Source organism: Halopseudomonas sp. MFKK-1, assembly GCF_027474385.1.
Taxonomy (GTDB): Bacteria; Pseudomonadota; Gammaproteobacteria; order Pseudomonadales; family Pseudomonadaceae; genus Halopseudomonas; species Halopseudomonas aestusnigri.
The window spans coordinates 1091124-1319635 of the sequence record NZ_CP114836.1; the positions used below are offsets into that span (position 1 = coordinate 1091124).

A 228512-nucleotide genomic window follows, 5' to 3' on the forward strand; every position below is an offset into this window, starting at 1 on the left:
ACTGCTGCCCAGCAATGCATAACCGATCAGCGGCAAAATGCTGGCATACAAGCCGATCTGCACCGGCAACCCGGCGAGCATGGCGTAGGCCATGCTCTGCGGGATGATCATGATGCCAACCACCAGGCCGGCTGTCAGATCACCCGCCAGCCAGGCGCGCCGATAGTGGCGCATCCAGCCGAACAGCGCATTGCTGCCCGGCGGTTGCAGGCGCAGATCCTGACTCACGCCTTCACCTGGCGGTCATACAGGGCAAACAGCCACATGCCAAGCAGCATAGCGGCCACCAGCAGCAGTGCCTGCGGGATCAGGGCTGACGCTGCAACCAGAGCCGGGCCAGGGCAGAAACCTGCCACCCCCCAGCCGGCGCCGAACAGCAGACTGCCGAGCACCAGCCGACGGTCGATGGTGCGGCTGGTCGGCAACTGTGCCTGCTCACCGCGCAGGGTAGTACCACGACGCTGAATCCACTGCATGGGCACGAAGGCAACGCCAATCGCCCCCGCCATGACCAGCGCCAGCGAAGGGTCCCAGGCCCCCGCCAGATCGAGAAACCCAAGCACCTTGGCCGGATTGGCCATACCCGAAATCAGCAGGCCGAAACCGAACAGCAGGCCGCTGGCCAATGCAATCAGTCCACGCATGATTCAGACTCCCGGCAGATGACGCAGCACGAACACGGTGACAAAGCCCGCGCCCATAAAACTCAGAGTAGCGACCAGCGAGCGCGGCGACAGCCGCGACAGCCCGCAGACACCGTGACCGCTGGTACACCCCGAGCCCAGCCGCGAACCAAAGCCCACCAGCAGGCCGCCGACGATCAGCGCGAGCGGGCCAGCCTCCACCTGCACGCTGATCTCGCCTGCCACGGCCAGATAGATCCAGGGCGCCAGCAGTAACCCGAGCACAAACAGCAGCGCCTCGCCGTTACCCGCCTGCGGCGTCAGCAGCCGGCCGACCAACCCGCTGATACCGGCGATGCGGCCATTGAACAGCATCAGCAATGCCGCAGCTGCGCCGATCAAGGCACCACCCAGCAACGCCGACAACGGGGTAAACGCCGCCCAATCAATGTTCATCAGCTGTCTCCTCGGCGCAGTAAAGGCCGTACAGGGTATGCAGAATAGCCAGTGCCTCACGGCTGGCCACACGGTAGTAAACGAGTTTGCCCTCGCGGCGGGTATCCACCAGCCCCTCACGGCGCAGCACGGCCAGTTGCTGCGACAGGGTCGGCTGGACGATGCCCAGCAGCTCTTCAAGCTCACCAACATTGCGCTCACCATCGACCAGCTGACACAGCAGCAGCAAGCGGTCACGGTTGGCCAGCGCCTTGAGCAGCTGGTGGGCCTGATCAGCAGAGCTGCGCAGACGCTGGATATCGGATTGGTTATTCATGACAGCAGTACGATCTCTCGGAACATTCTATTGACTAACAATATATAAAAAAATAGATTGTTTGCAAGCACGCCAATCGAAAGGGAGCACCCGATGAGTGAAAACCGTGTAGAAGTCACCCTTGAGCAGCAGCAGGGCTATCGATTTGAAGCCCGCTTCAGCGGTGGCACGCCACCGCTGATCACCGACGAGCCGGCACCACTGGGTAATAACGAGGGCCCCAGCCCGGCCCAGCTGCTGGTTACCGCTATCGCCAACTGTCTGAGTGACAGTCTGATCTTCGCCCTGGCCAAATTCCGCCAGCCGAACGACGGCATCCGCACCGAGGCGGTCGGGCTGATCGGGCGCAACGAGGAGAACCGCATGCGCGTGGTCGGCGTGGAAGTAACCCTGCATCTGGGCCATCCGGCCAGCGCATTCGAGCGGCTGGAGCGGATTCTCGATCAATTCGAGCAATTCTGTACCGTGTCGCAGAGCGTTGCGGCAGCCTTGCCGATTCAGCTCACCGTGCTCGACAGCGACGGGGTCAAGCTCAAGGGCTGAACAGCTCGAAGCCGAGCAGCGTCTGCACCAGCGTGGCGTTGGCAATGTCGATAAAGAAGGCGCCGAGCAGCGGGATCACCAGATAGGCCTTGGGGCTGGGGCCGTAACGGCTGGTCAAGGCATCCATATTGGCGATGCCGACTGGCGTGGCGCCCAGCCCCATGCCGATAAACCCCGCGCTGATACAGGCCGCGTCGTAATTGCGGCCCAGCAGCGGGAAGACCAGAAACACGGTAAACAGGGTAATCACCACGGCCTGTATCAGCAGCATGATGCCGATCACTCCGAACGCGCCCTGCAATGACAGCAGCGGCAGGCTGATCAGGCTCATGCCGAGAAACAGCTGCAGGCTCAGATCGCCAACCAGTTGAATCGGCCTGGCATCGACCTCCACGCCCGCCATATCCAGCCCGTTGGCCAGCACAATGCCGAGGAACATGGCGGTCAGAAACGCCGGCAGCCGCAGGCCCAAGCCTGACAGCCAGTCGTAGACGCTGGCACCAAGGGCAAAACACAGCGCGATCAGCAGGACCGCAGTAAGCAGATGATCCAGGTCGATCAGGTACGTGGTCTTGCCGCGCCCTTCCAGATGCGGCAACTCGCTCTCCACCTCGGTGCTCACCAGCCCATGACGGCGAATCAGCCAGGCCGACACGGGCCCGCCCAGCAGACCACCGCTGATCAGGCCGGCGGTCGCCATCGCCAGCCCCAGGGTACTGGCGTCGGCCAGTTGGAAATGTTCCTCGAACAACTGCCCCCAGGTGAGCGCGGTGCCGTGGCCGCCGGCCAGCGAGATGCTGCCGCCAATCAGCCCGTACACGGGGCTTTCCCCCAGTCCCAGCGCCAGCAGCGTACCCACCAGGTTCTGACACAGCAGCAACACCACCGCCAACCCCAGCATGATCGCCAGCGCGCGCCCGCCGGCCAGCAACTGACGCAACCGCGACGAAAGCCCGATGGTGCTGAAGAAGGCGATCAGCAGCAGATCGCGCAGCTGCAGATCAAACTGAATCTCGCGATTACTGACCAACTGCAGCACCGCCACCAGCGCACTGATCGGTAGCCCGCCACTGACCGCCGCCGGGATGTTGTAACGGCTGAGCAGACTGACCCGCTGGTTGATCCAGTAGCCCAGCCACAAGGCAATCACCGTCAGCGCCAGCGTGGTTGGCGTGTTGATCAGCAGAGCAGTCTGTTCCATGACAGGTCTCGAGTTGGTGGCGTGGGGCAGCAGGGGATAAGCATATACGCAGGGGCGGGGAGGCGAGCAAACGCCATTTCCTTTCAGCTGACTATTGGTGCGGCCGCTACCCGAGTATTTCGCCTTTCCCGGCGAGCCAAGGGGGGCTGCTTGCCCAGCCCCCCTTAGCGATCCCCCGGGGCACCCGGCTACGCGGCCCTTCGGGTTCGCTGCGTTGCTCGATTTATCGGGGAACCGCAGAACTCGGGGCTGCGCCCCTCAGACATGCTGCGGTCCTTTTTCCCGATAAATCTGCGCTACTCGCCCGCGTAAACGGGGAGTTGGTCCGTGCACGCTTCACGTCTGGCTGGGCAAGTAGCTCCCCTTGGCTCACAAGGAAGGCGAAAAGCGAACTATATAAATCGCAAAATGCAGAGCAAAAGCCACCGGGAAGGTCGAGCTCCCGCTCGACCCGCAAGCCACGGTGCAACACCTTGGCCGAGTTGGAACTCGGCCCTCCCGTAACAAGCAAACCGTTCAGCCGTTCCACCAACAAAAACACGCAGCAAAATATTCGCTTAAGCCGATCTTAAGATTCACCCGCCATTCTCCTCCCCAACATGAGGAGGAAGGCCATGTCACAGACCCCGGTTCCACAGGCTCGACAACTCGCCCGCCTGGGCGATGACGCCGCCCTGCTGCACGCTCCCCAGCACCCAGACTGCACGCTGCGGTCGCGGCTGGAGAGCTTTGTTCACGATTGTTTTGCCGACACCTACGGCGCCAATGTCCGCCAGTTCATGCCGGAGCTGCTCGGCCTTTGCCAGCAGGGCACGCTGCAGGCCGGTGTGGGTATCCGCGGCGGCGCCAGTGGCCCGCTGTTTCTCGAACACTATCTGGATCAGCCGGTGTGCGAGGCCATTCGTCAGCACACCGACCTGCCGGTAAACCGCGAGCAGGTGGTGGAAGTCGGCAATCTGGCCGCACTGGCTCCCGGAGCAGGGCGCCTGCTGATCATCGCGCTGACCCACTACCTGGCGACCAGCGGGTACACCTGGGTGGTCTTCACCGGCACACCGATGCTGCTCAACAGCTTCCAGCGCCTGACCCTGAGCCCGGTTGATCTGGGCCCGGCCGACCCGCTGCGCCTGGGGGAAGCCCGCCTGGAGTGGGGCAGCTACTACGCCACCCGCCCCCGGGTAATGGCCGGCTATATCCCCGAAGGCTTCAACCAGCTGCAGCGCCGCGGCCTGTTCGAGCGCATGCGCTATCAACCCGATTACCTGCAAACCGGCCCGGAGATTGCCCATGATTGCGCCTGAGACGCTCTGGCACAGCCTTGAACGCCACGCTGCCGAGCGCCCCAACAAATCTGCGCTGAGCGACGAGCAGGGCAGCATCAGCTACGCCGATTTGCCGGCCGAGATCCAGCGCCGGGCCGAGCACCTGCGCGCGGTCGGCTGCCGCTGCGTGGCGCTGGCCCTGCCCAACGGTCGCGAGTGGCTGTTGTGGGATCTGGCGATTCTCAAGGCCGGCCTGATCTGCGTGCCGATTGCGCCGTTCTTTACCCGACAGCAGCGCGAACACCTGCTGCGCAGCGCCGGCGTCGACACCGTGCTGGGCATGGCCGACGACAGCGCAGAGCTGCTGGCACAGGGCTTTGCCGCCACGTCGCTGGGCTGGCAACGGGCACCGATGGGCGTCGGCATCCCGGCCGGCACCGCCAAGATCACCTTTACCTCCGGCACCACCGGCACGCCCAAGGGCGTCTGCCTGTCTGCCGAAGCCATGCTGCAGGTCGCCGACAGCCTGCGTGAGGCCTGCTCGCCGGTTGATCCGCAGCAGCACCTGATTCTGCTGCCGCTGGCCGTGCTGCTGGATAATCTGGGCGCCATCACCGCGCTGCTCAACGGCGCCAGCATCAGCGTGCCGACCGAAACCGGCCTGCAGGGCGCGCAGATCAATCCGGCCCGGCTGCTGACGGTGCTCAACCAGAGCCAGCCGCACAGTCTGATTCTGGTGCCGCAGCTGCTGCAGGGTCTGCTGCAGGCTGCCGACGCCGGTGCGCCACTGCCGCGCAGCCTGCGCTTTATCGCGGTCGGCGGCGGCCGGGTTGCACCGTCATTGCTGGAGCGGGCAGCCAGACACGGTTTGCCGGTGTTCGAGGGCTACGGCCTGTCCGAATGCGCGTCGGTGGTCTGCCTCAATCGCCCGGGCTACAACCGCCCGGGCACCGTCGGCCAGCCGCTGCCGCATGTACAGATTCGCCTTGCCGATGACGGCGAGATCATGGTCCGCGGTGCCCGCGCGCTGGGCTATCTCGGCGAGCCGCCGCTGACCGCCGACGAGTGGCCGACCGGTGATATCGGCAAGCTGGAGGATGGCTACCTGAGCATTCTCGGCCGCAAGAAGAACCAGTTCATCACCGCCTATGGCCGCAACGTCAATCCCGAATGGGTCGAGGCCGAGGTCGCCGCCCATCCGGCGATTGCCCAGGTGCTGGTGTACGGCGAAGCCCTGCCGGTCAACGTCGCACTGATCGTGCCGCGCAGCCCGGCCTTCCGCGTAACCGACATCGAAGAGGCGATCGCCCAGGCCAACAGTCGCCTGCCCGACTACGCCCGCATCGGCCCCTGGTTGACCGCCAGCGAACCCTTCACCCCAGACAACGGCCTGCTGACCAGCAATGGGCGCCTGCGCCGTGAGCAGATCATTGAACACTACCGTCCGGCCCTGCTGGGCCTGCTGACCGAGGACATTGCACTATGACTTTCTTTGAACAACTGCAAAGCGAAACCGTAAACGAACGCGAATACCTGTTCAGCTCACCGCTGATCCAGGCCGCCCTGCGCGGCGAGGTACAACGCCACAGCTACATCGCGTTTCTGGCCCAGGCCTTCCATCACGTGCGTCACACCGTGCCGCTGCTGATGGCCTGCGGTGCCCGGCTGGACAGCGACCACGAATGGGTGCGCGAGGCCATGGCCGAGTACATCGAGGAGGAAATCGGCCATCAGGAGTGGATTCTCAACGACATCCGCGCCTGCGGTGGCGACGCCGAGGCGGTCCGCCACAGCACCCCGGCACTGGCCACCGAACTGATGGTCAGCACCATGTACGACCGCATCAACCGGCTCAATCCGATGTCCATGCTGGGCATGGTGTTCGTGCTCGAAGGCACCAGCATCGCGCTGGCCACCCAGGCCGCCGGCAGCCTCAAGGAAGGCCTGGGCCTGCCGCCGCAGGCATTCAGCTACCTGACCTCGCACGGCTCTCTGGATCTGGAGCACATGAAGTTCTTCGAGCAACTGGTCAACCGCATCGACAACGATGCAGACCGCACCGCCGTGCTGCACACCGCCAAGGTGATCTACCGGCTCTATGCCGACATGTTCCGCAGCCTGCCGGGCTCGGTCGAGGAGGAGGTGCGCCATGCAGCTGTCGGCTAGTCGTGTACTGCTGACCGGCGCCACCGGCGGCATGGGCCGCGCCATCGTAGCCGCGCTCTGCGCGCGCGGGGCGCAGGTGCTGGTGGTCGGCCGACAAGACAAGGCCCTGCAGGCCCTGGTGGAGCGCAATCCGTCCCAGGTCAGCTGTCTGCAGGCCGATTTGCGTCAACCGGCCGACCGCGCCAGCGTGCTGCGCCAGGCGCAGCAGATGGGAGACATCAACCTGCTGATCAACGCCGCCGGCATCAACCACTTCGGCCTGTTCGAGAACATGCAGGAGCAGGCCATCAATGATCTGATCGAGACCAACCTGACAGCCACCCTGCAGCTCACCCACGCCATGCTGCCGCTGCTGCGCAGCCAGCCGCAGAGCTGTGTGGTCAACATCGGCTCGACCTTCGGCTCGATCGGTTACCCCGGCTTCAGCGTCTACTGCGCGACCAAGTTCGCCCTGCGCGGCTTCTCCGAAGCACTGCGCCGCGAGCTGGCCGATACCAATGTCGGCGTTCTTTACCTCGCGCCGCGGGCGACCCGCACCGAGATGAACAATGCCGCGGTAGAAGCCATGAACGCCGAACTGCAGGTCAACATGGACAGCCCCGAGCTGGTCGCCGAGCGATTGGTTCAGGCGCTGGACGCCGATCTGCGCGAGGTGCATCTGGGCTTTCCCGAGCGCCTGTTCGTGCGCCTGAACGGGATTCTGCCGCGGCTGGTAGACAAGGCCCTGCGTCGCCAACTGCCAACCATCCAGCACTACGCCACCCCCTCAACCCACACCAGGGAGCACTGATCATGTCCATCTGGATTCGTTATCTCGTTGCCGGCCTGCTGGCCGGCTTCAGCCTGAACATCCTTGCCGCCGATATCGCTCCGCTGCAGCAACGCTGGGCGGAAATTCAGTACCAGCTGCCGGAAGACCAGAAGGCGGACGCCTTCGAAGCCCTGGCCGCCGAAGCCGGGCAGGCGCTGGCACAGGAACCCGATGACGCCCCGCTACTGATCTGGCGCGGCATCATTCTCAGCAGCTGGGCTGGCGCCGACGGCGGCCTGGGCGCACTGGGCAAGGTCAAGGAGGCCAAAAGCCTGTTCGAGCACGCCCTGCAGGTTGACCCGCAGGCCCTGCAGGGCTCGGCCTACACCAGTCTGGGCGCGCTCTACTACCAGGTTCCGGGCTGGCCAATCGGCTTTGGCGATGACGAGCAGGCCGAAGCGCTGCTGAAGCAGGCACTGGCACTGAACCCGGACGGCATCGACAGCAATTACTTCTGGGGCGATTACCTGATCGACCAGAAACGCTATGCTGAAGCCCGCGCCGCGCTGCTCAAGGCCCAGGCTGCTGCCCCGCGCCCGGACCGCCCGCTGGCCGATCAGGGCCGCCAGGCCGAGATCCGCGCCCGACTGGATAAAATCGCCAACAGGTAACCCATGCGACTGCTGCTGGTTGAAGACGATAGCTCCCTCGCCGAGGGCATTCTCACCTCGCTCAAGGGCGAGGGTTATACACTCGACTGGCTGCAGGACGGCGCCAGCGCACTGCACGCGCTGAGCAGCGAGCCCTTTGATCTGGCCATTCTGGATCTGGGCCTGCCGCGGATGGACGGTCTGCAGGTGCTGCGCGCCTTGCGCGACCGACATCAGGCCGTGCCGGTACTGGTGCTGACCGCACGCGACGGCGTGCAAGACCGCATCGCCGGGCTCGATGCCGGCGCCGACGATTACCTGATCAAGCCGTTCGACAGCGCCGAACTGAAGGCCCGCATCCGCGCCCTGCTGCGGCGCAGCGCCGGGCGCGCCGAGCCGTTGATCCAGCTGCGCGGCGTCACCCTCGACCCGCAAAGCCAGCAGGTCAGCTTCGAAGGCCGCAACGTCAATCTGTCGCGCAAGGAGTTCATCCTGCTGCACGAACTGATGGCTCAGCCGGACCGGGTGCTGACCCGTGATCGGCTGGAGCAGGCGCTCTACGGCTGGAATGAGGAAGTCGACAGCAACACCCTGGAAGTCCATATCCACCACCTGCGGCGCAAGCTGTTCAGCGGCCTGATCCGCACCTTGCGCGGGGTCGGCTACATGATCGAGCGCGACGCATGAAATCCATCCGCAAGCGCATCCTGGTGCGGGTGCTGGGGCTGCTGCTGGTCAGCACCCTGATCATGGGTTGGGCCAGCCACCACGACTCCACCCACGAGGTAGAAGAGCTGTTCGACGCTCAGCTGGGCCAGAGCGCACGGGTGCTGATCGGCCTGCTCGGTGCCTCGCAGGGTCAGATTCCGACCGAACAACTGGCCCAGGCGCTGCTGGAAACCAGCGGCGAGCACCCCAAACTCGGACACCGCTATGAAAGCAAGCTGGCCTTCCAGGTGCGTAACGCCGAGGGCCGGGTCATTGCCCGCTCCTTCAATGTGCCGCCGCTGACCGCCGCCGACTGGCAGCCGGGTTTTGCCGATCTGCAGCAAGCGCAGCACCAGTGGCGCAGCTATGTACTGGAGTCACCCGACAGCGGTCTGGCGGTTTGGGTCGGCGAGCGCAGCGACGTACGTGGCGAGCTGGTCGACAAGATCGTGCGCGGGACACTGGTACCCGATCTGCTGGGTATCCCGCTGCTGGTACTGCTGGTCTGGTTTGCCATCGGCTCGGGCTTGAAACCGCTGGACGAGCTGGCCCGCCTGATCCGCCTGCGCGAGCCCAACAGTCTGCAGCCGATCGTACTCAGCGATCTACCGCAGGAGCTGGAACCGGTGCAGGCCGCGCTCAATCGCATGCTCGAGCAATTGCACCAGTTGCTGGCCCGCGAACAGCGCTTTATTGCCGACGCGGCGCATGAACTGCGCACGCCGCTGGCGGTGCTGAAAATCCACGCCGAAAACGCCATGCAGGCCAACGAGCCGGCCGAGCGTGACCAGGCCCTGCAGCACCTTCGCCGGGGCGTGGAGCGCGCCACCCGACTGATCTCGCAAATGCTGACCTTGGCCCGGCTGGCAGACGACCAGCAGCGCCAGCGGGTGCCCGTCGCCCTGCTGCAAAGCTGCCGAGACGCCGTTGCCGAACTGCTGCCGCTGGCTCTGCGGCGAGATCAGGAACTGGAGCTGGTCAGCGACGGCAGCTTGCCGGAACAGGTGGAGATGGAGCCCGGCAGCCTCGGCATGTTGCTGCAAAATCTGGTCGGCAATGCCATCCAGCACACCCCCGATGGCGGGCGGATTCTGATCAGCCTACAGCAGCAGGCCGACCAATTGGTGCTGCGGGTCGAAGACAGCGGCAGTGGCGTGGCGCCCGCCGACCGCGAGCGCCTGCTGGAACGCTTTCACACCCAGGGCAACAGCCAGGGTGCGGGGCTGGGTCTGTCCATTGTGCAACGCATCATTGAGCGCCACCAGGGCAGCCTGTTGCTCGGTGACAGTCCACTCGGCGGCCTGCTGGTGCAGGCCAGCTTCCCGCTCGGCACACCCGTGTCCGGCTGATCGTGCGTCATCACCCGGGCAGCCTGCGCTGGTATCAGGGGGTAAGTTGGCCGATACTCGGGCGCGTTCAAGATGCCCAATAACAACAGGAGATCCGACCCATGACCACCTCGCGCTTCGACCTGACCGGCAAGACTGCCCTGATTACCGGCGCCTCCAGCGGCCTCGGCGCCCACTTCGCCCGCGTACTGGCCGCTGCCGGCGCGCGCGTGGTGCTGGCCGCCCGCCGCGCCGATCGTCTGTCCGCGCTGGTGGACGAGCTCAAGCAGCAGGGCTTTGAGGCAATGGCGGTCACCATGGACGTAACCGACGCCGACAGCGTCGACGCCGGCTTCAGTGCCGCCGAGTACGCCTTCGGCGTGTGCGACATTCTGGTCAACAACGCCGGCATTGGCGATCCGGTGCCCTTCCTGGACATGGACGAAGGTAACTGGCGCAGCATGCTCGACACCAACCTCGACGGTGCCTGGCGCGTCGCCCATCGCGGCTGCAAGGCGATGGCCGGCGGCGGCCAGGGTGGCAGTGTGATCAACATTGCCTCGATCCTCGGCCTGCGGGTTGGCAAGGCACTGGCCCACTACGCGGTCGCCAAGGCCGGTGTGGTGCAGCTGACCAAGGCCATGGCGATGGAACTGGCGAAAAACGGTATCCGCGTCAACGCCATTGCCCCCGGCTACTTCCGCACCGAAATGAATTCCGACTACTTTGACACCGAGCATGGCCAGACCTACGTGCGCAGCAAGGTCCCGATGGGCCGCCTGGGGCAGCTCGACGAACTCGATGGCCCGCTGCTGCTGCTCGCCAGCGAGGCCGGTTCGTTCATGACCGGCACCATCATCAACGTCGATGGTGGTCATGTGAACAACAGCCTGTAAGCCGCGATCGCGTCAGTACCCGTTGCCGGCACCTGACAAGTGCCGGCACAGAGCGCGCGACGCTGGCAGCGCGGTCGGCAAACCGCTATCTTCTGGGCTGACAACGCACTGGAATCTCCCATGGCCACGCTGCCCACTTTCCGCAACGGACGCATCGCCCTGCCGCTCGGCATCGTACTGCTGGCCCTGCTATTCCTGTTTCTGGCGGTCGCCGCCTCTCAGCAACGCGACGCCCAGTGGCGCGAGCAGCTGTTCAATGAAGCTCGCCGCGACCTGTCCGTTCTCGAACAGGCCCGACAAGCCATGCGCGGCGAAGCCCGGATCGCGGTCTACAGCCTCAGCCAGGACCCTGACGTTCTGCGGCTGATCCGGCGTATCAACACCCTGATCAGGGAGCACGGCCGCTCTCACCCCGAGGTGCTGCGCCTGCGCGTCCAACTGGCCGACCATATTGACGGTTTCTGGCAGCTACTGCGCCAGGCCGGAGCTGAAGAATTACAGGTTAACCTGATCGAGGACCGTAGCACCCTGCTGCGCATGCGGGAGCGGGATGTCTGGGGCGATCAGCACGACGAGGGCAATCCGCTAAATCAGCTGGTGATAGACGACCCCGCGATCCGCAGCGGACTGACGCTCCATTACGACAATGCCAGCGAGAGCGCCGTTGCCCCGCTGCTCGCAGACAACCGCCCCGACAGTCCGCTGATTGCCACCTTGCAGGTTAGCTTCCCGGCACTTGTCGACGGACCTATCGATAGGTCCGAAGGTCTGTCTCTGCTGCTCGAAGCCGACAGCGTCCCTGCTGGATCGCTCAAGCACTCTATGCCGCTGCTGGGGCAAGGCCGCTGGCTGCAGGTAGAAAAACACGGTGCAGCAATGCCGCCCGGCGTAAGCGACGCTCTCGGTACCCTCGACCAGCGAACGCCGGAACGGCTTTACAGCAACAGTGACGGCACCTGGCTGCTGAGCCTGCTGCCACTGGAAGCCGTGGCCGATGAACAGCCGGCTGACACCCCTGCACCAACCGCTCTGGTGCTCTGGCGCGATATCAGCACCCAGGCAGCGGCGCATCTGCGTGAACAGCGGCAGCTGGCAGGTAAATGGCTGCTGGCGCTGGTTGCAGCCTGCGCCCTGTTCAGCCTGCTGCAGTTGAGCAGTTACCGGGCGGCACGCCGCCAGGTGCTGCGCCACGCCGACGCCATACGCGAGGAAAGCCAGAAGCGGGAGCACAATCGCCGCCTGCTGGAAATCATTGCCCGCACCCAGTCGGCCTACATCCAGCAGAACCAGATGCAGGTCAGCCTGCACGAGGTGCTGGAACAGATACTGGCGTTGACCGGCTATCAGGTCGGTTTGCTCAGCCAGTCCCGGCTCGAACCGGACGGTACCCAGACACTGCAGCTACAAAGCAGCCTTGATACCCGGCCGCATCCCGAACCGGCCCCGCGTACTCTGGTTGACGCCATGAATGCGTCCAGCAGCGACCAGCAAGCCAGGCTTATCGCCAGCGGCAACCCTGAGCTGCACGGCGCCGCGCTCCTCCCGCTGCTTTTTGGCGGGCGGCTGATGGGCATGCTGGCCCTGTCTCATGGGCCGGATGAGGCCGGACCGGCGCTGCTGACATTTCTGGCACCGCTGCAAACCAGCCTCGGCCAGCTGCTAAATGCAATGCGCCAGCGTGAGGAGCACACAGCCCTACAGGAACGCCTGGAGCGCCAGCGGCTGGCGCTGGGCTCGCTCAATCGCATCGCGGCGGACTTTGGCCTGTCTCATCAGGAGCGCCTGAAACGACTGCTCGACCTGGGCTGTGATTACCTGCAGCTGGACCTGGGGCTGGTCAGCCGGATCAGCGGCAGTACCTATGAAGTAATCGCTGCCAGCAGCGGCGAGAACAGTCCGGAGAGCGGAGCCTGTTTCGACTTCGAACAAACCTACTGCAACCTGACCTATCAGCACGACGATGTCATGGTAATCGACAGCATGGGTAACTCGCGCTTCAACGGACACCCCTGCTACCGGACCTTTGCCCTGGAGTGCTACATCGGCGTTGCGCTGATCGTTGGCAACCGCCGTTACGGCACGCTGAACTTTTCCGCCTCGGCACCGCGGGCACGACCGTTCGATGAGGTCGACCTCGATTTCATGCGGCTCTGCGCCCGCTGGTGCAGCGGCCTGCTCGAGCAGCAGGCCGAGCAGCAGGCCCGCGAAGCGCTGCTGCAGCGCTTCGCCAAACTCAATCAGCACCTGCCCGGCATGGTCTACCAGTACCAGCTGAGCAGCGACGGACACAGCTGGTTTCCCTTCAGCAGCGAGGGCATCGGCAATATCTATGACCTGACACCGGAGCAAGCCGGTATCGATGCCAGGCCGGCCATCGAGCTGATCCATCCGGAGGACCACGACCGGATCGTGGCCGAAATCGGCGAATCCGCCCGCCAGCTCACCGAGTGGCGCTCGGAATACCGCGTTCGCCATCCGCGGCTGGGCGAAATCTGGGTCGCAGGCTACGCAAGTCCGGAGCCACTGGCTAATGGCGACATCGTCTGGCATGGATTCATTGCCGATATCACCACGCGCAAGCACATCGAGCAGCACCTGGCCAGTGAACAGCAAAGGCTGGCACGTATCATCGACGCTACCGGCGTCGGCAGCTGGGAATGGGACATGAGCGCGGAACAGCTCGAGGTCAACCCGCGCTGGCTGCAGATGCTGGGCCTTCCGGCAGATAAGCCCCAGTCGATTCCGGCGGCCAGCTGGTCAGAACTGATTCATCCGGACGACCGGGAAAGCGCTCGTGCGCAACTGCTGGCTCACCTGCGCGGCGATACCGACCATCTTCGCTATGTCTGCCGTGCCCGCCATCAGGATGGCCACTGGGTGTGGATCCAGAGCCACGGCCAGGTCTCGCGCCGCGATGCCAGCGGCCGGGCACTTTGGATGAGCGGCATTCACACCGATATCAGTCAGGAGATGGCGGCTGCCGAGGAGGTGCGCGAAGCCCGTGCCTTCCTGAGCGCCGTGATCAAGGCCTCAACCGAGGTGGCTGTCATTGTCGTCAACACCCGGGGCAGCATCACCCTGTTCAACACCGGTGCTGAAAAGTTGCTGGGTTACCGGGCTGAGGAAATGGTCGGTCAGCAAACGCCCATCTGTTTCCACCTATCCAGCGAAATAGAACAGCGCAGCCAGGAGCTCAGTGCCCACTACGGCAAGCCGATAGATGGTCTGGAGGTATTTCTCCACGAAGCACGGCAAGGCGGCTCGGAAACCCGCTCCTGGACCTATCGGCGCAAGGATGGTCAGGAGCGGCAGGTCAATCTGACGGTCACCCGCATCGCCGACGAGCACGGCGAGGCCGTCGGCTATCTTGGCATGGCCACCGATATTACCGACCTGGCCGAAGCCACGCGCGCCTTGCAACAGAGCGAGTCGCGCTTCCGCAGCATGGTCAGCAACCTGCCCGGCGCGGTGTATCGGCGTCGCCCGGACCACCAGTTGAGCATGTCCTACCTGAGTAACGAGATAGAACACATTACTGGCTATCCGGCTGTTGATCTGGTCGATAACCGGCTCCGCAGCTATGCCAGCATCGTCCACCCTGATGACCTTTCGGCTCTGCGAGAACGCATACAGGGCACACGCAGCGAGCCGACCTTCGAGCTCACCTATCGCCTGATTCATGCCAACGGGCAGATCGTACAGGTACGCGAAAAAGGCCGTGCCGAATTTGCTGCCGACGACAGTCTGATCGGCTTTGACGGATTCATCTGGGATGTCACCGAGCAAATTCGGATCGAGCAGATGAAGGCACAGTTTGTCTCCACGGTCAGCCATGAGCTGCGCACCCCGCTGACCGCCATCAGTGGCGCTCTGAAGCTTATCCATGGCGGCGCGCTCGGTACCATCCCCGAAAACATGCGTCGGCTGCTCGGTATCGCGGTGCAAAACAGCGAAAACCTGCACAGCCTGATCAATGACCTGCTCGATATGGACAAGCTGACCGCCGGCCAGTTGCAGATCCAGCTGCAGGATCAGCCCCTGCGCCCCTTGCTCGAACAGGCGCTGGAGCTCAATCAGAGCTATGCCGACCAATTCCAGGTAACGCAGTTACTGGATCCGATAGACGACGTGGTAGTCAGCGTTGATCGCCAGCGGTTTGGTCAGATACTGGCCAACCTGCTGTCCAATGCAGCCAAGTTCTCGCGCCCGCAGGGACGCATCTGGCTCGGTGCCCAACACCTTGGCGACCTGGTAGAGATCAGCGTGCGCGACGAGGGTATCGGCATTCCATCGAAGGAGCACGCACGCATCTTCGACAAGTTCTTTCAGGTCGACAGCACCAGCACCCGCAGTCGCACCGGATCGGGGCTTGGTCTGGCCATTACCCGCGAACTGGCCCGCCGCATGGCGGGCGAAGTGGGTTTTGAATCCAGTGAAGGGGTGGGCTCACGATTCTGGGTTCGGCTGCCATGCAAGAACCCCAATGCATACCGGGAAACTGTCTAGACTGACACATGAAGTTAATCTGGCGGAGCCAGCGTGAACAATAGCGACAGCAACGAGCAGCAGCGTCTGGCCGCACTGGCAGCGCTGCAAATCATGGATACCCCCAGCGAGCAGGCCTTCGACGACCTGACGGCGCTGGCTGCACGCTGGCTGGACACTCCGATCGCACTGATCTCGCTGATTGATAGCCAGCGCCAATGGTTCAAGAGCCGGGTCGGTCTGAACACCAGCGAAACACCGAAGGAAATGGCCTTCTGTGCCCACGCGATCCGCCAACCGACGTTGATGGAAGTGCCTGATGCCACCCGCGATCCACGCTTTGCGGATAACCCGCTGGTTACCGGTGACCCGGGCATTCGCTTTTACGCAGGCATGCCGATTGCGAGCCCGCAGGGCGCTCTGCTCGGCACCCTCTGCGTCATCGATCAGCGGCCACGCACCCTCAACGACCAGCAGCGTGACACCCTGCAACGGCTGACCAGACTGGTCGAATACCAGCTGCAACTGCGCCACACCCTGCTGACCAGCCTAGAAGAGGCGCATGAGCTGGTACACCAGCAGGCGCTGAACCGGCGGCTCCTCGACTCACTCAAGGCCGGCGTTGTTGCCTGCGCGGACGACGGCACTCTGACCCTGTTCAATAGCACCGCCCAGCAATGGCATGGTACCAACATGCTCAACCTGCCACCGGAGGAATGGGCACGCTCCTACGATCTCTACGCTGCCGACGGCCGGACGCCGCTGACCACGGACGATATACCGCTGGTGCGCGCCTGGCAGGGCAAACCGGTCGAGAACGTTGAAATCTGCATCGCCTGTGCCGATCAGCCGCTGCGCCACGTGCTCTGCAGTGGTGGCCTGCTGTATCCCGAACAGGGCGGTCCGGGCGCCGCCATCGTGGTCATGCACGACATTTCCGAAATCCGTCACGCGAGCAACATGAAAAGCCACTTCCTGGCGACTGTCAGCCATGAGCTGCGCACCCCGCTGACCGCCATCACTGGCGCCCTTGGCCTGCTGCACAGCGGCACAACCGATCCCAGCTCCGCCGCAGGTGCACGATTGCTTGGTATTGCCCGGGAAAACAGCCAGCGACTCAATGAGCTGATAAACGACCTGCTCGACATGGAAAAACTTGAGGCCGGCAAGGTAGCGCTGCAGCTTGAACCCCAGGATCTGCGCGCCGCTGTTGTTCAGGCAATGGAGAGCAACCGCCCCTACGCGGAACGCTTTCAGGTGCACTGGTATATCCCCGACGGGCTGGCCGACATGGCCATCATCGCCGATCAGCGCCGCCTGCAACAGGTGCTGACCAATTACCTGTCGAACGCCGCCAAGTTCTCGCACTCGGGCGGCTCAATCCGCATAGAGTGGCACCTGAAGGGTGACTCGGTCACGGTCAGTGTCGTTGATCAGGGCATAGGTATCGCAGCCGAACAGCAACCGCTGCTGTTCACGAAATTCAGTCAAATCGACACAACCGACAAGCGTCGGCGCGGCGGTACCGGGCTTGGGCTGGCTATCTGCAAGGAGCTGATTGAACGCATGGGCGGTCAGGTAGGCGTGCAATCGGAAGTCGACAGGGGCTCCTGTTTCTGGTTTACCTTACCGCTAGCGGTGTCAGACAATCGACAAAATCAAGGCGATGTGCCACCACCTTGACATCGATCAAGGCAGTACCAAGACACAGGATGCACAATAGTATGACGGTAGTACTGAAACGCATAATGCACATCGAGGATGATCCTTCGATTCAGGAAGTTGCCCGGGTCGCACTGGAGGTGGTGGGCGGCTTTGAGGTACGCAGCTGCGACTCCGGTGCCGACGGCCTTGCCGCCGTCGATGACTTCAGCCCCCAGCTGGTCCTGCTGGACGTCATGATGCCGGGGATGGACGGCCCGCAGACCCTGACCGAGCTGCGCAAGCTATCCTGCATGCAGGGCGTGCCGATCGTATTCATGACGGCCAAGGCGCAGACCCAGGAGGTGGCTGCCTACCGAGACCTGGGTGCCGCCGGCGTCATCATCAAACCGTTCGACCCTATGACCCTGTCAGATCAGATCCGCGAGATTTGGGAACACAAGCATGCATGAATCACAACAGCTCGTCGCCCAGCTGGCCGCTCTGGAAGAGCGTTTTCGCCAACGTCTGCACGACGAACTGGATGAGCTGAACCACCTTGCGGATCAGCTGCAAAATACCCCAAACGCATTGCAGGATCTGCGTGATCGCCTGCACAAGCTGGCCGGGTCAGCCGGCACCTTTGGCTACGCAGCCCTGGGTGAGCGTTGTCGAGAGCTGGAACAACGCGCCCAGGCCGAGCTGGATGCGCAGCGCCGCTCCAGTGCCGTGCTGAATAGCCTGGCAGAGGCGACGCATCACCTGAATCAGCTGCTGGAGCATACCCCCGATACCCCAACCGAGCACCAGCGCCTCGACACACCAAGGACCGATGAGCGTGATCAGCGGCATATTGGCCTGCTGGTGGCGGACGACCAAATGCGCGAGCAGTTACAGCGTACCCTGGGCAGCTTCGGTTACCAGACCAGTTGCTTCGACAATCCGACGACCCTGCATCAAGCCGATCATATCGACGCCATGATTGTCGACACCAGCCCGCCTGGCAGCACACTGCTGCAGGACCCGATTTTTCGCCAGCGTGATGCCCAATCACCGCCGCTGCTGGTCATCAGTTCACAGGACAATTTCACCGGTCGCTTGCATGCTGTGCGTGTTGGCGCCATCGGTTTTTTCACCAAACCGGTGGATCTGCCGATGCTTGAGAGCCGCCTGGAACGCTGCTTCAACACGCTTCAGGGCGGCCCGTTCCGGGTGCTGATCATTGATGACGATACCGAGTTGAGCGCTCGCTACGCCCTGGTGCTGAGCAGCGCGGGCATGATGGTCGACACCCTGAGCGATCCGCACCAGTTGCTGGACAAGATGACAGCGTTCAGCCCTGAAGTGGTGCTGATGGACCTCAGCATGCCGCAGTACAGCGGTCCGGAACTGGCACAGGTGATCCGCCTGAACGACGACTGGCTGCGTGTCCCCATCGTTTACCTGTCGGCCGAGGTCAATGCCGAGCGGCAGATGTCGGCCCTGCTCAAGGCCGGAGACGACTTCATTACCAAGCCGATCAGTGACAGCGCACTGCTGACGACCGTCTATGCCCGCGCACAGCGCGCTCGCATGGTCAGTGAAGCACTGGCTCGTGACAGCCTGACCGGCCTGCTGAAACACGCCGACATCAAGGAACAGGTTGAAATCGAAGCCGAGCGGGCGCTGCGCACCCGCTCCCCGTTGACCGTCGCCATGATCGACATTGATCGTTTCAAGTCGGTCAATGACCGGTACGGCCATGCCAGCGGCGACAGCGTGATCCGCGCCCTGTCCAACCTGCTGCGCCAGCGCCTGCGCAAGATCGATCGGCTGGGCCGCTATGGCGGCGAGGAGTTTGTTGCCGTGCTGCCCGGCTGCAGTGAGGACGACGCCTTCAGCATACTCGACAGCATTCGTCAGGCCTTCAGCGCGGTGCAGTTCAGTTCGGCACAGGGCAAACCGTTCAACTGCACCTTCAGTGCCGGCATCAGCAGCTGCATGGCACCGGACTGGAACAGCAACGCCCTGCTGGATGACGCCGACCGCGCACTCTATGACGCCAAGGAATCGGGTCGCGATCGTATCTGCAAAGCCGGGGCTGGTAACCATTGAAAGCAATTATCGTCGAGCAAGACCCCTGGATTGCGGAACTGTTGCGTTCCGTCCTGCGCGATCTGGGCGGCATCGAAACACACCTGTTTGATAGTGCAGTCAGCGCCATCAACCACCTGCGCAGCGACCGCGTTGATCTGCTGATCACCGATCTGCAGCTCAGTGACCGCAGTGGCCTGGATCTGGCCCGAGAGGTCGCACGCCGTGCCCCACGCAGTCTGCGCGTGCTGGTCACCGCCAGCATCGACCGTCAGCTGGTGCTCGATGCCCGCGCCGCCGGCATTGCCGATTTGATCGCCAAGCCGTTCAAGCTGGATGACCTGCGCAGGCGACTGGCTAGGTTGCTGCAGCGGGATCAGGAAGGAAGCGCCGCAGCGGGCAATATCGGTGATCTGGACGGCTTCCTTCAGGCGCGTCTCAAGCAACCGATTCGGCTGGCCTGGACCAGCCCCGAGCGTCAGCAGGAGGCTGCAGTATTACCGCAGCAAACCAATCAGGCCGATTACCTGACACTCGCACGCAACGAGCCGCTGCTGGCCCTGGTCAGTATCAATCGTGCCAACCGCGAAGGCCTGCTGCGCGGCCGTGAGGGCGCCTGTGTCAGCCTGAGTGAGGCCTACGAGTGGCTTGGCAGCCACACCTGCGCTGACCTGGCCAGACGGCTTTCACGCGCCCGGATCGCGCTGGAGCACCCCTTATTGCAACGTCTGGCCGCCGGTTTCATGGCCGAACGTGAAGCCCTCGCCCAGGCTCTGAAGCGACTGAGTGCGCACCAGTCGATCGCCGCCGGCCCGCTGGATACCGCCGTGAACTTCTGCCGCCTTGGCGAAATGGCGGTGATCTGCGCCATTCAGCACTACTTGAACTACGGCCAGCAGGCCGATGACGACACCATCAAGCAGATGGTCAGTGACTACGCCGCGCCTTTCGGCAACCAGATCAAGACCCAGCAGCAACTGCCATTCCTGCTGCGCGAACTGACGGGCTCGCTGTTCCAGCTGCCCCAGACCGGGCTGCGCAAGGATCGCATTCTGATGCGCATCGCGGCGCTGGAAACCGGCTTCGCCAAGCCCGACCCGAGCCAGCTGCAGCAATTGCTCAGGTTGATCGGCCACGACCGGGTCGAGGTAAGCTAACCCACCAACGCCATCAAAGCACGGGTCAGACTTTCGGCGGGCTCGGCGCGGCAACCGGTTACGTTCTGCCCGGCCCACAACGGCGAAAAATCTCCGCTTCCGGCTTTCTCTGCCGCCGTGCGCAGCGGCGTGATCGCCGTACCGGCGAGCGGGAAGGGGGGCGGCAGATCACTTATGGGTCCCAGCTCACGCATCACCCGATTGACGATGCCCCGCGCGGCGCCGCCGGAGAACAGGTTGGTCAACGCCGTGTGCTGCGCCGCTTCACTCTGCAGTGCTGCCCGGTGCAGTGCGCTGGTGGTTGCCTCCGGGCAGAGCAGGTAGGCGGTGCCAATTTGCACTCCGGAAGCGCCCAGTGCCATGGCGGCGGCTACACCGTTGGCGTCGGCAATGCCACCAGCGGCGATCACCGGGATGTCCAGCGCCGCCACCAGCTGCGGCAACAGCGCAAACGTGCCCATCTGCAGGCTCACATCGGTCGACAGAAAATGTCCGCGATGGCCACCCGCTTCCAACCCCTGGGCAATCACCGCATCGGCACCATTGGCCTGCAGCCAAAGGCCCTCGGCCAAGGTCGTGGCAGTAGACAGCACCTTGCCGCCCCAGCCCTTGATCCGCTCGATCATGGCCGGCTCAGGCAGGCCAAAGTGAAAGCTCACCACCGGCGGACGGTAGGCGCTGATCAGCTCAAGGGTTTCGGCATCGAACGGGCGGCGACCGGCACCGGGTTGAATGCTGTCGATATCCAACCCGAACTCGGCGTAGTAGGGCGCCAGTGCGGCGCGCCAGCCTTGCTCCCGTGCCTCATCCGCAGCCGGTGTCTGGTGGGCAAAGAAATTAAGACTCCAGGGGCCTGCCGCCTCGCGCTGCAACACCTCCAGTTCCGCGCGCAGCGCATCGGCACCGAGCATGGCACAGGGCAACGAGCCCAACCCGCCCGCGCGGCACACCGCCAGCGCCAGCGCGCTGTTCTGTACACCCGCCATCGGCGCCTGAATCAGCGGCAGTTCGGTTCCCAGCAGATCGGTCAGTGTCATCCAGCGTGCTCCATTTTGCGGTGAGTAGCGCCGCAAACCATAGCACGCCGGGGGGTCGAGCTCCCGCTCGACCAGCAAGCTCCGCAGCAGCCACGTGGCCGAGTTGGAACTCGGCCTTCCCGGTCAATACTGCAAGTCGGACAGGTCGCGAAACAGATCCAACGCCTCAGGGTTGGCCAGCGCGTCGGTGTTCTTCACCGGCAGACCGTGCACCACGTTGCGTACCGCCAGTTCGACGATCTTGCCACTGCGGGTGCGCGGGATATCGCTGACCGCGATGATCTTCGCCGGCACGTGACGCGGGGTGGCGTTGGCGCGAATCACCTGGCGGATCTCCGCCTCCAGTGCCGCATCCAGTTCCATCCCCTCACGCAGGCGCACGAACAGCACCATCCGCACATCGCCCTGCCACTGCTGGCCGATGGCGAGCGATTCCAGCACCGCCTCAACCTTTTCCACCTGCCGGTAGATTTCCGCGGTGCCGATGCGCACCCCGCCGGGGTTGAGCACCGCATCCGAGCGGCCGTGGATGATCAGCCCGCCGTGCGGGGTCTCTTCGGCGTAATCCCCGTGCGCCCAGACGCCGGGGAAGCGCTCGAAGTAAGCGGCGCGGAAACGGCTGCCGTCTTCATCCTTCCAGAAGCCCAGCGGCATCGACGGGAAGGGTTTGCTGCAGACCAGCTCGCCCTTGCCCTCGGCCAGCCGCTGCCCTTCGTCGTCCCACACCTCGACCGCCATGCCGAGGCCCTTGCACTGCAGTTCGCCACGCCAGACCGGCGCGGTCGGGTTGCCGAGGGCGAAACAGGAGACGATGTCGGTGCCACCGGAGATCGACGACAGGCACAGGTCCGGTTTGAAGCAGCGGTAGACGTAATCAAAGCCCTCGTGCGCAAGCGGCGAACCGGTCGACAGCACCGCCTTCAGGCGGCTCAGCTGATGGCTGCGATTCGGCTCGACCCCGGCCTTTTCCAGCGCGGCCAGGTACTTGGCGCTGGTGCCGAAAATACTGATGTTTTCCGCGTCGACCAGGTCGATCAGTCGCTCGGCCGAGGGCTCAAACGGCGAACCATCGTAAAGTACCAGCGTAGCACCCAGCGCCAGCCCGGAGACCAGCCAGTTCCACATCATCCAGCCGCAGGTGGTGAAGTAGAACAGCACGTCCTCGCTGCCCAGATCGGTGTGCAGGCCGTGCTCCTTGAGGTGCTGCAGCAGGGTGCCACCGGCACCGTGAACGATGCACTTGGGCACCCCGGTGGTGCCGCTGGAATACAGAATGTAGAGCGGCTGGGCAAAGGGCAGGGCGGTGAACGCCGGGCTGCCGGCCGGCTGGCTGACGTCGTCCCAGTGGGCAGTCGAGACCACCGAGGCAAACTCCGCCAGACACGGCTCCACACCACCGTAAGACACCATGATCAGCTGCTGCAGGCCGCCCAATTGCGGCAGGATTTCCGCCAGCTTGCTACTCATGTCCAATTGCTTGCCGGCGTAGCGATAGCCGCTGCAGGCGATCAGCACCCGCGGCTCGATCTGGCCGAAGCGGTCGACCACGCCCTGCGCGCCAAAGTCCGGCGAGCAGGAGGACCAGACCGCGCCGATGCTCGCCGCCGCCAGCATGCCGACCACGGTCTGCCAGGTATTGGGCATCAGCGCCGCAACGCGGTCACCCGGCTGCACACCGAGCTTCAGCAGGTGCTGCTGCAACCCGGCCGCCCGCGCCGCCAGCTCGGCGTAGCTGAGCTGCTCACGCTGACCGTCTTCGCTGATCGCGACCAGCGCCGGGTGATCGTCGCGGCGGCGCAGCAGGTGGGCGGCAAAGTTCAGCTCGGCACCGGCAAACCACTGCGCGCCGGGCATGGCATCCGGGTTATCCAGCACCCGCTGCGGCGGCGTGCTGAAGTCCACCGCAAAGAAGTCGGCCACCGCCTGCCAAAACGCGTCAACCGCGCTGACGCTCCACTGATGCAGCTCGGCGTAGTCTGCCAGCGCCAGATCATGGCGTTGATTGATAAAGCGCCGGAAGGCATCCATCCGACTGGCCGCAACCCGCTCGGGCGCCGGCCGCCACAAGGGTTCGCTCATGCCTGCTCCCGCGCCAGCAAGGCCCGCGCCACGCGCGAGCCGTTGGTTTTGCCGAGCACGTTGCAGATATGCTGACCGGCCTGCACCAGCGCCGCCATGTCCACACCCGTCTCGATACCCAGCCCGTTGAGCAGATAGAGCACGTCTTCGGTGGCGACGTTACCGGTCGCGCCCTTGGCGTAGGGGCAACCGCCCAGCCCGGCAACCGAGCTGTCGAACACCGCCACGCCTTCCAGCAGGCTGGCGTGGATATTCGCCAGCGCCTGCCCGTAGGTATCGTGAAAATGCCCGGCCAGCAGGCTGCGGTCGATATCGCGGCCAACCACCTCGATCAGCCGGCGGGTATCACCGGCGGTGCCGACGCCGATGGTGTCGCCGAGCGAGACCTCGTAGCAGCCGCTGTCGAGCAGCTCGCGGGCAATCGCGGCGACCTGCTCCGGCGCTACGTCACCATCGATCGGGCAGCCAAGCACGCAGGAAATATAGCCGCGCACCCGCACGCCGTGCTCCCTGGCCGCGGCAATGATCGGCTCAAAGCGCTGCAGGCTCTCGGCAATCGAGCAGTTGATGTTCTTCTGGGAAAACCCCTCGCTGGCCGCGGCAAACACCGCTACTTCCTTCACACCGGCTTCCAGCGCGCCCTCAAACCCCTTGAGGTTGGGCGCCAGCGCCGCGTAGGTCACGCCGGGCTGTTGCTGGATAGCGGCAAACACTTCGGCCGAGCCGGCCATCTGCGGCACCCACTTGGGCGAGACGAAGCTGCCGACTTCGATATAACTCAGCCCCGCAGCGCTCAGATCATCGACCAGACGTACCTTGTCGGCGACGCTGATCGGCTGTTTTTCATTTTGCAGGCCATCGCGCGGGCCCACTTCGACCAGTCGCACCTGTTGCGGCATGCTCATGCCGTTGCCTCCTCAGCAAGCGGTTGCAGCGCCACCAGCACCCGGCCTTCCTCGACCAGATCGCCCTCGGCGCAGTGAATCGCCGTGACCTCGCCGGCCTCGGCAGCGCGAATACTGTGCTCCATTTTCATCGCCTCGACCACCACCAGCAGCTCGCCGGCAGCCACCTGCTGACCCGGTTCGACCAGCACCCGCACCACACTGCCGTTCATCGGTGCGGTCAGCCCGCCGTGGCCGTGCTGCAGCGCTTCCACCTCGCTGATCGGGTCTACCAGGGTGACCCGTTGCAGCTGCCCGTCCCACTCGACAAACAGCCACTGGCCGCGGCGCTGCACGGCGTGGCGACGGCCATCGACCAGCAACTGATCGCCCAACAGGCTGACACCCGTAGCGGGCAGGGCGCGTGCCTCGGCCTCGCCACAGCGCAGATGCAGGCGCTGCTCACAGGCCAGCCCAAGGCGCAGAGCACAGGCCGCGGCCCAGGGGCTGTGCGGGTCATCGGCGCGCGCAGCGCTGGGTGCCGTCAGCAGCCAGGCACGCGCGGCCAGCGCCCAGAAGGCGTCGGGCAGCGGGGCGGGCGCGGGCAGCAGGGCGTCGGCATGGCGCGCGATAAAACCGGTATCCAGCTCGGCGGCGGCAAAGGCCGGATGCGCCAGCACCCGGCGCAGGAAGGCGAGGTTGCTGTGTACCCCGCCCAACTGCTGCTCGGCCAGCATCGCCAGCAAGCGGCGGCGGGCAGTTTCCCGGTCTTCACCCCAGGCAATCAGCTTGCTCAGCATCGGGTCGTAGAACGGCGAGATGCGGTCGCCCTCGACCACCCCGCTGTCGACCCGCCGCCCAACGCCTGCCACCGGCTCGCGGTACAGCGTCAGCTCGCCACTGGCGGGCAGAAAGTCCTGCTCCGGGTCTTCGGCATACAGCCGCACTTCGATGGCGTGGCCGCGCAGCACGATCTGCTCTTGGCGCAGCGGCAGCGGCTGCCCTTGAGCCACACGCAGCTGCCAGGCGACCAGATCCTGCCCGGTGATCAGCTCGGTCACCGGGTGCTCGACCTGCAGACGGGTGTTCATCTCCATGAAGAAGAAGTCGCCACGGGCGTCGAGCAGAAACTCCACGGTACCTGCGCCAACGTAGCCGATGGCGCGTGCGGCGGTGACCGCCGCCTCGCCCATGGCCCGACGCAATTCGGGCGACAGGCCGGGCGCCGGCGCCTCTTCCACCACCTTCTGGTGGCGGCGCTGGATAGAGCAGTCGCGCTCGGCCAGGTACACCGCGTTGCCGTGCTGATCGGCAAACACCTGAATCTCGACGTGGCGCGGCTGCAGCACATATTTCTCGACCAGCATGCGCGCATCGCCAAACGCGGCCTGCGCCTCACGCTGGGCCGACGACAGCGCCTCAGCCAGCTGTGCTTCCGATTCGACCACCTTCATACCCTTGCCACCGCCACCGGCCGCGGCCTTGAGTAGCACCGGGTAACCGATCTTGGCGGCCTCGACGCGGAAGGTCTCCAGCGCCTGATCGGCGCCGTGATAACCGGGCACCAGCGGCACCCCGGCGGCGTCCATCAGCGCCTTGGCCGCCGACTTGCTGCCCATGGCATCAATCGCGCTGGCGGGCGGGCCGACGAAGATCAACCCGGCGGCGTCGACCGCGCGGGCGAAATCGGCGTTCTCGGAGAGAAAGCCGTAGCCGGGGTGAATCGCCTGGGCACCAGTGGCCTTGGCCGCGGCGATGATCGCCTCACCCCGCAGATAACTCTCGCTCGGCCGCGCGCCACCCAGGTTGACCGCCTGATCGGCGCAGCGCACGTGCAGGGCGTCGCGGTCGGTCTCGCTGTGTACCGCTACGGTAGCGATACCCAGCTCGCGCGCGGTGCGCATGATGCGGCAGGCAATTTCGCCGCGGTTGGCAATCAGCAGGGAATCAATCATGGCTCGCGCACCAGTCGGGTTGGCGTTTTTCCAGGAAGGCCGACAGGCCCTCCTGACCTTCGGGGCTGATCCGCACCCGGGCAATCGCCGCCTCGGTGTAGCGGCGCAGCGGGGTGCTCATTTCACCCAGCCCGACCTCCTGCAGCAGCGCCTTGGTGGCCATCATCGCCTGCGGGCCATTCTGCAGCAGGTTGTCGATCCACTGCGCCAGCGCCGCATCCAGCTCGGCCGCCGGATAACACTCGGCGAGCAGCCCCAGTTCGCGGGCGCGCAGGCCGTCAAAACGCTCGGCGGTCAGCGCGTAGCGGCGAGTGGCGCGGGCGCCGATGGCCTGGGTGACATAGGGGCTGATCACCGCCGGCAGCAGACCGATGCGCACCTCAGACAGGCTGAACAGTGCGTCCTCGGCGCCAATCGCCATATCGCAGCAACTAATCAGCCCAAGCGCGCCGCCAAAGGCCGCGCCCTGCACCACCGCCAGCGTCGGCACCCTGAGCTGCGCCAGCGACGCCATCAGCTGCGCCAGCTCGCGGGCGTCGTCCAGATTGGCGTTGTAATCCAGCGCCGCGCAGTCGCGCATCCAGGCCAGATCGGCACCGGCGGAGAAGTGCTTGCCGCGGCCGCGCAGCAACATAAAGCGCACCGCCGGGTTAGCCGCCACCGCATCCAGTGCATCCAGCAGCTCGCGGATCATCTCGGCGTTGAAGGCGTTGTTCTTGCTTGCGCGAGCAAGCCAGAGCGTCGCCACACCGTTTTCGCGGAATTCAATTTCTATAGTCTGGTACTGGCTCATTCGATTCTTCTCGATTAGTGACTGGCGCGCTCTTGCTCGCGCAGCTGCAAGCCGCAAGCTACAAGCGGCAAGCTGTCCGTGCAGCCCACAAGCTCGTTTGCTAACCCAAGCCAACGCAGGGTTACCTGCCTCGCAAAAAAACGCTCCGCCGGCTCGGTCAGCTTGAAGCTTGCGGCTTGCGGCTTGCGGCTGATGTGCGCCGCTACATCCGAAACACACCGAACGTGCTAGCCGGTATAGGCGCTCCCAACGCCGCCGATATCGCCAACCCCAGCACATCCCGCGTCTGCGCCGGGTCGATCACGCCGTCATCCCACAGGCGGGCGCTGGCGTAGTAGGGGTGGCCCTGGCGTTCGTACTGATCGAGGATCGGACGGCGCAGGGCCTCGGCCTGCTCGGCGCTGAACTGCTCGCCACTGCGCTCGGCCTGCTCCTGCTTGACCTGCACCAGCACGCCCGCGGCCTGTTCGGCGCCCATCACCGAGATGCGCGCATTCGGCCACATCCACAGAAAGCGCGGATCGTAGGCGCGGCCGCACATGCCGTAGTTACCGGCGCCAAAACTGCCGCCGATGATCACCGTAAACTTGGGCACCCGGGCACAGGCCACCGCGGTCACCAGCTTGGCGCCGTGCTTGGCGATGCCGCCTTCCTCGTATTTTTTGCCGACCATAAAGCCGGTGATGTTCTGCAGGAACAGCAGCGGAATGCCGCGCTGACAGGCCAGTTCGATAAAGTGCGCGCCCTTCTGCGCGGCCTCGGAAAACAGGATGCCGTTGTTGGCCAGAATCGCCACCGGGTAGCCGTGCAGGTGCGCAAAACCGCACACCAACGTGGAGCCGAACAGCGCCTTGAACTCATCGAAAGCGCTGTCGTCGACCAGCCGCGCGATCACCTCACGCACGTCGAACGGCTGCTTGCTGTCAGCCGGAATCACCCCGTACAGCTCCTCCACCGGGTAGCGTGGCGGCAGCACCGGGCGGCTGTTCAGCTCGCCCTGCTTGTGCCAGTTCAGATTGGCGATGCAGCGGCGGGCCAGAGCCAGGGCGTGTTCGTCGTTCTCGGCGTAATGATCGGCCACCCCGGAGGTGCGGCAATGCACATCGGCGCCACCCAGCGCCTCGGCGCTGACCACTTCGCCGGTCGCGGCCTTCACCAGCGGCGGCCCGGCGAGGAAGATGGTCGCCTGCTCACGCACCATGATGGTCTCGTCGGCCATCGCCGGCACGTAAGCGCCGCCGGCGGTGCACGAGCCCATCACCACGGCGATCTGCGGAATGCCCGCGGCGCTCATGTTGGCCTGATTGAAGAAGATCCGCCCGAAGTGCTCACGGTCCGGGAACACCTCGTCCTGGCGTGGCAGGTTGGCGCCGCCGGAGTCAACCAGATAGACGCACGGCAGGCGGTTCTCACGGGCGATAGTCTGCGCCCGCAGGTGCTTCTTCACGCTCAGCGGATAGTAGGAACCACCCTTCACCGTGGCGTCATTGGCGATGATCATGCACTCAACGCCTTCGATCCGGCCGATACCTGCGATCACCCCGGCGGCTGGCACCGACTCGCCATAGACCTCATGGGCGGCCAGCTGACCGATCTCCAGAAAGGCCGAACCGGGATCGAGCAGGGCGTCCACGCGCTGACGCGGCAGCAGCTTGCCACGCGCCAGATGCCGCGCATTCGCCGCCTCGCCCCCGCCCTCGGCAATGGCGGCAAGCAGGGCTTGCAGCTCGCTGACCAGAGAGCGCATAGCGGCGGCGTTGGCTGCGTATTCCGGTGAGGTGGGGGTGATTTGGGTTGGTAGGGTGGTCATTGCACGCGCTCCCTGGCCAGCTGCAAGCTATAAGCTACAAGCTGCAAGCTATAAGCTACAAGCTGCAAGCTGATCGCGGTCACTCCACTATTTTTGCCAGACGGAACTTCGGCACTCTCGTCGACTAGGTGCTCCCAACCCCGAGGCATCTCCGTGCTGCTTGCCGCTTGCAGCTTATAGCTTGCGGCTGGGTCAACGCGTCTCATTAAAAAGCTCCCGACCGATCAGCATGCGTCGAATCTCGCTGGTGCCGGCGCCAATCTCGTACAGCTTGGCGTCGCGCAGCAGGCGGCCGGTGGGGTAGTCGTTGATGTAACCGTTGCCGCCGAGAATCTGGATCGCGTCCAGCGCCATCTGCGTCGCGCGCTCGGCGGTGTAGAGAATTACCCCGGCGGCGTCCTTGCGGGTGGTCTCGCCACGGTCGCAGGCCTGCGCCACGGCGTAGAGGTAAGCACGGCTGGCGTTGAGCTGGGTATACATGTCGGCCACCTTGCCCTGGATCAGCTGGAACTCGCCAATGCTCTGGCCGAACTGCTGACGGTCGTGGATATAGGGCACCACCACGTCCATGCAGCTCTGCATGATCCCGGTCGGGCCACCGGAGAGCACCACGCGCTCATAATCCAGCCCGCTCATCAGCACCTTCACGCCGCCGTTGACCTGACCAAGGATGTTCTCGACCGGCACCTCGACGTTGTTGAACACCAGCTCACAGGTGTTGGAGCCGCGCATGCCCAGCTTGTCCAGCTTGGGGCTGCGGGAGAAGCCGGCCCAATCGCGTTCAACGATAAAGGCGGTGATGCCGTGGGGGCCAAGCTCCGGTTCGGTCTTGGCGTAAATGACGTAAACGTGCGCGTCCGGGCCGTTAGTGATCCACATCTTGCTGCCATTGAGCACGAAGTGGTCACCACGGCGTTCGGCGCGCAACTTCATGCTGACCACATCGGAGCCCGCGTTCGGCTCACTCATCGCCAGCGCCCCGATATGCTCACCGCTGATCAGCCTGGGTAGGTATGTCGCCTTCTGCTCCGGCGTGCCGTTGCGGTTGATCTGGTTCACGCACAGGTTGGAATGCGCCCCGTAGGACAAGCCCACCGACGCTGACCCACGGCTGATCTCCTCCATCGCCACCACATGCGCCAGATACCCCAGCCCGGAGCCGCCATACTCCTCCGGCACGGTAATGCCCAGCAGCCCCATGTCACCAAAACGCCGCCACATCTCCTGTGGAAACTGATTCTCCCGGTCGATCTCGGCGGCACGGGTTGCCAGCTCGGCATCAACCAGGTTGCGGGTCTGCTCGCGCAGCATGTCGATGGTCTCGCCAAGACCGAAGTTCAGCGATGGGTAATGCATGGGGTCACCTGTGTTTATTGTTATGTAGGCGGCAAACAGGCTGCTGAAAACTACCTGCGTTGCCATCGCCGCGTTAAAAGCATGCTCGGGCGCGAGTCCGATCAAAATGCTCATTTACAACTTGTAAAGTCGAGCGCGACTCCGATCGCTTTTTCACATGCTTTTGCCTTGCGCTGCCTGCCTCGCCAACGTTTTCAACAACCTGTTTCAGGTTGCCGTCTGCTCCAGCGCCGTTCGACAGCGCTCCTCCGCGGTATCCAGCTCGATCTGCATCTGCTCGATATCCAGCAACTGCTGCGCCAGCTGCGCACGGCGCTGGGTGATCTTGTCCAGGAAGGTCTCCAGCTGCTTGCGATTGCCGTGGCCCGGATCGTACAGTTCAATCAGCTCGCGACATTCCGCCAGCGAAAACCCGATGCGCTTGCCGCGCAGAATCAGCTTCAAAATCACCTTGTCCCGAGGGCTATAAACCCGCTCCTGCCCACGACGCTCGGGGCTGAGCATGTTCTGCTCCTCATAAAAACGAATCGCCCGCGTGGTGATATCCAGCTCACGGGCGAGGTCGGAAATGCTGTAGGTCTGAGTCATGGAGCGGCAGCTTGGTTTGCTTTACGTTAACGTAAAGGTAAGCTGGTGGGCGCTGGTGCGTCAAGCTGCAAGCTGCAAGCTGCAAGCTGCAAGCTGCAAGTGATCAGCTTTATCTGCGGGCGAGAGAGTCAATATCTGGATTGCAACGAATACTGCCCCACTCACATCTACGAATAGAGGAGGACGAGACAGCCGCGATGTCGGACGCGGCGCTCAAGGGAAAAGTGACAAAAGGCTCAGTGCCAATTACCGAGTATGCGGTTTTTCGTGACCATCGAACGGGGCCGACATCAAGTAAGTTTGGAAACTGCGTAACGCCGCAATCACGCGCTTGTCGCGTGCATTGCTTTGTTAGGGATTTTTCCTCGGCGACTTATAAAAAGACAGCTTTGAATAAGCTCTTGAACTTGTAAAGCAATGTCATCAATGTCGGGCCATTTGATCTCGCCTGATTCTGGTATGTTCGCTTGCGACCTATCATATTGCTGTTTTAGGTTTCTTGAGTTGCTTAAAAATGAACTCCACTCAAGAACATATTCACTTGATATTTCTGCTGCCACCGGCATTAAGCTTAGGAAGGTGTCGTAATTTTGATCAATTGTTTCCAGTAGCATTTTTATCTGGAGCGTCTTGATATTACTTTTCCGCTCCTCTAGCGAAATATATGTTTTCCTAGCAAAGTCCTCTAAGTCATCCATCGGAGCACTATATTTAGCATGCTTGTCCCAAGCAAAAGGATTCCCTGACTTAAATACATCAAGAACCAAACAAGAATGCATTTCAAGAGATTTTCTCAATTCTTCCTTTCTCTGCCGATCAACCTCTTTTTCATTCTCTATAACTTCAGAATTACGTGCATGTGAAAGAGCATTCAAAAATAGGCCAAGAAGAACGACACCAAAGAATGGTTCGGAAGATACTACGAGCTTACCTAATTCTGTCGATGGGGTGATATCGCCAAAACCAAGAGTCGTTATAGTTACGACGCTGAGATAGATACTGTTTTGCCATCCATCTGGCAAGCCTAACGCTGTTCTGGCAAAGTAAAAAAGTGCAGCATATACAATAGCCAGAATCATGTACGCGTATGCATAACATCTCGGCTCAAGATCTAGCAATTTTCGCAATTTTGCCAATCCGGATACTCCCTAACGCCCGCAGCACGCGCGGCTTTGGAATGGAGGCGAAGCCGTAATGGAGAAGACGTCGCTGTGACTGCGATTGTTAGCATCACTTGCAAACTGCCCTATCAGTGACAACACGCAGTGATTTGCATTCAGGACAAAAAAGACCAATCTTTATTTTTCTATGAAATCTGTGGCCACATGCTTTGCATAAGAAAAAATATGGAGGCCCTGGATGAAATTTTGGCATTTTAAGCACTCACTTTTTATTCATTTCCATTGAGGCCTCACCGTACCCTTCTGCTTTAGCCGTGAATTTCCTATCATAACCATTAGTAATGCTTAAAATTAATGCTAAACCTAAAAAAGCAACGGCAGTTATCGCGGCGATACCCATACCAGTTGTTGCAGTTAGGCCAACGACTCCAACAGCACCACTTACCCCACCAGTGAAGGGTGTTGCAGCCAAAGCTGCCCCAAGAACAACTAAGGCCGGTTTAGAAACTTTCTTAATCGCCTCGGCTTTATGAATTTTTTCAGCCAGATCCCCTTTTACGATTATCTTCTCAACTTTGTTTTTAACCGCAGCTTCAAGCTCTTCTTTTGTTCTTACTTCAACTGAGTTACTCATAGTTTGTACTCCTGACTTAAATTTTGAAATGCTAACAGTGATTAGATCGCACTAACTTTAATACGCGGCATAACGCCGGATGAGGCGATCTAATATTTTCTTATATTTCAATGGATTAGCGGCCATCGCGCACGAGTGCTGAACGTTAAACCGCACGAGGCTTAACGCTCCACTGATCGACGGCAGTGCCTTGCACGCAGGTGAGGGTGCTGTCGGGTGTTCGAGGTGAAATGAGTCGGGTCTATGTAGCATCCATGCCTCCTGACGGGGCCGCGAGAAGTGCGGTGATTTGATAGTGCTACTACACGCGTCGTTTGCCAACCCTGAATTAGGCTAAAGATTAGGTGAAGTAGCGCGGCCTTGGCGCGCAAGTACGGACGTGGCGAATGCACGGACCCAAGTCCCGTTTACGCGGGCGAGTAGCGCAGATTTATCGGGAAAAAGAAGCGTAGGGTGTCTGAGGAGCGAAGCGACGAGTTTTACGCTTCCCCGATAAATCGAGCAACGCAGCGAACCCGAAGGGCCGCGTAGTCGGGTGCCCGGGGGGATCGCCAAGGGGGCCCGGGCAAGCGGCCCCCTTTGGCTCGCCGGGAGGGCGAAAGGCGGGTTATAAGACAGCGCCGAAGTGGCGGGACCGCCAAACCCCATGGATCCTCGCCTACGCGAGGATGACGTGGTGAGAGGGGCCGCGAACCGTGGCTATCCGAGCGCGGCCGCCGGGTTAGCCTCGCTGCCGAAACACCAACACCAACCCCAGCACAATCGCCCCCATTCCCAGCAGACTCAACGCCGCCATGCGATTCCCCAAAAACAGGAAATCCAGCAGCGCAGTGCAACCGGGCATGAGGTAGAAAAGGCTGGTGACGTTGACCAGGTTGCCCATGCGGATCAGCCGGTACAGCAACAGGGTTGCGCCGACCGAGATCAGCACGCCCATGTACAACAGCGGCACGACAAAGCCGACGCTCCACTCCACTTCAAACGGCTGAAAGGGTACGACCACCGCGCACATCAGCAAGCCGATGGCGTATTGCAAAGGCAGTACGTCCATGGGTGATTGCTGAATGCCCTTCTGAAAGATCGAACCCAGGGTGATGCACAGCAGCGCTGCCAGCGACAGCCCGATGCCCATCATCGAGAAGCGCGCCGCCAGCAGGCTGTCGAGCACCACCAGCGTCAGGCCTCCAAGCGCCAGCAGCAAACCCAAGAGCCGCAGCAGGTTGGCGCGGCGTTCAACCAGCATCAGGGTAAGGATCGGCTGCACGCCGAGCACGGTTGCCAGCACCCCTGGCGTAAGCCCGGCATCCAGTGAGAGCAGGTAAAAGATGGTGTAGCCGCCAGTCAGCAGTACCCCGACCAGCGCTACTTGCTTGCGGGTACCGCGCGCCGGCAACCAGCGCCGCCGGGTGAGCGCCAGCAACCCGAGGGCGGCGCAGGCCAGTACAAAGCGCAGCAGCAGAAAGGCAAAGGCAGAGGCGTGTTCCAGCCCCCATTTGGAAAAGATCGCGCCCGCGCTCCAGAGCAGCACGAACAGCGCAGTCGGGCCAATGGCGGCCCAGTTCAAACGTTGAATAACCATATGTCACCTGTCAGGACACAGGTTCGCCCCGCAGCAAAACGCCAATCAGGGAGAACAGAAATCAAAAAAGGGGTAACGGGATCAGTGCGCCGGTGGCGGTGAAGCCACGGCAGCCACGATGGCTACGCCGGGAGGGGTGACCGGCAGGCAGGCCACGGCAGCCTGCACACGCGCAACCACACCGGCAAGCGCGGGGCGGTTTACAACAGCGGTGGTCTGGGCAGTGGACATGCGGTCACTCTGGACAGGTAAAAACGAAAGGTTGCCGTTTGACGGTTTGGTGAGACTAGCACCGTGATGGTGCACGGGCAACCTGGGAGGGATGGTCTGCGCAGAACGTCACAGGCCCCACGGCCACGGCATGCCGTGGAGAGGCGAGTCAGTCCGACGTGAAGCATGCACGGACCCAATCCCCGTTTACGCGGGCGAGTAGCGCAGGGTTGGCAGGAAATAGGACGGCAGCCTGTTTGAGGCTCGCAGAGCCGAGTTCTGCCGGCCCCTGCCAACCCGAGCAACGCAGCGAACCCGAAGGGCCGCGTAGTCGGGTGCCCGGGGGGATCGCCAAGGGGGGCCGGGCAAGCGGCCCCCTTTGGCTCGCCGTGAAGGCGAAAAGCGGATGATCAGACAGCGCCGAAGTGACCGGCATGACCGCCAACCCCCATGGATCCTCGCCTACGCGAGGATGACGTGTGGGGAGTGATGCCCAGTGCATAGCGCCAGTCTGGATAGCAGGCGCACAGGCGCTCAGAACCCCTCCAGCACCAATTTCCCCCGCGCCTTGCCACTCTCCAGCAACGCATGCGCGCGTTTGAGATTGGCCGCGTTGATCGCGCCGTAGTGCTCACCCAGGGTGCTGCGCAGGGTGCCTGCATCAACCAGTTCGGCGACCCGCTGCAGCAACTTGCCCTGCTCGGCCATATCGGCGGTTTCGAACATGCTGCGGGTGAACATGAACTCCCAATGGAAGGACGCGCACTTGCGCTTGAGCACGCTCATGTCGAGCGGGCCGAAGTCGTCGATCACGCCGAGGCGGCCTTGCGGGGCGATGCAGTTGCCGTATTGCGGGTAGTGCTGATCGGTGTGGGTCAACGAGGCGATCAGTTCGACGGCCTTGATACCCAGCGCCTGCAGTTGCGGCAGCAGCGGCTGGCTGTGGTCGATGACGTCGTGCGCGCCCAGGCCCTTGACCCATTTCACGCTCTCGGCGCGGGCGGCGGTGGCGACCACGGTGAGTTTGGTCAACTGACGCGCTAGCTGAACCAAAATCGAGCCGACGCCACCGGCAGCGCCGACCACCAGCAGGGTCTGACCTTCTCCGCCGCCTTCGCTGACACCGAGCCGGTCGAACAGCAGCTCCCAGGCGGTGATTGCAGTCAGCGGCAGGGCCGCAGCTTCGGCGGCAGACAACGACAGCGGCGCGTGGGCGGCGATGCGGGCGTCGACCAGTTGGTATTCGGCGTTGCTGCCGGGCCGCTCCAGCGCACCGGCGTAATAGACCCGGTCGCCAGCGGTGAAGCCGGATACGGACGCCCCACAGCTGACCACCTCACCCACCGCATCCCAGCCGAGCACTTCAGGGGTGTCGCCTGTAGCCGAGCGGCGCGAACGAATCTTGGTGTCGACCGGGTTAACCGAAATAGCGGCGACCTTGACCAGCAGGTCCTGCGGGCCGGGGGTGGGCATGGGGACGTCGAGGTCGATCAGGGCATCGGTGCGGTCCAGCGGACCGGCGGTGAAATATCCCACTGCTTTCATGGTTACGGCTCCTGTACTGCGGCGTCGCACTGCGGGCAAAGACCCCGCAGCGCGGCAAGGCGCGCTTGCGGATCGAGCCTGCCAAGCTGTTCGACCCGCTGGTGAAAGTCGGCCCAACCGCTGCTCTGCGCATAGAGCGCGGCAAAGGCGGGCACCCATTGATCGTAGAGTCCAAAGGGTAGCAGCCGAGCGTTGTTCAAGTCTGCGGCAAACCAGTGATCAAAGCGATTGTCGCCGCCCCATTCGCTGTCGCGCAGGCTGGCGTAATCGCTGCGCAGCTGAGCAAGAATCGCGGCCTTGCCGCTGCGCTTGGCGGCGTCGGGCTGGGTACTCTGATACAGGGCTTCCAGCTCGCTGCGCGCGGCCAGCACCAGCTGGATAAACGCCCGCTCGCGTTTGCGGCCCGTCGAGTCGTGCGCGGCTCGCCCCTGCGCCCTGAGCCAATCGCGCAGGCCCTGCTGGCCGACGAAGCTGGCGTAGGACTCGTTGAAGGCGGTGTCGTCCTTCACATAAAACCGCTGATGCGCCAGTTCGTGAAACAGCATCTCGGCCAGGTAGTCGTTGCTCCAGTGCAGCATGGAGCTGAACAGCGGGTCGTCGTACCAACCAAGGGTGGAGTAGGCGGGGATGCCGGCGACGTAGACATCCTTGCCGCGCGCACGCCAGTCAGCGGCGGCCTGCTCGGCGCGGGCCTGGTCGAAGTAACCCTTGTAGGCGATGCAGCCGAAGAACGGATAGCAGTGCAGCACCGCCGCCAATGACAGCTCGTCGGTGACAAACAGATTCCACAACGGATAGGCTCCGGGCACCGCGGCGTAGCGGGTGTAGGTGGTGTTATCCGGCAGCGCCAGCGCCGCTACCGCGTACTGGCGAATCTGGCTGGCGGTGCGCAAGCGTTCGGCCAGCTGCGGATCGGTCTGCGGGTCGGCAATCACCTGCTCGATGGGTTCGGCGCGGGCCATCAACGCGCGCTGTCCCTGCCAGCTCTGATACAGATAGCCGACCGAGCTGCAGCCAGAGAGCCAGAGCAGGCAGGCGCCAAGACCAAGGGTCGCGAGGTGCTTCATGCGTCGGCCTGCTGCAGGGCGTTGCCGAGCCAGTCGGCCAGTTGCTGCGCCGGGCCCTGCGGCTGGCGCTCCGGTACCCAGAGGCCGAGCTGGTGGCGGGTTTCGACAAAGCCCCAGGGCGCCAGCAGGCGGCCAGCGGCGATATCGTCTGCAACCAGCAGCTGCGGCGCGATTGCCACGCCCAGACCAGACAGCGCCGCTTCCAGCAGGTAATACAGGTGCTCAAAGCCCTGACCGGTGCGCAATTGCGCCGCGTCCAGCCCCTGCCGCTCGGCCCAGTCACGCCAGGCACCAGGGCGCGAACGGGTGTGCAGCAGGGCTTCACCGAGCAATACCTCGGCCGGTTGATCGAGCAGCCGAGCCGCGTCAGCGTAACGCGGGCTGAGCACCGGGCCGATGCGTTCCTGGCGCAGCGGATACACCCGCATGTCGGCCGGCCACGGCGGCTCAGCGTAGAGCAGGGTGGCGCTGACGCCGGGGCGGCGCGGGTCGAGTTCACCCTCGGAGGCGGACAGGTGCAGGTTCAGGTCGGGCAGCTCGGCGTTCAGGCGGTCCAGTCGCGGGATAAACCAGCGCGCCAGCAGGCTGCCCGGACAGGCCAGCAGGAAGGGCGCCTGTTGCTGGTCCTGACGCAGCGCCATGCACGCCTCACGCAGCCCGTCGAAGGCATCGCGGCAGGCATCGCGCAGCTGGCGACCGGCCGGCGTCAGGCTGATGCCGCGCCCGGCCTTGCTGAACAGCGCGATGCCGAGCTCGTCTTCAAGCTGACGAATCTGCCGGCTGACGGCGCCGTGGGTGACGTGCAGTTCGCCTGCCGCCTGACTCACGCTTTCCAGTCGGGCAGCGGCTTCGAAGGCGCGCAGAGCGTTTAGCGAGGGAAGATCTCTGGCCATGGGACTTGTCACTTTTTCTCACAGGTTGCGGCCATCTTATCGATTTTTTCCCGCCTGCGCTTGCCCTAATCTGCGTCCATCGCTCAGGAGGTTCTATCCATGCCCAATCATAATTATCGCCGTGAAGCCGACGCGCTCGGTCAGTTCGGCCAGTTTGGCGGCCGCTTTGTGGCCGAGTCGCTGATGCCGCTGGTGCTGCAACTGGAGCAGGCCTACAACGAAGCCCGCGCCGAGCCCGCCTTTATTGCCGAGCTGGACCGCTTCAACGCCGAGTTCATCGGCCGCCCCAGCCCGCTGTATTTTGCCGAGCGGCTGACCGAGCAATACGGCGGCGCGAAGATCTTCTTCAAGCGCGAGGAGCTGAATCACACCGGCGCGCACAAGATCAACAACTGCATCGGCCAGGCCCTGCTGGCCCGCCGCATGGGCAAGCAGCGGATCATCGCCGAGACCGGTGCCGGCATGCACGGCGTGGCCACCGCTACCGTCTGCGCGCGCTTCGGCCTGCAATGCGTGGTCTACATGGGCGCGACCGACATTCACCGTCAGCGCGACAACGTCGCTCGTATGCGCCTGCTGGGCGCAGAGATCGTGCCTGTCACCTCCGGCACCGGCACCCTGAAAGACGCCATGAACGAGGCGCTGCGCGACTGGGTAACCAACGTCGACAACACCTTCTACATGATCGGCACCGTAGCCGGCCCGCACCCCTACCCGACGCTGGTGCGTGACTTTCAGGCGATCATCGGCCGCGAGGCGCACCAGCAGATGCTGGAACGCGAAGGCCGTCTGCCCGACAGCCTGGTCGCCTGTATCGGCGGTGGCTCCAACGCCATGGGCCTGTTCCACCCGTTCCTCGATTACCCCGAGGTGCAGATGGTCGGCGTGGAAGCGGCCGGTCACGGGATCGACACCGGCAAGCACGCCGCCAGCCTGAAGGGCGGCACGCCCGGCGTGCTGCACGGCAACCGCACCTACCTGCTGCAAGACGGTGACGGTCAGATCGCCGACGCCCACTCGATCTCCGCCGGTCTGGACTACCCCGGCATTGGCCCCGAACACGCCTGGTTGCACGAGCAGGGCCGCATCGAATACGTCGCGGTAACCGATCAGCAGGCGCTGGACGCCTTCCACAACTGCTGCCGCACCGAAGGCATTATCCCGGCGCTGGAAACCTCGCACGCGCTGGCCGAGGTGGCGCGCCGCGCGCCGACGCTGCCAAAGGATCACCTGATGGTGGTCTGCCTGTCCGGCCGTGGCGACAAGGACATGCCAACCATTCTGGGTCTGATGGAGGAAGGAAAATGAGCCGCTTAGACGTTCGCTTTGCCGACTGCGCCCGTGACAACCGCGCCGCATTGGTGACCTACATCTGCGCCGGTGATCCGGACTTCGATACCAGTCTGGAACTGCTGCAGGGCCTGCCCGCCGCAGGCGCCGATATCATCGAACTGGGCATGCCGTTCAGCGACCCGACCGCCGACGGCCCGACCATTCAGGCCGCTGCCCTGCGCGCCCTGCAGGGTGGGCAGAATCAGCAGCGCACGCTGGAGCTGGTGCGCCGTTTCCGCGAACAGAACCAGAGCACGCCGCTGGTGCTGATGGGTTACTACAACCCGATCCATCGCTACGGCGGTGCGGACTTTATTCGTGACGCCGCAGAGGCCGGTGTGGACGCCCTGCTGGTGGTCGACCTGCCGCCCGAGCACGACAACGAACTGGGCCCGACAGCGCGCGACGCCGGTCTGCAGATGATTCGTCTGGCAACGCCAACCACTGACGCCCAGCGCCTGCCCAGAGTGCTGGAGCACGCCAGCGGCTTTCTCTACTACGTCTCGCACAACGGCGTCACCGGCGTCGGCGCAGCGGATCACACCGCGGTGGCGCAGGCATTGGAAGGCATTCGCGCGCAAAGCAGTGTGCCGATCTGCGTTGGCTTTGGCGTGCGCCGGGCCGAGCAGGCAGCGCCGCTGGCGCAGGTCGCCGATGGGGTGGTGGTGGGTTCAGCGCTGATCGAGGCGCTGCAGCAGGGCGGCGTGGCAGCGGCGCTCGGGCTGACTGCCGAGTTGGCCGCTGCAATGCCGCGTCAGGCCTGACGTAACGCGGCCAGCACCGGCGCAGTGTCCGGACGGACGCCGCGCCACAGGGCAAAGGCCTCGGCGGCCTGCTCCACCAGCATGCCGAGGCCATCGATGCAGCGCGCCGCGCCGCGCTCTCGGGCCCAGCGGTTGAACGGGGTCTCTTCGGCGCCGTACATCATGTCATAGCACCAGGTGTGGCCGGGCTTGATCAGGCTGTCGGGAATAGGCGGCAGTTCACCGGCCAGACTCGCCGACGTCGCATTGATGATCAGGTCTACCGGCTCGACCAGCCATTGCAGGCCGGCAGCGGCAATCGGCCCCTGATCGACAAACAGCGCCGCCAGCTCTTCCGCCTTGCTGACCGTGCGGTTGATCACGCACAGATGCTGCGGACCTGCCGCCAGCAGCGGCTGAATTACCCCGCGAGCGGCACCGCCGGCACCGACCAGCAGCACACTCAAACCTTTCAGCGACAGCCCGGCGTTGACCTCGATGTCGCGCACTAGGCCCTTACCGTCGGTGTTGTCACCGAGCAGGCTGCCATCTTCACGGCGCATGATGGTGTTGACCGCGCCGGCGCGCTCGGCCGCCGGGGTGTGTTCATCCACCAGCGCCCAGGCTTGCTCCTTGAACGGTACGGTGACATTGACACCTCGGCCTTCGCGCAGAAAGTCGCGCACGCTGCCGATGAAGTTGTCGAGCGGCGCTAGCAGCTTGCCGTACTCCAGCTGCTGACCGGTCTGCTCGGCGAACATGGCATGGATCAGCGGCGACTTGCTGTGCTCGATCGGGTTGCCGACAACGGCGTAACGGTCCATCAGGCGTCTCCTGCCAGCCAGTCACGCGGGGAGAGGTAGCGCTCGGTCAGCTCGGCTTCCGGGCTGCCCGGCTCGGGCTGCCAGTTGTAGCCCCAGCGCACGGTCGGTGGCAGCGACATCAGAATCGACTCGGTGCGCCCGCCGGTCTGCAGGCCGAACAGGGTGCCGCGGTCGTAGACCAGGTTGAACTCGACGTAGCGGCCACGGCGGAATTCCTGGAACTGCTTTTGTTCGGGCGTCCAGGCACTGTTGCGACGGCGCTCGAGAATCGGCAGATAGGCCTCAAGGTAGGCGTCGCCAATGGCGCGCAGGAAGGCAAAACTGCGCTCGAAGCCCCATTCGTTCAGGTCATCGAAGAACAGGCCGCCGATACCGCGGGCCTCGCCTCGGTGCTTGAGGTAGAAGTATTCATCGCACCATTTTTTGTAGCGCGGATAGACGTCGTCACCGAAGGGTGCGCAGGCGTCACGGGCAACCCGGTGCCAATGCACGCAGTCTTCTTCGTTGGCGTAGTAGGGCGTCAGATCGAAGCCGCCACCAAACCACCAGACCGGATCGGCGCCGTCTTTCTCGGCGATAAAGAACCGCACGTTGGCGTGCGAGGTCGGCACGAAGGGGTTTTCCGGGTGCATTACCAGCGACACGCCCATGGCCTGGAAGTGACGACCCGCCAGCTCGGGGCGGTGCGCGGTAGCCGAGGGCGGCATGCCGTCACCAAAGACGTGAGAGAAGCCGACACCGCCCTTTTCCAGCAGCGCGCCGTCGGTAATGATCCGCGAGCGGCCACCGCCGCCACCGGGCCGCTCCCAGGCGTCCTCAATGAACTGCTCGCGTCCGTCTGCCGCCGCCAGGGCGGTGCAGATACGGTCCTGCAGATCCATCAGATAGGCTTTTACCGCGGCAACATCGGCGGCGCTGGGTTGGTCCTGTTTCACGTGGAATCTCTCCGGGCGGCTCAGGCGCCGCGTATGACTTGGTCGGTTTGCAGATCGCGAATGATACTGGGATTACGCGCGCCACCCAACGCACCGGGGGCAATGGCGTCCAGTTCGCCGTGAAAATACTGCTCAACCCGCAACCGCGAACGCGCCGAAGGGCGGCCAGCCGGATTGGCCGAGGTCGACACCAGCGGCCCGGCGACAGCGCACAGCTGGCGCACGATGGGGTGCGTGGTTACCCGCAGGGCGACGGTATCGTGGGCACCGGTGATCCATGCGGGCAGACGGCCCTGATGCGGCACCAGCCAGGTGTTCGGCCCCGGCCAGGACAGCCGCAGCTTGGCCAACTGGCCGTCCGGCAAATCCCAGAGCAGGAAGTCGAACTGCTCAATTTCACCAGCAATCAGAATCAGGCCCTTGTGCACAGGACGTTGCTTGAGGTTGAGCAGCCGCTCCACCGCCGCGCCGTTCCAGGGGTTGCAGCCCAGCCCCCAGACGCCCTCGGTCGGATAGGCGATCACGCCGCCGGCCTGCAGCAAGCGATTCAGACGGGTAATGCGCCAGTTTGCCAGCATGTGAACTCCACCTCGGTTGATTGCTGCGACAGTAGCCGAGCCCGGCCCGGCACTCAAGGCTGGCGGCGACAATAGCCACCGGCGGCCACCAGCACCTGCCCTGCCAGTTCCAGCTCCAGCAGTTGCTGCAGCACCTCGGACATACCCAGCCCGGAGTGCTGGGCCAGCCAGTCGGGGCTAACCGGATCAAACCCCAGCCAGCGCCATAGCGGTGAGTCGGGCGCGTCTGTAACCGGCTTTTCAGCCGCCTCAAGCGCTGTGGCAAGCGGTATTTTCAGGGCATCCAGCACATCCTGAACCTGCTCAACCAGGCAGGCCCCTTCACGCAGCAAGCGGTGGCAACCACGCGCCTGCACATTGTGAATCGAGCCGGGCATGGCAAATACTTCGCGGTTCTGCTCCAGTGCCATGCGCGCGGTGATCAATGAGCCGCTGTTGAGGCTGGCCTCGACCACCAGCGTACCCAGACTCAAACCGCTGATGATGCGATTACGCCGTGGAAACTGGGCCGGATGCGGCTCGCTGTCAGGCCACAGCTCGGAGACCAGCGCCCCGCCGGCGTCGACAATCGCCTCGGCCAACTTGCGGTGCCGGCGCGGATAGCACCGCTCAAGACCCGTACCCCAGACCGCAACCGTCTGACCGCCGGCATCCAGTACGCCCTGATGGCAGGCGCCATCCACACCCAGTGCCATGCCGCTGGTGACCGTCAGCCCGGCGCGGCAAAACTCGCGGGCAAACTGCCGGGCGGTTTCCGCACCCAGCGGGCTCGGATGGCGGGTGCCGACCATGGCAATCTGCGGGTCATGCAGCACCTCGATCCGGCCGCGTACAAACAGCAGCGGCGGCGGGTCGCTGATCGACGCCAGCAGCGGCGGGTAGTCCGCATCATCCAGAAACAGCAGATGGCAGCCATCCTGCTGCTGCCAGTCAAGCGCCAGGGCGAGCCGCTCGCGCAGCACAGGATCACCCACGCGCCAGCGTCGCAGGCTGGTCAGCACAGCCGGTGGGACACCAAGATCGGCCAATGCGCACAGATCGGCGGCCATGAAATCGGACGGGGAGACGGCATGCGAGCGCAAGCGCTGGAAAAAGCGGGGGCCAACACCGTCGAGCAGCATCAGCTCCAACCAGGCCTGCCGCTCGGCGGACAGGTCGGTAAGCATGGATCATCCTTGATCAGAAAGGGCCAACAGTTGAAACAACAAGGCCGCCCGAAGGCGGCCTTGGCAGTGCATTCCCCGTCAGGGGTTACGAATCTCGTCGAGAATCGCCATCTGACGGCTGGCCTGCAACACGATGCCGTAGCTCATCTTGTTGTACACGCGGAACACCATCAGCAGGCCGGCACGCTCGGCGGGCAATTGCACTCGCTCGTTGCGCACGCGGTCACGAACGATCTCGCCGCGCTTGTAGATGGCCAGCACGTTGCCAACCTCCAGACCGTCGCGCTCGCCCTTGTCGAGCAGCACCACGTCATACTGACCGATCTGGGTCACGCCGTTGGGCACGTCCATGATCAGGCCGTTGATTTCCTGACTCGGCTCGCTGGGGAAGAAGGTCGACGCAACCGCGCGCTCTTCGGACTCCAGCAGACGGTCATTGACCAGCACTTCCTGACGGCTGCGGGTCACGTTGACGGTCGCGATATCGTCTTCGACTGCCGCTACATTACCGTTGCCGATTTCCTGCAGGTGAATGCCCAGCAGTTCGCCGGTTTCGGGATTGACGTAAGTCTTGCCACGGCGATAGATCTCGTAAGCCGGCACATTGTCGGAAAAGTCGCCACGGGCGTAAACCTTGCTGCCCGCACCCAGCACCACGCTTTCCGCCTCACCGCCGATGATGTAGGGCGCCATCTCGATGGTGGCTTCATCTTCGACTACCCGGCCTGCACGCAGGAACGCGTTGATGGCATCCAGCGGGATGGACGGGATCGCCTCGGCGATCGGTTTGACCCGCGCCTGCGGCGACAGCTTGATGGTGCCGCCGTTACCACGGTTGAGCATCAGCCGCGGCTGGCCATCAATGTACACCAGCGAAATGATATCGCCCGGATAGATCAGGTGGGGGTTGGCAATCTGCGGGTTGGCATGCCAGATTTCCGGCCATTTCCAGGGCAGGCTGAGAAAGCGCCCGGAGATATCCCATAGCGTGTCGCCCTTGACCACGGTGTAGCTGTCCGGGTGATCCTCCCTGAGAACAGACTCTTGCGCCTGCACCCATACGCTCGCCGCGAGCAACACGAGGCCGAGTAGTGTTTTCCTCATGACACGAATCCCTTTATTATAGAGGCCAGCATCCAGGTCGAATCGTGCTCCCACACGCCAGACCCGCTTTATTTCCAAGCTGCTCATAATCTTAGCAGCACAATTTAGATTTGTTCCAGACAAAGCGGTACAAACCCCTATGGCTATTCTCAACATACTGGAGTTTCCCGACCCGCGGCTACGGACCATAGCCAAGCCGGTCACCGCCGTGGACGCCAGAATCCAGCAGCTCGTCGACGATATGTTCGAGACCATGTACGACGCGCCCGGTATCGGCCTTGCCGCAACGCAGGTCAATGTACACGAGCGGGTCGTCGTCATTGATCTGTCCGAGGACAGGTCCGAGCCACGCGTATTCATCAATCCCGAGCTGGAGCCACTGACCGACGACCTCGAGCAAATGCAGGAAGGCTGTCTGTCGGTGCCAGGATTCTACGAGAACGTAGAACGCCCGGAGCGGGTCAGGGTCAGGGCACTTGATCGTGACGGCAACCCGTTCGACGAGGTCTATGAGGGTCTGCTTGCCGTCTGTATCCAGCACGAGTGCGACCACCTGAACGGTAAGCTGTTTGTGGATTACCTGTCCAACCTCAAGCGTGACCGCATTCGCAAGAAACTGGAGAAAATCCATCGCAGCCAGGCTCAGGCCTGATTTGCCAGCGGAATAACAAGGCTTGCTTCGGCAAGCCTTTTCTTTACGGACTCCCATGAAGCCGACCGACCTACGTATCGTTTTTGCCGGAACACCGGACTTTGCCGCCGCCCATCTGCAGGCGCTGATTGATGCCGGGCTGAATATCGTGGCCGTCTACACGCAGCCCGACCGGCCCGCCGGCCGCGGCCAGAAACTGGCGATGAGTGCGGTCAAGACACTCGCGCTCGAGCATGGCCTGCCGGTAATGCAACCTGAACGGCTGCGTGACCCGGCAGACCAGCAGGCGCTGGCCGACCTCAGGCCCGATCTGCTGGTGGTGGTGGCCTACGGTCTGATCCTGCCGCAGGCGGTGCTCGACATTCCCCGCCTGGGCTGCATCAACAGCCATGCCTCGCTGCTGCCGCGCTGGCGCGGCGCGGCGCCGATTCAGCGCGCAATCGAAGCGGGTGACCGCGAAACCGGCGTGACCGTGATGCAGATGGAAGCCGGGCTGGACACCGGACCGATGCTGCTGAAGGTCAGCACCCCGATCAGCAGCGAAGACACCGGCGGCAGTTTGCACGACCGGCTGGCCGAACTGGGCCCACCGGCGGTAATCCAGGCAATCGAAGGTCTGGCTGCCGGAACCCTGCAGGGCGAAGTGCAGGACGACGCCCTGGCGACCTACGCCCACAAGCTGAACAAGCAGGTCTCGGCGATTGACTGGCAGCGTCCGGCCAGCGAACTGGACTGCCTGATCCGCGCCTTCAATCCGTGGCCGCTGGCCCACGCCCAGTTTGACGGCAAGCCGCTCAAGGTCTGGGCCGCCGAGCTGGCGGACGGGCAGGGCACGCCCGGTCAGGTGCTGGCCTGCGAGAAGCGAGGGCTGCTGGTAGCCTGCGGCGAGGGCGCGCTGCGCCTGACCCGGCTGCAGCTGCCCGGCGGCAAGCCGCTGGCCTTTGCCGATCTGTATAACGCCCGTCGCGATCAGTTTGCGCCCGGGCTTGTGCTGGGTAACGGTCAGTGAATGCCCGCGCGGCAGCCGCCCGCGCCCTGGCCGCCGTGCTGGCCGGCAAGGCTTCGCTCGGCGGCAGTCTGCCGGCGCAACTCAAGGCCGTCGCGCCGCGCGATCAGGGTCTGGTGCAGGAGCTGGCCTTCGGCACGGCGCGCTGGTACAACCGCCTGGAAGGGCTGGCCCGCGAACTGCTGAACAAGCCGATGAAGCCGACGGATCAGGACCTGCACGCGCTGCTTCTGGTTGGCCTGTATCAACTGCTGTATCTGCGCATTCCGGCCCATGCGGCCATCGCCGAAACCGTCAACGCGGCGGTCAGCCTCGACAAGCCCTGGGCCAAGGGCCTGCTCAACGCGGTGCTGCGCCGGGTTCAGCGAGAGGGCGAGGCGCTGCTGGCTGCGGTCGACACGTCACCCTCCCAGCGTTGTGCCCATCCCGGCTGGCTGTACAAGCGCCTGCAACGCGCCTGGCCGGATCAGCTCGATGCCATCACCAGCGCCAACAACCTGCATCCGCCGATGACCCTGCGGGTCAATCAACGCCGCCTGAGCCGCGACGCCTATCTGCAGCAATTGGCGGACGCCGGTATTGACGCCAGCGCCTGCCCGTTCAGCGCCGTCGGCATTCAGCTCGCAACGCCCTGCGACGTCAACCTGCTGCCGGGCTTTGCCGACGGGCTGGTCAGCGTGCAGGACGAAGCCGCCCAGCTGGCCGCGCCACTGCTGGACCTCAAGCCGGGGTTGCGGGTGCTGGATGCCTGCTGCGCCCCTGGCGGCAAGACCTGCCAGATTCTCGAACAACAGGCGGATCTGAGCGAAGTAGTCGCGCTTGATCTGGAGCCGGCGCGATTGAAGCGGGTAGAGGAGAACCTCGACCGCTTGCGCCTGAACGCCACACTGATCGCCGCCGACGGCCGCGCTGTCGATCAGTGGTGGGATAGCACGCCCTTCCAGCGTATCCTGCTGGATGCCCCGTGTTCGGCCACCGGGGTGATCCGGCGCCACCCGGATATCAAGCTGACCCGCACCTCGGCCGATATTGCCCCGCTGGCTGCGCTGCAGGGCGAGCTGCTGGACGCGCTCTGGCCTACGCTGGAGGTGGGCGGCATTCTGGTCTATGCCACCTGCTCGGTACTGCCGGACGAGAATACCCGCGTGATCGAGGCCTTCCTCGCCCGCGAGCCCGGGGCACGGCTGCTGGATATCGGCGGTGACTACGGGGTTGCCCAGCCCTGCGGCCGCCAGCTGCTGCCGCAGGCCGATGGCCACGACGGATTTTATCTGGCCCGCCTGATCAAACTCAGCGCCAGCCCGCAACAGAAGAACAGGGAGTCTGCGGCATGAAGATCATCATTCTCGGTGCCGGTCAGGTCGGCGGCAGCCTGGCAGCGCAGCTGGCCAGTGAAGCCAACGACATCACCGTGATCGACACCGACACCGCGCGCCTGCGCGAGCTGGGTGACCGGCTGGATATCCGCACGGTGCAGGGCAAGGGCTCCTTCCCGACCGTGCTGCGTCAGGCCGGCGCCGATGATGCCGACATGCTGATTGCGGTTACCAGCAGTGACGAGACCAACATGATCGCCTGCCAGGTGGCCTACACCCTGTTCCGGACGCCGACCAAGATCGCCCGCGTACGGGAATCCGCCTACCTGACACGCGGCGGTCTGTTCCATAACGAGGCGGTGCCGATCGACGTATTGATCAGCCCGGAGCAGGTAGTTACCAATTACGTCAAACGGCTGATCGAGAACCCCGGTGCGCTGCAGGTGCTCGATTTTGCCGAGGGCAAGGCCCAGCTGGTCGCCGTGCGCGCCTACTACGGCGGCCCGCTGGTCGGCCAGGAACTGCGCTTTCTGCGCCAGCACATGCCCGGTGTCGACACTCGGGTAGCGGCGATTTTCCGCAAGGACCGCCCGATCATTCCCAAGGGCGATACCATCATCGAGGCTGACGACGAGGTGTTCTTTATCGCTGCCACCCGCGATATCCGGGCGGTGATGAGCGAGCTGCGACGGGTCGAGAAGACCCACAAGCGCGTGGTCATTGCCGGTGGCGGCAATATCGGCGAGCGGCTGGCCGAAGCCATCGAGAGCCGCTATCAAGTAAAGATCATCGAAGCCAGCAAGACCCGAGCAGACTATTTGTCGCAGACCCTGGACCGTACCGTGGTACTGCACGGCAGCGCGTCGGACCGCGAGCTGCTGATCGAAGAGAATATCGAAGACGTCGACATCTTCTGCGCCATTACCAACGACGACGAAGCCAACATCATGTCGTCGATGCTGGCCAAGCGCCTCGGCGCGCGCAAGGTGATGACGCTGATCAACAACCCGGCCTACGTCGACCTGGTGCAGGGCGGCGAGATCGATATTGCCATCTCACCCTCGCAGGCAACCATCGGCACCCTGCTGACCCACGTGCGCCGGGGTGACATCGTCAACGTCTACTCGCTGCGCCGCGGCGCGGCAGAAGCCATCGAGGCAGTTGCCCACGGCGACGCACGCTCTTCCAAGGTGGTCGGCAAGTCGATCGGTCAGATTGATCTGCCGCCGGGTACCACTATCGGCGCCATCGTCCGCGACGACGAGGTGCTGATTGCCCACGACTCGACCGTGATCGAATCCGATGACCATGTCATCCTGTTCGTGATCGACAAGAAATATATCCGCGATGTGGAGCGTCTGTTCCAGGTCGGCCTGACTTTCTTCTGAGGCGCCTCGCAGCATGCAGTATCCACAGATACAGCGCATCATCGGCATTTTGCTGATGCTCTTTTCCACCAGCATGCTGCCGGCGGCAGGTGTTGGCTGGTACTACCACGAGGAGGCGATGAACGCCTTCCTCAGCGGTTTCGTCATCACCCTGATTGCCGGTACCCTGATCTGGCTACCGGTGCGTGGCCGACGCAACGAGCTGCGCACCCGCGATGGCTACCTGATTACCGTTCTGTTCTGGCTGGTCCTCGGCCTGTTCGGTGCGGTGCCGCTGTGGTTGCTGGAAACACCTGACCTGACCGTGGCCGATGCAGTGTTCGAGTCTTTCTCCGGCCTGACTACCACCGGCGCCACCGTAATCACCGGGCTGGATACCCTGCCACGGGCGCTGCTCTATTACCGCCAGCAGCTGCAATGGTTTGGCGGTATGGGGATCATCGTGCTGGCGGTGGCGATCCTGCCGATGCTGGGTGTTGGCGGGATGCAGCTGTACCGCGCCGAGATGCCGGGGCCGCTGAAGGAAAACAAGCTGACCCCGCGCATCGCCGAGACGGCCAAGGTGCTCTGGTATATCTACGCCGGCCTGACCGTTGCCTGTGCACTGGCCTACTGGGCCGCCGGCATGGACCTGTTCAACGCCATCGGCCACAGCTTCTCCACCGTCGCCATCGGCGGGTTCTCCACCCACGACGCCAGTATCGGCTACTATAACAGCCCGCTGATCGAGTCGATCTGCATCCTGTTCATGCTGATTTCCGGCATCAACTTCGCCCTGCACTTTCTCGCCTGGCGCTACCGCTCGCTGAAGAACTACTGGCAGGACCCGGAGTGCCGCGCCTACGTGCTGATCCTGCTGGCACTGTTCATCATCTGTTTCGCCGTGCTGGTGCATTACCAGCACCATGATGTCTGGACTTCGGTGCGCTTTGCCGCATTCGAAACCGTTTCGATTGCTACCACCACCGGCTTCGGGGTGACCGACTTTTCGACCTGGCCAACCCTGCTGCCGTATCTGTTGCTCTACGCCAGCTTTATCGGCGCCTGTGCCGGCTCGACCGGTGGCGGCATGAAGGTGATTCGTGTGCTGCTGCTGTACAAGCAGGGATCGCGGGAGATCAAACGACTGCTGCACCCGCACGGCGTGTTCCCGGTCAAGCTGGGCGACAGCCCGGTGCCTGATCGGGTGGTGGAGGCGGTGTGGGGGTTTTGCGCGGTGTACGTCTTTGCCTTCGCGATGCTGTTCCTGATCCTGCTCGGAACCGGTCTGGACTTTGTCACCGCGTTCTCGGCGCTGACGGCGTGTATCAACAACCTCGGCCCGGGCCTGGGCGAGGTTGCGGTGCACTACGGCAATCTGGAAAGCGGGGTGAAATGGGTGCTGAGTTTCGCCATGCTGCTGGGCCGCCTTGAGGTCTTTACTCTGCTGGTGCTGCTGTCGCCGATGTTCTGGCGTCGCTGACCTCGTCAGCCTCGCCAAGAAAGGCCATGCCGGCACCTTCACCGGGCACCGCTCGCTGCACCTGCATGCGCAGAACAGGTGCCTCAAAGGGCATCCCCTGAACCTGCCCGGTGACTTCGTCACCGTTGCTCAGCTCTCCCATCAGCGGGTGTTCGACGAAGACCCCACCGTCTGACAGGTCTCGGGTGTACGCCAGAATATCGCCAAAGGACTGGTGCCAGATGCGGATCTGCGCCTTCATCTGTGTTCGCGGATGTTGTCGTTGGTTGGCCATCCCTTACCCCCACATCAGTCGTATTGCACCCATCTGCAACAGGCCAGGCCTGCACCGCAGAAACCTGTGCACCCTAGCACAGGCTGGCCATCACTTTAATACCAGCGTTTTTCCCCGGCAGGCCGTTTTTTGAACCGCTTCATACTCCACATGTACTGGCTGGGCCAACGGCGCACATAGCGCTCAATCACGGCGCTCATGCAGGCCACGGCCTCGTACTCGTCCTGACTGTAAAGCGCCTCTGGCGCCGCCTCCAGAATCACCTTGAAACCACTGTTGTCGGGCAGCCGTACACAATGGAAAAACAAGGCACGTGCCTCGCTGCCCTTGAGCAGGTTGGGGACAAACTTGCTGGTCAGTGCCTGGGTTGCAAAGAACGGAACAAACACACCGCTCTTGAGCGCCGGCTCCGGATCGGCCGGAATACCCACCGCGCCACCGCGACGCACTTCGCGCATGACACTGATGATGCCCTCACGGGTCGAGGCAGCGACCTTGTTGCCCAGCTGGGTGCGCTGGCGCTTGAGCAGGTCATCAACCGCCTTCTGCTTGGGCGGGCGGTAGAAGATGATGGGCTTGGCGCGCAGGCAGTACCAGTGGTTGAGCACTTCCCAGTTACCCAGGTGGCTGGTAATCGCGACCACGCCCTTGCCGGCTGCCAGTGCTTCGGTGAGCAAATGCTCCCCTTCGACTTCCCTGATCAGCCCGACCGTCTTGTGCGGTGACCACATCCAGGCGCAAGCACTCTCGGCAAAACTGCGGCCGGTATCAAGCAGCGTTCGGCGGACCAGATCATTCAGCTCGGCCTCGCCCAATTCCGGCATGCAGTGACTGAGGTTGATCCGGGTGACGTCACGCGAGCGGTTCGGCAGCTTCCACATCAGCCAGCCCGCGAACGCGCCAAGACGCTGCGCGACGCCAAAGGGCAACTGGGCAAACAGCCTGAGAAATCCAACGATGAGGGCGCCTTTCAACCGCTCCACGGCAATGCTCCGAACAATGAATCAGCGGCCATTGTAAGCTGCACGGGCGGGCAGGGCGAGAACCCGGGTCAGCCTGCAGCCAGGGCCGGGTAGCAGTGGCAATTGGTAGTGTGATCCATGACCATCCCGGTCGCCTGCATAAAGGCATAGCAGATGGTCGGCCCGACGAAGGTAAAGTTGGCCTTCTGCAACGCCTTGCTCATCGCCTTCGCCTCGGCGGTCTGTGCCGGAATCTCGCTCAGGGTAGCCGCATGACGGATCAGCGGCTGGCCGCCGACGAACTGCCAGAGCCAGTCGACCGGATCCTGCTCGGCACACAACCGTTGCCACGCTCGCGCATTACGCCGGGCGCCGTATACCTTGAGCCGATTGCGGATGATGCCCGGGTCCTGTAGCAGCGCCTGCAGCTCGTCATCACTCTGGTTGGCCATAAAGGCGATATCGAAGTCGCGATACACCTGCCGATAGTGCTCACGCTTGCGCAGCACCGTGATCCACGACAACCCGGCCTGAAAGCCCTCCAGCATAAGCATCTCGAACAGGCTGCCGGCATCCCGGCAGGGCACGCCCCATTCTTCGTCGTGATAACGCTGATACACAGGGTCATCGCTGCACCATCCACAGCGTACCGGGTCCGTCGGGTTCATGCCTTGCTCCAATTCGGGGGTTATACTCGCCAAAACCCATCTTGTATTCGCCCACGGAGAACCACATGAGCGACCAGTTGCAAATCATCGACCTGACCCTGGGCGAGGGCAAGGAGTGCGTCAAGGGCGCGCTGATCACCACCCACTACACCGGCACCCTCGAGGACGGCACCGTATTCGATTCGTCCCACCAGCGCGGTCGGCCCTTCCAGTGCGTCATTGGCACCGGTCGGGTCATCAAGGGCTGGGATCAGGGCCTGATGGGCATGCGGGTCGGTGGTCGCCGTCAGCTGTTCGTACCTGCCGAACTGGCCTACGGCGAGCGCAGCGTTGGCGAGCATATCAAACCAGGCAGCAACCTGCGGTTCGAGATCGAGCTGCTGGAAGTGCTCACCCGCGACGACTGACCACCGCCGCGCCGAACCACCCGCGGCATGGCACAACACAGGAAGCGAGCATGGCAGAGACCCTGACATTCAACATGGACGCCGTCCTGCAACGCCTGCTGGAGGAGTGCTACAGCCTGCTGGCAGCACTGCCGCTGTTCCTGCTTGCGCTCGTTGTGGTCGCCGTATTCTGGCTGCTGGGAAGCTGGCTGGCCCGCCGACAGATGCTGGACCGGGTTGCCCGGCGCAACCCATTCCTGCGCGAACTGACCCGCACCACCGTACGCTGGGTCATCAGCCTGATCGGCGTGCTGATTGCACTGGAGATCATGGACGCCACCGCCTTGGTCGGCGCCGTGCTGGGTACCGCCGGGGTCATGGGGGTGGCGCTCGGCTTCGCCTTCAAGAGCACCATGGAAAACTACCTTGCCGGCATCCTCATGAGTCTGCGGCAGCCGTTTTCACCGAAGGATCATGTCGTCATTGATGGCAACGAAGGCATTGTGGTCGCCCTGACCTCACGGGCGACCATCCTCATGACGCTGGACGGCAATCACCTGCGCCTGCCCAACGCCCTGGTATTCAGCAGTGTGATGCTCAACTACACCCGCAACCCCAGTCGTCGCTTTGGCTTTGATGTCGGCATTGGTGTCAACGAGGATCTGGTGCGCGCCCAGCAGATTGGCATTGACGTGCTGAACACGCTGGAGGGCGTGCTGGACACACCGCCGCCACGCGCCTATATCACCGCGCTGGGCGACTCCAACGTCCAGATCCGCTATCAGGCCTGGGTAGACCAGCGCAGCCATGACTTTGCCAGCGTAAAGAGCGAGGGCATTCGCCAGGTCAAGCTGGCACTGGAAGCCGCCGGGATGGATATGCCAGAGCCGATCTACCGGGTACAGCTGAGCGAGCGCGGGGCGGCCTCCAGCCCGGGCGTCACACCACCGGCAACATCGACGCAAACTCGGGCACCCGCTGCGGTGGATACCCGCGTGCAGGCCGATCTCGAGGAGCAGATCGCTGCCGACCAGCGTAGCCGCGGCAGTGAGGATCTGCTCGACCCCGGGGCGCCAAAGGAATAAGCGGTTGACCATAACCGGCACAGCCGCTAGATTCGACCCATGACCAGCACACGCGCACTGACCAGCCGAATGATTATTACCGCCATTCCCACAACGGCGGGCTAGCATCGTGCGCACCCAAACCCGCCTCTGAGGCGGGTTTTTTCATTCTGTCTCCGGGGCAAACAAGCATCAGGAGACCGTATGACAACTGCTCTATCCCTCTCTTCAACCGACACCGAAACCGACCCGAGTGACGACGACGCCCCGGCACGATTACGCACTCTGGTCGGCAGCATCCTGTCGGCACCGGTCTATGACGTCGCGACCGAGACCCCGCTGCAATTCGCCCCGCGCCTGTCCTCGGACCTGGGCAATCAGGTTCTGCTCAAGCGCGAAGACCTGCAACCGGTGTTCTCGTTCAAGATCCGAGGTGCCTACACCCGCGTCGCCCGACTGAGCCCAAGCGAGCGGGCGCGCGGCGTCATCACCGCGTCAGCCGGTAACCATGCCCAGGGACTGGCACTTGCTGCCCAGCGACTCGGCGTGCGCGCGCTGATCGTCATGCCCACCACCACGCCAAAGCTGAAGGTCGAAGGCGTCTGTGCCCGGGGCGCCACTGCGCTGCTGCACGGCGACGGCTTCCCGGAAGCACTGGCACACGCGCTGCAGCTGGCAGACAAGTATGGCTATACCTTTGTCCCGCCGTTTGACGACCCGGATGTGATCGCCGGCCAGGGAACCGTCGCGGTGGAGCTGCTGCGTCAGCATCAGGGTGCACTCCACGCGGTATTTGTACCGGTCGGTGGCGGCGGGCTGATCGCCGGGGTAGCGGCGTATATCAAGTATCTGCGCCCAGAGGTGCGGGTGATCGGCGTCGAGTCGGAGGAATCCGCCTGCCTGCAGGCAGCACTGGCGGCCGATGCCCGTGTGGTCTTGCCAGCGGTCGGGCGCTTTGCCGATGGCGTCGCGGTCGCGCAGATCGGCAAACTCAATTTCGCCTTCTGCCGACGCTACGTCGACGAGGTCATCACCGTCAGTAACGACGCCATCTGCAGCGCCGTACGCAGGATTTATGACGACACCCGCTCGATCACCGAGCCCTCTGGCGCGCTGGCAGTAGCTGGCTTGCGCGAATACGTACGACGCGAAGGTATCCGCGACCAGACCCTGATTGCGATCAACTCGGGTGCCAATATCGATTTCGACCGGCTGGGGCAGGTGATCGAGCGCTCGGCGGCAGCAACACCGTGAGCGCCCAAAGGGATTGGCAGAGCACGCCGACTAAGATCGCGCAGACCAGTAAATACGCCGCTTTCCTGTATGTCGGAGGCGTTCTGAATGTATACTTCGGCCTTTCTCAATTTCACAGCCCGACCTGGTGAAACACGTGACTCAGACCAATCCAGCCGTCCACACCTTTCAAGGACTGATCCTTGCCCTGCAAAGCTACTGGGCAGAGCGGGGTTGTGTGGTACTGCAGCCCTACGACATGGAAATGGGTGCCGGCACCTTCCATACAGCCACCTTCCTGCGCGCCATCGGCCCGGAAACCTGGAACGCCGCCTACGTCCAGCCCAGCCGCCGCCCGGCTGACGGCCGCTACGGTGAAAACCCGAACCGCCTGCAGCATTACTACCAGTTCCAGGTGGTGCTCAAGCCGAACCCGGACAACATCCAGGAGCTGTACCTGGATTCGCTGCGTCATATCGGCGTCGACCCGCTGGTGCACGACATCCGCTTCGTTGAAGACAACTGGGAATCGCCGACCCTCGGCGCCTGGGGTCTGGGCTGGGAAGTCTGGCTGAACGGCATGGAAGTGACCCAGTTCACCTACTTCCAGCAGGTCGGTGGCGTCGAGTGCTATCCGGTCACCGGTGAGATCACCTACGGTCTGGAGCGTCTGGCGATGTACCTGCAGGGCGTCGACTCGGTCTACGACCTGGTCTACTCCGACGGCCCGTTCGGCAAGGTCAGCTACGGCGACGTGTTCCACCAGAACGAGGTGGAGCAGTCCACCTACAACTTCGAGCACGCCAACGTCGACAAGCTGTTCGAGCTGTTCGATTTCTACGAAGGTGAAGCCAATCGTTTGATGGAACTGGAGCTGCCGCTGCCGGCCTACGAAATGGTCATCAAGGCATCGCACACCTTCAACCTGCTGGACGCCCGCCGCGCCATCTCGGTGACCGAGCGTCAGCGCTACATTCTCCGTGTTCGTACCCTGTCCCGCGCGATTGCCCAGAGCTATCTGCTGGCCCGCGCCCGCCTCGGCTTCCCGATGGCCACCCCCGAATTGCGTGATGAAGTACTGGCCAAGCTGAAGGAGGCCGAATAATGCAGGCGCAGGATTTTCTCGTTGAACTGGGCACCGAAGAGCTGCCTCCCAAGGCCCTGAAGAAGCTGGCCGAAGCCTTCCTGGCCGGGGTTGAAGGAGGTCTGAAAGACGCCGGTCTGGGCTACGCCAAGGCCCGCTACTACGCCGCGCCGCGCCGCCTGGCCGTGCTGGTCGAGGCGCTGGCAACCCAGCAGCCCGACCGCACCACCCAACTCGATGGCCCGCCCGTACAGGCGGCGTTTGACGCCGACGGCAACCCGACCAAAGCCGCCGAAGGCTTTGCCCGCAAGTGCGGTGTCAGCCTGGCCGAGATCGACCAGAGTGGTCCGAAGCTGCGCTTCGTACAGAACATCCCGGGCCAGCCGGCCACCGATCTGCTGCCCGGCATCGTTGACGCCGCACTGGCCGCGCTGCCGATTCCCAAGCGCATGCGCTGGGGTGCCCGCAAGACCGAATTCGTCCGCCCGACCCAGTGGCTGGTCATGCTGCTGGGTGATCAGGTCGTGCCCTGCGAGATTCTCTCGCAGCGTGCCGGTAACCTGTCCCGCGGCCACCGCTTCCACCACCCGGATCAGGTCACCATCGCCAGTCCGGCGGCTTATGCCGAGACCCTGCGCAGCGCGCACGTGATCGCCGATTTCGCCGAGCGCCGCGAGATCATCAAGAGCCGCGTCGACACGCTGGCTGCAGAGCAGCAGGGCACCGCCATCGTGCCGGCGGACCTGCTGGACGAAGTCACCGCGCTGGTCGAATGGCCGGTGCCGCTGGTGTGCAGCTTCGAGGAACGCTTCCTTGAGGTGCCGCAGGAAGCGCTGATCTCGACCATGCAGGATAACCAGAAGTACTTCTGCCTGCTGGATGCCAACGGCAAGCTGCTGCCGCGCTTTATCACCGTCTCCAACCTGGAGAGCAAGGACCCGGCGCAGATCATCGCCGGTAACGAGAAGGTGGTGCGCCCGCGCCTGACCGACGCCGAGTTCTTCTTCAAGCAGGACCAGAAACAGCCGCTGGAAACCCGCAACCAGCGTCTGGCGAACGTGGTATTCCAGGCCGATCTGGGCAGTGTATTCGACAAGGCCAAACGCGTGTCCGAGCTGGCCGGCTTTATTGCCGAGCGCATCGGCGGCGACGCCGGGCGAGCTGCCCGTGCGGGCCTGCTGTCCAAGTGCGACCTGGCGACCGAGATGGTCGGCGAGTTTCCGGAACTGCAGGGTATTGCCGGCTACTACTACGCCAAGCACGACGGCGAAGCCGACGACGTGGCGCTGGCGCTGAACGAGCAGTACATGCCGCGCGGTGCAGGTGCCGAACTGCCAAGCACCCTGACCGGCGCCGCCGTGGCGCTGGCAGACAAGATCGACACCCTGGTCTGCATCTTCGGTATCGGCATGCTGCCGACCGGCTCCAAGGACCCGTATGCCCTGCGCCGTGCCGCCCTCGGCGTCCTGCGTATCCTGATCGAGAAGCAACTGGACCTGGATCTGGCCAGTGCGCTGGGACATGCCGTGGAGACCAACCAGGAACTGGGCTTTGCCCAGGCGACTACCGCCGGATTGAGCGGCGAGGCGCTGGTTGCCCAGGTGCAGGACTTCATCTTCGACCGCCTGCGCGCCCGCTACGAGGATGAAGGTATCGACGTTGCGGTTTACCAGTCGGTACGCGCCGTCAGCCCGACTTCGCCGCTGGACTTCGATCAGCGTGTACAGGCCGTTCAGGCCTTCCGCCGACTGCCCGAGGCCGAGGCCCTGGCTGCCGCCAACAAGCGAGTGTCCAACATCCTGTCCAAGGCTGACGGCAGCGTCAGTGAGCAGATCAATACTGCACTGCTGCAGGAAGCCGCCGAGCAGGCGCTGGCGAACGCCGTCGCCGCTGCAGAGCAGGCGGTAGCGCCGCTGGCATCCCAACGGCAGTACAACGCGACGCTGGAGCAACTGGCCGCCCTGCGCGCGCCGGTGGACGCCTTCTTCGAACAGGTACTGGTCAACGCCGAGGACGACGCCGTCAAGGCCAACCGCTACGCGCTGCTGGCACGTCTGCGCGGTCTGTTCCTCGGCGTTGCGGATATTTCGCTGCTCGGCTGACGCCGCTGCAAGCTACAAGCTGCAAGCGGCAAGCCGCCCGTGCTGACTTGTAGCTTGCCGCTTGGAGCTTGTCGCTATGAAGTTAATCATTCTCGACCGCGACGGGGTCATCAATCAGGACTCCGACGCCTATATCAAATCCCTCGACGAGTGGATTCCCTTGCCCGGCTCCATCGACGCCATTGCGCGCCTGAGCAAGGCCGGCTGGACTGTCGCAGTGGCCACCAACCAATCCGGTATCGGCCGGGGCTACTATGACGAGGCCACGCTGCAGGCCATGCATGACCGGCTGCGCCAGCTGGTAGCAGAGCAGGGCGGCAAGGTGGATCTGATACGTTACTGTCCGCACGCTCCTGATGCCGGTTGCGATTGCCGCAAGCCGCTGCCAGGGCTGTTCAGGCAGATTGCCGATGACCTTGGTCAGCCGCTGGATGGCGTTCCCACCGTGGGCGACAGCCTGCGTGACCTCGAGGCCGGCTGCGCCGTCGGTTGTACGCCCTATCTGGTACGTACCGGCAAGGGTGCGAATACCGAGCACAAGACACTGCCCGCCGGTACGCGGGTATTCGATGATCTGGCAGCTGTTGTCGACCACCTCCTGGAATCCTGAACCATGTCTCTGCTGATGCGCCTTCGCGTCGTTCTGTTCTACCTGTTGCTGTCGGCCAGCGCTGCCGTCTGGTGCATTCTGGTCACCCCGCTCGCGCTGTTTCTGAGCGTTCGCTGGCGGATCAAGGTCATCATCGAGTGGTGGTCCGCTATCGCTGTGTGGCTGGCGAAGAACATCGTCGGCATCCGCTACGAGATATCCGGTCTGGAGAACATTCCGGATCAGCCGGGGGTGATCCTCGCCAACCACCAGAGCACCTGGGAAACCTTCTTTCTGCCACGTGTATTCCGTCCGCAAACCCAGTTGATCAAGCGCGAGCTGCTGTATGTCCCCTTCTTTGGCTGGGCCTTTGCGCTGGCCAAACCCATTGCGATTGACCGCAGCAAGGCGCGCGACTCGCTGCAGCAGCTGACACGCACTGGCGGTGAACGCCTGAAGGACGGCATGTGGATTCTGGTATTCCCGGAAGGTACCCGCATCGCCCCCGGAGAGACGGTCAAATTCTCCCGTGGTGGCGCTGCGCTGGCCTGTGCCAATAACGCCCCCATTATTCCCGTTGCGCACAATGCCGGCGAATTCTGGCCGCGTCAGGGCTGGGCCAAGAAGCCCGGTACCGTCAAGGTGATGATCGGCCCCGCGATCTATCCGGCCGGTGCCGATCCGCGCTCCATCGTCGCCGCCAACAAACAGGCTGAAAGCTGGATCAACCAGCAGTTGCAGGGCCTGAAAGACGCCTGAGGGCGACTGGTCCATAATGGGTGTTCTGACGCGGCGTACCGCGATTTCATCAACTGCTCGACCGGTGTCTTGATATGGATATTAACCGCTACCTCCGCGCCCTGGCCGAAAAGGGCGGCTCCGACCTGTTTTTCAGCGTTGGTGCGCCCGTGACCCTAAAGCGTGAGGGTGACTTCTTCGCCTTCGGCAATCAGCCGCTGGCAGCCGGTGCCGTCAGGGAACTGGCCTGGCAGGTGATGAACGAAAAGCAGATCGAGGAGTTCGAACGCGAGCAGGAGATGAACCTGGCGGTCGGCCTGCCCAACCTGGGCCGCTTCCGTATCAACGTGTTCTACCAGCGCAGTGAAGTGGGTATGGTCGTGCGCCATATCAGCAACAAGATTCCTGCCTTCGCTGACCTTGGCCTGCCGCAGCAGCTGGAACGACTGGCACTCAAGGATCGCGGCCTGGTGCTGGTGGTCGGCGCCACCGGTTCAGGCAAGTCGACAACCCTCGCCTCCATGCTGGATTACCGTAATACCAATCGGGCAGGGCACATTGTCTGCATTGAAGACCCGATCGAGTTTCTGCACAGGCACAAGAAATCGATCATCGATCAGCGTGAAGTCGGGCTGGATACCCAGAGCTTCGAACATGCGCTGCGCAATGTTCTGCGCGAATCGCCTGACGTCATCATGATCGGCGAGATACGCGACAAGGCGACCATGCAGCACGCGCTGCACTACAGCGAGACCGGTCACCTGGTGGTAGCCACCCTGCACGCCACCAACAGCGTCCAGGCCATCGAGCGCATGGTCAACCTGTTCCCGGAAGGCGAGCGCAAACAGACGCTCAGTGATATCTCGATGAATCTGGCCGGCATTATTGCCCAGCGGCTGGTGCCTGCGGTGCATCAGAAGCGTGTGGCCGCCGTCGAGGTACTGCTGCGCACGCCCTACATCCGTAACCTGATTGCCCGCGACGAACTGTCCGAGATCAAGGACTCGATGAACCGCGGCCAGGAGCCCGGCCTGCAAAGCTTTGATCAGCACCTGTACGACCTGCTGACCGACGGCAAGATCACCATGGAGATGGCGCTGCGCTACGCTGATTCGCCAACGGATCTGAAGCTGAGGTCCAAGTTCAGCGATACCCGCAGCGAATCGCCACTGGGCATGCCACAGCAACCAGAGCCAGAAGCGGAGCTTTCATTCAAGCCGGCGACGCCGGGTAACGAGTTTTCCGATTCGGATCTGACCGACGACTTTCGTTGATCGCCAGACACTAAAAACCCCTTTGACCCCACGATCAAAGGGGTTTTTTATCGCCTGATCAGACGTCCAGGTTGGACACCGCCAGAGCATTGGACTCGATAAATTCGCGGCGCGGTTCCACGTGGTCACCCATCAGCGTGTTGAAGATCTGGTCCGCAGCGATAGCGTCTTCAATATTCACCCGCAGCATACGGCGACTTTCCGGATCCATGGTGGTTTCCCACAGCTGCTCCGGATTCATCTCGCCCAGCCCCTTGTAACGCTGGATAGTATGACGGCGTGCGGTTTCGTTCATCATCCATTCAAGGGCTTCCTTGAAGTTGCTGATCGGCTTCTTGCGCTCGCCGCGCTGCATATAGGCGCCGGGCTCCAGCAGGGTCTGCAGCTTCTCACCCAGCTCGGCCATGGTGCGATAGTCATTGCTGGCGAACAGGTCACGATTGAAGGTGACATAGTTCGACAAACCGTGGGTAATGGACTCGACCTCCGGTAGCCAGAGATGCCGTTCCGGGTCTTCCCGAAGGCTGACACGGAACTCCTGACCGGATCGCTGCGTGGGTGCGACGCGCTCTGCAAACCCTTTAATCCAGGTCTCCATAAAGGCCTTATCGGCCAGGTTCTCCACACTCAGGCGGGGCAGATAGATGAAGTGCTCCATCAACTCCTGCGGATACAGGCGAGCCAGGCGCTTGAGCGTTTTCATCACGCTGCGGAATTCCTGTACCAGACGCTCCAGTGCCTGACCGGTGATCCCCGGCGCGCCTTCGGTAACGTACAGATAGGAATCTTCAAGGGCTGACTGTGTCAGGTACTCTTCGAGTGCCTCGTCGTCCTTCAGGTACTGTTCCTGCTTGCCCTTCTTGATCTTGTAGAGCGGCGGCTGGGCAATGTAGATGTAGCCGTTTTCGATCAGCTCTGGCATTTGACGGAAGAAGAACGTCAGCAGCAGAGTACGAATGTGCGAGCCGTCGACGTCAGCATCGGTCATGATGATGATGTTGTGGTAACGCAGCTTTTGGATGTTGAACTCTTCGCGGCCAATACCACAACCCAATGCGGTAATCAGCGTGCCCACCTCGGCAGAGGAGAGCATCTTGTCAAAACGTGCCTTCTCGACGTTGAGGATCTTACCCTTCAGCGGCAGGATGGCCTGGGTCCGGCGGTTACGGCCCTGCTTGGCAGAGCCGCCCGCGGAGTCACCTTCCACAATGTAGAGTTCAGACAGTGCCGGATCCTTCTCCTGGCAATCTGCCAGTTTGCCCGGCAGGCCGGCGATATCCAGTGCGCCTTTGCGGCGGGTCATTTCACGGGCCTTGCGGGCGGCTTCGCGTGCCCGGGCGGCATCAATCATCTTACCCACTACGGCCTTGGCCTCACCGGGCTTCTCCAGCAGGTAGTCGGCAAAGAATTTGTTCATTTCCTGCTCGACGGCGGTCTTCACTTCGGATGACACCAGCTTGTCCTTGGTCTGGGACGAGAACTTGGGATCCGGCACCTTGACCGAAATGATGGCCGTCAAACCTTCACGGGCATCGTCACCAGAGGTATTGACCTTAAGCTTTTTCAGCAAGCCTTCCTGTTCGATATAGCTGTTCAGGCTGCGGGTGAGAGCGCTGCGGAAGCCGGCGAGGTGCGTACCACCATCGCGCTGGGGAATGTTGTTGGTGAAGCAGAGAATGCTCTCGTTAAAGCTGTCATTCCACTGCATCGCCACTTCAACGCCGATGCCGTCTTCACGCTGAAGATTGAAGTGGAACACCGAGTTGATGGTGCTCTTGTTCTGGTTCAGGTACTCGACGAATGCGCGCAGGCCGCCTTCGTAGCGGAACAGTTCGTGCTTGCCAGTGCGCTCGTCTCGCAGGTTGATACCCACCCCGGAGTTCAGGAAAGACAGTTCGCGCAGGCGTTTGGCGAGGATATCCCAGCTGAATGAGATGCTGCTAAAGGTCTCGGCCGAGGGTTTGAAATGAATCTGGGTACCCGTGCTATCGGTGTCACCAACTGCCGCCAGAGGGGCTTGCGGCACACCATGGACGTAGGTCTGCTCCCAGACCTTGCCTTCGCGGCGAATGGTCAACACCAGCTTCTCCGAGAGGGCGTTTACCACCGATACACCCACACCGTGCAGACCGCCGGAGACCTTGTAGCTGTTATCGTCGAACTTACCGCCGGCGTGCAGAACAGTCATGATGACCTCTGCAGCGGACACCCCTTCCTCGTGTGCATCGACCGGGATACCGCGGCCGTTGTCACGGACACTGATCGACTCGTCGGTATGGATGGTGATGTCGATATCACTGCAGTAGCCAGCCAGGGCTTCATCGATCGAGTTATCGACGACTTCAAAGACCATGTGGTGAAGGCCGGTGCCGTCATCGGTGTCACCGATGTACATACCGGGACGCTTACGCACCGCATCAAGGCCCTTCAGAACCTTAATACTCGATGAATCATAGGCTTTGTTATCGGTCATCTTAAGTCACTCCAGACTTCATTCGGTCTGCACAATGTGCCCATGTTCCACGTGGAACATGGATAAGGGTGTGTCTGCTTGCCAGCATTCACTCAACGAATCCGCATCGACGCAGCTGATAAACACCTGACAATCGAGCGACTCGAGCAAGCGGCACAGCGCTTGCCGATGGTGACGATCCAGCTCAGAGGGGAGGTCGTCGACCAGGAATACACAATCTCGCTGCCTTTCCATCAGGCCTAGCAGCCGCCCTTGCGCGATCTTCATCGCACAGACGACCAGCTTTTGCTGACCTCTGGACAACACTTCGGCGGCGTTCATCCCGTTGACCCGCAGTCGCAGGTCAGCGCGCTGTGGGCCAGCCTGGGTATGCCCGAGTGCCATATCACGATCGAACTGCGACTCCAGCACCTCAGCCAGACCGCGCTCGCGATCCCAACCGCGAAAATAGCTAAGCGTTAGCCCATCTATCTGCAGCAGCTCCGCGAGTACGCCTTCGAACACCGGCTTCAGCTGTTGCAGATACGCCTGTCGGAAGCCGTCAATCTGCTCGCCAGAAGCGACCAGCTCGGCCTCCCAGGGGGCTAGCAGCGAACGTTCGATTCTACCACGTCGCAGCAGCGAATTCCGTTGTTTGAGGCTCTTTTGCAGTCGTTGCCACGCCGGGAGAAAACGATGTTCCACGTGGAACACACCCCAATCCAGATACTGCCGACGTTGTTTGGGAGCGCCCTCAAGCAAGCGAAAACTGTCCGGGTTGATCAACTGCAATGGCAGGACTTCGGCGAGCTCGGCGGTACTACGTGCGTTCTGGCCATTGATACGAATGTCGTAGTCGGCCTGCCGACTGCGAGTAATACCAATCTTGCTGGAGTTGCCACCCGACAAAAAAACCTCGCCAAAGACAGTACAGCTATCCTGCTGGTACTGAATAACGGGCTGCAATCGGGTACTGCGGAAGGATCGGGCGAGGCCAAGAATATGAATGGCCTCAAGCAAGCTGGTCTTGCCACTGCCGTTCGGACCGGAAACGAGGTTGATACGAGGAGAGGGGAGAAGGGTCACCGAGTGCAGATTACGCACCGCGGTGACCGTCAAACGAGATAGCGGCATTGCGCGTCAGAGACGCATCGGCATGACGACGTAAAGGCTTTCGTCAGATTCGGCTTCCTGGATCAGTGCACTGCTGTTGGCATCAGACAACACCAGCTTGGCCTGCTCATGGCCGAGCACGTTCATCACATCCAGCAGGTAACTGACATTGAAGCCGATCTCCAACGGCGCACCGCTGTAATCAACCATTACTTCTTCTTCAGCTTCTTCCTGCTCGGGGTTGTTGGCCTGAATCTTGAGCTGGCCCGACTCCAGCGTCAGACGAATACCACGATACTTTTCATTGGACAGAATCGCCGTACGGCTGAATGCATCGCGCAAGCTATGCCGATCGGCCACGACAATCTTGTCGCCGCCCCGCGGCAGCACACGCTCGTAATCCGGGAACTTGCCATCGACCAGCTTGGAGGTGAAGGTGAAGTCGCCGGTGGTGGCGCGAATGTGGTGTGTACCCAGTACGACATTGACCAGGTCATCCGCTTCGCCGAGAAGACGGGCCAGTTCAAGAACGCCCTTACGCGGCACGATCAGCTGATAGCGTTCCTGATAGTCGATGTTCGCATCAACGGTGCACATCGCCATGCGATGACCGTCGGTTGCTACCGCACGCAGCTGGCCCTGATTGATCTCCAGCAGCAGACCGTTCAGATAGTAGCGCACGTCCTGCTGAGCCATGGCAAAGCTGGTGCGCTCAATCAGGCGCCGCAGCTTGCCCTGACTGACGGCGAAACTCATGGCACCCGGGCCGTCTTCAACATTGGGGAAATCGTTTGCCGGCAGGGTCGCCAGGGTAAACCGACTGCGCCCGGCCTTGATCAGTGCCTTGCCGTCTTCGACCTTGAAGTTCAGCGTGGCATCGTCCGGCAACGATTTACAGATATCCATCAGCTTGCGGGCAGGAACGGTTATCTCGCCGTCCTCGCAGGCTTCATCCAACGCGATACGGCCAACCAGCTCGACTTCCAGGTCGGTACCGGTCAGTGACAGGGTGTTGCCGTCGACCACGAGCAGGACGTTGGACAGAACCGGCAGGGTCTGGCGACGTTCCACAACGCCCGCAACCAGTTGCAGGGGCTTCAACAGAGCTTCTCGCTGAATGGTGAATTGCATTGTCTTCCTTCGACCTCGTGCTGGTTGGCAGTGATGTGGGCTGACGGGCTCAGGTCGTCAGCGTCCTCAACAGATTCTTGTAGTCCTCGCGGATATCCGCATCAGTCTCGCGCAACTCGGCAATCTTGCGCGTGGCATGCAATACCGTTGTGTGATCCCGTCCACCAAACGCATCGCCAATCTCAGGAAGGCTGTGGTTGGTCAACTCCTTGGCCAGGGCCATGGCAACCTGACGGGGCCGTGCAACGGAGCGGGAGCGACGTTTGGACAGGACGTCGGCTACCTTGATCTTGTAGTACTCGGCGACGGTGCGCTGAATATTATCGATACTCACCAACTTGTCCTGCAAGGCGAGCAGGTCCTTGAGCGACTCACGAATCAGCTCAATGGTGATGTCGCGTCCCATAAAATGCGCACTGGCGATGACCCGCTTGAGTGCACCTTCCAGTTCGCGGACGTTGGAGCGAATACGCTGGGCAATAAAGAAAGCCGCATCGTGAGGCAGATCAACCCGGGACTGCTCGGCCTTCTTCATCAGAATGGCAACGCGGGTTTCCAGCTCGGGCGGCTCGACAGCGACGGTCAGGCCCCAACCAAAACGAGACTTGAGCCGCTCTTCCAGGCCGTCAATTTCCTTGGGGTACCGGTCACTGGTGAGAATGACCTGCTGCCCGCCTTCAAGCAGCGCGTTGAAGGTGTGGAAGAACTCTTCCTGCGAGCGCTCTTTCTTGGCAAAGAACTGAATATCGTCAATCAACAGCGCATCGACCGAACGGTAATAACGCTTGAAGTCGTTGATGGCGTTCATTTGCAGCGCCTTGACCATATCGGCGACGAAACGCTCGGAATGCAGATACACGATCCGGGCAGCCGGATTCTTCTTCAGCAGATGGTTACCAACCGCGTGCATCAAGTGGGTCTTGCCCAGGCCAACGCCCCCATAAAGGAACAGCGGGTTATAGCCATGCTTGGGATTGTCCGCAACCTGCCAGGCTGCAGCGCGGGCCAACTGGTTGGACTTGCCCTCGACGAAGTTCTCGAAGGTAAAACTGCGGTTAAGCAGACTGGTGTGCTTGATCAGGGTCGGCGGCGCCTGCGGCTGATCTGCAGAATTACCGGCCAGTTCAGCGGCTGCCTCGGCAGTACCGCTGTGATCAACCAGCGGTTGCGGCTGAGACTCGACCACCACCGGCGTAACCGGAGCAGCTACCGGAATCGGTGCAGGGGCAGCTGTCGCTGACTGCAGCGGTCGCGGCGCAGGCGCGGAGACCGGCGCGGCAGCAGTACGACGACTGCCAATCAGCAGCGACACCATCGGCGCCTGCCCCTGAGACAGATCGTCCATCAACTCCTGGATGCGATTGAGGTACTTGTCATTGACCCAGTCCAGCACGAACCGGTTGGGTGCATACAGACGGATCTCCGCCTGGTCGCCATCGACCTGCAACGGACGAATCCAGGTATTGAACTGTTGGGATGGTAGCTCATCACGCAAAAAATCGATGCATTGCTGCCAAAGTGCAACAGACACTGAATTCCCCCGGGACCACTGATGCCAGCGGCTGTTATTGAGTACAAAAAAGAGACTTCAGACCGCACTGAAAAGCGGTACTGACAGAGCGCTCTATTCTATCTGCTCCCCCCCTACTTATCCACACGCGTGACCGAAGCCGGGCTAAAAAAGTATCGCCAACGCCGACCCTCGACGTGCAGCAGAAACGATGAAAAAACGGTAACACCCGCGAAATCAGGGCGCCGTAGAAGCTGTGGACAAGGCAGCCTCAACATTGTTGGCAACAGAGCACGATCAATGGGGATAACTCCACCTGTGGATATCCCGCCCGGTTATCCACAGGTAGAGCACAGGAGTCAGATAGTCCGGGCAACCGGATGTCAACAGCCTTATGCTTAGGGCAACCCGTTGAGCTATATGGGAAAATTCAGGTTACCCACAGAAATGTGGTCGCCTATACATAGCTATATCTTTAATCTCTTAAACAATCTCTTTTCTTATATTTTTATCTATTCACGGGACGTTGAAAGGAAATTGACCACGGCACACTTTTTCTCTAGAATCACCGGTCCCTCGGAGGGGCACTTTGCTCTGATGTAACTTACTCAGGTATCTGAAGATGAAAAGAACGTTCCAACCCAGCGTACTGAAGCGCAAGCGCAACCATGGTTTCCGTGCTCGTATGGCTACCAAGAACGGCCGCGCTGTTCTGGCTCGCCGTCGTGCCAAAGGCCGTGCACGCCTGTCAGCCTAAGACCCGGTTTCCAGGTGGATCTCGGATTCGGCCCTGAATACAGGTTACTTAAACCTGGCCAGTTCAAAACCGTATTCGATGGAGCCACCTGCAAGGCCTCAGGACCCAGTCTGCTGCTGCTGGCCAGAGAAAACTCTCTGAGCCACGCGCGACTGGGTCTGGTCATTGCCAAGAAAAATGTCCGGCATGCGGTAGACCGCAACAAGGTCAAACGCATTGCTCGTGAATCGTTCAGACAGCATCGCGCTGAACTGGGCAATCTGGACATTGTCGTACTCGCCCGCAAGGGAGTAGGCGACCTGGACAATGCTGCGTTACATGCTCTGTATCAGGGCATGTGGCGCAGGCTGATCAAATCTGCTGCCAAAAACCGCTCACGTGACCCTGGACCCTCGTCATCCAATGCGTAGCATCGCGTTAGGGCTGATCAAGGTTTACCGCTACGCTATCAGTCCCCTGATGGCCAGTCACTGCCGTTTCTATCCCTCCTGTTCCTGCTACGCCCAGGAAGCCATCGAACAGCATGGTCTTCTCAAGGGAGGCTTGCTCAGTGCGCGCCGCCTCGGACGTTGCCACCCATGGAATCCCGGTGGGTATGATCCGGTACCCCCAGCTTCTGCCAACCGACCGAACCGAATGGCCAACAAACCATGAACCTCCAACGAAATATCCTCATTGGTGCACTGCTGGTTATCACCTATCTGATGGTGGTGCAGTGGAACAAGGATTTTGTCCAGCAGGATCTTGCGCCCGCAGCCCAGACGCAAGTAACCCCCCAGGACAGCAGTGACCTGCCCGGCGATCCTGGCGCCGTTGCCGATCCGCTGAACAGCGACGTTCCCGCGGCGATCAGTGCCGACGGTGAGGCACTGACGCCGGCCCAGGTGACGACTCCTTCGGCTGACGGTCAGCTGGTTCAGGTGAAAACCGACACCCTGGAACTGAGCATCAACCCGGTTGGTGGTGACATCGTTTCACTCACCCTGCCTCAGTATCCGACCCGCAAGGATCGTCCGGATCTGCCGTTCCAGCTGCTGGAACAATCGGGTAACCGTACCTACATTGCTCAAAGTGGTCTGACAGGGCAACAGGGCCCGGACAAGTCCACCGGCCGTGCACGCTACAGTGTCGAGCAGAACAGCTACACCCTGGCAGACGGCCAGGAGCAGCTGGTTGTTGACCTGAAATCCAGCAGCGACGGCGTGGATTTCACCAAGCGCTTCACCTTCACCCGTGGCAGCTATCTGGTCGACGTCAGCTACCTGATCGACAACCAGAGCGCGCAGCCCTGGAGCGGCAGCCTGTTTGGTCAGATCAAGCGCGATGGCAGTGGTGATCCGTCCAGCTCTACCGCAACCGGTATGGCCACCTTCCTCGGTGCCGCCTACTGGAGTGCCGATAACTCCTACACCAAGTTGAGTCTGTCCGACCTGGACGACAAGCAGCTGAGCGAGAGCGTGTCCGGTGGCTGGGTTGCCTGGCTGCAACACTACTTTGTCAGCGCCTGGGTTCCGAATGCCGAAACCAAGCACACCTACCGCACCCTGAAGGACCGCGGTGGCAACTACATCGTCGGCTTCACCAGCCCGTCGGTTCAGGTTGCAGCTGGTGAACAGCAGACCATTTCTGCCAGCTTCTACGCCGGCCCGAAAATTCAGGACGACCTGAAAGCCATTTCTCCCGGTCTGGAATTGACGGTCGACTACGGCTTCCTCTGGTGGATCGCCCAGCCGCTGTTCTGGGTTCTGAGCCTGATCCACGGCTTCGTCGGCAACTGGGGCTGGAGCATCATCCTGCTGACCTGCCTGATCAAGCTGATCTTCTTCCCGCTGTCTGCAACCAGCTATCGCTCCATGGCCAACATGCGCCGCGTTGCACCCAAGCTGCAGGCGCTGCGTGAGCAGTATGGCGATGACCGTCAGAAAATGTCCCAGGGTATGATGGAGCTGTACAAGAAGGAGAAGATCAACCCGCTGGGTGGCTGTCTGCCGATTCTGGTGCAGATGCCGGTCTTCATCGCCCTGTACTGGGTACTGATGGAAAGCGTCGAGATCCGTCAGGCTGAATGGCTGGGCTGGATCACCGACCTGTCGCTGAAAGACCCATACTTCATCCTGCCGATCATCATGGGCGCGACCATGTTCCTGCAACAGCAGCTGAACCCGACGCCGCCGGATCCGATGCAGGCCAAGGTAATGAAGATGCTGCCGATTGTCTTCACCTTCTTCTTCCTGTGGTTCCCGGCAGGTCTGGTGCTGTACTGGGTAGTCAACAACTGTCTGTCGATCGCACAACAGTGGTACATTACCCGCCAGATCGAAAAGGGCGCTGCGAGCAAGGACTAAGGTTCGGCACACCGCCAGTCAAACGCCCCGTTTTCGGGGCGTTTTGCTATCCACTGAAAACACCGGAGCCGCCATGAGCAAGCCTTATCACGCCGATACCATTGCCGCGCTGGCGACTGCCCCCGGCCAAGGCGGCGTCGGTATCATCCGGGTCTCCGGTCCCGGAGCCCGAGACATTGCCCAGCGCATCGCCCGCCGCGAGCTGCAACCGCGCTATGCCCACTATGGCCCGTTCTGGTCAGGTGAGCAGACACTGGACGAAGGTATCGCGCTGTTCTTCCCCGGCCCGCATTCCTTTACCGGTGAAGACGTGCTGGAGCTGCAGGGCCACGGCGGCCCGGTGGTGATGGATCTGCTGCTCAAGGCCTGTCTGGCAGCTGGTGCTCGTCAGGCGCGTCCCGGTGAGTTCAGCGAACGAGCATTTCTCAATGACAAGCTGGATCTGGCCCAGGCCGAGGCCATTGCCGACCTGATCGAGGCGAGCTCCGAGCAGGCCGCGCGCAACGCACTGAATTCGCTGCAGGGCGCGTTCTCCCAGCGCGTGCACAGCCTGACCGAGTCGCTGATTGCGTTGCGTATCTATGTCGAAGCGGCCATCGATTTTCCCGAGGAAGAGATCGACTTTCTCGCCGACGGTCACGTGCTCAATCAGCTGCAGCAGGTGCAGGCAGACCTGCAGCAGGTCCAGCGTCAGGCCGGGCAGGGCGCACTGCTGCGCGACGGCATGACGGTGGTGATCGCCGGTCGACCCAACGCCGGCAAGTCCAGTCTGCTCAATGCTCTGGCCGGGCGCGAGAGCGCCATCGTCACCGATATTGCCGGCACCACGCGGGATATCCTGCGCGAACATATCCACATCGATGGCATGCCGTTGCACATCATCGACACCGCCGGCCTGCGCGACACAGAGGATCAGGTTGAGCGCATCGGCGTGCAAAGAGCGATGGCAGCAATCAGCGACGCTGACCGGATTCTGCTGATGGTCGATGCCAGTCAGCCGGAAGCGAAGAACCCGGAGTTGCTGTGGCCCGAGTTTCTCGAACAACGCCCTGATCCGGCCAAGGTCACGCTGATTTACAACAAGGTAGACGTCACCGGCGATGCGGTAGCAGTCGAAACGGCGGATGATGGCTCGGTGGTCTTGCACCTGTCGGCCCGTCAGGGAGATGGTATCGACCTGCTACGCGAGCACCTGAAGGCCTGCATGGGCTTTGAGCAGACCGGCGAGAGCCTGTTCAGTGCCCGCCGCCGTCACCTGGAGGCGCTGGAAGAAGCCGCCACGTATCTTCAGCACGGCTTTGATCAACTGACCCTGATGGGGGCCGGCGAATTGCTGGCCGAAGACCTGCGCATGGCGCAGCAGGCGCTCGGCAAGATCACCGGCGAGTTCTCCGCCGATGATCTGCTGGGGCGGATTTTCTCCAGCTTCTGCATCGGCAAGTAACCTTTATCCCGAGCGCGGCTGGCTTAGCCGCAAGGTACTGACAGCCGCTGCAAGGCAGGCAAAGCAACCGGCGGCGATCAACGCGGCATGGGTGCCATTGTCGACGAACAGGTTGAACATCAACGCCACCAGCGCCGCACCGCTGGTCTGGCCAACCAGCCTGGCGGTGCTCAGCATGCCACTGGCGCCGCCACTGCGGTGCAAGGGGGCAGCGGTAATGATGGTGTGATTGTTGGGCGACTGGAACAGCCCGAACCCGGCGCCGCACAGCACCATCCAGCCGAGTATTGCGCCAGTTCCCGGCTTGTCCGGCAATGCTGCCAAGCCCCAAAGACCTCCGGCGAACAGCAGCATGCCAATACCACCCAGCAAGCCCGCGTGAAAGCGCTCCAGCAGCCGCCCGGCCAGGGGCGCGCTAACCATGGTCGCCAGCGGCCAGGGCGTCATCAGCAAACCGGTTTGCATGGCATTGAGTCCAAGCTGCTGCTGGAAGTAGAAGGGGATGGAGACCATCGCCAGCATCTGCCCGGCGAACGCGGTGATCGAACTGCCGATCGACAGGGCAAAAATGGGAATGCGCAGCAGATCCACCGGCAGCAACGGCATGCTACGGCTCAGCTGTCGGCGCACGAACAGCCAACCCAGCGGGCCGCCAATCAACAATGGCCCGAGCAGCCACCAGCCGGCGTGGCCCTGGGCTACACCGGTGACAGCCATAAAGAAGCAACCCAGCGTAAGTACATTAAGCACTGCGCTTGGCAGATCAAAGCGCAGGCTCGGTACACCTTCATTGGCGGGCAGAAACTTCCAGCCCAGCAGCAGGGCCAGCAGGCCGACGGGGGCGCTGACCGCAAACAGCCAGGGCCAGCTGGCGAGCGACAAAATGACTGCTGCCACGCTGGGGCCGGCAGCGGCGGCCACCGAGACGATCAGGGTATTGAGCGCCACACCGCGGGCCAGGCGTGCGCGGGGATAAATCAGTCGGGTCAGGGCGCCGTTGACGCTCATCACCGCTGCAGCGCCCAGCCCCTGCAGCATGCGCGCAAGGGTCAGCTGCAACAATGAATCACTCAGGGCGCAGACTATCGACATGGCAGAAAACACCGCCAGCCCGATCAGATAGATACGCCGGTAGCTCCACAGGTCGCCAAGCGAAGCCAGAGGCAGCAAGCTGACCGCTATCACCAGCTGGTAGGCGTTGACCACCCAGATCGAGTTGGCCGCACTGGTGCCCAGATCATTGGCGATGGTGGGCAATGCGACATTGGCAATCATGCCGTCCAGCACGGCCATGGTCACGCCCAGCGCAATCGCAATGATCGCGCCGAGTCGTGCGGGCATGGGTAATCCGTCGTTGCTGGCAGGTGACACAACTCGCCTCGATAGCGCAGAACCAGCCGGTCACCTTAGCATAGAGGCGTGCGTTATCAGCTCCAGCCAGCCACCTCGTGGACCGGAGCGGCACGCTGCACCAGGCAGCGACCATCGCGCACCGATGCAAGAACCGGGCTCTGATTCAGCAGTACCTCATACGGCGTTGTGCCGTTGAGCACCATGCAGCGTGCGGGGTTGCCGACCGCGATGCCGTACTCGGCAAGATTGAGCGCCGCAGCGCCGTTATCGGTAACGATTTCCAGCGCGGTTTCTATCCGCTCCATACCCAGCATGTGGCAGGCATGCAGGCCGACATCCAGCGTGCGCAGCAGATTACCGTTGCCCATCGGATACCAGGGGTCACGGATCGAATCCTGACCAAAGCAGACCTTGAGACCGGCATCCAGCAATTCGGGTACCCGGGTGATGCCGCGGCGTTTCGGGTAACCGTCAAACCGGCCCTGCAGGTGCAGATTCTCGGTCGGCAGTGCCACAAAGCGCAGCCCCGACTTGCCGAGCAGGCGGAACAGCCGGCTGCAGTAGGCGTCTTCGTAGGAGTGCATGGCACAGGTGTGGCTGGCGGTAACCCGGCTGCCGTAATCGCGACTCAGGGCCTCGGCGGCGAGCACTTCCAGAAAGCGCGACTGCGGATCGTCGATTTCGTCGCAGTGCACGTCCACCAGGCAATCATTGGCTTCGGCCAGATCCATCAGCAGCTTGACCGACTCCACGCCGTAATCGCGAGTGAACTCGAAATGCGGGATACCGCCAATCACATCGGCACCCACCGTCACCGCGTCACTCATTAGCTCCTTACCGCCCGGGAAGGACAAAATGCCCTCCTGCGGGAAGGCAACAATCTGCAGGTCAACAAAGTCGCGCACGCGGTCCCGCACCTCAACCATCGCCCGCAACGCCGTCAGCTGCGGATCGGTCACATCAACGTGGGTACGCACGTACTGAATACCGTGAGCAGCAAACAGCTTGAGCGTTTGCTCGGCGCGGCTGATGACATCATCGCGGCTCAGCATCGCCTTGCGCTCGCCCCAGCACTCGATACCTTCGAACAGGGTACCGCTCTGGTTCCAGCGCGGCTGGCCGGCGGTGAGCGCAGCATCCAGGTGAATGTGCGGCTCGACAAAGGGCGGCAGCAGCAGGTTGCCGCCGGCATCCAGTTCATCGGCGGCAGCGACCACATCCGCGCTCTGGGGCTCGATCCGGCTGAACCGCCCTGCGCTGATCTCGACCCGATACAGGCCGGTTTCACCAGGCAGGCGAGCATTAACGATGGCAGACAGGGTCTGGGTCATGGGGTATCTCCACATTCGGGTGTCATAGTGGGCTCGTGCATCAGCAGATGAGCCAGAATCAGGTTGTAGATGTCTGTCGGCTTGGCCGGGTCCAGCCCGGTCTCACGGAACAGACGATCGAGGCGGTTGCGCACCGAGTTGCGATGGCTGCCCAGTGCAGCGGCCGCCGCGCTGATATTGCCGCCATGTCGCAGCCAGGCATCGATAGTCGGCGCCAGGTGCTGTAGCAAGGTCTGATGTTCGGCAAACCAGGGGGCGACGAAGTCGGCGCGCGCGCCCGCATCGCCAATGCGTAGCTGCAGCTTCTCCAGCAAACTGCCCGCTCGGCTTTCAGCATCCCGCCAGGCCAGCTGTTCACGTTGCACAATGGCCCGTCCGATGACCTCGGTCACCGTCACCATCGGCAGCGAATACGGCTGCTCAAGCAATGGCAACTGCTGCTGATCTGCCAACTTCAGAAGGGCCGCAGGCAAGCGACCGATGTAGGCATCACCGGTCAGAATCACCAGGCCGGCAACCTTGGCCGCCACCCCCTCGTAAAGCAGCTCAAACAGGTTATCGACGCTGTGGTGGCGACCAATGCCGGTGATGAACACCAGCTCTCCACCCTTGATCCACGGCGTAAAGGAACGGTTTTCCGCGACATACGGCCAGCGGACAACACGCTGCGCACCGGCGTGACCGGCACGCAGACGAATAGCCCCAAGCCCGGGTAACAACGGGACATCCTCGGTGCGCAGCAATGGACTCACAGGTTGCTCATCAGCGCCGCGCGGCGCTCCTTGACCGCACTGACCAGCAGGGCCAACAAGGCGTAGGACGCGGCAGCGACCAGTACGCCAACCACCGGCGCAATCCAGTTGGAGGTATAGGCCACCAGCGAACCCAGTGCGTAGGCTATCAGACCGATAACATTGAACGCGGGCAGGGCAGTGGAACCCAGATCAGCGTAGCGGCCGCGCCAGGTCACAAAATAGTTGGCCATGATCACGCCACCGACCGGCGGGATAAAGGTGCCGAGCAGAATCAGGAACGGGATCAGCCACTCATACATACCCAGTACCGCCAGCAGCGTGCCAATTGCCGCGCCGATCACGGTGATGGTCCGGCGACGCTCGGTGCGCAGCAGGTTGCAGCCGGCCACGGCAAAGTTGTAGACGGTGTTGTCCTGGGTGGTCCAGAGATTGAGGAACAGCATCAGCACGCCCAGCGTCGCCAGCCCTTGTGCCACCAGAATGTCGACGATGTCGGCCTGTTGATAGACCAGCGCGCCGAAGGCGCCCACCAGCGTCATCAGCCCGTTACCGATAAAGAACGCCGCCAGGGTCGCGATGACGGCTGCCTTGCCGGACTTGGCAAAACGGGTCCAGTTGGTCGCCTGGGTACCGCCACTGACAAAGGTCCCGAACACCATGGTGATGGCTGCAGCCACACTGAGCTCCGCACTGGGTGCGATGGCGCTCAGACCGGACAGGCCACCGGCGTCTTTGGTGGCGATCCCGAGGCTCACCGCGATCAGAATCAGCATCGCAGGTACGGCAAAGCGTGACAGCAGATCCAGACCTCGGTAGCCAACGAAGGCACTGATACAAAAACCGAACCCGAACACCACCATCAGCGGCAGCGTCAGGCTATCGGGCAGGCCGGTCATTTTCACCAGCAACAGCGCCATGGTTGCCGTACCCCAGGCGTACCAGCCGATCTGGGTAAAGCCGAGAATGAAGTCGGACAGCTTGCTGCCGATCTCACCGAAGGCGTAGCGGCTCATCAACGCCGTATTCAGCCCCGAGCGCGCGGCAATATAGCCCAGAATGGCTGCATAGGCGCCGAGCAGCAGGTTGCCAATTAACAGAACCCACAGAGTCGTAGAAAAATCAAAGGCAGCGCCGACACTGCCACCTGCCCACATGGTGGCACTGAAGAAGGTAAAGCCCAGCAGCACAAAACTCATCGACCACATGCTCTTGCGGGCGGTTTCCGGTACCGGACTCAACGGGTAATCGGGGTCCGTGGTGCGCTCTGACTGGTTCATCCTGGTATCTCCGCTTTGCTGAAAAAGGACGTCTGCGTGCATGCAGACGTACATCACCGGTGATTTAGCAACCGCTGTGCCAGTCCATGGATTTCCCAGTGAAGAGCGAGCATCGATGCGCAAATGCATGTGCAATCTGCACAGCATAGCTATAAGCATGCACCCGAACAGCGCGGTAAAAGTGAAAAAACGGCGTATAAGGTCTGTGGAAAACCCGGCCCCAACCCGGTCGATAACCCTGGGGACAGCCTGAGGTGAAATCCCCCTGTGGATAAACACCTCAGTTACCCACAGGCAACGCACCGCTTGCACCCCCATCCAACGACCGCTTTCACACAACCTTTTGAGTTGTGCAAGATTCTGATCTATAAGGATTTATATGAGTTATTCACAGAAAAGTGGCTACGTATATACATTAACTAATTCAAGGTTTATATAAATCTTTCTTTTCTTATCTATATCTATCTGGACGTTTTTCCACACTCGGCACGTTGTACAAAAAGTGTTCAGCCAAAGCTGCAATTTTTTCCCCTTGGGCCTATAATCAGCCCCTTTTTTCCGCGTCAGGCACAGGCCTGACAATCGAGGTGACAGGTGGATTTCCCCAGCCGTTTTGACGTCATAGTGGTAGGCGGTGGCCATGCCGGTACCGAAGCTGCACTCGCTGCTGCCCGTATGGGGGTGAAAACCCTGCTGCTCAGCCATAACGTCGAAACCCTCGGTCAGATGAGCTGCAACCCGGCGATTGGCGGGATCGGCAAGAGCCATCTGGTCAAGGAGATCGATGCGCTGGGTGGTGCGATGGCACTGGCTACCGACAAGGCCGGTATCCAGTTTCGTGTTCTGAACAGCCGCAAAGGCCCAGCCGTGCGTGCCACCCGTGCCCAGGCTGACCGAGTGCTGTACAAGGCGGCTATTCGTCATACCCTGGAGAATCAGGAAAACCTATGGATCTTCCAGCAGGCCTGCGATGACCTGATTGTCGAAAACCAGCAGGTTCGTGGCGTGGTTACCCAGATGGGTCTGCGTTTTCTGGCTGACAACGTGGTACTGACCACCGGCACCTTCCTCGGTGGCCTGATTCACATCGGTCTGGACAACTACTCCGGCGGTCGCGCGGGCGATCCGCCCGCCATCGCACTCGCGCAGCGCCTGCGTGAACTGCCGCTGCGGGTGGATCGGCTGAAAACCGGCACCCCGCCGCGCATCGACGGTCGCAGTGTCGATTTCAGCCAGATGACGCCACAGCCAGGTGATACGCCGATTCCGGTCATGTCGTTCATGGGCAATGCAGCAATGCATCCGGAGCAGGTCAACTGCTGGATTACCCATACCAACGAGCGCACCCACGATATCATCCGCGAGAACCTGGATCGCTCGCCGATGTACACCGGGGTCATCGAAGGCATTGGCCCGCGTTACTGCCCGTCGATCGAAGACAAGATCCATCGCTTTGCCGACAAGGATCAGCACCAGGTATTCATCGAGCCGGAAGGCCTGACTACCCACGAGTTGTATCCGAACGGCATCTCGACCTCGTTGCCGTTTGATGTGCAGCTGCAGATCGTCCGTTCGATCAAGGGTATGGAGAACGCGCACATCCTGCGCCCCGGTTACGCCATCGAGTACGATTACTTCAATCCGCAGGACCTCAAGTACTCGCTGGAAACCAAGGTCATCGACGGTCTGTTCTTCGCCGGTCAGATCAACGGCACCACCGGTTACGAAGAAGCCGGTGCTCAGGGTTTGCTGGCAGGTCTCAACGCCGCACTGCGTGCACAGGAGCGCGACGCCTGGTGCCCGCGCCGTGACGAGGCTTACATCGGCGTGCTGGTCGATGACCTGATCACCATGGGCACCCGCGAGCCGTACCGCATGTTTACTTCCCGTGCCGAGTACCGTCTGGTACTGCGTGAAGACAACGCCGACCTGCGCCTGACCGAAAAGGGCCGCGAGCTGGGTCTGGTCGATGATGAGCGCTGGGCGGTCTTCAACGCCAAGCGTGAAGCCATCGAACAGGAAACCCAGCGTCTGCGCAGCACCTGGATGCAGCCGAACAGCGAGCAGGGCAAGGCCTATAGTGCGCAGTACGGTACGCCGCTGACCCACGAATACAGCCTGCTGGATCTGCTGCGCCGCCCGGAAGTGGATTACACCGCACTGGTCGAACTGACCGGTGCAAGTGACATTCCGGCCGATGCCGCCGAACAGGTCGAGATTCAGGCCAAGTACGCCGGTTATATCGAACGTCAGCAGGAAGAAATCGAGCGTCTGCGTCAGCACGAGCAGACTCGCCTGCCGGAAGACCTGGATTACGCCAGCCTGAACGGGCTGTCGAATGAAATTCGTGCCAAGCTGGCCGATGTGCGCCCGCAGACCCTGGGGCAGGCCTCACGTATCCCCGGCGTGACGCCGGCGGCCGTCAGCCTGCTGCTGATCCATCTGAAAAAACGCAACGCCCTCGGCGATAGCTCGCTGGCCCGGGAGGCATAAGCGCAATGAGTCAACATGCGGTAGAGCTGGCGCAGGGCGCAAGGCAGCTGGGTGTCGCCCTGAGCGAGCAGCAACAGGAAAAACTGCTGGGCTACATGGCCCTGCTGAACAAGTGGAACAAGGCGTACAACCTGACCGCGGTGCGCGACCCGAACGAAATGGTCAGCCGTCACCTGCTCGACAGTCTGAGCATCGTCTCGTTCATCGAAGGTCAGCGCTGGCTGGATGTCGGCAGCGGTGGCGGTATGCCCGGCGTGATGCTGGCGATCATGTTTCCCGAGCGTGAGTTCACCCTGCTCGACAGCAATGGCAAGAAGACCCGGTTTCTCACCCAGGTTAAAAACGAATTGGGGCTGACCAATCTGCAGGTGGTCAACAGCCGGGTCGAGGCGTTCGAGCCAGGCCAGCCGTTTGATGGTATTACCTCGCGCGCGTTTGCCTCGCTGGCCGACTTTACCCAGCTGACCCGTCATCTGGGTACCGAACAAACCCGCTGGCTGGCGATGAAGGGCGTTTACCCCGACGAAGAGCTGGCTGCGTTGCCGGTCGACTTTAAGCTTGAGAGCAGTGCACAATTACAGGTTCCCGGTTGCGTTGGCAGCCGCCATCTGTTGATACTGCGACGGATGGATCAGGGCTGATATCAAGGGGGCTGAACGTGGGCAAGGTGCTGGCAATTGCCAACCAGAAGGGCGGTGTGGGAAAGACCACCACCACGATCAATCTCGCCGCCTCGCTGGCTGCGACCAAACGCAAGGTGCTGCTGATCGATCTTGATCCTCAGGGCAATGCGACCATGGGCAGCGGTATCGACAAGGCCAATCTGGATAACTCGGTCTACGAATTGCTGACCGGTCAATGCGAGTTTGCCGATGCGGTTTGTCGTTCGGAGCACGGTGGCTATGACCTGCTGCCGGCCAACGGCGACCTGACTGCTGCCGAAGTCGAGCTGATCAACACCAAGATGAAGGAAAGCCGGCTGCGTTACGCGCTGGTCAACGCCCGCGATCACTACGACTTCATCCTGATCGACTGCCCGCCATCGCTGAACATGCTGACGGTCAATGGTCTGGTTGCCGCCGATGGCGTGGTCATTCCGATGCAGTGCGAATACTACGCGCTGGAAGGATTGTCGGCGCTGGTCAATACCATCAGCCGGATCAGCTCGGTGCTCAACCCGAACCTGCAGATCGAGGGCCTGTTGCGGACCATGTACGATCCGCGCAACAGCCTGACGCTGGATGTGTCGGCCCAGCTCAGTGCGCATTTTGGCGACAAGCTGTATCAGACTGTGATTCCACGTAACGTGCGACTGGCCGAAGCACCCAGTTTCGGCATGCCGGCACTGGCCTACGACAAGCAGTCCCGTGGCGCCGTCGCCTATCTGGCACTGGCCGGCGAGGTGGTACGCCGCAGCAAGCAGGCAGCCAAGGCGGCTGCCGTTACCGATTTGAACGATTGACTACAAGGACATCAGGCATGGCGGGCAAGAAACGCGGCTTGGGACGGGGACTGGACGCATTGCTGGGTGCCAGTGTTGCGCCGACAGCGGACGGCGAAAGCCAGGATCAGATTCTCAAGGAGCTGCCGGTCGACCTGGTGCAGCGTGGCAAGTATCAGCCACGCCGTGACATGGACCCGCAGGCACTCGAAGAGCTGGCGGGGTCGATTCGTGCCCAGGGTGTGATGCAGCCGATTGTCGTTCGGCCGATCGGCGAGGGGCGGTACGAAATCATCGCCGGCGAACGTCGCTGGCGCGCCAGTCAGCTGGCCGGCCTGGACAGCATTCCGGCGGTGATCCGCGAGGTGCCGGATGAAGCCGCCATCGCCATGGCACTGATCGAGAACATCCAGCGCGAAGACCTCAACCCGATCGAGGAAGCCATCGCCCTGCAGCGTCTGCAGCAGGAATTCGAACTGACCCAGCAGCAGGTGGCTGACGCGGTTGGCAAGTCGCGGGTGAGTATTACCAACCTGTTGCGCCTGATGAGCCTGCCCGAAGACGTCAAGCTGATGCTTGAGCGCGGCGACCTGGAAATGGGTCATGCCCGCGCCTTGCTTGGTCTGCCGGCCGAGCAGCAAACAGTGGCTGCCCGTCAGGTGGTGGCCAAGGGGTTGACCGTTCGTCAGACCGAAGCGCTGGTTCGCCAGTGGCTGAGCCCGAAAAGGGATGCGACACAACAGCGCACCAACCCGGATATCGAGCGTCTGCAACAGGACCTCGGCGAGCGCTTGGGCGCAGAAGTGAAGCTGCAGCATGGTGCCCGCGGCAAGGGACGTCTGGTGATCAGCTACAGCTCGCTTGACGAGCTCGATGGCATTCTCGAACACATCCGCTAAGCTCTTTTGAGCGCAAAGCCAGCGTCGTTGCTGGCGTTGCGGCGGTCGTCAATTATTACAAAAGATGACTGCAGCGCGTCGCTGAATCGATTCAAACCACAACATGTAGTGCCTGGCTCCGGCGCACAACCAAACGCGCCGGCAGTGCCGCGCAGATCAGGCAGCATGCGCCTTAGCGGCGTGTAGTACGGGACCGGTTTGGTTGCCTCTGCGGGGTCGAACACATATAATCACGGCGCTTTGAGGGCAGCCCGGCAATTTATTCACGCATGCACCACCCGCAGGGGTACCGAGTACTGATGACGACTGTGAAGACCAATGCCATTCGTCGTCCCCCGCTGATCAAGTGGTTCGCGTTCCAGGCTGTCGTCGTGTTTTTGATGGGGGCGCTTTTCTGGATTAAAAGCCCTGTGGCGGCGTATTCCGCCCTGGCAGGAGGCTTCATCTTCCTCCTGCCCAATGTGTATTTCGCGATCAAGGCGTTCCGTTACACCGGTGCGCGGGCTGCGAAGCAGATCATGGGTTCTTTTTACAAGGGTGAGGCCGGCAAGCTCATCCTCTGCGCTGTCCTCTTTGCGATAGCGTTCAAAAGTATTAAGCCGATAGACGAATCGGCACTGTTTCTTACATTTGCGATCATGCTGGTCACGAACTGGCTAACACCTGCAGTAATGGGTGGAAAAACGCAGCATAGCTAAAGGACCTGAGAGAACGTTATGGCAGGCGCTACCGCATCAGATTACATCAAGCACCACCTTCAGAACCTGACCTACGGGAAACTCCCGGCCGGTTACGAACGTACCGATGGTACCGTTCTGACCCAGGACACCTGGACCATGGCTCATGGCGCTCAGGAAGCGTCCGACATGGGCTTCATGGCTATCCACGTTGATACCATGGGCTGGTCCATTTTCCTCGGTGCGCTGTTCCTGTTCCTGTTCCGCATGGCGGCCAAGAAGGCCACGTCCGGCGTCCCAGGTGGCCTGCAGAACTTCGTTGAGCTGATGGTCGAGTTCGTTGATCAGAGCGTCAAGGAAACCTTCCACGGCCGCAACAAGGTCATTGCACCGCTGGCGCTGACCATCTTCTGCTGGGTCTTCCTGATGAACTTCATGGACCTGATCCCCGTCGACTTCCTGCCGCAGCTGTTCCACATGGCCGGCGTCGAATACATGAAGGTCGTCCCGACCACCGACGTCAACGCTACCCTGGGCATGTCCCTGTCGGTATTCGCGCTGATCATCTTCTACAGTGTCAAGGTCAAGGGTGTTGGTGGCTTCCTCGGTGAGCTGACCCTGCATCCCTTCTCCTCCAGCAACATCTTCCTGAAGATCCTGCTGATTCCGGTCAACCTGCTGCTCGAAGGCGTCAGCCTGCTGGCCAAGCCGGTCTCTCTCGCCCTGCGTCTGTTCGGTAACCTGTACGCCGGCGAGCTGATCTTCATCCTGATCGCTCTGCTGCCCTTCTGGGCTCAGTGGGCTCTGTCCGTGCCGTGGGCTATCTTCCACATTCTGATCATCACGCTGCAGGCATTTATCTTCATGATGCTGACCATCGTGTACCTCAGCATGGCGCACGAAGACAGTCACTGATTCAGGCGATAACGATTTAGTTCTACCCGAAAACCCATAACTTGCAATTAACTGAAAACTGGGAGCTTTAAATGGAAACTGTAGTTGGAATGACCGCGATTGCCGTAGCACTGCTGATTGGCCTGGGCGCACTGGGTACCGCTATCGGCTTTGGTATCCTGGGTGGCAAATTCCTGGAAGGCGCTGCGCGTCAGCCGGAAATGATCCCCGCTCTGCAGGTTAAAATGTTCATCGTCGCCGGTCTGCTCGACGCCGTAACCATGATCGGTGTTGGTATCGCTCTGTTCTTCACCTTTGCCAACCCCTTCCTTGCCCAAGTTGCGTAATGCAGTCGCCGGCAACGGCGACTTCAACTTGAAGGTAATGAATACGACAGGCAAGAGGTGAAGACGTGAACATCAATTTGACGATAGCCGGTCAAGCGATCGCGTTCTTCATCTTCGTGGTGTTCTGCATGAAGTATGTATGGCCTCCGGTCATTGCTGCTCTGCAGGAGCGCCAGAAGAAGATCGCAGATGGCCTTGCAGCCTCTGATCGCGCCGCCAAGGACCTGGAACTGACTCAAGAAAAGTCGGCCCAGGAACTGCGTCAGGCCAAAGAGCAGGCAGCAGCTCTGATTGAGCAAGCTAACAAGCGTGCCAACCAGATTGTTGAAGCCTCCAAAGAGGATGCTCGCAAGGAAGGTGAGAAGATCCTGGCTCAGGCCCAGGCGGAAATCGAACAGCAGCGCATCAAGGCCAGAGACGCTCTGCGTGCCGAGATTGCTGCCATCGCAGTCGCCGGCGCCGAGAAGATTCTGGAAACTTCTGTCGACGCTGACAAGCACGGTGACATGCTGAACAAGCTGGTAGCCGAACTCTAAGCGAGGTCATCATGGCAGAACTGATTACGCTGGCCCGCCCCTACGCCAAAGCGGCATTTGAGCGGGCAAAAGCCCAACAGGCCCTGGCCGAATGGGCCGAGGTGCTGAACGCTGCTGGCCAGGTGGCCGCAGACGAGGCAACTCGCCAGCTGCTGACCGATCCGGGTCTGGCGGAACAGAAGAAAGCCGACGTCATCCTCGACTGCACCGGGAAATCGGTGAGCGAAGAGCAACGCAACTTTCTGACGATCCTCGCCGATAATCGCAGGCTTGCCCTGCTTCCCGAGATCGCGACGCTATTTAACAGCTTCCGAGCTGATCTTGAGCGTACCATCGACATCAATGTGAGCTCGGCTTTCGAGCTGACTGCAGAGCAGCAGCAGAAGCTGGCCGAGGCGCTGTCCCGCAAGCTCGATCGCAATGTGCAGATCGAAGCGGCTGTGGACAAGTCACTGATTGGTGGACTGGTTGTTCGCACCGGCGACTTGGTCATCGACGCCTCCGTGCGCGGAAAACTGACCAAACTGGCCGAGTCGTTGGGCTCCTGATTTCAGCATAAGGTTTTGAGGATAAAGGCATGCAACAACTGAATCCATCAGAGATCAGTGACATCATCAAGAAGCGGATCGAGCAGCTCGATATCGCTTCTCAGGCACGTAACGAAGGTACGATTCTTTCCGTATCTGACGGTATTGTGCGGATTCACGGTCTCGCCGATGTAATGTACGGGGAAATGCTCGAGTTTCCCGAAGGCGTATTTGGTATGGCACTCAACCTGGAGCAGGACTCCGTTGGTGCTGTAATTCTGGGTGACTACCTGGGTCTGGCCGAAGGCATGACCGTCAAGTGCACCGGCCGCATCCTGGAAGTTCCGGTTGGTCCGGAACTGCTGGGTCGCGTGGTCAACGCACTGGGCCACCCGATCGATGGCAAGGGCGACATCAACGCCAAGCACACCGACGCGGTTGAAAAGGTTGCTCCGGGCGTAATCTGGCGTAAGTCGGTCGACCAGCCCATCCAGACTGGCTACAAGGCCGTCGACGCGATGGTTCCGGTAGGTCGCGGTCAGCGTGAGCTGATCATCGGTGACCGTCAGACCGGTAAGACCGCTATGGCGATCGATGCGATCATCAACCAGAAAGGTTCTGGCGTTAAGTGTATCTACGTGGCAGTAGGTCAGAAGCAGTCGACCATCGCCAACGTGGTACGCAAGCTGGAAGAGCACGATGCAATGGCTCACACCGTCATCGTTGCCGCTTCCGCTTCCGACCCGGCTGCCCTGCAGTTCCTGGCGCCCTACGCCGGCTGCACCATGGGTGAATACTTCCGCGACCGCGGCGAAGACGCTCTGATCATCTATGATGACCTGTCCAAGCAGGCTGTTGCCTACCGTCAGATCTCCCTGCTGCTGCGTCGTCCTCCGGGACGTGAAGCCTATCCGGGCGACGTGTTCTATCTCCACAGCCGTCTGCTGGAGCGCGCTTCCCGCGTTTCCGAAGAGTACGTCGAGAAGTTCACCAACGGTGCCGTAACTGGCAAGACTGGCTCGCTGACCGCTCTGCCGATCATCGAAACCCAGGCTGGCGACGTTTCTGCGTTCGTACCGACCAACGTGATCTCCATCACCGACGGCCAGATCTTCCTGGAATCCAACCTGTTCAACTCGGGTATCCGTCCGGCCGTTAACGCCGGTGTATCGGTATCTCGTGTTGGTGGCGCGGCTCAGACCAAGATCATCAAGAAACTCTCTGGTGGTATCCGTACCGCTCTGGCTCAGTATCGTGAACTGGCAGCTTTCGCCCAGTTTGCATCTGACCTGGACGAAGCCACCCGCAAGCAGCTGGAGCATGGTCAGCGCGTTACCGAGCTGATGAAGCAGGACCAGTATGCTCCGATGTCCGTCGCCGAGATGGGTGTCAGCCTGTTTGCTGCCGAGAAAGGCTTCCTGACCGATGTCGAGCAGAACAAGGTCGGTGCTTTCGAGAAAGCCATGATCGCCTACTTCAAGTCCGAGCACGCAGACCTGCTTGCCAAGATCAACGAGAAGGGCGATTACAACGACGATATCGAAGCTGCCATCAAGGCCGGCATCGAGAAGTTCAAGGCAACCCAGAGCTGGTAAGCCGACAGCGGGGCGCAGCATGAGCTGAGCCCCGCATCGTGCGACCCGGCCAAGGGCAAACCTGAAAGGGTGTGACATGGCAGGCGCAAAAGAGATTCGCGGTAAGATCGCGAGTATTAAAAGTACGCAGAAGATCACCAGCGCCATGGAAAAGGTGGCGGTCAGCAAGATGCGCAGAGCACAACAGCGCATGGCTGCCAGCCGTCCCTACGCTGAGCGTATCCAGCAGGTGATTGGTCATCTGGCCAACGCCAACCCCGAGTATCGCCATCCGTTCATGCAAGAGCGTGAAGTCAAGCGGGTGGGTTACATCGTGGTCAGCTCGGATCGTGGTCTCTGCGGTGGTCTGAACACTAACCTGTTCAAGGCCCTGGTCAACAGCATGAAAGAGTGGCGTGACCGCAACGTTGAAACCGAGCTCTGTGTGATCGGTAGCAAGGGCGCTTCCTTCTTTCGCAGCTACGGCGGAAACGTTGTCGCAGCGATCAGCAACCTGGGCGAACAGCCTGCGTTGAACGATCTGATCGGTAGCGTCAAGGTGATGCTGGATGGCTACAACGAAGGTCGCATCGACCGTCTGTACCTGGTCAGCAACGGCTTCGTCAACACGATGGTTCAGCAGCCCAAGGTGGATCAGATGATCCCGCTGGTCGCTTCCGAAGAGGAAGGCGCGCAGAAAGGCAGCTGGGACTATCTGTACGAGCCCGACGCACGACAGCTGCTGGATGGACTGCTGGTTCGTTACATCGAGTCCCAGGTCTATCAGGCGGTGGTCGAGAACAATGCCTGTGAGCAGGCTGCACGGATGATCGCGATGAAGAACGCGACTGACAACGCTGGTGACCTTATCAGCAACCTGCAGCTTATCTACAACAAGGCTCGTCAGGCAGCGATCACTCAGGAAATTTCGGAAATCGTCGGCGGCGCCGCCGCGGTTTAACGGTAACGGTTTCAACCATTTAGAGGAACCAACAAATGAGTAGCGGACGTATCGTTCAAATCATCGGCGCCGTCATCGACGTGGAATTCCCGCGCGAAGACGTGCCGAAGGTGTATGACGCGCTGCAAGTAACCGACAAGGGCCTGACCCTTGAAGTTCAGCAGCAGCTGGGTGATGGCATTGTACGTACCATCGCCATGGGTACCACTGAAGGTGTCAAGCGCGGTCTGACCGTTGCCAACACCGGTGCCAACATCTCCGTACCGGTCGGGGTCAAGACCCTGGGCCGCATCATGGACGTACTGGGCAACCCGATCGACGAAGCTGGTCCGATCGGTGAAGAAGAGCGTTGGGGTATTCACCGCGCTGCTCCCAGCTACGACGAGCAAGCTGGCTCCAACGAGCTGCTGGAAACCGGCATCAAGGTTATCGACCTGGTTTGCCCGTTTGCCAAGGGCGGTAAGGTTGGTCTGTTCGGTGGTGCCGGTGTAGGCAAAACCGTAAACATGATGGAACTGATCCGTAACATCGCGATCGAGCACAGCGGTTACTCTGTATTCGCCGGTGTAGGTGAGCGTACTCGTGAAGGTAACGACTTCTATCACGAGATGAAGGATTCCAACGTACTGGACAAGGTAGCCCTGGTATACGGCCAGATGAACGAGCCGCCGGGTAACCGTCTGCGCGTTGCACTGACCGGTCTGACCATGGCCGAGAAGTTCCGTGACGAAGGTCGTGACGTTCTGCTGTTCATCGACAACATCTACCGTTACACCCTGGCCGGTACCGAAGTATCCGCTCTGCTGGGTCGTATGCCGTCCGCGGTAGGTTACCAGCCGACTCTGGCTGAAGAGATGGGCGTTCTGCAGGAGCGTATTACCTCCACCAAGACCGGTTCCATCACCTCCATTCAGGCCGTATACGTTCCCGCGGACGACCTGACTGACCCGTCTCCGGCAACGACCTTCGCGCACCTTGATGCGACCGTCGTACTGTCCCGTGACATCGCGTCTCTGGGTATCTACCCGGCCGTTGACCCGCTGGATTCCACCTCCCGTCAGCTGGATCCGCTGGTAATCGGTCAGGAACACTACGACGTTGCTCGTGGCGTTCAGTATGTTCTGCAGCGCTACAAGGAGCTGAAGGACATCATCGCGATTCTCGGTATGGACGAGCTGTCTGAAGAAGACAAGCAACTGGTAGCGCGCGCTCGTAAGATCCAGCGCTTCCTGTCCCAGCCGTTCTTCGTTGCTGAAGTATTTACCGGTGCGCCCGGTAAGTACGTTCCGCTGAAAGAGACCATCCGTGCATTCGGTGGCATCCTCAAAGGCGAATTCGATCACCTGCCCGAGCAGGCCTTCTACATGGTTGGTACCATCGACGAAGCGATCGAGAAAGCGAAGAAACTGTAATGGGTGTGCCCCCGCAAGGGGGCGCAAGACCGAGGCGATACAATGGCTATGACAGTGCACTGCGATATCGTAAGCGCGGAAGAAGAGCTGTTCTCGGGCCTGGTAGAGAGTGTCATTGCACACGGTAACCTGGGTGACCTGGGCATCATGCCCGGCCACGCACCGCTGCTGACCGACCTCAAGCCGGGCCCCATTCGGGTGATCAAGCAGGATGGCACAGAAGAGGTGTTTTACATCTCCGGTGGTTTCCTGGAAGTTCAGCCGAAAGTGGTCAAGGTGCTCGCTGACACGGCAATCCGTGCTGGTGACATCGACGAGGCAGCCGCTCTGGAAGCAAAGAAAGCCGCAGAACTCGCCCTCAGCGAGAAAGGCGCAGAATTCGACTACGGTTCGGCTTCTGCCCGTCTTGCCGAGGCCGCGGCCCAATTGCGGACAGTGCAGGAACTTCGCAAGAAGTACGGCGGACCGGCGCTCAACAACCGGTAAGGCTGGCGGCAAGCTTCAAGCCGCGAGCTGCAGGAAAAACCGCACGGCGCCAAGCCGGGCGGTTTTTTTTTGCGTCTCGACAGCTGCAACGGCTATCAGGCGATTAGTTGCAGGCTGGCGCGATGCACCCTGTGCAGCGTGCGGCTTGCGCCGCTCGGCTTTGCTAGAATGCGCGCACTGCCATTTTTCACAGGATGTTTCCCAGATGAATCTTCACGTCGTTATTCTCGCCGCCGGTCAGGGCACCCGCATGCGTTCCAAACTGCCGAAGGTGCTGCATCCGGTCGCCGGAAAACCCATGCTGGGGCATGTGATTGACTGTGCGAGAACCCTGAAGCCGACGAAGATTCATGTTGTTATCGGGCACGGTGCCGAACTGGTGCGTGAACACCTGGATGCTGAAGACCTGAACTGGGTGCTGCAGTCCGAGCAACTGGGTACCGGCCATGCCGTTGCCCAGGCGCTGCCGGCCATTGTAGATGCAGACCAGATTCTGGTGCTGTATGGAGATGTACCTTTGCTGCGGGCCGAGACGCTGGAGAAGCTGAGCAAACAGGCGGGCACACAGGCGCTGGGCATGCTGACGGTCAATATGGTCAATCCAACGGGGTATGGTCGTATCGTCCGTGATGCATCGGGTCAGGTGCAGGCCATCATCGAGCAGAAGGACGCCTCGGCCGAGCAGTTGCTGATCACCGAAGGCAACACCGGCATCATGGCGCTCCCGGGCAGCCAGGCGGCCCGCTGGCTCAACAGTCTGTCCAACCAGAATGCGCAGGGCGAGTACTACCTGACGGATGTTGTGGCCATGGCGGTAGCAGAGCAGGTACCGGTCGAAGTGGCCCAACCGGAAGATGAACCGGAAGTGCTGGGCGCCAACAACCGCGTGCAGTTGGCGGTGCTGGAAGCCGAGTACCGCCGCCGCCAGGCTGAGCGACTGATGACAGAAGGCGTAACGCTGGCCGATCCGTTGCGCATCGATGTGCGGGGTGAGGTAACCGTTGGCCGAGACATCAGCATCGACGTCAATGTGGTATTGGAAGGGACCGTTGTCATTGAGGACGACGTCATCATTGACGCCAACTGCGTGCTGCGCAACTGCCGCATTGGCGCAGGAAGCCATATCAAGGCGTTCAGCCATATCGAAGACGCAACGCTGGCCGCTGATTGCGATGTGGGTCCTTACGCGCGCTTGCGCCCCGGCACCAACCTGGCACGCGGTGCCAGGATCGGCAACTTTGTGGAAACCAAGAAGGCCAATATCGGCGAAGGCTCCAAGGTCAACCACCTGTCCTATATCGGCGATGCGGAGGTCGGCCCTGGAGTGAACATCGGCGCTGGCACCATCACCTGCAATTACGATGGGGTCAACAAGCATCTGACCACGATTGAAGAGGGCGCCTTTATCGGTACCAATACGGCGCTGGTTGCCCCGGTCACCGTCGGCGCTCGGGCAACCACCGCTGCAGGGTCAACCATCACTGTGGATATTCCGGCCGATAGTCTGGGCGTCAGTCGTGCACGTCAGCGCAACATCGAAGGCTGGAAGCGACCGTCAAAACAGTGAGAGGCGGTTGGCAATAGCGTTCGGGCGGTTATCCGCAGCGTGAGGCATGCTCCCTCTGGTGTTCTATAGTGAAGGGAGTTTTGCTTTACCTCGGGAGATGTCCGTATGCTCGCGCAACTGGCCGCATCGTTGGGTGCACTCAAGCTTCCGCTGCGCCTCACCCTGCCCGGCGGCGGAAGTGTGGATCTGGGGCCCTCGCCCCGGGTCGAACTGCAGATTCACGATCCCGCCTTGCTGGAAGAGTTGCAGACACCGAGTCTTGACCGACTCGGTGAAGCCTTCATTCAGCAGCGCATGGACATTCGTGGCAGCGTTCTGGATGCCATCGGTGTTGCTGACAGGCTGAGTCAGGCGCTGGTGCGGGATGAGGATGACGGCCCACCGCCGCACGATCCCCACGACCGGCAGACCGATGCCGAGGCTATTGCCTATCACTACGACCTGTCGAATGACTTTTACGCGCTCTGGCTGGACCCCGAGATGGTCTATTCATGCGGCTACTTTCGACATCCGGACGATACCCTCGCCAGGGCTCAGGTGCAGAAGCTGGACCATCTCTGTCGCAAGCTCCGCCTGCGCAGCGGCCAACGGCTGCTGGATGTTGGCTGCGGTTGGGGAGGGCTGGCCCGTCACGCGGCGAAAGAATACGGGGTTCAGGTACACGGCATTACCCTCAGCAGGCAGCAACTGAAACTCGCCCGCGAGCGGGTAGCAGCCCAGGGGCTGGGCGACCGTATTCAATTGGAGCTGCGCGACTATCGCGATCTGACGGGTAGGGAGAACTATGACAAGGTCGTCAGTGTCGGCATGTTCGAGCATGTGGGGCATGCCAATCTGCCGGCGTACTTTCAGATACTGCATCAACAGGTCAAACCGGGTGGCCTGGTCATGAACCACGGCATCACCGCGCGGCATACCGATGGCCGGCCGGTTGGCCATGGTGCGGGTGCCTTTATAGCCCGCTATGTGTTCCCCCATGGTGAACTGCCGCACCTTGCCACCGCTGTTAAAGCGATGAGTGATCAGGGGCTTGAGGTGGTCGATGTCGAAAGCCTGCGCATGCATTATGCGCTTACACTGGAGCACTGGAGCCGGAATCTCGAGGCAAACAGGGACGCGGCAGCGGCGCTGGTGGATGAGCGCGCGTTACGCATCTGGCGTATTTACCTGGCCGGCTGCGCCTACGGATTTTCGCGCAACTGGATGAATATTCACCAGATACTGGCGGTCAGGCCGCTGCCTGGTGGCGGTCATCACCTGCCGCTGACGCGAGACGACATTTATTTGCAGGGTCGGGGTGCTGGAGACAGTCAGAGATAGCGGCCACACGTCGGGGCTGCTACATTGTTCGGCACGATTGATTTGCGTTTACGGAGTATGTGCGTGTCGCTGATTCCATTGACGGAAGAAGAAATACCCCTTGGCAAGCCCCTGCCGTGGAACATTGTCGACTCCGATGGCAAGGTGCTGTTTCCGCACTCGAAGGTAGTCGATAACAAACCGCTGCTTCAGCAACTGCTCAAGCTTGGGCTGTTCCGTAACGCACAGCAGAACAGCGACAACAGTGCCGGGCCTGCGCCGGAGAAGGTGGTATCCAGGCTGGAGCAGATTCAGCTCGCCCCGGGTGATCTGGTCCAGCTGCAGACGATGAGTGCTACCAACGCAGAGCGCTATCAGGTTCGCATGATCGGCTTCCATGCACCGGTCAGCTTGCTGGTTACTGCGCCCACCAGTCAGGGCAAGCTGGTGTTCGTCAAGGAAGGTCAGCAGCTTCTGGTGCGCGGCTTTGTCGGCAAGGATGCCGTGGCCTACAAGACCCGGGTGCTGAAGTCGAACCTGTCTCCTTTCCCGTATCTGCATCTGGCCTATCCCGACAGCGTGCAGTCGATGCGTATTCGCAGCTCCGCCCGGGTGTCGGTCGATCTGGTGACTGCCATCAACCGTGAGCAGGGTGCCCAGGGTTCGGCACGCATGACCGATATCAGCGTGGGCGGTGCGCGCCTGGTCTCGCCCCGTGCAGTGGCCAACAAGGATGAGACGGTCAAGGTGTCCTTCCGTATCAATCCTGCGGGGCTGGATGTGTATATGACCTTGAATGCGCGGGTTAGGGCGGTCAGCACTGACGAGTCGCTCGACGGCCTGATTGCAACCGGTATCGAGTTCACCGATATCAGTGAACAGGACCGTCTCTATCTGACCAACATGGTCTACCAGAATCTGTTGAAAGATACCCTATGAAACCCATTGCCTGCGCTCTGGCCTTCAGCACCCTGCTGATGGCTCCCCTTGCAGCCATCGGTTCCGCCCTGACGGTGCGGCTGGCCGATACCGATTTCGTGATGGAGGTTGTGGCCGACCCGGACAGCCGGCGTCAGGGACTAATGGGGCGAGAAAACCTGCCCTTCGGTACCGGCATGCTGTTCGACTTTCCCGACGGGACGCGTCCGGCGATCTGGATGCGCAATATGCAGATCAGCCTGGATCTGGTGTTTGTGGCTGCTGATGGCCGGATAGCGCATTTGTTCGAGAGGGTACCGCCCTGTGCCGATCTGCCCTGTGCGATCTATCAGGCAGAGGCTCCGCTGCGCTGGGTACTCGAGCTGCCGGCCGGCAGTGTGGATACCCTGGGCTTGAAGGTTGGGGATAACCTTGATCTGTCGATGCTGCCTGCTGAGCCGCCGCTCAACTGAATCACGGCTGGTCCCAGCGTCCCCCGCTGATTTGCTCGCAGTAGGCCTTTAAAACCGGCGCGTCATCGGGGGCAGTGTAATAGTGGATATCCTGTTGATAAGCCACGCCCTCGGTGTGTGCGCCACGGCAGATGCCGTAGGCGTCCCCGGGGCAACTGTCCTGCATCTGAATACGGAACTCGCGACCGGGAATCCGGGGTTGGCAGAACTGTTGCTCGAACAGGGCTGGCGGAATGGTCCCGTTTTGCTGGCACATGCGCACCGGCAACTGATCGTCTGTCGACTCGATCAGGCAGGCACTGGCCAGCAAGGGTGGGCTGACCAGACAAAGCAGCAGTGTGATGACGCGGCGCATGACGGTTCCGGGTAAAACCACCACCTTACTGGCTCCGCAGGCAGGCCCGCAAGCCCTGCTCCAGTGCGCTGGTGTCAGGTTTGTGGGCAAACAGCAGTTCCAGCCGATTGTCACGACGCCATGGGCTTGGCTGCCAGTTTGTATCAGGTTGGCCAAGCTGATTGAACGAGCACCACCCTGCGTCGGTATGGATCACGCCCTTGGCGCGCAATACGCTCTGTTCGGCCAGCCAGCGCCTGAGTGCGGCTTGTTCGAATTGCTGCTGCGGTGCGATGCGCCAGCCAACGCTGTACGGTGTCTGGTTGAGCTGGCTTTCGCACTGCCAGGGATCATTCGCTTGCCAGAGTCGACCGCTGATACCCGCGTCGGCAGCAGCCGGCAGCGCTGCCAGTACCGGCTGCTGCCCCGGCGTTGTGGCACCGGGCAAGAGCTGGCGTTTGACTTTGCCGTGGCTGCAGGGAATGGCATCGGGCCATTGGGTCCGGAGTGTCTGCTGTTGTTGTGCACCCAGCTCATCGATCTTGTTGGCGATCAGCAGCCCGGTCAGTGGCAGTGCCTGTCGCTGCACTGGCGGCAGGCTATCCAGATCCAGCAGTTGGGATGCTTCACACACCATGATCAGTGGTTTCAGGTCGAGCACTCCCCGCCAGGGCGCATCAGCGAGCTGTTGCAGCAGGCTGACGGGATGTCCCAGGCCCGAGCACTCAATCCATAACCGGTCAGGCCTGGCCTTGCGCAGCAGGCGCGTCAGTCCGACCTGGAACGGCACGCCGTTAACGCAGCACAGGCAGCCTCCAGGTATTTCGCTCAGGCTGATAGCGTCATCAGCATTGGCGCTCAACAGCGCCTGGTCCAGCCCGATCTGGCCAAACTCATTGATCAGGATCGCCCAGCGCTCTTCAGCGGGACGTTGCGCCAGCAATGCCCGCAGAAGACTGGTCTTGCCTGCCCCCAGCGGACCTGCGATCAGATGAGTGGGTATCTGGCTTAGCATGGTAAGGCGGGTTCCACGTGGAACAAAATATAGAGACTATCGAATATATTATTATTAATAGATTTTGTATATTTTGGCGCTTTCGCGCGCGGTTTCTGTCGCTGGCTCATCGTCCTTGCCATGCGGGAATGGGTGGGGTGCCAGCTCGATGTGCAACTGACGGGTTCCATGCAGATCGATATAGCCACTGTAGCGGTGCTCGCCGGTGACGGTAAATTCGAAAGCGTAACGCCGGACCAGCCCGTACCGGCCTCGATGCAGGCGGGACAGCCGCACGCTGCTGAGCGCGACGCTATCATCGAGTAGTTGCAGTGCGTTGCGCTCGCAGTGGCGGCGAACCAGGGCAAGGGCGTAATCGCGCTGGCCCAGCACCTGCCACAGCCACCAGGCGAGAAAGGTGCCGGCAATCAGCAGGGTGGCGTGAGCAAGGGTAAACACGTGGACAGGCTCGAGTGGCGGTGGTGCCGGTCAGTATGCCATGGAAGCGGGTGGTGACCACAGCTGCACCCGGTTGCGACCCGATGCCTTGGCCTGATAAAGCGCCAGGTCTGCCTGACGCAGCAACTGGTCCGGGCTGCCGCTGGTGGCCAGATCGGCCACACCGATGCTGACCTGCAGTTGGTAGCGTTGGTCCAGATAAAGGAACTGCCGCTCGGCGAGGGTTTGGCGAATGCGCTCCAGTAGCAGTTGTGCCTGTTTTGCGTCGGTTTCGGGCATCAGCAGAACAAACTCCTCGCCACCGAAACGCGCGAAGATATCCGTGCGGCGTGCCTGTTGTTCGCACAGGCGGCAGAAATTCTGCAGCGCCTGGTCACCAGCCAGGTGGCCCAGTTCGTCGTTCAGTTGCTTGAAATGGTCCAGATCAAACATGGCCAGGCAGAGCGGGCGGCCATACCGCTGGCTGCGGCCGACCTCGGCAATGAGTTCCTGATGGAAAGCTCGCCGGTTCAGGGTGCCGGTCAGCGGGTCGCGCGTAGCCTGTTCCTTCAGCTGGGCAGCCATCTGCCGACTGCGTGCGAGTACCCGCTGCGTGGTCATCAGGCTGCAGCCGACGAAGCCCAGCACCAGCGCCGGAATGGCGAAGTTGTACGACAGCAGGTAGGTAAAGGACGCATAGGGTTGAACATAGGGCGCGTCGTGCCACCAGTCGAGATAGGAGAGTGTGCCGCGCAGCAGCGTGGTGATCGAATAAACCATCAGGCTTGCCCCTACCAGTAGCCGGGCAGGTCGGGTGTCGGGGTCGCTGCGCTCTCTGAACAGCAGCCAGATGGCCTGCACCGGCAGCAGTCCGGCGATGCTGGAGTAGATGCCCATCAGCAGGTCGGAGTTGCCGTGCACCAGCCAGTAATGGGTATTGGCAATCACCATGGCGCCCACGCTGACCGGTAGTGTCCACCAGGGCAGAGGTCGGCCCATGAACCTGAAGATGCCAATCAGGAACAGGGCTTCGCCGGCGAGCTGGGCAGCGTTGCCAAGGACATTAAGCAGCGGGCTGCGGGTCACGATAAAGCCGATGAACAGCGCTACGCCACCGATCAGGGTCCAGCTACCGGCCATCCAGAAGCCCGGGCCCGGTTCCCCGGGCGCCATGCGGTACAGCGCGGTTGCGCAGAGCGCGATGGCGACCAACAGGAGGATACCCAGCAGGATTGGAGAAAAGTACAGCTGGGTCATGGCGAAACGAACGTCCCCTGTTTATGCGTTGGCTGAGTATATCGTCATGTTGCCAGGATGCCAGGCGGATCGCCGCGTCGGACGACTGATGAGCGAGGGTCTTCGCCCTAGGGACGCTGCGGCTGACTGACCTCAAGCACCTTAATACTGTCGGGCTGCGGATAATGCCAGCGAACATTCACATCCCAGAGAGTCACGCCATACTCGCGCTCTGGGCCGGGCTGCTGGTAGGCCGGCTTTGGGTCCTGACTCAGGCATTGCTCGATCAGTGCTACCAGCGGCTGCCCAAGCCGTGTCTGATGTGCCTGTGCCTGTGCCAGTGCTGCATCGCTCCAGCTCACGGGCAGGGCAGGCGGCGGTATTGGTGCAAGCGGGTTGACGGCATCTTCAATGCAGTCAGCGTAGGGCACGTAGGGCTTTATATCCAGCACCGGGGTGCCGTCCAGCAGATCCACGCCGGACAGCAGCAGGCGGTTTTGCTCAATGCCTTCCAGCCTTACCACCGATTGGCCAATCGGGTTGGGACGATGGGTAGCGCGGCTGGCAAATACGCCGATACGCTGATTGCCGCCCAGCCTGGGCGGCCGCACGCGCAGGTGCTGCGGGCCACTGGCGGCCGCGTGAAAGACAAAGATCAGCCACAGATGACTGACGCCCTCAAGCCCTTCGAGTGCTTCCGGCTGGTTGTAGGGCGGCAACAGCTCCAGGCTTGCGGTTGCGGCGGGCGCCAGCAGGGGCTGGCGCGGAATGGCGAACTTTTCTGCGAAGCAGGAGTGGATGATACCTACCGGGTCAAACTGCCAGCTCATGGGGTCAAGGTCGTCAGCGGGGGAATGCAGTCCGGGCGATCGGCGGTGATCAGATGGCTGCAGCCCTCGATTTCGATGATTTGCAGGCGTTCTGCCTGGCGGGCGCTGTGCAGCATCGCACGGGGCTCCAGAATACGATCCGCGCTGGGAACCAGAATCGCCCCGCGGCAGACGTGCTGATAGATGTCCGGGGTATTGGTCTGCATCCAGTTGGCCAGATCCAGAATATTGTGGACGAAGGTGCTGCCGCGTTTCGGGTTGAATGGCAGTGCCATGATCAGCTCGCGCTTGCGCGGATTGTCGAGTGGACCGAACAGGCTGCGGTTGGTGGCCGAGATGGGCTGCTGTTGCCAGGCAAACAGATAGAAGGGCAGAAACCAGCGGAAGAATCGTGGTACATCGCGATAGGGCTTGCCCTGGGGCAGTACCGGCGCCTCCAGTATGACCTCAACCCGCGTGAACAGGTCCGGGCGCTGGCGCGCCGCCTCCAGTACTACGGCGCCGCCGCGTGAGTGGCCATGCACGCGTATCTGTTTGCCGGTCGCCAGGTGCTGCAGGGCCTGGTTGAGTACCTCTGCGTCGTAGGCAATGGTGCCGGCGCGGGCCTTCGGCTGGCTGATCCAGTCTGCCTCGCTGAAGCGGGGCCGGTTGACCGGCACATGGTAGTCGGCACTGGTAAGCAGGATCAGCTGCAGGGATGGGTTTTCATAGTGCTCGGTGAAGTAGAGAAAATTCTCCACAAACCCGGGCATCACCAGGACAGTCTGTTCGGCATCCTGCGGGCCGCGGCGGGCCACGCAGGCCTGTCCGATTCGAAACAGTTCACCGTCGAAATCGACTGCCTGCACCTGCGGTGACTCGCGGCGCAGCAGCCAGCGACGCAGGCTGAACGCAATCAGAACGAACAGGCCGATCAGACCTATCAGCAGTTGCATGGGGCCTTCTCCTGAAAGCGGGTTTCAAAAATACGAGCTTAGCGCAGTTGATAATGGCGTGATGCCACCCGGGTGGGCGATTGCGGGCTGATCTACTCGCCATCGTAGAGCCATACCCGACTGGCCTGCAGCTGATAGCTTGCATCCGCCAGCGCGTTGCTGGTCTGCTCGACGCGCAGGGTACCCTGTACCCAGTAGGGTTGGTAGATGTCGTCGATCACCACGCCATCCGGATACTCGACCAGGATGATCTGGTTGGGCGGTGGTGGCGGCACATGGATGCAGGCGCCGGCGTACGGCACCAGAAAGAGGCTGGTGTAGCGTCCCTGATCGTCGGTTTCCAGCGGGACCGGATAGCCGCCTATACGCAACTCCTTGCCATCGTACTCGCCGACGACGCGGGTCGAGTACATCACCTCGGGGAGCCCCTCGCGTTGTCGCAGACTGGTGTCGAAGTTGCCATCGGCATCGGGTCCGAAGCCATGTTCGATATCGGGCATGTCGAGCATCGCCTGGTAGTCCTCGGCGGGCAGCAGATCGAGCCAGTCGACCGTCAACGGTTGCGCGGCATGGACTGGCAGGGCAATAGCAAGCGTCAAAAGGGCGTAGCGCAGCAGCATTGGGGTTTCCATCACAGGAGCGGGGCCGGCATCAGACCGGCGTTGGTGCGCAGTGTTCCACAGTCGCTGGTTGCCGGCTACTCGGCCCAGCGTTCGCGGATCTGATTTATTTCGTCCAGACGCCTTATAAAGCACTCGACCAGTTGCGGATCGAAGTGTCTGCCGCTCTGTTCGCGAATCAGTGCAACGGCATCCTCGACTGTCCAGGCCTTTTTGTAGGGGCGTACGCTGGTGAGTGCGTCAAATACGTCGGCGATGGCAACAATGCGCGCCTCAATGGGGATGTCATCGCCGGCGAGTCCGGCCGGATAGCCGCTGCCGTCCCATTTTTCGTGATGCCCGAGAGCAATACGCCGAGCCATCTGCAGCATGCTGGCGTTGTGCTCGCCGATGATCTGTGCGCCGATTTCCGGGTGCTTCTGCATGATCAGCCATTCGTTTTCGTCGAGCTTGCCCGGCTTTTGCAAAATGGCGTCCGGGATGCCGATCTTGCCGACATCGTGCATGGGCGCAGCGTGCAGCAGTTCTTCGGCTTCGTCCGGGCTGAAGCCGGCCTCCAGCGCGATGATGCGCGAGAAGTGGCTCATTCGGATGACATGCAGGCCGGTCTCGTTATCCTTGTATTCGGCCGCCATGCCCAGGGCCTGAACGATATTCAGACGGGTCTGGCGCAGCACTTCGGCGCGCACCAGAGACAGATGGGTGCGTACCCGTGCCTTGACGATCGGGGCGCTGACCGGTTTGCTGATGTAATCGACCGCGCCCAGCTCAAAGCCGCGTATCTCGTCCTCTACGCTGGACAGGGCGGTGACGAAGATCACCGGGATATCGCTGGTGTGTGGATCACTTTTCAGCTGCGCGCAGACCTCATGGCCGGTCATGCCCGGCATCATGACATCCAGCAGAATCAGCTGTGGCCGTTCGGCGGCAGCCAGCTCCAGTGCTCGCTGGCCGTCACGGGCAAACAGCAGTCGGTAGTCATCCTGCAGAATGTGTTTCAGCACGTGCAGGTTCGCGGGTTCGTCGTCGACCAGCAGCAGCGCCGGGCGTTTGTCCTTGAATGGCATTGGCGGATTCAGCCCTCGGTCTCGGTAGCGGCAAGGCTGCGCTCGGCTTCCAGCAGCGAGATCGCAGTCGCAAAATCAAAGTTGTCCAGCGCCTGCTCCAGAGCCTGGCGCTTGTCCTGCTCCAGCGTGTCGGCCAGTTGCTGCAGCGCCTGTTCGTTGACCTCGCCGCGGTTGAGAACCGTGATCAGATTATCGACCAAGTGCTGGCGCTGCTCTCTAGGCAGAGTGCTGTGGCTATTGTGATGCCGGCGTTGGCCAGGCTCTGGCATGGCGGCCCGGGTCTGCTCCGCGGCGGTCAACAGGGCGTGCAGGGCGTCTGCCAGCGCAGGCGTCGGTGTTTGTGTGAGACGTTTCTCGAGTTCGGCAGCGGCCTGCTGCAGCTGCTGCAGCGACAGGTTGCCGGCGCTCCCGTTGATGCGATGAACCAGGCTGCGGGCCTGTTCGGCTGACGGTTGCTGCAGCGCCTGTTCGAGCTCTGCGAGCCGCGCCGGCAGATCGGCCAGGAAGCGCTGGATCGCCTCAATCAGCGCCTGACGATCGCCCCAGCGCTGCTCGCCAGCGTACCAGTCAACCAGCTGCGGCCCCCTGGCGGTAGCGGGCTTCAACGACACCTCATCAGCAAGTTGCAGACCCAAGACCCGGGCAATCTCGCGCTTAAGTGCCTCGCGATCAACCGGCTTGGAGGCGAAGCCCTCCATGCCGGCGGCACGGGCCGCCTCGCGGTCCCGGTCCAGCACGCTGGCTGTCAGGGCGATGATGGGGGTGGGCGGATAGCCCATGTTGGCCTCGTAGCGGCGGATGATCCGGGTAGCTTCCAGGCCATCCACCTCGGGCATCTGCATATCCATCAGGATCAGGTCAAAGCGGTCGTCGACAACGCGCTCGAAGGCACTCAGGCCATTACCGGCGCTGTACACCCGGTGGCCCTCGGCACGCAGCATCACTTCCATCAGTTGCACGTTTTCGGCGACGTCATCGGCGACCAGAATGCGCAGCGGCGGCAGTTCGATATTGCCGGCAGTTTTATTTGCCAGCTGCGCGGTGAGGTCGTCCAGCGGCTCCAGTGGCAGCCTGACCGCAAACGTGGAGCCCTGTTCCGGCACGCTGCTGACCCGGATCTCGCCGCCCATCAGCTCAACCAGCTGGCGCGCAATGGTGGTGCCCAGGCCGGTGCCGCCGAAACGCCGGCTCATTGAGGCGTCTGCCTGCGCGAACGGTTCGAAGATTTGCTGAATACGCTCGGGCTCAATGCCGATGCCGGTATCGCTGATACGCAGGCATACTCCATCGCTGTCAGCGTCGACCTGCAGGCGCACGCTGCCCTGTCGGGTAAACTTGATGGCGTTACCCAGCAGATTGGTCAACACCTGCCGCACCCGCATGGGGTCACCACGGTAATGCTCCTGTTGCGCGTGATAGTCGAACTCGAGCGCCAGGCCCTTCTGACCGGCTTCCAGCGAAAATACATTGATCAGTTGTCGGCACAGGTCGCGCAGCGAGAAGGCGTGTTCTTCAAGCTGGACCGCTCCCTTCTCCAGCTTGGCAGTATCAAGAATGTCGTTAAGCAGCCCGAGCAGTGAGCGTGCAGACTGGTTTACGGTTTTCAGGTACTTGCGCTGGGTGCTGCTCAGCGACTCATTCAATAGCACTTCGCTGAAGCCGATAATGGCGTTCATCGGGGTGCGAATTTCGTGGCTCATATTGGCAAGGAAGGCGCCCTTGGACTCGGCGGCCAGTTCCGCGCGCTCCTTGGCGGCGAGCAGCGCCAATTCCATACGGTGACGCTCGCTGAGATCGGTAACCAGCATGACCACCTTTGCCGGGCGGCCATAGGCGTCGATGATGGGGTTGAAGTAGATCTGGGTGTGAATGCTGCTGCCGTTGGCATGACGCAGGGTGTATTCGCCTGCCAGATACTCGCCTTCGCGTACCTTCTGCCACTGCTGCGGATCAAATTGTCCGCTTACCAGCAGTTGCTGCAGATGCCGACCCTCCAGCTGCTCCGCCGGGTAACCGGACAGATCGATAAAGCGGCGGTTGGAGAAGATGATCCGGCCGTCGAGGTCGATATCCGCCATGCCCTGAGCCTGACTGATGGCCCGAACGATACCCTTGAACTCGGCATTGCGCAGTTTGGCATCGGTGATATCGATGATCACGCCGTCGATCCACTCGGCATTTCCCTGTTCGTCGAAAATCGCGCTGGCATATTCGCATACCCAGCGCAGTTGGCCGTCGCGATGGAAAATACGGTATTCGAGCGTGTGTTTCTCGCGTCGGCCGATGGCGCCCATGACGTGCTCAACGGTGAAGTCGCTGTCGTCCGGATGAATCAGGTCGGCGAAGCTCAGCTCTCCACTGAGGAAACGCTCGGCCGGCCAGCCGGTCATCTGTTCAACAGCGTCGCTGATGAACAGCATGCGCCAGTCTTCCCTGGGCAGGCAGCGAAAGGTAACCCCGGGGATGTTGGCAATGAGGCTGCGGTATTGCTCCTCGCGCTCACGCAGCGACTTCTCCAGCAGGTGACGCTCGGTTATGTCGCTGATAAATCCGACGAAATGATTCCGACCCTTGAGCGTCGCCTGGCCCAGGGCAACCCTGACCGGAAACAGTGTGCCATTGCGCCGGCGACACCAGGTTTCCAGATTCATCCCGGTGCGAGGGGGATGTCCGGCATTGCTGAAATCCTGCAGGAAGGCGTGTGTCTGTGCCGCCGAATCCTCGGGCAGCAGGATATCGATATGTTGTCCGACCAGTTCATCGCGCGGCCAGCCAAACAGGTTTTCTGCGGCATGGTTGGCTTCCTCGATGATACCGCTGGTATCCCAGGTAATGATGGCATCAATGGCGGTATCGGCGATGCTGCGGATGCGCTCGGTATTGGCCTGGACCCGCTGGTACAGCTGACTGAAGCGCACCATCGCGTTGATTACGCCAACCAGACCGCCGAACACGACAACGGCGAAGGCGATCAGCAGTCCGTTGTTTTCCTGGTCGTTGAGCTGCGGCACGAAATCCGGCTGGGCGCTACCGACAAAGCGGGCTGCCGCCATACCGGCATAATGCATGGATGAAATTGCCAGCCCCATGACGATGGCGGCAATCAGCAGATGGGTGCGGCTCTCATGACCCAGACCAAAGCGCACCCAGAGCGCCAGAACCGCCATGGCCACGGCGATGATCAGCGATGCGAAAAACCATAGCGGGTCGAACCGTAACAGGGCGTCCATGCGCATGGCTGTCATGCCGTAGTAATGCATCATGCCGATTCCGGCACCAATCAGAACACCACCACTGAGCATGATTCGCCAGTCGAGATTCGGTCGTGCGAGCAGATGCAGGGCCAGCAGCGACGCAGCCATTGCCGGCAGCATCGACAGCAGCGTAGTTGCCTGGTCGTATCGGACAGGCAACGGCAGGGTGAACGACAACATGCCGATAAAGTGCATGGCCCAGATGCCGCCGCCCAGTACCATGGCTCCGCTGATCAGCGCGCCCTGGCGGGTGGGGGTGGTGGTTGCTTGCCGCGCGAGGCCGGCTACCTGCAAGCCGAGCCATGAGGCAGCGATGGCGACAAGCACCGAAACCAGCAAAAGGACGTCATGGTGGTGGCCATGCAGCAGCTGGCCTTGGTGCAGATCTGCCTGATAGAACCAGGAATGGGTCAACACGGCTCGCTCCTTACAGGCCTGGTGCGCCTAGGGGCGCAAGGAAGCGCGCGGTCATCCCGCATCCGGCGTGTGACAGCACAGGGTTATCATAGCGTCGTCGGTGCTGGCTGCCCAGCCCGCACCGTATCAGCACTCAGCATTCGGGTTATCGGCGGGCAAGCCCGCGGCTTGAGCGGGCTGCAGCAACGCCTGCCACTGCTGACGTATGGTCTGCAGGGCGCGTTCCCCGCCCAGTTGACCGCGGAACAGCAGCACGCTGCCCAGGATCGTCGCGTACTGAATCATTGCCATGCCACGGGCAGTGCCGGCGGGCACCAGCGGCGCAAGCAGGCGGGCGGTCTGCTCGACCCGGGCCTCGTCCACGGCGGCAACAATATCGCGGGCGTAAAGGTCGCGCTGGGCAAAGTCGCGGATGGCGAACTCGACCTTCATGCGTTTGAACTCGACCGCCGGCCCCTCGAACATCAACAGCAGTACCCGTTCAACCTCCTGCTCGGGGCTCAACTGCGGATCCAGCCCCGGTTGCCAGTAGCGCAGGCCCTTTATGCGCTGGGCCTGCCACTGATCAAGAAACAGCCGAATGAACTGCGGCAGGTCCTCGAAGTGCCAGTAGAAACTGCCGCGGGTCACCTTCAGGCGCTTGGCCAGAGGCAGTACCCGCAATTGATCGAAGCCGCCCTCAAGGATGGCCTCGGTGGCGGCGTTGAACCAGTCCTGTGGGGTCAGCACGGCGCGGCCGGTTGGGCGACCGCGGCGCCCGGGTTTGCTGGCAGTCGGCATGTGATGACTCCGGTGAATGTTTCGGCCGAGCATTATAAGTCGGACGAAGCCTGCGTCATATCTATTTCCATACACAATTGACAATACACATGTGTATTGAGATTTTGTCTTCAGGACGGCTGCCATCGCAACCGCATGATCGACACCTCAGGAGTTCGCCATGTACCACCAGACCGAACGCTCACTGGATCTGCAAAAGCGCGTTTCCGATTTTATGGACGCGCACATTTTCCCCAATGAACAGCGTTACGAAGAAGAAATCCGCGCCAACGAGAAGGCCGGCAATGCCTACACCACCGTCAAACTGATGGAAGAGCTGAAGGCCAAGGCCCGCGCCGAAGGCCTGTGGAACCTGTTTCTGCCGGAAGCCGAGCACGGCCCGGGTCTGAGCAACATGGAGTACGCCCCGCTGGCCGAGCTGATGGGGCGGGTGCCGGGCATGTGGGCGTCCGAGGTGTTCAACTGCGGCGCGCCGGATACCGGCAACATGGAAGTGCTGGCCCGCTACGGCACCAAGGAGCAGCAGGAGCGCTGGCTGACCCCGCTGCTGAACGGCGAAATCCGCTCTGCCTTTGCCATGACCGAGCCACTGGTGGCGTCCTCCGATGCCACCAATGTGGAAACCCGCATCGAGCGTGACGGCGACGAGTATGTGATCAACGGCCGCAAGTGGTATATCTCTGGCGCCGCCAACGAGCGCTGCGAGATCATGGTGGTGATGGGCAAGAGCGACCCGGACAACCCGAACCGCCACCAGCAGCAGTCGATGATTCTGGTGCCGATGAATACCCCTGGCGTCACCGTGCTGCGTGATATGGGCTGCTACGGCTATATGGACCCGCCCTATGGTCACCCGGAAATCATCTTCGAGAACGTGCGCGTGCCGGCCAGCAACATGCTGCTGGGTGAAGGCCGGGGCTTCGAGATTGCTCAGGGTCGCCTTGGCCCGGGTCGTATTCACCACTGCATGCGGGTGATCGGTCAGGCTGAACGGGCGCTGGCGCTGATGTGTGAACGTTTGAGCAAGCGTGTGGCGTTCGGCAAGACGCTGGCCGAGCAGGGCGTGTGGCGTGAACGCATCGCCGAGTCGCGGATCATGATCGATCAAGCGCGCTTCCTGGTCATGAACGCGGCGTACCTGATGGATACCGTTGGCAACAAGGTGGCGGCCAAGCAGATTGCGATGATCAAGGTGGCAGCGCCGAACATGGCGTGTCAGGTCATCGACTGGGCGATTCAGGCCCACGGCGCCGGTGGTTTCTCCTCCGACTTCCCGCTGGCGCAGCTGTACGTCTACGCCCGGCACCTGCGCACCGCCGATGGTCCGGATGAAGTGCACCGCAACGCGATTGCCAAGGCGGAGCTCAAGCGCTTCCAGTAATGCGGTGAGCGGTGAGCAACCCCGCAGTGCCACATGGTGCTGCGGGGTTTTTGCTTGGGAACGCCTGTGAGGACGCTTTTTGTTGGGGCGTTTTTTAGGGCTAGTTGGCGCGTAATCTGACAGTTCGCTTTTCGCCTTCTCCGGCGAGCCAAGGGGGGCCGCTTGCCCGGCCCCCCTTAGCGATCCCCCCGGGCACCCGGCTACGCGGCCCTTCGGGTTCGCTGCGTTGCTCGGCCTGACGGGGGCCGGCAGAACTCGTCGCTACGCTCCTCAGACAGGCTGCCGTCCTATCTCCCGTCAGCCCTGCGCTACTCGCCCGCGTAAACGGGGAGTGGGTCCGTGCAGTTGTCGCTTCTGGATATTTAACCCAACAAAAAAGGCGCAACACCCAGTGTTGCGCCTTTCTCGGTTATCCCGCCAGCAAACTTATTTGCCGATCAGCGCCTCAACCTCGGCAATGCGCGCTTTCAGCGTCGCCATATCCGGGCAGCGCAGGGTCGCGTGGCCGACCTTGCGACCGGCCTTGAAGGCCTTGCCGTAGTGGTGCAGATGGCAGTGCTCAATGGCCGTGACGGCGTCGACGGCGGGGACTTCGCCGATAAAGTTCAGCATCGCGCTTTCACCGACCTTGGCGGTCGAGCCCAGCGGCAGGCCGGCGATGGCGCGCAGGTGGTTTTCGAACTGGCTGCACTCGGCGCCTTCGATAGTCCAGTGGCCGGAGTTGTGCACGCGCGGGGCGATCTCGTTGGCTTTCAGGCCACCGTCGACCTCGAAGAATTCGAAGGCCAGCACGCCGACGTAATCCAGCTTGTCGAGCACGCGGCCAACGTAGTCTTCGGCCAGTGCCTGCAACGGATGATCGGTACTGGCGATCGACAGCTTGAGGATGCCGTTTTCGTGGGTGTTGTGCACCAGCGGGTAGAAGCGGGTTTCCCCGTTGCGGGCACGTACGGCAACCAGCGACACCTCGCCGGTGAAGGGCACAAAACCTTCCAGAATGCAGGGTACGCTGCCCAGTTCGGCGAAGGCATCGACCACATCGTCGGGGTGGCGCAGGACTTTCTGGCCCTTGCCGTCATACCCCAGAGTGCGGGTTTTCATCACCGCCGGCAGGCCGATGCGCTTGACCGCAGCATCGAGGTTATCCTGCGACTGGATGTCGGCAAACTCCGGGGTCGGGATGCCGAGGTCCTGGAACATCGACTTTTCAAACCAGCGGTCGCGAGCGATGCGCAGTGATTCGGCGTTCGGGTAGACCGGGACGAACTGCGAGAGGAAGGCGACGGTTTCGGCCGGGACGCTTTCGAACTCGAAGGTCACCACGTCGACTTCTTCGGCCAGCTGGCGCAGGTGATCGGTATCGCTGTAGTCGGCGCGGATGTGCTCACCGAGGGCCTGGGCGCAGGCATCCGGGGCCGGGTCGAGAAACGCGAACTGCTGGCCGAGCGGGGTGCCGGCCAAAGCCAGCATGCGACCCAGTTGTCCACCACCGATGACGCCGATCTTCATATCCGATTCCTCAAGCCTGACGCGGGTCTGGGTTGTTCAGCACGTTGTCGGTCTGCTGGGTGCGGAATTCCTGCAGCGCCTTGCTGAACTGCGGGTGCTTGCCGCCGAGAATGCTGGCCGACAGCAGCGCTGCGTTGACCGCACCGGCCTTGCCGATGGCCAGAGTGGCGACCGGCACGCCGGCCGGCATCTGCACGATGGACAGCAGCGAATCGACACCGGAGAGCATGGAGGACTGCACCGGCACGCCGAGCACCGGCAGGTGAGTCTTGGCCGCGCACATGCCCGGCAGGTGGGCTGCGCCGCCGGCGCCGGCGATGATCACTTCGATGCCGCGATCGGCCGCTTCTTCAGCGTATTGGAACAGCAGATCAGGGGTGCGGTGGGCGGAAACCACCTTCACTTCGTAGGGAATGCCCAACTGTTCAAGCATGTCGGCCGTATGGCTCAGGGTGGACCAGTCGGACTTGGAGCCCATGATCACGCCAACCAGTGCGGTCATCTGTAGTGCCTCGCTCATCAGGGCCGCCTCGGCGGCAGAAACCAACAAGCCACGGCAGCGGACTGGCGTGGCTTGCTTGGAGAGTGCAGACCCCGTGGGGTCTGCCGCTAAACAGACGGCGCAGTATACCCGTAATTGGGCAAATGCAGTAATGCGCCTGTCGGTTAGCTGGCGTTGCGGCCGGGGTAGCGCGCGCGCGGTGTGGCCATCGGCAGCGGGCCTTCGCCGATCTGGCGAAACTCGTTGGTTTCCGAGTCGTAGGCGCGAATGTGCGCGGTCTCGATGTCGTACACCCAGCCGTGAATGAACAGTTCGCCGCGAGCCAGTCGCGAAGCCACCGAGGGGTGGGTGGCCAGATGCTGCAGCTGAGCGATGACGTTTTCTTCGGTCATCATCGCCAGCTTGTTGTCGCAGCAGTCGCAGTTGTCTTCGACCACGATCTTGGCAACTTCGGCGTGACGCAGCCAGGCCTTGACGGTCGGCAGCGAGTCGAGGGTTTCCGGATTCAGAACCGCCTTCATCGCGCCGCAGTCGGAATGGCCGCAGATGATGATGTGCTGCACGTTGAGCGCCAGCACTGCGAACTCGATGGCGGTGGACACGCCGCCCATCATCTGGCCGTAGGGGGGTACCACATTACCGACGTTACGGGAGACGAACAGGTCGCCCGGCGCACTCTGGGTGATCAGCTCCGGCGCCACGCGCGAATCGGCGCAGGTAATGAACATGGCACGCGGGACCTGCTCGTGCGCCAGCTTCTTGAACAGCTCCTGCTGTTCCGGGTAGACCTCGTTACGAAAGCGGTTGAAGCCGTCGACGATCTGCTTGAGGGCTTCTTCGGCGCTTTCGTTGCGTCTGGAATCTTTATTCATGTCGCAGTCTCAATCCTTGGTTGGGCTGAACGGTAGACGATCAGTTTCCCGGTCACGACACCGACGCCGTTGCAGCGCTGCTCGCAGCGCCGCAACGGCACCCGTGTGGTGTCAGGCCTCAATCTCGATCAGGATCTCGCCCGGATTGACGCGATCACCCTTGGCGACGTTGACCGCCTTGACGGTCCCGGCGATGGCCGCCTGGATTTCGCTTTCCATCTTCATGGCTTCGCTGACCAGTACGGCCTGACCGGCCTTGACGCTGTCGCCGACCTTGACCAGCACGTCAACCACGTTGCCTGGCATGCTGGTGGTCACGTGGCCTGGTTCGCTGGCCTGCTTGCGCTTGCTGCTGCCCTCGCCAACGAAGGCGTTCAGCGGCTCGAACACCACTTCTTCCGGCATGCCGTCGAGGCTCAGGTAGAAGTGACGCTTGCCGTCGCCCTTGACGCCGACGCCGGTGATATCGACGCGGTAGGACTCGCCGTGAACATCAATGATGAACTCGGTCGGTACGCCTTCGCTGGCGGCAGCCGGAGCGCCCTGGCCGGGCGCCGGCAGCAGTTGCTCGGGCTTGAGGGTGCCGGCTTCGCGTTCTTCGAGGAATTTGCGGCCAATGTCCGGGAACATGGCGAAGGTCAGCACATCTTCTTCCGACTTGGCCAGCGCGCCGACTTCGCTGCGCAGGCGGTCCATTTCCGGCTTGATCAGGTCGGCCGGGCGCACGTCAATGACCTCTTCGCCGCCGATGGCCTGACGACGCAGCGTCTCGTTGACGGTACCCGGTGCCTGACCGTAACGGCCCTGCAGGTAGAGCTTCACTTCGTTGGTGATGGTCTTGTAGCGTTCGCCGGCCAGCACGTTGAACACCGCCTGGGTGCCGACGATCTGCGAGGTCGGGGTCACCAGCGGCGGGAAGCCGAGGTCTTCACGTACGCGCGGGATCTCCGCAAACACGTCCTGGATGCGATCCAGTGCGCCTTGCTCCTTCAACTGGTTGGCCAGGTTGGACATCATGCCGCCCGGCACCTGGTTGACCTGTACGCGGGTGTCTACGCCGGTGAAGTCGCTTTCGAACTGGTGATACTTCTTGCGCACGGCGTGGAAGTACATGCCGATTTCCTGCAGCAGTTCCAGATCCAGGCCGGTGTCGTACGGGGTGCCTTTCAGCGCGGCAACCATCGACTCGGTACCCGGGTGGCTGGTGCCCCAGGCCATCGAGGAGATGGCGGTGTCGATGTGGTCGGCACCGTTCTCGATCGCTTTAAGCTGACACATGGAGGCCAGGCCGGCGGTGTCGTGCGAATGGATGAACACTGGCAAGTCGAGCTCGGCTTTCAGCGCCTTGACCAGCTCGCCGGTGGCGAACGGGGTCAGCAGACCAGCCATGTCCTTGATGGCGATGGAGTCGATGCCCATTGCGGCCATGTCTTTCGCCTGTTTGACGAAGGTGTCGACGGTATGCACCGGGCTGGTGGTGTAGGCGATGGTGCCCTGGGCGTGCTTGCCGGCCGCCTTGACTGCTTCGATGGCGACCTTGAGGTTGCGTACGTCGTTCATGGCATCAAAGATGCGGAACACGTCGATACCGTTCTCGGCTGCCTTGGCGACGAAGGCGCGAACCACGTCGTCGCTGTAGTGACGGTAGCCAAGCAGGTTCTGGCCACGCAGCAGCATTTGCAGGCGGGTGTTCGGCAGCGCCTTGCGCAGGGTGCGCAGACGCTCCCAGGGATCTTCTTTCAGAAAGCGCACGCAGGCGTCAAAGGTCGCGCCGCCCCAGACTTCCAGCGACCAGTAGCCGACCTGATCCAGCTTGTCGCAGATCGGCAGCATGTCTTCGGTACGCAGACGGGTCGCCAGCAGAGACTGGTGGGCGTCGCGCAGGATGGTATCGGTAACGGTGATTTTGCGTGTGTTGCTCATTTTCTGTTCCTCATCAGCTGCAAGCTTCAAGCGCCAAGCTGCAAGCGGTGTGTCTTGTCGCTTGCGGCTTGAAGCTTGCCGCTAGTGTCATAGTCCGGCGTGGGCGGCAATCGCGGCTGCGATGGCGAGCGCCAGCTCCTCGGGTTTGCGTTTGATCGAGTAGTTCAGCAGCTCGGGGTGGGCTTCCACGAAGCTGGTGTTGAACACGCCGGAGCGGAACTCGGCATTACGCAGGATTTCCTGGTAGTACGGGGTTGTGGTCTTGACCCCCTGCAGGCGCATGTCGTCCAGCGCACGCAGGCCGCGGTCCAGCGCCTCTTCCCAGGTCATGGCCCAGACGATGAGCTTGAGACACATGGAGTCGAAGTTCGGCGGAATGGTGTAACCGGTGTAGATCGCGGTATCGACCCGCACGCCCGGACCGCCCGGTGCGTAGTAGCGGGTAACCTTGCCGAAGGAGGGGAAGAAGTTGTTCTTCGGGTCTTCGGCGTTGATCCGGAACTGGATCGCAAAGCCCTGGTGCTGGATGTCTTCCTGCTTGATCGACAGCGGCAGGCCGGAGGCGATGCGGATCTGCTCGCGGACGATGTCGACGCCGGTGATCTGCTCGGTAATGGTGTGCTCGACCTGAACCCGGGTATTCATTTCCATGAAATACACTTCGTCGTCGGCCAGCAGGAATTCGACGGTGCCGGCGTTCTCGTAACCGACCGCCTGCGCGGCCTTGACCGCCAGATCACCGATGTAGGCGCGCTGTTCCGGGGTTAGCTGCGGGCTGGGCGCGATCTCGATCAGCTTCTGGTTGCGGCGCTGGATCGAGCAGTCGCGCTCGAACAGGTGCACGGTGTTGCCGAAGCTGTCGGCGAGAATCTGCGCTTCGATGTGTTTCGGGTTGACGATGCACTTCTCGAGGAAGACTTCCGCGCTGCCGAAGGCCTTGGTGGCCTCGGAGATGACTCGCGGGTAGGCCGATTCCAGCTCTTCGCGGTTGTTGCAACGACGAATACCGCGACCACCACCACCGGACGTTGCCTTGAGCATGACCGGGTAACCGACGCGCTCGGCTTCGCGCAGCGCCTCGTCAAGATCTGCCAGATTGCCTTCGGTGCCGGGGGTGACCGGTACGCCGGCGGCGATCATGCTGCGGCGTGCTTCGGTCTTGTCGCCCATGCGGGTAATCACATCGGCTGCCGGACCGATGAACTTGATGCCGCGCTCGGCACAGATCTTTGCCAGCTCAGCGTTCTCGGACAGGAAGCCGTAGCCCGGGTGCAGGGCGTCACAGCCGGTTTCTACCGCCAGGTTAACCAGTTGGCGCGGGTTCAGATAACCGGCCAGCGGGTCGCTGCCGACGTTGTAGGACTCGTCGGCGCGTTTGACGTGCAGGGCATAGCGGTCGGGATCGGTGTAGACCGCAACCGAGGTGATGCCCATCTCCGCGCAAGCGCGGACGATGCGAACGGCAATCTCGCCCCGGTTGGCAATCAGAATTTTCTTGATCACGTACGCGTTCCTCGTGTGGGTGATCGAGTGGATGCGGTGAACAGGTTGCGTACCGCGACCGGAATGCGTGGTTCCGGTGCGACACATTGCAAAATGTTTCCCGGCTACCCTAAGCGGACGCCTCTATTCTGTGAAATGAATAATACTTGGCTTATATATAAGTTATTGCTTATATATACTGCGGCCATACAAAGCTGCTCCGTTCATCAAGGCTAGACCATCATGCGCAAATCTTTGCTGCGAATGACCCTGCGCCAGTTGCAGGTGTTCCGCGCGGTGTGTGAGCACCGCTCCTACAGCCGCGCGGCCGAAACCATGGCACTGACCCAGCCGGCGGTCAGCCTGCAGATTCGCCAGCTTGAAGAACAGGTCGGTCTGCCGTTGTTCGAATATGTTGGCCGCAAGCTGTACCTGACCGAGGCTGCGGAGTCGTTGCTGGAGACCTCTGCTGACATCTTTGATCGGCTGGAAAGCCTGGATATGAACCTGTCGACGCTGGAAGGCAGCCTGCGTGGCGAGTTGCGCCTGGCGGCGGCGAGCAGCGTCCAATACGTTCTGCCGCATCTGTTGGCTGCGTTCCGCCAGCGCTACCCGCAGGTTACCTTTCGACTGGACGTAACCAGCCGGGCACAGATCATTCAGCGTCTGGCCGACAACCGTGATGATCTGGTGATTATGGGGCTGGTGCCGGCGGATCGCGCGCTGGAGTTCTTCCCGTTCCTCAACAACCCGATCGTGGCGGTGGTGCGGCCGGATCACCCGCTCGCGCGGCAGAGTCAGATTCCGCTGGCTAGACTGGAAGAGGAAATGGTCCTGCAGCGCGAGAGTGGCTCGGGCATCCGCAAGGCCTGCGACGAATTTCTTCAGCTCAAGCGGGTACATCTCGGCCAGACCATGCAGCTCGGGTCGACCGAGGCGCTGGTGCAGGGCGCAATTGCCGGGCTGGGGGTGGCGCTGGTGCCGGGGCATGCAGCGGCGGCCTGGATACGACAGGGGGAACTGGTCTGTCTCAATATCAGCGAATTGCCGCTCAAGCGCAGCTGGTGTGCGGTGCATGCCCGAGGCAAGCGCCTGAGCCCGGTGGCAGAGGCCTTCCTCGCCTTTTTGCGCGAGGAGAAGGCGTTGATCCGGCAGTTGGCAGAACCCTTCGAACCGTCGCCTGCGACTCAGTAGAGGCGCTGCGAACGATGAAAATCGGTCTGGCCGAGCAGTTCGGGGAAGTCGCTGAAGGAGGCCTGCAGGGCCTGGCTTTCTCGATAGGCCTCGATCGCGCGGCGATAGGCCATGCGCTTCTTGTCTTCGTTGCGACGGCGTTCGCGGCGCTGGTCCACGGCGGAGTTGAAGTCACCTGCAAATTCCGGATCAAAGGCCATGTTGGCATCTCCCGAGTCAGTGGTGTTCTGGCTTCACGGAGTCAGCATGGCTTCAGAGCATGACGCGGTGATGACAGCCGCTGAGGAGCACGAGCATGTTTGAACTGGACCGTCATCTGGCCCAGGACATCGTCAATCGAGCGATGGCTATCCTGCCGTACAACGTCAATGTGATGGATCGCCAGGGAGTGATCATCGGCAGCGGCGATGCCGAGCGCATCGACAGCCGGCACGAGGGCGCCCAACTGGTGCTCGCCAACCAGCGGGTAGTGGCGCTGGACGAGCAGGCGGCAGCCTGTCTGCAAGGCGTCAAACCCGGTATCAACCTGCCGTTGCTGCACGGTGGGAGGCTGGTTGGCGTGCTGGGTATTACCGGTGATCCAGAGCAGGTCAGGCCGTTTGCCGAGCTGCTGCGCATGACCGCCGAGATGCTGGTCGAACAGCGCGTGTTGCAGGCAGAGCAGCACTGGCGCGGTCAGCAGCAGGAGGCCTGGCTGGTCAACCTGCTGGAGCGTGGCTACCCGGTAGCCAGTCTGGAGGAGGATGCGGAACGCCTGCGCATGCGCTGGAAATGGCCGCTGCAGTGCTGTTTGCTGTGCCTGGCTACAGAAAGCGACCATCAGCATTCCCAAGGGCAACTGGTGACGCTGATGCGTGCCCGTCACCCGCACGACATCATTCTTCCGCTCGGGCTGCACGAGGTCCTTTGGTTGCGCAGTGGCAAGCCGCAACCTCCGCGCCGCAGCTGGCTGGAGCAGGCCGATCAGCGGGGCTGGCCGGTGGGCCGGGTGCTGCTGGCCGAGGCGGTCACGTCGCTCGCGGATCTGCGCGAGGCGACCGAGGCTCTGATCAGTCTGCGCGATTATGTGCAGGAGATGCGGGTGTCCGAGCGTATGGTCAGTCTGGCCGACAATCGGCTGGCGGTGCTGCTCCATCAGCAGCAGGGCAGCTGGACAGTGCAGCAACTGCTGGCGCCGATTCAGCCGCTGCGCCGGGCCGATGGCAATGGTCAGCTGGTGGCCACCCTGCGCAGCTGGTTGCAGCACAATGGCCATACTCAGGCCTGCGCCGAGCAGCTGCAGGTGCATCGCAATACCCTGCGCTACCGGCTGGACCGGATTGCCGAGATTACCGGGCTGGATCTGGATCGGATGACGGATCGAATGCTGTTGAGTATCGGGTTGGCGTTGTTTCCGGAGTAGCTGGGCGGCGGCTGCCGCTACGTTCCCGCTAGCCATTGATCGATCCCACGCTCCTGCGTGGAACGCCTGTCAGGACGCGCTGCGTACGGTTCTTTGTATTATTTTCTGCTGCAGTGTTGCCTGATAACGCGCTTTTCGCCTTTCACGGCGAGCCAAGGGGGGCCGCTTGCCCGGCCCCCCTTAGCGATCCCCCGGGGCACCCGGCTACGCGGCCCTTTGGGTTCGCTGCGTTGCTCGGGCTGACGGGGAGCGGCAGAACTCGTCGCTGCGCTCCTCAGACACGCTGCCGCTCTTTTTCCCGTCATCCCTGCGCTACTCGCCCGCGTAAACGGGGAGTTGGTCCGTGCATTCATCATGTCTTACCGAAATAGACCTGATCATTCCCACGCTCCCGCGTGGGAATGTCTGTAACGACGCTCCGCGTCCGGGTCAGTGTTTTATGTCTGCTGATTTGTTTTGCGCCAGAAGCGGCTGCTAACACACGCCTAATTATCGCGCTCTGGCAAACTGCCAAAGACTTGGATGGTGGAGTGTGCACCGGGTTTCGTCCCGTTTACGCGGGCGAGTAGCGCAGATTTATCGGGAAAAAGAGTCATAGGCTGTCTGAGGAGCGCAGCGACGAGTTTTATGACTCCCCGATAAATCGAGCAACGCAGCGAACCCGAAGGGCCGCGTAGTCGGGTGCCCCGGGGGATCGCTAAGGGGGGCCGGGCAAGCGGCCCCCCTTGGCTCGCCGTAAAAGGCGAAAAGCTGATTTGGCAGTCGCACTCATGCTGTAGTCGGTTCGCTGCGACTGATGGTTTACACGCTTTCGCGAGCACGTCACTTCCGACTGGTCTTGCTCTCCGCCACCGCCCCCTAACCAGAGCGGATCTACCCAGTTTCAGGTTCATTGCTATTGGGCGAGCGAACAAGAATGCGTTGCTAATTCCCGTCTATTGTTGTGCGTGGGCATAAGGCTTTTGTCCCGCAGGCTGGGTGACAATGGCCGTTGTCATCGCCGCCCATCGCGGCAAACACAATAAAAAGGAGTTCAGCATGGGTCTGGTACTGATTCTGGTCGCCCTGATTGCCTTTATCGTTCTGGCGACATCGCGCCTCAAGTTACACCCCTTTCTTGCCTTGCTGGCGGCGGCGTTGCTGGCCGGTTTCGCCTATCAGGTGCCGACTATGGAGATCGTCAAGACGATCACCGGTGGCTTTGGCGGCATCCTTGGTTATATCGGCATTGTCATTGTGCTGGGGACCATCATCGGCGTGATTCTTGAGCGCAGCGGCGCGGCAATCACCATGGCGGAGACGGTGATCAAGCTGCTCGGCGAGCGTTTCCCGACGCTGACCATGTCGATCATCGGCTATCTGGTGTCGATCCCGGTGTTCTGTGATTCGGGCTACGTCATCCTTAACTCGCTGAAGAATGCTCTGGCCGCGCGCATGAAGGTCTCGGTCATCGCCATGAGCGTGGCCTTGGCGACCGGCCTCTACGCGTCCCACACCTTTGTGCCGCCGACCCCCGGCCCGATTGCCGCGGCCGGTAATCTGGGGCTGGAGAACAACCTTGGTCTGGTGATACTGGTCGGTCTGGTGGTGTCGCTGGTGACTGCCTTTGCCGGGATGTGGTGGGCCAATCGGTTTATCGGCAAGGACATCCCGCTGGAAGACAACGGCACCCACGTGATGGACGCTGAAGACTATGCCCAGATCCGGGCCAAATACGGTGTGTTGCCGAGCGCGACCAAGGCTTTTGCACCGATCTTTCTGCCGATCGGCCTGATCTGTCTGGGCACCCTCGCCAATCTGCCGGCCAAGCCGGTGGGTGAGGGCTTCGTCTACACGCTGCTGGCCTTCCTCGGTCAGCCGGTTGTGGCGCTGGCAGTCGGTCTGGCGCTGGCCTGCACGCTGTTGCGCGCGGACAACAAGCGTCAGGAGTTCCATGACCGCGTGGTGGAGGGTATTCAGGCCGCCGCTCCGATTCTGCTGATCACCGGTGCCGGCGGTGCCTTCGGCGCCATGCTCAAGGTGACGCCGTTGGGCGACTATCTGGGGGCGACCCTGTCGGCGCTGGGTATCGGGCTGTTCATGCCGTTTGTGGTGTCTGCTGCGCTGAAGTCGGCGCAGGGTTCAACTACCGTGGCGCTGGTGACTACCTCGGCGCTGGTTGCACCGCTGCTGCCGGAGTTGGGGCTGGATAGCGAGATGGGCCGGGTGCTCTGCGTGATGGCCATTGGGGCCGGCGCGATGACCGTGTCCCACGCCAACGACAGCTTCTTCTGGGTCGTGACCCAGTTCAGCCGCATGAGTGTCGGCACCGCTTACCGTGCGCAAACCCTCGGCACCCTGATGCAGGGCATCGCCGGCATTATCACCGTCTGGCTGCTGAGTCTGGTACTGCTCTGATGAAACTGGTTATCGCCCCCGATTCGTTCAAGGAAAGCCTGAGTGCCCGCGCTGTTGCTGAAGCCATCGCGGCGGGCTGGGCGCGGGTTTATCCCGATTCTGAACTGCTGCTCTGCCCGATGGCTGATGGCGGCGAAGGCACGGTTGATGCGGTATTGGCCGCGACCGGGGGCGAGCGGCAATGGACCGAGGTCAGCGGCCCGCTGGGTGATCCGGTAACCGCCAACTGGGGATTGTTGCCGGGGCGTCGGGCTGTGATCGAAATGGCCGAGGCCAGCGGACTGCATCGGGTCGAGCAGGCGCGGCGCGATGTGCTGAGGGCGAGCAGCTTCGGCACCGGCGAGCTGATCCGCGCGGCGCTGGATGCCGGGGTGCGGCGGATCGTGCTGGGCCTCGGCGGCAGCGCAACCAACGATGGCGGTGCCGGTTTGCTGTGCGCACTTGGTGTGCGCCTGCTGGATGCCGATGGTGGGGATCTGCCACCGGGCGGCGAGGCGCTGGCGCGGCTGCGCCATATCGACCTGACCGGACTGGATACCCGGCTGGCGCAGGTTGAAGTGCTGGTTGCCGCCGATGTCGACAATCCGCTCTGTGGGCCACGTGGCGCCTCGGCGGTATTTGGCCCGCAGAAGGGCGCGACTCCGGCGCAGGTGGACCAACTGGACGCCGCGCTGGGCCATTATGCCGATGTTATGGCGTCGACTCTGGGCGAGGATCTGCGCAACCTGCCCGGCGTTGGCGCTGCTGGCGGGCTCGGTTTTGCAGCCCGCGCGGTGCTCAAGGCAGGCTTTCGCCCCGGTATTGAACTGGTGGCGGAGCTGGCCGGGCTGGCCGAGGCCGTGCACGGTGCCGATCTGGTGATCACCGGTGAGGGTCGGCTGGATGGCCAGAGTCTGCACGGCAAGACGCCCGTCGGGGTGGCGCGCATTGCCCGTGCCGCCGGCGTGCCGGTCATTGCTCTGGCTGGCAGTCTCGGTGAAGGCTATCAGCGCCTCTATGCCGAAGGCATCGGCGCGGCCTTCAGTCTGGCACCGGGACCGCTCAGTCTCGAGCAGGCCATGCAGCAGGCCGCCGACCAGCTCAGTGCCCGCGCCGCCGACCTGGCGCGGTTGTGGCAGATTGCGGGCATGGCTGCCCGGCGCGTCTGAGGGCGGGCTATACTCCGGCGCAGAGACGCGGGAGGGATGTGGATGGAGCAGGGCGGCAAGTTGGTGAACTGGAACGACGCCAAGGGCTTCGGTTTCATTCAGCCCGATGACGGCAGTGAGCGGGTGTTTGCCCATATTTCGGTCATGCGCGGTGACGCCAGGCCGGTGACCGGTATGGCGGTGCGCTTTGTGGCCGTCGCCGACGAGCAGGGGCGACGACGGGCCGAGCACATGCGTGGTGAGGGGCTGGCGCTGGATCGCCCGGCCATTCGCCGCAAGCCGCGCGAGCGCAGCGCGCTGACGCCGACCCGCGGGGCCGCGCTCCGTACCGGGCGGCACCGGCACCGGGTACATAATCGGGGTGCCAAGCTGGTGGTGCTGGCGCTGCTATGCATACTGCCACTGTTCGGCAGCCTGCAGCTGTGGCTGGAACAGGGTCAGCCCTGGTGGCTGTTGGCCTACGCCGTGGTCAGCGTCGTCAGCTTTGTTCAGTATTGGCTCGATAAACGCAGTGCCGAGACGGGGCGCTGGCGCACGCCGGAAAAGACTCTGCATCTCTCTGCGCTGCTGGGCGGCTGGCCAGGCGCGCTGGTGGCCCAGCAGCTGCTTCGCCACAAGACCCGCAAGGCGTCCTTTCAGGTGCTGTTCTGGCTGATTGTTGTCCTGCACCAGCTGGCCTGGCTCGACCTGCTGGTGTTCGACGGCAGCCTTTTGGCGCTATTGCCCTTTGTATCGCCCTGACGGCGAACCGTCAGATCAGACCAGCACGCCCTGACTGCGCAGGTAGTCGTCGTAGCTGCCGGAGAAGTCGGTCACGCCATTTTCCGACAGCTCGATGATGCGGGTGGCCAGCGAGCTGACGAACTCACGGTCGTGGCTGACGAAGATCAGCGTGCCCGGGTAGTTCTCCAGCGCCAGGTTGAGCGCTTCGATCGACTCCATGTCGAGGTGGTTGGTCGGCTCGTCCATCAGCATGACGTTGGACTTGCCGAGGATCAGCTTGCCGAACAGCATGCGGCCCTGCTCGCCGCCCGAGATCACCTTGACCGATTTGCCGATCTCGTCGTTGGAGAACAGCATGCGGCCGAGGGTGCCGCGCACCAGCTGTTCGCCGCCCTGGGTCCACTGCGCCATCCATTCGAACAGGGTGCAGTCGTCCTTGAAGTCGTCGGCGTGATCCTGCGCGAAGTAGCCGATGTCGGCGCTTTCGGCCCATTTCACCTCACCGGCCATCGGTGCCAGTTCACCGACCATGGTGCGCAGCAGGGTGGTCTTGCCGATGCCGTTGGGGCCGATGATGGCGACCCGCTCGCCGGCTTCGATCTGCAGGTTCAGGCCCTTGAACAGCACTTCGCCGTCGTAGCCCTGGCTGACGTTCTGCAGGGTGACCGCCTGACGGTGCAGTTTCTTGAACTGCTCGAAGCGGATAAACGGGCTGACGCGGCTGGAGGGTTTGACCTCTTCCAGCTGGATCTTGTCGATCTGTTTGGCGCGGCTGGTCGCCTGCTTGGCCTTGGAGGCGTTGGCCGAGAAGCGGCTGACAAAGGTCTGCAGCTCGGCGATCTGCGCTTTCTTCTTGGCGTTGTCCGACAGCAAACGCTCGCGCGCCTGGGTGGCGGCGGTCATGTACTCGTCGTAGTTGCCGGGGAACAGGCGCAGTTCGCCGTAATCCAGGTCGGCCATGTGGGTGCAGACCGAGTTCAGGAAGTGACGGTCGTGGGAAATGATGATCATGGTGCTGGTACGCGCCTTGAGTACGTCTTCCAGCCAGCGGATGGTGTTGATATCCAGGTGGTTGGTCGGTTCGTCCAGCAGCAGCACATCCGGATCGGAGAACAGCGCCTGGGCCAGCAGCACACGCAGCTTCCAGCCGGGGGCGACTTCGCTCATCGGGCCAAAGTGCTGTTCCAGCGGAATGCCGAGACCGAGCAGCAGTTCACCGGCGCGGGATTCGGCGGTGTAGCCGTCCATTTCCGCGAACTCGCCCTCCAGTTCGCCGACTTTCATCCCGTCTTCTTCGCTCATTTCCGGCAGCGAGTAGATGCGGTCACGCTCGGCCTTGACCTTCCACAGCTCCTCGTGACCCATGATCACGGTGTCGATCACGCTGAACTCTTCGTAGGCAAACTGGTTCTGACGCAGCTTACCCAGACGCACGTTCTGTTCGAGCATCACCTGGCCGCCGGAGGGCTCCAGCTCGCCGCCAAGGATCTTCATAAAGGTCGATTTGCCGCAGCCGTTGGCGCCGATCAGGCCGTAGCGGTTGCCGTTGCCGAACTTGACGGAAACGTTTTCGAACAGCGGCTTGGGACCAAACTGCATGGTGATGTTGGCGGTGGCGATCACGGGAGAATCCTGGCTGAGCAAAGAAGCGGACTGAAAGGGCAGCCGCGTGGGCGGCGCAAAGCCGCGCATTGTAGCGGTTGCGTCGACGCGGCGACAGGGCCGCGCCGACCGAAGGTCGTTTGCTTTGCAGTGCTCTGATGCAGTATTTTTACAGGTGCAAACAATTATCGTTTGTAACGAGGCGCGCCGTGCAAGCATTTCACCCCCACATTCTGGCTATCGAGGACGACCCGGTTCTGGGTCTCCATCTGAAAACGTCGCTTGAGCGCGCGGGTCTCGTCATCACCGTTGCTGCCGATGGCGACAGCGGCCTGAACCTGGCGCAGCGAGTAGCCTACGACCTGATCCTGCTGGATGTGATGCTGCCCGGCATCGATGGGATGGAGCTGCTCAGGCGTTTGCGGCGCCAGCACGCCACACCGGTGCTGATGATGTCTGCCCAGGGTGATGAAGGGCACCGTATTGCCGGGTTTGACGGCGGTGCCGATGACTATCTGCCCAAGCCGTTCAGCACCCGCGAGTTACAGGTGCGGATTGCCGCCATCCTGCGTCGGGTGGCCTACGAGCGGGAGCGCGACTGCGTTGTGCCGCCGGCAGCCAACGACGATCTGTTGGCGTTTGATGAGCCTGCCATGCGCGTGCGTTGCGGGGATTGCTGGTTGAGTGTCACACCGACCGAGTTTCGATTGCTGCAGGTATTGTACGAACAAATGAATGAGGTGCTGACCAAGGCCTTTCTGTACCAGCAGGTGCTGCGCCGCGGCTACGCCCGGCATGACCGGGTATTGGACATGCATATCAGCAACCTGCGTCGCAAGCTGACCCAGGCCGGAATACACAACCTGCGGCTGGAGTCGGTCTGGGGGCAGGGTTATCTGCTCAGTTGGCTACGCTGATGCCGGGGCAGCGTTCGCTATTCTGGCCGCTGGTGATTCTGGTGGCTGGATTCTGCCTGAGTCTGATCAGCGCGACCCATTACCTGAGCGCACGTATTGATCGTTATCTGTCCTTTCTGCCGGACCGGGCACTCGGTACCCTGCAGGGCTATGCCGCCGAGGCCGCGCAGGCGCTCGCTGAAGGGCCCGACGCTCTGGAACGCTGGCGCAGGCAACGCATTGAGGTGTCGCCGGAGTTGCTGGTGCTGGTGGACGAGGATCGACGACCGCTGGCAGGGCAGGCATTGACCGAGCGGCAGCGGCGCATGCTCGGCTTTGTCCGTGACTATGATGGGCTTATGAGCCGCCGCGGCGATGGTCGGCCGACCATCCGGGTGCCTCTGCCGGATCAGTCTCATTACCTGGTTCTGCGTTTGCCTGAGGCACTGGCACCCTGGGGGCAGCGCGCGCTGCTCAATCTGCTGCTGCTGTACGTGGTGCCCGGGTTGCTCGCGGTATTGTTCTGCGTGTTGCTTTACTGGCTGCTTATCTCGCCGCTCGAGCGCTTGCGTCGACAGGCCAACGCGATGCGTGCCGATCCCTTGCAAAGTCTGCTGCCGGCATCGCTGGCACGGCGTCGTGACGAACTTGGTGAGCTGGGGCGCTCGCTGGAGTTTCTGACCCTGCGCCTGCGTCAGTCGGTCGCCCAGCAGCGCCAACTGATGCGAGACCTTTCCCATGAGTTGCGCACCCCTCTGAGTCGGCTGGGTGTGGCAGCCGAAACCGAACTGCCGTTGCCCGAACTGCGTAACAGACTGGAGCGCGAAGTCGGCAACATGCGAGAGCTGGTCGACAGTACGCTGGAGCTGGCCTGGCTCGACAGCGTGCCCGGGCGGCTGGATTGCGGCGCGGTTGATGTCAATGCGCTCTGGGATGTATTGCGCGAGGACGCCCTGTTCGAGTCGGGCTGGCAGCCGGAGCGAATCGTGACCGCCTTGCCGCAGGGCTGCCAAGTGCTGGGTAATCTGAACGCGCTGGCGCAGGCGCTGGAAAACGTGTTGCGCAATGCCATTCGCCACTCACCGCCGCAGGGGCGGGTCTGTTTCAGTGCCGAGCAGGCCGACGGCTGCTGGACCCTGTGCCTTGCCGATCAGGGGCCTGGCGTGGCCGAGGCGGATTTACAGGTTATCTTTCGGCCCTTTGCCCGACTGAACAAGGCCCGGCCGGATGGCGACGGTTTTGGTCTTGGGCTTGCCATCGCGCAGCGTCAGATCAACCTGCAGCAGGGACATATCTGGGCTGAGAATGGTGAGCCCGGCCTGCGTGTGTGCATTCAGCTGCAAGCTGTATAGTTTGTAAATGCGCTTTACTCTCAAATAGGAATTATTATCATTTGTCGCGAATCGAGCTCTGCCGTCCTCTCTCGCGGGGGCGCAGCGCAGGGAATGGCTCGGTGACTGTCTGCTGAATTCTGTCATAGGGGAGTGAAGTGCATGGGAATGTTCAAGCGCCAGCAACTGGCTCTGGCGGTGGCGACCGCTGCGTTGGGGCTGTCGGTCAATGCGATAGCCGAGGATACGACAAGCGACGGAATGGTCGAGCTGCAGCCCATTACCGTGGTGACCGCCTCAGGCTACGAGCAGAACATCGCCGATGCGCCTGCCAGCATCTCGGTGATTACCCGCGAGCAGCTGGAGAAGCAGTCCTACTCCGATGTGACCGATGCCGTGCGTAACGTCCCCGGTGTGTTCGTCACCGGCGGCGGCAATATGCAGGACATCAGCATTCGCGGCATGGATGACACCTATACGCTGTATCTGGTCGATGGCAGGCCGATTTCCGCCGGCCGCATGGTCAACAGCAACGGTGCCGATGGCGGCAAGCAGATCGGCCTGCCGCCGATCTCGATGATCGAGCGGATCGAGGTGATCCGCGGGCCGATGTCCTCGCTCTACGGCTCGGAAGCCATGGGCGGGGTGATCAATATCATCACCCGTCGCGGCGGTGACGAATGGGCCGGCAGCATCTCGACCGAGTACACCGGCGCCATGAACGATATCAGCAGCGACTCGCAGCAGGCTGATTTCTATCTGGCCGGTCCGATCATTCAGGGCCTGCTCGGTGCGCAGTTCACCGGCACCTATGTCGGCACCGACGAAAGCGATTACATCGGTGGTGGCGATGCCGCCGCCAGCATGCCGGAGAGCACCCGCAAACAGGGTGGCGCCGAGTTCTACCTGACACCCAACGAGCAGAATCGCTTCAGCCTCGGCTACACCGCGTCCGAGCTGAAATACACCCATACCCCGGGCAAGAGCATTGCGGCTGACGCTGATCCGTCGACTTACCGCTACGAGAAGGATGTGTATGTCTTCAGCCATGATGGCAATTATGGCGACCTGATCATCAACAGCTTCCTGCAGCACGATGTGTCCGACAAGCCGGGCACCGGCAGCACCAAGCAGGAGGAGGTCAGCCTGCTCAATACCCAGGCAAGCTACTTCTGGGGTGATCACGTGGTGACCTTCGGCGGGCAATACAAGCAGGAGGAGTTTGTCGATGAAACCAACGGCCTGCTGATCTCCAACATTCCGGGAGCGGTAGAAAGCGTCGATCGCTGGATTGCTGCGCTGTACACCGAGGTGGACTGGGCGCTCACCGACGATCTGTCTGTTACCACCGGGCTGCGCTACAACGATGACGAGCTGTTTGGTGGCGAGCTGTCGCCGCGCCTGTATGGCGTCTACCGGCTGAACCCGGAGTGGGTGCTCAAGGGCGGCGTGTCTACCGGTTACCGCCAGCCGACCCTGTCGGATGCGACCGAGGGCTTTGGTCGCGGCACTGGTGGCGGCGGCTCGCCAGCGCCGCATCCGCGCGCGCTGATCATCGGCAACCCGGACCTGAAGCCGGAAACCAGCACCAACTACGAGATCGGTTACGTCTACGACAACGCCACGCTGGGACTCAATACCAGCGCGATGCTGTTCCACACCCAGTACAAGGACAAGATTGCCGAGGACCGCCTGTGCGAAAGCCCCAACGGTGATCGCAACGATCCGGCGACCTGGACCTGTTCGTTCGGTGGCACCAACTATTTCTTCCTCAGCACCCGCCAGAACATCTCCGAGGCCGTTATGCAGGGCGTCGAGCTGACGTTCGACTACCGCTTCCAGCCGAACTGGAACCTCTCCGGCAGCTACACCTTTACCCGTTCCGAGCAGAAGTCCGGCGAGTTCAAGGGCGAGCCTCTGAACCGGCAGCCACGCCATATGCTCAACGGCCTGCTGGAATGGGACGTCAATGCGCGCCTGAACGCCTGGCTGCAGGGTAACTATCGCAGCAAAACCTCCGATTACATGGGCCGCACCAGCATGTCGGACGGCACGCCCGGATACGGTTTTGTCGATATCGGCGCGGGCTATCGCCTGACCGACAACGTCAACGTCAAGGCCGGCCTCTACAACGTCGCCAACAAGGAAGTGACCAACGACAGCTACGGCGTGGTACTCGATGGCCGCCGGTTGACGGTGGGCATGACGGTCGATTTCTGATCCGCCGGTCAGACTGTCTGTCAGCCCGCCCGCTGAACCCGCTTAGCGGGCGGGCTGCGTTTTGCGTCAGGGCCCTCGCCCTGCAGGGGTGTGTTGGATGAATAAGCTGGTTTTCTCGACGACAGCGGTGTGGCCAAGGACCCTTGGCCGCCTTCTGCTGGCTGTTCCGGGCGGTTACCTGTTCGCCTACAGCGTGACCGCAGCTCTGGCCCGGTTGCTGCCGCTGGAGCGGGTCGATGCACTGATCAGCGCGACGCTGCTGTCGTTTGCGGTCTACACCTTGTTTGTGCTTTGGGTATTTGCCCGCCCGTTGCGGCGCGCGCTCTGGGCGCTGCCGGTGACGCTGGTATTGCTGCTGATCGGCTTTGGCCCGCACTGGTTTGCAGGGGGGGAGGTATGAGTCGCCACCCCTCGTTGACCCAATCGATGTCGGGGCTGCACACCTGGGCCGGTCTGGTGCTCGGCTGGCTGCTGTTTGCGATCTTTCTGACCGGCACCCTGGCGGTGTTTGATCGGGAGCTGAACTGGTGGATGCAACCGGAACTGCAGGACCGGCAGGTCGATCAGGCCAGTGCCGTGCAGGTTGCCCAGCGCTGGCTGGAAGCCAACCATCCGGCGGCGAGTGCCTGGAATATCGGCCTGCCTACGGCGCGCGATCCCTCGCTGAGCGTCTCGGCGGGTGAACAGCGGCGTGGCCAGCGCACGCTGATCGACGCCGAGAGCGGCGAGCAGATAACGCCGCGAGAGACCGCAGGAGGCAGTTTCTTCTTCCGTTTCCATTACACCCTGCATATGCCGCGCGTTATCGGTATCTGGGTCGTCGGGTTTGCTGCGATGGCGATGCTGGTGGCGATTATCAGCGGCATCATCATCCACAAGAAGATCTTCAAGGACTTCTTTACCTTCCGCCCGGGCAAGGGTCAGCGCAGCTGGCTGGATGGTCACAACGCCAGCGCCGTGCTGCTGTTGCCGTTCCATCTGATGATTACCTACTCCGGTCTGGTGATCTTCTTCCTAATCTACATGCCGGCCGCAACCGATGCGCTGTACAACGGCGATCGCGATGCGCTGCTGCGCGAGCTGCGCCCGGGCGCCCAGCAGCAACAGGGCGCGGCGCGCGGGGGTGAGGGAGGTCGGCCATCGCGTGAGGTGCCGGCGGCGAGCGCCGCCATGCAGCCGCTGGAGCAGTTCATTGCCCTGGGCGAAGCCCATTACGGTGCCGGCATGCTGTCCTCTCTGTCGGTCAGTCAACCGGGCCGCGTCAACGCGCGGGTCGAGGTGCGGCCGCTGCTTGGCAGTCGTCTGGAGCTGACCAAGGGCGAGGCGCTGGCCTTCAATGCGATCACCGGCGAGCTGCTGCGCGCGCCGCCGCCAACCCGCACCAGCCTGCTGGTGCAAAAAGTGATGGCGGGGCTGCATTTTGCCCAGTTTGGCGGTTACCCCATGCGCTGGCTGTATTTCATCTGTGGTCTGGTCAGCAGCGCCATGATCGCCAGCGGACTGGTGCTGTATACCGTCAAGCGGCGACGGCAGTCTGCGGCACAGGGCGTCTGGCTGCGTCAGGTGGAGTGGCTCAATCTGGCCTGCGTGGGTGGACTGATGCTGGCCTGCGTGGCGCTGCTGTGGGCCAACCGCCTGTTGCCGGCGGATCTGGCCGAGCGTGAGGGCTGGGAGTTGCGGGTATTCTTCGGCGCCTGGCTGGCAGCACTGCTGCATGCGCGGCTGCGCGCGCCGTTGCGTGGCTGGCTGGAACAACTGGCAGCGAGTGCGGTGCTGCTGCTGGGCGTGCCACTGCTGGATCTGCAAACCGCGCTTGCCGTTCCTGACCGCATTCGACTGGGGGTTGATCTGACCGGGTTTGGGCTCGGAGCCTTGCTGGCGCTGGCCGCGTGGAAAGTGTCAAAGCGGCCGGCGGCAACGGTTCGGGCTGCGCGACGAGCGCCTGCGGTGATGGCGGAGGTGCAGTCATGAACGCCAGTCTGCTGTGTCTGGCGCTGAGCGCCAGCTATGCCGGCATGCTGGCGCTGTGTCTGGGCACGGAGCGGCACTGGAAGCAACTGGCTGCAGCGGCGCCGCCGAGTTTGCGAGCCTGGTGCCGCCCGCTGGGCGTGTTGCTGCTGTTGCTGGCACTGCTGCTGAGTCTGCAGATCTGGCCAGCCAGCATGGCGCTGGTCGGCTGGCTGGGCATGCTGTCGCTGTGCGGCCTGGTTCTGTTACTGCTGTTGCCCTATGCGCCAAGGTTGGCGCTAGGCTTGCCACTGCTGGGCGTGCTGCTGGCGCCAGTGTTCATGCTGGGGTGAGTTCAGCCGGGGCGGTGCATGCGAAACAGCGCGCCCGCCTCGACGCGGAAGTAATCGGCCGGGCCACCGCCGCGCAGAATCGGCTCGGCGGCAGCGGTCTGGTAGACACCGTCGACCAGCAGGCGGCGGTCGATATGGACGCCAATCACTTCGCCGAGCACCAGCCAGGTATTGAGTGCATCGCCCGCAGCGCTCTGCAGCTGGATGATCTGGGTCTTGCGGCATTCGAAGGAGACCGGGCTTTCGCCTACCCTTGGTACGTCGATCTGGCGTGATGGCAACGCGGTCAGCCCCGCCAGCGCAAACTCGTCGACCTCGGGCGCCACCGCGGCGCAGCTTTGGTTCATCGCCTCGGCCAACGGCAAGGTAGCGAGGTTCCAGACGAACTCGCCGGTCTGCTCGATATTGCTCAGGCTGTCCTTGTGGCCAATGCTGGCAAAGCCGATGATCGGCGGTATGTAATTGAACGCATTGAAAAAACTGTAGGGAGCGAGGTTCAGGATACCGTCGCTGCTGCGGCTGCTGATCCAGCCGATCGGGCGGGGGCCAACGATGGAATTGAACGGGTCGTGGGCCAGCCCGTGGCCCTGCGCGGGTTCATAGTAGTAGCTGTTGTCCTGCATGTTGCCCCCATCCGGTTATCTGATTGGTTGCCTGCCATTGCAGCGCGCCGTGGCGGCGCGCGCAAGGGGTGGCTGTGGATCAGTAGCGTTCCAGCCAGTGGGCATAGGGTGCCGGCATGACCCAGGATGGGCGCTCCACCTTCAGTTCGCGGGCGGCGTGGTAGGCCCAGTGCGGGTTGGCCAGATGCGCCTTGCCGACCATGACCAGATCCAGTTGACCGTCCTGTACTGCTTTCTCGGCGATATGCGGCTCGCCAAAGCCCCAGGCCGAGGAGACCGGCACGCCGGCTTCATCACGCACGCGCTTGGCAATCGGGCCCATGAACGCCGGAGCCCAGGGGATTTTGGCGGTGGGGATGTTAAATCCCATGCTGACGCTCATCATGTCCATGCCGGCGGCCTTGAAGCGGCGGGTGAGGTCGATCGACTCGGTCATGGTCTGCTCGTCATTGCCGTCGAACTCGATGACGCCAAAGCGGATGGTCAGTGGCAGATGTTCCGGCCAGACTTCGCGCACGGCGGCCAGGGTTTCCAGCAGGAAGCGGCTGCGGTTATCGGCGCTGCCGCCGTAAGCGTCGGTGCGCTGGTTGGCGTGCGGTGAGAAGAAGCTTTGGGCCAGATAGCCGTGGGCGAAGTGCAGTTCCAGCCACTCGAAGCCGACTGCCAGGGCGCGGCGTGCGGCCGCAACGAAATCGGCCTTGACCCGCTCGATGTCCTGCAGGGTCATTGCTTCGGGAACTTTCGGCAGGTGTGCGCCGAAGGGGATGGCCGATGGGGCGATGGTCTGCCAGCCGTTGGCCGCGTCATTGGGGATATGGTCGTCGCCTTCCCAGGGGCGGTTGGCGCTGGCCTTGCGCCCGGCGTGGGCAATCTGGATGCCCGGCACCGCGCCATTGGCCTTGATGCCGCGCACCACCGGGACGAACGCTTCGGCCAGCTGGTCGTTCCAGATACCGGCGCAGCCGGGGGTGATGCGGCCTTCCGGTGAGACGGCGGTGGCCTCGACGATCACCAGACCGGCGCCGCCACGGGCCTGACTGGTGTAATTGGCGAGGTGCCATTCATTGATCAGGCCGTCGTTGGCCGAGTACTGACACATTGGCGGGACCGCGATGCGGTTGCGCAGGGATACGTCCTTGAGAGTAAAGGGTTGAAACAGGGCTGACATGGATAACCTCCGACAGCAGGATTGGAATATGGATTGATTCAATAGTTCGATAATATTGGAACTATGGATCGGAAGTAAACCTCTGTGTATGATCTTTGTCCATGCGACCGTTCAAACACCCCCCTGCCAGCGACCTGATTCTCGAGCGTGTGCTCTACGCCCTGAGCGATCCGGTGCGACTGGAAATTGTCCAGCGTCTGGCCGAAGTCAGTGAAGCCAGCTGTGGCGAGCTTGATGGCGGTCGACCGAAGTCGAGCATGTCGCATCATTTCCGCGTGTTGCGCGATGCCGGGCTGGTCATGACCAAGAGTGTCGGCACGACTCACATGAATTCGCTGCGCCGGTCCGATCTGGACGCGCGCTTCCCCGGCCTGCTGGACGCAATTCTCGCCCAGCGCAGCTGATTCTTTACCGGATCGCCGGCAGCGGCTATCGTTATGGTCTGGTGGCATGGAGCCATCTTGCAGGAGTCAGGGATGCCTCGTCGTCAAAGTAGTACTCCCCTCGAACAGGCCGTGCTGGTCCGTCACCTCGTGCCGTGGTGGCTCTACCTGCTGCTGGCCGCATTTTGCTGGCTCGGGCTGCGGGCCATCGCCCAGTGGGCGCTTCCTTCCAGCCGTATCGGTGATGGCTCGGCTACCTTGCTGCACAGCTTTGCGCTGGTCGGTCAGGTGTTGCTGCCGCTGGCATTGCTGTGTGCCGGCGTCGCTGACCTGTTCAACCGGGTGTCCTGGCGGCGGCGGCTGGATCGGCTGCGACAGGAACGGGCGGCTGACTCGCTGCTGGAGCAGCTCAGCTGGCAGGAAATGCGTGATCTGATTGAGCTGACCCTGGAGACCGAGGGATATGAGCCGGTGATTGGTCCCATTTCGGGTAGCGATCTGCTGCTGCAGCGACAGGAGCAGAAAGTGCTGTTGGTCACCGAGCATTGGCGCGATCCCGTGCTGGAGCCCGCGCAACTGGAGCGAGCCGTCGACCGCGCCGACCGGGTGGATGCCGAGGGTGTGATCCTGGTCTGTGGCGGACGAATCGGTGCGCCCGCGCGCGCTGCTGCACGGCGACGCGGCATTCGTCTTATTGATCGGGGGCTGATGCTGCAATGGTTGTCGCAGAGCGAGACGACGGCGGGCCGGCAGCCTGACTGAGCAGCGCGACCGCCTTGATTTGAGCCCACAGCGTCTGGCCCGGGTGCAGCTCCAGCTGGTCAGCGGAGAAGCGGGTTACCCTGGCCAGCAGGGGCTGACCCTGAACATCCAGCCTGACGAGTACCTGTGCAGCATCGGCAATGGTTTCGACGGCGCAAACGGTTGCCGGCAAGCGGTTGAGCATGCTGCTGTGCTGCGGTTGCTCCAGCACCAGACTGACGTCCCGAGCCTGCACCGCTACCCGCACCCGCGTCCCCGGCGGCAGTTCGCCATGGATAACATGCAAGTGCTCGTCGCCAGCCAGCCGCAGGCTGAGCAACTGATAGGCTGAGCGGTAGCCGCTGACCACGCCTTCAAGCACGACACGAGCGTCGTCGCTGTGTGCCAATGGCAGATCCAGACGGGGCAGCAGCGCCTGCAGCGGGCCGCTGGCCTGCATCCGACCGTTGTTCAGCAGCACCAGGTGGTCGGCCAGTCTGGCGACCTCGTCCGGCGCGTGACTGACATACAGCAGCGGAATGTCCAGCTCGGCGTGCAATCGCTCCAGATACGGCAGGATCTCGGCCTTGCGCTGCGGGTCGAGGGCGGTCAGCGGCTCGTCCATCAGCAGCAGCCCAGGGCTGCCAAGCAGGGCCCGGGCAATACCGACGCGCTGGCGCTCGCCGCCGGACAGCCCGGCGATGTCACGTTTCAGCAAGTGGCCGATACCCAGCAGTTCAACGATCTGCGCAACCTGTCCTGCGTCTGCCGGGGTGCGGCTGCGGCGCCGGCCGTAGTCGAGGTTGCCCTGCACATCGAGGTGTGGGAACAGGCTGGCCTCCTGAAAAACGTAGCCGAGTGCGCGCTGGTGGGGCGGCAGCCAGACAGCGTGCCCGCTGTCCTGCCAGCTGATGCCGTTGACCTCGATTCGCGCCTCGGCCGCCCGCTCCAGACCGGCGACGCAGCGCAGCAGCGTGGTCTTGCCGGAGCCGGAGGGGCCGACGATGGCGGTGACGCCGCGACCGGGCAGGGTCAGGTCCAGATCGAGGGTGAAGTCGGCCAGCCGCTGTTTCAGCTGCAGACGAATCATGCGCGGGCCCCCGGCATGACGCTCGGGCGGCCGCGCCGGTTGAGCAGCAGCAGAATCAGAAACGAGCAGATCAGGACGCCGCCGGCTAGCCAGTGGGCACTGGCGTAGTCCATTGCCTCGACGTGATTGAAAATCTGCACCGAGACCACCCGGGTGCGCTCGGGAATGTTGCCGCCAATCATCAGCACTACGCCGAACTCGCCAAGGGTGTGGGCAAAGCCGAGCACGCTGGCGGTAATGATGCCGGGGCGGGCCAGCGGCAGGGCGATGGTGAAAAAACGGTCCAGCGGGCTGGCACCGAGGGTTGCTGCCACTTCGAGGGGGCGCTTGCCGATGGCTTCAAAGGCGTTCTGAATCGGTTGCACCACAAAGGGCATGGAGTAGCACACCGAGCCGATCACCAGTCCGCTGAAGCTGAAGGCGAGGGTGCCGAGACCCATTTTTTGGGTTAGTGCACCAAGCGGACCGTTCGGCCCCATCGCGACCAGCAGATAAAAGCCGATCACCGTCGGCGGCAGCACCAGCGGCAGGGCAACCAGCGCGCCGATCGGCCCCTTGAGTCGTGAGCGGGTATGCGCCAGCCACCAGGCCAGCGGCGTGCCGACCAGCAGTAACAGCACGGTGGTCAGCGCCGCCAGCTTGAGCGTCAGCCAGATGGCGGCGAGGTCGGCACTGTCCAGCGGTAGACTCATGCTCAGAGCCCGTAGCCGTAACTACGGATGATTGCGGCGGCGCGTTCGCCTTTGAGGTAGCTCAGCAGTGCTGCCGCTGCCGGGTTGTCGGCGCCCTTGTCGAGCAGCACGGCGTCCTGATGGATTGGCTCATATAGCTCTGCCGGCAGCTGCCACGCCGAGCCAGTGGTGATCTCGCCGTTGCGGTAGACCTGTGAGAGCGCAACGAAGCCAAGCTCGGCATTGCCGCTGGCGACAAATTGATAGGTCTGGCCGATGCTCTGGCCCTCGACCAGCGTGTGTGCCAGCGCCGCGCTCAGCCCCAGCCGCTGCATGACCTGTTTGGCGGCCAGCCCATAAGGGGCGGTTTTCGGGTTGGCGATGGCCAGGTGCTGGAAGCTACCGCTGCGCAGCAGTTGCTCGCCATCGCTGATCAGGCTGGCGTCAGCCGACCACAGCGCCAGCGCGCCGGTGGCGTAGGTGAAGCGCGTACCGGTGACCGCGAGGCCGTCCTGCTCGATACGCGCCGGCGTCGTGGCATCGGCAGCCAGGAAAACCTCGAACGGCGCGCCGTGGCTGATCTGGGCGTACAGTTGGCCGGTCGAGCCGAAGGCGGCGACGACGCGGTTTCCGGTGTCCTGCTCGAATGCCTGGGCAATCTCCTGCATCGGCGCGGTAAAGTTGGCGGCGACCGCGACCTGCACCTCGTCGGCCAGCGCCAGCGGGTTGACACTCAGGCAGGCGATGGCGGTGATGAGCAGCGGCAGACGCATGGAATCTCCTTGGCAGTGGACGGCGACTGACCGTTATATTATTCGTTATATAGCGTTTGGCAACGGGTCGCAGGTAATGAAACTTGAAGGACAGGTCTGGTTTTCCCATCAGGGTCGCCCGCTGGCGGGGCAGGATCGCATCGAGCTGCTGGTCTGCATCAGCGAAACCGGCTCTATCAGCAAGGCGGCCAGCGCGGCGGGCATGAGCTACAAGACGGCGTGGGACGCGGTCGATGCGATGAACAAGGCGTCTGGCAGCCCGCTGGTAGAGCGCTCGGTTGGCGGACGTGGCGGCGGTGGTACGCGGCTGACCGGGGCTGGCGAACAGTTGGTCGCGGCGTTTCGGCGCTATCAGCAGGAGCACGCGGCTTTCCTGCAACGGCTCAGCGAAGACGACAGCCTCGACCCCTACCTGCAGGTGATGAACCGGCTGCGCCTGCGTACCAGCGCGCGCAATCAGCTGTTTGCCCGGGTTGCCGCCCTGCGTCCGGACGGATTGAACACGCGGGTGGAGTTGACCCTCGATGGTGGCCATGCGCTTACGGCGGTGATCACGCGTAACAGCGGTGAACGGCTTGGATTGTGCGAGGGTGCGGAGGTATTTGCGCTGATCAAGGCGCCCTGGGTAAAGCTGGCGGGCGACGTGATGTCTGGTAACCGACTGACCGCTACGGTAGTGGGCCGGGAGCAGGTTGGCGATCAGCTGGCGCTGGAGGCAGAGCTGCCCGGTGGCGTACTGCTGGTGGCCTCACTGGTTGATGATCTGTCTGTGCCGGGGCTTGGCGAATCGATAACCCTGTGGATTGACCCTGAACAGATCATCCTCTGCGCACTATAGTGCTTGTATCCCGTTGGCCAAGGAGTCAGCCGATGACCACGCCCAAGCAAGGCAAAACCGAATCCGCCGCGGCAGGCGCAGTGCCTGGCACCCATCACTTTCGCTTTCACCGACCGAACATGCATCTGGACTCGGTATTCGGTGATGGCTGGTTTGCCCTGCGTGCCGAAGCCTTTGCCCGCTTCTTCGGTACTCCGGTGTTTCTGATCGCGCAGACCCTGATCGTCGCGCTGTGGATCACCATCAACGTTTCCGATCTGGTCAGTTTTGACCGTTACCCGTTTATTCTGCTGAACCTGGCGTTCAGTTTGCAGGCGGCCTACGCTGCGCCCCTGATCCTGCTGGCGCAGACCCGTCAGGCAGACCGTGACAAGGCATCGGCGCAGGCTGATGCATTGCACCGTGAGGCCCTTGCCGAGGCCAGTGAGCAGCGCGCCGCCCACGCCGCCGAGCAGACCGAGCAACTGCTGCTGTTACTTGAGCAAAACACCCGGCTGACCGAGACCGTTCACCAGCTGAGTCAGCGTATCGAAACCCTGACCAGCGAGATTCACCGCGGGGTTTGTCAGCGTCCTGCTCAACCGTGACGGCGTGGCAGTCGCAGCACCAGCAGGCCCAGCAGCAACCCCCAGAAGGCACTGCCGATGCCCCATAGCGCCAGCCCTGATGCGGTCACCAGAAAGGTCAGAAAGGCTGCCTCGCGTTGCTGATCATCGTGCAGTGCGGTAGCCAGCGCGTTGCCGATGGTGCCAAGCAGTGCCAGACCGGCAATCGCCATCACCAGCGCCTGCGGGAAGGCGGCGAACAGACTGGCGACGGTCGCGCCAAACAATCCGGTCAGCAGATAGAAAAAGCCACCCCAGGCACTGGCGCGAAAGCGCTGGGCTGGGTCCGGGTCGGCATCTTTACCGGCGCAGATTGCAGCGCTGATCGCGGCCAGGTTGAAGGTGTAACCGCCAAAGGGCGCCAGCAGCAGGCCGGTGATGCCGGTGGTGGTCATCAGCGGCGAGGCGGGCAACTGATAGCCATTGGCGCGCAGTACTGCCATGCCCGGCACGTTCTGCGACGCCATGGTGACGATAAACAGCGGAATGCCGACCCCGAGCAATGCCGGAACCGACAGCGCCGGGGTTGTCCAGACCGGCTGAGCCAGTGACCACTCCAGCTGCTCCAAGTGTAATTGTCCAGCCAAGGCGGCAACCAGCACGCCGACCAGCAGAGTCAATGGAATCACATAGCGCGGGAACAACAGCTTTCCGGCCAGGTAGCAGGCCAGCATCAGACCAACCAGCAGGGTTTGCTCCTGCAGTGCGCCAAACAGGTTGAGCCCGAACGGCAGCAGCACGCCGGCCAGCATGGCGCCGGCCAGCGGCGCGGGAATCAGTCGCATGATGCGATCGAACCAGCCGAGCAGACCGCACAGAGTGATCAGCACGGCATTGAACAGAAACACCCCAATGGCCTCGTTCAGGCTGAACCCGGGCAGCCCGGTAGCCAGCAGCGCGCCGCCGGGGGTACTCCAGGCGATCAGCACCGGGGCGCGAAAGCGCAGCGAGAGGCCGATGCTGGTAACGGCCATGCCGATGCCCAATGCCCACAACCATGAGCTGATCTGGTCCGGCGAGGCGCCGGCCGCCGCGGCGGCCTGAAAGATGATCACTGCCGAGCTGGTGTACCCCACCAGCACGGCGATAAAACCGGCGGCAATGTGGAACGGGTTGAACCAGGCCTTCAGCATGTGGCGATCCTCAATCGGCGGGTTGTGCGTTATAGCGCACGGTTGGCCGATCCTAGCATCGTGCGCTATAACGCACAAAGGGAAGTTGCTATGCTGTGCGACCCTCAACTTAGCGGACCTGTGATGCAGGAAATCAGCCAGTACCTCGCCGATACCCTCAGGCAGCTGCGCACTGACCGTGGCTGGAGTCTGGATCGTGCGGCGACCGAATGTGGCGTCAGCAAGGCGATGCTCGGCCAGATCGAGCGCGGCGAATCCAGTCCGACGGTGGCGACACTGTGGAAGATTGCCTCGGGCTTTGGTACGTCGCTGTCGAGCTTTATCGAGCCACCGCCGGCCGAGCAACGTGGCGTTACCCTGCGCAGTGCCGACACCCTGCGCCAGCGCCCGGCCGCCGATGCCATGCTGATTGCACCGCTGTTTCCGTTTGACGCGCGCTACGGCTTTGAGCTGTTCGAGCTGACCCTGTTGCCGGGTTATGAGCGGCTGTCAGAGCCGCACAGTGAAGGCGTCGTTGAGCATGTAATCGTGGTGCGCGGGGTCATGGAGCTGCTGGTGCGGGGCGTCTGGCAGCAACTGAAAGAAGGTGAGGCGGTGCGCTTCGCCGCGGATCAGCCGCACGGTTATCGCAACGCGGGCACCGAGCCCGCGGTATTTCATGATTTGATCTACTACCCGCCTCAGTCGCGGTAGAACACCTGCACCAGGTGGTAGCCGAACTGGCTCTTGACCGGGCCGTGCACCACTTTCAGCGGCTTCTTGAAGATGATCTGGTCGATGGCGCGAACCATCTGACCGGGACGTACCTCGCCCAGATCGCCGCCGCGCTTCTTCGACGGGCAGGTCGAATATTTCTTTGCCAGCACATCGAAGGCTTCACCGGCGGCGATGCGTTTCTTCAGCGCGGCGGCTTCGGCTTCGGTCTTGACCAGAATATGGCGGGCCATGGCGACGGGCATGACGGGGGTCCTCTCGGTTCAGCGGGATTCGTACCAGGGGCGGCTACGGTTGATGATACCGACCAGCCAGAGCATCAATGGTACTTCAATCAGCACGCCGACGACCGTTGCCAGTGCGGCGCCGGAGTTGAACCCGTACAGCGCGATGGCTACCGCGACGGCCAGCTCAAAGAAATTGGAGGCGCCAATCAGGGTCGAGGGTGCCGCCACGTCATGGCGTACCCCAAAGCGCCGGTTCAGGCCGTAGCCGAGCGCGGCGATAAACAGCGTCTGCAGCAGAATCGGGATGGCCAGCAGGGCAATCACCAGTGGTTGCTGCACCAGCGCCTCGCCCTGAAACGAGAACAGCAGCACCAGCGTCGCCAGCAGCGCACCCATCGACAAGGGTGCAATGGCGCTCAGCGCCTGCTCCAGCGCCGCCTTGCCGCGGCGCAGCAGCAGGTAGCGGGCGGCCTGGGCAACGGCCAGCGGCAGCACGATATACAGGCCGACCGACAGCAGCAGGGTATCCCAGGGCACGACGATATCGCTGACGCCGAGCAGCAGCGCGACGATCGGCGCAAAGGCGACCACCATCACCGCGTCGTTCAAAGCCACCTGACTCAGGGTGAACTGCGGGTTGCCGCGGCACAGGTTGCTCCAGACAAACACCATTGCCGTGCAGGGCGCAGCACCCAGCAGGATCAGACCTGCGACGTAGTGATCGAGCTGCTCGGCCGGCAGCCAGCCGGCAAACAGATGACGAATGAACAGCCAGGCAAACAGCGCCATCGAGAAGGGTTTTACCGCCCAGTTCACCAGCAGGGTGATGGCAATGCCGCGGGTCTGCTGCCGCACTTCGCCGAGCGCGGCGAAATCGACCTTCATCAGCATCGGGATGATCATCACCCAGATCAGCAGACCGACCGGCAGGTTGACGTTGGCCACGCTGAGTGAGCCGAGCGCCTGCATGGGGGCCGGCAGCAGCACGCCGAGCAGGGTGCCCAAGGCGATACAGAGGGCAACCCAGAGCGTCAGGTAACGTTCAAAGCGGCCCATGGGTGAGGGTTGGCGGGTGGATTCAGCGCTGCTGTGCATGGGCGGACCTTGTCTGGTGTCACGAAATATTCACTTTCCCGTATATACGGAATTTCATATATATTGCCCGCAGGCTGATTGTACAAGTGAATTTTATGTTGAATGACCCTTTGACGCCGCCGGCACTGTTCAAGGCGCTGGCCGATGACACCCGTGCCCGCATCTGCGCGCTGCTGGTCGACAGCCCGGAACTCTGCGTCTGCGAGCTGACCGGCGCGCTGGCCCTGTCGCAGCCGAAGATATCCCGGCATCTGGCGTCGCTGCGCAAGCTGAATGTGCTGATGGATGAGCGGCGCGGGCAGTGGGTCTATTACCGGCTGCACCCGGATTTGCCGGCTTGGGCGGGCGAGGTGGTCAGACAGGCCGCGCACAGCCAGCCGGGCTGGCTGGAGGCTGAGCGGGCCCGTTTGGCGGGCGCTGCGGCCACCTGCTGTGAGCCGCCCACGCGCCGCTGAGCCGCGCCAGGGACTATTCTGAGAACAAGGGCCCGCCGCAATCGGTGCGGGTCAACCGGAGGGACGCAACATGACCATCAAGGTAGGTATCAACGGCTTTGGCCGCATCGGTAAACTGGCGCTGCGCGCCGCCTGGGACTGGCCCGACCTGGAGTTTGTGCAGATCAACGACCCGGGCGGCGATCCGGCAACCCACGCCCATCTGCTCAACTTCGACTCGGTACACGGGCGCTGGCAGCACGAGGCACAGGCCGATGGTGATGCGATTGTCATTGCGGGCCGCCGGCTGCCGCTCACCCGCAACCGGGCGATTGCCGATACCGACTGGTCGGGCTGCGATCTGGTGATCGAGGCCAGCGGCGTCAACAAGACCCGCGCTGCGCTGCAACCCTATCTGGATCAGGGCGTACGCCGGGTGGTGGTGAGCGCGCCGGTCAAGGAGCCGGGCGTGCTGAATATTGTGCTGGGCGTCAACGATCAGCTGTTCGACCCGGCCGCGCACCCGATTGTGACCGCCGCCTCCTGCACCACCAACTGCCTGGCCCCGGTGGTCAAGGTGATCCACGAGGCACTGGGCATTCGTCACGGCTCGATCACCACCATTCACGACCTGACCAACACCCAGAGCATTCTCGATCAGCCGCACAAGGATATGCGTCGCGCCCGTGCCTGCGGCATGAGCCTGATCCCGACCAGCACCGGCTCGGCAACCGCGATTGCTGAAATCTTCCCCGAGCTGCGCGGCAAGCTGAACGGCCACGCGGTACGGGTGCCGCTGGCCAACGCTTCGCTGACCGATTGTGTGTTCGAGGTCGAGCGTGCGACCACGGTTGATGAGGTCAACGCGCTGTTCAAGGCCGCCGCCGCGGGCCCGCTGGCGGGGATTCTCGGTTACGAGGAACGGCCGCTGGTGTCGATCGATTACCGTACCGATCCGCGCTCCTCGATCATCGACGCGCTCAGCACCATGGTGGTCAACGGCACCCAGGTGAAGATTTACAGCTGGTACGACAACGAGTGGGGCTACAGCAACCGCCTGGTCGAGCTGGCGCGCAAGGTGGGGCAGGCGGGCAATTGATGCGGCGACTGATGCAGTTGCCGGCGGAGGTTCGACAGTATCTGGTGGTTACCGGCAACTACTGGAGCTTCACTCTCACCGACGGGGCGCTGCGCATGCTGGTGGTGTTGCACTTCCACCAGCTCGGCTACAGCCCGCTGCAGATCGCCGGATTGTTCCTGTTCTACGAATTCTTCGGTGTGGTGACCAACCTGCTTGGTGGCTGGCTGGGTGCGCGGATCGGGTTGAACCGCACCATGAATATCGGCCTGGCGTTGCAGGTGCTGGCGCTCGGCATGCTGGCGGTGCCGACCGGCTGGCTCACGGTGGGCTGGGTGATGGCGGCGCAGGCGCTGTCGGGCATCGCCAAGGACCTGAACAAGATGAGCGCCAAGAGCGCGGTCAAGCTGCTGCTGCCAGACGAACAGCAGGGCGCGCTGTACCGTTGGGTGGCACTGCTGACCGGCTCGAAGAACGCGCTCAAGGGCGTTGGCTTCTTCCTTGGCGCGGGGCTGCTGGCGCTGCTCGGATTCCGTGGTGCGGTGCTGGCGATGGCCATCGCGCTGGCGCTGGTCTGGCTTCTGAGCTTGCGCCTGCTGCGCCGCGATCTGGGCCGCGCCAAGGGCAAACCCAAGTTTCGTGACCTGCTGTCCAAGAGCCGGGCGATCAACCTGCTGTCGGCCGCTCGGCTATGCCTGTTTGCCTCGCGTGACGTCTGGTTTGTGGTCGCCCTGCCGGTCTATCTGTCGGCGGTATTTGGCTGGGATGTCTGGTCGGTGGGTGCCTTTATGGCGCTCTGGGTAATTGGTTACGGCGTGGTGCAGGCCCGCGCACCAGCCGTGACCGGGCGCGGCAGTGGTCACCAGCCGGGCGGACGCGCAGCGGCTGGTTGGGCGCTGGCGCTGGCCGTGGTGCCGGCGCTGATTGCGCTTGGGTTGATGCTGGATGGGCAATCGCGCTGGGCGCTGCTCGGCGGCTTGCTGGTGTTTGGCGTGGTGTTCGCGCTCAATTCGGCGCTGCACAGTTACCTGATCGTATCCTGGGCTGCGCGCGATGCGGTGTCGCTGGATGTAGGGTTTTACTACATGTCCAATGCAGCGGGGCGGTTACTTGGCACCTTGTTGTCCGGCTGGATCTATCAGCAGTACGGGCTGGTGGCCTGCCTCTGGCTGTCGGCGGTGCTGGTACTGGCAGCCGGTCTGATTTCGCTGGCGCTGCCTGAGGCGGCTACTCGCCCAGCTCGCTGCGACTAGCCTTGTTCGACAGGCGCAGGCCGCGCAGGCTGCGCTTGACGCTCTTGAGGTGGTTGACCAACTCCGGGCCGCGGCGCATGGCCATGCCCATCGCCAGCACATCAATGACCACCAGATGGGCGATGCGTGACGACAGCGGCGTGTAGATATCGGTGTCTTCGGGCACGTCGATCGGGATGTGCACCTGGCCGAGTTCGGCCAGCGGCGTTCGGCTCGGGCACAGGCTGATCAGGGTTGCGCCGGTTTCCACCACCAGACTGGCCGAATGCAGCAGGTCCTTGGTGCGTCCGGTCTGCGAGATCGCGACCGCCACATCTTCCGGGCCCAGGGTCACGGCAGACATGGCCTGCATGTGCGGGTCGGAATAGGCGGCGGTGGAGACCAGCAGGCGGAAGAACTTGTGCTGGGCATCGCTGGCCACGGCGCCGGAGGCTCCAAAGCCGTAAAACTCTACGCGGCGGGCGTGGGTCAGGGCGCTGATGGCCTGTTCGATGGCGGCAGGATCAAGGCGTTCGCGCACATCCATCAGGGTGGCCAGGGTGGTGTCAAAGATCTTGTGCGACAGGGTGTCGACGCTGTCGTCCTCGCTGATCGAGAACTGCCCGAAACTGGCACCGGCGGCGAGGCTCTGGGCCAGTTTCAGCTTGAGATCCTGAAATCCGCTGCAGCCAATTGCCCGGCAGAAGCGTACGATGGTGGGCTCGCTGACGCCGACCTGCTGCGACAGGTCGGCCATCGATGAGTGCATCACCTGCGCGGCCTGCGCGATGACAAAATCGGCGACCTTCAGCTCGGACTTTCTGAGCTGGTCACGGTGGGCAGCGATGTGCTGGAGCATGTTCATGATGGCATGATGTCTGGCAGCGAATGAGGGGCAGCTTGGCTGCCGTATCTGGGATAGTTCGATCACCCGTGGTGTAGTAATGCTTGTAGTTATACTACAAAAACGGTCGGGGTGTGGCGGGCAGGAGGATTTGACGTGGCTCGGGCGGGAATCAGGTGTGACATGGTGGTGTTCGGCGGCACCGGCGATCTGGCCATGCGCAAGTTGCTGCCAGCGCTCTATTACCTGCATCGCGACGGTCATCTGCACCCGGAGACGCGGATTCTGGCGCTGGCCCGCGCCGAGCACAGCCTTGAAAGCTATCGCAAGCTGGTCAAGCGCCATGTTGGTCAGCATGTCTCACGCCGCGATTTTGACCAAAGCGTCTGGGAGGTGTTCGCCGAGCGCCTGGACTACCTGTCGCTGGATGTCAGCCAGCGGGTGGCCTTTCCGCGGCTGACCAAGGTTCTCAAGCCTGGCACCGGTCGGGTTCGGGTGTTTTATCTGGCGACCCTGCCGAATCTGTTTGCGCCCACAGTTCAGCACCTGGCCTCGGTTGGCCTGGTAGACGAGCATGCCCGCGTGGTGCTGGAAAAGCCGCTGGGCGAGAGCCTGCAGACGGCGAACATGATCAACGAGCAGATAGGCCAGGTGTTTGATGAGTCGCGGGTGTTCCGGATCGACCACTACCTCGGCAAGGAAGCGGTACAGAATCTGCTGGCGCTGCGTTTTGGCAACGCCCTGTTCGAGCCGTTGTGGCGCAATGCGCATATCGACCATGTGCAGATCAGCGTGCTGGAAAGTGTCGGCGTGGAAAATCGTGGTGACTATTACGACCGCGCCGGGGCGATGCGTGACATGGTGCAGAACCACCTCTTGCAACTGCTCTGCCTGGTGGCCATGGAAGCGCCGGTGCATTTCGAGCCGGAGGCGGTGCGCAACGAGAAGCTGAAGATTCTCGAGGCGCTGCGGCCGATTACCGGTATGGACGTCCAGGACCGCACCGTACGTGGCCAGTATGCTGCCGGTGAGCATGCCGGTGAGCGGCTGCCGGCCTACTACTTCGAGAAAAGTGTCGACCACGACAGCAACACCGAGACCTTTGTTGCCCTGCAGGTCGAGATCGACAACTGGCGCTGGGCCGGTGTGCCGTTTTACCTGCGCACGGGCAAGTGCATGGCGCAGCGCAAGTCCGAAATTGTCATCCAGTTCAAACCGGTGCCGCACAAGCTGTTCCCGCAGCATGGCGACAGCCCGGAAAACAACCGGCTGACCATCAGCCTGCAGCCGGATGAGGGTATTCGTCTGTCGCTGATGGCCAAGTCGCCCGGCCGCGGGATGGGATTGCAGGAAGTGGAGCTGGACCTGAATTTCGACGAGGCCTTTACCCGTCGCCGCTGGGACGCCTACGAGCGGCTGCTGCTGGATGTCATCGAAGGGGACGCTACCCTGTTCATGCGGCGTGACGAAATCGGTGCCGCCTGGCGCTGGGTTGATCCGATCATCGACGGCTGGCGTGACTGCTATCGGTCACCCAAGCGTTACCCCGCTGGCAGCTGGGGCCCGGAAGCGGCCGACAGCCTGCTCGAGCGGCGCGGTCACCGCTGGCTGGACCAGCGCTAGGCGGGCGTCAGCGTCCGAGCGTATCGAGCAGGTCGCGGGCGGGCTGGCTCTGCTCCAGCAGGGTGGTAAAGGCCTCGGCGTCGATCGGCCGGCTGATCAGGTAGCCCTGGACATCATCGCAGCCGTTTTCCTTGAGGAACTGCAGCTGGGCCTCGGTCTCCACGCCCTCTGCCACGACCTGCAGCGACAGGCTGTGGGCCATGGCAATCACGGCGCGAACAATGGCATCGTCGCCGGGCGCGTCGTTAAGCGCTGCGATGAAGGCCCGGTCGATCTTCAGGGTGCTGATCGGGAAACGCTTGAGGTAGGCCAGTGACGAATAGCCGGTGCCGAAGTCATCGACCGACAGGCTGACACCCAGCGCCTGCAGTGCGTTGATATTGTCGACGATCGCCTCGCTGTGCTCGGCCAGCATGCTTTCGGTCAACTCCAGCTCCAGCAGACGGGCCGGCAGGTTATGGCGTTCCAGCGCCTGTCGGACGCGGCTGGCAAAACCCTCCTGACGCAGCTGCTGAACCGACAGGTTGACCGATACGACGACCGACGCCGGACCCTGATGGCACCAGCGGCTGGCCTGTGCGCAGGCTGCATTCAGCACCTGCTCGCCCAGGGCGACGATCAGACCGGTCTCCTCGGCGATACTGATGAAGTCGCCCGGCATCATTATTCCGCGTATCGGATGCTGCCAGCGCACCAGGGCTTCGGCGCTGCGGATGCGATCGCTGGCCAGGTGCAGTTTCGGCTGGAAATGCACCATCAACTGCTGTTCGTCGATGGCCTTGCGCAGCTGGTTTTCCAGCTGCAGGCGGTCAAGGCTGTAAGCGCGCAGCTGGCGCGTGTAGAACTGCCAGCGGTTGCCGCCCAGGTGCTTGGCGTGTTGCATTGCCTGGTTGGCCTGGGTAATCAGCTGCAGGCTGTCGCGTGCGGTTGCCGGGAACAGGCTGATGCCAATGGACGCGGTGACCACCAGTTCGTGCTCGGCGATCAGCATGGGCTGGCTCAGGCGCTCAAGGATCTGGTCGGCCAGCGCTCCGAGGGCATCGCTGCAGTCGGCCTGCTCAACGATGACGACAAACTCGTCAGCGGACAGCCGCGCCAGGCCGTGTGTGTCGCCCAGCAGTGTGCTCAGCCGGTGGGCAACTTCCTGCAGCAGGGCATCGGCTACGGCATGGCCCAGTGTCACGTTGATGTGCTTGAAACGATCCAGATCGATGTGCAGCAGGGCCAGCTGGCTGTCGTTCTGCCGGGCGCGGGCAGTGGCTTCCTGCAGGTTCTCGCTGAAGCGGCGACGGTTGGCCAGCTGGGTGAGCGGGTCGTAGTTGGTCAGGTACTGCAGCTGCTCCTCGGTCTGCCGGTGGGTGGTCAGATCGGCGAAGAACCCGACATAGTGGGTAATCTGCGCCGCGGCGTTGCGTACCACGGTCATCTGCAGCCAGATTGGAAAGGACTCACCGCTGCGGCGACGGGCGGTCATTTCTCCCTGCCAGCGGTCCTTGCTGTTGAGCATGCTCTGCAGGTGCAAAAACTGCTGGCGCAGCTCATCCGACCCGCTGAGCTCGAGTATGTTGCGGCCCACGGCATCCTGCTGCTGCAGGCCGGTAATCACGCTGTAGGCCTGGTTTACTGCCAGGATGTCCAGCGCCGGGCTAAGAATGAAGATACCTTCGCTGGAGGCTTCGAATACCGTCGCCGAGAGCTGGGCCTGCTCATCCTGCAACTTGCGGGCGCTGATGTCGCGGCGGGTACCGATCATCCGCAGAACCCGGCCGTCGGGGTCGCGCTCTACCGCGCGACCGCTGTCCTCGACCCAGAGCCAGTGACCATCGGCGTGGCGCACCCGGTATTCCATGCGGTAGGCGACGGTCTTGTTCTTCATGTGCTGGGCGAGGGTCTTGCGTACCATGGTTACGTCGGCCGGGTGAACCAGCGGGCGCAGGTCCTCCAGCATGCTGGGCACGGCATCCTCGGGCATGCCGAACAGCGGCTTGAGGCGCGAGTGATAGACCTTGTCGGTGGTCAGGTCCCAGTCCCACAGCCCCAGCTGGCTGGCTTCCATGGCCAGGCTCAGCTGTGCCTCGCTGGCGCGCAGGTTATGGGTGGCCGCTTCCAGCTCCGCGGTACGCTGCCTGACCCGTTCCTCCAGCTCAATGTGGCTGTCGCGCAGCGACTGCTCGGCCTGCCGGCGCTGGGCAATCTCGCGGGTCAGTTGCTGGTTCAGCTCTTCGGTTCGCTGGTGCGCGCTGCCCAGATTGGCCAGCAGGGTTTCATTGCGCAGGTTGGTGATCATCGCCTGACGCATGGTGCGATGGATCAACGCGGCGGTCAGCACGATGAACACCAGCATCAGGCCCGACATTATCGCCCAGTTCTGGCTGCTTGCGCTGCCGTCGTACACCAGCCAGGCCAGCGGCGGCAGCCAGGCCGGCAGCAGAAACGAGGCAAAGGCACTGAAACGGGTGGCGTAGAGCACACCGACACACAGGCTGACGCCGCCGGCGATGCTGTACATCAGCGTCTGCCGGGCGAAGTCGTCGAGCGGTGTCAGCGCAATGTAGACCCAGCTCAGGCAAAGGCCCGACGCCAGATTGCCGAGATGAAAGAAAAAGCTCCAGCGACGGCGCAGGCGGTCCTGGGAGGGGGTCTGCCAGTAGCGGCGAACCAGCATCTGGCGCAACAACGCCAGCAACACCAGGGCTCCCAGCCAACTGAACAGATTCAGCGCGGATGCCTGGTTCCAGACAAGGGGCGTGACCATCAGCGCAGTGCACAGCAACAGCCACTGCGGTAGCCGTGACTGGGCGTACAGCTGGTTCATCTGCTGCAGGCGCAGATCACTGTGCGAGATGGGGCTGAACGTGGCTCGGCTGCCAGTCATGGCTGTTTTGCGCTCCGTTGGCCCGTGATTGTTATTGTTATCATGCGTGCTACATCGGGTGTTACTGTCGGATCAGGCTCATCACCTTACACCAGCCCTGCCGTTCGGCACAGTCCCTCGGTCGCAAAATATGACATCCGAAGCGTCTGCCATGCGGTTTAGCCGCGCGGCTTCCGGCGCGGGACGGCGGGCTGCTAGAATGCCGCGATGGATATCTCCCACCTGCTTAATTCGCTCAATGATGCTCAACGTCAGGCCGTGACTGCCGCGGTCGGCCAACAGCTGGTGCTGGCCGGCGCCGGCTCCGGCAAGACTCGGGTACTGGTTCACCGTATCGCCTGGTTGGTGCAGGTCGAACAGGCCTCACCCTGGAGCATTCTCTCCGTCACCTTTACCAACAAGGCCGCCTACGAAATGCGCGCGCGGATCGAGCAACTGCTCGGCATTGCGCCGCAGGGCATGTGGGTCGGCACCTTTCACGGCCTGGCACATCGACTGCTGCGCGCGCACTGGCGCGAGGCCGGGCTGGCCGAACAGTTCCAGATTCTCGACAGCGACGACCAGCAGCGGCTGGTCAAGCGGGTTATCCGTGAACTCGGTCTGGACGAGAACCAGTGGGCGCCCAAGCAGGCCCAGTGGTGGATCAACGCCCAGAAGGACGAAGGCCTGCGCCCGCAGAATATTCAGCCGGCCGGTGATCTGTACCTGAGCACCATGGTGCGCATCTACGAAGCCTATGAGCAGGCCTGCAACCGTGCCGGGGCCGTCGACTTTGCCGAGCTGCTGCTGCGTTCGCTGGAACTGTGGCGCGATAATCCGGCGCTGCGCGAGCAGTATCGGGCGCGCTTCAAGCACATTCTGGTCGACGAGTTCCAGGACACCAACGCGGTGCAGTACGCCTGGCTGCGCCATCTCGCGGGCAAGACACCCAGCCTGATGGTGGTCGGTGACGATGACCAGTCAATCTATGGCTGGCGCGGCGCGCGGATCGAAAACATCCAGCAGTTCCAGACCGACTATCCGAATGCCGAAATGATCCGTCTGGAGCAGAACTACCGCTCCACCGCGACCATTCTCAAGGCCGCCAACGCGCTGATCGGCAACAACTCGGGGCGGCTCGGCAAGGAACTGTGGACCGACGGCAACGAAGGCGAGCCGATTGCCCTGTACGCCGGCTTCAACGAGCAGGATGAAGCGCGCTTTATCGTCGAACGGATCGAGCAGGGCATTCGCGACGGGCTGGCGCGCAGCGAGATGGCCATACTCTACCGCTCCAACGCCCAGTCGCGGGTGCTGGAAGAGGCCCTGCTGCGCAGCGGTATTCCCTATCGTATCTACGGCGGTCAGCGCTTCTTCGAGCGCGCCGAGATCAAGAACGCCATGGCCTACCTGCGGCTGATGGCCAACCGCGGCGACGACGGTGCGCTGGAGCGCATTATCAATCTGCCGACCCGCGGCATCGGCGACAAGACGGTCGAGCTGCTGCGCCAGCAGGCGCGCGAGCAAGATGTCTCAATGTGGCAGGCGGCATGCGACCTGATCGACAACAAGGGGCTGCCGGGCCGGGCGGCCAACGCGGTGCAGGGCTTTCTGGTGCTGATCGAGGAAATGGCCGAGCGTGCCGAAGGGTTGCCGCTCTACAGCCAGACCCAGATTGCCATTGAGCACAGCGGCCTGCTGCGCTTCCATGAGCAGGAAAAGGGTGACAAGGCGCAGGCGCGGGTCGAGAACCTGGAAGAACTGGTCTCTGCCGCCCGTGGTTTCGAGAACGATATGGCGGACGAGGAAGAGGAAGGCGATGTACTGCTGGCCTTCCTCGCCCACGCCTCGCTGGAAGCCGGCGAAACCCAGGCTGACCGCTTTGAAGACAGCGTACAGCTGATGACCCTGCACAGCGCCAAGGGCCTGGAGTTCCCGTTGGTATTCATGGCCGGGGTAGAGGAAGGGCTGTTCCCGCACAAGATGAGCCTGGAAGATCCGGGCCGGCTGGAGGAAGAGCGCCGGCTGGCTTACGTGGGCATTACCCGGGCGATGCAGCAGTTGGTGATTACCTGGGCCGAAACCCGCCGCCTGTACGGCAGTGAAACCTTCAACAAGGTGTCGCGCTTTGTCCGTGAGATTCCACCTGAACTGATTCGTGAAGTGCGCCTGGGCAGCCAGGTCAGCCGACCCTTTGGCCCGGCCAAGGGCAATCTGTTCGCCAGCGAAGCGACCGAAAGCACCGGCTTTGCCCTCGGCCAGCGCGTCGAACATGCGCTGTTCGGTGAAGGGGTGGTGCTCAATTATGAAGGCCACGGCGCGCAGGCACGGATACAGGTCAACTTTGATTCGGAAGGCAGCAAGTGGCTGATGGTGGCGTATGCCAAGCTGCAGGCGCTGTAGCGCCTGCAGTTTGGAGCGGCAAGCTTCAAGCTATAAGCCGCAAGTGGTTTGTGCGTGCGGGAAGTGCGTTGCCAACTTGAATGAATCGGTGGCTGATGGTTCGCCGCAGGAGCGCGCGAGTCGACGCTCCCTGCACCAATATAGAAGTCCGCAGCGGGCAGCTTGCAGCTTGCCGCTTACAGCTTGGAGCTAAAAGAATGGATAGACGTGAATTGTTGACGGCCGCCGGTCTGGGTCTGGGCGCGGCGGCGCTGGCCGGCTGCAAGGACGACAGCGCGCCTGCCGGCAGTGCGCCGGCGGCAGCCGAACAGCGCTTTCGCTGGAAGATGGTGACCTCCTGGCCGGAGAACTTTCCGGGTCTGGGCACCACCGCCCAGCACTTCGCGGACACGGTTGAGCGGCTGTCCGATGGCCGGTTGAGCATTCAGGTGTTTGCCGCCGGTGCTCTGGTGCCGGCGCTGGAAGTCTTTGACGCTGTTTCTGGCGGCACCGCTGAGCTGGGCCACAGCGCGGCCTATTACTGGAAGGGCAAGAGTGCGGCGGCGCCGTTCTTTACCGCCGTGCCGTTCGGCATGAACGCCCAGGAGATGAATGCCTGGCTGTACGAGGGCGGCGGGCTGGAGTTGTGGCAGAAGGCCTATGACCCGCTCGGCGTAGTGCCGCTGCCGTGCGGCAACACCGGCGTGCAGATGGCCGGCTGGTTCAACAAGGAGATCAACAGTCTGGACGACCTGCAGGGCCTGAAAATCCGTATGCCGGGCTTTGGCGGCGAGGTGCTGTCGCGTGCCGGCGCCACTACGGTCAACCTGCCGGGAAGCGAAATCTTTACCTCGCTGCAGACCGGGGTGATCGATGCGACCGATTGGGTCAGCCCCTATAATGATCTGGCCTTCGGTCTGCACAAGGCGGCGCAGTTCTACTATTACCCGGGCTGGCAGGAGCCTTGCGCAGTGCTGGAGTTGACCATCAACAAGCAGAAGCTGGCCGAGCTGCCGGACGACCTGCGCAGTATTGTCATCAATGCGGCCCGCTCGACCAACCAGGCCATGCTGGATGAGTATGGCCGGCGCAATGCCGAGGCGCTGCATACCCTGGTCGACGAGCATAACGTCCAGCTGCGTCGGCTGCCTGATGCGGTGCTGGAGCGCCTGCGCGACATCAGTGCTGATGTGCTGGAAGAGACCGCCGCGATGGATCCGCTGAACCGCGAGGTGTGGGATTCCATGCAGGCCTTCCGCGAGAAGATCCAGGCCTGGCACGCGATCAGCGAAAAGGCCATGTACGATCTGCGTAGCTGATTCATCCCCTTCCCGGTCCCGCGAGTGCGCCGGTCAGGCCTCGCGGGGTCTCAACAGCGTCCGCTGCGGAGGAAGCACAATGCCCGGTATCCATATCAAGCGCGCCAGTGCGGCGGATGCCGAGCGGGTGGGCGAGTTGTTCGATCTGTATCGCCAGTTTTATCAGCAGCCGACCGATCGGGCGGGCGCGATCGACTATCTGCGGCTGCGTCTGCAGCGTGGCGACTCAGTGGTGCTGATGGCGATGGCCGGCGAAGGCGAGCTGGCCGGATTCTGTCAGCTGTATCCGACGTTCTGTTCGGTCGACATGGCGCCAATCAGCATCTTGTATGACCTGTATGTCGGCTCCGGCTATCGTCGTCAGGGCGTTGCCGGAGCCCTGCTGGCGGCTGCCGAAGATCAGGCGCGTGCGCAGGGCGCGGTGCGCATGGAGCTGGCAACCGCGACCGACAACACTTCGGCGCAGCGATTGTACGAAGCCAGTGGCTGGGAGCGTGACCGGCAGTTTCTGCACTACAGCAAGCTGCTTGGGTCAGGTTGACGCCGGCACGTCTCCTCCATCTGAACGATTTGTTTCCCGAGAGGCTCGGGCAGGCTTTGCTGAATTCATTGTGAGGCTGAACATGAACAGCAAGGAACTGGTTGAGCGTTATTTCGATTCGGTAGAGGGGCGCAGTGCGGCACCGATTACCGACTATCTGGCTGCGGATATTCGCTGGCACCTGCCGCCGGCGCACCCTTTCGGCAGCGATTTTTCCGGTATTGACGGTGTTCTCGGGATGAATGCCAAGGGGGCCGGCTGGCTGGATTTTGCTACCCTGCAGATCCGTCGCCATGCGCTGATATGTGAAGGCGACAATGTCGTCGTGCATTTCGAGCTGACGGCGCAGACCTGCAGCGGTGAGCCCTATCTGAACCAGTATCTGCTGCGCTTTCGCTGCTGCGACGCAAAGATCTGCGAGGTGTGGGAATTCCTTGATACCTACAGCCAGTACCGGGCCGGACTGTACCAGCAGGTGATCTGACATCTGCCGCTGGCGGCTGTTATGCTCGGGGAGTGTTCCCGGCTGCAATTGCAAAGGATAGATCGTGCCCGCCCCCATCATTCTGTTCGACGGTGTCTGCAAGCTCTGCAGTGCCTGGGCCAACTTTATTATCGAGCACGATGCCGCGCGCCGGTTCCGGCTGTGCAGCGTGCAGTCGGCGGCGGGGCAGCGGCTGCTCGCGGAGCACAACTATCCGACCGATACCTTTGAGACCATGCTGGTGGTGGATGGCGAACGCCGCTTCGAGAAGAGCGCGGCGTTCTTTGTCGTCATGCATCGGCTTGGCTGGCCATGGCGCGCTCTGTGCGTGTTTCATCTGATCCCGCGCCCGCTGCGCGACTGGCTGTACGACCGTATTGCGCTGAATCGCTACCGGCTGTTTGGTCGCTATGACCTGTGCCGGCTGCCCTCGGCCGATCACGCGGGGCGCTTTGTCGATGAATAACCCGGACCTGTTGAAGATGGCCCGCTGGTGCCGCTGGATGCTGGCATTTGTGTTCATTTATCACGGCCTGGTACCCAAGCTGCTGTTTCCCAGCCCGGTCGAAGTACAGATGATCGAGGCGTCCGGTCTGGGGCTTGATGCACAGGTGATTTCATCACTGGCCGGGGTGGCCGAGGTACTGCTCGGGATAGTGATTCTGTTCGGCTGGTTTGGCTGCTGGCCCGTGGTCGCCGCCGTACTCGGGTTACTCGGCCTGCTTGCCGGCGTTGCCCTGGTTGCCCCGGCGCTATTGGTCGGTGCATTCAACCCGGTAACGACCACGCTGCCTGCGCTGCTGCTGTGTGTGTTGATCATTCGCCTTGAAGCCGGTTGCAACACGGCCGCCTGATTGTGGTCATAACGCTCTGATGGGCCGCGTTGGCCCTGTATGCAAGGAGCTGTTGTGCCGTCACCCTGGAAACCCCGCCTCTGGCTGACTGTGCTGCTGGGTATCGTGCTGCAGCCGTTCGTGTTTCTCTACGTCAATCGCCCGCGTCTGTTCTGGGGTTATCTTCCGGTGACGCTGGTGGTCGCCGGGATCGACTGGTACTTCGAGTTGGCCCTGACGCTGGTGTTCAGCGTGATCTGCCCGCTGCATGCGGTGCTGATCGTGCGGTGTTACAACCCGCAGACGCCGCGCCGCTGGTTCAACCGGGCGAGTGTTGCGGTCGGACTCTATCTGGCAGTGATGCTCGCGATTCTGGGTGCGCGAACCTTCCTTTACGAGCCTTATCAGGTGCCGTCGGCCTCGATGCACCCGACGCTGGTTGAGGGCAATCTGTTTGTGGCGCAGAAGTGGGGCTTTGCCCATCGCAGCCTGTTTGGCTTCACCCTGCCCGGCAGCGACCGCCTGGATGCGGCCCGCCTGCAGCGCGGCAAGGTCTACGTGTTCTATCCGCCTGACCACGACATGCTCTACGTCAAACGGCTGATCGCGCTGCCCGGTGACGTGATTGCCCTGACGCCGGATGGGCTTGTGATCAATGGTGAGCACCTGCCGCGCGAGCTGCTGTCAGACACCGATGGGGTACGAATCTACCGCGAGCAACTTGGCGGGCAATCCTATCGGGTGCAGCAGCTGGACAGTGCGGCGCAGCAGCCGATTCAGACCTTCCGGGTGCCGGAGGGGCATTACTTCTTCCTCGGTGACAACCGCGATAACTCCAACGACAGCCGTTACTGGGGATCGGTCGCTGCCGAGCGGGTGGTTGGCCAGATGGTCTGGCTGATCAGCAAGCCGGACCACCCGGCATCCTGATGGCTCAGTCTTCCAGCTGCGCGACCCGTTGATCGATCCCACCGCTCTGGTGGTGCCACCAGTCGCTGACATGACACAGCGCCAGCACGCTGGTGCTGCAGCTGCCGCCGTCGATTGCGGCGCGCACGGCCGTTACGTCGACCCGATTCAGGTAGCCGACCGCATCGCTCATCAGCTCTCCGTCGCCGAAGCCGCCTTCGAGCATCTCGGCCAGCGCCTGTTCGCGGCTCCAGCCCTCGAACACCATGCGGTACATGGCGGCCATCAGCCCGGTGCGGTTTTGCCCGTGCTTGCAGTGGATCAGCACACCACCCTGTTGCTGGCCGGCGCGGATCGCGCGCAGCACGCGGATCACGTCGGTGTCGGTTACCCGGTCGGCGTGCAGTGGTTCGTGGATGGCGGTCAGCTCGCTGCCGTCGAGCCAGTCGTCGTTGCGCTGGTAGAAATTGATCACGGTATGGATACCTTGCGCCTGCAGGGTCGGCAGGTCGCCGCTGTCCGGCAGGGCGCTGCGATACAGGTTGGGCCCCATGCGATACAGACGCAGCTGCGGATCAATCGGGGTGGCCCAGTTGGCCGGACGTGCCTGCCCGGCGCTGAGGGTGGGAGCCGGCATGTCGACGTGGTCGCTGCGCAGTACATCGGGTCGGGCCAGGGCGATGACACCCAGCAGCGCCAGCGGCAGGCCGGTTGCGAGCAACAGATTACGCGGCTTCATGGCGGAGCTCCCCTGCCTGGCTGACGTTATGCGCTGCCACGGCTGGCCGATACAGCAGCAGCCGGTAACAGAGCAGGCAGATGCACCAGTCGAACAACAGGGTCCAGACGTTGTGCGAGAGGAAATGTGCGCCCTGCATGGTGCGCCCGAGTGACAGCACGGTGCCGAGCGCCAGTGCGCCGATCAGGGCGCCGCGGGCGGCCCGCGGAAAGCGGTCACGCAGGGCAAAGAACAAGGCCAGCAGGGAGAACCCGGAGGAGGCATGACCGCCGGGCCAGCAGCGTCCAGCCTTGTTAGTGTCCGGGCGGGCTGACAGCAGCGGTGTGTGAATCTCTGTGCCGCCGTATTGCACCAGACTCCAGGGGCAGGGCACGTTGGTCAGCTGCTTGAGCGGGGTAACCAGGCTGGTAGCCAAGGCCAGCGACAGCACCAGATAGCTCAGCTCCGGCCGCCAGCGCCGCAGCCGGGTCGGCAGCAGGCTGAGCACAAAACCGATAATCGCCAGCACGCCGATCACGATCACCGCCTGCTTGACCCGGTCGTGCAGGATATCTTCGAGGAAGAAACTGTGGCGGCCGACGAAGCCGTCGCCCGGTACGTAGAACAGGTCGGAGAACCAGAAATCCAGCGCGCTGGTGTCAAACACCAGCATCAGCGCCATGACCGCAGCCGGAATCAGCAGCCAGCGACCGACCGGAAAGGGGCGCGTTGGGCGCGCGCTGCGGCTCATCGCTGGCTTACCTGACGGACAGGGTGGCTGCTGGAAGGTTGCCACGCCAATAGCTGGTGGCCGTAGTCGTAGCTGGCGCCCTCGTAGTAGGCGATGGCGCGGCGGACCAGCGGATCAGTGGCCTGCGCGGTCTTTTCCACGCTTAGCCCCATGGCGTCGTCGTGCCTACGGATCAGGCCGCGTGGGCTGAGGATCGCCAGATCCTGACCGTCAAATAGGCCCAGATGCTGATAGTTACCGATCAGCGCCCGCCCCGGGCCGGTATCCGGGCGCAGCAGGTTGTGGCCGAAGAAGGTCGAGGTGTAATCCATGTTCAGCAGGCCCATCAGCGTCGGTGCCAGATCGATCTGGCTGGCGACCCGACTGTCCTCGCGGGCGTCGATCAGGCCCGGGGCGTAGACGAACAGCGGGATGTGGTAGTTGTGCACCGGCAGGTCTTCCTTGCCGGCGCTGCCGGCGGTGTGGTCGGCAACGAACACGAAGACGGTGTCCTTGAACCAGGGTTTCTCGCGCGCCTGCGCGAGGAACTGGCCGATGGCGTAGTCGGTGTATTTCACCGCACCTTCGCGGCCGGTGCCGGACGGGATGTCGATGCGGCCTTCCGGATAGCTGTAGGGGCGATGGTTGGAGGTGGTCATCAGTTGCAGGAGGAACGGCTTGCCCGCAGCGGCATCGGCGTCGGCCAGCTTCAGGGTCTGGTTGTAGAGGTCTTCGTCGCTCATGCCCCAGGCGTTGGTGAAGGTCACTTCCTCGTCAGGCACGCTGGCCTGATCGACTACCCGGTAGCCGTTGCCGGCGAAGAAGGCGTTCATGTTGTCGAAGTAGCCACGACCGCCGTAGACAAACACGCTGTCGTAGCCCTGCGCGCCGAGTTGCTGGCCGAGGCTGGCAAATCCGGTTTCGCGGCCGATGCGCTTGACGATCGAGCGGCCGGGGGTCGGCGGGATCGACAGGGTGATGGCTTCCAGGCCGCGGGTGGTGCGGGTGCCGGTGGCGTAGAACTGGCTGAAGTAGAGGCTCTGCTTGCGCAGGGCGTCGAGGTTAGGGGTCAGATTGCGGGCATCGCCTTCGCTGCCCATGTATTTGGCGCTGAGGCTTTCGATGGTGACCAGAATCAGGTTCAGCTTGCGCGGCTGGCCGGGGTTGTCGATCTGCCGGCGAACGCCCATCGGGTCGGTGTCGACAAAGCGGGCATTTGCTTCGCTGACTTCCTCACGCAGGGCGCTCGCAGCGGTGGCCTCGGGCAGTTGCGGGTAGAACTGGGTGTAGTCCAGTTCGTTGTTACGGAAGGCGGCAAAGAACTGGTACGGCCCGTTGCTGGCCAGTTCGTGCTGATAGGCGTTGCCGCCGCTGCTGCGCGGAAAGCCCTGCCCGACCACCAGAATGCTCAGGGCGACGGCTGTAACTGCGCCTGCCAGGCTGATGCCGCGTTCCGGCCAGCTCAGCAAGGGGGCGGCGGCGATGCGACGAACCCGTGGTTGCAGCAGCGCGGTGGTGATCACGGCGATGACGGTCAGCGCTGCCAGCAGCGGATAGACCGGGTAGGACTCGAGGATGTTGTTGATCACCTCGTCGGAGTAGACCAGATAGTCGACCGCGATGAAGTTGAAGCGCACCCCGAACTCGTCCCAGAACAGCCATTCGGCGACCGCAGTGAACAGCATCAGGAAGACGCCGAAGGTCATGGCTGCCTGCAGCAGACGCAGATGCCAGCGCTTGCGCCAGAGCCGGGCAGGGCACAGCAGCAGGTACAGTGCCAGTGGCGCGAAGGCGTAGAGCAGGAAGGTCAGGTCGTAGATCATGCCTTCGCCATACAGCCGCAGCACACCGCTGGCGCTGAGCTGCGCTTCGCCCAGGTGGGTCAGCAACAGGATCGAACGGGTGACAACGAAAACACCGAGCCAGAGGGCTGCGAGCAAGCCAAGGAAACGGGCCTGGGCGGATTTGAGCAGGGGCATGTGACAGTCCATGGTTGAAATCGACCGTCGCAGTGTGGTGATCTTGCTGTCGGCGCTGCGTCAACGCGCTGTGAAAATTTCGTCAAGCCGTGTGGTTTTCTGGAGAGCTCCTGCATGCGTATTCTGGTCATCGAGGATAACCGCGACATCCTCGCCAACGTGATGGACTACCTGCAGCTCAAGGGTTACACGGTGGACTGCGCCCAGGATGGGGTTTCGGGGCTGCATCTGGCGGTCAGCGAGCACTACGATCTGATTGTGCTGGATATCATGCTGCCGGGCATGGACGGCTATCAGCTGTGTCAGCGGCTGCGCGAGGACGCCGGTCGGGACACGCCGATTATCATGCTGACCGCGCGTGATGCGCTGGACGATCGGCTCAAGGGCCTGAAGGTTGGCGCCGATGATTACCTGCTCAAACCCTTTGCGCTATCCGAACTGGTAGCCCGTATTGAAGCCATCCTGCGCCGCAGCAGCGGTGGCGGTCGTCATCGACTGGAGGTCGGCGATCTGAGCTATGACCTTGATACCCTGCAGGTCAGCCGTGCCGGCAAGGCGCTCAAGCTCAACCCGGTCGGGCTCAAGCTGCTGGAAGTGCTGATGCGCAAGAGCCCGGCGGTAATTCGCCGCACTGTGCTGGAAGAGGCGCTCTGGGGCGACGAACTGCCCGACAGCGATAGTCTGCGCAGCCATATTCACCAGTTGCGTCAGATCGTCGACAAACCCTTTGAAACGCCGCTGATTCACACCGTGCACGGGGTTGGCTACAGCCTTTCGGAGCCGGCGCAATGATTCGCAAGCAGCCGCTGCGCCGGCGTATCGTAATTGCCTTCACGCTGATGACGCTGGCGGTCAGCGGGGTGTTTTCGCTGGGGATTGTCGGCATTGTGCATTTTGTCGAGGAGCATCTGGTCTCCCAGGAGATGAGCGAGGAACTGACTGCCGTACTGGAGCAGGACCTGGCCCGTGGTCAGCCGCCCCGGCTCGACAGCAAGACCCGGCTGTATGCCTCGCACATGCCGGGCTACGAGATACCGGAGTCGCTGCGCTCGCTCGAAGGGGGCTTCAGCGAACTGGTGGGTGACGATCAGGCTGCCTATGTCTACGTTCGCGAGATTGGCGCGCAGCGTTTTATTCTGGTGCAGGAGCAGGCCGAGTTCGAGGCCCGCGAGCGGGTGCTGTTTGCCGTAGTATTTGCCGGCTTCCTGCTGAGTGTGCTGCTGGGCTGTCTGCTGGGTTTGCTGATGGCACAAAAGATTCTGGCGCCGATCATCCGGCTGGCCGGTCAGGTGCGACACCGGGATCAATTGCTGCCGCTGGCGCCGCCACTGGCGCCGGAATACCCGGACGACGAGGTTGGCCACCTGGCCGAGGCCTTCGATTCCACCCTCAGCCAGCTGCGCCTGTCGCTGGAGCGTGAACGGCTGTTTACCGGCGATGTCAGTCACGAACTGCGCACGCCGTTGATGATTATCGCCACCTCGACCGAGCTGCTGGAAGCGGCCGATTTGGGCGAGCGCGAGCAACGGCAGGTCGAGCGCATTGCCCGTGCTGCCGAGGAGATGCGCGAGCTGGTTGGCACCTTCCTGCTGCTGGCGCGAGCCAAGGGCCAGCCGGTCAGGATGACCGGCAATGCGTCCTTGCTCTCGGTTGCGCAGGAGCAGGTCGAGCGCTGGCAGGGCGCCTTTGCCGACAAGGGCCTGGGCTTTGAGCTGATCGTCGAGGCGGAGGATAGCGGCCAGTATCATCCGGGATTGCTCGGCACGGTCATGTCCAATCTGCTGCGCAATGCGCTGCACTACACCGAACAGGGGCAGGTTCGATTGCTGCTGGGGGCGGGCTGCTTCCGCGTGGAAGACACCGGGCCCGGGGTGCCAACCGACCAGCAAAGCGACATCTTCGAACCCTTTGTCCGTGGCAACCAGGCCCGTGGTGAAGGGCTGGGGCTGGGGCTGTCGCTGGTCAAGCGTATCTGCGCCCATCAGGGCTGGTCAGTCAGCATGCATTCGCTGGCCGCCGGCGGCAGCTGTTTCGATGTGCGGCTGGGTTGATTGCCCGCTGCACCGCCGAGCGCGCGGGCCGATATCGCTCGGCCTCTGGCTTTTCACGAAATTTTGACATCGCTTTGACACGACCTTGATCCGTGGGCGCCTAGTCTGGCAGCACCTACTCCCACCAGGGTTATTGTCATGTCCGAAAGCAAACCGATCGAGCTCGCGTTCTCCGACAAGTACGACCGCGGTCACTCACAACAGTATTTCGACAAGCATCAGGCCGGTTTGTCGCGCCGTTTGTCCAACTGGCGTGACATGCAGCTGGCTCGCCGCGCGCTGAAAGACGCCGGTGACCCCAATCTGGTGCTGGACCTGCCCTGCGGCGCTGGTCGTTTCTGGCCGTTGCTGGCCGAGGCGCCGAATCGGGTCATTCTGGCTGCCGACAATTCGGCGGACATGATCCAGACCGCACTGGCCGGCCAGCCGACGGAGGTGGTAAGGCGGGTCAAGGCGTTCCAGACCTCCGCCTTTGATATCGATCTGGGCGATAACGCGGTCGACAGCATCTTCTGCATGCGGCTGATTCACCACGTTGCCGATCATGAGCACCGTCTTGCCCTGCTGCGGGAATGCGCCCGTGTCACCCGCGATACCCTGATCATCTCGCTCTGGGTCGATGGCAATTACAAGTCCTGGAAGCGCAGTCGTCTGGAAGCGCGCCGGGCGAAGCGAGGACGGGCCGGTCAGAATCAGAACCGCTTTGTGGTGGCCCGCGAGGTCATTGAAGCCGAGTTTCGCGAGGCGGGCTTCAGTGAAATCAGCCACCACGATTTCCTGCCCGGCTACGCCATGTGGCGGGTCTACGTGCTGCGCAAGGCGGACGCATGAGCGCCGTGATCTCGGCCCGGGGCCGATTGCCATCCTTTGGTCAGGCACGCTTCGAGCGTTGGTGGGAAATGGACGGCAAGTGGGTAGAGGAGCCGAATCAGCGCCGCGGTGGCCAGAGCGGGGTCAAGTTGCTGCCGCCCCAGAGTCGCGGCTTGCCCCGCTTGTACAGCAAGCGTCAGGTTGGGCATGTCTATCGTACCTGGTTGCACCCTCTTGGTCGGCCCACGGTGCTGAGGGAGGAGCTGGCGCTGCGTGCCTGCGAGCAACTTGGTGTGCCGGTACCCAAACTGGTTTTTTGTGCTGCCCGTGAGCATCAAGGACAGTGGCAAGGGTTGCTGGTGACCGAAGAGCTGACTGGTTTTGTCAGTCTGGGCCAGTGGTACGCCAGCGAGGAGACAGTAACCAGGCGACGTGCCGTACTGCAGCAGTTGGCTGTGGTGCTGCGGCGGCTGCACGGGGGGCGCCGTCAGCACGGTTGTCTGTACGCCAAGCATATCTATGTCCGGGTTAACGGCGACCGGGCCGAGGTCGCACTGCTGGATTTGGAGAAGAGCCGTCGTCGCCTGCTGCGCAGTCGAGCGGTGCGGCATGACCTGGACCAGCTGTGCCGCCACCGCGAAGGGATGCCTGACGAGGATTGGCAGTATTTTCTGGCCTGCTATCAGAGCCTGACCGGCGGTAACGGGGACAGCCGTCATGCGGCCTGAGCCCCTGTCCGGCGCTGACGATGCGCTGAAACTGAAAAGTCGTGGAGGTGTGGTCCGGATCATCAAGGCGGCGGGTTACTCGCTCGCCGGCCTGCGGGCAGCCTTGACCTTTGAGGCCGCCTTCCGCCAGTTGCTGTTTTTGGCCGTAGTGCTGATCCCGCTGGCGTTCTGGTTGCCGGTCAGCGGCGTAGAGCGCGCACTGATGGTCGGGGTGGTGCTGCTGGCACTGATCGTTGAGTTGATCAATTCGGCCGTAGAGGCGGTAGTGGATCGTATTTCGCTTGAGCTGCACCCGCTGTCCAAGCGCGCCAAGGATCTGGGCAGCGCCGCACAGATGCTGGCGTTGCTGCTGATCACCAGCGTCTGGAGCCTGATTCTGTTCTCGCCCGCCTGAGCGGGCCTGTCTGTGGAACCTGTTTGATGACCCTCTCTATTGCTCCGGCCAGCCGGCCGGTGGTTGGCCTGCGCGGTCAACTGATATTTATCGTTGGTGCGCTGGCGGCACTGACGCTCATGCTTACCCTGCTGCGCGGCGCGCTGCTGGCCTGGAACTGGGAGCTGGCCGCCGAGGTAACCCGTGGCGATTTGCTGGAAGCCTTCTTCAACGGCCTGCGTTTCGACCTGCGGGTCGTTGTTATCGTCGGTGCGCCGCTGATGCTGACCGTCCTCAGTGCGCGGCTGATGGCCATGCGCACGCTGCAGTGCCTGTGGCTGACGCTGGCAACCGTGCTGCTTTGCCTGCTTGGCACTGTCGAGCTGAGCTTCTACCGCGAGTTTCACCAGCGCCTGAACACGCTGGTGTTCCAGTATCTGCAGGAAGATCCGGCGACTGTACTGAGCATGCTCTGGTATGGCTTTCCGGTGGTGCGCTTGCTGCTGGGTATGGCGCTGGTCAGTTGGCTGATGTATCGCGGTTTTCGCTGGCTGGACCGCCGTACCAGGCTGCCCGCGACCGCAGCGAACCGTCGGCACAGCCGTCTGGGTGCGCTGGCGGCTCGCATCTCGGTGCTGCTGCTGTTGCTAGTCAGTTCAACGGTTCTGGCTCGTGGCACCCTGCGTCAGGGCCCGCCGCTGCGCTGGGGGGACGCTTTCACCACCGATTCGACCTTTGCCAATCAACTCGGCCTGACGCCGGCGCTGACCCTGTATTCGGCCGCCAAGGCGCAGTTCTCTGATCATCGCAATAACGCCTGGCTTGGTTTGATGGACGATGACCAGGCGACCGGGATTACCCGAAGCCTGCTGTTGACCGAACATGACCGGCTGATTGACGCTGAGCTGGCGCCGGTGCGTCGCGTATCTGAACCCGCTGTCGATAGCGTGTTGCCGGTGCGCAATGTGGTGGTGGTACTGATGGAGAGCTTTGCCGGCTACTACACCGGGGCGCTGGGCTCGCCGCTGGGCATTACCCCCGAGTTCGACAGGCTGAGCAGGGAGGGGTTGCTGTTTACCCGCTACTTCGCCAACGGCACCCACACCCATCAGGGCATGTTCGCGACCATGGCCTGCTTCCCCAACTTGCCGGGCTTTGAGTACCTGATGCAGGAGCCGGAGGGTGGTCATGCGTTTTCCGGCTTGCCGCAGCTGCTGAGCCAGCGCGGTTTTGACGACCTGTATGTCTATAACGGCGACTTTGCCTGGGACAATCAGAAGGGCTTTTTCGGCAAGCAGGGCATGCGCCACTTCATCGGCCGCAATGACTACGTCAATCCGGTCTTTTCCGACCCGACCTGGGGCGTATCCGATCAGGACATGTTTGACCGCGCTGTCACCGAACTGAATGCGCTGGATCATACGCGCCCGTTCTACGCGCTGCTGCAGACCCTGTCCAACCATACGCCTTACGCGTTGCCAGACCCGCTGCCGGTAGATGCCGTGAGCGGGCAGGGTGTTAACGACGAGCACCTGACCGCCATGCGCTATGCCGACTGGGCGCTGGGCCGGTTCTTCGATCAGGTACGCAACCAGCCCTGGTACAAGGACACGTTGTTTGTGGTGATCGGCGATCATGGCTTCGGCACGCCGCGCCAGCTGACCGATCTGGACCTGTTGCGCTTCAACGTGCCCATGCTGCTGATCGCGCCCGGTATCACCGAGCGCTTTGGTACGCACAATGACATTGTCGGCACCCAGGTTGACGTAGTGCCGACCATCATGGGGCGGCTTGGCGGCGCGGTGCAGCACCAGTGCTGGGGGCGTGATCTGCTGACGTTACCCGCGGATGACCGGGGCTTTGGCGTGATCAAGCCATCAGGCGGCGGCCAGACGGTGGGGCTGTTGCGTGGCGATGAACTGGTGGTGCAGCCGCGTGGTGAACAGCCCCGCGCCTACCGCTACCAGCTCGGTCCGCAGGCCAGTGTGACCGAGCAGGCAGAGGTGTCGGGCGAGCTGCAGGCGCAGCTCAAGGCCTATGTGCAGACCGCGACCAGCGCGCTGCTGGAGGATAGGGTGGGTGTTGAGGTGGCTGCCGGCAAGGATGGCTGAGCTGCTGCAGGCAACCGGGCGGGTGCCCGGTTGTGCCGCTGCTACTGGGCCAGCAGCCCCGGCAGCCAGGTCACCAGGCCAGGCCAGCAGGCGGCGATCAGCAGCATGAGCAACTGAATGAAGATAAACGGCAGCACCCCGCGATAGATCGCCGAGGTCGGCACGCTGGCCGGGGTGACGCTGCGCAGATAAAACAGCGACAGGCCAAAGGGCGGCGTCAGGAATGAGGTCTGCAGGTTCAGCGCGATCATCACCCCGAGCCAGACCGGGTCGATGCCCATGCTCAGCAGGACCGGGCCGACAATCGGCACCACCACAAAGGTGATCTCGATAAAGTCGAGGATAAAGCCGAGCAGGAAGATTGCCAGCATCACCACCAGCATCGCGGTGAAGGCGCCGCCGGGCAGGGCGTGGAACAGGTCGTGGATCAGGTCATCGCCGCCGAAGCCACGGAACACCAGCGAGAAGATCGAGGCGCCGAGCAGGATCATGAACACCATGGCGCTGATTTCGGCGGTCGCCTGCGCGACCTCACGCAGCTTGCCAAAACTCAGTTGGCGTTTGGCCAGGGCCAGAATTGCTGCGCCCAGCGCGCCAACGGCGGCGGCCTCAGTGGCGGTGGCAATGCCGCCCAGAATCGACCCCAGTACCGCCATAATCAGCAGCAGCGGCGGCAGCAGGCTGCGCAGCAATTGGGGGATCGAGACGGCGGCGCGCTCCGCGTCGGTTGGCGCGGGCAGTTTGCCGGGCTGGCGCCAGGCGACAAAGGCCAGATACAGCAGATACAGCACGACCAGCAGCAACCCGGGCAGCAGGGCACCGACGAATAGGTCGCTGACGGTGACCGTCTTCGGAGAAAAGATACCGAGCCGTTGCTGCGCTTGCTGATAGGCGTTGGACAGCACATCGCCCAGCAGCACCAGAATGATCGACGGCGGAATGATCTGCCCGAGGGTGCCGGTTGCCGCCAGCGTGCCGGTAGCCAGCGCCGGGTCGTAGCCGCGGCGCAGCATGGTCGGCAGCGCCAGCAGGCCGAGGGTGACCACGGTGGCGCCGACAATGCCGGTACTCGCCGCCAGCAGCGCGCCGACGATGCAAACCGAGAACGCCAGCCCGCCGCGCAAACCACCGAACAGTCGCGCCATGGCGTCGAGCAGATCCTCGGCGATGCGTGATTTCTCCAGCATGACACCCATGAACACGAACAGCGGCACCGCCATCAGTGTCTGATTGGTCATGGTGCCGTACAGGCGGCTCGGCAGGGCGCCCAGGAAGCTCGGCTCAAACAGGTCAAAGATGATGCCGATACCGGCGAACAGCAGCGAGATGCCGCCCAGGGTGAAGGCCACCGGGTAGCCGGCCATCAACGCCAGACAGAGACAGACGAACAGCGCAATCGCCATGAATTCCCCGCCCATTACAGGTGCTCCTCATGACTGGCTGGCAGGTGTCCGGGCCGGACGCCACTCAGTACCGCCAGCGTTTTGAGGATCTGTGCCACGGCCTGCAGCAGCAGGCTGGCGACCAGCAGCAGGATGAGACTCTTGTGCAGATAGACCCAGGGCAGACCGCCGGCATCGGCCGAGCGCTCCTGTCGTTGCCACGACATGCCGACGTAATCCCAGCAGTTGTACGCCAGAAACAGGCACATGGGCAGCAGAAACAGCAGGCTGCCGGTCAAGTCGACCAGCGCCTTGCCGCGCTGCTGCAGGCGGCGGAAGAAAATGTCGACGCGTACATGGGCATCGCGCTGCAGAGCCCAGGCCGCGGCGCCGAGAAACACCAGCGAGTGCGCGTAGAGAATGAGTTCCTGGGTAGCAGTGGCGCCGATATCGAAGCCGTAACGCAGCAGCACCACGGCGCAGGTGAGCAGCACCATGAGCAGTGTCAGCCAGGCAACGCTGCGCCCCAGCAGGCTGGTGGCACGGTCGATGAGGCAGGCCAGTGAGAGGCCCGTGGCGGTAAGGCGTTGGAACATGTGACAGCAGTCCGTCAGGGCCGCCGGGCAGCCGTCTCGATCAGGACGGGATGACCCGGGTGCGGCCGCGATCGTCGATGGCAACGAAGACGAAGGTGGCCTCGGTTACCTTGCGGCTTTCGTCGTGGGCCAGATCTTCGCTCCAGACTTCGACCAGGATCTTGATCGAGCTGCGGCCGATATCCAGTACCTCGCCATGGAACGCGAGCTGGGCGCCAACCGGAACCGGCACCATGAACCCCATGCGGTCAATCGCAACGGTGGCAACGCGGCCGCGTGCTATGCGGGCCGCGATACTGGTGCCGGCGGTATCCATCTGGGCTACCAGCCAGCCACCATAAATGTCGCCAAAGCTGTTGCAGTCCCGCGGCAGGGCGGTAATTTTCAGCGCCAGTTCGCCCTGTGGCACGGGATCGGTATCTAATTCGTGCATTGGTAGACTCGACAGTGGTCTATTGTAATTGTTGTGCCAAGCTTCGGCGGAACGCCGACCGCGCGGCAAGCCGCCTATGGTAAGGGATTGGGGGCAGGCTCTCAATCGTTGTGTGAGCGCGTTGTGCCCGCTATCTCGCGGAGTTTGCGCCCTTCACACAATTGTCATAATTCCTGAATAGAGTTGTCACATCGCATCCCAATACTGAGTCGCGTGTTGCAAACACTACCTCAACAGGAGAATGACATGAAACTCAAGCGCTTGTTCGCTGCTGTGACCTTCGCTGCCGCCGGCGTCGCCGCCAGCTCCAGCTTTGCCGCCGTTGATCCGGCCCTGGAAGACTACCAGCGTGTCGGCGGTGTATCCGGCAACCTGTCCAGCGTCGGCTCCGATACTCTGGCCAACATGATGACCCTGTGGGCCGAAGAGTTTAAGCGCCTGTACCCCAACGTCAACATTCAGATTCAGGCAGCAGGTTCGTCCACTGCGCCGCCGGCTCTGACCGAGGGTACCTCCAACCTGGCTCCGATGAGCCGCATGATGAAAGACAGCGAGATCCAGGCATTTGAAGAGCGTTATGGCTACAAGCCGACCGCTGTTCCGGTTGCTATCGACGCCCTGGCTGTGTTCGCTCACAAGGACAACCCGATCGAAGGCCTGACCATGGCTCAGGTTGACGGTATCTTCTCCGCTACCCGCCTGTGCGGTGGTGAAGATCTGGATACCTGGGGCAAGCTGGGTCTGACCGGTGCATGGGCTGATCGCGACATCCAGCTCTACGGCCGTAACTCGGTTTCCGGTACCTACGGTTACTTCAAGGAAAATGCGCTGTGCAAAGGTGACTTCCGCAGCGGCGTGAACGAACAGCCGGGCTCTGCTTCTGTCGTTCAGTCGGTCAGCCAGTCGCTGAACGCGGTCGGCTACTCCGGTCTGGGCTACCGTACCTCCAGCGTTCGCGCCATCCCGCTGGCGGCAGAAGAAGGTCAGCCGTTCATCGAAGCCAACGAAGAGAACGCTATCGCCGGTACTTACCCGCTGTCGCGCTTCCTCTACGTTTACGTGAACAAGGCCCCGAACGGCGAGCTGGCTCCGCTGGAGCGCGAGTTCGTCAAGATGATGCTGTCCAAGCAGGGTCAGGAAGTGGTCTTCAAGGACGGTTACGTGCCGATGCCCAAGCGCGCTGTGGATAACGTCCACGAGCAACTGGGCTTCTAAGTTCGCAGCTGTCGGGCACGGATGCCGGGCAAAAAAGGGGGGTGTCACTGACACGCCCCTTTTTTGCCGTCATCAGGCTGTAATCAATTCGTCACATTGACCCTGTAGGGTGTGCGCCATGACTACCCAATCCCCATCCAAGACGTCCAGCGTCGACTTCAATACTCCGGCGATGCAGCGCCATCGGGCCATGCGTCATTTCAAGGACCATTTTACCCGTTGGTACGTTGCGGTCGGTGGTCTTGGCGTTATTGTCGCTGTCCTGCTGATTTTCCTCTATCTGCTGTATGAGGTGCTGCCGCTGTTCGGTGGGGCCGAGATTGAGGAGCGCGAGCGTTACAGCGCAAGCTGGGTGCAGGCCGACGATCCGCCGCTGATGCTGGCGATGGAAGAGCAGGGCGAGGTGGCGATTCGCGTGGCCCGGAGCGGCCAGGTGAGCTTTTTCAATGCCCGTGACGGCAAGGCGGTGCTGCAACAGCAGCTGCCGATTCCGGCCGGTGCGCAGGTGACCAGCTTTAACGTGGAAACCCCCAATTCCCGTCGCTTTGTGGTGGGCCTGAGCAATGGCCAGGTGCTGATTGCCCAGCATGACTACAAGGTGACCTATCCGGACGATGTGCGGCTGATTACGCCCAGCCTGAACTTCCCGTACGGTCAGGAAGCGATCACCCTGGACGAGCAGGGGCGTGCACTGGATCAGGTCGCCATGAGCAGCGACAGTAACGGTCTGACCCTGGCCGGCAGCATCGGCAGCGATCTGGTGGCGACCAGTGTCAGCATCAAGCGCAACATGATGACCGGTGCCGAAACTCGCAGCGAATCCCGGTTGGCACTCGACCCCGCTCAAGGCGAGGTCACTCGCATCCTGATCGATCCGCTGCGTCAGTGGATGTATGTGGTCAACGGTGAGCAGCACATTGATGTGCTGGCGCTGCGCAAAAAGGGCGAGCTCAATGGTCGCTACAAGGTGGTTGAGGGCATGGGCACCTCGATTACCTCGGTCAATCTGATGCTCGGCGGTATCTCGCTGATTGTCGGTGACAGCAGCGGCGAGCTGAAACAGTGGTTTATGGTGCGCGGCAACGGCCACCCGCTGCTGACCGAAGTGCGTGATTTCGATCAGCAGCAGGGCGAGTCGATTGCGCTGATTCAACCGGAAGAGCGTCGCAAGGTGTTCCTTGCTGTCGATACGGCTGGTCAGTTGGGCATCTACAATTCGACCGCGCACAACAATCTGCTGGTCGAGCCGCTGGGCGAGGGTACGGTGAGCGCCGTAGCCATCGGTCCGCGTGCCGATCATCTGCTGGTGGAGCACGGTAACGGCGAGTTGAGCTACTGGGACGTGCATAACGAGCACCCGGAGATTTCCTGGAGCTCGCTGTGGGGCAAGGTCTGGTACGAAAGCTATCCGGAGCCGGATTACGTCTGGCAGTCGACCTCGGCCACCTCCGAGTTTGAACCCAAGCTGAGCCTGGCGCCGCTGACCTTCGGTACCCTCAAGGCGGCCTTCTACGCCATGCTGCTGGCAACGCCGCTGGCGATCGCCGCTGCGGTCTACACCGCCTACTTCATGGCGCCGGCGCTGCGCCGCAAGGTCAAGCCGATCATCGAGCTGATGGAAGCGCTGCCGACGGTGATTCTCGGCTTCCTCGCCGGTCTCTGGCTGGCGCCTTTGCTGGAGGACAACCTGCCGGGTATCGTCTCTCTGCTGATCCTGACACCGATCGTGTTTATCGCCTTTGCCTACGGCTGGAGCCGTCTGCCGGCACGTATCCGGCTGCGGGTACCCGAGGGCTGGGAAGCGGTGCTGTTGATCCCGGTGGTGATGCTGCTGGGCTGGGCCTGTTTTGCCATGAGCGTCTATATCGAGGCCTGGTTCTTTGGTGGCGACATGCGGGTGTTCCTGACCCGCGACATGGGCATCAACTTCGATCAGCGCAACTCACTGGTGGTGGGTCTGGCCATGGGCTTTGCGGTGATCCCGACTATCTTCTCGATTGCCGAAGACGCCGTATTTAGTGTGCCCCGCCACCTGACTCAAGGCTCGCTGGCGCTTGGCGCCACCCCGTGGCAGACGCTCAGTCGCGTGGTCATTCTGACCGCCAGCCCGGGTATCTTCTCCGCGGTGATGATCGGCATGGGCCGTGCGGTAGGTGAAACCATGATCGTGCTGATGGCCACCGGCAACACGCCGATCATGGACTGGAACATCTTCGAAGGCATGCGCACCCTGTCGGCCAATATCGCGGTCGAAATGCCGGAATCGGAAGTGGGCAGTACCCATTACCGGGTGCTGTTCCTGGCAGCGCTGGTGCTGCTCAGTTTTACCTTCCTGATGAACACGGCGGCGGAGCTGATTCGTCAGCGCCTGCGCAAGAAATACGCCTCTCTCTGACCACAGGACTCTAGACAGTGAAACAAGGCAACTTCACAACCTGGTTCAAATCGGGCAGCCCCTGGGTCTGGATGAATGCAGGCGCGGTCGCCATCGCGGTGATCATGACCCTGGGTCTGCTGCTGCTGATCGCTGTGCGCGGTCTGAGCCACTTCTGGCCGGCTGACGTCATCGAGGCGGAATACACCATACCCGGTCAGCCGACCATTACCCTGATCGGTGAGGTCACTACCCGCGAACAGGTGCCGACCGAGCGTCTGCATGGTGCCGGCCTGCCGGTGGATCCGGAAAAAACCGAGTTTATGGATCGCGAGCTGCTGAAAGTCGGCAATCGTGACCTGTACGGCGCGGATTTCCGCTGGATCGTCGCCGACTGGCTGGAAAACGAGCGCGCGCCCGAGGATATCGTCGTTATCGAGCGTCGCGAGTGGGGCAACTTCTATGGCTATCTGCTGCAGGTCAAGCAGGCCGGTCAGGTCATCGCCGAAGGCGATCAGGCCTGGACAGCACTGCAGCCGGCGGTCGATCGGGCACTGGGTATTTACGATGAGATCCATGCGCTGGAGACCGGCGCCATTGGCAAGATCAACGCCGAGCTGGAGCGCATTCGTCTTCGCGAGCGTGGCTACGAACTGGACAATGCGCTGACCGATGACCGCAAGGCGCAGCTGGAAGCCGAGCGCAAGGTTCAGAATGATCTGTATGCGGAGCTGGAAGCCAACCTGATCGACCTCTATCGGGAGTTCAATCGCGACAGCATCCGCGTGCGAGCGATGGACGGCCGCGAAAAGGACATCAACCTGAGTGCGGTAGTTCGGGTATTCCAGCCCAACGCCATGGGCCCGACTGCGAAGGTTGGTCACTATTTCAGCAAGCTGTGGGAGTTCGTCAGCGATGAGCCCCGTGAGGCCAACACCGAGGGTGGGGTGTTCCCGGCGATTTTCGGTACCGTGATGATGGTGCTGCTGATGTCGATCATTGTCACCCCGTTCGGTGTGCTGGCTGCGGTCTATCTGCGCGAATATGCCAAGCAGGGTGCGGTGACACGGACCATCCGCATTGCGGTGAACAACCTCGCTGGTGTTCCCTCGATCGTTTACGGCGTATTTGGTCTCGGCTTCTTCATCTACCTGCTCGGTGGCAATATCGACCAGCTGTTCTTCCCCGAGTCGCTGCCGGCGCCGACCCTGGGCACCGGCGGTCTGCTGTGGGCCTCACTGACCCTGGCGCTGCTGACCGTGCCGGTGGTGATTGTGGCGACTGAAGAGGGCCTGACCCGGATTCCACGGTCGCTGCGAGAGGGCTCGCTGGCCCTCGGTGCAACCAAGTCGGAAACCCTGTGGAAGGTGATTTTGCCGATGTCCAGCCCGGCGATGATGACCGGTCTGATTCTCGCCGTTGCCCGCGCCGCCGGCGAGGTGGCACCGCTGATGCTGGTCGGTGTGGTCAAGCTGGCACCGACCCTGCCGCTCAATGGCAACTATCCCTATCTGCACCTGGATCAGAAGTTCATGCACCTGGGCTTCCATATTTATGACGTCGGCTTCCAGAGCCCCAACGTCGAGGCAGCGCGGCCGCTGGTATATGCCACTGCGCTGCTGCTGGTGGGCGTCATTGCCGCGCTCAACTTTGCTGCGGTTTCGATTCGCAACCACCTGCGCGAAAAGTACAAGGCGCTGGAAAACTGATCACTCTTTCTAGGCGGACGCACACTTATGTCTAACACCACCAAAACCCATGCCATGGATATGAGCGCCCTGGGGCGCTCCCAGCAGGAACTGAACATGGACAAGGAGTCCATTGCGCTGGAAGTGCCGGACCTGTCCCTGTTTTATGACACCAAGCAGGCCCTACACAACGTCAGCATGAGGATTCCGCGTAACCGGGTAACCGCGTTCATCGGCCCGAGCGGCTGCGGCAAGTCGACCCTGCTGCGCTGCTTCAACCGCATGAATGACCTGGTCGACAGTTGCCGCGTGGACGGCGAAATCCTGCTCGACGGCAAGAACATCTACGGCAAGGACGTGAACGTCACCGAACTGCGTCGTCGCGTCGGCATGGTGTTTCAGAAGCCCAATCCGTTCCCCAAGTCGATCTACGAGAACGTCGCCTACGGCCTGCGCATTCAGGGTGTAAATAACAAACGCACGCTGGATGAGGTAGTCGAGTGGGCACTCAAGGGTGCGGCGCTGTGGGATGAGGTCAAGGACCGTCTGAACGAGTCTGCTCTGGGCATGTCTGGCGGTCAGCAGCAGCGTCTGTGTATCGCCCGCACCATCGCCGTGGAGCCGGAAGTGCTGCTGCTCGACGAGCCGGCCTCGGCGCTTGATCCGATCTCGACGCTGAAGATCGAAGAGCTGATCAACGAGTTGAAGTCCAAGTTCACCATTGTGATCGTGACCCATAACATGCAGCAGGCGGCGCGGGTGTCTGACTACACTGCCTTCATGTACATGGGCGAACTGATCGAGTTTGGTGACACCAACACGCTGTTCACCAATCCGTCGAAGAAACAGACGGAAGACTACATCACCGGTCGGTACGGCTAACCGAGGGAGACATGCATCATGCCGTCAGATAAAGAAGCGTTTACTCAGCATATTTCCCAGCAGTTCAACGACGAGCTGGAGGAAATCCGTACCCACCTGCTGGAAATGGGTGGCCTGGTCGAGAAGCAGATCAACGATGCCATCGTTGCACTGGTTGAAGGCGACGCCAGGCTGGCTCAGCAAGTCCGTGAAAAGGACGATGCGATCAACCAGATGGAGCTGGATATCGACCAGGACTGCCTGCGTATCCTGGCGCGTCGCCAGCCCGCTGCCAGCGACCTGCGTCTGGTCGTGAGCATCAGCAAGATTATCGTTGATCTGGAGCGCATCGGTGACGAGTCGTCGAAGATCGCCAAGCGTGCGCTTGATCTGGTGGAGGAGGGGCAGGCACCGCGTGGCTACGTCGAGTGTCGCCATATCGGTCACCACGTGCGCCGCATGGTGCAGGAAGCGCTGGATGCCTTCGCCCGCATGGACACCGAACAGGCGTTTGCCGTTGCCCGCGAGGACAAGGCGGTTGATCAGGAATACAAGACCGCGATGCGCGAGATGGTGACCTTCATGATGGAAGATCCGCGTTCCATCGGCCGGGTTCTGAACATCCTCTGGGTGCTGCGCTCGCTGGAGCGGGTCGGTGACCACGCGCGTAACATTGCCGAGCACGTCATCTATCTGGTCAAGGGTACCGATGTCCGTCACATCGGCCTCAAGCGCATGGAAGCCGAAGTGAAAAAGGACGGTGCCGACGAGTGAGTCGGTATCCGAGCCAACAAAAAACCCGCCTGGTGGCGGGTTTTTTGTTGGAGTTTTGTTATTACTGGCTGAGCACCCACTCGGCCAGAATACGGGCTTCCTCGTCGGTCACCTGGTTGGCCGGCATCGGAATCGGCCCCCAAAGGCCGGAAATGCCGTTCTTGATGTGGCCGGCCACGGTTTCCACCGCACCGTCCTGCCCGGCATACTTGGCGGCGACGTCCTTGTAGGATGGTCCTACGACCTTGGTGTCGATCTGATGGCAGGCGACGCAAGCCTTGGTCTTGTAGAGGGTTTCGCCGTCGGTTGCGAACAGCGAGCCTGACGCCAGCAGTGCTGCTGCGCCCAGGGCAGAGATCATCAGGTGTTTCATCAGGTGTTCCTCACGGGCTGTTATGTGCAGGTTGGCCTGCTTGTGTAATCGTACCGGTATGAGTCCCTAACATGGACGCTGCGCGTTGCTTTGACAAGTGCTCTTTTGTCGCAGCAAGCATGGACGAAAGAGGCAGATTTGAGTATGTTGCGGGACATAATTGCATTTTGTATCTTGCGTTTGCCCGCACCCGAAGACCAATAAAAAACAGGCGGGCGCCAGTGGCGGACGTCTGCACCCATAAAAACCTGATAATTCGGAGATACCATGGAGATCAAGTCTTACAGCATGAACTGGCATTACCCCACCGCCGTGCGCGTGGGTGCAGGGCGCATCAGTGAGCTGCCGAAAGCCTGCCGCCAGTTGGGCATGACCTCTCCGTTGCTGGTCACGGACCCGGGCCTGGCGGCCCTGCCGATGGTTGAGGCTGCGCTGCAGCTTTGCCGTGACGCCGGCCTGCAGGTCGGGCTGTTCAGCGCTATCAAGGGCAACCCTACCGGTGGCAACGTGGCCGATGGCGTAACCGCTCTCAAGGCCGGCAGCCACGACGGCGTCATCGCCTTTGGTGGCGGTTCCGCCATTGACGCGGCCAAAGCCATTGCGCTGGTTGCCCATCAGGATTGCACGCTGTGGGAAGCGGGCCCCGGTTCGGTTGATGCCAGCAAGATGCTGCCGGTGGTCGCCGTGCCGACTACCGCGGGTACCGGTTCCGAAGTGGGTCAGGCGGTGGTGATCACCGACGACGAAAACCACGTCAAGCGGGTCATCTTCCACCAGAAAATGGTCCCGGGTATCGTGTTGCTGGATCCCGAGCTGACCGTTGGCCTGCCGGCCAAGCTGACCGCCGCTACCGGTATGGATGCACTGGCGCACAACCTGGAAGCCTTCTGTGCGCCGGTCTACCACCCGATGGCGGAAGGCATCGCGCTGGAAGGCATGCGTCTGGTCAAGGACTTCCTGCCGCGCGCGACCAAGCAGGGCGATGACATCCAGGCCCGCCTGCAGATGCAGGTCGCCTCGAGCATGGGTGCGGTTGCCTTCCAGCGTGGTCTGGGTGGTATTCATGCTGTTTCCCACAGCCTCGGCGCTGTCTATGACGCCCACCACGGGTTGCTGAACGCGATTGTCATGCCCTATATGCTGCAGGCCAACCGCCCGGTGATCGAAGAGGAAATGGCGCGCGCCGCTCGCTATCTGGGTCTGCAGAAGCAGAACTTCGATGGCATGCTGGACTGGGTGCTGGATCTGCGTGCCGACCTGGGTATTCCGCATACCCTGGCCGAGATCAACATCGACGATGCCCAGGCAGAAACCATTGGCGCGATGTCTGCCAAGGATGTTGCCGGCAGCACCAACCCGCAGCGTTACAACGCCGAGCAGTATCAGGCGATCTTCCTCAAGGCGTTGCGCGGCGAGCTGTAAGCGCGTCATACCGAGAAAGCCGGGCGTTTGCCCGGCTTTTTTTATGTCGTGTGTTCAAGGGCAAAACGATTTTGGCAACTATCACGGGGCCGATGCGGCACATACGGCTCCGGTTGCAAACGCAATACGAAGTGCGGTTTTTTCTCCAGTCTGCGTTAAGCTAGACGCAGCACTTCAGGAAAATTCACTATGTCGAAAGTATCGGTCCTGGTCGTCGATGATGCGCCTTTTATCCGCGACCTGGTCAAGAAAGCACTGCGCAGTTACTTCCCGGGCCTGCAGATCGAGGAAGCGACCAACGGCCGCAAGGCACAGCAGATGCTGGCGCGAGCGCAGTTCGATCTGATTCTGTGCGACTGGGAAATGCCGGAGATGAGCGGGCTGGAATTGCTGCAATGGTTTCGTGCGCAGCCCGACGGCGCGGGTGTGCCGTTCGTGATGGTGACCAGTCGTGGTGACAAGGCCAATGTTGTTGAGGCTATTCAGGCGGGTGTTAGCGACTATGTCGGCAAACCGTTCAGCAATGAGCAGTTGATTACCAAGGTTAAAAAGGCGCTGCATCGTGCCGGCAAGCTGGCGCAGTTTCAGGTCGGTGGAGCGCCACGGCCAAGCACGGGAATCGCCGCGGGATCGGTCGCGAACCTGACCGCCGGTCGCCCTGCCGAGGCGCCTTCCGCTCCGGCGGCAGCACCGGTCAGCTCGCCGTTGCTGAACAGTAATCGTGCGCCGGAAAAGGCCGCGCCTGCCACCAGTACCCAGTCTGTACGCGGGCAGGGCCAGCTGCGTCTTGCCGGCGAGCAATTCGCCTGTGTAATCAAGACCCTCAGCCTGCGTGATGCCCTGGTTGTGGTACGTCGTGGCGACCGGCTGCCGCAGGTGTTTGAAAGCGGGGTGCTGGATCTGGAGCAGGATTCGGATCGTTCGGTTGCGCGTATCAATGGCTATGTGCACGCGGTGGCAGCGCTGGAAGCGAAGATGGACTGCGAGTGGGTCAAGGTGACGATCAAGTTCGTCGATCAGGACCCGGAGAAGCTGGATTACCTGTCGCGCCTGATCGCCTCCGGCACCGCCCAGTCACATTATTCGCCCAGCGCCTAGGCAGCGCGGCCTGGCGGGAAGTGGCAGCTGAAGGTGCTGCCCTGCTCCGGCACGCTGGTGATCTCCAGTCGGCCCTGATGACGCAGCAGCACATGCTTGACGATGGCCAGACCCAGACCGGTGCCGCCAGTGGTACTGTTGCGGCTGGTATCGACCCGGTAGAAACGCTCGGTCAGCCGGTTGATATGTTGCGGTGCGATACCGACACCGTTGTCGCTGACGCTCAGATGCTGGCCCTGCTCGTCACTCCACCAGCGCAGGGTAATTTCGCCGTGGTCCGGGGTGTATTTCACGGCATTGAACGCCAGATTGGAAAACGCGCTGCGCAGTTCGCCTTCGATGCCGTGCATGCGGGTATTGCCCTCAATTTGCAGGGCGATGCGGTGACCGCGTTCGCCGGACAGCGCCTCGGCATCCTTGCGGATATGCTCCAGTAGCGGGCGCACATCAACCCGCTCCTGCTCGCCGGGATTGTCCGACGTTTCCAGTCGGGCCAGCAGCAGCAAGTCGTGCAGCAGCGCCTGCATGCGGTTGGCCTGTTGCTGCATCTGCTGAAGGGGTCGTTTCCAGCGCGGATTGAGCTCGTCCTCCAGATCCAGCAAGGTTTCCAGGTAGCCAACCACCACCGTCAGCGGGGTTCGCAGCTCGTGGGAGACGTTGGCGACAAAGTCCTTTCGCATCTGCTCCAGATTGTGCAGTCGGGTGACGTCGCGCACGACCATGAGCCGATCACCGGGGCCGTAGCGGGTGATGGCGTACTGCAGCTGAACGTTGAGGTTGGTTGGCGCCGGAATTTCCAGTGGATCACGGAAATCACCGCGCTCGAAGTATTCGATGAAGCGCGGATCGCGGATCAGGTTGCCGACGTGCTGGCCGCTGTCGTCCGGGGTGCGCAGCCCCAGCAGGCGTTCGGCGGCGTGGTTCCACCATTCCAGGTGCCCTTCGCTGTCGATCATGACCACGGCATCACGCAGAGCGGAGGTAGAGCTCTGGATGCGGTCGATCACCGCCTGCAGTCGCGAGCGCATCTTGTTGTCGCGGCGCTGCAGGTGGTAGATGCTGTCGAAGATCTCGCCCCATACGCCACGGGCTTCCGGCGGCGGGTCGTTGGGGTGCGCGCTGAGCCAGTCGGAGAAGCGGGCCATCTGGCGCAGGGTCCAGACCAGATAGCCACCCAGGCCGATAACCAGCGCCCAGGCTGGCTGGCCGACAATCCAGCCCAGCAGCAGACAGATCAGTACCAGCAGCAGGACCTGGCCGAGCACACGACTGAAGCTATTCTTGGCCACTGAAGATCCTCTTCAAAACAACGGCATCCCGATCAGGGTAACGGCCTGTGTCGCGGCCTGGCTGTCAGGCTTTGGTGGAAAACCGGTAGCCGGTGCCGCGCACGGTCTGGACCAGGTGTTCGTATTTCTCACCCAGCGCCTTGCGCAGGCGGCGGATGTGGACGTCCACGGTACGCTCTTCCACATAAACATTGCCACCCCAAACCTGGTCCAGCAACTGGCCGCGGGTGTAGGCACGTTCCTGGTGGGTCATGAAGAATTGCAGCAGGCGATATTCCGTCGGGCCCATTTCGGCGGCGGCATTGTCGATGGTTACCCGGTGGCTGACCGGGTCCAGCATCAGTCCGGCCACCTCGATGGGGGCCTCGCTGTCGACCGGGCCGGCGCGACGCAGCACTGCCTTGAGGCGTGCTACCAGCTCTCGGGGAGAGAACGGTTTGGTGATGTAATCGTCGGCACCGACCTCCAGGCCCTGGATCTTGTTATCTTCCTCACCCTTGGCAGTGAGCATGATAATCGGCACGTCGGCAGTCAGCTCGTCACGCTTGAGGCGCCTGGCCAGCTCGATACCGGTGGTGCCAGGCAGCATCCAGTCGAGCAGGATCAGATCGGGCTTGCTGTCGACGATACAGGCGTGGGCCTGTTGTGTATTTTCAGCTTCGAGGCAGGTGTAGCCCGCCATCTCCAGGGCCACCGCGATCATTTCGCGGATCGGAGCTTCGTCATCAACGATCAAAATGCTTTTGCCAGACATGGTTCACCGTCTTGTTGCCGCTGTGAGTCATGCGCCGATTAGATAACACTTTTATTTCAGTTGTATGACGCCGCAACGACGGGCTTTTATTGATGCAGCGGCTCCGGGTCAGCCAAGCCAGTAGTTCAGTGCGATTCCCATGAAAACCAGCATGCCCGCCCAGTGGTTGGCCAGAAAGGCGCTGAGGCAGGCGTTACGGTCCCGGTCGCGGATCAGCCAGTGCTGCCAGGCAAAGCCCAGCGTCATGCCCAGCAGGCCGAGGTAGTAGTATAGCCCCAGCTCAAAACGCAGCCCGGTCAGCAGCAGGCAGATGAGAGTCAGCCCCTGCAGCAGGCCGATGATCAGCTTGTCGGCCTCGCCGAACAGGATGGCGGTCGACTTGATGCCGATGCGCAAGTCATCTTCGCGGTCGCACATGGCGTATTCGGTGTCGTAGGCCACGGTCCAGAGCAGATTGGCGAGAAATACCAGCCAAAGCGGAAGCGGCAGCGCCTCGGCCTGGGCCGCAAAGGCCATCGGAATCGCCCAGGAGAAGGCCGCGCCCAGAATCACCTGCGGATAAAAGGTGAAGCGCTTGCAGAAGGGATATAGGGCGGCCAGGGCTACGCCAACGAAGGCCAGCTTGATGGTCAGGGCGTTGGTGAGCAGCACCAGCAGGCCGCTCAGTGCGACCAGAATGGCGAAGGTGATCAGGGCCTGGCGTTCGCTGATACGCCCTGTGGCCAGCGGGCGCTCTCGGGTACGTTGGACGTGGCCGTCGAAGTGGCGGTCTGCGTAGTCGTTGATGACGCAGCCTGCGGCGCGCATCAGGATGACGCCGACGACGAAAATGATCAGCGTGCTGATATCCGGAACCCCCTCGGCGGCCAGCCAGAGTGCCCAGAGTGTTGGCCAGAGCAGCAGGTAGGTGCCGATCGGGCGGTCCAGCCGCATCAGCTGAATGTAGTCATTGACCTTGGGGTTGATGCGCGCAATGGGTTTGATCAGCAGGCCAAGCAAAAGCGGTTCTCCCGTGAGAAGACAGACACTCAGGTGCCGGCCAGCGGCCAGCCCTGCAAGAATACTTCACATACCAGCAGCTGCAACTTGCCATCCGAGAAGTGCGAGCGGCGTGCCCACAGGCCCTCGCTGCGCCAGCTAGCCGGCAGCCGGTCGGCGGGGTAGCGGCTGATCTCGATCGGCCCCCGGCGGATCTGCGGGTTACGGAACAGCAGGTGACCCAGGCTGGTTGTGCCCAGACTGTCGAGCTCCACCGCTGCATTGCCCAGCGCACTGGTCGGTGCAACCGAGCGGGCGTAGACCCGGGGCGCTCCCGCCGTATGCAGCAACACCTCTCTGGTCCAGACCAGGGTCCCGGGAGACAGCCCGAGGGCTGCCGCTTCGTCATCATGGGCGGGCTCGGGTGCCTGCTTCAGCAGTTCGACACGAAAGTCCTGGTCGCCGGCCTCGGTCAATCTGAGGGTGAGCGATCCTTCGTGGCAAAGCCAGTCGAACAGGGGAGCATCCGGAGGCGCGGGGTGGCGCTTGGCGGGATACCAGTCAGGCAGCATATCGGGCATGGGTGACGCGCAGGCAGCGTGGAAAAAGTGGGTAAAGGGTACCACGAAAGCCCTCTGCGGCGGGCACGGTCCGGCTGGCCTTGGACTTGCAAGGTAATTGCGGTAGTGTCGCGAAACCTTAATTCTGAACACCGTGGGAAACAAGCATGAAGAAGTGGCAGTGTATCGTGTGTGGGTTCATCTATGACGAGGCCGAGGGCTGGCCGGATGACGGTATTGCCCCCGGCACCCGCTGGGAAGATGTACCTGCGGACTGGATGTGTCCGGACTGCGGCGTCGGCAAGGAAGATTTCGAGATGATCGAGATCGGCTGAGCCTGCCTTTGTTCCAACTCATGTCACTGCAGGAGATGCCACGTGTCTGACAACGCCCCCCTGGTCATCATTGGCACAGGTCTGGCCGGGTATAACCTGGCCAAGGAATTTCGCAAGCTCGATGCCGAGCGCCCGTTAATGCTGATCAGTGCCGATGACGGCCGGTTCTATTCAAAACCGCTGTTGTCGACCGGCTTTGCCAAGGGCAAGGAAGCCGATGAGCTAGCCATGCAGGATGCCGAGGCCATGGCCGAACAGTTGGGTGCCCAGGTGCTGACCGGGCAGCAGGTGACCGCCATCGATACCCGTGAACGCCTGGTTCGCCTGGGTGACCGCAGCCTGCCCTACAGTGATCTGGTGCTCGCGACCGGCGCGCAGGTGCGCACACTGCCCTGGCGTGAGGCGCTGGGCGAACGTCTTCTGTCGATCAATGATCTGGCCGACTATGGCCGGTTCCGTGCGGCGCTGAACGGGCGTCGGAGTGTGCTGATCGTAGGTGCCGGCCTGATCGGTTGCGAGTTTGCCAATGACCTGCGCCTAGGCGGTTTCGAGGTGACTGTGGTGGCGTCCGATCCCTGGTTGATGCCGCAACTGTTGCCGGAGCAGGCTGCCGCTGCAGTGCAGGCCGGACTGGAAGAACTTGGCGTTGAATTTCATCTCGGTTGTGCGATCGAGAACATGGCGCTGGAGGGCGACGGCCTGCGGGTGCGGCTGGACTCCGGCGTTGAGCTGGTCGCTGATCAGGGGCTGTCGGCGATTGGCCTGGTTCCGCGCTCGGAACTGGCTGAAGCCGCCGGGCTGTCGGCAGGGCGCGGCGTGCAGGTGGACAGGCAGCTGCGCACCAGTGATCCGCATGTCTATGCGCTGGGCGATTGCGCCGAGGTGGCAGCCCTCAACCTGATGTACGTGATGCCGCTGATGACCTCGGCGCGGGCGCTGGCAAAAACCCTCAGCGGCACGCCGACCGAATTGAGCTATCCGGCGATGCCGATCATGGTCAAGACGCCGGCCTGTCCCCTAGTGGTAACGCCGCCGTTGAGTGGCGTTGCCGGAAGCTGGCAGTGCGACGCCGAGGGGCGTGACGTACGCGCGCGTTTTGTCGACGCCAACGGTCAGCTGCATGGCTTTGCGCTGACCGGTGCCGCTGTTGCAGAGAAGCTGCAGTTGACCCGCGAATTGCCCGCCTGGCTGGGCTGATCCGACCTACAATGTGGGACAGTTTGGCCTTTTGTCGGGAAAAACCGTGATTTCGCCCGGCTTCAGGCCTGCGACGACTGGCGAAACGAATTCAGTCGTGCCATGCTGGGCGAGCCTTGGCAGACGGCCCGACCGGGCTCGGGAGCGTCTGGCAGGCCCGCCCCGAGGACGCGGCGGTCACAACAAAAACAACAGACAATGAGGCTTTATATGCGCAAACCAGATCTCGCAGCGGCGATTGCCGAAAAGGCGGACCTGAGCAAGGATCAGGCTAATCGAGTACTCAACGCCGTACTGGACGAAATTACCCAGGCGCTGAGCAACAAGGACTCCGTAACACTTGTCGGTTTCGGTACTTTCCTGCAGCGTCATCGTGGCGCACGCACCGGCAAAAATCCCCAGACCGGTGCACCGGTCAAGATCAAGGCCAGCAATACCGTTTCCTTCAAGCCGGGCAAAAGCCTGCGCGACGCGGTCAACTGAGTCTGATTTCCGCGCCAGGGGCCCAGTCGGGCCCCTGCCACCCGGCTCACGTCAGTCCCGGGCATTGCCCTGATAGCGGCTAACCAGTGAGCGCAGCGCATCGCGCGCATCCAGCACCTTGTGTACTACCTTGTCTGCGCTTTCCCGTTCCAGCCCGAGGCGTTGCAGCAGTGCATCCGCAATGGGTAGTCGTGGACCGCTGCCGATACCGTGTTCGCTGAGCAGCGCCAGTGACAGGTAGATCAGGTTGGCGTACACGCAATCGTCGCCTGCGTAATGGGCGTTGTGCTGCTGACGCAGGGCGGTGCAGACCTCGTCTGGCATGTCCCAGTAGCGCATCAGCCAGCTGCCGATCTGGTCGCGGGTAACGCCGATCAGGTGCTGCTCGATCTGGTGAGGCTGGACATGCGGATTGGCTTCGATGTGGCGGCAGATCAGCTGGAAGTAGGGCGGAAAGATATATGCCAGCACCAGATAGCCGAAGTTGTGCAGCAGGCCACACAGGTAGTTCAGGCCCATTTCCGGGCGCCGTTCCCGCGGCATGGCCTTGGCCAGTCCTTCGATCACCGCGGCCGTGTAGATGGCCTGCTCCCAGTAAGGGGTAGCGCGGTCAGGCGCATCGTTGGGCAGCTTGAAGGTCTTGCCCAGCGCCAGACCAACCGCCAGATTGATTACCAGATCAAAGCCCAGCACCCGGCCGATGGCGTCCTCGACCGAACGAATCTTGCCCGGAGCGGCGTAGTAGGGTGAAGCGGCCCAGCTGACGACCTGCGCCGCCAGGCTCGGATCGGTTTCGACCACGTCGGCCAGATCGTCTACACCGGCATCCGGGTTGACCCGCAGCTTCATCACCTTCTGCGCGGTTTCCGGCAGGGGCGGAATCTCGATGGTTTCTTCCAGGCGCTGCTTCATGCGCAGGGCAGTGAAGTTCTGCACGGCGTTGCTGAGGTCCTGATCATCCTGCGCGGTGCTGATTGCCCGGGTATCCAGGCTGGCCAGCGGGACCGCAAACTGGGCCAGACTGACCTTGGCCAGCAGCGTGCGGGCATCGGCCTGATTAAGTACCAGGCTCCAGCCATCCAGCCCGCTGTCGAGAATCAGCTCGCTGTGATCCAGCAAGCTGCGCTCACAGACACAGGGCGAGTTGAACAGGATTGGCAGGCCCGGCAGCTGGTTCAGCTGATGCTTGCTGAGGATGCGCTGCAGTTCGCGGTTGCGTACCGGCTCCAGCTGGCGTCCGAGCAGGGCGCCGAGGGCCTTGAGGTCGAGCAGGTGGTCTTTCGGGATCAGGGTCAGCACGGTGCCAACGCTGTCGCATAGCAGGCTCGCCTGAATACGCTGCGAGGCAGGCCAATTGCCGTTGGCGGGGCGCAGCTGATAGGCGATCCCCTGCTGTTGCAGCAGTTTTTCAATCAGATCGGGCAGGCTGGCGCCAAGTGGCTCGGAAGCGGCGGTATTATTCATTATCTGTTCCTTGCTGAGTCAGGCGGTGCTGGTGCCCCGGTGTTGCAGGATGCTTGCTTGATTCTAGCGGCTCGTCTGAGTGCAGCATAGCTGCACTCAGACCTGGGCAAAATGCTGGCCGTCGGCTATCCAGCGATCCAGCAGCGGTTGTACCCGCTCCGGGTGGCTGCGCGCGAGTTGCTGCGCCGCCTGCTGGACGTCCGGCAGCAGATCGGCATCACGCACCAGATCGGCAATCCGGAACTGCACCAGGCCGGTCTGCCTGGTCCCCAGTACCTCGCCGGGGCCGCGCAGGGCCAAGTCCTTTTCGGCGATGACGAAACCGTCGGTGCTTTCGCGCATGATGCCCAGTCGCTCGCGCCCAAGGGCCGATAACGGCGCATGATAGAGCAGCACGCAGTGGCTGGCGGCGCTGCCGCGTCCGACCCGTCCGCGCAGCTGGTGCAGCTGGGCCAGGCCCAGACGTTCCGGATTTTCGATAATCATCAGGCTGGCGTTGGGCACATCCACGCCAACCTCGATCACCGTAGTGGCGACCAGCAGGTGCAGGTCGCCTTCCTTGAAGGCGGCCATGATCTCGGCCTTTTCAGCCGGCTTCATGCGCCCGTGAATCAGGCCGATGGAGAGTTCCGGCAGGGCTTCGCAGAGCGACTCCCAGGTTGCCTCTGCCGCTTGCGCCTGCAGTTGTTCGGATTCTTCGATCAGGGTGCAGACCCAGTAGGCCTGTCGACCCTCGGCGCAGCCGGCGCGAACCCGCTCGATGACCTCCGCGCGGCGGCTATCGGAAATCAGTACGGTATTGACCGGGGTGCGTCCGGGCGGCAGCTCGTCGAGGATCGAGGTGTCCAGGTCGGCGTAGGCGCTCATGGCGAGGGTGCGCGGGATCGGTGTGGCGGTCATGATCAGCTGATGCGGCGAGACACCGCCCGCGGCACCCTTGTCGCGCAGCGCCAGGCGCTGCTGGACGCCAAAGCGATGCTGTTCGTCGATGATCGCCAGGCCCAGATTGCGGAACTGCACGTCGTCCTGGAACAGCGCGTGGGTGCCGACAATCATTACCGCCTCGCCGCTGGCAATCAGTTGCAGCTGGTTGCTGCGCGCCTTGCCCTTCAGTTTGCCGGCGACCCAGGCCACTGACAGGCCGAGTGCGGCAAACCAGCGCTGGAAGTTGTTGAAGTGCTGTTCGGCCAGAATCTCGGTCGGTGCCATCAGCGCCACCTGCCAGCCGGCTTCGATGGCCTGCAGCGCGGCGAGCGCGGCAACGACGGTCTTGCCGGCACCGACATCACCCTGCACCAGACGCAGCATGGGCCGTGGTTGGGCCAGATCAAGCAGGATCTCGTCAGCCACCCGGCGCTGGGCGCCGGTCAGCGGAAAGCCCAGCTGCGCGACAAAACGCTCGGCTAGCTCACCGGCAGCGCGCATCGGCGGCGCCTTGTGCGCCCGCATCTGGGCGCGCAGCCGCAGCATGGCCAGTTGATGGGCCATCAACTCCTCGAACGCCAGTCGGTGCTGGGCCCAGTGGCGGCCGTCCTGCAGGGCCTCGAGGTCGATGTCCGCCGGCGGGCGGTGCAGCAGCTGTACGGCTTCGCGCAGCGGCGGCAGCTGATAGGCCTCGGCCAGCTCCGGCGGCAGCCATTCGGTCAGGTGATTGCCTTTGGCGAGCCAGGCCAGCGCCGCGTCACTGAGACTGCGCAGACGCTGTTGCGACAGCCCTTCGGTGGCGGGGTAAATCGGTGTCAGGGTATCGCTGACCGGCAACGCCTCGGCGCCGTCGAGGTTGTGCAGCTCTGGGTGATAGATTTCCAGTCCGGAGGCGCCCGGCCGTACTTCGCCATAGCAGCGCCAGCGGCTGCCGCGGCTGAGGTTGGCCTTGAGCGCGGCGGAAAAATAGTAGAAGCGCAGGCTGAGGGTACCGCTGCCGTCCTGAATGCGGCAGAGCAGGCTGCGGCGCCGGCCCATGACCACCTCAGCGCCGAGCACTGTGCCTTCGATGACCGCGTCGAGCCCGGGGCGTAACGCGCCAATCGGCGTGACACGGGTGCGATCCTGATAGCGCATCGGCAGGTGAAACAGCAGATCCTGTACCGATGACAGGCCGAGCCGGTCCAGTTTGTCCGCGAGGGCTGGACCAATCCCCTTGAGCACGGTCAGCGGTGTCTGTTCACCCACGCTGTCTCTGGCTCCGTATCAGCTTGACGGTTGATTGACCGAGCACAGACGAATCGAGTCGCTGAGCAGCTCAATGGCTTTCGGACGCGGAAAGCTGGCACGCCAGGCAATGGCGACGGTGCGATACGGCGCTGGTGCCTTGAACGGCTTGGTAACCAGCAGGTCGGAGCTGTAATAGCGGTCGTCGGCAGCAGACATCGGCAGCACGGTCATGCCGATCCCCGAGGCGACCATGTGGCGGATGGTCTCCAGTGAGCTGGATTCGACGGTGGTGTGCTTGTGCTGGTCGTCGCCCTTGCGCAGGGTCGGGCAGGCTTCGAGCACCTGGTCGCGGAAACAGTGCCCTTCACCGAGCAGCAGCAGCTTGTTGTCGTCCAGTTCGTCCAGGGTCACGCTGTCCCGTGCCGCCCAGGGGTGGCTGGCCGGCATCAGCAGGCTGAACGGCTCGTCATAGAGCGGCTTGGTCAGCACGTCGGGCTCCTGGAATGGCAGCGCGATGATGATCGCATCAAGCTCGCCATTGCGCAGCTTGTCGCGCAGTACGTGGGTGAAGTTTTCTTCGATGTACAGCGGCATTTCCGGTGCGACCCGGTGCAGCTGCGGTACCAGGTGCGGGAACAGATACGGCCCGATGGTATAGATGGCTCCGACCTTGAGTGGCGCGGCCAGCTGGTTCTTGCCGGCGGTCGCCAGTTCGCGAATGGCCAGCGCTTCCTCCAGCACTTTCTGGGCCTGGGCAACGATCCGTTCACCGATGGGGGTGACGCGAACGGCGCTTTTGCTGCGTTCGAAGATCATCACGCCCAGTTCTTCCTCCAGCTTCTTGACTCCCACGCTGAGGGTCGGCTGGGACACATGGCAGCGTTCGGCGGCGTGGCCGAAGTGCTGTTCCTGGGCAAGGGTGACGATGTAGCGGAGTTCGGTCAGGGTCATTGGCTGCAGTCTGTCTGGCTACGGAAGAGGGTCAAACAATGGGCTGTAGCATAGCCGGTTGGTTGATAGAGTAAAACAATCGAAGTGCCCTTGCTGGCGGTGTGGCCGTCGGCCTCCGGCTGGTACAGTGGCGCCTTGCGGACACAGAATGGGAGAAATCGATGCGGCGTGTGGTCATTGCCGGATGTGGGGATGTGGGGTCGGCGCTGGCGGTGCGGCTGCTGGCGCGTGGCTGGCAGGTTTACGGTGTGCGTCGTGATGTCACCAGGTTGCCGGACGGCGTACTGCCGATTGCGGCGGACCTGTGCGTTGCCGAGTGCCCTGCGGACTGGCCGGAGAAGGTCGATTATCTGGTGTTTTGTCCGGCAGCAGGCAAACGCGATGCCGAGCTGTACCAGCGTCTGTACGTGCAGGGGCTGGCGCATGTGATCGATTGGCTGGGGCAGGGCAAGCGTGGGCTGCGCCATCTGCTGCAGGTTTCCAGCACTGGTGTCTATGCCCAGCAGGATGGTGAGTGGGTCACCGAGAACAGCCGTGCCGAGGCCGACAGCGAGACCGGCAGGGCCCTGCTGGCTGCGGAAGATGTTGCCCTGCGCAGCGGTGTGCCGGCGTCGGTAGTGCGGCTGGCGGGCATTTACGGGCCAGGTAGAAACCGGCTGATCGAGCAGGCGCGTGCCGGCATGACGGTTCCGGCCGAGCCGCCGCAATATACCAACCGGATTCATCGTGATGATGCCGTCGGCTTGCTTGAGCACCTGCTGCTGCAGGCTGAAGCACGCGAGTTGTTGGCGCCTTGTTACCTTGGCGTGGACGATGAGCCGGCACCGCTGCACGAGGTCGTCCAGTGGCTGCGCGAGCAGCTCGGTGTCGAGGCTCGGGATGACGGCCCGGCCAGTACTCGAATGGGCAGCAAGCGCTGCAGCAACGACCTGGCGCGCGAAAGCGGCTGGGCACCGCAGTATCCGACCTATAGAGAGGGATATGCGACGCTGCTGGATCACTAGCAAGCTACAAGCGGCAAGCTACAAGCTACAAGCGGCAAGCGGCAAGCGGCAAGCAAAAGCAGGTTTGTGGTAGTGGGGCCGAAAAAAAACCGCGCAGGTCGAAACCGCGCGGTTTTTTCTTGTAGCTTGTAGCTTGCCGCTCGGGGGATGGGCGTTAGCCCACCACCATAATCCCGTCCATCTCGACCGGCACGCCCTTGGGCAGCGCGGCTACGCCGATGGCGGCGCGGGCCGGGTAGGGCTTCTCGAAGTAGCGTTCCATGATTTCGTTGACCTTGGCGAAGTTGCCCAGATCGGTCAGGAAAATGTTCAGCTTGACGATGTCCTGCAGCTTGCCGCCAGCGGCTTCAGCAACGGCGCTGAGGTTGTCGAATACGCGGCAGACCTGCGCTTCAAAGCCGTCGACCACTTCCATGGTAGCCGGGTCCAGCGGGATCTGGCCGGACAGGTATACGGTGTTGCCGACCTTGATTGCCTGGGAGTAAGGCCCAATGGCAGAGGGGGCGTGTTCACTGGTAATGACTTGCTTGTTCATGTGTTCTCCGACGGAATTCAGTTTTTGAGACGGGTAATGCGCATCACGCCCTTGAGGTTGCGGATGCGCTTGATCAGTTGCGACAGATGCAGGCGGTCGCGTACCCGAACGACCAGCTGTACGACGCTGACGCGTCCGTCGCGTTCGTCGACGCTGATCTTGTCGATGCTGGCGTCGGCGACGGTGATGCCGGTGGCGAGTTGCGCGATGATGCCGCGCTGGTGTTCCAGTTCGACGCGCAGCTCGACGGTAAATTCGCCGCTGACGTCCTTGTCCCAGGTCAGTTGCAGGGTCTTCTCGCTGTTATGGCGGTTATCCGCCAGATTTCGGCAATTCTCCTGGTGGATGACCATGCCCTTGCCGGAGGACAGATAGCCGACGATCGGGTCGCCCGGGATCGGGTTGCAGCAGCGGGCGAAGCTGACCACCAGCCCTTCGGTGCCGCGGATCGCCAGCGGCTTCTCGCTGTTGTCGGCGTTGCTGTCGGGGCTGATTTTCTGGGTGTCTTCCTCTTCGCTGGCGCCTTCGGCGGCCAGCAGGCGCCGGGCGACCACGTATGCCATGCGGTTGCCGAGGCCGATATCCGCCAGCAGATCTTCCATCAGTTCCATCTGGCAATCGGTCAGCACCGCCTGAATGCGCGCTTCCGGAATGTCGCTGAGCTGGGTGCCGAAGCTGGCCAGTACCTTATCGAGCAAGCGTTCACCGAGGGCGATGGACTCGGAATGGCGCTGGTGCTTGAGGAAGTGGCGGATGTTGCTGCGGGCCTTGCCGGTAATCACGAAACTGAGCCAGGCCGGGTTCGGGCGGGCGCCCGGGGCGGTAATAATCTCGACGGTTTCGCCGCTTTCCAGCGGCTCGGACAGCGGCGCCAGTCGTCGGTTGACGCGGCAGGCGATACAGCTGTTGCCGATGTCGGTATGCACCGCGTAGGCAAAGTCGACCGGGGTCGACCCCTTGGGCAGCTCCATGATGCGGCCCTTGGGGGTGAAAATGTAGACCTCGTCCGGGAACAGGTCGATCTTGACGTTCTCGATGAACTCCAGCGAGTTGCCGGCGTTCTGCTGCAGCTCCAGTACGCTTTTCAGCCACTGACGGGTACGGGCGTGGTTGCCGTTGATGACCTCGTCCTTGGACTTGTAGACCCAGTGCGCGGCAATGCCGTTGTTGGCCAGCTCTTCCATCTCGTCGGTACGGATCTGGATTTCGATCGGTACCCCGTGCATGCCGAACAGCGTGGTATGCAGGGACTGGTAGCCGTTGGCCTTGGGGATGGCGATGTAGTCCTTGAAGCGGCCGGGGAATGGCTTGTACAGGCTGTGTACTGCGCCGAGCACGCGGTAGCAGGTATCCGGCTTGTCGACGATGATGCGGAAGGCGTAGACGTCCATGATTTCATTGAACGACTTCTTCTTGCCGCGCATCTTCTGGTAGATGCCGTACAGGTGCTTCTCGCGGCCCATTACCTTGCCCTGAAGACCCTCGCGTTCCAGGCAGGCCTGCAGCGACTCGAGAATCCGGTTGAGCAGTTCCTTGCGGTTACCTCGGGCGTTGCGCACGGCGCGGTCAATCAGCATCGAGCGCATCGGATACATGGCCTTGAAGCCCAGGTCCTCGAACTCGGTGCTCAGACTGTGCATACCCAGACGGTTGGCAATCGGCGCGTAAATCTCGAGGGTTTCCTTGGCGATGCGGCGGCGCTTCTCCGGTGCCAGCGCACCCAGGGTTCGCATGTTGTGCAGGCGGTCGGCGAGCTTGACCAGAATCACCCGGATATCGCGGGCCATGGCCAGGGCCATCTTCTGGAAGTTCTCGGCCTGGGCTTCGGCCTTGCTCTCGAAGGTCATCTGGGTCAGCTTGCTGACCCCGTCCACCAGCTCGGCAACGGTGTCGCCAAACTGCTCGACCAGAGCATCCTTGGGAATGCCGGTGTCTTCGATTACGTCGTGCAGCATGGCCGCCATCAGGCTCTGATGGTCCATGTGCATGTCGGCGAGGATATTGGCTACGGCAAGGGGATGGGTAACGTAAGGCTCGCCGCTGCGTCGGGTCTGGCCGTCGTGGGCTTGCTCGGCGTAGAAATAGGCGCGCCGGACCAGGTTGACCTGATCCGGCTCAAGGTAATTGCCAAGGGTGTCGGCAAAAACTTCTATCGCAGACATGCAGCTCTCCCGCACCCGTGGTAACGGGTGATGACCTCAGGAATGCCCGGCCTGCGCAATCCGTTTACTCGGCCAGTTCGGTAGTTTCCAGCGAGTACAGCGGCTCCTGCTGATCCTGCAGGGCTTCTTCGGCGAGGATTTCATTGGAAACCAGGCCTTCGGCGACTTCACGCAGGGCAACGACGGTCGGCTTGTCATTTTCCCATGCTACCTTGGGCTCCTTGCCGCCGGTGGCCAGCTGACGGGCGCGCTTGGAGGCCAGCATGACCAGTTCAAAACGGTTATCTACATTTTCCAGGCAGTCTTCAACGGTGACGCGGGCCATGGGGTACTCCGGAAAGGTAACAAGTGAACAAATCGACGCGCCCGGCACGGGGCCGGACGCAGGACCTGACAGTTTACTGGCTGAGGCTTCAGTCTGACAAGAGCGCCTGTAGCAGGGAGGCGTGACGCGCGCTCTGGGCAGTGGTCTTTAGTCGGTAGCTGCGGACGATGGCCTTGAGGTCGTCGAGGGCGTGCTCGAAGGTGTCGTTGATGACCAGACTGTCGAACTCGACGTAATGGCTCATCTCGGCAACGGCTTCGGCCATGCGGCGATCAATCACGTCGTTATCATCCTGGCCACGGGAATCAAGGCGGTAGCGCAGCGCTTCGAGTGACGGCGGCAGGATGAAGATCGAGTGTGCCTGCGGAAGCTTGCGGCGAACCTGTTCTGCGCCCTGCCAGTCAATTTCCAGAATGATGTCATGCCCACGGGCCAGGGCCTGTTCTACGGCGGTTTGCGAGGTGCCGTAGAGGTTGCCGAACACTTCGGCGTGCTCAAGGAAATCACCGGCTTCCACCAGTTTGAGGAAGTTGTCACGGTCGGTGAAGTGGTAGTTAACACCATCAGTCTCGCCCGGGCGCATCGGGCGGGTGGTGTGCGAAACCGAGACGTGCAGGTTGGGTGTCTGTTCGATCAGTGCCTTGACCAGGCTGGTTTTGCCTGCTCCGGACGGGGCGGAAATGATGTACAGCGTGCCGGTGGCATGGGTCATCGGACAGGGTTCCTGCGGTGCGTAATGGGTAAGCGCGCAATTATAGGGATTTCGTGCGGTGGCGTCATGGCTGGTCGTCGCTTCCGCTAAGCTGTTGGTTGAGGTCGAAACCGGAGGAAGGAGCAGGGATGATTTCAAAATGGCAATGGCTGCTGGCGCAGTTGACCCGCACGCTCTGGGTGCGTGCTTCCCTCTATGCCCTGCTGGCGGTGGTTGCGGCGCTGCTGTCGATTCTGGTCCAGCGGCTGCTGCCGGGCCCGTTGCCGGTCACCATAGGGGCTGATGCGGTTGAGCGCATTCTCGACATTCTGGCCTCCAGCATGCTGGCGGTGACCACTTTCTCGCTGAGTGTCATGGTGGCGGCATACAGTGCAGCGACTGCCAATGCGACGCCGCGGGCAACTCGGCTGCTGATGCAGGACACCACCACGCAGAATGTACTGGGAACCTTTATCGGGGCGTTTCTGTTCAGCCTGGTGGGGTTGATTGCGTTAAGCACGGAGGCATACGACGAGAACGGACGCGTTGTGCTGTTTGCCGTAACGCTGCTGGTGATTGTGCTGATCGTGGTCACCATCCTGCGCTGGATTGAGCACCTGTCGCGCTTCGGGCGGGTCGGTGATACCAGCGCCCGGGTCGAGGCGGTCACCCGCATGGCGCTGGCGGATCGCATAGCCAATGCCTGCCTTGGTGCCCGTCTGCTGGATCCGCAGCGGCTGCCGTCCAGCGCCAGGCCGCTGTATCCCTGTGATGCCCTCTATCTGCAGCATCTGGATGTCGGCGCGCTGGCCGATTGCGCGCAGGAGCACAGCCTGCGTTTGTATGTCGTTGTGCAGCCCGGCTGCTTCGTGCATCCGGCGGCGCCCGTGTTGTGGTTTGAAGGCGATGCCGACGAAACCGTGCAGTCGCAGCTGCTGGACGCCTTTACCCTGGGCGACATGCGCTCCTTTGATCAGGATCCCCGCTTCGGGTTGTCGGTTCTGTCGGAGATCGCTTCACGCGCGCTGTCGCCGGCGGTCAATGATCCTGGCACAGCCATCGACATTCTCGGCCGTGGCGTGCGTCTGTTGTCGGCCTGGGTGGATCATTGCGAGCCGCAACCGGATGAGGTGCGCTATCCGCAGGTCTGGCTGGTGACGCTGGCGCTGGACGATCTGTTTGATGACCTGTTTGGCCCCATCGCCCGTGATGGCGCGGCGCGGATTGACGTTCAGCTGCGCTTGCTCAAGTCGCTGCAGGCGCTCGCCGCTCGGGATGAGCGATTCGTTGCGCCCGCCCGGCGGCTGGCGCACGAGGCCCGATCGCTGGCTGACCAGCTTATGCCGCTAGCTGTCGACCGCGAGCGGTTAGGCGCGGAGGTCGAGCGGCTGGAAGCCGGCCAGGACGTTCTGCGGCGCCAGTTATAGCGCCGCATTCGGCATCTCGGGGTAACGGCAATATCGCCGTTACGGGTGTTATCGTGGACCGACCCCGCCAGACCGTTAAAACAAATAGTGGAGTTCTGCAGCATGATTCGAATCACCGTTGCCTACCCCGCGCAGGACAATGCGCGTTTTGACCACAGCTATTACCAGCAGCAGCACGCCAGATTGATCCATGAGCAGCTGGATGCACACGGCCTGCTAAAGCTCGAAGTGGACCAGTGCCTGGCCGATGGCGCGGGGCAGGCGCCGCAGTTTGTGGCCTGCGCGCATCTGTTCTTTGCCGATATGGCGCAGTTTCAGGCCGCTTTCGCCGCCGGCGGCAAGGCGCTGAATCAGGACATGGCCAATTACACGGACATCACGCCGGTTGTCACTATCAGTCAGGTTGTTGCCTGATTCTCCCGCTGGCCGCGCCTGATCATCGGGCGCGGATCAACTGGCAGCATCCGTTGCCCTGAACCCGCTACAATAGGGCCGCCTTGCCCTTTCATCCTGTCGAGGAAACCCCCTGATGACCGCACGTCGGGTTGCATCAGCGTTGCGCGCTGCTGACAAAAGAGCTGTTTCCAGAACGCCAGCCTCCGGTGCTGGCGCTCTGCGTCAGGATCGAATCTATCAGGCCATCAGCGACGCCATCATCGAGCACCGCCTGCAGCCGGGCGCGCGCTTGCGCGAGGATGCGTTGGCCGAGGTGTTCGGGGTCAGCAGGACCGGTATTCGCAAGGTGCTGCAGCGCCTCGCCATGGATCAACTGATTACCCTGACCCCCGGCAAGGGCGCCAGTGTCACCCGGCCTTCCGCCGAGGAGGCGCGGGAAGTCTTTGATGCGCGGCGGATGGTGGAATGTGGCCTGATGCGGCAATTGGCACCGCAGATTGATGAGGCGGCACTGGCGGCCTTGCGCGCGCTGGCCGAGCAGGAGCAGCAGGCATTGGCGGCGCGCGATCAGAGTGCGGCGATCAAGTGCTCGGCGGAGTTTCACAGTCAGCTGGCGGTGCTGGCCGGCAATCAGACGCTGGCGAGTTTTGTCGTCCAGCTATGTTCGCGTTCATCGTTGATTCTGGCGGTGTACGGCAACGCCGGGAATCTGGGCTGCGACTGCACCGATCACGACCGCCTGATCACGTTGCTGGAAGGTCGGGATGGTGAGGCGGCTGCCGCCTTTATGGCGCAGCATCTGGATGCCATTGAGGGCTCGCTGGCGATTGCCGACTCGCCGCAGACCACGCCGGATCTGCAGAATATCTTCGCCGCCTATCGCGGCTGATGACGCCGACGGTGCAGGCACCGTCGGCAGCCTCGGGGCTCAGCGGCGGAAGCGCTGGCAGGGACCCCAGTATTGCATCAGCAGATAGTAGCTGAGCCCGGCCGGAATCAGGCTGGCATACCACGACACGCTGGATACGTTCAGCGCGACTGCGGCACCAATGGCGGTCGCGATCAGCGCGGCGTAGTTGACCCCCTGATACGGGCCGTTGGCGTCGTACAGGTGCTCCAGATTCAGCGTGCGCTTGCGAATCAGGTAATAGTCCACCACCAGAATCGCGAAGATCGGACCGAGGAACGCCGAGTAGGTCTGCACGAATACCTGCAGGCCGGCGGCCGAATCCTCGCTGACCAGTTTCCACGGAAAGGTGGCGAAGGCCAGCAGGCCGACGATGACGGTGGCCGGGCGGAACTTCAGCTTGAATACATCCATCAGCACGTAGGTCGGCGGCACCACGTTGTTCAGTACGTTGGTGGTGACCTGGGCGAAGGCGATGAACAGCAGGGTGGTCATCAGCAGCGGAGTGTTGTCGACCGCGTTGGCAAACACCTGGATCGGGTCGGCGACGCCGGTAGCTTCGGAGACCATGTAGCCGATCAGGCCCATGAACAGGGTGCAGGGCAGAATCGACATCGAGTAGATGGTGGTCAGCAGGCCCGGGCCGGTGCCGTGTTTGTGCTCGCGGGCGTAGTCACTGACGTTGAGGATCATGGTGCTGTAGATGCCGAGGAACAGCATGGTCGCGCTCCAGAACGGCAGGCCCCATGAGCCCTGCATGGTCAACAGGCTGCTCGAGAGTTCGTCGCCGTAACGCTGCACGGTGCTGTAGAACATGTAGACCAGCGAGGCGAGGATAAAGGCGCTGCCGACATTCTCCAGCCACTTGATGCCCTGAAAGCCCATGACCGACAGGCCGATCTGCAGGAACTGGAAGGCAATAAAGAAGAACACCAGATTGTCGAAGCCGAACAGGGTGGCGGACACCATGTTCAGGGCGCCGGCACCAATCCAGCTCTGGAAACCGTACCAGACGATTGCCGGTACCGCGCGCACCAGACCGGGCAGGCGGGTGCCGGTAAAGCCGAAGGCGCTGCGCGCCTGCACCATGAACGGGATGCCGTACTTGTAGCCGGCGGCGCCGTTGAGCACCAGCGCAATACCAATGACGAAACAGCCGATGGCGATGGTGGCCTGAATCAGGTTGAGGCTGCCGACCACGCTGGAGCCCATGGTAAAGGTGCCGATGGAAACGCAACCGCCAAACCAGGCCAGCAGATAGGACAGGCGCCCCATGATGCGGACTTTCTGGGGCGCAAGAGACTCCTCGCCGGCGGCCTTGGTTTCGTTGCTCGGCTGGCTGCCGGCGGTGAGCGTGCTGGCGTCAGTGTTCATGAGACTCCCCCGTGGGCTGTGTTATGCATTGTTGTCTCCCCGGATCATCCGATCCTGCGGTTTCTTGTGTGCCCCGCGGGGCGTGCTGTCACCTGATCAGCCGTGGGCCAGATCAGAGTACTCGGCAAAGCGTCCGGTGAAGCGTTTGCTGCCCGGAAACGCCAGATCGCCAAATTTGCTGGTACCCAGCCCCAGCCCAACCACGGCTTCGGCCAGCTTCACTGCCGCGGTCACGCCCTCCACCACGGGCAGACCGACCGCATCGCTGATCTGCGGGGTGAGGTCGGCCATGCCGCCGCAACCCAGCACGATGGCACCGATGTTGTCTTCGCGCTTGGCCTTCAGGCACTCGTCGATGATGCGCTCAAGGGCGATATCCGGGTTCTCTTCCAGATCCAGCACCGGAATGTCGGCCGCGCGCAGGCGTCGGCAGCTGTGGCGGAAGCCGTAATTGTCGAGCAGGTGCTCGGCGATGATCAGGGTGCGCGGCAGGGTGGTAACCACCGAGAAGCGGGTGCTGATCAGGCTGGCAACATGGAAGGCGGCTTCGGCGATGCCGATCACCGGGGCGCGGGTCAGCTCGCGGGCGGCATACAGCCCGGGGTCGCCAAAGCAGGCAATGATGTAGGCGTCGGTGCCTTCGCGCTCACCCGCGCGTACTTCCTCGATAACGCCCAGAGCACTGACCGCCTCGTCGAAATGGCTCTCGATCGACACCGGGCCGCTGTCTGGCTGGCTGGCGGTGATCCGCGTGCCGGGTGCGGCAACGGCTTTGGCCGCCGCGCCGATGGTCTCGGTCATGGCGTGGGTGGTGTTCGGGTTGATGACGCGAATATGCATGAATCTGGCCTGCCAATGTATGTACACAAAACAATAGACTAATTGTATACAATCGCTCGAGTCAAAAAATCAAAATGCCCTGCAGTTATCGCGCGTAATAAGCGCTGCGTGGTCGAATTGCGGGCTTTCTTCAGCGAAAGAGGTGTCTTAATGAGCGATAGCGCTGTGTATCCACGCGATCTGATCGGCTACGGTCGCACCCCGCCGGAAGCCCGTTGGCCCGGCCGTGCGCGGATCGCCGTTCAATTTGTGCTCAACTACGAAGAGGGCGGTGAGAACTGTGTGCTGCACGGCGACAGTCACTCCGAGCAGTTTCTGTCGGAAATCATTGGTGCGGCGGCGTTCGATGATCGCCACATGAGCATGGAGTCGATTTACGAGTACGGCTCGCGGGTCGGTGTCTGGCGCCTGCTCAACGAATTTGAGCGGCGCGGCCTGCCGCTGACCGTGTTTGGCGTGGCGATGGCACTGGAGCGGCATCCGGAAGTAGCCCAGGCGTTCCATGAGCTGGGCCACGAGATCGCCTGCCACGGCTGGCGCTGGATTCACTACCAGAACATCCCCGAAGCGGTTGAGCGCGAGCATCTGCAGCGGGCACTGGACATCTTCCAGCGCCTCTACGGCGCCCAGCCGGAGGGTTGGTACACCGGGCGGGACAGCCCCAACACCCGGCGCCTGCTGCTGGATCAGGGCGGCTTTCTGTATGACAGCGACTATTACGGTGATGATCTGCCATTCTGGACCCGTGAGGCGGACAGCGCCGGCGCGCTGCATAATCACCTGATCGTGCCCTACACGCTGGATACCAACGACATGCGCTTTGCCTCACCGCAGGGCTTCAATACGGGCGACCACTTCTTCCAGTATCTGAAAGACGCTTTCGACGTGCTCTACGCTGAGGGTGAAGATCTGCCGAAGATGCTGTCGATCGGTCTGCACTGTCGGCTGATCGGCCGTCCCGGCCGCTTCCGCGCGCTGCAGCGTTTTCTTGATTACATCGAATCCCATGATCGGGTCTGGGTTACCCGCCGTGTCGATATCGCCCGCCATTGGGCCGAGCATCATCCCGCACAGAACCAGGAGTCAGTATGAGCAAGCAATCCGCACCCCGCAGCTACTACGCGCCAACCGGCGGGCACCCGCCGCAGACGCAGCTGACCACCGACCGCGCGGTCTTCACCGAGGCCTACGCGGTGATTCCCAAGGGCGTGATGCGCGATATCGTTACCAGCCACCTGCCGTTCTGGACCGGTACCCGTCTGTGGGTGCTGTCGCGTCCGCTCAGCGGTTTTGCCGAGACCTTCTCGCAGTACATCATGGAAGTGCAACCGGGTGGCGGCAGCGACAAGCCGGAAACCGACGCCTCCGCCGAAGGTGTTCTGTTCGTGGTGGAAGGCGAAATGACGCTGATCCTGAACGGTCAGCAGCATCTGATGAAAGAGGGCGGCTACGCCTTTATTCCGCCGAGCAGTGACTGGCAACTGCACAACAACAGCGGCGCTGTGGTGCGCTTCCACTGGATCCGCAAGGCCTATCAGAAGGTGGATGGCCTGGATGCACCGAAAGCCTTCGTTACCAACGAGAACGACATCATCCCGCTGGAGATGCCCGGCACCAACGGTGCCTGGAGCACCACCCGCTTTGTCGACATGAACGACATGCGCCACGACATGCACGTGAATATCGTCAACTTCCAGCCGGGCGGCGCGATTCCCTTCGCCGAGACCCACGTCATGGAGCATGGCCTCTATGTGCTGGAAGGCAAGGCGGTCTACCTGCTGAACAAGGATTGGGTCGAGGTCGAAGCCGGCGACTACATGTGGCTGCGCGCCTTCTGCCCGCAGGCCTGCTACGCCGGTGGCCCCGGCCCGTTCCGCTACCTGCTGTACAAGGACGTCAACCGCCACATGAAACTACCGGCGCTTGACCGTTGAGGAGCAGGAGATGAGTGCTGACGTGTTGCAGCTGACGGCTCAGCCCCTGACACCGGAGGCCTTCGAGGCCTTCGGTGAGGTGATCGACTCGCGCAGCTCCGCGCATTTCATGATCAACGCGGGCCGTACCCGTCGCCATCATGATCTGGCCAGGGTTGAGGTGGCCGGTGAATCACCACGGGTGCTGATCAGCATCTTCGTCAGCCAGCCGGTCACCGTGCCGCTGGAGCTGACCTTTCTGGAGCGCCATCCGCTCGGCAGCCAGGCGTTCATGCCGCTGCACGAGGAGCAGTTTCTGATCGTGGTAGCGCCACCCGGCGATGCGATTGATCCGGCCGAGGTGCGCGCCTTCATCACCGACGGCCGGCAGGGCGTCAACTACCGCATCGGCACCTGGCATGCCATCCAGTCGGTGCTGGAGCGTGAAGGGGAGTTTCTGGTGGTCGATCGCGGGGGTGCCGGGCACAACTGTGACGAGTACCCGATCAACATCCGGGTGACGCTGGCGTGATCCTGCGCTGACGTTGCTGCCGCTCCGCAACGGAGCGGTATGGGCTTACTCGATATTCTGGATCTGCTCGCGCATCTGTTCGATAAATACCTTCAGATCGACCGCCGCCTGGGTGCTGCGCGTATCGATGGCCTTGGAGCCGAGGGTGTTGGCTTCGCGGTTGAACTCCTGCATGAGGAAGTCCAGGCGGCGGCCGATGGCGTCCTTGCTGTCGAGCACGCGGCGGGTTTCGGCGACGTGGGTATCGAGGCGGTCGAGTTCTTCTGCCACGTCGATCTTCTGCGCCAGCAGTACGATTTCCTGCTCGACGCGGGTGCTGTCCAGCTCGAGTTTGGCGTCGTTGAAGCGGTCGATCAGCTTCTGCCGGTGGGTGGTCAGCAGGGTCGGCATCATTTCGCGGATTACGGCGGTGCGCTCGCTGATGCTGCTCAGGCGGTCCTCGATCAGTTGCTTCAGCTCGGCGCCTTCGCGCGCGCGATGTTCCTTCAGTTCCTTGAGGGCCTGATCGAACAGCTGGCGGGCCTGCTTGACCAGGTCACCCTGGTCCGTTTTCTCGCCAATCACCACGCCCGGCCAGGCCAGCAACTCGAGCGGGTTGACCGGGCCGGCGTTCTGCAGGCGGGCGCTGAGCTGCTCGGTGGTGCGGATCAGCTGGTCGAGCAGTGGCTGGTTAAGGCTGAGTTCGCTGGACTGCTGCTCGACCGGGTTGAAGCGCAGGGTGCACTCGACCTTGCCGCGGGCCAGCTGCTTGCGCAGCAGCTCGCGCAGCGGGCCTTCCAGTTCGCGGAAGGCTTCGGGCAGGCGCAGGGTGACTTCCAGATAGCGGTGGTTCACCGACCGCAGTTCCCAGGCCAGGTTGCCCTGATCGGTGCTGAGTTCGCTGCGGGCGAAGGCGGTCATGCTGTAAACCATGCTGATCCTCTGTCTGGTTGGTTGGCCGGTAGGCATTGTAGCGCCTTGCGGCGGTCCGGGGGTATCGTCGGGGTGCTATACTCCGCGGTCTTCCCACCTGCAGTACAAGGATTCCAGATGATGAAACGCCCCAGCGAACGCGCCGCCGACCAGATGCGCCAGGTTACCCTGACCCGTCACTACACCAAGCATGCCGAAGGCTCCGTGCTGGTCGAGTTTGGCGACACCAAGGTCATCTGTACCGTCAGTGTCGAGGCCGGGGTGCCGCGCTTCCTGCGTGGCAGCGGTCAGGGCTGGATCACCGCCGAATACGGCATGCTGCCGCGCTCTACCGGCTCGCGCATGCAGCGTGAGTCGAGCAAAGGCAAGCAGGGTGGTCGCACACTGGAAATTCAGCGCCTGATCGGCCGTTCGCTGCGCGCTGCGGTTGATTTGAAGACGCTGGGTGAAAACACCCTGTACATCGACTGCGATGTTATTCAGGCCGACGGCGGTACCCGTACCGCGTCGATCACCGGTGCCTGCGTGGCGCTGGTCGATGCACTGCGGGCCATGAAGCAGCGCGGTGCGATCAAGAAGGTGCCCGAGGTGCAGATGATTGCCGCGATCTCGGTCGGCATCTATCAGGGGGTGCCGGTGCTGGATCTGGACTATCCGGAAGACTCGGCTGCCGATACCGACCTGAATGTGGTGATGACCGACAAGGGCGGCTTTATCGAAGTGCAGGGCACCGCCGAAGCGGCACCGTTCAGTGCCGAGGATCTGAACGCCATGTTAACGCTGGCGCGCAAGGGGACTGACGAGTTGTTCGCGCTGCAGCGCGCTGCGCTGGAAGACTGATTGCTGGCCTGTAGTTATATCGATGAGGGTCGCCACCGAGCGGCCCTTTTTTGTGCGGCATGCACGCTGGCGCGGGTAGCGCCATAGGCAGGGTGTGTAAACTCTGCTAAAACTCGCCTGAATCTGTTTTGACGCCAAGGAGTGCCTGCGATGACTGATCCCGTAACCCAAGTTGACAACACGCCGCCACCGCCGCCCGGTGCCCCTGGTCCGGAAGCGCGTCAGTGGGCGTTGTTCGTGCACCTGTCAGCCCTGCTCGGATTCATTATTCCGTTCGGTAATCTGGTTGGTCCCTTGATTATCTGGCAACTGAAAAAGGACATGGATCCCTTCGTGGATGATCAGGGCAAGGAAGCGCTGAATTTTCAGATCACGGTCGCCTTGCTGATGCTGGTCTGTCTGCTGCTGGCGCTGGTGGTTATCGGCCTGCTGCTGATGTGGGTCGTAGGCGTGGGTGCGCTGGTGCTGACCATCATTGCTGCGATCAAGGCCAATGAGGGTCAGGCCTATCGCTATCCGTTCTGCTGGCGGTTGATTAAATAGCCGAAGCAAAAAAACACCCCCGCAGCCAGCGGCTCCGGGGGTGTTTTTCGTTTATGCAGCTAATTCGGCTGACTCGGTTGCGCGAAGGCTGGTATCACCTAATCATCGCTTGCTTCCAGCTTCCAGCTTCCAGCTCTCAGATACTCAGCGTCCAGTCATAGTCGATAATCACCGGCGCGTGCTGCGAGAAGCGCACATTGCGCGGAATCTTGGCCTGTTTGACGAAGCGGCGCAGCCCCGGGGTCAGGAACTGGTAGTCGAAACGCAGACCAAGATTGAGGTTTTCCGCCTGCTCGCTGTTCGGCCACCAACTGTACAGCTCGGATTCGCGGGTGACTTCGCGCAGGGCGTCGACGTAGCCCATGTTGCCGAAGATCTCGTCCATCCAGGCCCGTTCGGGCGCCATGAAACCGGGCTCGTTCTGACAGTCGCGCCAGTTCTTCACGTCCAGCTTGAGATGGGCAACGTACAGCGAGCCGCAGTAGATGAATTCGCGGCGCTTGCGACGCTGCTTGTTCAGGTAGTTGGCGAAGTCTTCCATGAACTTGAACTTCTGGTTCAGGTCGGCATCGCCGTCGCGGCCGGATGGCAGCAGCAGCGAGCCGATGCTGAGCTTGTCGAAGTCGGCCTGCATGAAGCGGCCGTAACGGTCGGCAGATTCAAAGCCCAGCCCCATGATGATTGCCTTGGGCGCCGTGCGGGTGTAGATCGCAACGCCGCCCTGGGACGGGGTTTCGGCTTCGAAGCAGTACTGCCAGTAGCCATCCAGCCAGTACGGGTCCTGCTCCAGTTCGGGGGCGGTGACGCGGATGTCCTGCAGACAGATGACATCGGCATCCTGGGTGCGCAGCCAGTCAAACAGGCCACGCTCGGCGGCGGCCTTTACTCCGTTGACGTTGAGACTGATGATTCGCATGCATGGTCCCCCAAAAAACCAGCGTGTATGATACCCGAGCTTGAGGGTCTGTTGTAGTTTCGTTAACCCGCTAGGTGCAGCCGGTAAAGCTGCCGGGCAGGAAACGAGACGCCTGGTTTGGTCATTCCGGACAGGCGACGAGTGTCGCCGGATGACCCCGGCGTCAGCAGCCCCCGGTCCTTTTGTTAATGATGAGGGTGTAGATGCACGAATATCAGCGGGAGTTCATTCGGTTTGCGCTGGATCGCAATGTCTTGCGATTTGGCGAGTTCACTCTCAAGTCAGGGCGCAAGAGTCCGTACTTTTTCAATGCGGGCTTGTTCAATGATGGCGCCTCACTGAGTCGACTGGGCCGCTTCTATGCCCAGGCCCTGGTGCACAGCAGCCTGCCGGATGTCGACGTCATTTTCGGGCCCGCCTATAAAGGCATCCCGCTGGCGGCGGTGACCGCTGTCGCCCTGGCCGACAGCTTTGACCGCAACCTGCCCTACTGCTTCAATCGCAAGGAAGCCAAGGATCACGGCGAGGGCGGCTCGCTGGTGGGCGCGCCGCTGGAAGGCCGCGTGCTGATTATCGATGACGTGATCACTGCCGGTACGGCGGTACGTGAGGTCATGCAGATCATTCGCCAGGCTGGAGCCACTCCGGCAGCGGTCATGATCGCACTGGATCGTCAGGAGCGGGGCCAGGGCGAACTGTCCGCCATTCAGGAGGTTGAGCGTGACTTTGGCATTCCGGTGATCAGCATTGTCAGCCTGAATCAGGTGATGGCCTTCATCCAGGATGATCCGGAATTGCAGCAGCATTTGCCGGCCGTACAGGCCTATCGCGCCGAATACGGAATCTGATCACAGTCTCGCCTGCGCGCGGAGGATGGATTAACGGTTTGGCGTCTGCGGTCGATATACTGCCAATTGGCCATCTGGCCGGCATTGATGTTCGCAAGGAACGCTGGAACGGATGAGGAGCCGCCTGCGATGAAACGGATCTTGAGCTGTGTTGCACTGACCTTGACGGTACTCCCGTTGTCGGGGGTTGCCGAAGAGCTGTACCGCTATACCGATGATAACGGTGTGGTGGTGCTCGACCGTCAGGTGCCGCCCCGTTTCATTGCCAACGGATACGAGGTGCTGGACAGCCATGGCCGAGTCAAGCAGGTGATTCCGCCGGCGCCGACCGTCGAAGAGCGTGAGGCGCAGCGACGAGAGCAGGAAGCCCGCAGGAAACAGGATGCCGAAGACGCTACCCTGCTGCGGCTTTACAGCAGTGTCGCCGACCTGGATCGGGCTCAGGCGCGCCAGTTGCAGCAACTGGACAACCAGATTGCCGTCGCCCGGGCCAATATTGCCGAGCTTCAGGTGGAGCGCGAAACATTGCGCTCGCAGGCCGCTGATCTTGAGCGAGCCGGACGCAAGGTGGAGCAGGGGATCATTGACCAGTTGGCGACAGTGGATGCCGAAACCCGTCGCCAGCAGCAGCGAATCGAGCGCACCCAGGCTGATATCGAGGCGGTCAAGGCAGACTATGCCAGTCAGCGAGCACGTCTGGCTGTGCTGCTCGGTGTGGAGCCGGCTGCCCGGTAGCAGCTGGCCCCTGGTTGTGGTTCAGCCCTGAATGGCCGCGCCGGACTCCTCCGGAAGGCAATGTTCGAAGCCGCGCACTGCCGCCTTGAATGCTTCCGGAATGGGCGTTGGCCGACGTGTCTGCTGATCGGCATGCACATAGACAATCTCGCCGCTGACCAGCAGGCTGTCCTCCCGATAGATTCCCACCAGAAAGGACATGCTGGAATTGCCGAAGCGCGAGACCCGCAGATGAATATCCAGCAGATCATCGAACAGCGCCGGTGCCTTGTAGTCGAGTAGCGTTCTGGCGGCAAAAAACTCGCTGCCATCCAGCCCTTCGCCAGGCTTCACGCCCGCGGCGGCGCGCAATGCCCGGTAGTACTCGGTCACGCCAACGTCGGCAAAGTTCAGGTAGTGGCCGTTGAAGACGATGCCCTGAGGGTCCGCTTCAGACCAGCGCACGCGCAGCGGCGTGCTGAAGCGGAAGTCGGCCCTGTCCATTACTCGCCCCGTGCCTGATTGGTGATCAGGGTGCCGACGCCGGTGTCTGTGAACAGTTCCAGCAGCACTGCGTTGGGTACCCGGCCGTCGACGATGATGGCACTGCCGACACCACCCTGAACCGCATCCAGTGCGCAGCGAATCTTCGGCAGCATCCCGCCATAGATAGTGCCATCGGCGATCAGCGCATCAACCTGGGCGGTGCTCAGGCCGGTCAGTACCTTGCCTTCCTTGTCCATCAGTCCGGCGATGTTGGTCAGCAGCATCAGCTTTTCGGCGCCCAGCGCTTCGGCGACCTTGCCGGCCACCAGGTCGGCGTTGATGTTGTAGGAGGCGCCATCGGTGCCGACGCCGATCGGCGCGATTACCGGGATGTAGTCATCGGAGACCAGGCGGTTGATCAGGTTGGCGTTGACGCTGGAGACCTCGCCCACATGCCCGATGTCGATAATCTCGGGCTTGTCCATGCCGGGGGTGTGACGGCTGACTTTCAGCTTGCGGGCCTTGATCAGACCGGCATCCTTGCCGGTCAGGCCGATGGCGCTGCCGCCGTGCTGGTTGATCAGGTTGACGATGTCCTTGTTGACCTGGCCGCCAAGGACCATCTCGACCACATCCATGGTCTGGCTGTCGGTCACCCGCATGCCTTCGATGAACTGGCTTTCGATGTTCAGTCGCTTGAGCAGATCACCGATCTGCGGGCCGCCACCATGCACCACCACCGGATTGATGCCGACCGTCTTCATCAACACGATGTCGCGGGCAAAGCTGTTTTTCAGCTCATCGTTTTCCATGGCGTTTCCGCCGTACTTGATGACGATGGTTTTGCCGGTGAAGCGCTGAATATAGGGCAGGGCTTCGGTAAGAACGCGTGAAACCTGGGCGGCGGCGTCGCGACTCAACATGGTGGTCTGGTGTCTCCTGTGGTAATTCAGAACGTAGGTTGCAGGTCAGGGGCAATGCTTAACAGCTGGGAGCGGAACAGGTCCTGCACGCGGATCAGTTCGTCTTCGCTGTCGGCCTCGAAGCGCAGTACCAGCACCGGGGTGGTGTTGGAGGCGCGAATCAGGCCCCAGCTGTTGGCGAAGTCTACACGGATGCCGTCGATGCTGGTGACCTCGCCGTCGCCCCAGTCACCCTTTGCTGTCAGCGCCTCGATGATCTGGAACTTGCGTTCCTCGCCGACCGTAAGGTTGATTTCCGGGGTGCTGATGCTGGCCGGATAGCGGGCCATCACCTGATCGGCGCTGTCGGGCTGCAGCGACAGCAGCTCCAGCAGGCGGCAGGCGCTGTAGAGGCCATCGTCAAAGCCGAACCAGCGTTCCTTGAAGAACAGGTGGCCGCTCATCTCGCCGCCGAGCAGGGCGCCGGTCTCTTTCATCTTGGCCTTGACCAGTGAGTGTCCGGATTTCCACATGATCGGGCGGCCGCCGGCGCGGCTGATGACCTGCGGCAGCTGGCGTGAGCATTTGACGTCAAAGACGATATCGGCGCCGGGGTTGCGGGTGACGATGTCCTCGGCAAACAGCATCATCAGTCGATCCGGGTAGATCATTTCGCCGCTGTTGGTGACAAAGCCGAGGCGGTCGGCATCGCCGTCAAAGGCAACGCCGAGATCGGCGCCTTCGCGCTGTACGGTCTCGATCAGCGCGGTCAGGTTCTCCGGCTTGCCCGGATCCGGGTGGTGGTTGGGGAACAGGCCGTCGACGTCGCAGTACAGAGGAATCACCTCGCAGCCGATCCCTTCGAGCAAGCGCTCGGCAATCACGCCGCCGACGCCGTTGCCGCAGTCGACCACCACCTTGAGCGGTCGTGCGATCAGGACGTCTTCAACGATGTGGTTCAGGTAGTGATCGAGTATCTCGAGGCTGCTGCGGCTGCCGCTGCCGCTCAGCAGTTGATTCTGCTGCAGGCGACGGTGCAGCGCGGTGATCTGCTCACCGGACAGGGTCTGCCCGGCGATGACGATCTTCAGACCGTTGTAGGCCGGCGGGTTGTGGCTGCCGGTGATCATCACGCCGGAGCTGGCGTCGGTGGTGTTGGTCGCGAAGTAGACAACCGGCGTCGGCACCATGCCAAGGTCGGCGACCTGACAGCCGCTGTCGACCAGGCCCTGAATCAGCCGCTCGCTCAGCGCCGGGCCGGACAGGCGACCGTCGCGGCCAACCACAACCCGCGGCTCGCCGGCGTCGAGCGAGGCGCTGCCGATGGCGCGGCCCAGCCAGTAGACACCTTCTTCGGTCAGGCTTTTGCCCACAACACCGCGAATGTCGTAGGCGCGAAAGATTTCAGCCGGCAGCTCGGGGATGCTGACGTGTTGGGTGCCGCTATCGGCGTCGGGTATCTGCATGTTGAAGGGGTCGTCTTCCAGGATGTCGATATCAAGCACGTCGCCGTCCGGCAGTGGCGACGTGGCTGGCTTCGCCGGCGGGCTGTCCGGTTTGCCTTCGGGTGTGCTGTTGCCGCTTTCGGGCGCGCGCTTGAGCAACTGCTGAATGTTGCTCGGCAGTGGCTCCAGCGGGCCGAGCTTAATGCTGTGTGCCTTGTGGCCAAGGGTCAGCTGGGTCAGGGTGCTGGCGTCGGCGCGCAGGGCACTGCTCCAGCTGCGTTGCAGCAACAGCAGCCCCAGCAGGCTGCCTAACAGCGCAACCAGACCGGCTGTGGTCAGCATCAGCCGATTTGGCGTGCTGGCCGAGACGGCCGGTCCCGGGCGGAATTCCAGGCGCCAGGCGGGGTTGTCGGTTTCCAGGGTAAGCGCGTTGCCGCCACCCTCGCCGCGTTGCAGCAGAACCTGTTCCGGGGCGTTGGGGAACTGTTGTACAAGGCGAACCTGACCCGTTTCAGGAGGCAGCTCCGGCAGGGTTGCGGTGATTCGGGACAGCTTCATCACCGTGGTCAGGGTGCCGCCGATCGGAGCATTGTCGGAGGCGCGTAACGGCTTGACACCATAGATCAGCCATTGGTCACCGACCCGATGTGCTTCAATCGGCACGGCTAATCCGCGCTCCGCCCGGCGAATCATGTCCAGCGCGGCGAAGCTCAGCGGTGCCTCGTTGTCCTCGATGCGTTCTGCACGGCCGTTGGCGTTAGTGTAGATCGCCAGCGTGTCCGCACCGTGATAGCGCAGCAGGCGTTCCAGCGGGCTGCTCAGCGACACCTGCAGTTGCGGATTGGCGGCCAGGCGGGCGAGGTCCCGGTCCAGCTGGGCCATGCTCTGGTTGAGCGCGCTTACCTGCTGCTGGGCATAGCCGGATACCAGTTCGTCAGTACGCTGCGTGGCGTAGTCGGATACCACCAGCCAGAGTACGGCTGCCGCCGCTGCGATTCCGGTAAGGCTCAGTGCAATCGGCAGTCCGATGCTGGGCAAGCCCGGTTTGCTGCTGGTTTTTCGGGTCAGTTTCATTGTTGTTTCTGAGCCTCCCTGCACCGACACGCCGATTGCGCGATCAGTGGCTTCCTGTGTGACCGAATCCGCCAGCACCGCGCTGGCTATCATCAAAACTGTCAACAATCTGCAGTTGTGCCTGCAATACTGGGACCAGCACCAGCTGTGCGATGCGCTCGCCGGGGTTGATGGTAAAGGCACTGCTGCTGCGGTTCCAGCAGGACACCATCAGCTGGCCCTGGTAGTCGGAGTCGATCAGGCCCACCAGGTTGCCCAGCACTATTCCGTGCTTGTGGCCCATACCTGAGCGGGGCAGGATCATTGCCGCCAGCCCCGGGTCGGCGATATGAATGGCCAGCCCGGTGGGCAGCAGCTCGGTCTGGCCCGGCGCAAGGGTCAATGGAGCATCCAGCATGGCGCGCAGGTCCAGCCCGGCGGAGCCTTCGGTGGCGTAAGCGGGCAGCGGCCACTCGGTGCCGAGGCGGGGGTCCATTACTTTGGCTTGCAGCGCGTGCATCGGGGCTCCTCAGTTACTGTCCTGCTGGTCCAGCAGGGCGGCCAGACGGCTGATGATGTCGCGGGCCAGCTTCTGCTTGCTGGCCTGCGGCAGGGTAGTCGTGGTCAGTTGTTGATCGATCAGGGTGACCGCGTTGTCGTCACTATTAAACCCGATCCCACTCTGGCTGACATCATTGGCGATGATCAGGTCGAGGTTCTTGCGCTGCAGCTTGTCGCGGGCGTAGCCCAGTACGTCCTGGGTTTCGGCGGCAAAGCCGACGCAGCAGCGCGGACGCTGCACGCCGGTCGCCAGGGTCGCCAGAATGTCGGGGTTGCGGATCAGCGTCAGGGTCATGCCGTCGTCGCTGCCCGGTGTTTTCTTCAGTTTCTGGTCGGCGCAGGCATCGGGCCGATAGTCGGCAACGGCTGCCGAGGCAATGAACAGATCCGCCGGCAGGGCGGCCAGGCACGCATCAAGCATCTGTTGTGCACTGACGACGTCGACTCGCTGAACCCGTGCCGGTGTCGGCAGATTGACCGGGCCAGCCACCAGGGTGACCCGTGCGCCCGCTTCGGCGGCTGCTTCGGCAAGGGCGAAGCCCATCTTGCCGGAGCTGTGATTGGAAATATAGCGCACGGGATCGATCGCTTCCCGGGTCGGGCCGGCGTTGATCAGGACGTGGCGGCCGGCAAGCAGGCCGCGCTCGAAACATTCGGCGGCCCGCGCCGCGATGTCGGTCGGTTCCAGCATGCGACCGGGGCCAACGTCGCCGCAGGCCTGACCACCGTCACCGGGACCAAACACCTTTACGTCGCGCTCCAGCAGCAGCGCCAGGTTGTGCTGGGTTGCCGGGTCGCGCCACATTGCCTGATTCATCGCCGGGGCAATGGCAACAGGCGCATCGGTAGCCAGTACCAGCGTGGTCAGCAGATCGTCACCACGGCCCTGGGCCAGGCGGGCCATCATGTCGGCGGTTGCCGGAGCAATAAGCACCAGGTCGGCCCAGCGCGCCAGTTCAATGTGGCCCATCGCGGCCTCGGCGGCGGGGTCCAGCAGGTCGCCGTGTACGGGGTGCCCGGACAGCGCCTGCAGGGTCAGAGGGGTAATGAACTCGCGGGCCGCGTTGGTCATGACAACACGTACCTCGGCGCCGGCGTCGCGCAGGCGTCTGATCAGCTCTGCACTTTTATAGGCAGCGATGCCACCACTGACACCAAGCACCACCTGCTTGTTAAATAGCGACTGCATTGTGAACTTCCCCTCATGCTGCGGGCGGGGCTGTGCGGGCCCTGCGAAATGCCCGCTACGATAGCACAGCGGTGGATGCCGCGCGCCTGTGAGCGAAGGGTTCGCAGGTGTTCAGGGACGGTCCGAGAGTGCGGAGAGGGAGTATGGCGATAACCGATTGGCCCGTGGCTGAGCGGCCCCGGGAAAAACTGTTGGCGCAGGGTGCCGGGGCGTTATCGGACGCCGAGCTGCTGGCGATTTTTCTGCGTACCGGTCTGCCCGGCTGCAGCGCTGTGGACCTGGCCCGGCGGTTGCTGGCCGGCTTCGGCAGCCTGCGCGCGTTGCTGCAGGCGGATCTGTCCACGTTCTCGGCCCACGCCGGGCTCGGGCCGGCCAAGTATGCGCACTTGCAGGCGGTACTGGAAATGGGCCGACGGCACCTGTTCGAGGATCTGAAACGGGGCGATGCGCTGACGTCGCCGGGCACGGTAAGACAGTTTTTGCGCAGTCGTCTGGCAGCGTTGCCGCACGAGGTCTTTGCCTGTCTGTTCCTGGACAGCCAGCATCGGGTGATCGCGTTCGAGGAGCTGTTTCGCGGCACTATCGACAGTGCCAGTGTTTATCCGCGCGAGGTGCTCAAGCGGGCGCTGGCACTCAATGCTGCGGCGCTGATTCTGACCCACAACCATCCGTCGGGCGTGGCAGAGCCCAGTCAGGCGGACCTGCAGCTGACCCGGCGCCTGCGCGACAGTCTGGCGTTGCTGGATATCCGCGTACTCGACCATCTGGTTATCGGTGATGGCGAGCCGGTTTCCATGGCCGAGCGGGGGCTGTTGTAAGGCTGGTCATAATTGCGCGCAGAATGAAAAAGCGTTGCTTGCAGGCACGCATTTTGGTATAAAGCTCCGCTCTTCTCGGGGCTGCGCCTGTTTAGCGTGTTTCAGGCAGGTTAAATCCACTCGCCCCGGCTGGACAACAGATTCTTTTATGGCTTCCAACCAGTTCGGGTTGGGCAAGTGGTTGGAGAGGGTTAACCATGTCTCGAGTATGTCAGGTGACCGGTAAGGGTCCGGTTACTGGGAACAACGTTTCCCACGCTAACAACAAAACCAAGCGTCGTTTTCTGCCTAACCTGCAGTACCATCGTTTCTGGGTTGAGTCGGAAAAGCGTTTCGTCCGTCTGCGCACTACTGCCAAGGGCATGCGCATCATCGACAAGCGCGGTATTGACGCGGTTCTGGCCGAAATCCGCGCCCGCGGCGAAAAAGTCTAAGGAGCATCATCATGCGTGAATTGATTCGTTTGGTGTCCTCTGCCGGTACTGGTCACTTCTACACTACCGACAAGAACAAGCGCACCACTCCCGACAAGATCGAAATCAAGAAATTCGATCCGGTTGCACGTAAGCACGTGACCTACAAGGAAGCCAAGATCAAATAAGATCTTCGCTTGCTGTCAAAAAACCCGCCTTGAGCGGGTTTTTTGTTGTCTGTGATTCAGGGTCCGGCGAGCGAGGTGTCAACAGACCTCAAGCTCAGGGTTCGCCGCCGATAGCAAAATTCGGCAGGCTGTCGACCGGCTGGGCAAACTCGAAGGGGATGGACACCGTTTGCAGACCGACATTCTTCTGCACGACAAAGTGCAGGTGCGGGCCGGTGCTGTTGCCGGTGTTGCCCGATAGCGCCAGCAGCTGACCGGGGTGGACTCGCTGTCCCTCGCTGACCTGAACTGAGCCGCGCTTGAGGTGCAGGTACACGCCCATGGTGCCGTCATCGTGCAGCAGGCGCACAAAGTTGCCCGAGGGGTTGGTGCCGCGGCCGGTCTGGTTGTTTTCGATCTTCACCACCTGGCCGGCGCGGGCCGCCACGATGGGGGTGCCAACCGGCATGGCAATGTCGAAGGCATAGCGACCCTTGGGGCCGGTATGGCTATAGCGGCCGCCCGGGCCCTGGGTCATGCGAAACGGGCCGCCACGCCAGGGCAGCGGGTAGTGCGTGAGCGTCTGCTGCGCGCGCGGATCGCCAAGCGCGTGCTCCAGCCGGTAATCGTAGTGCGGCTCGCCGTCGCCGGTGGGTTGCAGGGTCACGAGGCGGATCTGCTGGCGTGGTGGTAACACCCAGTTGATCGGGGCGGCGGGCACGCCAGTCACGTTGCGCGCGTTGCTGATGCTCAGGCGAACTTCGACCGGGGCGAACAGGTCATTGTGAACAATCAGGGTTTCACCGCCGGCGTGGCGCTGCTTGGTGACGTAGACCTCTCGATCGACGTTCTCGACCATGGCGTCGCGGAAGACGATGACCTCGGCACCTTCAACTTTCCGGTCGGTATAGGTCGTGACACCGTTGGCGTCGGTGTATTTGTAGATATTGCCGGCCAGCAGCAAAGGGCTGGCCAGCAGCAGGGTCAATGGCAGTAAGGCTCGCATCCGCTGCTACCTGTCTTGTTCGTGCTGGCAGAGGCTGAGTCTAGCGCCTTGTGCGGATCATGGCGAGCCGCACAAGGACGGCTCTATTCAGGCCATATTCGGTCGCAGCGAGTAGCTGCGCAGGTGCCAGGCAAAATCCTGCAGTGCCTTGATACCGCTTTCCTCTGCCTGATGACACCAGTCTTTCAGTGCCTGCAGCATTTCGTGGCTGTTGGCGCTGGTACGTCCCCAGATCTGCTGCAGTGCAAGGCGCTTCTCGTAGATCACCTTGAGCGCCTGGCTGTGATCCAGCATGGCCTGGATGCGGGCCTGATGCCTGTCGTCCAGCAGGCTGGTTTCGCGACTGAGCAGACGCTTGGCGCGGCGGAACAGATGGTGCATCGAGGCGTCGAGACGCGCGATCTCGCTGCGCACCAGCGGCTTGATCACATGCTTGCGGTACTGCGCCATGATCTGGAAGCGGTTGTTGAGAATCGCCATGGCGGTGTCCATATCCAGCGTCTGCTTGCCGCGAATCTTGTGGGCGATCGGCGCGGTACGACGCACCTCGGCCAGACCCAGCAGGCTGAACAGGCGAATCCACATCCAGCCCATGTCAAACTCCCACTTCTTGACCGACAGCTTGGCGGAGTTGGGATAGGTATGGTGGTTGTTGTGCAGTTCCTCGCCGCCAATCAGAATGCCCCACGGCAGCAGATTGGTGGCCGCGTCGCGGCATTCGAAGTTGCGATAGCCGACGGCATGGCCCAGGCCGTTGATCACGCCCGCGGCCAGCACCGGAATCCAGAGCATCTGCACTGCCCAGACGGTAATGCCGAGCACGCCGAACAGGGCGATGTCGATCAGCGCCATCAGGGTGACGCCGGCCAGCGGGAAGCGCTGGTAGAGATTGCGTTCGATCCAGTCATCCGGGCAGTTCTTGCCGTAGATGCGCAGGGTCTCTTCGTTTTTTGCCTCTTCCATGTACAGCTCGGCGCCCTTGCGCAGCACGGTCAAAAGCCCCTTGTGTACCGGGCTGTGCGGGTCGTCAGGTGTTTCGCACTTGGCGTGGTGCTTGCGGTGAATGGCGGTCCATTCGCGGGTGTTCATGCTGGTTGTCAGCCACAACCAGAAACGGAAAAAATGCTTGAGCGCCGGGTGCAGTTCCAGCGAGCGGTGCGCGGAATAGCGATGCAGGTAGACGGTGACGCTGACGATGGTGATGTGGGTCAGGACCAGAGTGGCCGCCAGCAGCTGCCACGCCGACCAGTTGAGAATGCCGTTGTACCACATAAATCTGCTTTACCTCGTTAGAATACGCGGGCAAAAGCCCGTTTCCCGGTGATTATGGACCAACCGATGTGTGATGAACATGACCGCGGGTCGCTCCGCACCACCTGCTATAGTTTCCGAATGTTGATGAACTGCTCCGGAAAACCGGTATGAGATCCAGCGCTGGCGCCCTGACGGTGGCCCTGTCCTATGTCGTCATGGCCACGGCCTGGATCCTGTTCAGCGACAGCCTTCTTCAGTTGGTTGATCCCGCGCTGCAGACGCGGTTGCAGAGCATCAAGGGTACGGCCTTTGTGCTGGTGACCGGTTCTGGGCTGTATTTTCTCGTGCGTTACCACCTGCGTCGTCGGCGCCAGCATGAAGAGGCGCTCAGACGCAGTCAGGAGCGCTTCAATCTTGCCCTGATAGGGGGCAACGATGGTCTCTGGGACTGGGATATCGCCAGTGGCGAAATGTATGTCTCGTTGCGCGGTCGGGAAATTCTCGGACTTGCCCAGCAGGGCGCCTTGCTCCCGGACTGGCTGGAGTTGCTGTATCCCGAGGACCGCGAGCTGGCCCGCCGGGAGCTGGTGCGTCATCTGCGAGGGGACTCCGAGCGCCTGGATGTCAGCTATCGGATTAGCCGGCAGAATGGTAACCGCTGGATTCAGGTCGGCGGCAAGGCAGTGCGCGACGAAAGCGGTCGCGCCGTGCGGCTGGTGGGCATGCTGCGTGATGTTACCGAGCAGGTTGACCGTGAGCAGCGCCTGCGCCAGGCCGGTGTGATGTTCGACTGCACCAGTGAGGGGATGCTGATCTGTGACGTCGACCAGACCATCCTGGATGTCAACAATGCTTTCTGCAAGATCACCGGCTACGAACCCTCCGAGGTGATTGGTCGGCAGCCGCGCATGCTTGCCTCCGGCCGGCATGATCGCACCTTTTATCGTCAGCTCTGGCAGCAATTGCATGCCACCGGGCGCTGGTCCGGGGAAGTCTGGAATCGGCGCAAGAACGGCGAAATCTATCCGCAATGGCAGAACATCATCAGCGTTAAGGACCATCGTGGCGAGCTGAGTCATTATGTGGCGGTGTTCGCGGACATGAGCGTGATCAAGCGCAATCAGCAGGAAATCGATTATTTGGCGCACCACGATCCGCTGACCAAGCTGCCCAACCGGCTGCTGCTGAACGAACGTCTGAGCACCGCCATTGCCCGCTCGAGGCGAACGAAAGGAGAGCTGGGTCTGCTGTTTATTGACCTTGACCGCTTCAAGGGCGTCAACGATAGCCTTGGCCACAGCGCTGGTGACCAACTGTTGCAACTGGTCGCCCAGCGGGTGCTGCAGGTCTGCGAGGAGAGCGACACGCTGGCCCGGCTCAGCAGCGACGAGTTTGCCCTGCTGCTTGAGCGCGATGTCTCGGCAAGCCAGATGGGCAAGCTGGCCGAGCGCATCCTGCGCCTGCTGCAGAAGCCGTTCGAGTTGTCGGGCCAACTGCTACACATGAGCGCCAGTATCGGTCTGGCGCTGTTTCCGCAGGATGGTCGGGATGGAGCAGAGCTGCTGAAAAATGCCGACTCTGCCATGTCGCTGGCCAAGCAGCGGGGGCGCAACGGTTATGCCTTCTACACCCAGGAGCTGACCGAATTGGCGCGTCGCCGCCTGAGTCTGGAAACCGACCTGCACGAAGCGATCAGATACAACCAACTGCGTGTGTATTACCAGCTGCAGAAGGACCTGCGCAGTGACTGCTTTGTCAGCCTCGAAGCGCTGGTACGCTGGCAACATCCAACCCAGGGGCTGGTAGCTCCCAACGAGTTTCTGCCGGTCGCGCGCAACGCCGGTCTGATGAGCGATATTGATGAGTACGTGCTCAATGAGGCCTGCCGACAGTTGCGGTGCTGGATTGATGCGGGCTATCCGCTGAAGGCCGTTGCGGTCAACATGTCCGGCTACTGGATGGAGCGCGGTGATGTGTTTGGTAGTGTGTCGACGGTGCTCAGACGCTATGGACTGCCTGCCGAGTGTCTTGAGCTGGAGGTAACCGAAGACGAGGTCATGCACTTTAACGCAGCGGGCGTTCAGCTGCTGGATCGGCTGTCGGAGTTGGGTGTCGGCCTGGCAATCGATGATTTTGGCACCGGCTACTCGTCGTTGCTGCGGCTCAAGCGCATGCCGGTCAACAAGTTGAAAATTGACCGCGGCTTTGTCTCCGATCTGCCGGGCAGTGACAGTGACAGCGCGATGGCGCGTGCCATCATCGCGCTCGGCAAGAGCCTGCAGCTGAAAGTGATTGCCGAGGGTGTGGAAACCGAGGAGCAGGAGGCCCTGTTGAGCGGTCTCGGCTGCGATATGGGGCAGGGTTACCTGTTCAACCGTCCGTTACCGGCCGACGAAATCGAGAAGCTGTTGGGAGAGCCTGGCCATGACTGAATTTCAGCCGCTGCGCATGGACCGTCGACTGCCCTGTCGGGTCGGCCCGCAGGATCAGCACTGGCAGGCGGCGCCGCAAGCGCCGATCAGGCGCTGGCAGCTGGAGCGTGAGGCGCCGGAGAGCGGACAGGTAACCAGTCTGGTGGAATATCTGCCGGGTGCACGTTTCCCGGTTCATCGGCATCCGGCCGGAGAAGAGATTCTGGTGCTGGAGGGCGTGTTCAGCGATCAGTCGGGTGATTATCCTGCCGGCAGCTATCTGCGTAGCCCGGCGGGGTCAGAGCATGCGCCGTTTTCGCAGCCGGGCTGCCTGATTTTCGTCAAGCTCAATCAGTTCGCCGAGGACGATCAGGCAACCGTGCGTCTGACCGCTGACAGCGCGAACTCGGTGACCTTTTGTGCTGGTGTCAGCGGCAGCTTGCTGCACCAGCACGGCTGCGAGCGTACCTGGCTGCTGGATTGCCGGGCCGGGGCGGAGCTGCGCTGGCAGGGTGACCCGGCGGGTGAGCTGCTGGTGGTCAGCGGCGGTCTCGCCGAGGCGGGGCAGACTCACCGCGCGTTCAGCTGGTTGCGAGATACCCGCCTGGGCGAGCTGGGGCTGCGCGCCGCCGAACCGAGCCGGCTGTTGCTCAAGTTCGGCGCGTTGCGCGGGTTACAGGAAGACCCAGAGCAGTAGCACGCCCAGCACAATGCGGTAGATCACAAAGGGCTGCATGCCGATCCGCTTGATGAACGCCAGGAAGTAGTGGATGCACAGGTAGGCGCTGATACCGGACAGCAGCACACCGGCCGCCATGTGCAGCCAGTCGACGGCCACCTTGCTTTCGATCAGCTCGATGGTTTCCAGCCCGCAGGCCAGTACGATCACCGGAATCGACAGCAGGAACGAGAAGCGCGCCGAGGCTTCGCGGCTCAGGCCCAGCATCAGCGCGGCGGTCATGGTGATGCCGGAGCGCGAGGTGCCGGGAAACAGCGCCAGCGCCTGCGCGCAGCCGATGAACAGCACATCCTTCCAGGTCATCTGGTGCTCGCTGCGGCTGCCGCGGTGGCGCCAGTCGGCCCAGCCCAGCAGCAGGCCGAAGGCAATCAGGCCGATCGACAGATAGATGGGCGAGCGCAGCACGGTCTCGATCGTGTCTTTGAGCAGCAGCCCGGCCAGCCCTACGGGAATGGTACCGAGGATCACCGCCCAGGCCAGTCTTGCGTCGTCATCCAGCTGGCGGGTGGTCAGTGAGCGGCCCCAGCTGACAGTCATGCCGAGGATGTCGCGGCGGAAGTAGATCAGCACGGCGGACAGGCTGCCCAGATGCAGGGCAACGTCAAAGGCCAGCCCCTGATCGGGCCAGTCGGTCAGCACCGGCACCAGAATCAGGTGGGCCGAGCTTGATACCGGCAGAAATTCGGTGATGCCCTGAACTATTGCCAGAATGAAAACCTGCAGCCACTCCATCGTCAGCCTGTGCTCCGCTAGTTGAAAAGGCGCAAGTAAAGCACGCCGGACGGTGCTGGCGCGACCCTCGTTGCGATTATGCGCTGCCAACACCGGTACTGATTCGTGTGGCAGACAATGGTTCACCGCGCGGTTGTCATGTCATTGTCGGATGACGCACTACAACAAGGAGAATCACATGCGTTGGCAACATCGACCCGAGGGCTCCAACTGGGGCGATTTTGGTCCGGACGACGAGCTTGGCCGTCTCAATCTGCTGACCCCCGAGAAGGTGCTGCAGGGCGTTGCAGAAGTGCGCGAGGGGCGCAGCTTCTGCCTCAGCCTGCCGCTGGACTATCCCGGCGGTAATGCCCTCAACCGCCTGCGGCACCCGCCCAGACGCTTTACCGCCGGGCGTGCCGACAAGCTCAACTACAACTTCGAGCTGCAGCGCCTGAATCCGAGTTTTACCGACGTGGTCAGTGACGATGCGGTATTGCTGTTTACTCAGTATTCAACCCAGTGGGATGCGCTCTCGCACGTGGGCGGGTTGTTCGACGCCGACGGTGACGGGGTGGCCGAACCGCTGTATTACAACGGCTGGAAGGCGGGCGAGCATATTTGCGGGCCTTCCGGTCACGAGGACGGGCTGGAGGGCGTAAACGCCACCCGGCTGGGCATCGAGAAGATGGCCGAGACAGCGGTGAGTGGTCGCGCTGTGCTGATTGACCTGGAGCGGCACTGCGGTCGGGAGCGGGTGCTGGTCGACTATGCGCGGCTTCAGCAAATCATGCAGGCAGACGGCGTGGTGGTGGAGCCGGGGGACATGGTTTGTCTGTATACCGGGTTCGCCGACGTGATTCTGGAGATGGACCGTCAGCCCGAGGCGGCGCGGCTGGCATCCAGCTGCGCGGTGCTGGATGGCCGCGATCCGGCGCTGCTGCAGTGGATTACCGATAGCGGCCTGAGCGTGTTGATTGCCGACAACTACGCGGTTGAGGCCTATCCGGCGAGAGAGGGGCAGGGATGTTGTGCTGCCTTGCCGCTGCATGAGCATTGCCTGTTCAAGCTGGGGGTGCATTTGGGCGAACTCTGGTACCTGACCGAGCTGGCGCAACATCTGCGAACCGGTGGCCGCAACCGGTTCATGTTGACGGCGCCGCCGTTGCGCTTGCCGGGCGCGGTGGGATCGCCGGTTTCGCCGGTTGCACTGGTCTAGTGCTCGTAACACGCGGAGCCGGCCGGACAATCTCGCGAAAACCCGACCATTCGGACAGGTAGTGCTCGATATTGGTGCGCGCGCGCAATTAAGGGGCGAATGCTGCTTTATCGTGGTGCGCATCTGATGGCGGTGCAGTCATCGTGCTCATACGCGAGCTGCATGATGACGCGGTGCCATGCTTTATGGTGTGAATATTGCTTCGGGCCTGGTTCGACTGAAGCTGGAGATTGCCACCATGAGCCTGAAAAGCGACCAAATGAACCTGTCAGTGTCGGAGCGGCGGTGGCTCCCGTGGTTCGGGCCAGCCGGTAAACTCGCCATGGGCTGGGCCTGCCGGGTCAACCGCAACCGTTACGGCCAGCTTGAGTCCATTTTCGACAGTCTTGCCGCAACAAGGGTGCGGTTGTTGCAGCAATGGTGCGAGAACCAGTGGGCCGGGCTGCAGGGCATTGGTCAGCAGCTGAGCGACGGCGGTGCCGAGGCGAGCGAGGCACAGTTGCGTAAACTGCGCAGCAAGCTGCCGGATGCCTCAGAGCTGCTGCTGCTCGGCGCCGACGGTACCGTGTTGGCCAGCAGCGCCGGTCAGCTCAGCGACTTGCAGCTTGATGCCCAGGCGGTGCGGGCGGGGCTGCAGCATCGTTTTTTGCACGGGCCGTATGTCGATCAGCGAACCCTCAAGTTGGGGCCCTCCACTTCCAGCTTCCACGATGCCGTCACCCTGATGTTCTATTTGCCATTGCACGGTCCGAACGGCGAGGCGCTTGGTTGCCTCTGTGCACGGGTACCCAACGATGTGCTGGGTGATCTGATCCAGCGTGAGGCCGGACATATCTATCAGGAGTCGGGTGACAACTACATCTTCATGGTCGAGTCACGCTTCAGTCCCTCGATTGAGCCGGGCCGTGCGTTGTCTCGCTCGCGCTTTGAAGACAACACCTTCAGCCACGGCGACAACCTCAAAAATGGTATCCGGACGGCGTGGGGCACGGTCAGTGTGCGCGAGCATACCGAGTTCGAGGTGCGCTTTACCGATCCGGCCACCGGCGAGCTGCACCCGGGGGTGCGCGAGACTATTCGCAAGGGTGAGAACACCTACGTCAAATACCCCGGCTATTCCGACTACCGCCATATACCGGTGATCGGCAAGGGCGTGACCTTCAGTCTGCCCGGCTCGCCGGACCGCTGGGGCATGATGTGTGAAGCAGACCTCGAGGAGGTCTATCGTTACCGCTCGCTCAGCTACAACCTGATGAAGGACTTCTGGGTTCTTGCCGCACTGGTCTTTGTTGCCCAGCTGGGTTTCGATCTGATCGGTCTGGATGGCTGGCCAGCGCTGGCCGCTCACGTTGGCGTGCTGGGCCTGGCGGGCCTGTGGTTTTGGCACAGTGCCACGAACAAGCTGGCGCGTCGGCTGGGCCGCATGACTGAAATCATCCGCAATATTGCCGAAGGCGAAGGCAATCTCAGTCAGCGCATGGACACCAGCCGCCTGGTGCCGGATGAGACCGGCGAGCTGGGGCGCTGGATCAACAGCTTTATCGACAACCTCGACACCATCGTTGGTCGGGTCAAGCAGGCCAGTCGTCACGCTCTGCAGAACAGTGAGCAGATGCTGGGTCGCAATCAGCAGGCCAGCGATACCGCAGAGGAAGTGACCAGCAATATCCAGCAGATGCTGGGCATGATTGAAGCACAGCTGCAGACAGTCAATGCGGCCTCGGAAACCGCCGCGCAGATGAAGGTCAATATGGCCTCCGTGGTCGAGGCTGCGCGCGCCCGGCTGGATACGGTGACCAGCGGCACCCGCAAGATTCGCGATATCGTCGAGAGCTCGGCGGCCAGTGTGCAGGTGCTGGACAATCGCACCGGCGATATCGTCGGCATGGTCTCGCTGATTACCGACATTACCAGCCAGACCAATCTGCTGGCGCTCAACGCCGCTATTGAGGCCGCCCGTGCGGGCGAGCATGGGCGTGGTTTTGCGGTGGTGGCGGACGAGGTCAGGGCGCTGGCAGCTCGAACCGCCAAGGCCGCCGACGAGATCAGCCAGGGGATTACCAGCATCCGCGATGCAACCCGGGAAACCGTGGTGGTGATGGAGCGCGGTGTTGCTGATGTAGACCTGCAGCTGCAACAGGCGGCCAGCGCGTCGGATGACAACGACTTGCTGTACCAGACCGTCGAGGAGCTGTTCGAGGTGATCTCGGTGATGGACACCAACAGCAAGGAACACGGTCGTCAGGCCGGCCACGTGGCTGAGGCGACGCGCTCAATGAGTCAGGTCATTACCGCACTGCGCGCCAGCTCGGGGCAGGTGAAGGAAACAGCGTCACGTTTGCATCAGCTGTCGGATACCTTTCAGGTCAGCGCCGACCGGTAGGCCAGCGATGCTGGCCTGGCGGTCAGCTGCAAGCTGCAAGCTTCAAGCTACAAGCTACAAGCTACAAGCTACAAGCTACAAGCTACAAGCAAAGGCAAAGGCAAACCCCCTAGCCTGCGCGAGACTGGGGTTCTCTTGCCGCTTGTGGCTTGTGGCTTGAAGCTGAGCAAAGAAAAACCCCGGCTCTCACGAGACCGGGGTTTTTCTTGCAGCTTGCCGCTTAAAGCTTGCGGCTGCTGTAACCGCGCTTCGCGCCGGTTACAGCTTACCTTCCAGCTCCGGCACCGCCTCGAACAGGTCGGCAACCAGGCCGTAGTCGGCCACCTGGAAGATCGGCGCTTCTTCGTCCTTGTTGATCGCAACGATCACCTTGGAGTCTTTCATGCCGGCCAGGTGCTGGATCGCACCGGAGATACCGACCGCAACGTACAGCTGCGGTGCAACGATCTTGCCGGTCTGACCGACCTGCATGTCGTTCGGTACGAAGCCTGCGTCAACCGCGGCGCGCGATGCACCCACAGCAGCGCCCAGCTTGTCGGCGACCTTGTACAGCATCTCGAAGTTGTCGCCGTTCTGCATGCCGCGACCACCGGAGATGACGATCTTGGCACCCGCCAGTTCCGGACGGTCGGACTTGGCCAGCTCTTCACCAACGAAGCTGGAAACGCCAGCGTCGTGGGCAGAGGCAACCGCTTCAACCGCAGCGCTGCCGCCTTCGGCAGCAACGGCGTCGAAACCGGTGGAGCGAACGGTGATGACCTTAATCGCAGCACTGGATTGCACGGTGGCAATCGCGTTGCCGGCGTAGATCGGACGCTTGAAGGTGTCAGCGCTTTCAACGCCGATGATCTCGGAGATCTGATCAACGTCCAGCAGTGCTGCAACGCGCGGCAGGTAGTTTTTGCCGTTGGTGCTGGCCGGAGCCAGGATGTGGCTGTAACCCTTGCCCAGTTCAGCGATCAGCAGGGAAACGTTCTCCGGCAGCAGATTCGCGTAGGCAGCGTTGTCAGCCAGCAGGACCTTGTTGACGCCAGCGACCTTGGCAGCAGCGTCGGCAACAGCGGCACAGCCTGCACCGGCAACCAGCACGTCGATGTCGCCACCGATGGCCTTGGCGGCTGCAACGGTGTTCAGGGTAGCTGCGTTCAGCTCGGCGTTGTTGTGTTCAGCAATAACCAGAATGCTCATGTTCAGATCACCTTGGCTTCGTTCTTGAGTTTGTCGACCAGTTCGTCAACGCTCTTGACCTTGATGCCAGCGCTGCGGGCAGCCGGGGCTTCAACCTTCAGGGTGGTCACGGTCGATGCGGTGCTCACGCCCAGATCTTCCGGCTTGACGACTTCCAGCGGCTTCTTCTTGGCCTTCATGATGTTCGGCAGCGACGCGTAGCGCGGCTCGTTCAGACGCAGGTCAGTGGTAACGATGGCCGGCAGCTTCAGTGCAACGGTCTGCAGACCGCCGTCGATTTCGCGGGTGACCTTGACGCTGTCGCCTTCAACAGCCACTTCAGAGGCGAAGGTGCCCTGAGCGTAGCCGGACAGCGCAGCCAGCATCTGGCCGGTCTGGTTGTTGTCGGAGTCGATGGCCTGCTTGCCGAGGATGACCAGCTGCGGCTGCTCCTTGTCGACAACGGCTTTCAGCGCCTTGGCGATGGCCAGCGAGCTCAGCTCGTCGGCGGACTCGACCAGAACGGCGCGGTCAGCACCCAGTGCCAGCGCGGTACGCAGTTGTTCCTGGGCGGCGGTCGGGCCGACAGTGACAGCGACGATCTCGGTAGCAACGCCTTTTTCTTTCAGACGTACTGCTTCTTCTACGGCGATTTCGCAGAAGGGGTTCATCGACATCTTGACGTTGGCCAGGTCAACACCGGAGTTATCGGCCTTGACGCGAACCTTGACGTTGTAATCGACCACGCGCTTAACGGCAACGAGGATTTTCATGGACGTTAGTCCTCCACAAGTCTTGAGACGCCCGCGGGCGCATGACATTAAAAGGGCTGCATAGGATACCGGGCAGAGTGAGCGCCCGAAAGTACAAATTGTCGCTTTGCTGGACAAAAATGCCGGGCTGGCGACCGATTGACGCCAGCCCGGCTGTCCGGAAGGAACTTACGCGACGCTCAGTTGCGCAGCATAGGCTTCCAGGTGGTGGTCGTCATCACCGAACTGGTGGCTGATCATGACCAGACGCTTGGCGTAGTGAGCACCGTTGTATTCCCAGGTCATGGCGATACCGCCATGCAGCTGGATGCACTGTTCGGCGACATAACGGCCAGCGCGGTTGATGACGAACTTGGCGGCGGCCAGCTTGGCACTGCGCTCGGCGCTGTCTTCGTCGTCAGCCAGACAGGCTGCCAGGATTGCCATGGAGGTGGCGCGTTCCAGTTCGCTGATCATGTCGACCATGCGGTGCTGCAGAACCTGGAACTTGCCGATCGGCACGCCGAACTGCTTGCGGGTCTTCAGGTAGTCCAGGGTCAGGTCGCAGGCGGTGCGCATGGCGCCGACCGCTTCGGCACACAGGGCGGCGATGGCGCGGCCGCTCTGGTAGCGAATGGCGTCATAGGCATTGCCGGCTTCGCCCAGCAGCTCGCCCTTGACGTTATCGAGGAACAGCTCGCATGCCTTGCGGCCGTCAACGGTCGCGTAGACACGGCGGCTAACGCCGGCTGCACTCGGGTCGATCACGAACAGGCTGATGCCCTGTTCGTCGCGGTTGTTACCTGCGGTACGGGCAGAAACCAGGATCTTGCCGGCAGTCTGACCGCCGATCACCACGCCCTTGCGGCCGTTCAGGACCCACTCGCCGCCCTGCTCGGAAGCCGTGGTGGTGACGTTGGCCAGATCGTAGTGACTGTTCAGCTCGTCCAGCGCAACCGCAGCCTGCAGTTCGCCGGTGGCGATGCCGCCCAGCAGCTCTTCTTTCTGGGCGTCGCTGCCCAGCTGGCCGATCAGGCCACCGGCCAGAATGACCGATTCCATGTAGGGTTCCAGGCAGATGCCCTTGCCCAGCTGTTCCATGATCAGCATGGTCTCAACGCCGGTGCCGCCGAAACCGCCCAGCTCCTCGGAGAAGGGAATGGCGGTCAGGCCCAGCTCACCCAGCTGTTGCCAGAATGCAGTGCTGAAGCCGGCTTCGCTCTCGCTGAATGCCTTGCGGCTTTCAAAGTCGTAAACGTCGCGAACCAGGCGTTCTGCGGTTTCCTGCAGCATCTGCTGCTCTTCAGTCAGTTTGAAATCCACGGTCAGCCTCCTCAGAGCTCAAGAATCATTTTCGAGACGATGTTCTTCTGGATCTCGTTGGATCCGCCGAAGATCGACAGTTTGCGCATGTTGAAGTACTGCGAAGCCGGGGAGGCAGCGTAGTCGTCGACCAGCATTTCGCCATCGAAGTCCAGGTCCAGCTCTTCCGGCAGGAAGGGCAGCGCGTACGGGCCCAGTGCCTTGCGCATCAGGTGCGTGATGGCCTGGCGGATTTCGGTGCCCTGTACTTTCAGGATGGAGCTTTCCGAGCCCGGTACGCCACCTTCGGAGGCGGCTGCGACGATGCGCAGGGTGCTCATTTCGGCGGCCATCAGCGACATTTCCACTTCCGCGATCTGGCTGCGGAACAGGGCGTCTTCGATCAGCGGCTTGCCGTTCTTCTGCTGCTTGGAGGCGATGCGCTTGAGGTTGGTCAGCGCGGCCTTGGATGCGCCGATACCTGCCAGGCCGGTACGCTCGTGGGTCAGCAGGTACTTGGCGCAGGTCCAGCCCTTGTTCTCTTCGCCGACCAGGTTCTCAACCGGAACCTTGACGTCGTCAAAGAAGACTTCGTTGACTTCGTGATCGCCGTCCAGGGTGATGATCGGACGCACGGTGATACCCGGGGTGGCCATGTCGATCAGCAGGAAGGAGATACCGCGCTGCTGCTGGGCTTCCGGATCGGTACGCACCAGGCAGAAGATCCAGTTGGCGTGCTGGCCCAGAGTGGTCCAGGTCTTCTGACCGTTGACGATGTAGTAGTCGCCATCGCGCACGGCGCGGGTCTTCAGCGAGGCCAGGTCGGAACCGGCGCCCGGCTCGGAGTAACCCTGACACCACCAGTCGGTGCCGTCGAGGATACGTGGCAGGTACTTGGCTTTCTGCTCTTCGGTGCCGAACTTGATGATTACCGGGGCAACCATGTTGACGCCGAACGGCACCAGACGCGGTGCGCCGAAGGCGGCGGACTCTTCGTCAAAGATGTGCTTCTCGATCGGGCCCCAGGTGGTGCCGCCGTGCTCGACCGGCCAGCCCGGCGCGTACCAGCCACGCTTGGACAGAATTTTCTGCCAGCGCTCGTGGTCGGCCTTGTGCAGGTGCTTGCCCAGTTTGACCTTGGCAGCGATGTCGGCAGGCAGTTCCTGCTTGAGGAATTCACGCACTTCGTCGCGGAAGGCGAGCTGTTCGGGGGAGTAATGGATTTCCATTTTGTGTCCTCGTTGTAATACGGGTATCTGGCGACCGGTATCGTCACCGGTCGCGCTGATTCATCACAGATCGGCGAACTTGCGCCCTTCCTTGGCCAGTTTTTCCAGCAGGGCGGCCGGTTTCCACCAGGCGCCGTGTTGCTCGTGAAACTCGCAGATGCGGGCGTACACGCGATCCAGGCCGATCGCGTCAGCATAGAACATCGGGCCACCCTGGTGGGCCGGGAAGCCGTAGCCGTTCAGGTAGATGACGTCGATGTCGCTGGCGCGCTGGGCAATGCCTTCTTCCAGGATCTTGGCACCTTCGTTGATCAGCGCATAGATGGTGCGCTCGATGATGTACTCATCGCTCAGCTCGCGGCGCTCAATGCCCTGTTCCTTCGAGGCGGCTTCCATGATGGCCGGCAGCTCGGGGTTCGGCAGCGGAGTACGCGAGCCCTTCTCGTAGACATAGAAGCCCTTGCCGGTTTTCTGACCCAGCAGGCCGGCTTCGGCCATCTTGTCGAGTACCGTCGGCAGCTTGAATTCGGCCGGCAGGGTTTGACGCTGACGGTTGCGAATGGCCAGACCGATGTCCAGACCGGACAGGTCGCGCATGGCGAACGGGCCCATGGCCAGACCGAACTTGCGCAGGGCGCCGTCGATCTGCTCCGGCGTGCCGCCTTCCTCCAGCAGGAACTCGGACTCGCGACCGTACTGGAACACCATGCGGTTACCGACGAAGCCGTCGCAAACCCCAACCGGGACAGAGACTTTCTTCAGTTTCTTGCCGATTGCCATGGCCGTAGCTAGTACTTCGAAGCTGGTTTTCTCGCCGCGCACGACTTCCAGCAGACGCATGACGTTGGCCGGGCTGAAGAAGTGCAGGCCAACCACGTCTTCCGGGCGCTTGGTGAACTGGGCGATCTGGTTCAGATCCAGCGAGCTGGTATTGGAAGCCAGAATGGCGCCCGGCTTGCAGTTGGCGTCCAGTGCTTCGAAGACTTTCTGCTTGACGCCCATGTCTTCAAAGACGGCTTCGACAACCACGTCTACGTCGGACAGGTCAGCGTAATCGGTTACACCGCTGATAAGGCTCATGCGCTTTTCCAGCGCGTCCTGGGTCAGGCTGCCGCGCTTGACGCTCATGCCGTAGGTGTCGCGGGCGCGCTCCAGTGCCTTGTCGCGGGCCTCTGAGCTGATTTCCAGGATCTTGACCGGGATGCCGGCGTTGGCAAAGCAGATGGCGATGCCAACACCCATGGTGCCGCCGCCGATGACCGCGGCGGACTTGATGTCGCGCACCGGGGTATCCTTCGGCAGGTCGTTGATCTTGGAGGCCTGACGCTCGGAGAAGAAGGCGTGAACCAGGGCGGCGCGCTGCGGCGACACCAGACACTCGGCGAACAGCTCACGCTCGCGCTTCAGGCCCTCGGCCAGCGGCAGAGCGAAGGCGGCTTCAACGGCAGAGACGCAGCGCTGGGGCGAGAACAGGCCGGGCATCTTCTTCTCGATCTCGGCGCGCTTGGCAGCGACGGCTGCGGCGTTGTCGACGCCTTCCAGTTTGTCGGTACGCTCGCCGGTGCGGCGCGGGCCCTTGCCTTCGGCCAGCAGCTTCTCGGCGAAAGCGATACCTGCAGCGGTAAGATCGCCTTCAACCAGTTCGTCGATCACGCCCAGGTCGTGCGCTTCCGCGGCACCGATCGGGTTGCCGCTGACGATCATGTCCAGTGCCTTGGCTACGCCAACCAGGCGCGGCAGACGCTGGGTGCCGCCGGCACCCGGCAGCAGGCCGAGTTTGACTTCCGGCAGACCGACCTTGGCGCTCTTGACGGCGATGCGGTAATGGCAGCTGACGGCGACTTCCAGACCGCCACCCAGCGCGGTGCCGTGGATGACCGCAACGCTCGGCTTGCTGCCCGCTTCGATACCGTTGACGACTTCAGGCAGGCTCGGCTCCTTCGGCGGCTTGCCGAATTCCTTGATGTCCGCGCCGGCCATGAAGGTCATGCCTTCACAGACCAGTACGATTGCCTTTACGTCCGGATCGGCTTCGGCAGCGTTGAAGCTTTGCTGCAGACCTTCACGCACGGCAATACCCAGCGCATTGACCGGTGGGTTGTTCACGGTGATAACCGCGATGGCGCCTTTGCGCTCCAGAGTGACCACGTCCGACATGCTTGACCTCCGTCAGGATTGGGGATGGCGTTTCACTATGCGAAATAGTGAAACCGCGTTTCGCTAGGCAAAATACAAAAAATAAAACCGCTTGTCGATGCCCCCGGTGGGGGAAATGGCGGTTTATTAGTTAAGGTGATGAATCCAGCGGTCGCTAGCGACCGCTGGATTCATCACAGCTGCAAGCTGCAAGCTGCAAGCGAGAAGCTTCAAGCTTCAAGCTTCAAGCGAACCCCGAACCCCGAACCCCGAACCCCGAACCCCGAACCCCGAACCCCGAACCCCGAACCCCGAACCCCGAACCTCGAACCCCGAACCGGGGAAGACGTTGTTTCAGGTGGGCACAAAAAACCCGGCTCACACAGGTCCGGGTTTTTCTTGCCGCTTGAAGCTTGAAGCTTGAAGCAGGGGTCAAACCCCAAGCCGCTCGATATCCCGCGCCAGCATGGCGAGTTGGTGGGCGAGCTGGTTTTTGACCCGCTCTTCGGACACCAGGTAGGAGGGTGCGCCGCAGGTCAGGACCATCAGGCTGCCGTCCTGCAGGTGCAGGGGGACGCCGGCGGCGTTGACGTTGCGGTCCCAGTCGCCGAGCGACAGACAAAAGCCGTGCTGCTTATACTCGTCAAAGCTGCGTTGCAGGGAGGCCTGCAGTTCGGGCCAGGTATCCGGGTTGCGCGCCTGGATGGCATCGAGCAGGTGGCTGCGCTCGTCTTCCTTCATGGCTGCAAGGTAGGCCCGGCCGGCGGCGGTGGTGGCCAGCGGCAGGCGTTCACCCACATCCATGCGCAGCGAGGTGGATTCCGACGGGCGGCAGTTTTCGACGTAGATCATCGACAGACGATCTCGGCAGGTCAGGCCGACCGAGGTATTGGTGTTGCGGGCGAATTCGTCGAGATAGGGCTTGGCGAGCTGGCGTACCCGCAGGTTGGACACATAGGCATATCCCAGTGCCAGCACCCCGGAGTCGAGCTGGTATTTTTCCAGCTGGGTTGAGTAGCTCAAATAGCCGAGCTTGGTCAGGGTATAGGTCATGCGCGACACGGTCGGCTTGGGCAGCCCGGTGATGCGGGCGATGTCCTGATTGCCCATGACCACCGAGCCCTGACTGAAGGCGCGTAACACGTCCAACCCACGAGAGAGTGCTTCGACGAACTTGCGGTCCTTGGCAGGGGATTCCTTTACTGTTGCTTCCAACTCATCTTTCATTGGGTTGTATACCTTGTGGCCCATCGGAGGGTGCGGCCGAATGTGATTTGATGCTTTCTTTTATTGTTATGGTCAGAGCGCGGAACGATATCACGATCAATGGTTCTGCACAGTGACACACTGACACTCTGTTGCTGTTTTGTTACCGGGGGCAATGCCGACTGTCTCGATCATTGCACAGCCTGCCTCGAATAGAATAGCATCTTTTTGGTATTTCATTTCGCAGTGCAAAACAATAGTTCAAAAACAAGAGGCTGAGATGTCTACTCCTGAGCATTACGCCGTCAGCGCACAACTGGCAGAGCTGGGTCACACCACGATCTTCGATATTCTTGACCAATCCTGCCGTCGTTATGGCGACCAGCCTGCGTTCTCCTGCGGTGCCGACACTCTGACCTTTAACCAGCTTCGTGGCAGGGCCGATGCCTTTGCTCGCTACCTGCGTCAGCATGCCGGCCTGCAGCCGGGTGACCGCCTGGCCATTCAGTTGCCCAACCTCCTGCAATACACCATTGCCATCTTCGGCGCGCTGCGCGCCGGCCTGGTGATCGTCAACACCAACCCCCAGTACACCCCCTACGAAACCCGCCACCAGTTCGCCGACTCCGGCGCCCGTGCGGTGGTGGTACTCGACAAGTTGATCCCGCTGGTGCGCAAGATCCAGGACGAGACCGAGATCGAAACGCTGATCGTCACCAGTATGGATGACTTCAGCAACCCGCAGTACGACGCGAGTGCCGCCGATGAAGTGCGCTTTATGCAGGCGCTGCGTCTGGGTGACGAGCTGGCCCCGGTGACTATCGATCGCGAACTGGACGACCTGGCGCTGCTGCAGTACACCGGCGGTACTACCGGTGTCTCCAAGGGCGCAATGCTGACCCACCGCAATATTCTCTGTAACGTGCTGCAGGCAGTCAGCATTCTGAAGGAAGGCGACGTGACTTATGGCGGTGAGGTGCGAGTCTCGCCGTTGCCGCTGTACCATATCTTCGCCTTCACCGCGAACTGCATCGCCTCGGTGTTCACCGGGTTCCATACCATTCTGATCACCAATCCGCGTGATCTCGATGGCATGATCGCCGACCTGAAACGCCATCCGTTCACCTTGCTGACCGGTATCAACTCGCTGTTTGTATCGCTGATGAATCACCCGGACTTCGACAGTGTCGACTTCAGCCGGCTGAAGTGGGTCAACTCCGGCGGTGCGCCGCTGAACACCGAGATCGCCCGCCGCTGGCAGGAGCGCACCGGCAGTGTGGTGCGTGAAGGTTACGGCCTGACCGAAACCTCTCCTGTGGTGGTCGCCTCGACCTCGAAGACCCCTTACAAGGAAGGTTTTATCGGTCAGCCGGTAATCGATACCTGGGTCAAGACCGTAGATGACGACGGTAAGGAAACACCGCGTGGTGAGCCGGGCGAAGTGCTGATCAAGGGGCCGCAGGTGATGCAGGGCTACTGGCACCGTCCGGATGAGACGGCCGCAACCTTTACCGAAGACGGCTGGCTGAAGACCGGCGACGTTGGCCTGCTGGACGAGGAGGGCTTCCTGAAGCTGGTGGACCGCAAGAAGGACATGATTCTGGTCTCCGGCTTCAATGTCTATCCCAACGATGTTGAAGACGCGGTCATGCGTCATGCCAGCATTCGCGAGTGTGTAGCCGTCGGCGTGCCGGACGAACGGACCGGCGAGGCGATCAAGATATTTGTCAGCCTCAACGATGCGACTCTGGATGAAGCGGCCATCATCGCCCACTGCCGCGAGAACCTGACCGGCTACAAGATTCCCAAGCATGTCGAGATTCGTGACGACCTGCCCAAGTCGACCGTCGGCAAGCTGCTGCGCCGGGTGCTGCGCGACGAAGCGCGCGGTGAGGCCAAGGCGTGAGCGCGCCGCTGCAGCTGACCATTGCCGATGGCATTGCCGAAATCCGGTTGGACGACGGCAAGGTCAACGCGCTCTCGGAAAGCATGCTGGAACAGTTGCTCGCGGCCATTGCCAAGGCGGCGGAGGCGGACGCCGCGCTGTTGATCAGCGGCCGTCCCGGCGTGTTCAGCGGCGGCTATGACCGCAAGCTGATCGATGCTGGTGGGCCGGCCTGTGATGCCATGCGCGCAGCCGGTGACCGGCTGACGCTGGCGCTGCTCGACTATCCTGCGCCAGTGGTGATTGCTGCTACCGGTCATGCCATGGCCAAGGCCGCCTTTATGCTGCTGCTCGCGGACTATCGCCTGGGTACCGAAGGTGATTACCGGGTGTCGCTGAATGAGGTGGCTATCGGAATGACCATGCCGGACGGGGCCATGCTCCAGGCGCGGGCCCGGCTGTCGCCGCAGTGGCTAAACCGCTGTGTGCTGCAGGCGGAGGTCTTTGCCGCGGCCGGCGCGCTGGAAGCCGGTTTCTTCGACGAGCTGCAGCCGGCGGAGCAGCTGCTTGAGCGCGCCCGCGCCAAAACCCGTCAGCTGGCGGGGCTGGATCGTCGCGCCTACCGCGAGACCCGTGCGCTTTTGAATGCGCCGCTGCGTGAGGCGTTTGTCGGTCTGCTGGGCTGAACCAGCGGGGCGCAGCATTCGAGAGTAGCGCCATCCCGGGGCACGGCGTGCCGTGCCCGAGGTCAAGATTGCACGGAACGATACCCGCCCACGAGATAGCGTGCTGACCACACGGGCACAGCACGCTGTGCCCCTACGCTTGGGGGCGATCCTTGTGGGTCACTCCTTGAAATACGCCACCTGGGTGGTGGTCAGCAGTAGCTGGCCGTCATCGCTCCACAGGTGCGCGACCTGATCCGAATAATTGTTGTGCATACGCGTCGCTCGGGCGTGGCCAAGCAGGTGGCGATCGCCCGCGCGTGCCAGTTGATCGGTATCGGCGTGGAAGTAATGGGTCAGCGACACCGTGCCGGCGGGAGTAAAGCGCTGACGGCGGTGGAAAATCCGTGGCGCAAATACGTCACCCAGCGCGGTCAGTGACGCGAAGTCCAGCGGCCGGGGCGGATTATCTCGGGTCCACAGCAGGGTTTCGCTGTGGGCGTCCTCTGGGTTGCCGTCACTGCGGTTGGGGTCAAACAGGCCTGAAACGTAACGGAAATCATAGTTTCGAAACCAGTTGCGCTCGCCACGTTCCACCCGCGGCAGGCTGTCAGCGGCCGGTGCTGCAGGCATGTCGTGCTGCTGTTCGGACCAGGTCTCTCGGCGGGTGGCGAAGCAGGCGGTACCGCTGGTGACAACTTCGCCGTTCTGTTTCTGCAGCAGCAGCCAGTGTTGGGTCGAGCGGTTAGTGCGCAGGGGGATGGCTTCCAGCTCGAAGTCGCCGAGCTGGACCGGGCCGGCAAAGTTGATGGTCAGCGAGATCGGCTCGCCGATACGTTCCGGGTGCTGCAAGGCGCCGTTGAGCAGGATGGCTGCGGTCACGCCGCCGAATGGCCCGACCATGTTCTGAAAACTGTCGTCGACGTTGCCCTTGAACAGGTTGGGGCCAGCCGCGGTCAGCGCAATGGCACGGTCAAAGGCATGGTTGTGAGGGGTTGCTTCGGTCATCTGCGGGATTCCGTTACGGCGGGAACGATTGAATATGATGGTCATAATAGGCCGCTGTTGAATGCGCAGACCAGCAAGCTTGATGCTGTGAATCCGTTGCTATCGACCGGGGAGAAGCGGGGCGGGAGGTGATTCGGTACGACTCTCTGGCAGCGTTGCGGCACCCATTGCAGGTGCCGCAACAGGGGAGTTAGCCGCGCTGATAGGTGCCAATCAGGCGGTTCATCGCGGTAGCGTGTGGCTCGATCTTCTCGAGCAGTTGCCACAGGGTCAGACCGGCCGGCAGATTCAGCTCGGCGTCCAGCGCGATGATCCAGAAATAGTACTTGTGCTGGCCGTGACCTTCCGGCGGCAGCGGACCGTTGTAGCCGCTGTTGCCAAAGTTGTTCACACCCTGGGTGTAGTCGGCGCAGCCTTCGGCGAGTTCGCTGACGCTGGCCGGAATGTTGTACAGCACCCAGTGTACAAAGCCGTAGGTGCCGTTGGCGGAAATCAGCGGGGCATCCGGATCGTGACAGATGACGGCAAAGGATTTGGTACCCGCCGGTGCGTTCTTCCAGCTCAGGGCGGGAGATACGTCAACGTCGTCGCCGGTGTGCCTGGCA

The 228512-nt window shown here is 62.3% G+C and carries 213 protein-coding genes and 3 pseudogenes (2 of these 216 cut by a window edge); 115 read left to right on the forward strand and 101 right to left on the reverse strand.

The window, feature by feature from the left end:
* The 4 genes and pseudogenes from O5O48_RS04945 to O5O48_RS17715 all read right to left on the reverse strand — a co-directional run.
* On the reverse strand, positions 1-228 hold the beginning of the coding sequence (locus O5O48_RS04945; protein WP_269688338.1) for a SulP family inorganic anion transporter. The gene continues 1518 nt to the left of window position 1, outside the view; only the first 228 of its 1746 coding nucleotides appear in the window; it begins with the start codon at positions 226-228; the stop codon falls past the left edge of the window.
* Positions 225-644: a DUF6691 family protein gene (locus O5O48_RS04950; RefSeq protein WP_269688339.1), complete on the reverse strand. Its 420-nt coding sequence runs from the start codon at positions 642-644 to the stop codon at positions 225-227. The genes O5O48_RS04945 and O5O48_RS04950 overlap by 4 nt, the downstream gene beginning before the upstream one ends.
* A gap of 3 nt (positions 645-647) precedes the next feature.
* Positions 648-1283, reverse strand: a complete 636-nt coding sequence (locus O5O48_RS04955) for a YeeE/YedE family protein (protein WP_332367350.1) — start codon at positions 1281-1283, stop codon at positions 648-650.
* Positions 1186-1395: pseudogene (locus O5O48_RS17715) on the reverse strand (ArsR/SmtB family transcription factor); the annotation flags it as partial. The pseudogene O5O48_RS17715 and the gene O5O48_RS04955, both read right to left, overlap by 98 nt.
* A gap of 93 nt (positions 1396-1488) precedes the next feature.
* Here O5O48_RS17715 and O5O48_RS04965 point away from each other — a divergent pair.
* The gene (locus O5O48_RS04965; protein ID WP_233048622.1) at positions 1489-1938 is read left to right on the forward strand and encodes an OsmC family protein; all 450 of its coding nucleotides are present in this window, start codon (positions 1489-1491) and stop codon (positions 1936-1938) included.
* On the opposite strand, the gene gltS is transcribed toward O5O48_RS04965, so the two are convergent.
* Positions 1928-3139 (reverse strand): sodium/glutamate symporter, encoded by a 1212-nt coding sequence (gene gltS / locus O5O48_RS04970; protein WP_269688341.1) that lies wholly within the window; start codon positions 3137-3139, stop codon positions 1928-1930. The genes O5O48_RS04965 and gltS overlap by 11 nt on opposite strands.
* A 614-nt stretch (positions 3140-3753) precedes the next feature.
* Between gltS and O5O48_RS04975 the strand changes: the two genes are divergently transcribed.
* From O5O48_RS04975 to O5O48_RS05035, 13 genes are all read left to right on the forward strand, one after another.
* Positions 3754-4440, forward strand: coding sequence for a thermostable hemolysin (locus tag O5O48_RS04975; protein ID WP_269688342.1), 687 nt, complete (start codon positions 3754-3756; stop codon positions 4438-4440).
* Positions 4427-5887, forward strand: a complete 1461-nt coding sequence (locus O5O48_RS04980) for an AMP-binding protein (RefSeq protein WP_269688343.1) — start codon at positions 4427-4429, stop codon at positions 5885-5887. Before O5O48_RS04975 ends, O5O48_RS04980 begins: the two co-directional genes overlap by 14 nt.
* Positions 5884-6567 (forward strand): TenA family transcriptional regulator, encoded by a 684-nt coding sequence (locus O5O48_RS04985; protein WP_088277699.1) that lies wholly within the window; start codon positions 5884-5886, stop codon positions 6565-6567. The genes O5O48_RS04980 and O5O48_RS04985 overlap by 4 nt, the downstream gene beginning before the upstream one ends.
* Positions 6551-7357 carry an SDR family oxidoreductase gene (locus tag O5O48_RS04990; RefSeq protein ID WP_269688344.1) on the forward strand — a complete coding sequence of 269 codons (807 nt, stop codon included), beginning with the start codon at positions 6551-6553 and terminating at the stop codon, positions 7355-7357. Before O5O48_RS04985 ends, O5O48_RS04990 begins: the two co-directional genes overlap by 17 nt.
* Before the next feature lie 2 nt (positions 7358-7359).
* Entirely contained in the window at positions 7360-7989 is a 630-nt protein-coding gene (locus O5O48_RS04995) for a tetratricopeptide repeat protein (RefSeq protein ID WP_233048617.1), read from the forward strand.
* Between the two features lie 3 nt (positions 7990-7992).
* On the forward strand, positions 7993-8655 hold the full coding sequence (locus O5O48_RS05000) for a response regulator (RefSeq protein ID WP_233048616.1): 663 nt from the start codon (positions 7993-7995) through the stop codon (positions 8653-8655).
* Positions 8652-10025 (forward strand): ATP-binding protein, encoded by a 1374-nt coding sequence (locus O5O48_RS05005; protein WP_269688345.1) that lies wholly within the window; start codon positions 8652-8654, stop codon positions 10023-10025. The genes O5O48_RS05000 and O5O48_RS05005 overlap by 4 nt, the downstream gene beginning before the upstream one ends.
* A gap of 101 nt (positions 10026-10126) precedes the next feature.
* Positions 10127-10900 carry an SDR family NAD(P)-dependent oxidoreductase gene (locus O5O48_RS05010; protein WP_269688346.1) on the forward strand — a complete coding sequence of 258 codons (774 nt, stop codon included), beginning with the start codon at positions 10127-10129 and terminating at the stop codon, positions 10898-10900.
* Between the two features lie 120 nt (positions 10901-11020).
* A complete protein-coding gene (locus O5O48_RS05015; RefSeq protein ID WP_269688347.1) occupies positions 11021-15406 on the forward strand; it encodes a PAS domain-containing protein in 4386 nt (1461 codons plus the stop codon).
* 33 nt (positions 15407-15439) lie between these two features.
* Positions 15440-17068 (forward strand): ATP-binding protein, encoded by a 1629-nt coding sequence (locus O5O48_RS05020; RefSeq protein ID WP_332367351.1) that lies wholly within the window; start codon positions 15440-15442, stop codon positions 17066-17068.
* Between the two features lie 41 nt (positions 17069-17109).
* On the forward strand, positions 17110-17499 hold the full coding sequence (locus tag O5O48_RS05025) for a response regulator (protein WP_269688348.1): 390 nt from the start codon (positions 17110-17112) through the stop codon (positions 17497-17499).
* The gene (locus tag O5O48_RS05030) at positions 17492-19120 is read left to right on the forward strand and encodes a diguanylate cyclase (RefSeq protein WP_269688349.1); all 1629 of its coding nucleotides are present in this window, start codon (positions 17492-17494) and stop codon (positions 19118-19120) included. Before O5O48_RS05025 ends, O5O48_RS05030 begins: the two co-directional genes overlap by 8 nt.
* On the forward strand, positions 19117-20256 hold the full coding sequence (locus O5O48_RS05035) for a response regulator (RefSeq protein WP_269688350.1): 1140 nt from the start codon (positions 19117-19119) through the stop codon (positions 20254-20256). The genes O5O48_RS05030 and O5O48_RS05035 overlap by 4 nt, the downstream gene beginning before the upstream one ends.
* On the opposite strand, the gene O5O48_RS05040 is transcribed toward O5O48_RS05035, so the two are convergent.
* The 15 genes from O5O48_RS05040 to O5O48_RS05110 form a co-directional block, all read right to left on the reverse strand.
* The gene (locus O5O48_RS05040) at positions 20253-21293 is read right to left on the reverse strand and encodes an NAD(P)H-dependent flavin oxidoreductase (RefSeq protein WP_269688351.1); all 1041 of its coding nucleotides are present in this window, start codon (positions 21291-21293) and stop codon (positions 20253-20255) included. The genes O5O48_RS05035 and O5O48_RS05040 overlap by 4 nt on opposite strands.
* Positions 21294-21416: 123 nt before the next feature.
* Positions 21417-23372 carry an acetoacetate--CoA ligase gene (locus O5O48_RS05045; RefSeq protein WP_269688352.1) on the reverse strand — a complete coding sequence of 652 codons (1956 nt, stop codon included), beginning with the start codon at positions 23370-23372 and terminating at the stop codon, positions 21417-21419.
* Positions 23369-24277, reverse strand: a complete 909-nt coding sequence (locus O5O48_RS05050; RefSeq protein WP_269688353.1) for a hydroxymethylglutaryl-CoA lyase — start codon at positions 24275-24277, stop codon at positions 23369-23371. The genes O5O48_RS05045 and O5O48_RS05050 overlap by 4 nt, the downstream gene beginning before the upstream one ends.
* Complete coding sequence (locus O5O48_RS05055; protein ID WP_269688354.1) at positions 24274-26211, reverse strand: acetyl/propionyl/methylcrotonyl-CoA carboxylase subunit alpha; 1938 nt, start codon at positions 26209-26211, stop codon at positions 24274-24276. Before O5O48_RS05055 ends, O5O48_RS05050 begins: the two co-directional genes overlap by 4 nt.
* Complete coding sequence (locus O5O48_RS05060) at positions 26204-27004, reverse strand: gamma-carboxygeranoyl-CoA hydratase (protein ID WP_269688355.1); 801 nt, start codon at positions 27002-27004, stop codon at positions 26204-26206. The genes O5O48_RS05055 and O5O48_RS05060 overlap by 8 nt, the downstream gene beginning before the upstream one ends.
* Positions 27005-27206: 202 nt before the next feature.
* The gene (locus O5O48_RS05065; RefSeq protein ID WP_269688356.1) at positions 27207-28814 is read right to left on the reverse strand and encodes a carboxyl transferase domain-containing protein; all 1608 of its coding nucleotides are present in this window, start codon (positions 28812-28814) and stop codon (positions 27207-27209) included.
* Between the two features lie 192 nt (positions 28815-29006).
* On the reverse strand, positions 29007-30170 hold the full coding sequence (locus O5O48_RS05070) for an isovaleryl-CoA dehydrogenase (RefSeq protein WP_269688357.1): 1164 nt from the start codon (positions 30168-30170) through the stop codon (positions 29007-29009).
* A 207-nt stretch (positions 30171-30377) separates the two neighbouring features.
* Positions 30378-30758, reverse strand: coding sequence for a MerR family transcriptional regulator (locus O5O48_RS05075; protein ID WP_269688358.1), 381 nt, complete (start codon positions 30756-30758; stop codon positions 30378-30380).
* Between the two features lie 323 nt (positions 30759-31081).
* Complete coding sequence (locus tag O5O48_RS05080) at positions 31082-31837, reverse strand: potassium channel family protein (protein ID WP_269688359.1); 756 nt, start codon at positions 31835-31837, stop codon at positions 31082-31084.
* Positions 31838-32141: 304 nt separating this feature from the next.
* The gene (locus O5O48_RS05085; RefSeq protein WP_269688360.1) at positions 32142-32513 is read right to left on the reverse strand and encodes a hypothetical protein; all 372 of its coding nucleotides are present in this window, start codon (positions 32511-32513) and stop codon (positions 32142-32144) included.
* A 721-nt stretch (positions 32514-33234) separates the two neighbouring features.
* Positions 33235-34092, reverse strand: a complete 858-nt coding sequence (locus O5O48_RS05090; protein WP_269688361.1) for a DMT family transporter — start codon at positions 34090-34092, stop codon at positions 33235-33237.
* An 81-nt stretch (positions 34093-34173) separates the two neighbouring features.
* A complete protein-coding gene (locus O5O48_RS05095) occupies positions 34174-34323 on the reverse strand; it encodes a hypothetical protein (RefSeq protein WP_160003172.1) in 150 nt (49 codons plus the stop codon).
* A gap of 513 nt (positions 34324-34836) precedes the next feature.
* Complete coding sequence (locus tag O5O48_RS05100; protein ID WP_269688362.1) at positions 34837-35847, reverse strand: zinc-binding alcohol dehydrogenase family protein; 1011 nt, start codon at positions 35845-35847, stop codon at positions 34837-34839.
* 2 nt (positions 35848-35849) lie between these two features.
* Positions 35850-36914, reverse strand: coding sequence for an aminopeptidase (locus tag O5O48_RS05105; protein WP_269688363.1), 1065 nt, complete (start codon positions 36912-36914; stop codon positions 35850-35852).
* Positions 36911-37807 (reverse strand): LysR family transcriptional regulator, encoded by an 897-nt coding sequence (locus tag O5O48_RS05110; protein ID WP_269688364.1) that lies wholly within the window; start codon positions 37805-37807, stop codon positions 36911-36913. The genes O5O48_RS05105 and O5O48_RS05110 overlap by 4 nt, the downstream gene beginning before the upstream one ends.
* A 99-nt stretch (positions 37808-37906) precedes the next feature.
* Here O5O48_RS05110 and trpB point away from each other — a divergent pair, with 99 nt between their 5' ends.
* Both trpB and trpA read left to right on the forward strand, forming a co-directional pair.
* Positions 37907-39115 carry a tryptophan synthase subunit beta gene (gene trpB / locus O5O48_RS05115; protein ID WP_118131624.1) on the forward strand — a complete coding sequence of 403 codons (1209 nt, stop codon included), beginning with the start codon at positions 37907-37909 and terminating at the stop codon, positions 39113-39115.
* The gene (gene trpA, locus O5O48_RS05120; RefSeq protein WP_233048591.1) at positions 39112-39903 is read left to right on the forward strand and encodes a tryptophan synthase subunit alpha; all 792 of its coding nucleotides are present in this window, start codon (positions 39112-39114) and stop codon (positions 39901-39903) included. Before trpB ends, trpA begins: the two co-directional genes overlap by 4 nt.
* Here the strand turns inward: trpA and aroE are convergent.
* From aroE to O5O48_RS05145, 5 genes are all read right to left on the reverse strand, one after another.
* Positions 39894-40706, reverse strand: coding sequence for a shikimate dehydrogenase (aroE, locus tag O5O48_RS05125; protein WP_096005000.1), 813 nt, complete (start codon positions 40704-40706; stop codon positions 39894-39896). The genes trpA and aroE overlap by 10 nt on opposite strands.
* Complete coding sequence (gene hemF, locus O5O48_RS05130) at positions 40706-41587, reverse strand: oxygen-dependent coproporphyrinogen oxidase (RefSeq protein ID WP_269688671.1); 882 nt, start codon at positions 41585-41587, stop codon at positions 40706-40708. Before hemF ends, aroE begins: the two co-directional genes overlap by 1 nt.
* 74 nt (positions 41588-41661) lie before the next feature.
* On the reverse strand, positions 41662-42219 hold the full coding sequence (locus tag O5O48_RS05135) for an L-threonylcarbamoyladenylate synthase (RefSeq protein ID WP_269688365.1): 558 nt from the start codon (positions 42217-42219) through the stop codon (positions 41662-41664).
* A gap of 53 nt (positions 42220-42272) precedes the next feature.
* On the reverse strand, positions 42273-43385 hold the full coding sequence (dprA, locus tag O5O48_RS05140) for a DNA-processing protein DprA (RefSeq protein WP_269688366.1): 1113 nt from the start codon (positions 43383-43385) through the stop codon (positions 42273-42275).
* A 78-nt stretch (positions 43386-43463) separates the two neighbouring features.
* The gene (locus O5O48_RS05145; RefSeq protein ID WP_269688367.1) at positions 43464-44489 is read right to left on the reverse strand and encodes a LysM peptidoglycan-binding domain-containing protein; all 1026 of its coding nucleotides are present in this window, start codon (positions 44487-44489) and stop codon (positions 43464-43466) included.
* Between the two features lie 139 nt (positions 44490-44628).
* On the opposite strand from O5O48_RS05145, the gene def reads away from it, so the two are divergent.
* The 5 genes from def to O5O48_RS05170 are packed head-to-tail and all read left to right on the forward strand — an operon-like array spanning position 44629 to position 50313.
* On the forward strand, positions 44629-45141 hold the full coding sequence (gene def / locus O5O48_RS05150) for a peptide deformylase (protein WP_269688368.1): 513 nt from the start codon (positions 44629-44631) through the stop codon (positions 45139-45141).
* 55 nt (positions 45142-45196) lie between these two features.
* A complete protein-coding gene (fmt, locus tag O5O48_RS05155; RefSeq protein WP_269688369.1) occupies positions 45197-46150 on the forward strand; it encodes a methionyl-tRNA formyltransferase in 954 nt (317 codons plus the stop codon).
* Positions 46147-47481: a 16S rRNA (cytosine(967)-C(5))-methyltransferase RsmB gene (rsmB, locus tag O5O48_RS05160; RefSeq protein WP_269688370.1), complete on the forward strand. Its 1335-nt coding sequence runs from the start codon at positions 46147-46149 to the stop codon at positions 47479-47481. Before fmt ends, rsmB begins: the two co-directional genes overlap by 4 nt.
* Positions 47478-48851, forward strand: coding sequence for a Trk system potassium transporter TrkA (gene trkA, locus O5O48_RS05165; RefSeq protein ID WP_228246033.1), 1374 nt, complete (start codon positions 47478-47480; stop codon positions 48849-48851). Before rsmB ends, trkA begins: the two co-directional genes overlap by 4 nt.
* A 13-nt stretch (positions 48852-48864) precedes the next feature.
* Complete coding sequence (locus O5O48_RS05170) at positions 48865-50313, forward strand: TrkH family potassium uptake protein (RefSeq protein WP_233048586.1); 1449 nt, start codon at positions 48865-48867, stop codon at positions 50311-50313.
* Here O5O48_RS05170 and O5O48_RS05175 read toward each other — a convergent pair.
* The 3 genes from O5O48_RS05175 to O5O48_RS05185 form a co-directional block, all read right to left on the reverse strand.
* The gene (locus O5O48_RS05175; RefSeq protein ID WP_088275915.1) at positions 50270-50587 is read right to left on the reverse strand and encodes a PilZ domain-containing protein; all 318 of its coding nucleotides are present in this window, start codon (positions 50585-50587) and stop codon (positions 50270-50272) included. The two genes, O5O48_RS05170 and O5O48_RS05175, sit on opposite strands and share 44 nt — an antisense overlap.
* Positions 50588-50682: 95 nt before the next feature.
* Complete coding sequence (locus O5O48_RS05180) at positions 50683-51570, reverse strand: lysophospholipid acyltransferase (protein WP_228246031.1); 888 nt, start codon at positions 51568-51570, stop codon at positions 50683-50685.
* Between the two features lie 68 nt (positions 51571-51638).
* Positions 51639-52217 (reverse strand): DNA-3-methyladenine glycosylase I, encoded by a 579-nt coding sequence (locus tag O5O48_RS05185; RefSeq protein ID WP_228246030.1) that lies wholly within the window; start codon positions 52215-52217, stop codon positions 51639-51641.
* Positions 52218-52282: 65 nt separating this feature from the next.
* On the opposite strand from O5O48_RS05185, the gene O5O48_RS05190 reads away from it, so the two are divergent.
* The 8 genes and pseudogenes from O5O48_RS05190 to O5O48_RS05225 all read left to right on the forward strand — a co-directional run bounded on the left by O5O48_RS05190 (position 52283) and on the right by O5O48_RS05225 (position 60687).
* Positions 52283-52624 (forward strand): FKBP-type peptidyl-prolyl cis-trans isomerase, encoded by a 342-nt coding sequence (locus O5O48_RS05190; protein WP_088275911.1) that lies wholly within the window; start codon positions 52283-52285, stop codon positions 52622-52624.
* Positions 52625-52674: 50 nt separating this feature from the next.
* Positions 52675-53688 carry a mechanosensitive ion channel family protein gene (locus O5O48_RS05195; protein ID WP_228246029.1) on the forward strand — a complete coding sequence of 338 codons (1014 nt, stop codon included), beginning with the start codon at positions 52675-52677 and terminating at the stop codon, positions 53686-53688.
* A gap of 264 nt (positions 53689-53952) precedes the next feature.
* A pseudogene (gene ilvA, locus O5O48_RS05200) lies at positions 53953-54903 on the forward strand (threonine ammonia-lyase, biosynthetic); the annotation flags it as partial.
* A gap of 154 nt (positions 54904-55057) precedes the next feature.
* Positions 55058-56005: a glycine--tRNA ligase subunit alpha gene (gene glyQ / locus O5O48_RS05205; RefSeq protein WP_228246028.1), complete on the forward strand. Its 948-nt coding sequence runs from the start codon at positions 55058-55060 to the stop codon at positions 56003-56005.
* Positions 56005-58086, forward strand: coding sequence for a glycine--tRNA ligase subunit beta (gene glyS, locus O5O48_RS05210; protein ID WP_228246027.1), 2082 nt, complete (start codon positions 56005-56007; stop codon positions 58084-58086). The genes glyQ and glyS overlap by 1 nt, the downstream gene beginning before the upstream one ends.
* A gap of 76 nt (positions 58087-58162) precedes the next feature.
* The gene (gene gmhB / locus O5O48_RS05215) at positions 58163-58696 is read left to right on the forward strand and encodes a D-glycero-beta-D-manno-heptose 1,7-bisphosphate 7-phosphatase (RefSeq protein ID WP_228246026.1); all 534 of its coding nucleotides are present in this window, start codon (positions 58163-58165) and stop codon (positions 58694-58696) included.
* A gap of 3 nt (positions 58697-58699) precedes the next feature.
* On the forward strand, positions 58700-59434 hold the full coding sequence (locus O5O48_RS05220; RefSeq protein ID WP_088275904.1) for a lysophospholipid acyltransferase family protein: 735 nt from the start codon (positions 58700-58702) through the stop codon (positions 59432-59434).
* 74 nt (positions 59435-59508) lie between these two features.
* Entirely contained in the window at positions 59509-60687 is a 1179-nt protein-coding gene (locus tag O5O48_RS05225) for a PilT/PilU family type 4a pilus ATPase (RefSeq protein ID WP_269688371.1), read from the forward strand.
* A 58-nt stretch (positions 60688-60745) separates the two neighbouring features.
* Here the strand turns inward: O5O48_RS05225 and gyrB are convergent, their stop codons facing one another.
* The 4 genes from gyrB to dnaA are packed head-to-tail and all read right to left on the reverse strand — an operon-like array spanning position 60746 to position 66914.
* The gene (gene gyrB, locus O5O48_RS05230) at positions 60746-63160 is read right to left on the reverse strand and encodes a DNA topoisomerase (ATP-hydrolyzing) subunit B (RefSeq protein ID WP_228246024.1); all 2415 of its coding nucleotides are present in this window, start codon (positions 63158-63160) and stop codon (positions 60746-60748) included.
* 18 nt (positions 63161-63178) lie between these two features.
* Positions 63179-64273, reverse strand: a complete 1095-nt coding sequence (gene recF / locus O5O48_RS05235; RefSeq protein WP_269688372.1) for a DNA replication/repair protein RecF — start codon at positions 64271-64273, stop codon at positions 63179-63181.
* A 6-nt stretch (positions 64274-64279) separates the two neighbouring features.
* Entirely contained in the window at positions 64280-65383 is a 1104-nt protein-coding gene (gene dnaN / locus O5O48_RS05240) for a DNA polymerase III subunit beta (RefSeq protein ID WP_228246022.1), read from the reverse strand.
* Positions 65384-65432: 49 nt separating this feature from the next.
* A complete protein-coding gene (gene dnaA, locus O5O48_RS05245; protein WP_088275899.1) occupies positions 65433-66914 on the reverse strand; it encodes a chromosomal replication initiator protein DnaA in 1482 nt (493 codons plus the stop codon).
* Between the two features lie 601 nt (positions 66915-67515).
* Here dnaA and rpmH point away from each other — a divergent pair.
* From rpmH to mnmE, 5 genes are all read left to right on the forward strand, one after another.
* Positions 67516-67650: a 50S ribosomal protein L34 gene (rpmH, locus tag O5O48_RS05250; protein ID WP_074496262.1), complete on the forward strand. Its 135-nt coding sequence runs from the start codon at positions 67516-67518 to the stop codon at positions 67648-67650.
* Positions 67651-67664: 14 nt separating this feature from the next.
* The gene (gene rnpA / locus O5O48_RS05255; protein WP_088275898.1) at positions 67665-68060 is read left to right on the forward strand and encodes a ribonuclease P protein component; all 396 of its coding nucleotides are present in this window, start codon (positions 67665-67667) and stop codon (positions 68058-68060) included.
* Positions 68053-68304, forward strand: a complete 252-nt coding sequence (gene yidD / locus O5O48_RS05260; protein ID WP_088275896.1) for a membrane protein insertion efficiency factor YidD — start codon at positions 68053-68055, stop codon at positions 68302-68304. The genes rnpA and yidD overlap by 8 nt, the downstream gene beginning before the upstream one ends.
* On the forward strand, positions 68301-69995 hold the full coding sequence (gene yidC, locus O5O48_RS05265) for a membrane protein insertase YidC (RefSeq protein ID WP_088275895.1): 1695 nt from the start codon (positions 68301-68303) through the stop codon (positions 69993-69995). The genes yidD and yidC overlap by 4 nt, the downstream gene beginning before the upstream one ends.
* Before the next feature lie 73 nt (positions 69996-70068).
* Positions 70069-71439 (forward strand): tRNA uridine-5-carboxymethylaminomethyl(34) synthesis GTPase MnmE, encoded by a 1371-nt coding sequence (mnmE, locus tag O5O48_RS05270; RefSeq protein ID WP_228246021.1) that lies wholly within the window; start codon positions 70069-70071, stop codon positions 71437-71439.
* Between the two features lie 3 nt (positions 71440-71442).
* Here mnmE and O5O48_RS05275 read toward each other — a convergent pair whose 3' ends face one another.
* The 4 genes from O5O48_RS05275 to codB form a co-directional block, all read right to left on the reverse strand.
* The gene (locus tag O5O48_RS05275) at positions 71443-72780 is read right to left on the reverse strand and encodes an MFS transporter (protein ID WP_228246020.1); all 1338 of its coding nucleotides are present in this window, start codon (positions 72778-72780) and stop codon (positions 71443-71445) included.
* 86 nt (positions 72781-72866) lie between these two features.
* Positions 72867-74123 (reverse strand): cytosine deaminase, encoded by a 1257-nt coding sequence (gene codA, locus O5O48_RS05280; RefSeq protein WP_228246019.1) that lies wholly within the window; start codon positions 74121-74123, stop codon positions 72867-72869.
* On the reverse strand, positions 74120-74875 hold the full coding sequence (locus O5O48_RS05285) for a PucR family transcriptional regulator (protein ID WP_216359007.1): 756 nt from the start codon (positions 74873-74875) through the stop codon (positions 74120-74122). The genes codA and O5O48_RS05285 overlap by 4 nt, the downstream gene beginning before the upstream one ends.
* On the reverse strand, positions 74872-76155 hold the full coding sequence (codB, locus tag O5O48_RS05290) for a cytosine permease (protein WP_088275891.1): 1284 nt from the start codon (positions 76153-76155) through the stop codon (positions 74872-74874). The genes O5O48_RS05285 and codB overlap by 4 nt, the downstream gene beginning before the upstream one ends.
* Positions 76156-76749: 594 nt before the next feature.
* Here codB and mnmG point away from each other — a divergent pair.
* The 17 genes from mnmG (at position 76750) to O5O48_RS05375 (ending at position 92659) form a co-directional block, all read left to right on the forward strand.
* Positions 76750-78648: a tRNA uridine-5-carboxymethylaminomethyl(34) synthesis enzyme MnmG gene (gene mnmG / locus O5O48_RS05295; protein ID WP_269688373.1), complete on the forward strand. Its 1899-nt coding sequence runs from the start codon at positions 76750-76752 to the stop codon at positions 78646-78648.
* A 5-nt stretch (positions 78649-78653) separates the two neighbouring features.
* Positions 78654-79289, forward strand: coding sequence for a 16S rRNA (guanine(527)-N(7))-methyltransferase RsmG (gene rsmG, locus O5O48_RS05300; protein ID WP_434006952.1), 636 nt, complete (start codon positions 78654-78656; stop codon positions 79287-79289).
* 17 nt (positions 79290-79306) lie between these two features.
* Positions 79307-80110 carry a ParA family protein gene (locus O5O48_RS05305; RefSeq protein ID WP_228246017.1) on the forward strand — a complete coding sequence of 268 codons (804 nt, stop codon included), beginning with the start codon at positions 79307-79309 and terminating at the stop codon, positions 80108-80110.
* Positions 80111-80127: 17 nt separating this feature from the next.
* Entirely contained in the window at positions 80128-80988 is an 861-nt protein-coding gene (locus tag O5O48_RS05310; protein WP_228246016.1) for a ParB/RepB/Spo0J family partition protein, read from the forward strand.
* Between the two features lie 299 nt (positions 80989-81287).
* Entirely contained in the window at positions 81288-81686 is a 399-nt protein-coding gene (locus O5O48_RS05315) for a F0F1 ATP synthase subunit I (RefSeq protein ID WP_088275955.1), read from the forward strand.
* Positions 81687-81704: 18 nt separating this feature from the next.
* On the forward strand, positions 81705-82580 hold the full coding sequence (atpB, locus tag O5O48_RS05320; protein ID WP_088275885.1) for a F0F1 ATP synthase subunit A: 876 nt from the start codon (positions 81705-81707) through the stop codon (positions 82578-82580).
* 71 nt (positions 82581-82651) lie between these two features.
* Positions 82652-82906: a F0F1 ATP synthase subunit C gene (atpE, locus tag O5O48_RS05325; protein WP_088275884.1), complete on the forward strand. Its 255-nt coding sequence runs from the start codon at positions 82652-82654 to the stop codon at positions 82904-82906.
* 65 nt (positions 82907-82971) lie between these two features.
* Positions 82972-83442 carry a F0F1 ATP synthase subunit B gene (locus tag O5O48_RS05330; protein WP_088275883.1) on the forward strand — a complete coding sequence of 157 codons (471 nt, stop codon included), beginning with the start codon at positions 82972-82974 and terminating at the stop codon, positions 83440-83442.
* A gap of 11 nt (positions 83443-83453) precedes the next feature.
* Positions 83454-83990 (forward strand): F0F1 ATP synthase subunit delta, encoded by a 537-nt coding sequence (locus O5O48_RS05335; RefSeq protein ID WP_228246015.1) that lies wholly within the window; start codon positions 83454-83456, stop codon positions 83988-83990.
* Between the two features lie 29 nt (positions 83991-84019).
* Positions 84020-85564, forward strand: a complete 1545-nt coding sequence (atpA, locus tag O5O48_RS05340) for a F0F1 ATP synthase subunit alpha (RefSeq protein ID WP_228246014.1) — start codon at positions 84020-84022, stop codon at positions 85562-85564.
* A 76-nt stretch (positions 85565-85640) separates the two neighbouring features.
* Positions 85641-86504, forward strand: coding sequence for a F0F1 ATP synthase subunit gamma (gene atpG, locus O5O48_RS05345; RefSeq protein WP_088275879.1), 864 nt, complete (start codon positions 85641-85643; stop codon positions 86502-86504).
* Between the two features lie 35 nt (positions 86505-86539).
* The gene (gene atpD / locus O5O48_RS05350) at positions 86540-87916 is read left to right on the forward strand and encodes a F0F1 ATP synthase subunit beta (protein ID WP_088275878.1); all 1377 of its coding nucleotides are present in this window, start codon (positions 86540-86542) and stop codon (positions 87914-87916) included.
* Positions 87917-87958: 42 nt separating this feature from the next.
* Positions 87959-88402, forward strand: a complete 444-nt coding sequence (locus tag O5O48_RS05355) for a F0F1 ATP synthase subunit epsilon (protein WP_088275877.1) — start codon at positions 87959-87961, stop codon at positions 88400-88402.
* Between the two features lie 205 nt (positions 88403-88607).
* Positions 88608-89969 (forward strand): bifunctional UDP-N-acetylglucosamine diphosphorylase/glucosamine-1-phosphate N-acetyltransferase GlmU, encoded by a 1362-nt coding sequence (gene glmU, locus O5O48_RS05360; RefSeq protein WP_233048576.1) that lies wholly within the window; start codon positions 88608-88610, stop codon positions 89967-89969.
* 105 nt (positions 89970-90074) lie between these two features.
* Positions 90075-91289, forward strand: coding sequence for a C17 cyclopropane fatty acid synthase CfaB (cfaB, locus tag O5O48_RS05365; RefSeq protein WP_228246012.1), 1215 nt, complete (start codon positions 90075-90077; stop codon positions 91287-91289).
* Between the two features lie 63 nt (positions 91290-91352).
* Positions 91353-92207: a flagellar brake protein gene (locus O5O48_RS05370; RefSeq protein ID WP_228246011.1), complete on the forward strand. Its 855-nt coding sequence runs from the start codon at positions 91353-91355 to the stop codon at positions 92205-92207.
* Positions 92204-92659 (forward strand): DUF192 domain-containing protein, encoded by a 456-nt coding sequence (locus O5O48_RS05375; RefSeq protein ID WP_228246010.1) that lies wholly within the window; start codon positions 92204-92206, stop codon positions 92657-92659. The genes O5O48_RS05370 and O5O48_RS05375 overlap by 4 nt, the downstream gene beginning before the upstream one ends.
* A gap of 1 nt (position 92660) precedes the next feature.
* On the opposite strand, the gene O5O48_RS05380 is transcribed toward O5O48_RS05375, so the two are convergent.
* The 10 genes from O5O48_RS05380 to O5O48_RS05425 all read right to left on the reverse strand — a co-directional run bounded on the left by O5O48_RS05380 (position 92661) and on the right by O5O48_RS05425 (position 103564).
* Positions 92661-93014 carry an NADH:ubiquinone oxidoreductase gene (locus tag O5O48_RS05380; RefSeq protein WP_233048575.1) on the reverse strand — a complete coding sequence of 118 codons (354 nt, stop codon included), beginning with the start codon at positions 93012-93014 and terminating at the stop codon, positions 92661-92663.
* A gap of 25 nt (positions 93015-93039) precedes the next feature.
* The gene (locus O5O48_RS05385) at positions 93040-94008 is read right to left on the reverse strand and encodes a CobW family GTP-binding protein (protein ID WP_269688374.1); all 969 of its coding nucleotides are present in this window, start codon (positions 94006-94008) and stop codon (positions 93040-93042) included.
* Positions 94009-94062: 54 nt separating this feature from the next.
* On the reverse strand, positions 94063-94446 hold the full coding sequence (locus O5O48_RS05390) for a DUF3301 domain-containing protein (RefSeq protein WP_269688375.1): 384 nt from the start codon (positions 94444-94446) through the stop codon (positions 94063-94065).
* Positions 94447-94476: 30 nt separating this feature from the next.
* Positions 94477-95682, reverse strand: coding sequence for a GGDEF domain-containing protein (locus O5O48_RS05395; RefSeq protein ID WP_269688376.1), 1206 nt, complete (start codon positions 95680-95682; stop codon positions 94477-94479).
* A gap of 107 nt (positions 95683-95789) precedes the next feature.
* Positions 95790-96491, reverse strand: a complete 702-nt coding sequence (gene tsaA, locus O5O48_RS05400; protein ID WP_269688377.1) for a tRNA (N6-threonylcarbamoyladenosine(37)-N6)-methyltransferase TrmO — start codon at positions 96489-96491, stop codon at positions 95790-95792.
* Complete coding sequence (locus tag O5O48_RS05405) at positions 96488-97426, reverse strand: alpha/beta fold hydrolase (RefSeq protein ID WP_228246004.1); 939 nt, start codon at positions 97424-97426, stop codon at positions 96488-96490. Before O5O48_RS05405 ends, tsaA begins: the two co-directional genes overlap by 4 nt.
* Positions 97427-97518: 92 nt before the next feature.
* Positions 97519-98043 (reverse strand): DUF3299 domain-containing protein, encoded by a 525-nt coding sequence (locus tag O5O48_RS05410; protein WP_373315121.1) that lies wholly within the window; start codon positions 98041-98043, stop codon positions 97519-97521.
* Between the two features lie 80 nt (positions 98044-98123).
* Entirely contained in the window at positions 98124-99113 is a 990-nt protein-coding gene (locus tag O5O48_RS05415; protein WP_088275863.1) for a response regulator, read from the reverse strand.
* Positions 99114-99121: 8 nt separating this feature from the next.
* On the reverse strand, positions 99122-102784 hold the full coding sequence (locus tag O5O48_RS05420; protein WP_269688378.1) for a PAS domain S-box protein: 3663 nt from the start codon (positions 102782-102784) through the stop codon (positions 99122-99124).
* A 126-nt stretch (positions 102785-102910) separates the two neighbouring features.
* Positions 102911-103564 (reverse strand): TetR/AcrR family transcriptional regulator, encoded by a 654-nt coding sequence (locus O5O48_RS05425; protein ID WP_269688379.1) that lies wholly within the window; start codon positions 103562-103564, stop codon positions 102911-102913.
* Between the two features lie 160 nt (positions 103565-103724).
* Here O5O48_RS05425 and O5O48_RS05430 point away from each other — a divergent pair, with 160 nt between their 5' ends.
* Positions 103725-104945 (forward strand): acyl-CoA dehydrogenase family protein, encoded by a 1221-nt coding sequence (locus tag O5O48_RS05430; protein WP_228246000.1) that lies wholly within the window; start codon positions 103725-103727, stop codon positions 104943-104945.
* Positions 104946-105371: 426 nt separating this feature from the next.
* Here the strand turns inward: O5O48_RS05430 and O5O48_RS05435 are convergent, their stop codons facing one another.
* The 5 genes from O5O48_RS05435 to O5O48_RS05455 all read right to left on the reverse strand — a co-directional run bounded on the left by O5O48_RS05435 (position 105372) and on the right by O5O48_RS05455 (position 111254).
* Entirely contained in the window at positions 105372-106454 is a 1083-nt protein-coding gene (locus O5O48_RS05435) for a 5-(carboxyamino)imidazole ribonucleotide synthase (RefSeq protein ID WP_269688380.1), read from the reverse strand.
* Between the two features lie 10 nt (positions 106455-106464).
* On the reverse strand, positions 106465-106956 hold the full coding sequence (purE, locus tag O5O48_RS05440) for a 5-(carboxyamino)imidazole ribonucleotide mutase (RefSeq protein WP_088275953.1): 492 nt from the start codon (positions 106954-106956) through the stop codon (positions 106465-106467).
* 164 nt (positions 106957-107120) lie between these two features.
* Positions 107121-107828 carry a carbonic anhydrase gene (locus O5O48_RS05445; protein ID WP_088275857.1) on the reverse strand — a complete coding sequence of 236 codons (708 nt, stop codon included), beginning with the start codon at positions 107826-107828 and terminating at the stop codon, positions 107121-107123.
* A 111-nt stretch (positions 107829-107939) separates the two neighbouring features.
* A complete protein-coding gene (gene oadA / locus O5O48_RS05450; RefSeq protein ID WP_269688381.1) occupies positions 107940-109751 on the reverse strand; it encodes a sodium-extruding oxaloacetate decarboxylase subunit alpha in 1812 nt (603 codons plus the stop codon).
* A gap of 87 nt (positions 109752-109838) precedes the next feature.
* Positions 109839-111254 carry an acetyl-CoA carboxylase biotin carboxylase subunit gene (locus tag O5O48_RS05455; protein ID WP_088275855.1) on the reverse strand — a complete coding sequence of 472 codons (1416 nt, stop codon included), beginning with the start codon at positions 111252-111254 and terminating at the stop codon, positions 109839-109841.
* A gap of 222 nt (positions 111255-111476) precedes the next feature.
* Here O5O48_RS05455 and O5O48_RS05460 point away from each other — a divergent pair, with 222 nt between their 5' ends.
* Positions 111477-112427 (forward strand): LysR family transcriptional regulator, encoded by a 951-nt coding sequence (locus O5O48_RS05460; protein WP_088275854.1) that lies wholly within the window; start codon positions 111477-111479, stop codon positions 112425-112427.
* Here the strand turns inward: O5O48_RS05460 and O5O48_RS05465 are convergent.
* On the reverse strand, positions 112421-112627 hold the full coding sequence (locus O5O48_RS05465) for a PA3496 family putative envelope integrity protein (protein ID WP_228245996.1): 207 nt from the start codon (positions 112625-112627) through the stop codon (positions 112421-112423). The genes O5O48_RS05460 and O5O48_RS05465 overlap by 7 nt on opposite strands.
* A 95-nt stretch (positions 112628-112722) precedes the next feature.
* On the opposite strand from O5O48_RS05465, the gene O5O48_RS05470 reads away from it, so the two are divergent.
* The 4 genes from O5O48_RS05470 (at position 112723) to O5O48_RS05485 (ending at position 118115) form a co-directional block, all read left to right on the forward strand.
* A complete protein-coding gene (locus O5O48_RS05470) occupies positions 112723-113829 on the forward strand; it encodes a sugar diacid recognition domain-containing protein (RefSeq protein WP_088275852.1) in 1107 nt (368 codons plus the stop codon).
* 1038 nt (positions 113830-114867) lie between these two features.
* Entirely contained in the window at positions 114868-116226 is a 1359-nt protein-coding gene (locus tag O5O48_RS05475) for a GntP family permease (RefSeq protein ID WP_233048567.1), read from the forward strand.
* Entirely contained in the window at positions 116226-117374 is a 1149-nt protein-coding gene (locus tag O5O48_RS05480; protein ID WP_269688382.1) for a glycerate kinase, read from the forward strand. The genes O5O48_RS05475 and O5O48_RS05480 overlap by 1 nt, the downstream gene beginning before the upstream one ends.
* Before the next feature lie 42 nt (positions 117375-117416).
* On the forward strand, positions 117417-118115 hold the full coding sequence (locus O5O48_RS05485) for a DUF1294 domain-containing protein (protein ID WP_233048565.1): 699 nt from the start codon (positions 117417-117419) through the stop codon (positions 118113-118115).
* Positions 118116-118130: 15 nt separating this feature from the next.
* On the opposite strand, the gene O5O48_RS05490 is transcribed toward O5O48_RS05485, so the two are convergent.
* Positions 118131-119720, reverse strand: coding sequence for an ABC-F family ATPase (locus tag O5O48_RS05490; protein WP_269688383.1), 1590 nt, complete (start codon positions 119718-119720; stop codon positions 118131-118133).
* A 188-nt stretch (positions 119721-119908) separates the two neighbouring features.
* Between O5O48_RS05490 and O5O48_RS05495 the strand changes: the two genes are divergently transcribed.
* The 6 genes from O5O48_RS05495 to O5O48_RS05520 all read left to right on the forward strand — a co-directional run bounded on the left by O5O48_RS05495 (position 119909) and on the right by O5O48_RS05520 (position 126446).
* Entirely contained in the window at positions 119909-120616 is a 708-nt protein-coding gene (locus tag O5O48_RS05495) for a response regulator transcription factor (protein WP_269688384.1), read from the forward strand.
* Positions 120604-121947: a HAMP domain-containing sensor histidine kinase gene (locus O5O48_RS05500; RefSeq protein ID WP_269688385.1), complete on the forward strand. Its 1344-nt coding sequence runs from the start codon at positions 120604-120606 to the stop codon at positions 121945-121947. Before O5O48_RS05495 ends, O5O48_RS05500 begins: the two co-directional genes overlap by 13 nt.
* Positions 121948-122088: 141 nt before the next feature.
* Positions 122089-124146 (forward strand): TonB-dependent receptor domain-containing protein, encoded by a 2058-nt coding sequence (locus tag O5O48_RS05505; RefSeq protein ID WP_269688386.1) that lies wholly within the window; start codon positions 122089-122091, stop codon positions 124144-124146.
* A 97-nt stretch (positions 124147-124243) separates the two neighbouring features.
* Positions 124244-124546, forward strand: a complete 303-nt coding sequence (locus O5O48_RS05510) for an iron transporter (RefSeq protein WP_269688387.1) — start codon at positions 124244-124246, stop codon at positions 124544-124546.
* Positions 124543-126117, forward strand: coding sequence for a PepSY-associated TM helix domain-containing protein (locus O5O48_RS05515; RefSeq protein WP_269688388.1), 1575 nt, complete (start codon positions 124543-124545; stop codon positions 126115-126117). Before O5O48_RS05510 ends, O5O48_RS05515 begins: the two co-directional genes overlap by 4 nt.
* Positions 126114-126446, forward strand: a complete 333-nt coding sequence (locus tag O5O48_RS05520) for a DUF3325 family protein (RefSeq protein ID WP_269688389.1) — start codon at positions 126114-126116, stop codon at positions 126444-126446. The genes O5O48_RS05515 and O5O48_RS05520 overlap by 4 nt, the downstream gene beginning before the upstream one ends.
* 2 nt (positions 126447-126448) lie before the next feature.
* Here O5O48_RS05520 and O5O48_RS05525 read toward each other — a convergent pair whose 3' ends face one another.
* Positions 126449-127069: a flavin reductase family protein gene (locus O5O48_RS05525; protein ID WP_269688390.1), complete on the reverse strand. Its 621-nt coding sequence runs from the start codon at positions 127067-127069 to the stop codon at positions 126449-126451.
* A 79-nt stretch (positions 127070-127148) separates the two neighbouring features.
* Positions 127149-128237 carry an NADH:flavin oxidoreductase/NADH oxidase gene (locus tag O5O48_RS05530; protein ID WP_269688391.1) on the reverse strand — a complete coding sequence of 363 codons (1089 nt, stop codon included), beginning with the start codon at positions 128235-128237 and terminating at the stop codon, positions 127149-127151.
* A 101-nt stretch (positions 128238-128338) separates the two neighbouring features.
* Here O5O48_RS05530 and O5O48_RS05535 point away from each other — a divergent pair, with 101 nt between their 5' ends.
* Both O5O48_RS05535 and O5O48_RS05540 read left to right on the forward strand, forming a co-directional pair.
* A complete protein-coding gene (locus tag O5O48_RS05535; protein WP_088275839.1) occupies positions 128339-128641 on the forward strand; it encodes an ArsR/SmtB family transcription factor in 303 nt (100 codons plus the stop codon).
* Between the two features lie 402 nt (positions 128642-129043).
* Positions 129044-129382, forward strand: a complete 339-nt coding sequence (locus O5O48_RS05540) for a restriction endonuclease (RefSeq protein ID WP_266101778.1) — start codon at positions 129044-129046, stop codon at positions 129380-129382.
* Here the strand turns inward: O5O48_RS05540 and modC are convergent.
* The 3 genes and pseudogenes from modC to modA all read right to left on the reverse strand — a co-directional run.
* Positions 129378-130451, reverse strand: a pseudogene (modC, locus tag O5O48_RS05545) (molybdenum ABC transporter ATP-binding protein); the annotation flags it as partial. The gene O5O48_RS05540 and the pseudogene modC sit on opposite strands and share 5 nt — an antisense overlap.
* The gene (modB, locus tag O5O48_RS05550) at positions 130448-131143 is read right to left on the reverse strand and encodes a molybdate ABC transporter permease subunit (protein ID WP_269688392.1); all 696 of its coding nucleotides are present in this window, start codon (positions 131141-131143) and stop codon (positions 130448-130450) included. The pseudogene modC and the gene modB, both read right to left, overlap by 4 nt.
* A 2-nt stretch (positions 131144-131145) precedes the next feature.
* Positions 131146-131895 carry a molybdate ABC transporter substrate-binding protein gene (gene modA / locus O5O48_RS05555; RefSeq protein ID WP_269688393.1) on the reverse strand — a complete coding sequence of 250 codons (750 nt, stop codon included), beginning with the start codon at positions 131893-131895 and terminating at the stop codon, positions 131146-131148.
* 76 nt (positions 131896-131971) lie between these two features.
* Between modA and O5O48_RS05560 the strand changes: the two genes are divergently transcribed.
* Together O5O48_RS05560 and O5O48_RS05565 are read left to right on the forward strand one after the other, a co-directional pair.
* Positions 131972-132733: a TOBE domain-containing protein gene (locus O5O48_RS05560; RefSeq protein WP_269688394.1), complete on the forward strand. Its 762-nt coding sequence runs from the start codon at positions 131972-131974 to the stop codon at positions 132731-132733.
* 32 nt (positions 132734-132765) lie between these two features.
* The gene (locus O5O48_RS05565) at positions 132766-133320 is read left to right on the forward strand and encodes a DUF1003 domain-containing protein (RefSeq protein ID WP_088275833.1); all 555 of its coding nucleotides are present in this window, start codon (positions 132766-132768) and stop codon (positions 133318-133320) included.
* On the opposite strand, the gene O5O48_RS05570 is transcribed toward O5O48_RS05565, so the two are convergent.
* A complete protein-coding gene (locus tag O5O48_RS05570; protein ID WP_269688395.1) occupies positions 133311-134471 on the reverse strand; it encodes a benzoate/H(+) symporter BenE family transporter in 1161 nt (386 codons plus the stop codon). The genes O5O48_RS05565 and O5O48_RS05570 overlap by 10 nt on opposite strands.
* A 123-nt stretch (positions 134472-134594) precedes the next feature.
* Between O5O48_RS05570 and O5O48_RS05575 the strand changes: the two genes are divergently transcribed.
* On the forward strand, positions 134595-135164 hold the full coding sequence (locus O5O48_RS05575) for a helix-turn-helix domain-containing protein (protein ID WP_233048554.1): 570 nt from the start codon (positions 134595-134597) through the stop codon (positions 135162-135164).
* Here O5O48_RS05575 and O5O48_RS05580 read toward each other — a convergent pair.
* Both O5O48_RS05580 and arsB read right to left on the reverse strand, forming a co-directional pair.
* A complete protein-coding gene (locus tag O5O48_RS05580) occupies positions 135152-135430 on the reverse strand; it encodes a peptidylprolyl isomerase (RefSeq protein ID WP_083723822.1) in 279 nt (92 codons plus the stop codon). The genes O5O48_RS05575 and O5O48_RS05580 overlap by 13 nt on opposite strands.
* 18 nt (positions 135431-135448) lie before the next feature.
* Positions 135449-136507, reverse strand: coding sequence for an ACR3 family arsenite efflux transporter (gene arsB / locus O5O48_RS05585; protein WP_233048553.1), 1059 nt, complete (start codon positions 136505-136507; stop codon positions 135449-135451).
* A gap of 98 nt (positions 136508-136605) precedes the next feature.
* Here arsB and O5O48_RS05590 point away from each other — a divergent pair, with 98 nt between their 5' ends.
* The 3 genes from O5O48_RS05590 (at position 136606) to arsJ (ending at position 139272) form a co-directional block, all read left to right on the forward strand.
* Entirely contained in the window at positions 136606-136962 is a 357-nt protein-coding gene (locus tag O5O48_RS05590) for a metalloregulator ArsR/SmtB family transcription factor (protein ID WP_269688673.1), read from the forward strand.
* A 70-nt stretch (positions 136963-137032) separates the two neighbouring features.
* The gene (locus tag O5O48_RS05595) at positions 137033-138040 is read left to right on the forward strand and encodes an ArsJ-associated glyceraldehyde-3-phosphate dehydrogenase (RefSeq protein ID WP_228245975.1); all 1008 of its coding nucleotides are present in this window, start codon (positions 137033-137035) and stop codon (positions 138038-138040) included.
* Positions 138040-139272 carry an organoarsenical effux MFS transporter ArsJ gene (gene arsJ, locus O5O48_RS05600; RefSeq protein WP_269688396.1) on the forward strand — a complete coding sequence of 411 codons (1233 nt, stop codon included), beginning with the start codon at positions 138040-138042 and terminating at the stop codon, positions 139270-139272. Before O5O48_RS05595 ends, arsJ begins: the two co-directional genes overlap by 1 nt.
* On the opposite strand, the gene hexR is transcribed toward arsJ, so the two are convergent.
* Positions 139247-140116 carry a transcriptional regulator HexR gene (gene hexR / locus O5O48_RS05605; RefSeq protein ID WP_088275824.1) on the reverse strand — a complete coding sequence of 290 codons (870 nt, stop codon included), beginning with the start codon at positions 140114-140116 and terminating at the stop codon, positions 139247-139249. The two genes, arsJ and hexR, sit on opposite strands and share 26 nt — an antisense overlap.
* Positions 140117-140278: 162 nt before the next feature.
* Between hexR and zwf the strand changes: the two genes are divergently transcribed.
* On the forward strand, positions 140279-141718 hold the full coding sequence (gene zwf, locus O5O48_RS05610) for a glucose-6-phosphate dehydrogenase (RefSeq protein WP_088275823.1): 1440 nt from the start codon (positions 140279-140281) through the stop codon (positions 141716-141718).
* A gap of 7 nt (positions 141719-141725) precedes the next feature.
* Here zwf and O5O48_RS05615 read toward each other — a convergent pair whose 3' ends face one another.
* On the reverse strand, positions 141726-144593 hold the full coding sequence (locus tag O5O48_RS05615; protein WP_269688397.1) for a putative bifunctional diguanylate cyclase/phosphodiesterase: 2868 nt from the start codon (positions 144591-144593) through the stop codon (positions 141726-141728).
* A gap of 207 nt (positions 144594-144800) precedes the next feature.
* Here O5O48_RS05615 and uvrD point away from each other — a divergent pair, with 207 nt between their 5' ends.
* The 7 genes from uvrD to lepB all read left to right on the forward strand — a co-directional run bounded on the left by uvrD (position 144801) and on the right by lepB (position 151061).
* A complete protein-coding gene (gene uvrD / locus O5O48_RS05620; RefSeq protein WP_269688398.1) occupies positions 144801-146975 on the forward strand; it encodes a DNA helicase II in 2175 nt (724 codons plus the stop codon).
* Positions 146976-147172: 197 nt separating this feature from the next.
* Complete coding sequence (locus O5O48_RS05625; protein WP_269688399.1) at positions 147173-148273, forward strand: TRAP transporter substrate-binding protein; 1101 nt, start codon at positions 147173-147175, stop codon at positions 148271-148273.
* A 79-nt stretch (positions 148274-148352) separates the two neighbouring features.
* Positions 148353-148814, forward strand: a complete 462-nt coding sequence (locus O5O48_RS05630; protein WP_269688400.1) for a GNAT family N-acetyltransferase — start codon at positions 148353-148355, stop codon at positions 148812-148814.
* A gap of 82 nt (positions 148815-148896) precedes the next feature.
* A complete protein-coding gene (locus O5O48_RS05635; RefSeq protein WP_269688401.1) occupies positions 148897-149298 on the forward strand; it encodes a nuclear transport factor 2 family protein in 402 nt (133 codons plus the stop codon).
* 64 nt (positions 149299-149362) lie between these two features.
* Positions 149363-149764, forward strand: coding sequence for a thiol-disulfide oxidoreductase DCC family protein (locus O5O48_RS05640; RefSeq protein WP_269688402.1), 402 nt, complete (start codon positions 149363-149365; stop codon positions 149762-149764).
* On the forward strand, positions 149757-150152 hold the full coding sequence (locus tag O5O48_RS05645; RefSeq protein ID WP_269688403.1) for a DoxX-like family protein: 396 nt from the start codon (positions 149757-149759) through the stop codon (positions 150150-150152). The genes O5O48_RS05640 and O5O48_RS05645 overlap by 8 nt, the downstream gene beginning before the upstream one ends.
* Positions 150153-150206: 54 nt before the next feature.
* Entirely contained in the window at positions 150207-151061 is an 855-nt protein-coding gene (gene lepB, locus O5O48_RS05650) for a signal peptidase I (RefSeq protein WP_269688404.1), read from the forward strand.
* A gap of 4 nt (positions 151062-151065) precedes the next feature.
* Here the strand turns inward: lepB and O5O48_RS05655 are convergent, their stop codons facing one another.
* The 3 genes from O5O48_RS05655 to O5O48_RS05665 are packed head-to-tail and all read right to left on the reverse strand — an operon-like array spanning position 151066 to position 154467.
* The gene (locus O5O48_RS05655) at positions 151066-151779 is read right to left on the reverse strand and encodes a dual specificity protein phosphatase family protein (protein WP_269688405.1); all 714 of its coding nucleotides are present in this window, start codon (positions 151777-151779) and stop codon (positions 151066-151068) included.
* Positions 151766-152509 carry a phosphatase PAP2 family protein gene (locus O5O48_RS05660; RefSeq protein ID WP_269688406.1) on the reverse strand — a complete coding sequence of 248 codons (744 nt, stop codon included), beginning with the start codon at positions 152507-152509 and terminating at the stop codon, positions 151766-151768. Before O5O48_RS05660 ends, O5O48_RS05655 begins: the two co-directional genes overlap by 14 nt.
* Complete coding sequence (locus O5O48_RS05665) at positions 152506-154467, reverse strand: LTA synthase family protein (RefSeq protein WP_269688407.1); 1962 nt, start codon at positions 154465-154467, stop codon at positions 152506-152508. The genes O5O48_RS05660 and O5O48_RS05665 overlap by 4 nt, the downstream gene beginning before the upstream one ends.
* A 114-nt stretch (positions 154468-154581) precedes the next feature.
* On the opposite strand from O5O48_RS05665, the gene O5O48_RS05670 reads away from it, so the two are divergent.
* The 6 genes from O5O48_RS05670 to O5O48_RS05695 all read left to right on the forward strand — a co-directional run bounded on the left by O5O48_RS05670 (position 154582) and on the right by O5O48_RS05695 (position 160540).
* Positions 154582-155259: a response regulator transcription factor gene (locus O5O48_RS05670; RefSeq protein ID WP_088275809.1), complete on the forward strand. Its 678-nt coding sequence runs from the start codon at positions 154582-154584 to the stop codon at positions 155257-155259.
* A complete protein-coding gene (locus O5O48_RS05675; RefSeq protein WP_269688408.1) occupies positions 155256-156518 on the forward strand; it encodes a sensor histidine kinase in 1263 nt (420 codons plus the stop codon). The genes O5O48_RS05670 and O5O48_RS05675 overlap by 4 nt, the downstream gene beginning before the upstream one ends.
* Before the next feature lie 138 nt (positions 156519-156656).
* Positions 156657-157349, forward strand: a complete 693-nt coding sequence (locus O5O48_RS05680; protein WP_233048537.1) for a class I SAM-dependent methyltransferase — start codon at positions 156657-156659, stop codon at positions 157347-157349.
* The gene (locus O5O48_RS05685) at positions 157346-158056 is read left to right on the forward strand and encodes a lipopolysaccharide kinase InaA family protein (protein WP_269688409.1); all 711 of its coding nucleotides are present in this window, start codon (positions 157346-157348) and stop codon (positions 158054-158056) included. The genes O5O48_RS05680 and O5O48_RS05685 overlap by 4 nt, the downstream gene beginning before the upstream one ends.
* On the forward strand, positions 158046-158450 hold the full coding sequence (locus tag O5O48_RS05690; protein WP_269688410.1) for a diacylglycerol kinase: 405 nt from the start codon (positions 158046-158048) through the stop codon (positions 158448-158450). The genes O5O48_RS05685 and O5O48_RS05690 overlap by 11 nt, the downstream gene beginning before the upstream one ends.
* 26 nt (positions 158451-158476) lie before the next feature.
* The gene (locus O5O48_RS05695; RefSeq protein ID WP_269688411.1) at positions 158477-160540 is read left to right on the forward strand and encodes an LTA synthase family protein; all 2064 of its coding nucleotides are present in this window, start codon (positions 158477-158479) and stop codon (positions 160538-160540) included.
* 41 nt (positions 160541-160581) lie between these two features.
* Here O5O48_RS05695 and O5O48_RS05700 read toward each other — a convergent pair whose 3' ends face one another.
* The 3 genes from O5O48_RS05700 to O5O48_RS05710 are packed head-to-tail and all read right to left on the reverse strand — an operon-like array spanning position 160582 to position 162951.
* Entirely contained in the window at positions 160582-161958 is a 1377-nt protein-coding gene (locus O5O48_RS05700) for a TRAP transporter large permease (protein WP_269688412.1), read from the reverse strand.
* Complete coding sequence (locus tag O5O48_RS05705) at positions 161958-162518, reverse strand: TRAP transporter small permease subunit (protein ID WP_269688413.1); 561 nt, start codon at positions 162516-162518, stop codon at positions 161958-161960. Before O5O48_RS05705 ends, O5O48_RS05700 begins: the two co-directional genes overlap by 1 nt.
* Before the next feature lie 40 nt (positions 162519-162558).
* On the reverse strand, positions 162559-162951 hold the full coding sequence (locus O5O48_RS05710) for an acyl-CoA thioesterase (RefSeq protein WP_088275800.1): 393 nt from the start codon (positions 162949-162951) through the stop codon (positions 162559-162561).
* Positions 162952-163197: 246 nt separating this feature from the next.
* On the opposite strand from O5O48_RS05710, the gene O5O48_RS05715 reads away from it, so the two are divergent.
* From O5O48_RS05715 to phoU, 5 genes are all read left to right on the forward strand, one after another.
* A complete protein-coding gene (locus O5O48_RS05715) occupies positions 163198-164166 on the forward strand; it encodes a PstS family phosphate ABC transporter substrate-binding protein (protein WP_088275799.1) in 969 nt (322 codons plus the stop codon).
* A gap of 118 nt (positions 164167-164284) precedes the next feature.
* Positions 164285-166561 (forward strand): ABC transporter permease subunit, encoded by a 2277-nt coding sequence (locus O5O48_RS05720; RefSeq protein WP_228245956.1) that lies wholly within the window; start codon positions 164285-164287, stop codon positions 166559-166561.
* 17 nt (positions 166562-166578) lie between these two features.
* Positions 166579-168249 (forward strand): phosphate ABC transporter permease PstA, encoded by a 1671-nt coding sequence (pstA, locus tag O5O48_RS05725; protein WP_228245955.1) that lies wholly within the window; start codon positions 166579-166581, stop codon positions 168247-168249.
* A 27-nt stretch (positions 168250-168276) separates the two neighbouring features.
* Positions 168277-169110 (forward strand): phosphate ABC transporter ATP-binding protein PstB, encoded by an 834-nt coding sequence (pstB, locus tag O5O48_RS05730; protein ID WP_088275795.1) that lies wholly within the window; start codon positions 168277-168279, stop codon positions 169108-169110.
* 18 nt (positions 169111-169128) lie between these two features.
* Positions 169129-169863, forward strand: a complete 735-nt coding sequence (phoU, locus tag O5O48_RS05735; RefSeq protein ID WP_088275794.1) for a phosphate signaling complex protein PhoU — start codon at positions 169129-169131, stop codon at positions 169861-169863.
* A gap of 61 nt (positions 169864-169924) precedes the next feature.
* Here the strand turns inward: phoU and O5O48_RS05740 are convergent, their stop codons facing one another.
* Positions 169925-170224: a c-type cytochrome gene (locus O5O48_RS05740; protein WP_228246055.1), complete on the reverse strand. Its 300-nt coding sequence runs from the start codon at positions 170222-170224 to the stop codon at positions 169925-169927.
* Between the two features lie 279 nt (positions 170225-170503).
* Between O5O48_RS05740 and O5O48_RS05745 the strand changes: the two genes are divergently transcribed.
* Both O5O48_RS05745 and O5O48_RS05750 read left to right on the forward strand, forming a co-directional pair.
* On the forward strand, positions 170504-171658 hold the full coding sequence (locus O5O48_RS05745; protein WP_088275791.1) for an iron-containing alcohol dehydrogenase: 1155 nt from the start codon (positions 170504-170506) through the stop codon (positions 171656-171658).
* A gap of 189 nt (positions 171659-171847) precedes the next feature.
* On the forward strand, positions 171848-172756 hold the full coding sequence (locus tag O5O48_RS05750; protein WP_088275790.1) for a response regulator: 909 nt from the start codon (positions 171848-171850) through the stop codon (positions 172754-172756).
* On the opposite strand, the gene phoR is transcribed toward O5O48_RS05750, so the two are convergent.
* The 4 genes from phoR to O5O48_RS05770 all read right to left on the reverse strand — a co-directional run bounded on the left by phoR (position 172753) and on the right by O5O48_RS05770 (position 176358).
* Positions 172753-174045, reverse strand: a complete 1293-nt coding sequence (gene phoR, locus O5O48_RS05755; protein ID WP_228245953.1) for a phosphate regulon sensor histidine kinase PhoR — start codon at positions 174043-174045, stop codon at positions 172753-172755. The two genes, O5O48_RS05750 and phoR, sit on opposite strands and share 4 nt — an antisense overlap.
* A gap of 64 nt (positions 174046-174109) precedes the next feature.
* The gene (gene phoB / locus O5O48_RS05760) at positions 174110-174799 is read right to left on the reverse strand and encodes a phosphate regulon transcriptional regulator PhoB (protein WP_088275789.1); all 690 of its coding nucleotides are present in this window, start codon (positions 174797-174799) and stop codon (positions 174110-174112) included.
* 108 nt (positions 174800-174907) lie between these two features.
* The gene (gene ubiA / locus O5O48_RS05765) at positions 174908-175798 is read right to left on the reverse strand and encodes a 4-hydroxybenzoate octaprenyltransferase (protein WP_233048532.1); all 891 of its coding nucleotides are present in this window, start codon (positions 175796-175798) and stop codon (positions 174908-174910) included.
* A 29-nt stretch (positions 175799-175827) separates the two neighbouring features.
* Positions 175828-176358 carry a chorismate--pyruvate lyase family protein gene (locus O5O48_RS05770; RefSeq protein WP_228245951.1) on the reverse strand — a complete coding sequence of 177 codons (531 nt, stop codon included), beginning with the start codon at positions 176356-176358 and terminating at the stop codon, positions 175828-175830.
* Between the two features lie 146 nt (positions 176359-176504).
* Here O5O48_RS05770 and rubA point away from each other — a divergent pair, with 146 nt between their 5' ends.
* The 3 genes from rubA to O5O48_RS05785 all read left to right on the forward strand — a co-directional run bounded on the left by rubA (position 176505) and on the right by O5O48_RS05785 (position 178352).
* The gene (gene rubA, locus O5O48_RS05775; RefSeq protein ID WP_088275787.1) at positions 176505-176672 is read left to right on the forward strand and encodes a rubredoxin RubA; all 168 of its coding nucleotides are present in this window, start codon (positions 176505-176507) and stop codon (positions 176670-176672) included.
* 42 nt (positions 176673-176714) lie between these two features.
* The gene (locus tag O5O48_RS05780; protein ID WP_269688414.1) at positions 176715-177869 is read left to right on the forward strand and encodes an NAD(P)/FAD-dependent oxidoreductase; all 1155 of its coding nucleotides are present in this window, start codon (positions 176715-176717) and stop codon (positions 177867-177869) included.
* A gap of 210 nt (positions 177870-178079) precedes the next feature.
* Positions 178080-178352 carry an HU family DNA-binding protein gene (locus O5O48_RS05785; protein ID WP_088275784.1) on the forward strand — a complete coding sequence of 91 codons (273 nt, stop codon included), beginning with the start codon at positions 178080-178082 and terminating at the stop codon, positions 178350-178352.
* A gap of 51 nt (positions 178353-178403) precedes the next feature.
* Here the strand turns inward: O5O48_RS05785 and O5O48_RS05790 are convergent, their stop codons facing one another.
* From O5O48_RS05790 to O5O48_RS05800, 3 genes are all read right to left on the reverse strand, one after another.
* A complete protein-coding gene (locus O5O48_RS05790; protein WP_228245949.1) occupies positions 178404-179816 on the reverse strand; it encodes an aminoacyl-tRNA deacylase and HDOD domain-containing protein in 1413 nt (470 codons plus the stop codon).
* A 96-nt stretch (positions 179817-179912) separates the two neighbouring features.
* Positions 179913-181988 carry an ATP-dependent DNA helicase RecG gene (recG, locus tag O5O48_RS05795; protein ID WP_269688415.1) on the reverse strand — a complete coding sequence of 692 codons (2076 nt, stop codon included), beginning with the start codon at positions 181986-181988 and terminating at the stop codon, positions 179913-179915.
* Between the two features lie 18 nt (positions 181989-182006).
* Complete coding sequence (locus O5O48_RS05800) at positions 182007-182921, reverse strand: hydrogen peroxide-inducible genes activator (protein ID WP_228245947.1); 915 nt, start codon at positions 182919-182921, stop codon at positions 182007-182009.
* A 161-nt stretch (positions 182922-183082) separates the two neighbouring features.
* Between O5O48_RS05800 and O5O48_RS05805 the strand changes: the two genes are divergently transcribed.
* Positions 183083-183925 carry an SDR family oxidoreductase gene (locus O5O48_RS05805; RefSeq protein WP_269688416.1) on the forward strand — a complete coding sequence of 281 codons (843 nt, stop codon included), beginning with the start codon at positions 183083-183085 and terminating at the stop codon, positions 183923-183925.
* A gap of 154 nt (positions 183926-184079) precedes the next feature.
* Here the strand turns inward: O5O48_RS05805 and O5O48_RS05810 are convergent, their stop codons facing one another.
* The 4 genes from O5O48_RS05810 to gmk all read right to left on the reverse strand — a co-directional run bounded on the left by O5O48_RS05810 (position 184080) and on the right by gmk (position 187659).
* Positions 184080-184460, reverse strand: a complete 381-nt coding sequence (locus tag O5O48_RS05810; protein ID WP_228245945.1) for a RidA family protein — start codon at positions 184458-184460, stop codon at positions 184080-184082.
* A 17-nt stretch (positions 184461-184477) separates the two neighbouring features.
* Complete coding sequence (spoT, locus tag O5O48_RS05815) at positions 184478-186622, reverse strand: bifunctional GTP diphosphokinase/guanosine-3',5'-bis pyrophosphate 3'-pyrophosphohydrolase (RefSeq protein WP_269688417.1); 2145 nt, start codon at positions 186620-186622, stop codon at positions 184478-184480.
* A gap of 64 nt (positions 186623-186686) precedes the next feature.
* Positions 186687-186947 carry a DNA-directed RNA polymerase subunit omega gene (gene rpoZ / locus O5O48_RS05820; protein WP_088275776.1) on the reverse strand — a complete coding sequence of 87 codons (261 nt, stop codon included), beginning with the start codon at positions 186945-186947 and terminating at the stop codon, positions 186687-186689.
* An 88-nt stretch (positions 186948-187035) separates the two neighbouring features.
* A complete protein-coding gene (gene gmk / locus O5O48_RS05825; protein WP_228245943.1) occupies positions 187036-187659 on the reverse strand; it encodes a guanylate kinase in 624 nt (207 codons plus the stop codon).
* A gap of 128 nt (positions 187660-187787) precedes the next feature.
* On the opposite strand from gmk, the gene O5O48_RS05830 reads away from it, so the two are divergent.
* The 3 genes from O5O48_RS05830 (at position 187788) to O5O48_RS05840 (ending at position 190350) form a co-directional block, all read left to right on the forward strand.
* On the forward strand, positions 187788-189065 hold the full coding sequence (locus O5O48_RS05830; RefSeq protein WP_269688418.1) for a DUF2254 domain-containing protein: 1278 nt from the start codon (positions 187788-187790) through the stop codon (positions 189063-189065).
* A gap of 102 nt (positions 189066-189167) precedes the next feature.
* Complete coding sequence (locus tag O5O48_RS05835; RefSeq protein ID WP_088275773.1) at positions 189168-189479, forward strand: EthD family reductase; 312 nt, start codon at positions 189168-189170, stop codon at positions 189477-189479.
* A 115-nt stretch (positions 189480-189594) separates the two neighbouring features.
* Positions 189595-190350: a GntR family transcriptional regulator gene (locus O5O48_RS05840; protein WP_269688419.1), complete on the forward strand. Its 756-nt coding sequence runs from the start codon at positions 189595-189597 to the stop codon at positions 190348-190350.
* Between the two features lie 39 nt (positions 190351-190389).
* Here the strand turns inward: O5O48_RS05840 and O5O48_RS05845 are convergent, their stop codons facing one another.
* Positions 190390-191742, reverse strand: a complete 1353-nt coding sequence (locus tag O5O48_RS05845) for an NCS1 family transporter (RefSeq protein ID WP_269688420.1) — start codon at positions 191740-191742, stop codon at positions 190390-190392.
* A 96-nt stretch (positions 191743-191838) separates the two neighbouring features.
* Positions 191839-192582: an aspartate/glutamate racemase family protein gene (locus O5O48_RS05850; protein WP_088275769.1), complete on the reverse strand. Its 744-nt coding sequence runs from the start codon at positions 192580-192582 to the stop codon at positions 191839-191841.
* A 150-nt stretch (positions 192583-192732) separates the two neighbouring features.
* Here O5O48_RS05850 and puuE point away from each other — a divergent pair, with 150 nt between their 5' ends.
* Genes puuE through O5O48_RS05865 form a run of 3 tightly spaced genes read left to right on the forward strand, consistent with a single transcriptional unit; the run spans position 192733 to position 195027 of the window.
* The gene (gene puuE, locus O5O48_RS05855; RefSeq protein WP_233048522.1) at positions 192733-193674 is read left to right on the forward strand and encodes an allantoinase PuuE; all 942 of its coding nucleotides are present in this window, start codon (positions 192733-192735) and stop codon (positions 193672-193674) included.
* On the forward strand, positions 193671-194516 hold the full coding sequence (locus tag O5O48_RS05860) for a bifunctional allantoicase/(S)-ureidoglycine aminohydrolase (RefSeq protein ID WP_269688421.1): 846 nt from the start codon (positions 193671-193673) through the stop codon (positions 194514-194516). Before puuE ends, O5O48_RS05860 begins: the two co-directional genes overlap by 4 nt.
* A 22-nt stretch (positions 194517-194538) precedes the next feature.
* A complete protein-coding gene (locus tag O5O48_RS05865; RefSeq protein ID WP_228246054.1) occupies positions 194539-195027 on the forward strand; it encodes an ureidoglycolate lyase in 489 nt (162 codons plus the stop codon).
* A gap of 45 nt (positions 195028-195072) precedes the next feature.
* Here the strand turns inward: O5O48_RS05865 and O5O48_RS05870 are convergent, their stop codons facing one another.
* Positions 195073-195939 (reverse strand): YicC/YloC family endoribonuclease, encoded by an 867-nt coding sequence (locus tag O5O48_RS05870; RefSeq protein ID WP_228245937.1) that lies wholly within the window; start codon positions 195937-195939, stop codon positions 195073-195075.
* A gap of 120 nt (positions 195940-196059) precedes the next feature.
* On the opposite strand from O5O48_RS05870, the gene rph reads away from it, so the two are divergent.
* Positions 196060-196779, forward strand: a complete 720-nt coding sequence (rph, locus tag O5O48_RS05875; protein WP_088275940.1) for a ribonuclease PH — start codon at positions 196060-196062, stop codon at positions 196777-196779.
* Positions 196780-196929: 150 nt separating this feature from the next.
* Positions 196930-197322: a DUF4870 domain-containing protein gene (locus O5O48_RS05880; RefSeq protein WP_088275763.1), complete on the forward strand. Its 393-nt coding sequence runs from the start codon at positions 196930-196932 to the stop codon at positions 197320-197322.
* Between the two features lie 136 nt (positions 197323-197458).
* On the opposite strand, the gene O5O48_RS05885 is transcribed toward O5O48_RS05880, so the two are convergent.
* Positions 197459-198238, reverse strand: coding sequence for an exodeoxyribonuclease III (locus tag O5O48_RS05885; protein WP_088275762.1), 780 nt, complete (start codon positions 198236-198238; stop codon positions 197459-197461).
* Between the two features lie 203 nt (positions 198239-198441).
* Between O5O48_RS05885 and pyrE the strand changes: the two genes are divergently transcribed.
* Positions 198442-199086: an orotate phosphoribosyltransferase gene (gene pyrE, locus O5O48_RS05890; RefSeq protein WP_228245936.1), complete on the forward strand. Its 645-nt coding sequence runs from the start codon at positions 198442-198444 to the stop codon at positions 199084-199086.
* A gap of 129 nt (positions 199087-199215) precedes the next feature.
* Positions 199216-199821 carry a DUF4124 domain-containing protein gene (locus tag O5O48_RS05895; protein ID WP_228245935.1) on the forward strand — a complete coding sequence of 202 codons (606 nt, stop codon included), beginning with the start codon at positions 199216-199218 and terminating at the stop codon, positions 199819-199821.
* A gap of 21 nt (positions 199822-199842) precedes the next feature.
* On the opposite strand, the gene O5O48_RS05900 is transcribed toward O5O48_RS05895, so the two are convergent.
* From O5O48_RS05900 to coaBC, 5 genes are read right to left on the reverse strand one after another with little or no spacing between them, the layout of a single operon-like run.
* Complete coding sequence (locus O5O48_RS05900; protein WP_269688422.1) at positions 199843-200304, reverse strand: acyl-CoA thioesterase; 462 nt, start codon at positions 200302-200304, stop codon at positions 199843-199845.
* Positions 200304-201209, reverse strand: coding sequence for an acetylglutamate kinase (gene argB / locus O5O48_RS05905; protein WP_269688423.1), 906 nt, complete (start codon positions 201207-201209; stop codon positions 200304-200306). The genes O5O48_RS05900 and argB overlap by 1 nt, the downstream gene beginning before the upstream one ends.
* A gap of 26 nt (positions 201210-201235) precedes the next feature.
* On the reverse strand, positions 201236-203707 hold the full coding sequence (locus O5O48_RS05910; protein WP_269688424.1) for a phosphomannomutase/phosphoglucomutase: 2472 nt from the start codon (positions 203705-203707) through the stop codon (positions 201236-201238).
* A 43-nt stretch (positions 203708-203750) separates the two neighbouring features.
* Positions 203751-204206, reverse strand: coding sequence for a dUTP diphosphatase (gene dut / locus O5O48_RS05915; protein ID WP_269688425.1), 456 nt, complete (start codon positions 204204-204206; stop codon positions 203751-203753).
* 9 nt (positions 204207-204215) lie between these two features.
* The gene (coaBC, locus tag O5O48_RS05920; RefSeq protein ID WP_269688426.1) at positions 204216-205436 is read right to left on the reverse strand and encodes a bifunctional phosphopantothenoylcysteine decarboxylase/phosphopantothenate--cysteine ligase CoaBC; all 1221 of its coding nucleotides are present in this window, start codon (positions 205434-205436) and stop codon (positions 204216-204218) included.
* Positions 205437-205579: 143 nt separating this feature from the next.
* On the opposite strand from coaBC, the gene radC reads away from it, so the two are divergent.
* The 3 genes from radC (at position 205580) to rpmG (ending at position 206855) form a co-directional block, all read left to right on the forward strand.
* On the forward strand, positions 205580-206254 hold the full coding sequence (gene radC, locus O5O48_RS05925) for a RadC family protein (RefSeq protein WP_269688427.1): 675 nt from the start codon (positions 205580-205582) through the stop codon (positions 206252-206254).
* A 197-nt stretch (positions 206255-206451) separates the two neighbouring features.
* On the forward strand, positions 206452-206688 hold the full coding sequence (gene rpmB / locus O5O48_RS05930; RefSeq protein WP_088275752.1) for a 50S ribosomal protein L28: 237 nt from the start codon (positions 206452-206454) through the stop codon (positions 206686-206688).
* Between the two features lie 11 nt (positions 206689-206699).
* The gene (gene rpmG / locus O5O48_RS05935; protein WP_088275751.1) at positions 206700-206855 is read left to right on the forward strand and encodes a 50S ribosomal protein L33; all 156 of its coding nucleotides are present in this window, start codon (positions 206700-206702) and stop codon (positions 206853-206855) included.
* A 94-nt stretch (positions 206856-206949) separates the two neighbouring features.
* On the opposite strand, the gene O5O48_RS05940 is transcribed toward rpmG, so the two are convergent.
* Both O5O48_RS05940 and desA read right to left on the reverse strand, forming a co-directional pair.
* Complete coding sequence (locus O5O48_RS05940) at positions 206950-207840, reverse strand: peptidoglycan DD-metalloendopeptidase family protein (RefSeq protein ID WP_269688428.1); 891 nt, start codon at positions 207838-207840, stop codon at positions 206950-206952.
* 87 nt (positions 207841-207927) lie between these two features.
* Positions 207928-209112 (reverse strand): delta-9 fatty acid desaturase DesA, encoded by a 1185-nt coding sequence (desA, locus tag O5O48_RS05945; RefSeq protein ID WP_088275748.1) that lies wholly within the window; start codon positions 209110-209112, stop codon positions 207928-207930.
* 149 nt (positions 209113-209261) lie between these two features.
* Here desA and O5O48_RS05950 point away from each other — a divergent pair, with 149 nt between their 5' ends.
* Positions 209262-211526 carry a putative bifunctional diguanylate cyclase/phosphodiesterase gene (locus tag O5O48_RS05950; RefSeq protein WP_269688429.1) on the forward strand — a complete coding sequence of 755 codons (2265 nt, stop codon included), beginning with the start codon at positions 209262-209264 and terminating at the stop codon, positions 211524-211526.
* Complete coding sequence (locus O5O48_RS05955; protein ID WP_228245927.1) at positions 211519-212202, forward strand: cupin domain-containing protein; 684 nt, start codon at positions 211519-211521, stop codon at positions 212200-212202. Before O5O48_RS05950 ends, O5O48_RS05955 begins: the two co-directional genes overlap by 8 nt.
* Here O5O48_RS05955 and O5O48_RS05960 read toward each other — a convergent pair.
* The gene (locus tag O5O48_RS05960; protein ID WP_088275746.1) at positions 212179-212976 is read right to left on the reverse strand and encodes an undecaprenyl-diphosphate phosphatase; all 798 of its coding nucleotides are present in this window, start codon (positions 212974-212976) and stop codon (positions 212179-212181) included. The genes O5O48_RS05955 and O5O48_RS05960 overlap by 24 nt on opposite strands.
* Positions 212977-213154: 178 nt before the next feature.
* Here O5O48_RS05960 and O5O48_RS05965 point away from each other — a divergent pair, with 178 nt between their 5' ends.
* Positions 213155-214174, forward strand: coding sequence for a cyclase family protein (locus tag O5O48_RS05965; RefSeq protein WP_269688430.1), 1020 nt, complete (start codon positions 213155-213157; stop codon positions 214172-214174).
* A 238-nt stretch (positions 214175-214412) separates the two neighbouring features.
* Entirely contained in the window at positions 214413-216557 is a 2145-nt protein-coding gene (locus O5O48_RS05970; protein ID WP_269688431.1) for a methyl-accepting chemotaxis protein, read from the forward strand.
* Between the two features lie 258 nt (positions 216558-216815).
* Here the strand turns inward: O5O48_RS05970 and O5O48_RS05975 are convergent, their stop codons facing one another.
* The 6 genes from O5O48_RS05975 to O5O48_RS06000 all read right to left on the reverse strand — a co-directional run bounded on the left by O5O48_RS05975 (position 216816) and on the right by O5O48_RS06000 (position 224370).
* Complete coding sequence (locus tag O5O48_RS05975; RefSeq protein WP_228245008.1) at positions 216816-217745, reverse strand: electron transfer flavoprotein subunit alpha/FixB family protein; 930 nt, start codon at positions 217743-217745, stop codon at positions 216816-216818.
* 2 nt (positions 217746-217747) lie between these two features.
* Positions 217748-218497 carry an electron transfer flavoprotein subunit beta/FixA family protein gene (locus O5O48_RS05980; RefSeq protein ID WP_269688432.1) on the reverse strand — a complete coding sequence of 250 codons (750 nt, stop codon included), beginning with the start codon at positions 218495-218497 and terminating at the stop codon, positions 217748-217750.
* Between the two features lie 168 nt (positions 218498-218665).
* Entirely contained in the window at positions 218666-219799 is a 1134-nt protein-coding gene (locus O5O48_RS05985) for an acyl-CoA dehydrogenase family protein (protein WP_269688433.1), read from the reverse strand.
* An 11-nt stretch (positions 219800-219810) separates the two neighbouring features.
* Positions 219811-221007: an acyl-CoA dehydrogenase family protein gene (locus O5O48_RS05990; protein WP_088275962.1), complete on the reverse strand. Its 1197-nt coding sequence runs from the start codon at positions 221005-221007 to the stop codon at positions 219811-219813.
* 63 nt (positions 221008-221070) lie between these two features.
* Positions 221071-223164, reverse strand: a complete 2094-nt coding sequence (locus O5O48_RS05995; protein WP_269688434.1) for a 3-hydroxyacyl-CoA dehydrogenase NAD-binding domain-containing protein — start codon at positions 223162-223164, stop codon at positions 221071-221073.
* Positions 223165-223575: 411 nt separating this feature from the next.
* Entirely contained in the window at positions 223576-224370 is a 795-nt protein-coding gene (locus tag O5O48_RS06000) for an IclR family transcriptional regulator (protein WP_228247142.1), read from the reverse strand.
* A 259-nt stretch (positions 224371-224629) separates the two neighbouring features.
* On the opposite strand from O5O48_RS06000, the gene O5O48_RS06005 reads away from it, so the two are divergent.
* Together O5O48_RS06005 and O5O48_RS06010 are read left to right on the forward strand one after the other, a co-directional pair.
* The gene (locus tag O5O48_RS06005) at positions 224630-226255 is read left to right on the forward strand and encodes an AMP-binding protein (RefSeq protein WP_228247141.1); all 1626 of its coding nucleotides are present in this window, start codon (positions 224630-224632) and stop codon (positions 226253-226255) included.
* Entirely contained in the window at positions 226252-226920 is a 669-nt protein-coding gene (locus tag O5O48_RS06010; protein ID WP_228247140.1) for a crotonase/enoyl-CoA hydratase family protein, read from the forward strand. Before O5O48_RS06005 ends, O5O48_RS06010 begins: the two co-directional genes overlap by 4 nt.
* Positions 226921-227079: 159 nt before the next feature.
* On the opposite strand, the gene O5O48_RS06015 is transcribed toward O5O48_RS06010, so the two are convergent.
* Together O5O48_RS06015 and O5O48_RS06020 are read right to left on the reverse strand one after the other, a co-directional pair.
* Positions 227080-227907, reverse strand: coding sequence for an acyl-CoA thioesterase (locus tag O5O48_RS06015; RefSeq protein ID WP_228247139.1), 828 nt, complete (start codon positions 227905-227907; stop codon positions 227080-227082).
* 190 nt (positions 227908-228097) lie between these two features.
* Positions 228098-228512, reverse strand: partial view of a YbhB/YbcL family Raf kinase inhibitor-like protein gene (locus O5O48_RS06020; RefSeq protein ID WP_228247138.1) — the 3' portion only. 68 nt of this gene lie beyond the right edge of the window; 415 of the gene's 483 nt are visible here — the last part of the coding sequence; its start codon lies off the right edge, out of view; its stop codon occupies positions 228098-228100.

Coding starts and splice junctions, on each gene's coding strand:
- O5O48_RS04950 (WP_269688339.1), bottom strand. CDS start 644: ATGCGTGGACTGATTGCATTGGCCAGCGGCCTGCTGTTCGGTTTCGGC.
- O5O48_RS04955 (WP_332367350.1), bottom strand. CDS start 1,283: ATGGTGAGCGCAATGTTGGTGAGCTTGAAGAGCTGCTGGGCATCGTCC.
- O5O48_RS04965 (WP_233048622.1), top strand. CDS start 1,489: ATGAGTGAAAACCGTGTAGAAGTCACCCTTGAGCAGCAGCAGGGCTAT.
- gltS (WP_269688341.1), bottom strand. CDS start 3,139: ATGGAACAGACTGCTCTGCTGATCAACACGCCAACCACGCTGGCGCTG.
- O5O48_RS04975 (WP_269688342.1), top strand. CDS start 3,754: ATGTCACAGACCCCGGTTCCACAGGCTCGACAACTCGCCCGCCTGGGC.
- O5O48_RS04980 (WP_269688343.1), top strand. CDS start 4,427: ATGATTGCGCCTGAGACGCTCTGGCACAGCCTTGAACGCCACGCTGCC.
- O5O48_RS04985 (WP_088277699.1), top strand. CDS start 5,884: ATGACTTTCTTTGAACAACTGCAAAGCGAAACCGTAAACGAACGCGAA.
- O5O48_RS04990 (WP_269688344.1), top strand. CDS start 6,551: ATGCAGCTGTCGGCTAGTCGTGTACTGCTGACCGGCGCCACCGGCGGC.
- O5O48_RS04995 (WP_233048617.1), top strand. CDS start 7,360: ATGTCCATCTGGATTCGTTATCTCGTTGCCGGCCTGCTGGCCGGCTTC.
- O5O48_RS05000 (WP_233048616.1), top strand. CDS start 7,993: ATGCGACTGCTGCTGGTTGAAGACGATAGCTCCCTCGCCGAGGGCATT.
- O5O48_RS05005 (WP_269688345.1), top strand. CDS start 8,652: ATGAAATCCATCCGCAAGCGCATCCTGGTGCGGGTGCTGGGGCTGCTG.
- O5O48_RS05010 (WP_269688346.1), top strand. CDS start 10,127: ATGACCACCTCGCGCTTCGACCTGACCGGCAAGACTGCCCTGATTACC.
- O5O48_RS05015 (WP_269688347.1), top strand. CDS start 11,021: ATGGCCACGCTGCCCACTTTCCGCAACGGACGCATCGCCCTGCCGCTC.
- O5O48_RS05025 (WP_269688348.1), top strand. CDS start 17,110: ATGACGGTAGTACTGAAACGCATAATGCACATCGAGGATGATCCTTCG.
- O5O48_RS05030 (WP_269688349.1), top strand. CDS start 17,492: ATGCATGAATCACAACAGCTCGTCGCCCAGCTGGCCGCTCTGGAAGAG.
- O5O48_RS05040 (WP_269688351.1), bottom strand. CDS start 21,293: ATGACACTGACCGATCTGCTGGGAACCGAACTGCCGCTGATTCAGGCG.
- O5O48_RS05045 (WP_269688352.1), bottom strand. CDS start 23,372: ATGAGCGAACCCTTGTGGCGGCCGGCGCCCGAGCGGGTTGCGGCCAGT.
- O5O48_RS05050 (WP_269688353.1), bottom strand. CDS start 24,277: ATGAGCATGCCGCAACAGGTGCGACTGGTCGAAGTGGGCCCGCGCGAT.
- O5O48_RS05055 (WP_269688354.1), bottom strand. CDS start 26,211: ATGATTGATTCCCTGCTGATTGCCAACCGCGGCGAAATTGCCTGCCGC.
- O5O48_RS05060 (WP_269688355.1), bottom strand. CDS start 27,004: ATGAGCCAGTACCAGACTATAGAAATTGAATTCCGCGAAAACGGTGTG.
- O5O48_RS05065 (WP_269688356.1), bottom strand. CDS start 28,814: ATGACCACCCTACCAACCCAAATCACCCCCACCTCACCGGAATACGCA.
- O5O48_RS05070 (WP_269688357.1), bottom strand. CDS start 30,170: ATGCATTACCCATCGCTGAACTTCGGTCTTGGCGAGACCATCGACATG.
- O5O48_RS05075 (WP_269688358.1), bottom strand. CDS start 30,758: ATGACTCAGACCTACAGCATTTCCGACCTCGCCCGTGAGCTGGATATC.
- O5O48_RS05080 (WP_269688359.1), bottom strand. CDS start 31,837: ATGATTCTGGCTATTGTATATGCTGCACTTTTTTACTTTGCCAGAACA.
- O5O48_RS05085 (WP_269688360.1), bottom strand. CDS start 32,513: ATGAGTAACTCAGTTGAAGTAAGAACAAAAGAAGAGCTTGAAGCTGCG.
- O5O48_RS05090 (WP_269688361.1), bottom strand. CDS start 34,092: ATGGTTATTCAACGTTTGAACTGGGCCGCCATTGGCCCGACTGCGCTG.
- O5O48_RS05095 (WP_160003172.1), bottom strand. CDS start 34,323: ATGTCCACTGCCCAGACCACCGCTGTTGTAAACCGCCCCGCGCTTGCC.
- O5O48_RS05100 (WP_269688362.1), bottom strand. CDS start 35,847: ATGAAAGCAGTGGGATATTTCACCGCCGGTCCGCTGGACCGCACCGAT.
- O5O48_RS05105 (WP_269688363.1), bottom strand. CDS start 36,914: ATGAAGCACCTCGCGACCCTTGGTCTTGGCGCCTGCCTGCTCTGGCTC.
- O5O48_RS05110 (WP_269688364.1), bottom strand. CDS start 37,807: ATGGCCAGAGATCTTCCCTCGCTAAACGCTCTGCGCGCCTTCGAAGCC.
- trpB (WP_118131624.1), top strand. CDS start 37,907: ATGCCCAATCATAATTATCGCCGTGAAGCCGACGCGCTCGGTCAGTTC.
- trpA (WP_233048591.1), top strand. CDS start 39,112: ATGAGCCGCTTAGACGTTCGCTTTGCCGACTGCGCCCGTGACAACCGC.
- aroE (WP_096005000.1), bottom strand. CDS start 40,706: ATGGACCGTTACGCCGTTGTCGGCAACCCGATCGAGCACAGCAAGTCG.
- hemF (WP_269688671.1), bottom strand. CDS start 41,587: ATGGATCTGCAGGACCGTATCTGCACCGCCCTGGCGGCGGCAGACGGA.
- O5O48_RS05135 (WP_269688365.1), bottom strand. CDS start 42,219: ATGCTGGCAAACTGGCGCATTACCCGTCTGAATCGCTTGCTGCAGGCC.
- dprA (WP_269688366.1), bottom strand. CDS start 43,385: ATGCTTACCGACCTGTCCGCCGAGCGGCAGGCCTGGTTGGAGCTGATG.
- O5O48_RS05145 (WP_269688367.1), bottom strand. CDS start 44,489: ATGAGGAAAACACTACTCGGCCTCGTGTTGCTCGCGGCGAGCGTATGG.
- def (WP_269688368.1), top strand. CDS start 44,629: ATGGCTATTCTCAACATACTGGAGTTTCCCGACCCGCGGCTACGGACC.
- fmt (WP_269688369.1), top strand. CDS start 45,197: ATGAAGCCGACCGACCTACGTATCGTTTTTGCCGGAACACCGGACTTT.
- trkA (WP_228246033.1), top strand. CDS start 47,478: ATGAAGATCATCATTCTCGGTGCCGGTCAGGTCGGCGGCAGCCTGGCA.
- O5O48_RS05170 (WP_233048586.1), top strand. CDS start 48,865: ATGCAGTATCCACAGATACAGCGCATCATCGGCATTTTGCTGATGCTC.
- O5O48_RS05175 (WP_088275915.1), bottom strand. CDS start 50,587: ATGGCCAACCAACGACAACATCCGCGAACACAGATGAAGGCGCAGATC.
- O5O48_RS05185 (WP_228246030.1), bottom strand. CDS start 52,217: ATGAACCCGACGGACCCGGTACGCTGTGGATGGTGCAGCGATGACCCT.
- O5O48_RS05190 (WP_088275911.1), top strand. CDS start 52,283: ATGAGCGACCAGTTGCAAATCATCGACCTGACCCTGGGCGAGGGCAAG.
- O5O48_RS05195 (WP_228246029.1), top strand. CDS start 52,675: ATGGCAGAGACCCTGACATTCAACATGGACGCCGTCCTGCAACGCCTG.
- glyS (WP_228246027.1), top strand. CDS start 56,005: ATGCAGGCGCAGGATTTTCTCGTTGAACTGGGCACCGAAGAGCTGCCT.
- gmhB (WP_228246026.1), top strand. CDS start 58,163: ATGAAGTTAATCATTCTCGACCGCGACGGGGTCATCAATCAGGACTCC.
- O5O48_RS05220 (WP_088275904.1), top strand. CDS start 58,700: ATGTCTCTGCTGATGCGCCTTCGCGTCGTTCTGTTCTACCTGTTGCTG.
- O5O48_RS05225 (WP_269688371.1), top strand. CDS start 59,509: ATGGATATTAACCGCTACCTCCGCGCCCTGGCCGAAAAGGGCGGCTCC.
- gyrB (WP_228246024.1), bottom strand. CDS start 63,160: ATGACCGATAACAAAGCCTATGATTCATCGAGTATTAAGGTTCTGAAG.
- recF (WP_269688372.1), bottom strand. CDS start 64,273: ATGCCGCTATCTCGTTTGACGGTCACCGCGGTGCGTAATCTGCACTCG.
- dnaN (WP_228246022.1), bottom strand. CDS start 65,383: ATGCAATTCACCATTCAGCGAGAAGCTCTGTTGAAGCCCCTGCAACTG.
- rpmH (WP_074496262.1), top strand. CDS start 67,516: ATGAAAAGAACGTTCCAACCCAGCGTACTGAAGCGCAAGCGCAACCAT.
- yidD (WP_088275896.1), top strand. CDS start 68,053: ATGCGTAGCATCGCGTTAGGGCTGATCAAGGTTTACCGCTACGCTATC.
- yidC (WP_088275895.1), top strand. CDS start 68,301: ATGAACCTCCAACGAAATATCCTCATTGGTGCACTGCTGGTTATCACC.
- mnmE (WP_228246021.1), top strand. CDS start 70,069: ATGAGCAAGCCTTATCACGCCGATACCATTGCCGCGCTGGCGACTGCC.
- O5O48_RS05275 (WP_228246020.1), bottom strand. CDS start 72,780: ATGCCCGCACGACTCGGCGCGATCATTGCGATTGCGCTGGGCGTGACC.
- codA (WP_228246019.1), bottom strand. CDS start 74,123: ATGACCCAGACCCTGTCTGCCATCGTTAATGCTCGCCTGCCTGGTGAA.
- codB (WP_088275891.1), bottom strand. CDS start 76,155: ATGAACCAGTCAGAGCGCACCACGGACCCCGATTACCCGTTGAGTCCG.
- rsmG (WP_434006952.1), top strand. CDS start 78,654: ATGAGTCAACATGCGGTAGAGCTGGCGCAGGGCGCAAGGCAGCTGGGT.
- O5O48_RS05310 (WP_228246016.1), top strand. CDS start 80,128: ATGGCGGGCAAGAAACGCGGCTTGGGACGGGGACTGGACGCATTGCTG.
- O5O48_RS05315 (WP_088275955.1), top strand. CDS start 81,288: ATGACGACTGTGAAGACCAATGCCATTCGTCGTCCCCCGCTGATCAAG.
- atpB (WP_088275885.1), top strand. CDS start 81,705: ATGGCAGGCGCTACCGCATCAGATTACATCAAGCACCACCTTCAGAAC.
- atpE (WP_088275884.1), top strand. CDS start 82,652: ATGGAAACTGTAGTTGGAATGACCGCGATTGCCGTAGCACTGCTGATT.
- O5O48_RS05335 (WP_228246015.1), top strand. CDS start 83,454: ATGGCAGAACTGATTACGCTGGCCCGCCCCTACGCCAAAGCGGCATTT.
- atpA (WP_228246014.1), top strand. CDS start 84,020: ATGCAACAACTGAATCCATCAGAGATCAGTGACATCATCAAGAAGCGG.
- atpG (WP_088275879.1), top strand. CDS start 85,641: ATGGCAGGCGCAAAAGAGATTCGCGGTAAGATCGCGAGTATTAAAAGT.
- atpD (WP_088275878.1), top strand. CDS start 86,540: ATGAGTAGCGGACGTATCGTTCAAATCATCGGCGCCGTCATCGACGTG.
- O5O48_RS05355 (WP_088275877.1), top strand. CDS start 87,959: ATGGCTATGACAGTGCACTGCGATATCGTAAGCGCGGAAGAAGAGCTG.
- glmU (WP_233048576.1), top strand. CDS start 88,608: ATGAATCTTCACGTCGTTATTCTCGCCGCCGGTCAGGGCACCCGCATG.
- cfaB (WP_228246012.1), top strand. CDS start 90,075: ATGCTCGCGCAACTGGCCGCATCGTTGGGTGCACTCAAGCTTCCGCTG.
- O5O48_RS05375 (WP_228246010.1), top strand. CDS start 92,204: ATGAAACCCATTGCCTGCGCTCTGGCCTTCAGCACCCTGCTGATGGCT.
- O5O48_RS05380 (WP_233048575.1), bottom strand. CDS start 93,014: ATGCGCCGCGTCATCACACTGCTGCTTTGTCTGGTCAGCCCACCCTTG.
- O5O48_RS05385 (WP_269688374.1), bottom strand. CDS start 94,008: ATGCTAAGCCAGATACCCACTCATCTGATCGCAGGTCCGCTGGGGGCA.
- O5O48_RS05395 (WP_269688376.1), bottom strand. CDS start 95,682: ATGACCCAGCTGTACTTTTCTCCAATCCTGCTGGGTATCCTCCTGTTG.
- tsaA (WP_269688377.1), bottom strand. CDS start 96,491: ATGAGCTGGCAGTTTGACCCGGTAGGTATCATCCACTCCTGCTTCGCA.
- O5O48_RS05405 (WP_228246004.1), bottom strand. CDS start 97,426: ATGCAACTGCTGATAGGTCTGATCGGCCTGTTCGTTCTGATTGCGTTC.
- O5O48_RS05415 (WP_088275863.1), bottom strand. CDS start 99,113: ATGCCATTCAAGGACAAACGCCCGGCGCTGCTGCTGGTCGACGACGAA.
- O5O48_RS05425 (WP_269688379.1), bottom strand. CDS start 103,564: ATGCCGACTGCCAGCAAACCCGGGCGCCGCGGTCGCCCAACCGGCCGC.
- O5O48_RS05430 (WP_228246000.1), top strand. CDS start 103,725: ATGTACCACCAGACCGAACGCTCACTGGATCTGCAAAAGCGCGTTTCC.
- O5O48_RS05435 (WP_269688380.1), bottom strand. CDS start 106,454: ATGAAGATCGGCGTCATCGGTGGTGGACAACTGGGTCGCATGCTGGCT.
- purE (WP_088275953.1), bottom strand. CDS start 106,956: ATGACCGCACTGGTTGGCGTGATCATGGGCTCCAAGTCCGACTGGTCC.
- O5O48_RS05445 (WP_088275857.1), bottom strand. CDS start 107,828: ATGAATAAAGATTCCAGACGCAACGAAAGCGCCGAAGAAGCCCTCAAG.
- oadA (WP_269688381.1), bottom strand. CDS start 109,751: ATGAGCAACACACGCAAAATCACCGTTACCGATACCATCCTGCGCGAC.
- O5O48_RS05460 (WP_088275854.1), top strand. CDS start 111,477: ATGCGCAAATCTTTGCTGCGAATGACCCTGCGCCAGTTGCAGGTGTTC.
- O5O48_RS05465 (WP_228245996.1), bottom strand. CDS start 112,627: ATGGCCTTTGATCCGGAATTTGCAGGTGACTTCAACTCCGCCGTGGAC.
- O5O48_RS05470 (WP_088275852.1), top strand. CDS start 112,723: ATGTTTGAACTGGACCGTCATCTGGCCCAGGACATCGTCAATCGAGCG.
- O5O48_RS05475 (WP_233048567.1), top strand. CDS start 114,868: ATGGGTCTGGTACTGATTCTGGTCGCCCTGATTGCCTTTATCGTTCTG.
- O5O48_RS05480 (WP_269688382.1), top strand. CDS start 116,226: ATGAAACTGGTTATCGCCCCCGATTCGTTCAAGGAAAGCCTGAGTGCC.
- O5O48_RS05485 (WP_233048565.1), top strand. CDS start 117,417: ATGGAGCAGGGCGGCAAGTTGGTGAACTGGAACGACGCCAAGGGCTTC.
- O5O48_RS05505 (WP_269688386.1), top strand. CDS start 122,089: ATGGGAATGTTCAAGCGCCAGCAACTGGCTCTGGCGGTGGCGACCGCT.
- O5O48_RS05510 (WP_269688387.1), top strand. CDS start 124,244: ATGAATAAGCTGGTTTTCTCGACGACAGCGGTGTGGCCAAGGACCCTT.
- O5O48_RS05515 (WP_269688388.1), top strand. CDS start 124,543: ATGAGTCGCCACCCCTCGTTGACCCAATCGATGTCGGGGCTGCACACC.
- O5O48_RS05520 (WP_269688389.1), top strand. CDS start 126,114: ATGAACGCCAGTCTGCTGTGTCTGGCGCTGAGCGCCAGCTATGCCGGC.
- O5O48_RS05525 (WP_269688390.1), bottom strand. CDS start 127,069: ATGCAGGACAACAGCTACTACTATGAACCCGCGCAGGGCCACGGGCTG.
- O5O48_RS05530 (WP_269688391.1), bottom strand. CDS start 128,237: ATGTCAGCCCTGTTTCAACCCTTTACTCTCAAGGACGTATCCCTGCGC.
- O5O48_RS05535 (WP_088275839.1), top strand. CDS start 128,339: ATGCGACCGTTCAAACACCCCCCTGCCAGCGACCTGATTCTCGAGCGT.
- O5O48_RS05540 (WP_266101778.1), top strand. CDS start 129,044: ATGCGTGATCTGATTGAGCTGACCCTGGAGACCGAGGGATATGAGCCG.
- modB (WP_269688392.1), bottom strand. CDS start 131,143: ATGAGTCTACCGCTGGACAGTGCCGACCTCGCCGCCATCTGGCTGACG.
- modA (WP_269688393.1), bottom strand. CDS start 131,895: ATGCGTCTGCCGCTGCTCATCACCGCCATCGCCTGCCTGAGTGTCAAC.
- O5O48_RS05560 (WP_269688394.1), top strand. CDS start 131,972: ATGAAACTTGAAGGACAGGTCTGGTTTTCCCATCAGGGTCGCCCGCTG.
- O5O48_RS05565 (WP_088275833.1), top strand. CDS start 132,766: ATGACCACGCCCAAGCAAGGCAAAACCGAATCCGCCGCGGCAGGCGCA.
- O5O48_RS05570 (WP_269688395.1), bottom strand. CDS start 134,471: ATGCTGAAGGCCTGGTTCAACCCGTTCCACATTGCCGCCGGTTTTATC.
- O5O48_RS05575 (WP_233048554.1), top strand. CDS start 134,595: ATGCAGGAAATCAGCCAGTACCTCGCCGATACCCTCAGGCAGCTGCGC.
- O5O48_RS05580 (WP_083723822.1), bottom strand. CDS start 135,430: ATGCCCGTCGCCATGGCCCGCCATATTCTGGTCAAGACCGAAGCCGAA.
- arsB (WP_233048553.1), bottom strand. CDS start 136,507: ATGCACAGCAGCGCTGAATCCACCCGCCAACCCTCACCCATGGGCCGC.
- O5O48_RS05595 (WP_228245975.1), top strand. CDS start 137,033: ATGACCATCAAGGTAGGTATCAACGGCTTTGGCCGCATCGGTAAACTG.
- arsJ (WP_269688396.1), top strand. CDS start 138,040: ATGCGGCGACTGATGCAGTTGCCGGCGGAGGTTCGACAGTATCTGGTG.
- hexR (WP_088275824.1), bottom strand. CDS start 140,116: ATGAACATGCTCCAGCACATCGCTGCCCACCGTGACCAGCTCAGAAAG.
- zwf (WP_088275823.1), top strand. CDS start 140,279: ATGGTGGTGTTCGGCGGCACCGGCGATCTGGCCATGCGCAAGTTGCTG.
- O5O48_RS05615 (WP_269688397.1), bottom strand. CDS start 144,593: ATGACTGGCAGCCGAGCCACGTTCAGCCCCATCTCGCACAGTGATCTG.
- uvrD (WP_269688398.1), top strand. CDS start 144,801: ATGGATATCTCCCACCTGCTTAATTCGCTCAATGATGCTCAACGTCAG.
- O5O48_RS05625 (WP_269688399.1), top strand. CDS start 147,173: ATGGATAGACGTGAATTGTTGACGGCCGCCGGTCTGGGTCTGGGCGCG.
- O5O48_RS05630 (WP_269688400.1), top strand. CDS start 148,353: ATGCCCGGTATCCATATCAAGCGCGCCAGTGCGGCGGATGCCGAGCGG.
- O5O48_RS05635 (WP_269688401.1), top strand. CDS start 148,897: ATGAACAGCAAGGAACTGGTTGAGCGTTATTTCGATTCGGTAGAGGGG.
- O5O48_RS05645 (WP_269688403.1), top strand. CDS start 149,757: ATGAATAACCCGGACCTGTTGAAGATGGCCCGCTGGTGCCGCTGGATG.
- O5O48_RS05655 (WP_269688405.1), bottom strand. CDS start 151,779: ATGAAGCCGCGTAATCTGTTGCTCGCAACCGGCCTGCCGCTGGCGCTG.
- O5O48_RS05660 (WP_269688406.1), bottom strand. CDS start 152,509: ATGAGCCGCAGCGCGCGCCCAACGCGCCCCTTTCCGGTCGGTCGCTGG.
- O5O48_RS05665 (WP_269688407.1), bottom strand. CDS start 154,467: ATGCCCCTGCTCAAATCCGCCCAGGCCCGTTTCCTTGGCTTGCTCGCA.
- O5O48_RS05670 (WP_088275809.1), top strand. CDS start 154,582: ATGCGTATTCTGGTCATCGAGGATAACCGCGACATCCTCGCCAACGTG.
- O5O48_RS05675 (WP_269688408.1), top strand. CDS start 155,256: ATGATTCGCAAGCAGCCGCTGCGCCGGCGTATCGTAATTGCCTTCACG.
- O5O48_RS05680 (WP_233048537.1), top strand. CDS start 156,657: ATGTCCGAAAGCAAACCGATCGAGCTCGCGTTCTCCGACAAGTACGAC.
- O5O48_RS05685 (WP_269688409.1), top strand. CDS start 157,346: ATGAGCGCCGTGATCTCGGCCCGGGGCCGATTGCCATCCTTTGGTCAG.
- O5O48_RS05690 (WP_269688410.1), top strand. CDS start 158,046: ATGCGGCCTGAGCCCCTGTCCGGCGCTGACGATGCGCTGAAACTGAAA.
- O5O48_RS05695 (WP_269688411.1), top strand. CDS start 158,477: ATGACCCTCTCTATTGCTCCGGCCAGCCGGCCGGTGGTTGGCCTGCGC.
- O5O48_RS05700 (WP_269688412.1), bottom strand. CDS start 161,958: ATGGGCGGGGAATTCATGGCGATTGCGCTGTTCGTCTGTCTCTGTCTG.
- O5O48_RS05705 (WP_269688413.1), bottom strand. CDS start 162,518: ATGTTCCAACGCCTTACCGCCACGGGCCTCTCACTGGCCTGCCTCATC.
- O5O48_RS05710 (WP_088275800.1), bottom strand. CDS start 162,951: ATGCACGAATTAGATACCGATCCCGTGCCACAGGGCGAACTGGCGCTG.
- O5O48_RS05715 (WP_088275799.1), top strand. CDS start 163,198: ATGAAACTCAAGCGCTTGTTCGCTGCTGTGACCTTCGCTGCCGCCGGC.
- O5O48_RS05720 (WP_228245956.1), top strand. CDS start 164,285: ATGACTACCCAATCCCCATCCAAGACGTCCAGCGTCGACTTCAATACT.
- pstB (WP_088275795.1), top strand. CDS start 168,277: ATGTCTAACACCACCAAAACCCATGCCATGGATATGAGCGCCCTGGGG.
- phoU (WP_088275794.1), top strand. CDS start 169,129: ATGCCGTCAGATAAAGAAGCGTTTACTCAGCATATTTCCCAGCAGTTC.
- O5O48_RS05740 (WP_228246055.1), bottom strand. CDS start 170,224: ATGATCTCTGCCCTGGGCGCAGCAGCACTGCTGGCGTCAGGCTCGCTG.
- O5O48_RS05745 (WP_088275791.1), top strand. CDS start 170,504: ATGGAGATCAAGTCTTACAGCATGAACTGGCATTACCCCACCGCCGTG.
- O5O48_RS05750 (WP_088275790.1), top strand. CDS start 171,848: ATGTCGAAAGTATCGGTCCTGGTCGTCGATGATGCGCCTTTTATCCGC.
- phoB (WP_088275789.1), bottom strand. CDS start 174,799: ATGTCTGGCAAAAGCATTTTGATCGTTGATGACGAAGCTCCGATCCGC.
- O5O48_RS05770 (WP_228245951.1), bottom strand. CDS start 176,358: ATGCCCGATATGCTGCCTGACTGGTATCCCGCCAAGCGCCACCCCGCG.
- rubA (WP_088275787.1), top strand. CDS start 176,505: ATGAAGAAGTGGCAGTGTATCGTGTGTGGGTTCATCTATGACGAGGCC.
- O5O48_RS05785 (WP_088275784.1), top strand. CDS start 178,080: ATGCGCAAACCAGATCTCGCAGCGGCGATTGCCGAAAAGGCGGACCTG.
- O5O48_RS05790 (WP_228245949.1), bottom strand. CDS start 179,816: ATGAATAATACCGCCGCTTCCGAGCCACTTGGCGCCAGCCTGCCCGAT.
- O5O48_RS05800 (WP_228245947.1), bottom strand. CDS start 182,921: ATGACCCTGACCGAACTCCGCTACATCGTCACCCTTGCCCAGGAACAG.
- O5O48_RS05805 (WP_269688416.1), top strand. CDS start 183,083: ATGCGGCGTGTGGTCATTGCCGGATGTGGGGATGTGGGGTCGGCGCTG.
- O5O48_RS05810 (WP_228245945.1), bottom strand. CDS start 184,460: ATGAACAAGCAAGTCATTACCAGTGAACACGCCCCCTCTGCCATTGGG.
- spoT (WP_269688417.1), bottom strand. CDS start 186,622: ATGTCTGCGATAGAAGTTTTTGCCGACACCCTTGGCAATTACCTTGAG.
- rpoZ (WP_088275776.1), bottom strand. CDS start 186,947: ATGGCCCGCGTCACCGTTGAAGACTGCCTGGAAAATGTAGATAACCGT.
- gmk (WP_228245943.1), bottom strand. CDS start 187,659: ATGACCCATGCCACCGGCACGCTGTACATCATTTCCGCCCCGTCCGGA.
- O5O48_RS05830 (WP_269688418.1), top strand. CDS start 187,788: ATGATTTCAAAATGGCAATGGCTGCTGGCGCAGTTGACCCGCACGCTC.
- O5O48_RS05835 (WP_088275773.1), top strand. CDS start 189,168: ATGATTCGAATCACCGTTGCCTACCCCGCGCAGGACAATGCGCGTTTT.
- O5O48_RS05840 (WP_269688419.1), top strand. CDS start 189,595: ATGACCGCACGTCGGGTTGCATCAGCGTTGCGCGCTGCTGACAAAAGA.
- O5O48_RS05845 (WP_269688420.1), bottom strand. CDS start 191,742: ATGAACACTGACGCCAGCACGCTCACCGCCGGCAGCCAGCCGAGCAAC.
- O5O48_RS05850 (WP_088275769.1), bottom strand. CDS start 192,582: ATGCATATTCGCGTCATCAACCCGAACACCACCCACGCCATGACCGAG.
- puuE (WP_233048522.1), top strand. CDS start 192,733: ATGAGCGATAGCGCTGTGTATCCACGCGATCTGATCGGCTACGGTCGC.
- O5O48_RS05860 (WP_269688421.1), top strand. CDS start 193,671: ATGAGCAAGCAATCCGCACCCCGCAGCTACTACGCGCCAACCGGCGGG.
- O5O48_RS05870 (WP_228245937.1), bottom strand. CDS start 195,939: ATGGTTTACAGCATGACCGCCTTCGCCCGCAGCGAACTCAGCACCGAT.
- rph (WP_088275940.1), top strand. CDS start 196,060: ATGAAACGCCCCAGCGAACGCGCCGCCGACCAGATGCGCCAGGTTACC.
- O5O48_RS05880 (WP_088275763.1), top strand. CDS start 196,930: ATGACTGATCCCGTAACCCAAGTTGACAACACGCCGCCACCGCCGCCC.
- O5O48_RS05885 (WP_088275762.1), bottom strand. CDS start 198,238: ATGCGAATCATCAGTCTCAACGTCAACGGAGTAAAGGCCGCCGCCGAG.
- pyrE (WP_228245936.1), top strand. CDS start 198,442: ATGCACGAATATCAGCGGGAGTTCATTCGGTTTGCGCTGGATCGCAAT.
- O5O48_RS05895 (WP_228245935.1), top strand. CDS start 199,216: ATGAAACGGATCTTGAGCTGTGTTGCACTGACCTTGACGGTACTCCCG.
- O5O48_RS05900 (WP_269688422.1), bottom strand. CDS start 200,304: ATGGACAGGGCCGACTTCCGCTTCAGCACGCCGCTGCGCGTGCGCTGG.
- argB (WP_269688423.1), bottom strand. CDS start 201,209: ATGTTGAGTCGCGACGCCGCCGCCCAGGTTTCACGCGTTCTTACCGAA.
- O5O48_RS05910 (WP_269688424.1), bottom strand. CDS start 203,707: ATGAAACTGACCCGAAAAACCAGCAGCAAACCGGGCTTGCCCAGCATC.
- dut (WP_269688425.1), bottom strand. CDS start 204,206: ATGCACGCGCTGCAAGCCAAAGTAATGGACCCCCGCCTCGGCACCGAG.
- coaBC (WP_269688426.1), bottom strand. CDS start 205,436: ATGCAGTCGCTATTTAACAAGCAGGTGGTGCTTGGTGTCAGTGGTGGC.
- radC (WP_269688427.1), top strand. CDS start 205,580: ATGGCGATAACCGATTGGCCCGTGGCTGAGCGGCCCCGGGAAAAACTG.
- rpmB (WP_088275752.1), top strand. CDS start 206,452: ATGTCTCGAGTATGTCAGGTGACCGGTAAGGGTCCGGTTACTGGGAAC.
- rpmG (WP_088275751.1), top strand. CDS start 206,700: ATGCGTGAATTGATTCGTTTGGTGTCCTCTGCCGGTACTGGTCACTTC.
- O5O48_RS05940 (WP_269688428.1), bottom strand. CDS start 207,840: ATGCGAGCCTTACTGCCATTGACCCTGCTGCTGGCCAGCCCTTTGCTG.
- desA (WP_088275748.1), bottom strand. CDS start 209,112: ATGTGGTACAACGGCATTCTCAACTGGTCGGCGTGGCAGCTGCTGGCG.
- O5O48_RS05950 (WP_269688429.1), top strand. CDS start 209,262: ATGAGATCCAGCGCTGGCGCCCTGACGGTGGCCCTGTCCTATGTCGTC.
- O5O48_RS05955 (WP_228245927.1), top strand. CDS start 211,519: ATGACTGAATTTCAGCCGCTGCGCATGGACCGTCGACTGCCCTGTCGG.
- O5O48_RS05960 (WP_088275746.1), bottom strand. CDS start 212,976: ATGGAGTGGCTGCAGGTTTTCATTCTGGCAATAGTTCAGGGCATCACC.
- O5O48_RS05965 (WP_269688430.1), top strand. CDS start 213,155: ATGCGTTGGCAACATCGACCCGAGGGCTCCAACTGGGGCGATTTTGGT.
- O5O48_RS05970 (WP_269688431.1), top strand. CDS start 214,413: ATGAGCCTGAAAAGCGACCAAATGAACCTGTCAGTGTCGGAGCGGCGG.
- O5O48_RS05975 (WP_228245008.1), bottom strand. CDS start 217,745: ATGAGCATTCTGGTTATTGCTGAACACAACAACGCCGAGCTGAACGCA.
- O5O48_RS05980 (WP_269688432.1), bottom strand. CDS start 218,497: ATGAAAATCCTCGTTGCCGTTAAGCGCGTGGTCGATTACAACGTCAAG.
- O5O48_RS05990 (WP_088275962.1), bottom strand. CDS start 221,007: ATGGAAATCCATTACTCCCCCGAACAGCTCGCCTTCCGCGACGAAGTG.
- O5O48_RS05995 (WP_269688434.1), bottom strand. CDS start 223,164: ATGTCGGACGTGGTCACTCTGGAGCGCAAAGGCGCCATCGCGGTTATC.
- O5O48_RS06000 (WP_228247142.1), bottom strand. CDS start 224,370: ATGAAAGATGAGTTGGAAGCAACAGTAAAGGAATCCCCTGCCAAGGAC.
- O5O48_RS06005 (WP_228247141.1), top strand. CDS start 224,630: ATGTCTACTCCTGAGCATTACGCCGTCAGCGCACAACTGGCAGAGCTG.
- O5O48_RS06015 (WP_228247139.1), bottom strand. CDS start 227,907: ATGACCGAAGCAACCCCTCACAACCATGCCTTTGACCGTGCCATTGCG.